Source organism: Rhizorhabdus sp. GW822-FHT03C02, assembly GCF_058801765.1.
Genome location: NZ_JBXANN010000003.1, coordinates 1 through 227441 on the forward strand (window position 1 = coordinate 1; position 227441 = coordinate 227441).

Genomic DNA, 227441 nt, shown 5'->3' on the forward strand with positions numbered 1-227441 from the left:
TCGACCTGACCCAGCCGGTGGCATGACCCGTTCACCATGTCCCCGAACGCCGTCTACCTTGTACCCGGTCTAAACACGGAGGCCGGGGCGACGGGGGTGTTTCAGCCCTCTTCTTTGCCCATCGGCAGCGGTGTCTCGCGCAGCAGCGCCTTCATCGCGCCGAGATCGGCCTCGGCGGCGGCATCGAACAGCGCCCGCTCGAACGTCCGATAGGCGGCGAGCACCGCGCGGCCGGTGTCGCTCAGCCGGGCGCCCTTGTCCTCGCCGCCGCCGCGGGTGGTTTCGACCAGCCGCTCGGTCCAACAGCGATTCATGCTGTCGACCAGCAGCCAGGTCTTGCGATAGCTCATGCCGAGCGCGCGACCGGCGGCCGAGATCGATCCTTCGCGGTCGATCGCCTCGAGCAAAGCCGCCTTGCCCGGCCCCATCGCCGGTTCGTCGCCGCAATAGATCTGCGCCTTGAGCTTGATCGGCCCCAACCGCGACTTCATTTTTCGCCCTTCAGATAGGTGTCGAACCAGGCGACCAGCCGGGTCAGCGAGTCGGTCTGGTTCTCACGCTTCTGGAAACCATGGCCTTCGGCCGGGTAGAAATGGGTCTCGCTGACGACGCCCTTCGCCTTGAGCAAGGCCGAGACCTCCTCGGCCTGGCCGCGCGGCACGCGAATGTCGTTCTCGCCCTGGAGCGACAGCAACGGCGCCTTGGCGGCGGGCAGATAGGTCATCGGCGACTGCGCCTTGTAGAGCGCGGCCGCCCCCTCCGGATCGCCGCCGAGCAGCCCGCGCTGATATTCGCGTAGCGAGGCGTCGCCCGCCTGCCACATACTGTTCCAATTGATGATCCCGAACAGCTGGACGCCGGCGGCGAAGGCGTCGGGCGCGCGGCCGAGCGCCATCAGCGTCATGAAGCCGCCATAGGAGCCGCCAGTGATGCCGACCTTCTTCGCATCGACATAGCCGGTGGCAACGAGGAAATCCTTCGCCGCGACGACATCCTTGAGATCGCCGCCGCCAAGATCCTTTTCGTTGGCGACCTGGAAGGCGTGGCCATAGCCGGTCGAGCCGCGAAAATTGGGCAGGATCACGACATAACCGCGCGAGGCGAGCGCCGCCGCGGTCTTGTTGAAGAAATCCTGGCTCTGCCCGGTCGGCCCGCCATGCGGCAGCACCACCCCGGGGTTCGATCCGTCGCGTTTCAGGTTGAACGGCATCACCAGGATGCCGCTGACCAGCGTGCCGTCGAAGCTCTTATAGGTGACGATCGTCGATTTGGGCAGCCGCGCGGGATCGAGGCTGCCCATCGAGAGATGGGTGAGCTGCGCGCTGGTGCCCGCGGCGCTGTCGGCGACATAAAGTTCGCCTGGCGTGTCGGCGGCGCCATGGTAGATTAGGATCCGCCGGCTGTCGGGGGCGAAGGCGCGGGTGCCGCTGGTCGCCTCGCTGTTGCCGCCCGGCGGAAAGGCGAGCGGCCGTTCGGCGGCGGTGGCGACGTCGACGAGGCTCAGCGTGTCGCGGCCGTCGGCGCTGGTGCGCACCACCATCGTCTTGCCGTCGGGCGAGATCGTGCCGGCGAACTGCTCCCAGGGGGTGGGTTTCAGCCAGCGATATTGGCGGGTGGCGATGTCGAACAGCCCGGCCTGGACCTGACCGGTCTTTTCGTTCGAGCTGATCGCGAGCGTCCGACCGTCGGCGCTGATGTCGGTGGCGAGGATCAGCGCGGGCTTTTTCGACAGGGTCAGTTCCTCGGCCTTGCCGGTCGCGGCGTCGATCCGCCAGACGCTCGCGCTGCTACTGTCGACCTTTTCGCGGTTGGCGATGATCGCGCTGCCATCCGGGGTCCAGCAGACGATCCCCCAGTTGAACGCCGGATCCTTCTCGGCGGTCAGCGGCCGGACCGCGCCGGTCGCCATGTCGAGGATCGCGACATTGGTGTTGGTGGCGCTTTTCGGGCGGAACAGGATCGCGACCTTGCCGTCGTCGGAGAAGGAGGCGCCGCTCTCGTCGACATCGGGGGTGTCGGTCAGCCGCCGGATCGCCCCGCCCGCCGCGGGCACCGCGTAGAGATCATGATATTCGTTGCCGCCCTTGTCCTGGGCATAGACCACCCATTGCCCGTCGGGCGAGACCGCGAGCCGGGTCTGCGGATCGTCGCCCTGGACGAGTTGGACCGGCCAGCTGCCGCCGGCATCGGTGCGCCACAGATTATAGCGGCCGGTGAGGTTGGTGACGACGAACACCGCCTTGCCGTCGGCGCTCCACGCCGCATCCTGATAGCCGCGCGAGAAAGCGAGATCGGCGATCGGCACCGGCATCGCCTGCGGATTGGCGGGCGAGGTCAGGCTCCTGGGATCGGTGATCGGCCGATCGGGGGTCGGCACCCCGGCCTGCGCCACGAAAGAGAAGCCGAGCAGGACGGCGGCAAGCGGGCGTTTCATCGGACCTCCGATCGACGGTTGGACACAGCGGACATTGCATGGAAGCCGTCGCGGACCAAGCGGCTCGACCTATTTCGATCCGGCGGGTCGCTGTTCGAAGGCGGAGTCGGACGGTGGTGCAGAGCAGAGCCCTGCCCCGGCGGACCAGTCGGTCGCCTCGTTCCACATCGGCGCCGCGGCGGCCGGTTCGCGCCTCGCCGGCCGCGATGCCGTCTGATAGACCCGCGACATCTTGTTGTCGAAGGTCAGAACCCGCGCATTGACCTCGGCGGCTTGCGCCGCGCTGATCTCGGGCTGGAGAGCCTGCCGGCTCATCACCGTCCGCAGCACGCCGTCGCGCAGTTCCGCCTGCCGCCAGTAGGACACCCCGCCAAGCCATTCGTTCACGGAATTCACCTTGTAATCCCATTGCCATGGCTTCGCCGCGGCAGGCAGGCGAATCGCCGTCGCCCAACAGCGGAAGCCGGGAAATTCGGTCACCCACGGCGCCCCCTGATTCTGCTCCCTGGGACGACGCAGCCGGTCGGGCGCATAGAAGCCGGCGTTCGGGACATTCATCACCCGCCCATCGCGATCGCCGCCTTCCCAGTCGAGTTCGCCTTCCCCCTCCAGCGTGAGATGCAATATCGTCCGTCGCTCATCGAACCGCCAGCCGACCTTGCCCGGTTCGATCCATGACGCCTGTTGCTGCCAATAGCCGCGAACCGTGCGGTCGGCATCCTGCACCGATAACGCCGACAGCCGGCGACCGACCAGGAAAGCGTCGTCCGCGCGCAGCAGATGTTCGGCATGCACCTTCGCCCGCTTGCCGAAACCGGCGGTGGCGTCGATATCGAGCAGCGCGATAAATTGCGGCGCCGCGAGCGGCTTGCCGACGACCGGCTCAAGCCTGGCCCCGGCGGTTCGCAGCGGAAGCGCCCAGCGGAAACCGGGCGACGGAATCATGTCGAGATAGCGATCGCCCAGCCGCGTCCCGTCCAGCCAATAATCCCGTGCCCCGAGCCGGGCGCGGACCAGCACATGGTTGAACATCCCGGGGCTCGGCAGTCGCGCGTCGAGGCCGTCGTCGCCGCCGATATTGACGAGCACCGGCTCGGCCTCGATCCCCATCGCCCCGAGCAACGCCAGCAGCAGCGCGGTCTTCGCCTTGCAGTCGCCGAACCGGCGCGTCCATGTCTCGTCCGCCGACAGCGGCGTGTAATTGCCACCGTCGAGCCCGACATAGACATAGCGAACCTGTTCCTGCACCAGGCGCAGCGCGGCCTGGACCCGTTCCAGCGGATCGGACGACCCTGCCGCCAGCCGCGCCGCCTCCGCCCGCAGCGGCGACCCCGGACCAAGCGTCGCCGCCTTGGCGAACAGCACCACCATGCGCCGCGACACGTCGTTCCAGTCGGCGAAATCGCTATATTCGACGAGGCGCCGGACGTTGAACCGCTGCGGCGCGCCATCGGTCATGATCGCGCTGCTGGGATCGTCGAGTTCGAACGTCACCGACGATTGCCCGTCCCGCGTCGCCGGCGCGGGCTGCGGCAGATCGGCGGTCGCCCGCCAGATCAATCGCGCCTTTTCAGGCCAGATCAGCCGATAGCGGAAGGCGCCAGACGAGGCCTCGACCGGGAGCTGGCCAAGCCCGAAGCTATGATCGCCGAGCGTGGGATCGCGCCGGACGACGGTCGCGGCGAATTCGATCTCGTCGCCGACCTGCAATCCCGGCGTCTGGAGGGTGGCGGTCAGAGTGCCGTCGAGCACCGATTGCTCGAGGCCCTTTTCGCGCTGAAGGATCCGGAAACGCTGCGTCGCGAGGACGTCGATCGGCTTTCCGTCCCGGATGATGCGGAGCCAATGGATCGTCGCCTGGCCACTGCCGGGGTTCCAGGCGATGCTGATATTGCCGAGCGGCAGCGCCTCCGCCTTGATGATCCTGACGCGATAGGCGTTGAACGCCTCTTCACCGGCCGGGCCGAGGCGGATCTGGGTATCGCCATATAACCACTGCGCCGGGACATCGGGCGATGGCGTCGCGCCCGGCGCGGCCGGCGGGGGCACGACCCAGGCGGCGGCCGGCGCATAGCCGAGATCGGTGCCCGCAGGCGGCGCCGCGATAGCGTTCCCCGCCAGCAGAAAGCCCGGCAGGCACAGCCATCGCCATACCCCGACGATCGTCCTGCCTCGCCCCTTTTCGGCATCCGGCGCAGGCCGCCCCCTCCCGCCCACGGCAGGCCCCATCAGAAATCCTCCGCCTGCACGTTGAATCGCAGCACCCCGCCCGCCCGCGCGATCGCCGCCTGTACATCCGGCCGCGTCTTGAGATCGGTGATCCGGGCGGCATCGGGATCGACCGGGGTAAACGATGCCCGCGGATCATACTCGCTCAACTCGAGCAGCATCCGCGAACGCCGATCGGGATCGTCGAGCTCGTGGATCAATGCCACCGCGGCACGATCGCGCTCTCCAAGGCATAGTTGCAGGTCAAGGGTCGCACCCGGTGCGTCGCTGTCATGCTCGATCATATAGGCCAGATCGGCCCGGGCCAGATCGGTCTTGCCGGCGGCGGCAAGCGCGCATCCGCGAGCCCCGCGCATCGCCATCTCGCCATAGGGGCTGAGCGGCTGCTTGGCGTCGAACACCGCCAGGGTCTCGATCGCCGCGGCGGGGTGGCCAAAGCGCAGATGGGCATAAGCCAGATTGATCGTCTGGCTCACATTGACGCCGCCATTTTCCTTGGCGGCGATGCCGCTTCCGAAGGCGGAAACAGCCTGCTCATAGCGCCCCAATATCATATAGGTGCGCGCCATCTCGTCCCACCACCAGTTCAGCTTTTTCTCCAGATCGTCATAGCCGGTTTCACCGCCGCCGACGGGCCTGGCCTTTTCGAGCACGGCCAGTGCTTCCTCGGGTCGCCCGAGCCTGCGGAGCAATCCCGCGGCATCGACCTGGAGGCTCAGCGATGCGGGGTGGCTGGCGGCGACATCGCGCGCATGGGCCAGATTGCGCTCGGCCACCGCCCGCGCATCGAATTTTCGGGGCAGCAGATCGCGCAGGCGCGGATCGACGCTGACGTCCATCAGGATGTAGAAGTTGGTGATCTGGGCCAACACCGCTGCCGCCGCGGCCTTGTCGCCGGCATTGACAAGCAGCGCGGCATAGCGACGGCGAAAGCCGTCGGCCGTGACACCTTCCTCATCGGGCTCATAATGCGCCGAAAGCAGTCCGAGCCATTCGCGGCGCAGATCCTCGCGCGGTTTGCCTTCCTTTTTCAGGGCGGCGTCTATCTCGTAGAGCCAGCTCGTCGGAATCGTGTTCAGCGTGCCATCCTCGAGCCGCGCGATCGCCTGCGTGGTCGCGACAGCTTCGACGGGCCTGCTGCGTTCCAGCCAGAGGCGCGGCCACCACAGCCGTGCGTTGCGGGGATCGAGTACGAGTCCTTTCACGGCATAGTCGTGCGCCAAAGCCTCGTCTTGCGCCTCGATCGCGCAGGAGACGCCGACATCGTAGAAGGTGGTACGGATCGGCACCGGCAGATCCGCGAAGCGCGACTTCCCCACCTCGGTCGCCACGAGCTTGCGCGCCGACGCACAGTCGTTCGCGCGAAGGGCCTCGACCGCCTGGTCGAGCGTCCTGGCCGCGGCATCGGCGGTGCGCGACGACCGCGACGGTTCGGCCGATACCATGGCCGGTGCGAGCGCCAGGCTTGCGGCAAGCATCGCAGGCACCACCGCAAACGGGCCGAAAATACGTCCAATCATCCGATATTGTCCCCTTCCCCACCCATTTCCTATCGCGAAGAACCGGGCGGTGGAATAGCGCAGCGCAGCCCAGCCCAGATCGATCCGAATTGGCGGCTTCCCGCGCCATCTTCCCAAGTCCGCCGGCATCGGCCATGGCTTTGCGACCATGGGCCCCGAAGCGACCAAGACCAGCATCCGTATCGCGACCGCCGCCGACATCGGCGCGATCGCCGCGCTGACCCGCCTGGCCTATGCCAAATGGGTGCCGCTGATCGGCCGCGAGCCGCTGCCGATGAAGGCCGACTATGCCCAGGCGTTCGCGGTTCACCGCTTCGACCTGTTGTTCGACGATACGATACTGGTCGGACTGATCGAGACGGTGCCGCAGGACCGGCTGCTGCTGATCGAGAATGTCGCGGTCCACCCGGATGCCCAGCATCGCGGCCATGGCCGCGCGCTGATGGCGCATGCCGAGCGGCTGGCCGCCGAGGCGGGGCTCGACGGTACCCGGCTCTACACCAATGCCCGCTTCACCGAGAATCTCGGGCTCTATGCCGCGCTCGGCTATGCGGTCGAGCGCGAGGAGGCGCTGAACGGCGGGGTCGCGGTCCATATGGTGAAGCGGCGATCCGCGATCATATGAAAGTGTGATTGCCGATCGTCGCGCGTCGTGGCGGTAATGGCGAATGCCGCCCGACGACGAGGATCATGATGGACACCGAACGCCCGCCGCTGCCGCCCTTCACCACCGAGACCGCGACTCTGAAGGTCCGGCTCGCCGAGGATGGCTGGAACAGCCGCGATCCGGTGAAGGTGTCGCTCGCCTATACCCCCGAATGCCATTGGCGGAACCGCGTCGAGTTCATCGCGGGGCGTGCCGAGATCCAAGCCTTCCTCGCCCGTAAATGGGCCAAGGAGCAGCAATATCGGCTGATCAAGGAGCTGTGGGATTTCCGCGAGAACCGGATCGCGGTGCGCTTCGCCTATGAATGGCACGACACCGCCGGCGACTGGTATCGCAGCTATGGCAACGAGCTGTGGGAGTTCGACGCGCATGGGCTGATGCGCCGGCGCGTCGCCAGCATCAACGACGCGCCGATCGCCGAGGCCGACCGCCAATATCACTGGCCGTTGGGGCGCCGCCCCGACGACCATCCCGGCTTGAGCGAGCTGGGCTTCTGAGCCGGGCGCTCTATGCTTCGGCCTCGCACGCCAGGGTGAAGGTCGCGACCAGCACGACGACCGCCGCCAGCGCGAGCGGAATCGCCGGGCCAACATGGAGCAGCAGCCAGCCGCCGATCGCAGCCCCGACCAGGATCGACAGCACCGATCCGATCCGCCGCCGCCAGTTGGGATTGGCGCCGCCGGCGACGGGCGAGTCGGCGGCGAGGCCGGTCAGGGTCAGGGTCAGCACGGTGGTGGTGAGATCGGGCACCTTCATCTGGCGGACGGTGGCGTTGCGCAGCCCCATCGCCAGCGCGGTCAGCGCGATGATCGCGTAGAGGCTGATCGAGGCCCTGGCGTGGATGTCATGGCCGATCGCGACCAGCGCGGCGGCGCCCAAAAGACCGGCCTCGATCAGCGCCGCGCTCAACAACCAGCGCCGCAGTCGGGTCGGCCCGACCGCCTGTCCCAATCGGCCAGCGACCGCGGCCCCGCCGAGGAAGAACAGGATCGCGACCAGATAGGACGGCCAGGCGAAGCCCTCGGCACCGGCGATCGCGAAGCCGAGGAAGACGATGTTGCCGGTCATGTTGGCGGTGAACACCTTGCCCAATCCGAGCACGCTGACCGCATCGACCAGCCCGGTGGTGGCGGAGAGCAGCAACAGCAGGATGATGATCCGCTTCGTCTCGGGGGGCTTGGGTGGGGGCATGGTGTCTAGTCCTAGTTAGCCATCTCCGTTCGTATCGAGCGTAGTCGAGATATGTTGCGCTGGTGGCACGTATCTCGACTACGCTCGATATGAACGGTGTGGGGAGGGAAGGGCGTGGTCCACATCAGAACCTGAAATTGCTCTCGAGACCCAGCATGCGGATCGTCTTCGCCGGCCCGGTCGCGCGGATGAAGCCGCCGGGCGCGAAGGCCGACAGCGATCCCGACAGTTCGAGTTCGGGGGTTGCCTGCCAGCTCAGGCTCGCCTCGGCCTGCTTGCCGATGAAGCGGGCGTTGGTGCCGTTCGCCGCGCGCAGCAGATGGCCGGGAATATCATAGATGCCGTCGCCGCGGCTCTGCCGCCAATAGGCCATCGTCGTCAGGCCGAGCCCGACATCATGGCCGAGATCGAGCACCACCCCCGACTGCGCGTTGACGATGTTGTACGGCCCGACCGGCGACAGTTCGCCGAAATATTTGCCCTTGGGGAACAGCGCGTTGAAGGTCTGGAGCCGGCGCGATCCGGCCTGCTTGTCGCCGCTGACGACGTTGAAGCGCAGGGTCAGATCGGGCTTGAGCGGGGCCGCGGCAAAAGCATGGCCGAGTTCGGTCGCGACCGACCAGGCGCGGATCGGCGCATCAGCGAAGCGGCCGAACTGGTAGATGCCCTCGACATTCCAGTGCCAGGCATCGACCTTGCCGAAGCTGCGCGCGCCGATGCTGTGGCGCAGCTCGCGCCCCTGCCCCTGATCGAAGCGCGCGGCGCGGTTGCGATAGCCGAGATAATAGAGATCGAACCCGCCGACGCCGGTGGTGCGGGTGGCATAGGCGCCCCACAATTTGCGGGTCGGCGAGCTGCGGTCGTCGAAGCTGCGGGCGCCGGCCTCGACCGGCTGGACCAGCAGCAGGTTGACCGTGGTCGACCCGAGATTGACCATCGCCCGGCCGCCATCGAAGGCGAGCGGGACATTGGGGCCGTAGCGGGTGCCGACCAGCCGCTCGCTGCCGAGCCCGATCAGTTCGCGGCCGGCGCGCAGCCGCAGCGAGGCGTCGCCGGCCGTCAGCACGACATCGGCGAACCCCTGGAGCAGGTCGACCCGGGTCTGGTCGACCGGCCCCGCCGCCGGCGACACCCCCGCCGCATAAGCGACGATCGGCTGGACGAAGGCGCGGACCGCACCGACATGGAGATCGGCATAAGGCAGCGCGCGCGCCCAGAGATAGGCGTCGTCGGGGGCATCGGCCGATCCCCAGAGATTGTCGTCATAGGCCTCGCGGCGGAGTCGGAGCTCGATGCCGGTGCTGAGCCAGGTCCCGCCATCGTCGGTCAGCGGGATATATTTATAGGGCTCGGTCCAGCGGCCGGTGCGGTTGGCGGGATCGGCAAGGTCGGCCCAATGCTCGTCATAGCGCTGGGTGCTGAGGGTGGGCGGTTGCCAGGGGGCGGTCGGGTCGGCGGCGTGAGCGGGGGCCGCGAGCGCCAGCCCCACAACCGTCGCCCCAGCGAAGGCTGGGGTCCATGGCTCTCTCCTCCAGCGATGCCGTTCGTTGCGACAGACATGGACCCCAGCCGATGCCTGTCCTCGGACGGAGCAAAGCCCCGGTCCGGGGGCTGGGGCGACGGGCTTTATTGTTGGCGAGCCCTCACCCATGCAGTGCCTTGCCCTCGCGGCGATCGCGCTCGGCGATCATCGCCGCGAGCACGAAGCCGCCGATCAGGCCGAGATGCTCGAAAAAGGCGTTGGTCGCCATGAAGCGCTCCTGCCCCGCCATCGTCCAGAAGGCGTTGGCGGTGATCGCCGCCAGCGCGGTGAACACCCCGAGCATGCCCGCGCCGAGCCAGACCAGCCGCCCCGACAGGATCAGCGCCGGGCCGATCAGTTCGATCGCGATCGTCGCCACCGCCCACAGAACCGGCGGATGAAGCCCGAAATGCGCCTGCTCGGCGACCGCCGCAGGAAAATCGGCGAGCTTGACGACCCCGCCGAGCAGATAGGCCCCGACCAGCGCGAGCCGGGCGAGAAAGCCGGTCCAGCGCCAGTCGAGGATCGCGTCGACGAAGCGCGGATCCGCGCTCATTTTGCCGCGGCCTGATGAAGCTCGGCGATATAGCCGCCCGGAAATTCGACGATCGCCTGGGCCCGCCCGGCGATGGTGGCGGCGGGCACGAGGATCTTCACGCCCGCGCCTTCCGCCTTGGCGAGGGTCGCGTCGAGATCGGCGACGCCATAGCCGGTCATGTCGCGACCATAGGGCCAGGGCAGCGCGCCATCGCTGACCAGCACCGTCATCGCGCCATAGCCCGAGGCGATCCGGACCTGGCGGATCGTCGCGTCGGGGCGGCCGATCAGGGCGCCGGGCGCGGCGCGGTCGTCGGCGGTGACGGTGCCGTGCGCGAAGGCGACCCAGCGCTTGATGAAGCCGTCGGCGGCGCCGGGGGTCAGGTAGATGCGGTTCTCGGGCACGTTGGCGAGCGGCGCATAGTTCGGCTTGGCGGTATGCCAGTAGAGCTGCATGTTGACCCCGCCCGGCCACTGGATCAGCGCATCGCGGCCGATCGGATCGGGGAAGGTCTCGACCAGCGCGGTCGCGCCCTCATGTTTCGCCGCGGCGACCGCGGCGTCGAGGTCGGTCACCAGATAGCCGGTGCGCTCGTCGCCGAACGGATAAGGCACCGGAGTCTTGAAACCGAACACCGAGATCGTCCCCGACGGAGTCAGGACGAGCTGCGACATCGTCTGGCTCGGGGTCGGCGTCACCTGGAACACGCCCTGTTTCGAGGTCGTCCCGCCGAGCGTCGCGACGAAACTCGCGACGAAACGGTCGAAGTCTTGCGGCGCGACATAGACATGGGTGGTGTCGTACTGCGCACCGACGGCGAAACCCCCGGACTCATGGCCTCCCGCGGCGGGGGCTGCGGCCGCGGGGGGCAGCGTCGCCAGCCCCAGCAGGCCGGCGGCGAACAAGGTCCTGATCTTCATCATCATGATGTCCTTCGAAAAATCCGGTCAAACCGCCCAGCAGCCGCAGCCCATCACGCCCCAGAAGGAGCGGACATCCTTGGCCGGCACCGCGGCGCCGAGCGCGGCGGCATGGTCATGGCCATGGACCGCGCACGACGCCTCGCAGCCGCAGGCGGAAGCGAGCTTCGCCTTGGTCTCGGGCGAGCGCCAATAGCCCCCGAAGGTCGCGACCGGCGACCAGTCGGGCATCGGTTTCGGCAGTGCGGGCGCGAGCGGCGCATAGTCGCCGGCGCCATAGACCACCTTGCCGCCGAGCAGGGTCAGCACCGATCCGAGCTGGGCGATCTCGCTCTCGGGGATCGCGAAATAATCGTCCGAGAGCAGCGCCAGGTCGGCGAGCTGGCCGGCCTTGACCTGCCCCTTCTTGCCGACCTCGTTCGAGAACCAGGTGTTGGCTTCGGTCCACAGCCTGAGCGCGGTCTCGCGATCGATGCGGTTGGCGACCGGGTAGAGGTTCAGCCCGCCGACGGTATTGCCGGTGACGAGCCAGGACAGCGACACCCAGGGGTTGTAGCTGGCGACCCGGGTCGCATCGGTGCCGGCACCGACCTTGACCCCCGAGGCCATCATTCGCTTGATCGGCGGAGTCGCCTCGGCGGCCTTGCTGCCATAGCGCTCGACGAAATATTCGCCCTGATAGGCCATGCGGTGCTGGACGGCGATGCCGCCGCCAAGGGCGGCGATCCGGTCGATATTGCGCTGGTCGATCGTCTCGGCATGGTCGAAGAACCAGTGCAGGGCCCCAGAAGAATCGGCGAAGGGTATGTCCTTGTTGACCTTCTCATAGACGTCGAGCGCGCGGCCGATCGTCTCGTTATAGGTCGCGTGGAGCCGCCACGGCCAGCGCCGCTCGGCGAGCAGCCGGATGACCGGTTCGAGATCGGTCTCCATGTTCGCCGGCATCTCGGGCCGGGGCACGCGGAAATCCTCGAAATCGGCGGCCGAATAGACCAGCATCTCGCCCGCGCCATTGTGGCGATAGGTGTCGTCGCCGTCGCCGGGTTTCACCTGGGTCGACCAGGTCGCGAAGTCCTTGAGCTCTTCCTTGGGCTTCTGGGTGAACAGATTATAGGCGATGCGGACGGTCATCTCGCCGTCGGCGTGGAGCTTCTCGATGATCGCATAATCGTCGGGGTAATTCTGATAGCCGCCGCCGGCGTCGATCACGCTGGTGACCCCGAGCCCGTTCAGCTCGCGCATGAAATGGCGGGTCGAGTTGAGCTGATAGTCGGGGGGAAGCTTGGGCCCCTTGGCGAGGGTCGCGTAGAGGATCGTCGCATTGGGCTGGGCGAGCAGCAGCCCGGTCGGGTTGCCGGCGGCGTCGCGGACGATCTCGCCGCCCGGCGGATTGGGGGTGTCCTTGGTATAGCCGACCACCCGAAGTGCGGCGGCGTTGAGGATCGCACGATCATAGAGGTGGAGGATGAACACCGGGGTGTCCGGGGCGACCGCATTGATCTCGTCGATCGTCGGCAGGCGCTTCTCGGCGAACTGATGCTCGGTGAAGCCGCCGACGACGCGCACCCATTGCGGCGCGGGGGTGGCATCGACCTGCTTCTTCAGCATCGCCATCGCGTCGGCGAGGCTCGGCACGCCTTCCCAGCGCAGCTCCATATTATAGTTGAGCCCGCCGCGGATGACATGGATGTGGCTGTCGATCAGCCCGGGGATCGCGCGGCGACCCTTGGCGTCGATGACGGTGGCGTGCGGCGCCGCCGCGCGGACCTCGCCCTCCGAACCGACCGCGAGGAATTTGCCGTCGCGGATCGCGATCGCCTGCGCCACTGGATTGGCGCGGTCGAGCGTCGTCACCTTCGCGTTGATGATGATCAGGTCGTTCATGCTGTTGGTCCTGCTGGTTCGGGCGAGCAGCGGCACGGCGACCGTGGACGCGAGCGCGGCCCCGATCGCCTGGCGCCGGTCGATGCCGGTCATGATGTCGCGCTGTCGTCGCCGGGCAGCTTGCCGAGCACATGGTCGGCGCAAGTCGTCCGGACATAGTGCGCGACCGGCTGGCCGACGACGAGCCGCTTGGCGATCGGCACGATCTGTTCGCCGACAAGGATGCCGAGCAGCCCGACCAGCGCCACCACCGGCGGCGCCGGCGACCGCACCCCGAGCAGCGCATAGATCATCCCGACCAGCAGGCCGACCGCGAGCGCGATGAGATAGGATTTGTAGTCGGCCATGATGGGCTCCGGTCAGATGATGGCGGCCTTCACGTCATCCCGGCGGAGGCCGGGATCTCGGGCGGCAAGGGCGCGCTTCAACCTCCTGAGATCCCGGCCTCCGCCGGGATGACGGGTGGAGGCCGGAATGACGGTGGAGGGAGTGGGATCAGCCGGCGGCCACCGGTGCCAGCGTCTCGCCATGCGCGACCCGCTCGGGCGCGCCGTGGACCATGGTGTAGGCATAGTCGATGCCCATGCCATAGGCGCCGCTATGCTCCTTCACGATCGCGGTGACGCCGTCATAGGTGCCCTTGTGCGCCCAGTCGCGCTGCCATTCGAGCATCACCTGCTGCCAGGTCACCGGCACCACCCCGGCCTGGATCATCCGCAGCATCGAATAGTCGTGCGCACCCTTGCTGGTGCCGCCCGAGGCGTCCTCGACCATGTAGATCTCGTAATCGCCCTCGAGCATCGCCGCGAGCGCGAAGCTGTTGTTGCAGACTTCGGTCCACAGCCCCGAGACGATCACCTTCTTGCGGCCGTTCTTCGCCAGCGCGTCGCGCACCTTCTGGTCGTCCCAGCTGTTCATCGAAGTGCGCTCGAGGATCGGATGCTCGGGGAATACCGCCAGCAGTTCGGGATAGGTGTGCCCCGAGAAGCTCAGCGTCTCGACGGTGGTGATCGTCGTCGGCACGCCGAACAGCTTGGCCGCCTTGGCAAGCGCGACGACATTGTTCTTGAGCACCTGGCGGTCGATCGACTGGACGCCGAACGCCATCTGCGGCTGCTGATCGATGAAGATCATCTGGCTGTTGGCGGGGCTGAGCTGTTCGAGCTTGGGATTGGTCATATGCGGCTATTCCTTTGAAATTTAACCGAATGATCAGGACTTGGCGAACGCCAGCAGATCGGCGTTGAACTTGTCCGCCATCGTCGAGGCGAGGCCGTGCGGGCCACCTTCGTAGATCTTGAGTTCGGCGCCCTTGACGATCTGCGCGGTCAGCTTGCCGGCATGGTCGATCGGAACGATCTGGTCGTCGTCGCCATGGATGACGAGGGTCGGTACGTCGATCTTGCGCAGGTCGGCGGTGTAATCGACCTCGGAGAACTGGGCGATGCAGTCATAATGCGCCTTCATGTCGCCCATCATGCCCTGCAGCCAGAAGGCCTGGCGGATCCCCTCCGACACCGTCGCGCCGGGACGGTTATAGCCGTAGAAGGGCATGGTGAGGTCGAGGAAGAATTGCGACCGGTTCGCCGCGGTGCCCTTGCGGATGCCGTCGAACACTTCGATCGGCACCCCGCCCGGCCATTCCTCGCTGCTCACCATGATCGGCGGCACCGCGCCGACCAGCACCGCCTTGGCGACGCGCGCCGTACCGTGCCGGCCGATATAATGCGCGACCTCGCCGCCGCCGGTCGAATGGCCGACCATGATCGCGTCCTTGAGGTCGAGCTGTTCGAACAGCGCCGACAGATCGTCGGCATAGGTGTCCATGTCGTTGCCCGACGAGGTCGCGTCCGAACGGCCATGGCCGCGCCGGTCGTGCGCGATCGCGCGATAGCCGTTCTGGGCCATGAACAGCATCTGCCCTTCCCAGGCGTCGCCGCTCAGCGGCCAGCCATGCGAGAAGACGACCGGCTGACCCTCGCCGATGTCCTTGTAGAAGATGTTGGTGCCGTCAGAGGTCTTGATGAAGCTCATTGCCGTTCTCCCGAGGATGGCGGGACCATCTTCGAAAGGGCATCGGGGCGCATCGTCCGAGTGGGTATAATCCCTTAACCATTTGGGGGCGTTGACGCGGGAATGCGGGCGGCGGCGGTGGCCGACCTTTCCGTCAGATCTCGATATGGCCCCGGCGGGCGGCGACGATCACCGCATGGGTACGATCGGCGACGCCGAGCTTGGCGAAGATCGCCTTGAGATGCGCCTTCACCGTGTCGGGCGACATCGCCAGCACCCAGGCGATCTGCTTGTTGGCCTGCCCCTCGGCGACCAGCCGCAGGATCGCGATCTCGCGCTCGGTGAGCTTCTCCTCGACCGCGTGGAGCGCGATTTCCTGGGCGACCTCGGGGGCGATGCTGCGGCGCCCGGTCTGGACCGATCGGATCGTGTCGAGCAGGTCCTTGCGGATGCAGTTTTTGAGCAGATAGCCCGCCGCCCCGGCCTTCAGCGCCCGGAGCGCCAGCGTGTCTCCCGGATAGGTGGTGAGCACGACGATCGCCGCGTCGGGAAAGTCGCGGCGGATCGCCTCGATCGCGGCGACCCCGTCCATCCGCGGCATCTGCAGGTCCATCAGGGTGATGTCGGGACGCAGTTCGGCGTAGCGCGCGATCGCCTCGACGCCGTCGCCGGCCTCGCCGACCAGCAGCATATCGTTCTGGCGCGCGATCACCCCGGCCAGCCCCTCGCGCATCAGCGGATGATCGTCGACCACCATCACCCGGATCGGCGCCGCATCCGGCGCGAGCGGGACGCCGGAAGCCAGGCCTGCCGCCCTGGTCCGGGCAGGATCGGCCGGCGCCAGGATGGCCAGGGCGATATTGGCATCGGCTGGGTCGGGCATCGATACCTCCGCTTTCGGGTGGCGACCATCGCAGATCTCCACCCATGACAATAGGCGATCCGGCCGGCCGCAATCAACCGCGCCGATCGGGTTACGCAAGCCTTTGCATGGCCTCCCTGTACCCGGCAATGGGACCAAGGGAATACCCGAATGGGCATGTTCGGGTGCCCGTGCAGGGATTTCACCGCAGCATGAACGCGGCGATGATCCCGCAGGCAGATTGCGCCAAGGAGACGCGCTCATGGTCCTGGGGATGTCGATCGAGAATTTCACGCTGATCCATGTGCTGATCAGCCTGGCGGGAATCGCCAGCGGGCTGGTCTGGCTGGCCGGCGCGCTGTTCAAGCGCTGGCTGTCGCTGTGGAACGACCTGTTCCTCGTCACGACCCTGCTCACCAGCCTGACCGGCTTCCTGTTCCCGATCGCCGGTTTCACCCCGGCGATCGGGGTCGGGCTGATCTCGGTCGCCGATCTGCTGCTGGCGCTGGCGGCGCTCTATGCGTTCAGGCTCAGGGGCCGGTGGCGCGCGGTCTACATGATCACGGCGATCCTCGCGCTCTACCTCAATGTCTTCGTGCTGGTCGTCCAGTCCTTCCTCAAGGTCCCTGCGCTCCACGCGCTCGCGCCGACCGGCAGCGAGCCGGCCTTCGCGGTGGCGCAGGCGGTGGTGCTGATCGGCTTCATCGTGCTGGGCATCGTCGCGGTACGGCAGGCGCGCGCGGTCACGCGATAACGCCTATCCGCGCGGCCCCGCGACGGTGCCGCGTTCGATCAGGCTGGTGTTGAACACCACATTCCGGCGCGCGAAGCCGCCCTGGTCGATCCGGCGGATCAGCGTTTCGACCGCCTCGACCGCCATCGCGTGGAGCGGCATGTCGATCGTGGTGAGCGGCGGGGTCGACAGTTCGGCCCAGGGAATGTCGTCGAAGCCGACCACCGACAGGTCGCGCGGCACGTCGAGGCCGCGGGCGCGGGCATGGCGGATGACCCCGAGCGCGATCAGGTCGGCGGCGGCGAAGACCGCTGTCGCGCCGCTGGTCTCGATTGCCTGCGCGACCGCGGGCTCGAGGTCGATCGAGAAGGCGTTGACCACCTTGAAGGCGAGTTCGCCATGGCCCGCGATCCAGGCGGCGGCGCCGTCGCAGCGCTGGCGCATGCTGCTGATGTCCTCGGGGCCCGAGACGATGCCGATCCGGCGATGCCCCATCGCGATCAGATGCTCGGCCGCCAGCCGCCCGCCCTCGGCATAGTCGGCGAGGACGACGTCGACCCCGGCGACGGTGCGGTCGATCACCACCAGCGGCATGTCCTCGACCGGCAGGGTGGTCGCACCGATGTCGCGCACCGGAAACCAGATGATCCCGTCGACCCCGCGTTCGGCGAGCGTGGTCATCGCCGCCTGTTCGAGCGCCTCCGACCCCTCGGTGTCGATCAGGAACAGGCTGTAGCCCATGTCGCGCGCGGTCTGGATCACGGTCTGGGCGAGGCTCGGGAAGAAAGGGTTGCTCAGATCGGGCAGGACGAGGCCGATCGTCGCGCTTCGGCCGGTCTTCATCGCCCGCGCGGCGGCGTTCTGGCGATAGCCGATCCGCTGCGCGACCTCGAGGATATGCGCGCGGGTCGCCTCGCCGACCGATCCGGTGCCATTGAGCGCATAGGAGGCGCTGGCCACCGACACCCCGGCCGCCATCGCCACCTCCTTCAAGGTCGGTCGCTTGCCCCCGTTCGCCACCACGCCGCCCTCTTCCCTTCTCCGTCGTCCCGACCCGTTCCGGGGTCCACCGCACCGCACGCGATACCGCCCGAACCGATACGCCATCGCCCCGCCATACCGAGACCCCGGAACAGGTCCGGGGGGACGGAAGGAGACGCAAGTCGCGCTCCAATCGATAGCCGCTTTCCTCCGCCTTGTGAAACGTTTAGCCATCACCCCGTGGAGGATGAAATGGACTCGTCGCAAATATTGCCCCTCATCGTGCTGGGCAGCATCAATGTCGATCTGGTGATGCAGGTCGAGCGGCTGCCCGCCCCCGGCGAGACCGTGCTCGCCGACCGGCTCGATCGCCATCCCGGCGGCAAGGGCGCCAATCAGGCGGTCGCCGGCGCGCGGATGGACGCCAGGGTGGCGATGATCGGCGCGGTCGGCGACGATGCCGACGGCGCCTATATGCTCGGCATTATCGGCGGCGAGGGTGTCGACACCGGCAGCATCGCCCGGATCGCCGGCCAGCCGACCGGCACCGCGCATATCGCGATCGACCGCGCCGGCGAGAATTTCATCCTCGTCGTCGGCGGCGCCAACCGCGCGCTCGCCTATGGGATCGCGGATCCGGCCCCGGCGGTGCGGCTGGCGCAGCTCGAAAGCCCGCTCGACGCGGTCACAGCCTTCCTCGCCGGCCGGGGCGACGCCGAAGATGAAGCCGGGGGTGTCCGCATCCTCAACGCCGCCCCCTATGTCGCAGCGGGCAAGGCACTGTTCGGGTCGTGCGATATCGTCGTGGTCAACGAAACCGAACTCGCCGGCTATGCCGCCGTCGAGGCCGTCCCGGAGACCGAAGCGGCGGTGATCGACGCCGCCCGCGGGCTGCTCGCCGACGACCGCCAGCAGATCGTCGTCACCCGCGGCGCCGAGGGCGTCGTCGCCGTGTCGCGCGCCGGCCACCTCGCGGTGCCGGCGCGGCCGGCGAAGGTCGTCGACACCACCGGCGCGGGCGACTGTTTCTGCGGGGTGCTCGCCGCCGCGCTCGCCGAGCATCGCCCGCTCGCCGACGCGCTGCGGATCGCCGCCTGCGCCGGCAGCCTCGCGGTCGAACATGAAGGCGCGATCCCGTCGCTGCCGCATCGCGACGCGATTTTGGCGGCGCTGGCTTGACAGGCCGCGTGAATAAGTGAAACGTTTAAGTCGATAGCGCGGGAGCATCGATGGGCGGCGAGACGACAAGGGGGCTGATCGGCATCGCGCTGTTCGTCGCGCTCGCCTGGGGTCTCTCCGAAAACCGCCGGGCCTTCGCATGGCGCACGATCGGCGTCGGCCTGGCCGTCCAGACCGGGCTGGCGCTGCTGCTCACCAAGGTTCCGGCGATCACCGCGGCGTTCGGCGCCCTCGCGCACGGGGTCGACGGGCTGCAGAAGGCGGCGGTCGCCGGCACCGGCTTCGTGTTCGGCTATCTCGCCGGCGGCCCCTCGCCCTTCGTCAAGGCGGTGCCCGAGGCATCGAGCTTCATCTTCGCCTTCCAGGCCCTGCCGGCGATCCTGCTGGTCGGGGCGCTGTCGGCGCTGCTGTGGCACTGGGGGATATTGCGCTGGATCGTGCGCGGTGCGGCCTGGCTGTTCGGACGCGCCTTCGGGGTCAGCGGGCCGGTCGGGGTGTCGACCTCGGCGTGCATCTTCCTCGGCATGATCGAGGCGCCGCTGCTGATCCGTCCGCTGGTGCCCAAGCTCAGCCGTGGCGAGCTGTTCATCCTGATGGTCGACGGGCTGTCGGTGATCGGCGGGTCGATGATGATCGTGATCGGCGCGCTGGTCGCGCCACGGCTGCCCGGCGCCTTCGCGCATGTCCTGACCGCGACCCTGATCAGCACGCCGATGGCGATCGCGATGGCGCGGGCGATCATCCCGACCGGACCGCCGACCGAGGGCGGTCCGATCGCGCTCGACCGCCACCATGGCAGCGCGCTCGAGGCGATCACCCAGGGCACGCTCGCCGCCGCCCGGCTCGCCTTCAACATCGCCGCGCTGCTGATCGTGTTCATCGCGCTGATCGCGCTGGTCGACATGGCGCTGGCGCTGATCCCGACCGGCGGCGCACCGCTCAGCCTCGGCGCGATCTTCGGCTGGCTGCTCGCGCCGGTCGCCTGGGCGATGGGGGTGCCGCAGGCCGACATCGCCACCGCCGCCAGCCTGCTCGGCACCAAGCTCGCGCTCAACGAAGTGGTCGCCTTCGGCCAGCTCGTGGCCCTGCCCGCCGGGGCGCTGGCCCCCAAGACCGTTCTGATCCTGACCTATGCGCTGGCGAGCTTCGGCAATATCGGCAGCGTCGCGATCCTGATCGGCGCGATCACCGGCATGGCCCCCGAGCGATCGAAGGAGGCCGCCGAACTCGGCCTGCGTGCGCTCGCCGCCGCCTTCCTCACCACCTGCCTGTCGGCGACGATCGTCGGCCTGCTCGACAGCCTGTTCTGAACCGAGACGAGATGCCCCAGAAACCGACCTTTATCGCCTTCACCGGAGTCGACCGGCCCGAACTCGCGGCCGAGATGCTCGCGCTGTCGCGGCGTTACCCGATCGAATGGGGGATGCTGATCGACCCCGCACAGGAGGACAAGCTGCTCTTCCCCGACGCGGCGGCGCGCGCGTCACTTCTCGGCACGCCCGGCCTGCGCTGGGCAGCGCATGTCTGCGGCGAGCCGGCCCGGGCGATCGCCAATGATCCGCACGGTACCGATATCGACCTGTGGGGTTTCACCCGGCTGCAGGTGAACCATAGCTTCAGCGGCAGTTCGCCTTCGCAGATCGAGAACGCCATCGGCTTCGGCCAGCGCAAGGGCGTGCGCGCGATGCTGCAATGTTCGGGCGTCTTCCCCGCCGACGCCCGGCTCGACTGGCTCTACGACGTCTCGTTCGGGACCGGGGTGAAGCCCGACCATTGGCCGGCATTGGCCGCCGGCGGCGCCTTTTGCGGCTATTCGGGCGGGATCGGCCCCGACAATGCCGCGGCGATCGTCGCCGCGATCGCGGCGCCGGCGGGCAGCCTCTACTGGATCGACATGGAATCGGGCATCCGCACCGATGGCTGGCTCGATCTCGCCAAATGCGCGGCGGTGTGCCGCGCGGTCTATGGCGACTGACGATGACGCGTAAGATCATCTTCGACACCGACCCCGGAATCGACGACGCGATGGCGCTGCGGCTGATCCAGCGCAGCGATGCGCTCGATCTGGTCGGCATCACCACCGTTTTCGGCAATGCCGATGTCGCGACCACCACCCGCAATGCGCGCTATCTCGCCGGGCTGTTCGGGATCGACGTGGCCGTCGCGATGGGCGCCGCCGATCCGATCGCGAGCGTCCGCCGGCCCGAGCCCAAGCATGTCCATGGCGCCAACGGGCTCGGCGACGTCGCCCTGCCCCCGGCGCCGCACGCGGCGATCGATCCGCGGTCGGCCCGCGATTTCCTGATCGAGACGATCCGCGCGGCGCCGGGCGAGATCAGCGTGATCGCGGTCGCCCCGCTCACCAATCTCGCGCTCGCGCTCGACGCCGCCCCCGACATCGCCGGCAAGCTCGGCGAACTGATCGTGATGGGCGGCGCCTTTGGCGGCGGTACCCGGCGCGGCAATGTCTCGCCGGTCGCCGAGGCCAATATCATCAACGATCCGCATGCCGCCGACCGGGTGCTCGGGGCGCGCTGGCCGGTGACGATGGTCGGGCTCGATGTCACCACGCGCTGCATCCTCGACGACGATCGCGCGCGCCGGCTCGTCACCGAAGGCGGCGCGATCGGCCGCTTCCTGTGGGATATCTCGCGCGATTATGCGGCGATGTACGCCCGCGCCGACGGCTTCGACGGCTGCTGCCTCCATGACGTCGCCGCGGTCGCCTGCGCGATCGACCCGACGCTGTTCGGGACCATCGGTGGCCCGATCCGGGTGGTGACCGAGGGGATCGCGGTCGGCCAGACGATCCAGCAGCCCGACGGCCAATATTTCCCGCCCGGCGCCTGGGACGGCTTTCCCGCGCAGCGCGCCGCGGTGACGGTCGATGCGCAGGCGGTGGTAGACCTGTTCCTGCGCCATATGCGCGAGGCTGTCTGAACCGGATCGCCGCCTGGGCGCTGCTCGCGGCGATGCCGACGGCCCCGACGCTTGCGGCGCCGGCCCATGTCGTCGCGCGCGGCGAGATCGCGCCCGACGCGGCGTTCGGCGGCATTTCCGGGATCGACTGTGGCGCGCGGGGTCGCTGCATCCTGATCAGCGACGATCGCTCCGAACATGCGCCGGCGCGCTTCTATCCGACGCGGATCCGGCAGGACGGCGCGCGGCTGACGATCCGGCCGGGCAAGCCGCGGACGATCCGCAAGCCCGACGGCACCGCCTATCCCGCGCCCGGCAGCGGTGCCGAGGCGCTCGACCTCGAAAGCGTGCGGGTCGATCCGGCCGATGGCAGCCTGCTCTGGTCGAGCGAAGGCGACGCCCGCGACGGCTTCGGGCCGGCGGTCGGCCGGATGCGGCGCGACGGCAGCGCGATCGACCGGCTGAGCCTGCCGCCAATGTTCAATTATGATCCCGCCGGCCGGCGCGGTCCTCGCCTCAACCTCGCGATCGAGGGCCTCGCCTTCGCCCCCGACCGCTCGCTGTGGATTGCGCTCGAAGCCCCGTTGATCGAGGACGGCCCGCTCGCCGCGCCCGGCCGGCCGGCGCTGGTGCGGCTGTCGCGGGTCGATCGCACCGGCACGCTGCTCGGCCAATATGCCTATCCGGTCGATGCCGTCCCGTTCGCGCGGCCGGGCCTGTTGTCCGACAATGGGGTGAGCGAGATATTGGCGGTCGACGACCACCGGCTGCTGATCCTCGAACGATCGGGCGAGCAGATCAAGGGACTGCACTTCGCCTATCATGTCCGGCTCTATCTCGCCGCGATCGATGGCGCGAGCGATGTGGCTGGGGTAGCGAGCCTTGCGGGGGCGAAGATTGCGCCACTTTACAAGCACTTGCTGGTCGATTTCGACATGGCGAGTGAGAAGAGCGGCAATCTCGAGGGGATGGCCTGGTGGCCGTCAGGCCGCGACGGCGAACGGCGGATCATCCTCGTCAACGACAATAATTACGAGCCCGGCGAACCGACACGGTTCCTGCTGGTCGGGCTTGGCGATAGTCTGGATTAGAGCGCTTCCGCCAACCCCATAGCCGTCGCCCCAGCGAAGGCTGGGGCCCATGTCTCTTTCCTGCCGGATGGCATCTTTTGCCTGACGAGACATGGATCCCAGCCTTCGCTGGGAAGACGAAAGGGGAAGGATGGCCCTACCCTTCCCCTCAGAACTTCGCCCGCACCGACAGGGTCGTCGTCCGCGGCGCGCCGATGAAATAGCGATCGAGCGTCCGCCCCGGCAGGCCGAATTCGGGCTGGGTCGCGGTCGAGCTCGACACCGAGGTCAGATAGGCCTTGTCGAGGATATTATCGATGTTGAGCTGGAGGCTGAGTTCGCTCAAGCCCGCAAAGGGCGGCGCCTTGTAGCTGACCGACCAGCCATAGACGGTATAGCCGGGGATTTTCTCGACCCCGATCTCGGCGAAGGTGGTCGGGGCAATGATATGGCCGCCGACCCGTTCGCCGATATAGCGGCCGGTCAGGTTGAACTTGAGGCTGTTCGTCGCCTTCAGCCCGATCTGGCCGAAGAAGCTGTTCTTCGGGATGTCGCGCACCCGCGCGCCGCCGATCACCCCGACCGAGGCGAGATTCTTGCGGTCGACCGAACCGATCGCGGGATCGTCGTGTTTCGCGTCCTGATAGCTATAGGCGCCGTAGAGATCGACGATGCCGAGATCGCCATAGGCGGTCAGTTCGATGCCCTTTGATTTCAGCCCCAATATATTGGCGGCCTTGGTCGCGACATTGCCGCGGACGATCTCCTGCGGGTCGACGACGGTCGGGTCGCGCGGGACGATGCCGATATTGTTCTTCAGGTCGACGATATAGCCCTGCACCGACAGCGCGAAGCGTTTCGCGACATAACGGGCGCCGAGATCGACATTCTCGGTCTGGATCGGCTTGAGGTCGCCCGGCGCGATCACCGCGGTCGAGCCGAGGAAGGCGTCCTCTGGAATGCCCGCGAAATTCTTCGCATAGCCGCCGAACAGCTCGACATGGTCGATCGGCTTCAGGCTGACGCCGAGCTTCGGGTTGATCTTCGAATGCTGCGAGAAGGCGATCCGGGCATTATATTCGAGCGGCGACTTCGCCTTGTAACGGACGTTCATCCAGGTCAGCCCGGCGTCGATCCGCAGCAGGTCGGGGATCAGCGATATCTGGTCCTGCGCATAGAGCATCGTCGTCTCGATCGTCGTCGAGCGCCGATATTCGACATAATTGAGTGCGGCCTTGTCATAATCGATGCTGGTCGCCGGATTGGTGATCCGGAAGAAGCGCCGTTCCTCGTCGCTGTTGCCGCCTTCCCACCAGCCGCCGACGCGGATGACATTGTTGGCGATCAGATCCTCGGCGCGCAATTCGGCGGTCGCGCCATAGCGGTCGCGGTTGCGCGGGGTGACCCGCATGTCGGCCGGCCCGCCGACAACGTTCGAATTGCGCAGGGTGGTGAGCGCGGGCCGGATCGCGCCGCCGGTCGCGTTATAGCCGGTCACCGCATAGGGATCGGTTCCCGCCAGGTCGCGGGCGCGGTCCTGGTAGCGGAAGGATTCGCCGCGCAGCGTCTGATAATAGGGGTTCACGTCGAACCGCAATTTCTCGGTCAACTGGAGCCGGCCGTTGAGATAGGCGAGCATATCCTTGCGGGTGCCGCCGAGCGCGCCGCCATAGTCGATATCGATCGCGGGAATGCCGCTGATGACATCGGTCGCGCGGTCGCTGTGGCGGTTGGCCAGGAATTCGCCGAGCGTGATGATGTTGAAATCATTGTCGCGCTGGTCGTTGTAGCTGAACCGGCCCTTGAGGAAGGAGCCGTCGTCGAAGCGCTTGACCGCCTTGAACTCGACATGGTCGCGGCGCGACGACCGGCTGTTGCGGCCCGCCCAGATGTCGTTTTCCTGGTGCGAATAGCTGGCAAAAGCGCTCAGGCCCGGCGCGATCTCGCCGCTGTCGATGCGGGCATAGCCTCGGTAGAAATCATAGGAGCCGTAACCGGCCTCGACGGTGGCGCCGAGCGCCCTGGCCGGATCGTCGGTCTGGAAATCGATGAAGCCGCCCAGCGCGAAGCGCGACGGCGCGCCGATGTCGCCGGCGCTCTGCGACACCGCGATCCGGCCGATATTGCTCGACTCGATGAAACGCTGCGGCGGCGAACCGCCGTTGAAGCGCGCATCGCCAAGCGGCAAGCCGTCGATCGTCAGGCCGATCTGGTCCTTGTTGAGCCCGCGCAGATAGATTTCGAACGAGAAGCTGCCGCCGCGCGCGTCCCCGGTCGAGGCCTGGACCCCGGGGATCTTGTTGAGGCTCTGGGTGATGTCGGCGCCGAGCGGGCGCTCGCCGATGTCCGAGGCGCTCACCACCGCATTGGCGCGGCTCTGCCCGGCACCGACCTTCTGCGCGGTGACGAGGATCTCGTCGGCATCGGCTGCGGTGACCGCGCTTTGGGCGAAGGCCGGGGCGCCGAGGCCCGCCAGCATCGTCGCCGACATCAATGATGCAATGATATGACCCGTTCGCATATGCTTTCCCCTTGGCTGTTCGCCTCTGCCCAAGCCCTCTGCACCCGGTTTGTTATCGTTTTATGAAACGTTTCACCTTGACGTTCATATGCCGATGCGACGACATCGTGCAAGCGACTTTTCGGAAAGACGGAGGACGGTGAATGGCGGCACGGGCGGTGATCAGCGGCTATGCGACGATGGACTATGTGCTCGAGACCGCCACCGAGCCGCGCGGCTTCGGCACGGTGATGGCGAAGCTCGCCCGCGACGGCTGGCCGCGCGCGGGCGGCGCGCCGCTTTATGCCGGGGCGCGGCTGGCGGCGAACGGCTTGGACGCGGCGCCGCTGGTGACGATCGGCGACGATGCGAACGGCCGGCTCTATGCCGAAGCGGTGACGGCGACGGGGCTCGACGGCATCGCGATCGCGCGCACCGGCGGAACGACCGCGGCCTGCGTGCTCGCCCACCATGGCTCGGGCCGCTATGCCTGCTTCCTCGATCTCGGATCCGGGCTCGACGCGCCGCTGTCGGCGGCTCAGGCCGCGGCGATCGATGCGGCCGACCTGGTCTGCATCGCCGCCGCCCCCGAGGCGCAGACCCGCGGCCTGCTCGCCCGGCGGCGCCCCGACCAGCGGCTGGCGTGGATCGTCAAGGCCGATCCCGCCTGCTTTCCCGACGATCTGCGCGTCCTGCTCGCGGCGCGGGCGGACATCGTCTTCCGCAATGTCCATGAGTGGGCATTCGCGGGGGAATGCGCGGGACTGGTGGTCGAAACCGATGGTGGCGCGGCGGTGAGGGTGAGCGGGGCGGACAGTACGACCAGGATCGAGGTGACGCCGGTCGCCTGTTCCGATCCGACCGGTGCGGGCGATACGTTCGCGGGGGAGTTTCTGGCGCACTGGATGGCCGATCCGACCGCGGTGCATGCGGCAACCGCGATGGCGATCACGGCGGCACGAAGGTTTCTGACAAGTCGATCGGAATAGCCCCCCATCGTCGCACCAGCGCAGGCTGGTGCTCATGTCTCGCCCGGCACACGGCGTCGTTCGTGGCAAGAGACATAGGCACCAGCCTGCGCTGGTGCGACGGCAAGGAGCTATTGACAGACTCACCCGCTCGCCCCATCACTTCACCATATGGCGAAGTCTCCTATAACCCAGCTCGATCGCACCTTTGCGGCACTCGTCGATCCCGCACGGCGGGCGATCCTCGCCCGGCTCGAGGCCGAGGACAGCGTGTCGGTCAGCGACCTGGCGGCGCCGCTGCCGATCAAGCTGCCCGCGGTGATGAAGCATCTCGACGTGCTGAGCGACGCGGGCCTGATCGCGCGCAGCAAGACCGGGCGCACCGTGTCGGTGCGGCTCGCGGCAGGCCCGATGGAGGAAGCGATGGCGTGGCTCCGACGCTATGAGCGCTTCTGGACGCCGCGGCTCGACCGCCTCGCCGCCTTCGCCGAAGCGCAGGAGAAGCAGGCCCGCGCCAAGGAGAAGGATCAATGAACGGCCAAACCAGCCTTACGCTCGTTCGCCGGATCGCCGCGCGCCCGGCGATCGTGTTCGACGCGCTGACCACCCCCGAGGGGCTCCACGCCTGGTTCGGCCCCGACGACGGCCCGGTGCTGTTCGCCGAGACCGACCCCAGGGTCGGCGGCGCCTTCCGCGCACGTTTCCGGATGCTCGACGGCACCGAGCATGAATGCGGTGGAACCTATGTCCTGTTCGATCCGCCGAACCGGCTGGTGATGAGCTGGCGCTGGACCGATGGCGGCGAGCGCGAGGAGGGCGGCCCCGACGGCGAACCCTCGCAGGTCGAAGCGGTGCTGCGGCCGATCGAAACCGGCACCGAACTGACCTTCACCCACGCCCGGCTCAAGTCCGAAGCCTCGCGCGCGAGCCACGAGCAGGGCTGGACGGGATCACTCGACAAGCTGGTCAGGCACTTTGCAGATCTGGAAGGAGAAGCATGATGACGACGCATCAGGTGGTATCGCAGGACGAATGGCTGAAGGCGCGGCGCGCGCTGCTCGCCGAGGAAAAGGCCTGGACCCACGAGCGTGACCGGCTGGCCGAGAAGCGCCGTGCCCTGCCCTGGGTGAAGGTCGAGAAGGACTATCTCTTCGAGGGTGCCGACGGGCCGGTGACGCTCGCCGAACTGTTCGACGGCCGCAGCCAGCTCATCGTCTATCATTTCATGTTCGCACCCGACTGGGAGGAAGGCTGTGTCGGCTGTTCGCTGCTCAGCGACCAGGTCGACGGCCCGCGCCGGCATTTCGAGCATCATGACATCAGCTTCGTCGCGGTGTCGCGTGCGCCGATCGCGAAGTTGCTCGCCTATCGCGTGCGGATGGGCTGGCGATTCCGTTGGGTGTCGTCGGCTGGGAACGACTTCAATATCGACTATCGCGTCTCCTTTCCTGCGGGTACGCGCGCCGATGGGGTCGACTATAATTTTGCGACGATCCCCGATCCCGGCATCGACGAACTGCCCGGGGTCAGCGTGTTCGTCCGGACCGAAGACGGCGCGATCTACCACAGCTATTCGAGCTATGCGCGCGGCGGCGAGGATTTCCTGCCGGTCTATGCCTGGATCGACATCACCCCGCGCGGCCGCGACGAGGGCCCCGAGGGTTCGCTGACCGGCTGGGTCAAGCGCCACGACGCCTATCCCGACGACGGCCGCACCCGCCCGGGCAGACTTGCCGACGCGGCCTGAGCGATGCTGTGCTGCGGCCTGCTCGCGGCACTGGCTGCCGCGCTGATCGGCCTGTGGCGATGGCTGCGCGCCCTGCCCGCACGCCTGCTGCTGGCGGGGCTCGCCGCACTCATCAGCGTGCCGGCGCTTGCCTATGGGCTGGCCGGCGACGGGCATCTCAGCCGCGCGCACCTCATCGCCCGATCGATGCGCAGCCTGTGCGGCCAATGAACCAAGGAGAGAGACGATGATCACCCTTTATGCCTATCGCTGGGTTCCCGATTTCGCCCAGGGCTTCGTCCGCGACCTGCGGGTGCGCTGGGCGCTCGAAGAGGCCGGCATCGCCTATCAGCAGAAGCTGATCGGACTCGGCGAAAACCGCAGCCCCGCCTATCTTGCACTCCAGCCGTTCGCGCAGGTTCCGGCGATCGAGGAGGATGGGCAGAAACTGTTCGAGTCCGGCGCGATCGTACTCCATATCGCCCGGCGCTCGGACAAGCTGATGCCCGCCGATCCGGCCGGCCGTGCGCGCACCGAGGCCTGGGCGTTCGCCGCGCTCAACTCGGTCGAACCCTATGTCGGCGTGCTCGGCGAGATCGACATCTTCGCCAAGGGCGAGGCCTGGGCCGAGGCGCACCGGCCGGCGGCGGTGAAGCAGGTCGAAAACAAGCTCGACCTGCTGGTCGGCTGGCTCGGCGACCGCGACTGGCTCGAAGACACGTTCAGCGCCGGCGACCTGCTGATGGCGACGGTGCTGCGCGACCTCGGCCATACCGACCTCGTGAAGGCGCGGCCGACGCTCCAGGCCTATCTCGACCGCGCCCTCGCCCGGCCGGGGTTCCACAAGGCGCTGGCGGATCAGTTGGCGTCTTTCGACAAGGAGGCGCCGGCGGGATTCTGACCGCGCGGGGTGTCTCGACTACGCTCGACACGAACGGCCAGATTTTAATGCCGGAATATTACCCCACCAGATATTCGAGCAGCCGCTTCCCCGGCAGGAAGAAATAGCCCCCGCCCCGCGTCGTGACGAAGCGCTGCATCGGCGTGAAGCGGACCGGGCCATCGCGGGTCGGCATGGTGAAGCCGTTGCAGGGCACCGATCCGTCGCCCATCAGCGGATCGACCTCGTTCGACAGGCCGTGGAAGGCGGGGCTGCCGAGCCAGGTCTGCTGGACGAATTCGAACTGCCGCTCGATATCGCCGTTGAGGCACATGAACAGCAGCCCCGGCCGGTCCTGCTCGCCCTGCGGCGGATAGGAGCGGCCGACCCGCAGGATGCGGTGGCGGTTGGTGATGTCGACCTGTTGGGCCGAGCCCGGCTCGAGGCTGTCGCGCGGATTGGCGCGGCGGATATGCGCGCCGAACGGGCAGCGCAGCCCTTCGGGGTCCTCGGTGCCGAACAGGAAGTCGTTGTCTTCATGGCTGGCGGCGACCCCGGGCTGGATCGGCGAGCCGACCTGCGGCGCGCTCGCCGGACGGCTGGTCTCCTTCTGCTGGAGCGCCGGCTTGCGCGCCTTGAGCGCGGTTTCGGATTCATAGGGGAAGCGGACCAGCGACGAGCCGTCGGGCCAGCGCCCGACCATCTTGGCGCCGATGAAGTCGGCGGTCATCACGAACGGCGGGCCGAGCCGGTTGGTCAGCCGCACCGCCTCGTTGGCGCAATAATCATGGAAGCGGTCGACATCCTGTTCGAGCTGGCGGATCACCAGGAAGGATCCGTTGCGCGCCAGGTCGCGCGGCGCATCGACCACCGTCCGGGTGAAGCCCGCGCAATCGGCGGCGATCGGCAGCCGGTTGTCGGGATCGTGGATCGCGGCGAGCGTCGGCCGCGGCGGCATGTTGCCGCGATTGTCGGGATAGCCGAGGATGAACTCGCCCGGCTGGACGAGGTGGATCGCATCGGGGTTGCGCAGGCCGCGATAGGTGCCGCGGATCACCGGCTGCGAGGTGCCGTCGATGAAACCGAACGGCTCGCGCCGATCCGCCTTGGCCTCGGGGATGCGGTTGAGCGATATGCGGTGACGGATGCGCTGGCCGGGGGTGCAGGTCGCATCGACCGCCGCGGCCAGGTCGGCGACCGCCTCGGCGCTGGCGCCGTAGACCAGCAGCGCCGCGTCGATCCGTTCGCCGGCGCGCGCCCAGTACCAATGGTCGGGACCATTGTCGCCGAGATCGCCGAGGATGCGGTCGCGCCCTGCCGCCGCCATCCCGTCGAGAAAGGCGGCCGGGAAGGTTTCGAGCGCCTGCGGGTCGAGCCCGAGCGTGGCGAGCGCGCCGGGCATCACCGCCAGCGTCAGCACCGCGTCGCGGTTGAGCCGCCGGCCGTCGTCGAAGGCGATATGCGGCAGGATTTCGCGCAGCCAGGCGCGTGCCGCCTGCCTGTCCTCGCCCAGATCGAGGATCAGGCATTCGCCAAACGGCATGAAGCCGAGCCCGCCGAACACCAGGCTCTGGACCTGGCTGCTTTCGATCTTCTCGTCGGGGCGGACCACCGAGGCGAAGGCGGCGAGCCAGTCGATCGCCTCCTCGTCGGTCAGCACGGTGGCGAGGCCGCGGCGGATCGCGCTGTTGGTGCGGATGTTCGCAGTGGTGAGCGCGGGATAGGCGCTGTACCAGAACGGGGTGTGGAGCATCGAGCGGCGCGCATAGCGCTTGAACCGCTCGCCGTCGGTCGCCCCCTGCTGGAACAGGTTGCGGGTGCGCGGATAGCCGATCGTGTTCGACCAGACCGCGGTCAGCCCGTCATGCGCCTTGGTGATGAAATCCTCGAGATAGGATTCCCAGCTGCCCCCGAAATTGGAGAAGAAGATGAAGTCGCGGGTGCCGGGCACCGTCACCCAGCGCGCGAAGTGGATCGTGCCGATATTTCCGAGATAGCCCGGCCGGAAGCTCAGCCGCGCCAGCTCGGCGATCAGCCAGAAGGCCAGCCGGATCGTGAAGGCGCGGATGAAGCCGGGCTTCAGCGTGGTGATCGACACCATATGGTTATGGGCATAGCCGGGCTGATTCTCGTGCGCGCGGATCTTCGCCAGCGTCGCGCGCTCGGGGGCGCGCTCGTCGAGCCAGTCGCTGTCCTCGGCCTTGCGGAATTTCGAATAGAGGATCAGCGCCGCGACCAGCACCAGGACGGCGACGATGGCGAGCGCGATCACGAAGCCGAGCCCCGCCACCGCGACGCCCAGCCAGCTCCATGATCGGACCGCCACGACGATCGCGCCGATCGCGAGCAGCGCGACCAGCAGCAGCACCGGCGCGAGGAAGGTCTTGAGGAACGACCAGGCGAGCGGCGCGATCCGCTGTCCCAATGTCGTCGGAACATAAGGAGGCAAAGGCGGCGGCGGGGTGTCGAGCGCCCATTGCCAGTCGGTGCCGGCCAGCGCGTCGCGCACCGCGCGCACCCGTTCGAGCGGCCGGAGCCCGCCCGGCTGGGCGCCGACCAGCGTCGTGACATGATGGGCGAGCGCGGCCTCGGCGCGGACCGTCCCGACCGCGATCCCGGGGGTGCCGGCAAAGGCGAGCCCCGGCGTGTCGAACCAGCCATGGCCGATCGCGATCCGATGGTCCTGGAGAAAGGCGAGCAGGTCGCCGCTGCGCCAGTCGCTCGCCAGCGCGAATACCTGCGCCAGCGCGGGGCCGATCCGCGCGACGATCCAGCCCAGCCGGTCGGGATCGTCCGGATCGCCGGGGTCGGCCGAATATTCGAGGATGAGGTGCGCGCGCGTCGTATCCGATCCGGCGAAGGCGTGGAGGCTCATGAAATGGACGCCGGCGGCGCCGTCGATCCGCCCGTAGAGCGGGACGGCTTCGCCGGTCAGGCCGTCGAGCGCCGCCTCGAGCGCGGGCCGCGGCGGATTGCCGAGTTCGCCGTCGATCAGATCGCGGGCGCGCGCGACCCGGTCGGGCGCGAGCGGGGCGACGATGGTGACGAGAGCATTGGTCATGCCGGGCGAGCCTCCAGGGTGACGGGGAGCTGGTGCGGGAACGGGCCGGCCCAGCCGAGCCGGCCGGCGATCCGGAACCGCCGATCGATCAGCTTTCCGATCAGCATCGGGATCTGGCGGGCATTGACCGCCCGGCCTGCGCAAGGGTGCAGCCCCGCGCCGAAGTGGAGATAGGCGGCGGCCGAACGGTCGGCGCGCATCTGCCCGGGCTGCGGGAAGGCCGCCGGATCCTGCATCGCCGCCTGGGTCCACAGCAGCAGCCGGTCGCCCTTCGCCACCCGGGTGGTGCCGACCATCGTGTCGGCGGCGGCTTCTCGCAGCACCAGCGGATTATGCGGCCAGCGCCGCAGCGCGTCCTGATAGAGGCCGTTCAGCCGGCGATGCCAGTCGATCTCGGCCTCGCGCGGGCTGCGCGCCGCATCCGCCCGCAGACGCTGGTCGTGCGCGATGACGATCAGCACCCGGGCGACGCTCGACGCAGTGGTGTCGATGCTGCCGACCAGCATTCCCCCCAATGTCCGCCGCACGCCATTGTCGTCGAGCAGCCCCTGGCGCAGCAACTGCCCCATCATGTCGTCGCCGGGCGCGCCGTCGGCCCGGCGCCGTGCGATCTCCTGCCCGAACCAGCCGCGCATCAGCACCGACGCCGCGATCGCGCGCGCCTCGACCGCCTTGTCGCCGCCGAGATTGAGGAAGGTGTGCGCGAAGATCGACCGCACGACGTCGAGAAACAGCGGCTCGTCGTCGCCGGCGATCCCGAACAGCCGCACCGCGGTGCGGCCGGCGATATGGCGGGCATAGCCGCCGACCGCGTCGATCGACCCGTTCGCGGCATCGAGCAGCAGATCGGCATCGCGCGCGCTCGCGGCAACGATCGCATCGATATCGACCGCCGCCAGCGCCGCATAGAGCGCACGCCGTTCGCGTTCGAGCAGAGCGCTGCGGTCCATGCCCAGCACGAACGGGCCGTTGACCGCCGCGATCCGCGCTTCGTTGACCGGTGCGATCCGGAAGTCGACATCGCGTGCCAGGATATCGGCGATATCGGCGTGGCGGGCGGCGATCACCGTGCTGCCCCATCGGAACGGCCCCGATCGCCCGGCGGCGATCCACGCACCGATCCGCGCCGCCCATCCCGGGACGAGGCGGCCGCCGGCGATCCTGGCGATCAGGCCGCCTTGGCCCAATGGTGTCGCGATCGCGCGCCGGTCGATACCGACGCGGTTCATGGCCGTGCGATCGATCGCGGTCCGATCGGTGCCGATCCGATCGACCGTCGTACGCGCCGATGCCCTGTCACCCCGCATCTTGTCAGCTCCCGATGCCGACGCCGGGGCGTGCGTCGGATGGATCATGCGAGCCTAACGTCCCGCTTCCGCCATCGAAGGCGGGCGAGCTTCACGCGAATAGTGCGCTCGTCGGCGATCGCTGTCCAGCGCCAAACCGCGCCGCGCCGCCATCGGCGTCCTCCTTAGGGGAAAGCCACTAATCGACAGCCACGCCCGCCGATGGTCCTTGATGGACCGACAAGCCGCGCGGGGGCGCGGCATGAGGGGGATGGAATGACGACGCGCCTCATAGTCCGGCAGCAAGGCCGGGCAGGCTCTGGATGTAGCGGAGGCTTTGGCTTGCGACAGGATGGTCCGCCAGCGCGGACGGGACGATATTCCCTTGGCTGATCGCGATCCGCCTCAGCCCAAGGCCCGGACCCCGGCCCGTGCCGCCGCAACCAGCGGCGTGCTTCAGCTGCTGTCCGGGCGACAGCGCGGCGAGCCCCCTTGCCTCGCGCTGCTGGTCGCCGCCCGCGCCGAAGGCGGGCTGGACATCGAGGATAGCTGGCCCGACCAAAGACCCGCCGGCCTCGGCCTGCTCGCCCCGCCCGGCCTGCTCGTCGACCGGCCGGTGCTGATCGCGACCGAAAGGCTCGGCCTCGCGCCGGCGTGGAGCGATCTGTGCGGGCAGCGTCCGGCGTTCCTCGCCGCCGCCCCCGTCCCCAACCGCTCGCTCCATGTCGTCGTCGCGGGCGCCGGCGCGCCCGATCCCGACGGCCTCGTCGCGGCGGCCGACCTGATCGGGCAGTTGCTCAAGATCGGCCAGATGACGGGGCGCGAGCGCGACGCGTCGCTGCGGGTGAGCGCGCTGATCGCGCATCTGCCCGCACCGGTGCTGTTCGTCGACTCGCGCGACGTCCAGATCGCGCTCAACGATCGCGCCCGGCAGTTGCTGGGGCTTTCACCCGGGCTGGACCATGGCCCGGCGGTCGCCGATGCGCTGGCCCGGCTGATCGACCAGGCCGGCGGCGACGTCCGCCGGCGGCTGTCGGCGGACGGGATGAAGCCGCATCTGATGTTCGAGATCGAGGTCGGCATGCGCCGCCACCAGGTCGAGACGCTCTGGGTCGACCAGCCCGACCTGGCGGGACGGATCTGGATGTTCCGCGACGTCACCGCCGAGCGCCGCTTCCAGGCGAAGCTGAGCGATCTGGCGGAACTGCTCAGGCTGACGATGGAGAATGTCGGCGAAGGGGTGGTGCTGGTCGATCAGCATTATCGCGTCGATCTGTGCAACGAGAGCTTCGCCGCGCTGTTCGACCTGCCGCCCGAGGCGGTCGATCGCGGCGCCGACTTCATCGCGGTGGTGCGGACGATCGCCGAGCGCGGCGACCTGGGCCCCGGCACCGCCGACGATCTGATCGAGGAGAGGCTCGCGGCGGAGCGCGCGGGCCTGCTCAAGCGGCGCGACATCCACCGGGTCGACGGGACCATTCTCGATGTCCAGCGGATCGCGCTCGACGACGGCCATTTCCTGCTCACCGCGCGCGACGTCACCGACGAGCGCGAGGCGGCGCGGTTCAAGGACGAGCTGATCGGCACGGTCAGCCACGAGCTGCGCACGCCGCTGACCGCGATCACCGGTTCGCTCGGGCTGGTCAGGGCGGGGATCGCCGGCCCGATCGAGCCCGAGGCGCTCAAGCTGATCGAGGTCGCGCACCGCAACGGGGTCCGGCTGTCGCGGCTGGTCAACGACCTGCTCGACATGGACAAGCTGCGCGCCGGCCAGCTCGACTTCCATCTCGCCGAGACCGACCTGGTCCGGCTGCTCGAAGACGCGGTCGTCCAGAACCTGCCTTATGCGCAGGCGTTCGACGTCGCGATCGATCTCGACGCGCCCGCCGCGCCGGTGATCGCCGAGATCGACCCCGACCGGCTGCTCCAGGTGCTGAGCAACCTCCTGTCCAACGCCGCCAAATTCTCGGCCGAGGGCAGCCGGGTGCAGATCCGGCTACGCGCGCATCCGCATTCGGTGCGGATCAGCGTGATCGACCGCGGCCGCGGCATGTCACCCGATTTCCGGCGGCGGCTGTTCACCCGCTTCGCCCAGGAGAACCGCTCGTCCGAACGCGGCCAGGCCGGCACCGGGCTGGGGCTGGCGATCACCAAGAGCATCATCGACCAGCATGGCGGCGCGATCGCGGTCGACACCGTGGTCGGCGTCGGTACGACCTTCCACCTGCTGCTGCCGCGGCGTGCCCGGCGAGGGCTCATCCCACGCGGCGCCTGACGATCGACGCGAGCGGCACCGTATAGCAGCGCCACGAACGACAATGCGACCAGCGCCGCCTCCACCGGCATGCCGAATACCAGCCGGCGACATCAGGCAGGATTCCCGCAAGCATCGCCAAAATCCGCAAGTCGATCGATCTCTACGAGAACGATTTCGGGAAAACCCAGTCCACATCAAGATGAAAATCATCGCATCTTTCGCAAATATCCGGGAATTTTTCATATCTCGAGGGACTATATTTTCTAAGACCAACACGCCTTGAAATAAGAGCGCCGTTCATGGAAACTGAGCCGTGGGGGATGGCCATGGCAACATATATAAAGCAGCATTATCTCGATGATCACAAACTCGTTCAAAGAGCGTTATTGGAATTTTCTCGTGCGCTGAAAAGCAGACGAATGATTGCATTTACCGGCGCGATGACGACAGAAGCCTTCGGCTATGGGAGCTGGAACAGTCTCCGTGACGATTTTGAAAAAACTGCACTCGACCTGTTGGCACATCTTCATAAATCTGGAGACATCCTCGCCGAGCCGTGGCGCTATCCAAAATATCTCCGCCTGATCAAGGAGATCGGTAGCTTCTCCAAAACTCATCCCGACAAGATGGCTGCCAATGTCGCGTTCAGCCTGATCGAAGAAGTTCTCGATGCGGTGAGCATCCACCCCGACAGGGAATTCGACGGTACAATCAGAAAATTCATTGAATCGCGGTGTAAAAGCCAAGTGGCCAAGGAAAATGTCGTCGCGAACTGGCCGCTCGACGACATCTCGGTCGCGGGATCGGTGCTCGATATTCTCGATCATTGTACCGCACATAGGTTCCGTTATCCGCAAGCCAGCGCCTATGCATCCCAGCACGACTTCCTTCCTTATGACGTTCCGCAGGCACTGCTGCGAGATCTCGGCATCCGTCGGTTCGCCACCCTCAACTACGACATGGAAATCGAACGTACCGCGATGCTGCCGGACGACCCCGAAGTGATTGCAGGCGATAGACAGGCGACCAGTCCGTTCGCCAAGCTCGCCGAACTCAGAAGGCGGGGCGAATCCGAATATTTCCGCTGGAATCTCGGCAGCGGCCGCATCCGCCGCGTGCTCGACGACGGACGGGCCATAGAAAGCGACATCCTCAACCGCGAACGTATCGACCGGATGCTCGAATTCGGCATCGGGACCGACGATGTCGATGCGCATATCATCCATTTGCACGGACGCGCCTGCTCGCCCCGGTCGATGATCGTCAGTCGCCGCGACTATAACCGCCTGTACCGGAACAATGATCTGCATCGCCTGCCGTTCGAACATGCCAAACGGCTTTTGATCGGCGGAAACCCGATCCTGTTCGTCGGGTTGGGAATGTCGGAACCCGAGGTGAATCACGAGATGGAGGAATTCATCTCGGCCAACCCCTATCGGCGGGTCGCGCCGACCTTCCTGCTCTGGAACACGATGGGCGGGCGGATGACCGAAGATGAAAGGAGACTGCGCCGGCTCGACTGGCTCAACAAGCTGGGGGTCCTGACGATTTTCGATACCGACCTTGCATTGCACAGGCCGGCGGAGGGTTCCGGTTTCGAGACATGCGTTACCGCTCCCCGCTCCGAACTTCGCACCATGGCTCGCAAACTTTGGAGCAATGCGCGCCTGAGACTTCGCAGCCAGCCGGGCAAACGCCTGCCGGATGAAATCGCGCTGCGCCGGGACATGGCGAGCGCTCTTAGGCATCTTCCTTCCGCCGCCGCAATTTACGGCGATCGCGAAGAATTTCTCCCCGACGCGTCGACCGGCTGGCGCTCGATGAAAGGGCGCGTCATGCCGTCGGAGCAGCCGGACGAAAAAGGGAAGCTTCGCTTCTGGGTGCCGCAACTGCCCGACTATTTCAGGCTCGACAGCGGCAGTTCGGGCGCCCTGCCCAAACATTATGTTTTCGACGAGACCGCCGAGCACGTCACCAACGAATGGACGAATGTCGCAAGGTCGATCACGTCCCATCTGTCCGACCACCATATGCTGGCGGTCATCGGCCCGGCCGGCGGTGGTCGCGGCTGGCTGGGACAGCTGCTCCTGGAACGGGAGACCCTTGCGGATTGCGATGCCTTCCGGAGCAGCCCGGCCGCATACGACAAACTGCTCATCAGTGCCGGCTTCGCGTTCGACACCGACAGCATGCTGGAAGGCATCAGCGAATATCTTAGCGTGCGCCGATCCTTCGTTCCCGCGAGGAGTGACGTCAGCCGGGGCCGCTATTTCGAGGACGGCATCCTCGACGGTGCGCCCGGCGACCTGCCATTGCTCATCATCATCACCGGAATGGAACGCTTCTTCAGCACCGACAAACAGTCGCTAGCCGCCGAATTCGACCAGCTCATCCAGGTGGCGGCCCGTTCTACCGCTCCCGGAAGGGTAAGATGGATATTCATCGGATCGGAACGTATCCGGCCATATTTTTCCTCGATCGCTCAGTTCTTCGACGAGATCCAGCCTCCGTCCAAGAAGGCCCGACGGCGTCAGCCGGTCAAGATCATCGAACCCGAGATTTTTCACACCGAGGCCGTTCGGACCTTCACCTTCCACAAGGGCGCGGTACCCAGCCTGCAGATGGCGATGACCCAGCAAGCCGTCGGCGCGACGCTTCGGTCAGCCAGGCCGATCAGGCTGGCTGCGGACAATGAGCGCTTGATCTGCGGCCCCGACAATATCGACGCGTTGAACCTTTGCGCGCCCGCCGCCGCACGCGAATTGGGCAGCGCCATCAAAAGCTATATCGCGCAGTCGCCCGGCGGCGTCAGCGGCGACATCGCCGAATTGCGCCGCGCCTTTTTCAACCTGACATTCGACCCAGTCGTCCAGCAGCGCCTGTTCGGAGACGATCGGGAACTCGCGATGGCGTGCATGCGGGTGATGGCGTTCGTCGGCATGCCGGCCGAGGTCGCGGTCATCGCCCACGCCCCCCGGGTGTGGCGCATGCTCGAGAATGACTGCCCGGCCGACAAATATCAGCCGCGGGTCCGCAATATGCTCGAACGACTTGCGCAGCTCGGCCTGGCGATAAGGATGCAGGGATTTTCCGACTATAAGCCGATCGCGAAAGACGGAGCCGCCATCGCCAAAAAGATCGATCACGCGCCGCGCTTCGCATTGCACCGGATGACGATGACCGAGATGCGCGCGCGCTTCGGCATTCCATTGTCCGAGGCGAAGCTGTCCACGGCCTTCAACATGTCGCTCTACGTGGCCCAACCGATCGACGGATATATCCCCGAACCCGAAACGCACGACGAACTCGGTAATTTGATCGACTCGCTCATCGGGGCGTTCAAGGACGTTCCCAAAGCGTCCAGAAAAGATGTTACCGCCGCTCAATGGGATAGCATTCCCGGCGATGTGCAAATCCATATCGAGACAGTGTTCGCGACGCTCGATCACGTGCGCAGCAAGCAGGATTTCGCCGACGGCGAGCGCGCAGGCAAGATCGAGCGCAAACGCCACCTCTGCTTCTATCGCATGTGCCGCCCCGATTATATCCAGTGCCTCAGAGCTGCGCTCGCGGTGATCCGCGGTTTCTACTCGACCTCGGGCATCCTCACCCTCAATATCGGCGACCGACTGATCCGCGAAGACCGCGACGGAATCCTTCTCGAACATGTCGAGCGGCTCGACACGCTCATCGACGCCTTCGGCAAGATCGGCCAGGCCCGCCAAGCCCTGCGCAAATCGATGGGCGAAGCCGGTTTCGAACGGCATTTCGGCAAGGCCGAACCCTTCTACGCCGACGAGATCGTCTGGCTCCACAATGAACGCGGCGTCGTGCGCCTGGCGATGGGCGACCTCTATGAGGCACAGCGCAGTTTCGGCCTGGCACTGGATGTCAACCGGACCTTCGTCGAATTTGGCGACCGCGCGCATAACTGGCGGCGCATACGTCTCAACCAGCTCACCGTTCATGTCGAAAGCGGCGAACTCGATATCGCCCTGCGCAAGATCGAAGAGATCGAGATGGCATCTCGAGGCGTCGCATTCGGGGGCCGCCGGATCCTCCTGCGCGAGGACAGGCTCGCGCTCGGCCTGGCAGCCGGGTATCGCGGCTTCGTCGAACATTTGCGCGGCCACCGCAAAAGTGCGCTCGCAATCTACAAGAACTGCATCGAGCATCTCGACATATTGCACGAGTTGCGCGCGCTGGCCTATTTCACGCGCTTCCGCGCCGCCGTCGAAACCTATGGTCAGCCCATATCGGTCAGGCGCACCGAACTGGAACGCGCGCATGATCTTGCCCTGTCCGGCCGTCAGATGGATATCGCCTACCGCATTCAGGTTCTGCTTGCCGAAACCCTCATCAAGACCACCGAGAATGTCGACGCCAATCGCAGGCGCGCCAATCGCCTGCTTGAAGATGCACTGAGATATTCGCTCCAGACCGACACGTTTCGCGTCCGCTGCGAAGCCGCGACCATCCTCGCGATGGCACGATATGAATCGGCAGACTATGAAGGTGCGCTCGCCAGCGCGATCGACGCGATCACCGTCGCCGTCCGATATGGCCTGGAACTTCGCAAGATGCAGCTACGATCGCTCATCGGGCGGATCCTCGCGGCGCGTGGACACCCTGTGACCGCCGAACAACTCGCCATGACGTCGATTGCCGTGGCATCCCGCCAGAAGGTGCAATGGGCCATCGACCATGCCGAGAAGACGATGGAGTTGATCCCACAGATATCGACGATCTTCCGCTCCGAAGATCTTTCTGGCCGCCGCCAGTTCTGACACGCCGGCAGGGGCGGTGAACGATCGCTGCCGATCGTTCACCGCCCCTGCCGACATCGTCAACGCCCGCCGAGCTTCGACGCCAATGCGTCATTGCCCTGCGCCGCCGCGACCGCCGCCGCGCTGCGCCCGCTGGCGTCGGTCAGCTTCGGATCGGCGCCGGCGGCGACCAGCAGGTCGATCTGGGCGGTGCGACCGAACAGCGCCGCCATCATCAGCGCGGTCTGGCCGGCGTGGTTGCGGGCGTTGACGTCGCATTTCTCCCTGAGCAGCCGCGCGGCGATCGCGTCGTTGCCCTTGAACGCGACGCCCATCTGCGCGGTGTTGCCCTGGTTCGCGTCGGGCTTGCACGGATCCGCGCCCGCCGCGATCAGCACGTCGACCGCCTCGGCCTGGCCATTATAGGCCGCGAGGATCAGCGGGGTGAAACCTCGCCCCTCATAGGCGTTGACGTTGGCGCCTTCCCTGACCAGCGCCGGGATCAGATCGGTGCGACCGAGCTTCGCCGCCTCGAACAGCAATTCCTGCCGGCGTTGGGGCGACGGCAAGCTGGCGGGCGATTGCGGCGCAGGGGATATGGGGGCTGCGGCCAGCGCAGCCCCCATCAGCAGCCCCAGCATCATTGCTGGCCCGCATAGCGCGCGTCGACCGCCGCCTGATATTCGGCGACCGCGCGATCGACCTCGGCGGCGGGGACCTTGACCGCCTTGGCGAGCCTGCTGCCGAGATCCTTGTCGGCCTGGGTGAAATAGCTGACCATGATCACCCGGGTCCGTTCCGAGGTGACGACGCCGAGGTCGCCGGCGAGATTCTTGACGAGGTCGGCCTTGTCGGCGGGCTTGAGCGCCCGGTAGAACAGCCCGGCCTGGTCGAACGGTTCGGTCTTCGAGATCGGCGCGGTGCGGACGATCGCATCGACCTTGTACGGGGTCGGGGCGAAGCTCGCATCGACCGCCTTCTTCTCGGTCACCGACGGGAAGTAGTTGACGTCGACCTTGCCGCGGGCGGCGTCGAGCTGGCCGTCCTGGTAATTATTGACCACCGGTACCCGCGGGCGGTTGACCGGCAGATCCATCACATTGGCGCCGACCCGGTAGCGCTGGGTGTCCGAATAGGAGAAGAGCCGGCCTTGCAGCATGCGATCGGGCGACGGTTCGATCCCGGGCACCAGATTGGCCGGCGCGAACGCCGACTGTTCGGTCCAGCGGAAGAAATTCTCGGGCACCTGGTTGAGGGTCATCTCGCCGATATTGCGGAACGGCACGCCGAGCCATTCCTTCGTGTCGTCGAACGGGTTGTAACTGAGCTTGCCGAGTTCCTCGGCGGTTGCGGTCTGTATCATCAGGTCCCACGCCGGATAATTGCCGGCGGCGATCTCGCTGTAGAGATCGTCGGTCAGGAAATTGGCCGGCGCCTTGCTCGCAGCGTCACCGGTCAGGCTCTTGACCCCCTGGTGGCTGATCCAGCGGAACTTGGCGAAGACCGCCTTGCCGTCCTTGTCGACCAGCTTGAACGCGTGGACGCCATTGCCGTCCATCGTCCGATAGGACGCCGGGGTGCCGAGGTTCGAATAGACATGGACCAGCATGTTGGTCGCCTCGGGGGTGCCCGAGAAGAATTCGAAGAAGCGGTTCGGATCCTGCTTGTTGGTGACCGGCGACGGCTTCAGCGAGTGGATCATGTCGGGGAACTGGATCGCGTCGCGGATGAAGAAGATCGGCAGATTGTTGCCGACCAGATCCCAATTGCCCTGATCGGTGTAGAATTTGACCGCGAAGCCGTGCGGATCGCGCGCGCCCTCCGGCGACCCCGACGGGTGGATCACCGTCGAAAAGCGCACGAACACCGGGGTTTCCTTGCCCGGCGCGCCGAACAGCGAGGCGCGGGTGATGTCGGACAGATCGGCGGTGGCGCGAAACACGCCGAGCGCACCGGTGCCGCGAGCGTGGACGACGCGTTCGGGCACCCGCTCGCGGTCGAAACGGGCGAGTTTCTCGATCAGCGTGGTGTCCTCGAGCAGCACGGGGCCGGTGTCGCCGGCGGCGAGCGAATTGCGGTTCGATCCGATCGGCGCGCCATTGTCGCGGGTCATCTGCGGCGCGGTGGTCGAACCCGCGCCCCCCTTCGCGTCGACCGTGCCGGCGACGCCCGCCTGCGCGGCCGGCGGCTGGGCCGCGGTGGTCGGCGCGGCGACTGTGGTCATCCGGCTTTCGACCTGGGTGGCCTCGGGCGACTGCGCGGCGAGTGCGGCGGGGATCGCGCCGGCACCGGCCAGCAGGGCGGCATAACCATATCGGGACATATTCATTGCATCCTCCGTTCGACAGACGCCCCCACGCCCCATGACCCCGGGGTGCCGCCGATCGGCCGTCGATACAAAGGAAAGAAATGGATCAGAGTTAGTGGCGAACTCGATCAGCTTGCCGCGCCGGCTATCCGCTAAAGGCTTTGGCCGACGGCATAGAAGGCGAGCGGCAGAATTCCGGCGATCCTGAAGGCGATATCCTCGGTCACGCGACCAAAGACGAAGGTCACGACATCACCGCCGGCATGATCGACCGCGATCGGATATAAGCCTTTTCGTTCGAACATCACCGCCGCAGCCTCCCAGTTCGATCGTTTGACGCGGACGCAGGTACCGCGGCGACTCGATGAAAGAGGGTTGAAATGGGCTGCGGCGACCATCGCGCCGATCAGTGCGAGCAGGATACGTAGCGCCGGTTCAGCCCCTCGGTGTCATCGGCAAGGTCGATGAACGCCTGCGACAGATTGGCGATCTCACGCGAACCGATCGCCTGCTCGACGATCCGCCGCGGATCGATATGCCAGGGCGGCTGAAGCACGAAACGCGGCAGCCCGCTATTGTCCTCGACGGGCCGGACCAGCCCCTGGGCGATGCGATCGCGAACGTCGGACAGGATCGCCGCGCGGCGGCAGATATCGCGAAAGTCCCGGCGATTGCCGCGCTCGCCGGCTTCGGCTTCGGCGCTACCGTCGAAAAAGCGATCGGCGGCGGCCTCGATCGCCTCGAGGCGCTGGGCGAAGCTGCTGCTACCGGCGCCGAAATGCCGCACCTTGGCGAGCCAGTAAGGATAGCCCGCGAAACGCGAATAGAGATTGGCGAACGCCAGTTCGAACCCTTCCCATCGCGCCATCGCCTCGCCGACCGCGGCATAGATCGCGCGGACATCGGCATCGCCGATCGACCGGAGTTCGGCGGTCACCGGAACCGGATCGAAGCCGGCGCTGTCCTGGACGGATGCGATATCGAGGGTCATGCGCCGGCCGCCGGGGCAAGAATGGCGGCCGGCGCGGATTGGCGACCGGCGCGAAGCAAACGAACAACGTGCAACTCGACCAAGATCGTCCCTCCAACGGAAGAACACCCCCCCACAAGGTACCCTTCGAAAACACGACGGCGCTGCGCGCGACGACCCGTAAAAAAAATTCTCGCCCCATGGCAGGGGCCTGCAATCGCCTGTGACGACGCGGACACTCTTTTTCCCGCGCGATCTGTCGGCTACGAGGTCGCCATGAGCGGATCGGGCCTGCGCGCCATCTTCCTGACCGAACGACGCATGTTGCTGCGCATGCTGACCGCACGGCTCGGCGACCCCGATGCCGCCGAGGAGGTGCTGCAGGAATTGTGGATCAAGCTCGATACCGCACCTGCCCAGACCGGCCCGATCGCACAGCCCGGCGCCTATCTGTTCAAGATGGCCAATAATCTGGCGTTCGACCGCCGCCGGTCGGCGACACGCAACGCGACCCGCGACACCGAATGGCTGAGCCTGCAGACGACCGCCGAGGAATTGCCCGACATGGAGGAAGCGCTGATCGCGCGCGAACGGCTCGCCCAGGTCGAGGCAGCACTGGCCGCGCTGCCCGAGCGCACCGCGCGGGTGTTCCGCCGCTACCGCTTCGACAATATCCAGCAGAAGGCGATCGCGCAGGATCTGGGGGTGAGCCTGAGCACCGTCGAAAAGCTGCTCCAGCAGGCCTATCGTGCGATCCACGACCATCTTCATCGCGCCGCCGCGCCAAAAAATATGGCGTCGCGAACATTGGTGTCGAAAAATCTTACGGGTGCTGCATCGCAGCGACGTCTGACCGATGACAAGGATGGTGATCGGTGACCAACGCGGCAGAAGACATCGTCGATCAGGCTATTGCCTGGCATCTGCGCCTCGACGAGGCGTCGACCGAACAATGGTATGAATTCACCGCCTGGCTCGAGGCCGATCCGGCGCATCGCGATGCCTATGACCGGATCGTCATGGACGACGAACTGATCGTGCCGGACGCGTCGACCGGCGCTCCCGTGACGGAGCCGATACCGCTGCCGATCGCGGCCAACGACATCGCACCCCGCCGAACCTTGTGGCGATGGTCGGCCGCCGGCGGCAGCGCGGTCGCCGCTGCCCTGCTCGCGGTCGCCTTCCTTCCCAGCGAGAGCGGCCTCGCCCAGGAATATCACGTCGAGACACCGATCGGCGTCTCGCGCACCATCGCGCTCGACGACGGCACCTCGGTCGAGATGAACGGCGGCACCCGGCTCAAGCTGCGGCACGGCGATGCGCGCTTCGCCGAACTGGAAAGCGGCGAAGCGACCTTCCATGTCCGGCATGACGCCGCCCATCCGTTCGAACTGGTTTCGGGTCGCTATGCGGTGCGCGACCTGGGCACGATGTTCAACGTCACCCGCGACGGACCGATGCTCGCGGTCCAGGTCCGCGAGGGATCGGTGATGTTCGAGCCCGCCGGCCGGGCGATGACGCTGAAGCCCGGCATGGCGCTGTCGATCCACGACCGCGAGGACCGGCCGGTGCTGAGCCGGGTTCAGCCGCAGACCGTCGGCAGTTGGCGCGAAGGCGTCGCCAGCTTCGACGACGCGCCGCTGCCGGTCGTCGCCCAGGCAGTCGAGCGATCGACCGGAATGGCGATCGAAATCGCCCCCGATCTGTCGGCCGATCGCTTTACCGGCACAATCCATCTGGCGGGCAACCCCGAAACAGTGATACCCCGCGCGGCCGCGTTGATGAACGCAAACTGGCAGCGCAAGGGGAAGGGTTGGATGCTGACACCGCGGAGCGATGGCAAGAACTAGAGGTTTCTCTGGTTCCGCCCTTGTTGCCTGCCTGATTTCCACCCCGCTGCTGGCCGCGCCGCAGCCCGACATCGCGATCCCGGCCGGTCCGCTGGGGCCGGCGATCGCCGAACTGGCGCGACAGAGCGGGATAGACATCGGATCGACCGACAGGGCCCTGGCGCAGGCTCGCACACGTGGCGTGCGGGGGCGGATGACGGCGCACGCCGCAATCGATCGCCTGCTCGCGGGCAGCGGCTATCGCGCGGTGGCGATCGGCGACGACGCGTTCCGCATCGAACGGATCGATCGCGAACAGCCCGCCCGGCCGCACGTTACGCCCGTCGCTCCGGCCGTCGCGCCCGCCCTCGAGATCAGCAATCCGGAAATCCTGGTCACCGCCAGCAAGCATGACGTACCGGTCCTGCGGTTTCCCGGCAGCGTCGTGATCATCCAGGGGGTCGGTCTCGACACCCCCGGTACCGGCAATGCCCGCGATCTCCACGCGATCGCCTCGCACGGCACGATCGTCCAGACGACCGCCCTCGGCGACGGTCGCAACAAATTGTTCGTTCGCGGTATCGCCGACAGCAGCTTCGCCGGCCCGACCCGGTCGACCGCCAATGTCTATCTGGGAGAGGTCCAGCTCGGCTATAACGGCGCCGACCCCAACCTCCATCTCTACGACATCGATCGGGTCGAGATTCTCGAAGGCCCACAGGGTGCGCTCTACGGGGCAGGCTCGATCGGCGGCGTGATCCGGCTGACGCCCAAGGCCCCCGATCCCGGCCGGATCGCGGCGAGCGCCACCGCCACGACCGGCTTCACCCAGGGCGGCGATCCGAGCTACGGGCTGTCTGGGATGGTCAACCTGCCGATCGGCGGCATCGCCGCGCTGCGGCTGGTCGGCTATCAAAACCACGACGGCGGCTATATCGACGATCTCCGTCGCAACCGTGACGACATCAATCACAGCCGAACCCGCGGCGGTCGCGCGGCGCTGCGCATCGCCCCCGGCGGCGGCTGGACGATCGATCTCGGCGGGGTGCTCCAGCAGATCGACGCTCCCGACAGCCAATATACGCTCCTCGGCCTCGGCCTCGCCCGCAGATCGGCGCTGGCACAGCCCTTCGCCGGCCACTTCCGGATGGCACAGGCGACGGTCACGCGGCGTTGGGACAGCGGGCTGCAACTGGTGTCGGCGACCGGCGCGGTGCGCAACCGAAGCGACGATCGCTACGATGCCTCGGTGCTGCGCCCCAGCACCGGGCTCGCCTACGACACCCATGATCGCAACAAGATGTTCTCGCAGGAAACCCGGCTGTCGCGGGCGATCGGTCCCGCGCACAGCTGGCTGATCGGCCTGACCTATATCGACGACGAGGATGCGATCCAGCGCAAGCTGGGACTGCCCAACCAGCCCCAGGACATCACCGGCGTCACCAATGTCTCGAAGGATCTCTCGGCCTTCGGCGAACTGACGCTGCCGCTGACCTCCACCGTCTCGCTGACCGGCGGTGGCCGCCTCACCCATACACGAACCGACAGCGACCCTGCCTTCGCGCGGCGCGACGCCCAGTTCGTGCGGGGCGCCAGCAGTTCGCGGTTCAGCCCGCTCGGCGCGATCGACTGGCTGGTCGCACCCCGGATCGCGCTCTATGCGCGCTATGGATCGGGATTTCGCACCGGCGGGCTCGCGGTGGCGCCCGGGATCGGCCGGGTCGCCAACTTCATTCCCGACCGGATCCGCGTGATCGAGGGCGGCGTACGGCTGCAGCGCTCGGGACCACGCGGCCTGTCCGCGACCGCGGCGCTGTCGCAGGCGGTCTGGACCAACGTCCAGGCCGACCTGATCGACCGGCGCGGCTTTCCCTACAGCACCAATGTCGGCCGGGCGCGGATCGACGGGCTCGAAGCATCGGCCGATTGGGCGATCCTGCCCGGACTGAGCATCACCGGCGCGCTCTTCGCCAACCATAGCCGCCTGACCGATCCGATCGACGCGCTCGCCGCGCAGAAGAACGAACCGCTACCCGACACGCCGCGGCTGGCGGTAACCGGCGGCGCGACCCGGCGCTGGACCGGCGCGGCGGGCGCCGAATGGAGCCTGTCGGCAGTCGGCCGCTACACCAGCCGCTCGCGGGTCGGGGTCGGCGAGCGGCTCAACATGGCCCAGGGCGGCTATGCCCGCTTCGACATCGCCGGTGGCTGGCAGCGCGACGGGCTGGCGATCGGCCTAGCGCTCGACAATCTCGCCAATGTCCGCGGCGACCGCTTCGCGCTCGGCAACAGCTTCGGTCTCGCCGACCGTAACCAGCGCACCCCCGAACGCCCGCGCACCGCGCGGATCTCGGTGACGCTCAGCCGCTGACCTTTCTTACGGCGCGGCCTTCACCACCGCGCCGCCCTTCATCACGAAGGCGACATGCTCGAGCAGGCGGACGTCCGATGTCGGGTCGCCGTCGACCGCGATCAGATCGCCATAGCGGCCCACCGCGATGGCACCGACGTCACCGGTGCGCGACAGCGCTTCCGCCGCGCTCCTGGTCGCCGCCTGGATCGCCTCGATCGGGGTCATCCCCCATTCGACCATCTTGGCGAACTGCAGCGCGTTGTTGCCGTTGGGATAGACCCCGCCGTCGGTGCCGAAGATCATCTTCACGCCGGCAGCGTGCGCGGCGCGGAAGGTCTGGCGCTGCTTGAGGCCGACCATCCGCTCCTTCTCGAGGCTCTCGGCGAACACGCCATTCTTCGCGCCCTCGGCGAGGATATAGTCGTCGTCATAGATATCCATGTCGAACCAGGCACCCTTGGCCTTGGCGAGCTTGAAGCTTTCCTCGTCGGCGAGGCTGGCATGCTCGATCGTGTCGACCCCGGCGCGCAGCGCGGTGTTGATGCCGTCGGTGCCATGGGCATGGACCGCGACCTTCATGCCGAGCATGTGCGCGGCATCGACGATCGCCTTGATCTCCTCATAGCTCAGTTGCTGCGCACCGACCGAGTCGGTCTTCGACAGCACGCCGCCGGTCATGCAGACCTTGATCACCTCGGCGCCATATTTGCGCAGCTTGCGCACCAGCCCGGGAAAGGCTTCCGGGGTGTCGGCGATCGCCGGCGACGGGGTGCTGATCGACGGCGGGAATTCGGTGGCGTCGCAATGGCCGCCGGTCGCGCCGATCGCATAGGTCGCGGGCACGATCCTGGGCCCGCTGACATAGCCATGCTCGATCGCCTGCTTGATCGCGACATCGTCATAATTGGCCGAACCGACGTTGCGCACCGTGGTGAACCCGGCCTCGAGCGTGCGCTTCGCGTTCGCGACCCCGACCACGGTCCAGAAATTGTCGGTATATTCGAGCCCCTGATAGCCGCTGAGCGTCGGATCCGCGGTCAGGTGGACATGCATGTCGATCAGCCCGGGCAGCAGGGTGCGGCCGCCCAGATCGATCCGCTCGGCGCCGGCCGGCACCGCATCGCCCTGTTTGCCGACCGCGCTGATCCGACCGTCGACGATCACCACCTGCGGGCGATCGACGAGCTTGCCGGTCAGCACGTCGACCATGTGCGCGGCGCTGACCACCACCGTCGCCGCATCGCCGCGCGCGGCGGTCGAGGCGAACAAAGCCACGCCGCACAAGGCCGTCCACATCGTCTTCATCGTGCAACCCCTTTTCGATTTTGCGGCAGGATGGCGGTCCCCCGACAAGAGCGCAAGGCCGTGCAGGGCGGTGAACCATCACTGTCCCAAAAGTGACGCAAATCCTTAATTTTTTCGTCGCGGAGCGAGCCTAGAGCCCCCGCCAACCGCCATTGTGCGGCGCAAAATAAAGGGCCAGGGAATCATGAAGAACTCGATCGGGACATCGGCATATTGGCTTGGCGGCGTCGCCCTGCTGGCGATCGCGGCGTCGACGCCGGCGCTGGCCGAAGAGGCTGCCCCCGCAGTCGCTCCGGGTGCCGAAGCCGCTGCCGACGCCGATGTGGGCGATGGCGGCGACACGATCGTCGTCACCGGCCGCGTCACCCGTTCGGTGACCCAGGTGACCAATGTCGAGATCCAGAAAGTGCTGCCCGGCATCAGCCCGCTCAAGGCGATCCAGACGCTGCCCGGCGTCACCTTCATGACCGCCGACCCCTGGGGCAATAACGAGCAGAATATCTCGCTGTTCATCCACGGCTTCAACGCCCAGCAGCTCGGCTACACGCTCGACGGCATCCCGCTCGGCGACCAGACCTACGGCAATTATAACGGCCTGTCGCCGCAGCGCGCGATCATCTCCGAAAATGTCGGCCGGGTGACGCTGGCGTCGGGCGCGGGCGATCTCGGCACCGCATCGACCAGCAATCTCGGCGGCACGATCGATACCTTCTCGAGCGACCCGAGCGAGGAAATGGGCGGCACGATCGCCCAGACGCTCGGCAGCCATTCGACCTATCGTACCTATGGCCGCCTCGACACCGGCACCTTCGGCAGCGGCAACAGCTTCACCATCTCGGGCCTGCGCCACAAGGCGAAGGCCTGGGATTTCAACGGCAAGCAGGGCGGCTATCAAGCGAACGCCAAGTTCGTCCATGACGATGCCACCGGCAAGCTGACCCTCTACGGTGCCTATTCGGACAAGATCGAGCCGAACGAGGACGCGACCGTCATCACCGTCGCCAACCGCGCGACCGCGCCTTATGCCCGCCCGTTCCTCTACCCCGATTTCCAGTCGGCGCTGACCTATTTGTCGTCGGGCGCCTACAAGGCCGCGGGTTCGAACTATCGCAACTATTATAGCGACGCCCAGCGCACCGACTGGCTCGGCTATGCCAAATATGACTGGAACGTCAGCGACAAGATCACCTTCTCGAACCAGGCCTATTATCATCATGACGACGGCGTCGGCGTGGTTGCCGGCCCGGTCGACGTCGCGGGGCTCCCCCAGCTCTTCTCCTTCTATTATCCCGGTACCGGTTCGCCGACCTCGCCCGAAAATCTGGCGCGGCTGTCGACGATCTTCGGCGGATCGGGTTTCGCGACCCGCACCACCGAATATCGCATCGATCGCGGCGGCCTGCTGTCGACCTGGCGGGTCGACCTGGGCGACCACCAGATCGAACTGGGCGGATGGTACGAGCATCAGAGCTCGTCGGCCAAGCGCCGCTGGTATGCGCTCGACGTCAACAATCCCTCGACCCCCTATCAGCGCCCGCGCGACAGCCTGACCCCGCTGATCACCCAATATTGGAGCGAGGTCCGGGTCGACGAATATCAGGCGCATATCCAGGACAGCTGGAAGCCGACCGACACGCTGACCATCCAGGGCGGCATCAAGAGCACGATCCAGCATGCCCGCCAGAACATGAAGGTCCAGCCGATCCCCGGATCGTTCACCGGATCGGTCGCGCTGCCCAACGGCAAGATCAACACCGAAAAATACTTCCTGCCGCAGCTCGGCGGCCTGTGGCAGGCGAGCGATCATGAGCAGATCTTCGTCAATGCGCAGAAGAATATCCGCCAGTTCCAGACCAGCGCGGCGAGCGGCCTGTCGCCGTTCGCGCTCGGCAGCCAGGCGGCGTTCGACATCTTCAAGGACACCGCCAAGCCCGAGACCAGCTGGACCTACGAAGCCGGCGTGCGCACCCGGCGCGAACTGGGCGGCGGGATCAGCTTCGACGGCCAGATCAGCTATTATCATGTCGATTTCAGCAACCGGCTGCTGTCGATCAGCCCGACCCCGACGATCACCGCGATCGTCAGCGGATCGCCGCTGATCGCCAATGTCGGCAGCGTCAAGACCGACGGCGTCGACATCGCCGGCACCTGGCGCTTCGGCCCGCATTTCAGCTTCTACAACGCGCTGTCGTACAACAATTCGAAATATCAGGACAATTACACCACTGGCACCACCACCGTGCAGACCGCGGGCAAGAAGGTGCCGGGATCGCCCGACTGGGTCTACAAGTTCGTCGCGACCGGCACCTATGGCATGTTCGACGCCCAGCTGGTCGGCGACTATGTCGGCCGCCGTTACGCGACCTTCACCAACGACCTGTCGGTGCCGAGCTACTTCACCATGTCCGCCCGGATCGGGGCGAAGATACCGGTCGCCGAAGGCGGTTTCGTCAAGGAGGTCAATGTCGGCCTGAACGTGACCAACCTGACCGACAAGAAGGCGGCCTCGACGCTCAGCATCGGCGCGGCTTCCGGTACCTTCAACCAGTTCCCGCTGGCGCCTCGCCAGTGGTTTGGTACCGTCGGCGTCAAGTTCTAAACACCCCCTTCCCGCCATGCCGAACGCGTTTCGGCATGGCGGCATAACGGAAAGCATCGCCATGATCGCGTTCGACCGCCGGACCATGTTGCAGACGGCGGGTGCCGCGATCGTCGCGGGCGCCGCCCAGCGGATCGGGGCGGCTGCCCCTGCCCCGCGCGCCAAGCCTTTGGTGTTCGGCCATCGCGGCTGCTCGGCGCTTAGGCCCGAACATACGCTCGGCTCCTATGCCAAGGCGATCGCCGACGGCGCCGACTTCATCGAACCCGATCTGGTCGCGACCAACGACGGCGTGCTCGTCGCCCGCCATGAGAACAACATCGTCGAAACCAGCGACGTCGCCAGCCGCGCCGAATTTGCCGGACGCCGCAAGACCAAGACCGTCGACGGCGAGACGATCACCGGCTGGTTCACCGAGGATTTCACCCTCGCCGAACTTAAGACGCTGCGCGCGGTCGAGCGGCTCGGCGCGCTGCGCCCCGATAGCAAATCCTATGACGGCGCTTTCCAGATCCTGACCTTCGACGAGATCCTCGATTTCACCGCGGCCGAGGCGGCGGCGCGCGGCCGGACGATCGGCCTCGTGCCCGAGCTCAAGCATTCGACCTATTTCGCGAAAATCGGCCTGCCGCTCGAAGATCGCTTCCTCGCCACGCTGACCGCGCACGCTTATGGCCGCACCGCCCCGATCGAGGTCCAGTCGTTCGAGATCGCCAATCTGCGCTATCTGCGCGGCAAGACCGCCACGATGAAGAATGTGAAGCTGATGCAGCTCGTCGCCGAGGGGCCGATCGTCCCCGCCGACGTCGTCGCCGCCGGCGGCAAGCTCACCTTCGGCGAGATGATCACCGCCAAGGGCCTGCGCGAGATCGCAACCTATGCCGATGTCGTCGGCCCGCCGACCCGCGCGATCATCCCGCTCGGCCCCGACGGCAAGCTGGGGGCGCCCAAGCCGATCGTCGCCGACGCCCATGCCGCCGGGCTGCTGATCCGCCCCTGGACCTTCCGCCCCGAAAACCATTTCCTCGCCGCCGATTTCCGCGACGCGAACGGCGACGCCGCGCGTAATGTCGCGGGTTCGATCGCCGAGATCCGCGCCTATCTGGCGACCGGCATCGACGGCTTCTTCACCGACGATCCCGCGATCGGACGCGCGGCGCTCGACGGGCTCTAAACGGACGGAATCGTCACTCCGCCTCGACGCCCGTCCGCTGCGGCTCGAGGTGGAGATAGCGTTGGTTGAAATCGGCGACCGTGCGCATCCGCTGCCAATCGGGAAAGGCGATATGGCGGCCGTTGCGCACGATCAGCCCTTCATGGGTCAGCGCCTTGATCGTGCGGTTGACATGGACCGCGGTCAGCCCGACCGCATCGGCGATCTGCTCCTGGGTCATCGGCAGATGATAGCCATATTCGGCGACCAGCCCCGCCGCGTCGAGCCGCTGCGCGAATTCGCACAGAAGATGGGAGATGCGGGTCCGCGCATCGCGGCGCCCGACATTGACCACCCATTCGCGACCGATCGACGCCTCGACCAGGATCTTGACCAGGATCGCGCGCGCGATCGCGGGGCGGGTGCGCACCAGCCGCTGCAAATGGCTGCGCGGCACGAACGCGACGGCGCCGCGGGTGAGCATCTGCACGCTATGATCGGCGACGTCGAGGAACAGGCCCTGAAAATCCATCGCGTCGCCCGGGATCAGCAGCGCGACGATCTGCCGCGAACCGTCGCCGGTGGTCTTCTGCCGGAAGGCGAAACCGCTGACCAGCACACCGCACAGCTCGGGCGGATCGGCCTCGCGCACCGTATAAGAGCCCGCCTCGAGCGTACGCAGCGTGTGCGGCAATGCCAGGATCGACGCGCGATCCTGTTCCTCCAGCGGCGCGCGCAGCAGCAGATCGTCCACGAGCGATTGCAAAGGAGGAACAGTACGAGTCACATAATCTCCCGCGCAGGGGCGGGAGCACGAAGCATCTCTCTGTCGCCGGGACCCGAACTAGCAATGCGGCGATAGCCCCTCCATAACCTATGGTGGCGCTGCCATTCTATCCCAAGTTAGTTTTCATCGAATATATGCAGTGTCGGGCGCCGCATGGCCGGAACCCCGCGCTATGCCGTTCCCCATTGCCCCAGCGCCCGTCCCTGCGCGTCGATCGCCGCGGCGGCGACGCGGTTGGGGCGCAGCGTGTAGATGCGCGACCGGCCGATTCCCTTCAGGTCGACCTCGTCGTGCATCACCACGTCATAATGGTTGCGCAGCATATAATAGGCCCGTTCGGACACCATCACCGCGCCGGGCAGCGCCGCGCTTTCGAGCCGGCTGGCGAGGTTGACCGCCTCGCCCCAGCAATCGAACGCCGGGCGGCTGGTGCCGATCACCCCGGCGACGACCGCGCCGACATGGACCCCGACCCGGATCTGCACCGGCATCCCGACCTCGCGAGAGAGGTCGGCGGCGACCTTGTGCATGTCGAGCGCGAAGCTGGCGGCGGCGCGCGCCGCCTGGTCGGCCGGGACGTCGGCGAGCAGCCCGCCGACCGCCATATAGGCGTCGCCGATCGTCTTGATCTTGTGCATGCCATGCTTGTCGGCGAGCCGGTCGAATTCGGAGAACAGCCGGTTGAGCAGTTCGACCAGCCGCGACGCGCTGATGTTCGACGAGAGCTCGGTAAAACCCACTAGGTCCGAAAAGACGATGCTGACCGCCTTGTGGAGATCGGCGATCTGGCTCTCGCCGCTCTGGATGCGGCGGACGATGTCGGCGGGCAGCATCGAATGGAGCAGTTCGGAGATGCGGTGGTTCGAGATGCTCAGATCGCGGTTGAGCCGGAACTGTTCGCGCGCATCCTTTTCGCGCGCGACCAGCGCGCAGCCACCGAGGAACATCGCGGTGCCGAGCATCAGCACGTTGATATAGGGCATGCCCGGCGCGAAGGGCTGCGCCAGCGACTGGCCGATGAAATAGCTGATCGTCGTCGCGACGCAGAAGCCGACATACCACAAAGTGCGCATCGGCAGGATCGCGAACACGAACAGCACCACCAGGTTGATGCCGCCGGCGGCGACGCCGATGCCGCCGTGCAGGATCGCGCAGACCGCGGCGAGGCAGCCGGTCGCGACGATTCCGGCGGCGGTGACGATCGGCTCGATCACCCGCTGCGCCGCCTTCCAGTAGAGGATCGCGCCCGCAAAGCTGATCGCCGGCGCGAGCAGCGCCACCCGGATCCACAGCGTATGTTCGGCCCCGACCGGATCGAGGATCCGGTCCCAGGCGACGAACATGATGAACAGGCCGCTGCCGAGGAACAGCATGAACCGCGCGAAGACGAGATTGCGGCGCACATAGCCGGCGAAGAACTCGCGTTCCTCGACCGGGTCGGCAAAGGCCAGCCCAAGGCGGCACAGCAGCTGCTTCACGCGGTCTCCCTTACGCTACGCACGACATGGCCGCCGCCGCTCACCGGCGCCCCGTCGCGCGACTGTTGCCCAAGCGGTGCTGCGGCGCAATGACAAATGGCGGATTTGCGGCGCCGCCGCCGGGCGCGGCTTCGCCCGGGCGATGTGATCCTTCCTTGCTTATTCGCGCCTTGACGATCCCTGTCCGGATAGGCGCTTGTGGCGCGGTATCGCGGCGCGGAGACCGCCGGCGAAGGAGAGAGCGATGACCAAGGTGATGGAAGGCATCCGCATCCTCGAGGTGGCGCAGCACACATTCGTCCCCTCCGCCGGGGCGATCCTCGCCGACTGGGGCGCCGACGTGATCAAGATCGAGCATCCGGTGCGCGGCGACACGATGCGCGGCTTCATCAACCTGGGCGGGATGAAGATCGATCCGAAGCGCAACCCGATGATGGGCCACCCCAATCGCGGCAAGCGCAGCGTCGGGGTCGACGTCTCGACCGCCGAGGGCCAGGCGCTGATCTACGAGATCGCCAGGACCGCCGACGTGTTCCTGACCAATTATCTGCCCGCCCAGCGGCAGAAGCTGAACATCGACATCGAACATATCCGCGCCGCCAATCCGGACATCATCTATGTCCGCGGCAGCGCCTATGGCGACAAGGGACCCGAGCGCGAGGTCGGCGGTTTCGACGGCACCGCCTTCTGGTCGCGCAGCGGCGTCGGCCACACCATGACCCCCGAGGCGATGGACGGCCCGCTTATGCAGGGCATCCCGGCGTTCGGAGACTCGATCGGCGGGATGAACATCGCCAGCGGCATCTCCGCCGCGCTGTTCCACCGGCTGCGCACCGGCCATGCGACCGAGGTCGACGTATCGCTGCTCAGCGGCGCCTGGTGGGCGGCGGGCACGGTGTTCGCGCAGGGGATCGAAAGCGGCACGGTGCCCCGCAATTCGATGCCCTTTTCGGGCAGCGTTCCCGGCAATCCGTTCATCGGCAATTTCAAGACATCGGACGGCGGCACGATCATGCTGTGTTCGCTGACCCCCGGGCCGGTGATCCACGACATGTTCAGCCATCTCGGCATTCCCGAAGCCGCCGACGATCCGCGCTTCGCCGACGCCATGGCGCTTATGGAGAACTGGCAGGCCGCGGCCGCGCTGATCGTCGACGCGATCGCCGGACGGCCCTTCGCCTATTGGCGCGAGCATCTCAAGACGATGAAGGGGCAATGGGCGCCGATCCAGAGCCTGGTCGATCTGGCCAGCGACGAACAGGCGATCGCCAACGACATGATCTTCGAGGTCGAGGCGGTCGATGGCGGCCCGCCGATCCGGCTGGTCCGCGGCCCCGTCCAGTTCAACCATGCGCCGGTCGAGACCACCCGCTCGCCCGAGGCATCCGAACATACCGAGCTGTTCCTGATGGAACTCGGGATCGACTGGGACCGGATCGAGGCGCTCAAGGCGAAGGGCGCGATTGCCTAGATATTCCCGTCATCCCGGCCTCCGCCGGGATGACGAAGATGAGGACCCGACATGACGACAATGAAGACAGCGATCGCCAGGCCCGGCGCCGGCATCGACGCGGTGACGGTCACCGAAGCCCCGATCCCCGCCGCCGGCCCCGGCGAGGTGCTGGTCAGGCTCCACGCCGCGACGCTCAATTTCCGCGACCTGCTGTTCATCAAGGGCATCCTCACGGGGATGACGATGGAGCCCGACTATGTGCCCCTGTCGTGCGCGACCGGGACGGTGGTCGCGACCGGCGCCGGGGTCGATCGGGTCGCGGTCGGCGACCGGGTCAATCCGATGTTCTTCCAGCAGGTGACCTCGGGCGATGCCGGATCGGCATGGATGCTCGGCGGATCGACCGACGGGGTCGCCCGCCAATATGGCGCCTTCCCCGCCGGCAGCCTGTGCAAGGTGCCCGACGAACTCGGCGATCTCGAAGCCGCCACCCTCGCCTGCGCCGGCCTCACCGCCTGGTCGGCGCTGTTCGGCGACCGCCAGATCCGGCCCGGCGAATGGGTGCTCGCGCAAGGGACCGGCGGGGTGTCGCTGGCGGCGCTGCAATGGGCGAAGGCGGCGGGCGCGAAGGTCGCGATCACCTCCTCGTCCGACGCCAAGCTCGCACGGGCCAAGGCGATGGGCGCCGACGTCACCGTCAACTACCGCACCAGCCCCGACTGGGCGGAAGCCGTGCGGCAGGCGATAGGCGGCAACCATGTCGCGATCCTGATCGACGTCGCCGGCGCAAGCCAGTTGGAGGCATCGGCCGGCCTGCTCGCCGATGACGGCATCCTCACCGCGATCGGCATGCTCGACGGCGATTTCAGCTGGGGTCGCGAGATCGGCAAGCCGATCGTGCCGATCTCGGTCGGCCATCGCGACCAGCATGAGGCGATGCTTGCCTTCGCCGCCGCCCATGCGATCCGTCCGGTGGTCGACGTCGTCTATGATCTCGACCGTGTCCAGGACGCGCTGCGCCATCTGGAAAGCGGCGCCTTCTTCGGTAAGGTCGGGGTCAATCTTCTTTAGATCGAGTCGGAGCGAGAACCCGGATGGTCGACGACGACGACCCTTGCGAATTCATGGCGGCGGTGCCGATCCTGTTCGTGCGCGACGTCACCGCCGCCGCGACCTTCTACCGCGACAAGCTCGGCTTCGAGATCGACTTTCTCCACGGCGATCCGCCCTTTTACGGGTCGATCTCGCGCGGCTATCTGTGCCTGCACCTGCGCCATGTCGGTCAGCCCAATTTCGCCGAGCTCGCGGCGCGCGAGACCTCGCTGATCCTCCTCACGATCGAACTCGAAAATGTCGCCCTGCTGTTCGACGAGTATCAGGCGCGCGGGGTCGACATCGCCCAGCCACTGATGAAGCAGCCCTGGGGCGGCACCGATTTCCACGTCCGCGATCCCGACGGCAATGTGATCTCGTTCGTCGAATATGGGCTGGACGACGACGAAGATTAGGTCGGACCGGCGCTACTCCCCCGGCTTGGGTTCGGGCCGTTTGCATGCCTCGCACCGCCGCCAGCATTCGATCCCGGGCATCGCGTCGCGCGGCTTGAGGCCGGGGACCGGGTGGAGCCCGGCCATGATCTCGGGCGATATCCCCTCGGGGGCGGCGCTGTGGTGGCACAGCAGGCAGTTGCGGCGATAGCTGGCGCGGGTCAGCCCGCTATGGTCCTCGGGTTCGACCGCCTTTCGGGGAAGGCCACCGACAAGGCGAGAAGCATCGCTATGGCCATCACTAGCGTTCTTTTCGGCAGAGCAATCCGTTCATCGGGACGAGGCGTCATCTCGGTTCCTGTCGGCAGGCGGCGATGCAAACTCTATAACATTCATGACAGTCGTCCAGTATTATCGGATGGCGGCTTTTCGTTCAATTGTTGAACATATCCGCGCGATCGATTAGTCAGCACTGCAGAATAGAACGAGTGACGAGGGGCCTGAAATGAAGCGCGCTTTCCCGATTCTGGCGGCGACGATCTCGATCGCAGGGCTGACCGCAACGGCGCTGCCGGCCAAGCCGCCTGCGGCCACAAGCACCGCCCCCGCCCCGCTCTCCGACGCCGCGGTCCGCGCCCGCGCCGACGCGCTGATCGCGCAGATGACCCCCGAGGAGAAAGCCGGCCAGCTCTCGGTGCTGTTCGCGCTGCCGATCCCGGCGATGATGAGCGCCACCGAAAACCTCGCGGCGAAGGGCGGCGTCGGCGGGCTGCTGTTCGCGACCGACCCCGCGACGATCAACCGGCTCCAGCATCTCGCGGTCGAGAAGTCGCGGCTCAAGATCCCGCTGCTGTTCGGCTTCGACGTGATCCACGGGCTGACGACGATTTTCCCGGTGCCGATCGCCAACGCCGCCTCGTGGGACCCGCAAGGCGTCGCGCGCAACCAGGCGATCGCCGCGGGCGAGGCGCGCGCGGTCGGCATCCACTGGGCGTTCGCGCCGATGGTCGACATCGCCCGCGATCCGCGCTGGGGCCGGATCGTCGAGGGTGCGGGCGAGGACCCCTATCTCGGCAGCACGATGGCGGCGGCGCAGGTCCACGGCTTTCAGGGCGCCTGGCTCGGCAGCCCCGGCCATATCATCGCCGGCCCCAAGCATTTCGCCGGCTATGGCGCCGCCCTCGGCGGGCGCGACTATGACGAGGTCAACCTGTCCGACGCCGATCTGTGGAACGTCTATCTGCCGCCGTTCAAGGCCGCGGTCGATGCCGGCGCCGGCAATATCATGAGCGCCTATATGGGGCTCAACGGCATTCCGGCGACCGGCAATCGCTGGCTGCTGACCGATGTGCTGCGCAAGCAATGGGGCTTCAAGGGCTTCGTCGTCAGCGACAATGAGGCGGTCAAGAATCTCCAGGCGCACGGGCTGGCCGTCGACGCGCAGGATGCGGCCGGCCATGCGCTGCAGGCCGGGCTCGACATGGAGATGGCGCTGTTCGGCCCCGCCACCGCGCGCCTGCCCAAGGCGCTGGCGAACGGCGAGATCAGCACCGAGCAGCTCGACGACGCGGTCCGCCGCGTCCTTGAAGCCAAGATCCGGATGGGGCTGTTCGAAAACCCCTATGTCGACGAGGCGGCAGCCGCGAAAACGCTCGCCGACCCCGCGTCGCTGGCGGCATCGCGCGTCGCCGCCGAGCGCGCGGCGGTGCTGCTGCGCAACGAGGGCGATCTGCTGCCGCTCGACCGCAAGACGCTCACGTCGATCGCTGTGATCGGGCCGCTCGCGGATTCGGCGCGCGATGCGCTGGGCCCCTGGGTGTTCGACCAGAACAAGCCGCCGATGACGAGCATCCTCGCCGGGATCCGCGCCAAGGCGGGCGCGAAGATCCGGGTCGACCATGTGCCCGGGGTGGTGATCCCGCCGCGGCTCTACCCGTCGCCGTTCGACGCGCTGATCGCCGACGCCATCAAGCCGCGGCCGGCGAACGAGGCCGCCGAGACCCCGGCCGACATCGCCGCCAGGGCCAAGGCCGCCGATGACGCCGACAGCGCCGGCATCGCCCAGGCGGTCGCCGCCGCGCGCAACGCCGACGTCGCGATCCTGGTGCTCGGCGAGAAGCAGAACATGATCGGCGAGATGGCATCGCGATCGACCCTCACTTTGCCCGGCCGCCAGCAGGAACTGCTCGACGCGGTGATCGCCACCGGCAAGCCGGTGGTGGTGGTGCTGATGAACGGCCGCCCGCTCGACCTCGCGGACAGCAAGCCCGGCGCGATCCTCGACATCTGGTATCCGGGGTCCGAAGCGGGGGGGGCGACCGCCAACCTGCTGTTCGGCGACGCGGTCCCCGGCGGCAAGCTACCCTTCACCTGGCCGCGCAATGTCGGCCAGCTGCCGATGATCTATGCGCATCTGACCTCGCACGATCCCAAGGGCGCCGACAAGCGCTACTGGAACGAACCCGGCTCACCCGCCTACCCGTTCGGCCATGGCCTGAGCTATTCGCGCTTCAGCTACGCCAATCTGCGGGTCGATACGCCGAAGATCGCCCCGGACGGCAAGGTCGGCGTCTCGGTCGACCTGACCAACAGCGGCACGCGCACCGCCGACGAGGTCGCCCAGCTCTATATCCACCAGCGCACGGGCACCGCGGCGCGGCCGGTGCGCGAACTCAAGGGCTATCAGCGGGTCACGCTCAAGCCTGGCGAGACGCGGACGCTCACCTTCACGCTCGGCGCCGCCGAGTTGCGTTACTGGAACGCCGCCAAACATGACTGGGTGATCGACGAGACGAGCTTCGACGTCGGGGTCGGTGGAGACTCGACCGTGGCGTTCGGCGGAAGTTTCGCGGTAACGCGCGCCCGATAAGGCGCCTGCGCCCCCGTCATCCCGGCGAAGGCCGGGTGACGGGGGACAGGGAAGCGCGCTCGGGTCAGGGCGCCGGCGTGCTCGCCGCGGGCGTGGCGGATGCGCTCGACGGCGCCGGGGTGCCGAGGCTCAGATGATCCCAGTTGAGGATCGTGTTGAAGCCCAGCATGTAGCTGCCCTGGGTCTGCCAGCGCCAGAAGGGCCTGAGCGCGAACAGCACCATATGGCCCTTGCCGCTCGGCAGGTCGACGACCAGCGGCTTGTTGGTCAGCGCATCGCCGCCGCTGAGCATGCCGCTGAGCAATATGTCGTTGGCCTTGCCCGGGAAGCTCATCACCACCCGCGGCAGCTGGGTCTGGGCCGCACCGCTCGCCCGCGAGGCCGGCTCGGCCGAACCGAACGGGCTCGACGAGTCGACGGTCGAGGCCGGCTTGGCGGCCGGTGCGGGCACGTCGCCCGGCCAGGGCGAGAGCTGGGCCGGGACCGCGTTGGGGGTGTAGTTCTGGGCGATGCGGGTGCCCGGCCCGCTGGGATCGAAATAGCCCATCCCGCTACCGCCGCGGCTGATGTTGAGCACCGGCGACTGCGAGAAATAGATCGGCAGCTGCTTGCCGTCATAGCCGTAGACGATCGGGCTCGCCTTGTCGGTGATCAGGCCGCGCATGATCGCGCCCTTGTTGTAGAGCTCGCTCGGCTGGCTGACGGTGACCCCCTGGGCGACGCCGAAGGCCGACAGCATCTCGACCGTCGATCCGTCGGCGAGCAGGGTGCCGCCGTCCTGAACGAAGCGACGGATCGCCTCGAGCCCCTCGCCGCCGACGCCGCCGCGAATATCGTCGGCGGAGTCGAGCATGCCGAGATGCGGGGTCAGCGCGCTCTGCTTGTACGGGATCGGATCCTTGCCGTTCATCGCCACACCGACGAACTGCTCGCGCGCCCCGACCGCGACGGTCGGGTAGATCAGCACGTCATATTTGGCGCGCAGCTTGGCGTTCTTGAGCGTGGTGTCGGCGAAATAATCATAGGGGATGCCGTAGCGATCGAGCGCGGCGCGCCACCAGCCCTCGTCCTGGGTGCGCAGCCAGCTATGGACATAGCCGATCCGCGGCACGGTCAGCGTGTGGCTGGCGACGCTGGGCGCCGCCGCGACCGCCTGACCCTGGAGCCCCAGTTCCTCGGCGGCGGCCGCCACCGCGGCGCGGTTGGCGCCCGGCAGGATGAAGCTGCCCGCGGCATATTTGCGGCCCTCGATCTCGAACGGCGCCTCGGCCGCCAGCATCTTCATGCCCTTGAGCTTGAAGCGCAGCGCGACCAGCGCATTGTCGCCGTCATGGTTGAAGACGATCGTCGATCCGGTGCCGGCGACGCCGCCGCGCGGCAGGATCGGGCCGGTGACCGGGGCCAGCGTCTGCGAGAACACCGCCTGGTCCTTGATCGTCTTCATGTCGACATTGTGCATCAGCTGCATCGTCCAGCCGGTATCGTCATAAGGACGCGGATTGCTGGCCGGGTAGTTCTGCACGCTCAGATACATGTCGAGCAGGGTGCGATAAGGCTGGTCGGCGCGGATGACATAGTCGCCCGGCGCCACCTGGACGCCGCCCGCGGTGAAGGCCTGGGTGGCGGTGCCGATCTCGATCCCCTGCTTGCGCAGCATCTCGAGCATGTCGGTGGCGTTGTGCGAGGCATGCTGTTTCGCCGGAACGATCCACGCATTGATGTCGCCGGTCCGCCCCGCCTCGACCGCGTTGCGGCTCTTGGTCCAGTAATTCTCCAGATAGAGCGCACGGTCGGTGGCGACCTTGTTGAGCGCGAACAGCAGCGCCGATTCCTGGATATTGGTGTTGTTGCGCGGGCCCCAGTCGATCTCGGGCAGCGGCGGGTTCGATCGATACCATTCCTTGCTGGTGACGGTCGGCGCCAGCTTCAGCCCCTTCTGGATGTCGGGACCATAGCTCTGCACCTCGTAGAAGCGCCCGAAGCTGTTGTGGGTGTGCGCGATCCAGAACAGATAGTTCGGCACCCAGCCGTCATAGAAGCCATAAGTGAAGACGCCGGGCACCTTGCGCTTGGTCATCTCCATGACCTCGGTCTCGGCGAGCAGCCACCATTCGTTCGACTGGATCGGGTCGAGCGACGGGTTGTACGGGCCGGTGCCGGTCGAGGTGTAGAGATAGGACTGCGCCTCGTGCAGGTCGTGCATCACCGTCGGATGCCATTCGAGGATCTCGTTGGTGATGTTCTGGGTGAGCTTCAGATATTGGCCGAGCCCGTCGCGGTTATTGTCGTGGGCGACATATTTGCCCCAATAGACCAAAGGTGGCTTGGGCTTGCCGGTCTTCTTGCCGTAATAATAGGTGTCGACGATCTTCTCGCGCCCGTCGACCTCGATCACCGGCGTGATGAAGGTAATCATATTGTCGCGGATGTTGCGGATGAACGGCGTGTCCTCGACCGCGAGCCGGTAGGCCAGCTCGATCAGCATCTCCGGCCCGCCGGTCTCGGGCGAATGGTTGCCGCTGGTGACCCAGTAGATAGGCTTGGCGGTCTTGATGATCTCGGCCGCCTGGGTGGCGTCGGTGCGGCGCGGATCGCCGAGTGCTGCGAGCTTCAGCTTATACTCGTCGAGCTTGGCCAGCGTCTCCTCGTCGGCGATCGCGATCACGACCTGCTCGCGCCCCTCCTCGGTGGTGCCCATCGACATATATTTGACGCGCTTCGAGGTCCGCGCGAGTTCCTTGTAATAGCGCGCGATGTCGGCGGCATAAGTGAGCTCGCCGGGGGTGCCGGGGATGCGGCCGAAGAATTTGAGCGGCGACGGCACCGTGTCCGACGCCGGCATATGGTCGACCAGTTCGGTGGTGAAGCGCTTGTCGACCAGATATTGGTCGATCAGCTTGCCATATTCGGCATCCTGCGGCTGGGTCAGCGCACCGACCGCCGACGGCAGCGCGGGCTTGGCGGCCGGCGGCTGGGCGAACGCCAGCGGGGTGGAAAACATGGTTGCGGCGAGCGCCGTAGCCTGAACCGAGAAGCGAACCCGCATCGAAAATTCCCTCTTTCCTGCAACCTGTTGATGAGTGTCGTTCATTTGGACTGCCCCGCCAGCGCGTAGAGCGTGTCGACGTAGAATTTCTCCATCGCCGACAGCCCGAAGACTTTCGATCCGGGCTTCGGGTCGATCAGCAGATATTCGTTGGGCGCATGCGCATCGGCGCCATGGCCGATCGCCAGGGTGACGTCGGGAATCCCCAGCGTCTGGGTGAAGACATAAGAGGGCCGGCTGCCGCCCGAACGCGGCGAGACGTCGACCGGCAGGCCATATTTGCGGTAGGTCGACAGCACCGCCTGCACCAGCGGCGCGCTCACCGAGGTCTGCGATGGCGGATAGCCGCTGAGCTGAACCACCTCGATATCGCCGAAGCCCTTGTCGACCAGATGCTTCTTCAGCAGCGCGAGCGACTCCTCGGGGGTCTGGTCGGGGACGAGTCGGCTGTCGAGCTTGGCGAAGGCGCTGGCCGGCAGGATCGTCTTCATCCCCGGGCCGCCATAGCCCGACGACAGGCCGTCGATGTTGAGGGTGGTGTCGAACAGATAGCGGCCGAGCGAGGCGCGCGCGTCCATCCCGTCATACCAATGATCGATGCTGAACCCCTTGCGGGTGTTGACCTCGCGGGTGGTCCAGCCGGCGAGGGTGCCGTTGAACAGGCGCTGCTCCTCGGCGTTGGGCTGGCGGATCCTGTCATAATAACCCGGGATCAGGATGGTGTTGCCGTCGGGGCTGGTGAGCGTCGCCAGCGCCTGGGCGAGCCGCCACGCCGGCGCATCGGTGGTCGCCTTCCAGCTCGAATGGATCTCGGCCTTTTGCGGGCCGCCATATTGGGCGCTGCCCCTGGCGCGCAGCTCGACATAGAGGATGCCCTTGTTGCCGAGCTGCATCGACACCGCGCCGTCGGCGGGCGACTGGCCGCCGCCCGGATAGATCGAGCCGGCGGCGGTCTTGAGCCGATCGGCATATTTGGCGATCAGCTCGGGATAATGGGGCGAGCCCAGTTCCTCCTCGCTCTCGGCGAGGATCATCAGGTTGACGGGCAGCTTCTTGCGGGTGGCGATGATCGCCTCGATCGCGTTCAAAAAGGCGCGCTCGGGACCCTTGGTGTTGGTGGCGCCGCGCGCCATCAGCACCTTGCCGAGCGGATGATCGACCAGCGCGCCGTCGAACGGCTTGACCTGCCAGTCCTTCTCCTCGACCGGCTGGACGTCGAGCATCATGTAGACGACCAGCGTCTTCTTCGCGCCGGCGTCATAATAGCCCCAGACCCCGGGATGGCCCGAGGTCGGCACCACCTCGGCCTCCTGGAAGCCGATCGTCTTGAGGTCGGCGGCGGCCAGCGCCGCCATCTCCTTGACTCCCTGGTTCAACGCGCTGATCGAGGGCTGGCGCACCCAGCGCTGGAGATTGGCGACGTCGCCATCCTTGTGCGCGTCGATATAGGCGTAGATGTCCTTATGCTCGCCGCGATAGACGGGCACCTCGTCCATGCTGAAGCCGGGGCCGGGCGCGATGCTTATGTCGGGCCGCGTGCCCGCAGGCGCCGCATCGGCCGAAGCCGCTGCCAGCACCGAGGTCGCCGCCGAGAGCATGAGCATGGCCGAACGCACGAAGTTCGCCATCCGATATAGCCTCCCTGTTGGCGCCGCCCCCCAGCGTCGCGTCGTTTCGATCGATAAAAGCCTGCTCTGTTCGCTACGGTCCTGGAAGATGTGCGGCCGGGCACCCCAAATGCCCGGCCGCACATCGGGTCACATGAAGCGGGTCATCTTTCCGTTCTGCTTGAGCACCTCGCCGCCCTTCATCACGAAACCGACGGTCTGGAGGGTGGCGATGTCGGCGAGCGGATCGCCGTCGACCGCGACGATGTCGGCATAGCGCCCGGCCTGGATCGAACCGATATCCTGCGGTGCGCCGATCAGTTCGGCGGCGTTGCGGGTGCCGGCGAAGATCGCCTCCATCGGCGGGAGCCCCGCCTTGACCAGCAGCGCGAACTCCTCGGCCTTGTTGCGGCCGCCCAGGCCAGTCAGGTCGGTGCCGAGCGCGATCTTGACCCCGGCCTTATAGGCGCGACCGGCATTGCCGATCATCGTCGGGGTGACCGCGATCGCCTTTTCGGCGACGGTCGGCGGCAGCTTCTGCGGGGTGTTGACCGCGGTCTGGTAGATCCAGTCGGCGACCAGCAGCGTCGGCACCAGGAAGGTGCCGTGCTTCTTCATCAGCGCATAGCTTTCGGCATCGGCATAGGTGCCATGATCGATCGAATCGACCCCGTCGACGATCGCATGGTCGATCGCCTTCTTGCCATGCGCGTGCGCCGCGACCTTGAGGCCCAGCGAATGCGCGGTCGAGGTGACCGCGATCATCTCCTCGTCGGTCATCGTCATATGGTTGGGATCGTCGCCGATCGAGGCGACCCCGCCCGACGGCATGATCTTGATCAGCGTCGCGCCGTCGCGGCGATGCGCGCGCACCTTGGTGCGGGCATCCTCGGGACCGTCGACGATCGACGCCAGCCGGTCGCCGAAATGCACGTCGGGCTGCATGCCGTTCTGCGCGTCCGAATGGCCGCCGGTCGCCGAGAGCGGCTGCATTGCCGACCAGATGCGCGGACCGACGATCTGCCCCGCCGCGATCGCCCGGCTCATCGCCGGCGCCTCGATCGCCCCCGATCCGCAGTCGCGGATGGTGGTGAAGCCCATTTCGATGTCGTGATAGGCGTTGCGCATCGAGGTGACGACGGCATCGGAATCGTTGCGGGTGAAGCGGTTGATCACGCTCCAGTCGGGCCCCATCGAGATATGGTCGTGGGTGTCGATGAAGCCGGGCAGCACCGTCTTGGCCGACAGATCGATCACCTCGGCCCCCGCGGGGGTCACGAAACCGCTCTGGATGCCGGTGATGCGGTCGTCATGGATCAGGATCGACACCTGCTTGCGCGGAGTCGCCGAGGCGCCGTCGATCAGCGTGCCGGCATGGATCACGACATCCCTGGCGAGCGCCGGGGCGGCGCCGAGCATCGCGGACGCGCCGAGCAGCGCGCAGACAATCTTGCGGTAGGTCATCGCGTCATCTTCCCGTCCTGCTTGAGCACTTCGCCACCCTTCATCACGAACTGGACCTTCTGAAGAATGGTGATGTCGGCGAGCGGATCACCGTCGACCGCGACGATGTCGGCATAGCGCCCCGCCTGGACCGTCCCGATGTCCTTGGGGTCGCCGACCAGTTCGGCGGCATTTTTCGACGAGGCGAAGATCGCGTCCATCGGGGTGAGCCCCGCCTTGACCAGCAGCGCGAACTCCTCGGCCTTGTTGCGGTCCGAGGTTGCCGACTGGTCGGTGCCGAGCGCGATCCTGACCCCGGCCTTGTAGGCGCGACCGGCATTGCCGATCATCGTCGGGGTCACCGCGATCGCCTTTTCGGCGACGGTCGGGGGCAGCGTCTCTGGCGACTTGATCGCGTTCTGGTAGATCGCATCGGCGACCAGCAAGGTCGGCACCAGGAAGGTGCCGTGCTTCTTCATCAGCGCATAGCTTTCGGCATCGGCATAGGTGCCATGCTCGATCGAATCGACCCCGGCGAGGATCGCATGGTCGATCGCCTGCTTGCCATGCGCATGCGCCGCGACCTTGAGGCCGAGTTCGTGCGCGGTGTCGATCGCCGCCTTCATCTCCTCGTCGGTCATCGTCATATGGTTGGGATCGTCACCGATCGAGCCGACCCCGCCCGAGGGCATGATCTTGATGACGGTGGCGCCGTTGCGGCGATGCTCGCGCACCTTGAGCTTGGCATCCTCCGGACCGTCGATGATCGCGGCGTCACGCCCTTCGACGACGATCGTCGGCGCCAGGCCGTTCTGGCGGTCGGAATGGCCGCCGGTCGGCCCCATCGCCTGCAGCGCGGTCCAGTAGCGCGGGCCGACGATCTGCTTCGCGTCGATCGCGCGCATGATCGCGGGCGCGGTGGTCGCGCCCGATCCGAGATCGCGCACGGTGGTGAAACCGGTCTCGATCTCCTTGCGGGCGTTCAGCGTCGCGTTGATCGTCGCGTCGCCCTCGGTCAGCACGAAGCGGTTGAGCGGCTTGCGGCTGCCGGTCGACGACAGATGGTCGTGGGCGTCGATGAAGCCGGGCAGCACCGTCTTGGCCGACAGGTCGATCACCTCGGCGCCGGCGGGCGTCACGAAGCCGCTCTGGATGCCGGTGATACGGTCGTCATGGATCAGGATCGACACCTGCTTCCTGGGCGTCGCCGACGCGCCGTCGATCAGCGTGCCGGCGTGGATCACCACGTCCCGGGCCATCGCCGGCGCCGCCGCGAGTGCGGCGAGCGCGGTACAGGCGCGCAACCCCTTCTTCCACATATTGGTCATGTCATACCTCTGGATCATTCACCCCCTGCCCCCGACCGCGCACGGGGCGCGGCCGGGAGAGGGTCATTCGGTGCCGGTGTCAGCGGAACTTGGCTGTCGCCTGGAGCCCGATGACGCGCGGAGCGGTCGTCTGCGCGAAATTCGGCCGGATCAGCGTGCCGTTGTACCGATAGGACAGCTGCGTCGCGCTGGCCTGGCCATTGCCGAGCGAGGTGAGCCCGATCTTGTTGAACAGGTTGTTCGCGAAGACCGAGATACCCCAGCGGCCCTGGTCCTTCTCGAGGCCGATCCGCATGCCGACCGTCGCGAAGCCGGGCAGCGTGTAGAGCGCCTTGCCGCCCGGCGTGCCGGCCGGCCCGTTGGGATAGGCCGTCGCATAGCGCGTCAGGTCATAGGTGGTCAGCGAGCTGCTGCGATAGGCGATGTCGGCATGGGTGATGATCGCCAGATCGTCGCCGATCGGCATGGTATAATCCGCCGAGCCCTGGATGGTCCATTTCGGCGAATAGGGAATGCGATCGCCGCTCTTGCCCGCGGCGATCGTCGCGCAGCCGGTGGTGCCGGCGACGAACGGGATCGGGCATTGGGTGATGCCGGCCGGCAAGCCCTGATCGCCCCGCAGCTTGGCGTCGATACGGCTGCCCGACACCCGCAGCGTGAGCCCGTCGACCGGATAGAAGGAGGTGTCGAGTTCGAGGCCGCGGATGCGGGCCGGGCTCGAGCTGTTGGTGATGAAGCCGAACGCGTTGTTGAAGCTCGCCGAGATCTGCATATTGTCCCAGTCCATCTGGAACGCATCGATGTTCACGACGACCTTGCGGTCGAACCACGAGGTCTTGGCGCCGACCTCATAGGCCCAGACCGAGTCCGAACCATAGACCGCGGCATAGCTCGGCAAGCCGAGCGTCTGGTTCACGCCGCCGGGGCGATAGCCTTGAGCGGCGGTCGCGTAGAGCATGACGTCGCGGTTGACCTTGTAGTTGGCGCCGAACTTGAGCAACGAGCCATTTTCGTCGCCGCTGGTCGTCAGCGGATCCTGGCGCGAATTGCCCGCGATGTAGCTCGGTACGAGCACCGCCGACGTCGTGTCCTTCATATATTTGAAGTAGCGACCGCCCGCGGTGACGCTGAGCGCGTCGGTGATGTCCCAGGTCCCCTCGACGAAGCCGGCGATCTGTTCCAGCCGGTCGTCGATCGTGCGATCGAGGCCGGTGAAGTTGGTGCCGACGAGGTAGGTGTTACCCGTCGCGAAGCCGTTCGGATAATTCTGATAACCGGTCAACGGGTCCGACCGCTCGAGGATCGAGCGGGTGAGGTTCTTGCGGTAGCTGTGGTAGAAACCGACCGTCCATTTGATGGCGTTGCGGTCGTCGGCCAGCCGGACTTCCTCGGTCGAGGTCTCGTTCGACTGCGGCTGATAGGTCGACTGGATCCCGTAGCTGTTGACGAGATTCTGGTAGCCGGCACCGTTGCAGGTCGCGCCGACGATATAGCCCGACTGGCAATCGCTCAGGAAGCGGCTGTAGCCGGGAATGGCCGTGGCCGCACCGGTATAGGTCGGTACCAGCCCCCTGGTCTGATCGACCGTCTGATAGCGCGAGAAATAATTGGTATAGTCGAAGCTATATTTGAGATCGCGCTTCGAATAGGACGCGGTCGCGGTCAGTGTGGCGAAGCCAAAATCCCAGTTGAGGGTCGCGGAAGCGAGCTTCATCTCGTCTTCCTGCGGCTGACGGATCAGCAGCGACTGGTCGTAACGCTTTCCGGTCAGCTGATATTCGGTGTAGTTCCAGTCGGAACGGGCGCCCTTGCGGTCCTGATAGACGCCGAGCAGATCGAGCGTGATATCGTCGGTCGGCTTGACGCGCACGGTCAGGCGACCGCCATAGCTCTTGCTGCCGTTGATATCCTTCACGCCGAGCACGCTGTTGTCGATGTAGCCGGCGCCCTTCTCGTAGAAGCCGACCAGGCGCGCGCCGATCTTGTCCTCGATGATCGGCAGGTTGATCATGCCGTTGGTCTGATAGCCGAGCGATCCGCCGCTGCCGTCGACGGTGCTGATCTGGCCGTCGACCGCGCCTTCATAGCGGTCCAGCTTGGGCTTGGCGAAGATGATGCGGATGGTGCCGCCCATCGAGCTCGCGCCATAGAGCGTACCCTGCGGGCCGCGCAGCACCTCGGCGCGCTCGACGTCGAACAGGCGCAGGCCGGGCAGCGTGCCGCCGGCGTCGTTCGACACGCCACCGGTGCCGCTCAGCGGGACCTCGTCATAATAGAGGCCGACCAGCGCTTCGCCGGTCGCGTAGAGATTGCGGATGATGACGCGGCTGCCGCCGTTCGAGCTCTCGTTGATCACGAGGCTGGGGGAAACGCGGCCCAGGCCGTTCGAGTCGGTGATGTTCTGCCGGGCGAGCGTGTCCGAGGTCACCGCGGAAATCGAGATCGGCGTCTGCTGGATGTTGGTCGCGCGCTTCAGCGCGGTGACGACGATTTCGTTGCCGTTCGCTGCGTCGTCGACCTGTGGCGAAGCGGTGCCGGTCTCCGCCGGCGGTTCGCCGGCAGTCTGCGCGTTCAGCGCGCTCGATGCCGCAAGAAGAGAAATACCCAGCAGGAGACGTCGCCTGCGAAAGCCATGCGCGAACCCAATCATATATGCCCCCTTTGTTCAGCGCCGGAACGACCCCCGGTCGCATTTTTTGCTGTGGCCCCATGGGACATCACTGCCCGCCGGGTTCCCTCCACCATCCCCGGACCGGAGGCTTTCTCGCTGCCTCCTGTCTCCGATTGGAAACGTTTCTGTCCCCGAACACAAATCTAAAATTGCGATGCCAAAAACTATTTTTTCGAACGTCTGAACCAGTGATTTCACGATCGTTGGTGTATATGCACTGCGAATCGGTTGAAATTGGGCAATGACTGGCATGGCGTGTCAAGCGTTTCACCTCCCCACGACACCGTCTCACGGACGTATCGCCGACCCTTGTCGCCGCACCGCAATCGCCGTGGCGCGGCGCCTGATGGTGATTTGCGGGGTGGACATGGCCATATGATCCTGCGCCGATATCCGGGGGGCGGCAGGCAGGCGATACGCGGGGGGCGCGCATGAACGGCAGGGAAAAACTCGATAGCTTCGACACCAGGATCCTCCAGATCCTGGCCAGCGACGGTCGCAAGTCGTGGCGTGACGTGGCCGAGGAGATCGGCCTGTCGCTGACGCCGACGCTTCGGCGGATCAGATGGCTCGAAAGCGAAGGCTATATTCTCGGCTATAGCGCGCGGCTCGACGAGCGGCGGCTGAGCGGTTCGATGGAGGCGCTGGTGTCGGTCACGCTCGATCGCCAGTCCGAAGAGGCGCTGACCGGGTTCGAGGCGAGCATCGGCGAGATCGCCGAGGTGACCGACTGTTTCCAGATCACCGGCGACTATGACTATATGCTGCGCGTCGTGGTGCGGGACCTCGACCATTATCAGCTGACGCTGGGCTATCTGTCGCGCATCCCGATGCTGTCGCGGATGACGTCGAGCTTCGTCCTCAAGAATGTGCTGCGACGCGCCACCCAGATCAGCTGAGGCACGGGCGGGGGTGGCCGCTATCCCCACGTCGCACCATAGCCGCTATCTTAACCCGTCACCCCGCACGTGTTGCGGGGTCCATGGCTGGTGCGTCAGGCGCTATGGCTGGAGGAAAGCGAGCAGATAAGGCTGCGTTCGATCCTTGCCGGTGACCTGCGCGGCAATAGCCATGGACCCCGCAACAGGTGCGGGGCGACGAAGAGGAACGAAGCGCCCTGATTTAGCATCTATGGACGCCGTCTCGACGGCGCGCTCAGCTCACCACCCCGGGCTTCGCCCGCATCCGGTCCATGAACCCCTTGGCGTCGAACACCGGCGACGCCGGCGTGTAACTGCCGTCGAGGACGAAGCCGAGATAGCGGCCGGCGCCGACCAGATATTCGTCGTCGCTCGTCGCCGCGCGCGCGACCGCGGCGCGCGCCGGCGCTGCCTTGGCGCCGATATAGGTGAGCGCATTGAGCGCCTGGAGGCGGACGCGCGGGTGCGGATGATGGTCGAGCAGTTCGATCAGATGATCGACCGGCTCGCGATCGTCGGTCAGCCTGGCCGCCGCCTCGGCAAACGCGACGCGGACCTGCGGCGCAGCATCGCCGCGCATCGCCGCGAGGATCGCCGGCAGCGCCGGGCGCGCATCCTCGCCGAGGATCAGCAGCCCCTGCGCCGCCCAATAGCGGATCACCTCGTTCGGATCGCCGAGCGCATCGACGAAATGCTGCCGGTCCTCGGGCCGACGCTGCGCCGCCTTGGCCGCCAGCGCCATGATCCGAGGCAGCGGATAGGCGCCCGCGCGGCGGCTCTCCGCATAGCCTTCGATCGCCGAGCCTTCGGGAATGAAGCCATTGTCGTTGACCGAGACCATATGCGCGTCGAGCGCCTGGCGCATCGCCGCGATCGTCGCGCGATGCGCCTTCACCGCGATCAGATCATCGATCTGGTCGGGATCGGCCTTCAGATCGAAGAACTGCTCGAACGGCTTGGTCCCCCAGAATTGCTCCTGGACCGGGTTCAGCGTGCCGGCGAGATGCGCGGCCTCCCAGTCCTGATAGCCCTTCGCCTGCCATTGATAGGAGCCGCGCTGGCCCCAGATCCGGTGCGGCGCATAATAGCGGATATAGCGATAGCGGCCGTCGGTGACGGTGCGGACCATGTCGTAGCGCTCGTCCATTCGGTTGCGCATGCCGAAGGCGTAACGCTTCGGGCTGCCGGCATGGGTCCCGAGAAAGGCGGTGCCCTGCATGTGGCGCGGCGGCCTGATCCCGGCGAGCGACAGCACCGTCGGCGCCAGATCGATATAGCTAACCGGTGCGGCGATCACGCTGCCCGGCGGCGCCGGAGCGAAATGGCGCCATTTCTCGGGGACATGGACGATCATCGCGCAGCGATGGCCCTCGTCGAAGCAATAGCGCTTGCTGCGCGGCAGCACCCCGCCATTGTCCGAATAATAGAAGATGATCGTGTCGTCGGCGAGCCCGGCGGCTTCGAGCTCGGCGATCTTCGCGCCGATCTCGCCGTCCATCTGCTCCATCCGGTTATAATAGGTCGCGAAGTCGCCTCGGACCCCCGGGGTATCGGGCAGATAGGCCGGCACCCGCACATCCGCGGGCTTCACCCGCCCGTCGAGCCGGTCGAACAGCCGCGATTCATGGGTGGTCTCATGGTTGAACACCGCGAAGAACGGCGCGCCCGCCGGCCGGTCGCGCCAATGCGCGGTCTTGCTCGATACGTTCCAGATCCGCTCGGGCTTGAGGTCCGAATTATAGTCGGTCTTGGCGTTGTTGGTGCAATAATAGCCCTGCTCGCGCAGCCAGGTCGGGAAGCCTGCGAGCAGCGCCGGGAGCTTGGCGACCGCGCGCATATTGTGGGCCGGCCCCGCACTTTCGGGATAGACCCCGGTGATGATGCCGAAGCGCGACGGTGCGCAGACCGGGGCGTTGCTGTAGACGTTGCGGTACAATATCCCCCGCTCGGCCAGCCGGTCGAGCACCGGGGTGTGCGCCAGCCGGTCGCCATAGGCGCCGATGAACGGGTTGTTGTCCTCGCTCACCAGCCACAGGATATTCGGCCGTTCGGGCGCCGCGGCCTCGACGACGATCGGCATCGACAGGCCGGCGGCGGTGACCGCTCCGGTCGAAAGCAGCTGGCGGCGGGTCAGGTCGGTCATCGTCCGCCTCCTCAATAGCTGATCGCGAAGGTCGCGCCGAAATAGCGGTCGGCGTCCTTCGGGATGAAGCCGGTCAGATTATAGGGATTGGCGGCGTTGGTGAGTTCGCCCGCCCGGCTGATGCTGGTCAGATAATGCTGGTCGAACAGGTTGCGCACGAACAGCGTCAGGCTGTAGCCGCGCGCCTTGTCGCGCAGGCCGATGCTGGCGTCGACGGTGGCATAGGCCTTCTGGACCGCATCGGGATCCTGTTCGAGGGTGAAGTTGACCCGGCTCTGGGCGTTGCCGCTGAGCTGGCCGAACAGGGCGAAATCGGTGCCGGCGAGGTCGCTTTCGTAGCGCGCGGTCAGCGAGCCGCGCCACGAGGGTGCATTGGGCAGGCGGCCGTCATGGATATTGACGAAGGTGGTACCGCCCGCGGTCCGCCGGAAGCAGATATTGTCGCCCGGATTGGCGAGCACCGCGGCCGCCGCCTGCTGCGGCAACGGGCAGCTCAGCCCGTCGACGTCGACGCTGGTCGCCAGATAGGTGACCCCGCCGTTGAACGACAGCCCCTTGGCCGGACGCGCCGAGAATTCGAGCTCGACGCCCTTGGTGATCGCGCTGCCGGCGTTGGTCGGGATCGACGAGACGATCCCGGTGACCGGATCGGTGTTCGCCGCCTGGACCTGCAGGTCCGAATAATCGGCGTAGAAGGCCGCAGCGTTGATCGAGAGCAGGCGATCGAACAGGTCGAACTTGAAGCCGGCCTCCCATGCCTTGACCGTCTCGGGCCGGACCGGGCGCTGGTTGACGAAATTGGCGGTGACCTCGATGTCGTAGGCCGCGCCCTTATAGCCGCGGGTCCAGGTGACATAGGCCTGCGCGTCGCGGCTGAAGCGATATTGCAGGCCGACCTTGCCCGACAGATCGGTGTCGCTGGTCGATCCGCTGCCCGACGACGCTGCCGCCTGCGGCACGTCGCCCGCGATCAGCGCGAGACCCGGCCGGTTGGCGCTGTAGCGCACCGTCTCGCGCTGGAGCCGGGCGCCGCCGATCAGCGACAGCGCATCGACCAGCTTGAGTTCGGCCTGACCGAAGCCGGCATATTGCTCGGTCTTCGACGAGGCGTGGTGATAGGTCGAGGTGTAGGTCGGCACCGCGCAGGGCTGGCCGAACACCGCCGGCCCGTTGGCGCCGCCGGCGACGCAATTGCCGAGCCGGCGGCGGAAGCCGCGGCTGACGTCGAGGTCGAGATAATAGAGGCCCGCGACATAGGTGAACGGCCGGTCCTGCGGCGAGGTCAGCCGCAGTTCCTGGCTGAACTGCTTGACCCCGGCGGGGCCGCCGTTGAGCACGCCCTTGCCGTTCGAGAAGGGCACGAAGATCGGCTGCGGGGTGTTAAGCCCGTCGACGTCGACATTATTGTCGAAATGGAAATCCTGCCACGCGCTGATCGAGGTCAGGGTGTGATCGCCGAGCTTGAGATTGGCCTCGAGCGAGCCGATCCACTGCCGCGTGTCGTTGAACGACGGCACGTCGATCGCGACCTGGCGATTGTGGCGGCTGGCGACGATCGGGCCGAGCAGCTGTGCGAGCAGCGGGGTCGTCACCTGGATATATTGCGGCTGGCAGCAATCGGCATTGGTCTTGCGATAGTCGACGGTGCCGAGCAGATTGAGCGTCTCGGTCGCGTCCCAATCGAGCTTGCCGCGCGCGCCCCAGCTCTTGAACCCGTTCTGGTCCTTGCCGGTCGCGACATTGGTGATGTGGCCGCCGACATCGTTGTAGAAGCCGCTCAGCCGCGCGCGCAGCCGATCGGTGAGCGGCCCCGACACCGTGCCCTTGAGCCGATATTCGTCCTGTTCGGCGACGGTCGCCTCGGCGCGCGCGGTGAGGTGATCGGTGGGCCGCGCGGTGACGACGCTGATCACCCCGGCGGTGGCGTTCTTGCCGAACAGGGTTCCCTGCGGCCCGCGCAGCACCTCGACCCGTTCGAGATCGGCGAGGTCGACGAAGCCCTGCGCCTGGCGCGCCATCACCACCCCGTCGATCACCGTCGAGACCGAGGATTCGGAGCCCTGGTTGAACAGCGAGGTGCCGATGCCGCGCACCCGGAAGGTCGAGTTCGAGACATTGTTGCCCTGGGTATAGGTCAGCGACGGGATCGCATTGACCAGCCCGTTGGTGTCGTTGATCTGCCGCTGCGCCAGCCGGTCGGCCGATATCGCGCTGACCGCCAGCGGAACGTCCTGCAGCCGCTCGGTCCGCTTCTGCGCGGTGACGACGATCTCGCCGTCGGCCGGCGTGTCGGCGGCCGCTACGGCTTCAGCGCCGGTCTGGGCCAGCGCCGCAGAAGCCGGCAGCGTCACCGCGCCGATCATCAGCGCGACCGCGATCGCATGGGTCGAGGGGAACAGGCGGACATGGGTCATGGGCGATACTTTCTGGTTCTTGATCGACGCCTCCGCTGCGACGGGCATGCGGGGGCGCTGGCCGGAAAGGCGCGCCGGAGCGCGCCCGACCGGACCGCGGGCAGGACGATGACATTCGATAGGATGGTCGATGGACGGTCGGCCGGACCTGTCGGTCCGGTCCGCGACCGCTCAGCTCAGGGCTGGGTTCTCAAGCATTTTCCCCTTTGTTTTCCGTGCGGAAGCCCCGATCGTCGCTGCGACCCTGGTGCCCCTTCGGTTCTCTACCTGCTCGATAGTAATAAGTTTGGTCAACGAACTAAATCTGCGCAGGCGGGAAGCTCGGCTTGTATCTCAACTCATACGGTAGAGTTGTTCGAGCGCGAGCGAGGCCGCGCCCTGCCACAGGCTGTTGGCGGCGATCGGCCGGATCGCGATCCGGGTCCGCGCGCGCAGCGCCGGCAGGATCTGCGCAGCCAGGGTCGCCTCGAACGCCGGGGCGAGCAGCGCCGGCAGATCGGGACTGGCGGTGGCGATCACCACCCGGCCGGGATCGTCGGCGTTGACATGACCCGCGACCGCCGATCCGAGCGCGCGCCCGGCGGTATCGAATGCGGCCTTGGCGACGGCGTCGCCCGCCTGCGTCTGCGCGACGGCCTCGGTGAACGATACCGGGATGGTCCGCTCGTTCGCGGCCCCCTGCCCGGCCAGTCCCGCAACGATCCCGGCCACGCTGGCATAAGCGGCAAGGCACCCCGTCCCGCCGCAGAAACAGGTACGACCGCCGTCGAAGGCGACCTTCGCATGGGCATATTCGCTGTTCATGCCGTTATAGCCGGTCTGCAGCGCGCCGTCGGCATAGCGCGCGCCGCCCATCCCCATTTCAAGCAGCGCGATCAAGGTGAAATTGTCGAGATCCCCTGCCCCCGGATGGCCGAACCAATGTTCGGCGCGGGCGACGACGGTGGCGCGGTTGTCGAGCGTCACCGGAATGCCGATCCGCGCCTCGACCAGCGGCCCGATCGCCACCGGATCATGGACTCCGCCCGCGGGCAGCCAGTGGAGGGTGCCGGCGCGGCGATCGACCTGCCCCGGCAGGACGATGCCGACATGGCGCAGCGTGTCGCGCGCGATCGGCGCGCTGGCGATCGCATCCTCGACCGCGTCGGCCAGCCGCCCGGCGAGCGACCCGACATCGCCTAGCCCGCCGATCGCCGCGCGGTGCGAGGCGATCCGCGCGCCGGTCATGTCGATGATCTCGACCAAGGCGGTGCCATCGAACATCGGGAACAGCCCCAGCGCATGCGCCGCGCCGGCGGCGATATGCAGCCCGGTCCGCGGCCGCCCCCGCCCGCCGGGCGCAGCCTCCTCCTCGACGATCACCCCACGCCGCAGCAGCGCGGCGCTCAGTTCGGTCACCGTCCCCTTGGTCAGCCCCAGCGCCGCCGCCAGCTCGATCCGCGAGATCGACGGCGTCCGCCGGACCGCCTTGAGCAGGCGCAGCTTGTTATGGTCATGCTCGGCCGGGCGCATGGTGTTCCTGGAGAGCGTAGCGGTCCCTTCCCATGTCGTCCCAGCGAAGGCTGGGACCCATGTCTCGCCCGGCACAAGATGCCGTATCGAGAGGAGAGAGACATGGGCCCCAGCCTTCGCTGGGGCGACGATAACGGAGAGATTTCGAACCTCTCGAACAGCTCACTCCGCCCGATCCTTGTTCACCCGCCCGAGAAAGTCGCGCTTCCCCAGCGCCACGCCCTGCAACCGCATCAGATCATAGGCCGTGGTCGCGTGAAAATAGAAATTGGGCTGCGAGAAGGAGAGCAGGAAATTCTCGGCGCGATAATCGACATGGCGGTCGCCGAAGGTGAAGCGCATGTCGCGCCCGATGAAGCCATCGAGCTCGGCGCGGTCGATCGCCGCCAGCGCCGTCTCGGCCCCGGCGACCCGCTCGCGCAATCCGGCGAAGCTCGCAGGCGGCGGGCTGGTGTCGGGCGAGAAGCTGCCCCGGCGCACGCCCTCGATCGCGCCGGCCGAATGCACCACCACCGATTTCACCTGATAGGCGAAGGGCAGCATGTCGTCGGCCAGCCGCGCGTGGAGAATCGTCCCATGCGGCAGCCCGGCCGCGTCGCAATGCGCCTCGGCCTTGTCGAGCAGCCCGGCGACCGAACCCAATATCTGCCGGAAGGACGGGATCAGGGCATCGTAGAGCGAGAAGGTCATGCGGGTCTCCATCGGCGGCACTGCCGTTCCCGGTCTTGTGCACGGCCCGCCCGGACGCGCCAAGCGCCATGGCGGATATTCGTTTCGGGTGATAGCGCCTCGCCTCGGGATCAGAAGGGAAGAACCGCATGTGCTATTCGCCGACCGCCAGCTTCGTCTCCGCCGCCGCGATCGCGACGATCGGGGTGGCGACGCTGCGCCATGTCCGCGAGCCGCGCACGCTGCTGTTCGCCGCGGTGCCGATGCTGTTCGCGCTCCACCAGTTCACCGAGGGCATGGTCTGGCTGGGTCTCAACGGCACGATCGGCCAGGAGGGCCTCCACCGCGCGTCGTTCCTGTTCACCCTCTATGCGCAGGGACTGCTGCCCTTGCTGATGCCCGCCGCGGTCGGTCTGATGGAACCGCCCGGCCGGCGCCGCACCGCGATCATCGGCCTGACCGCGATCGGCGCAGTGGTGTGCGCCTGGGATCTTTACGGGTTGCTGATGCTGCCGAGCCGGGTGTTCATCGACCATCATGCGATCGCCTATCGCAACCCGATGACCGGCAATCTGTGGATCTCGCTGCTCTACATCCTGTCGACCTGCGGGTCGCTGCTGCTGTCGAGCCACAAGGTCGTGCGCTGGTACGGCGCGCTCAACGTCGTCGTGCTGACGATCGTCGAACTGGTGCGCGAATATGCGTTCGCGTCGGTGTGGTGCTTCTACGCGGCGGCGATGAGCATGATGATCTACTGGCAGTTTCGCGGCGGTGCGATCCGGATCGGGGGGCGTGAGATGGTGCTGGGGGATGTGCGGTAAGAGCGCTCTTTTCCGTCGCCCCGGCGGAGGCCGGGGCCGCCCAAGGCGAAGGCGCTCCGCTTTTCTCTCTCACCACCTGAATGCCGATTTCGCCTGATACCGCCTGTAGGAAGACCCGCGGATCACCGTCAGTGCTGGAACCTTGGGCGGCCCCGGCCTCCGCCGGGGCGACGAGATCGATCGGCCTCCAAGACCGCATTTTTGCGATTTGTCTGAGTTTATCCTTCGTTTATGCAGGCCCCGCCATCGGCCAACGAAGGAGAAGCGCGTGACCCCGAAACCGCCCCGCCATACCCTGCTCGCGATCGCCCTCGCCCTCACGGCATCCGCCGCCATCGCCGGCCCCGCCCGCTTCGAGCAGTTCCGCTATGCGGGCCACGCCCAGGAACGGGCCGCCGCCGGGCCCGGCGACTATCGCAACCCGATCCTGTCGGGCTATTATCCCGACCCGTCGGTCACCCGCGTCGGCGACGACTATTATCTGGTCAATTCGTCCTTCGCGCATTTCCCCGGCCTGCCGGTCTTCCATTCGAAGGATCTGGTGAACTGGACCCAGATCGGCAACGCGATCGACCGGCCCGGCCAGCTCGATTTCACCGGCCGCCGGATATCGCAGGGCGTGTTCGCCCCCGACATCTCGTACCACGCCGGGACCTTCTTCATCGTCAACACCTGCGTCGAATGCGGCGGCAATTTCGTGATCACCGCGACCGATCCCGCCGGCCCCTGGTCCGATCCGGTCTGGCTCGCCTTCGAGGGGATCGATCCGTCGATCTTCTGGGACGGCGACCAGGCCTATATCGTCAACAACGGCCCGCCAAACGAGCCGCCACGCTATGACGGCCACCGGGCGATCTGGATTCAGCAATTCGACTGGAAGGCCCGCAAGATGGTCGGCGAGCGCACCCAGATCGTCAATGGCGGGGTCGACATCCGCCAGAAACCGAGCTGGATCGAAGGACCGCATCTCCTGGCGCATGACGGTCTTTATTATCTGATCGCGGCCGAGGGCGGCACCGGCGACAAACATTCGGAGGTCGTGTTCCGATCGGACAGCCTGCGCGGGCCTTATATCCCCTATCGCGGCAACCCGATCCTCAGCCAGCGCAGCCTCGACTCCGCCCGGCCCAACCCGATCAGTTCGGCCGGCCACGCCAAGTTCGTCCAGACTCGGAATGGCGACTGGTGGGCGACCTTCCTCGCCACCCGCCCCTATCAGGGCGACTATTATAGTATCGGCCGCGAGACCTTCCTGCTGCCGGTGACCTGGCAGGACGGCTGGCCGCATATCCTGCCCGACGGCGCCCCGATCCCGTTCGTCGCGCCGCGCCCGAAGCTGCCCGCGCAACCCCGGCCCGCAATCCCGGTCACCGGCGATTTCAGCTATGTCGACGACTTCGATGGCCAGCGGCTCGCGATGCAGTGGATCGGGGTGCGCACCCCGAAACAGCCGCTCTATCGGCTCGACAGGGGGGCGCTGATCCTCGATCGCGGCGCGCCGCTCGGCGATCTCTCGGGCGTCCCCGCGTTCGTCGGCCGCCGCCAGCAACATGCGATCGCGACGATGTCGACGGTGCTGCGCTACACCCCCGACAAGGACGGCGATCGCGCCGGGCTGGTCGCGCTGCAGAACGACCAGTCCTATCTGTTCTTCGGCCTCACCCGGATCGCCGGCAAGCCGGTGATCGCGCTCTACACCCGCGACAAGGCGCAGGCGGACAGCCTCGTCGCCTCGGCACCGCTGACCGCCACCGGACCGATCACCCTGACGATCCGCGCCGATGGCGGGACGATGGGGTTCGACTATGCGGTCGGTGGGCGGACGAGCACGCTCGAGGCCGAGTTCGACGCGACCTTCCTGAGCACGAAGCGCGCCACGGGATTCGTGGGGACGGTGGTAGGGCCGTATGCGTGGAATCAGTAAGCTAGGCACACCAATTGGAAGCTAACATAAATATGCGAGCGCCCGCCTCCATCCCTACCCTTCACCTCCGCCGCCAAACCCCCTAGTCTCCCCTCCGCAGCCACGCACGAGCGCGGCGCGTGTGGGAGCTTGAGTGATGCGTGCTGTGGTTCTCCGGCTCTGGCCGATCCTGCTGCTCGTCGCCCTGATTCCCGCTATCCTGCTCGGGTCGCGCGCGCTGTCGCAGGCTGCCGGTGCGACGATCACCATGGCCGGACCCGACAACAGCGACGGCGCGGTGCGCAGCTTCCGCATGCGCTTCTCGGCGCCGATGGTGCCGCTCGGCGAGCCGCGGGCCGCGGCGCCCGCCGAGGTCGCCTGCCCGGTCGCGGGGGCCGGGCGCTGGGCCGACCAGCAATATTGGGTCTATGAATTCGAGACGCCGCTGCCCGGCGGGCTGAGCTGCAGCTTCACCCTGCGCGACGGCCTGAAGAGCGTCGACGGATCGGCGGTCGCCGGGCAGCGACGCTATGTCGTCGACACCGGCGGGCCGCGGGTGCGGGCGATCCTGCCGGGACGCTACGAGGGGCGCATCCGCCAGGACCAGAGCTTCCTGGTCGCGACCAACATCCCCGCCGACCGCGCCTCGATCGCCGCCGGCGCCTATTGCGCGGTCAACGGCATCGGCGAGAAGATCCCGGTCGACCTTCTCGGCGCCGATGTGCCGCGCAAAATCCTGCCGGCGATGGCCAAGTCAAGCTACCAGGCGAAGCAGTTCCTCGAAGAGGCCGGGATTGCGCCTGCCCAGGCGGGATCGGCCGCGGCGACCCGCAATATCGTCGCGCTCAAATGCCGCCGGCCGCTGCCGCCCGGGCGCGACATGGCGCTGGTGTGGGGCGAAAGCATCAGCGGCGGCGGCCGCACCGCCGGCACCGCGCAGCGTTTCGACTTCACCGTCGTCGACGAGTTCACCGCGCGCTTCGAATGTTCGCGCACCAACCCACAAGCGGGATGCAGCCCGGTCGAGCCGGCCTATGTCCGCTTCGCGGCCCCCGTGCCCAAGGCGACCGCGGCGGCGATCCGGATCCGGCTCGCCGACGGGACGATGCTGTCGCCCGATCGCGGCGAGACCGACAATGCCAGCGAAGGCGACGAGGAAGAGGGCGACGGCGATGCCGGCCCGGCCAACGGCTTCACCGACAGCGTCAAGTTCGTCCTGCCCGCCGATCATGGCGCCACCGCGGCGACGGTGCTGATGCCGGCCGATGTCCGCGACCAGGATGGCCGCCCGCTGGTCAACGCGCGCCGCTTCCCGCTGCCGGTCCAGTTCGATGCAGCGCCACCGCTGGTCAAATTCGCGGCGACCTTCGGCATCGTCGAGGCGAACGAAGGCGGCGTGCTGCCGGTCACCGTGCGCAATGTCGAACCGAAGCTGCAGGGCCGCGCGCTGCCGATCGCCGGCCGCACGCTGCGGCTCGGGGATTCGGACAAGGAGGTCGCCGCCTGGCTGCGCAAGCTCGACGCCGCCGAAGAGGCGAGCTTCAAGGAAGAGAAAAGCGGCGGCAAGGACGTCACCGTCAACCACACCCGCGACACGCCGTTGCTCGCCGGAATCGCCGGCACCAAAGGCCGCAACGTGCCGCTGCCGGCCAAGGGCAAGGCGTTCGAGGTGGTCGGCATCGCGCTCGGCGCCCCCGGCTTCCATGTCGTCGAACTGGCGAGCCCGACGCTGGGCCGCGCGCTGCTCGGCCGCGACGCCACCCGCTATGTCGCGACCGGGGCGCTGGTCACCAACATGGCGGTCCATTTCAAATGGGGCCGCGGGGTCTCGCTCGCCTGGGTGACCGCGCTCGACAGCGGCAAGCCGGTGGTCGGCGCCGATATCCGCGTGTCCGACAGCTGCACCGGCCTCGAGCTGGCGACCGGCAAGAGCGGTGGCGACGGCGCGCTGACGATCAAAGGCGACCTGCCGACCCCGCAAAGCTATGGCTCGTGCGAGAGCGAGAGCAGCCATCCGCTGATGGTCTCGGTACGCAAGAGCGGCGATTTCAGCTTCACTTTGACGAGCTGGAACAAGGGCCTGCAGCCCTATGATTTCGACATGAGCTTCGAATATGAGGATCATCCGCAGATCCTCCACACGATCTTCGACCGCACGCTGATGCGCGCCGGCGAGACGGTGCATATGAAGCATGTCATGCGCCGCCCGGTCGGCACCGGCTTTCAGACGATGGGGCTCAAGGGCACGCTGCGCCTTACCCATCGCGGGTCGGAAACCGAATTCGACCTGCCGATCGTCATCGGCGCGAACGGGGTCGGCGAGAATGTCTGGACCGCGCCCAAGGGCGCGCCGCAGGGCGATTACGACCTGAGCGTGATCGTCGGCGACAAGGAAAAACCGACCAGCAGCTTCGCGACCGGCCAGTCGATCCGCGTCGACGAATATCGGCTGCCGACGATGCGCGCGACGATCGCCAGCCCCGACGGGCCGTTCGTCCGGCCGAAATCGGTGCCGGTCAATCTGTTCGTCGGCTATCTGTCGGGCGGCGGCGCGCCGCGGCTGCCGGTCAACCTGCGCGCGAGCTTCGACGAGGATCTGCCGACCCCGCGCGGCTGGGACGGCTGGACCTTCGGCGGGGCGGCGATGGTCGAGGGGGTGACCCCGCTCGACGACGACAATCGCGACATGACGGCGCCGAAACCGCCGACCCAGCTGCTCGCGGCGACGCTCGACGGCCAGGGTGCTGCGCACAGTGCGATCACCGTGCCGGCGACGCTGAAGGACGGCGCCACCATGGCGGTCGAGATGGACTATCCCGACGCCAATGGCGAGACGCTGACCGCGAGCCAGCGGGTGGTGCTCTATCCGGCGGCGATCCGGGTCGGGATGAAGTCCGACGGCTGGCTGATGAAGAAGGACGATCTGCGGCTGAAATTCGTCGTGCTCGGGCTCGACGGCAAGCCGGTCGCGGGGCGCAAGATCAAGGTCCAGCTCTACAGCCGGCAGATCATGTCGGCGCGGCGGCGGCTGATCGGCGGCTTCTACGCCTATGAGAACAACGCCAAGGTGACGTTGATCGACGCCGGCTGCTCGACGAAGAGCGACGAGCGCGGGCTCGCCGCTTGCGCGATCGACGCCGGGGTCTCGGGCGAGGTCACTGCGGTCGCGACGGTCAAGGACGACGACGGCAACGAGGCGCGCGCGACCAGCTCGATCTGGCTCGCGGGCGGCGACTGGTGGTTCGGCGGCGATAATGGCGATCGCATGGACGTGGTCCCCGAACAGCGCGAATATAAGGCGACCGACACCGCACGCTTTCAGGTGCGGATGCCGTTCCGATCGGCGACCGCTTTGGTCACGGTCGAACGCGAGGGCGTGCTCGCCAGTTTCGTGACGACGCTGTCGGGCAAGGATCCGGTGGTCGAGGTGCCGCTGCTCGGCAACTATGCCCCCGACGTCTATGTCTCGGTGCTCGCGGTGCGCGGCCGGGTCGCCGGCTGGCGGCTGTGGCTCGCCGACTTCGCGCGGCGCTGGCACCTGCCCTTCTTCCAGGATCTCGCCGCGCCGCCGACCGCTTTGGTCGACCTCGCCAAGCCGAGCTTCCGGATGGGAATGGCGAAGATCTCGGTCGGCTGGGATGCGCACCGGCTCAATGTCGACGTGAAGACCGACCGGCCCAAATATCATGTCCGCGACACCGCGCAGGTGGCGATGCGGGTGACCGGCGCCGACGGCAAGGCCCCGAAACAGGCCGAGATCGCTTTCGTCGCGATCGACGAGGCGCTGCTCCAGCTCGCCCCCAATCCGAGCTGGCAGCTGCTCGACGCGATGATGGACGAGCGGCCGCTGTCGGTGCTGACCTCGACCGCGCAGATGCAGGTCGTCGGCAAGCGCCATTATGGCCGCAAGGCGGTCGCGACCGGCGGTGGCGGCGGCGGCGACCTGTCGCAGATGAACCGCAGCGATTTCCGGCCGATCCTGCTGTGGAAGGGCCGGGTGCCACTGAACGCCAACGGCATGGCGCGGATCGCGGTGCCGCTGTCGGACTCGCTGTCGTCGTTCCGGATGGTCGCGGTGGCGACCGCGGGTGCAGGCCGCTTCGGCACCGGCCAGGTCTTGGTGCGCGCGACCCAGGATCTCGGCATCCATGCCGGGCTGCCGCCGCTGGTGCGGTCGGGCGACCTTTACGGCGCGGCGTTCACGCTGCGGAACGGATCGCCGCGGGCGATGCGGGTGACCGCGCGGGTTTCGGTGGCGCCGATGGTGCTGACCGCCAGGCCGATCACCGTGACGATCCCCGCGGGCGGCGCCCAGACGGTGATCTGGCGGACCCGCGCGCCGGCCGGAATCGACCGGCTGCGCTGGACGGTCAGCGCCGACGCCGCCGACGGCCGGACCCGCGACCGGATGACCGCCGAGCAGCAGGTCGTCCCCGCGGTCCCGGTCGACACCTGGGCGGCGACCCTGCTCAGGGTCGGGCCGCAGACGTCGATCCTGATGACCCCGCCGGCGGGCGCGCTGCCCGGCCGCGGCGGGGTGTCGGTGCGGCTGACCAACAGCCTGTCGCCGCCGCTCGACGGGGTGCGCGACTATATGCGCGCCTATCTGTGGGATTGTTTCGAGCAGCAGCTGTCGAAAGCGGTGGTCGCGGGCGACGTCGGGGCGTGGAACCGGCTCGCCGCCGACATCCCCGCCTATCTCGATCGCGAGGGGCTGCTGCGCTACTTCCCCGACAGCACTGCCGACGGATCGGTGGCGCTGACCGCTTATGCCCTGTCGATGACCAGCGAGGCGGGCTTGATCCTGCCCGAGGGGCCGCGCGGCCAGATCATCGCCGCGCTGCGCGGGGTGGTCGAGGGGCGGATCGAGCGCAGCGACGGCTATGCCGGCGACAAGCGCATGGAGAAGCTGATGGCGCTGGCCGCGCTCGCCCGCGCCGGCGCCGCCGATCCCGCGCTCGCCGACCAGATCGGGATCGCGCCGAAGGACATGCAGACCTCGGCGCTGGTCGACTGGCTGACCGTCGTCACCCGCACCGCCGGGCTCGCGCCGCGCGCGGCCGAGGCGGAGACCGAACTGCGTGCGCGGATCGCCTATGAAGGATCGCGCTTCGACTTCACCGACAGCGCGCGATCGCCCTGGTGGCTGATGTCGTCGGCCGACGAGACCGCGGCGCGCGCGCTCGCGACCCTGATCGGCCGGCCGGGCTGGCAGGACGAGACCCCGCGGCTGATGGTCGGGCTGGCGATGCGCCAGTCGCGCGGTCATTGGGATACCACCACCGCCAATGCCTGGGGCGTGGTCGCCGTGAAGAAGTTCGACACCCTCTATCCGCCGGGCGCGATCGGCGGGACGACGCGGGTGTCGCTCGCCGGCCAGAGCGCGGTCGCGACCTGGCCCGCCCCCGCGCCGATCGCGCTGCGGCTGCCGTCGATGCCGACCCCGCTGCTGCTCGCGCATGGCGAAGGCGCAGGACCGTGGGCGCAGGTCTCGGTGACCGCGGCGGTGCCGATGAAGGCGGCCTTCTTCGGCGGCTACCGGATCGCGCGGACGGTGAGCGTGATCCAGCGCCGGGTGCCGGGCCGGCTGTCGCGCGGCGACGTGCTGCGGGTGCGGCTGACGATCGACGCGGGCGCCGAGCGCAACTGGGTGGTGGTCAACGATCCGATCCCGGCGGGGGCGACGATCGTCGGCGATCTCGGCGGGCAGTCGGCGCAACTGGCGGCGCAGGCGAACGGCAGCGAAGGCGCCTCCCCCAGCTATGTCGAACGCGGGCTCGACGCCTGGCGCGGCTATTATGGCTGGATGCCGCGCGGCCGGGTGGTCGTCGAATATGCGGTGCGGCTCAACGCCGGCGGCACCTTCCAGCTGCCGCCGACCCGGGTCCAGGCGATGTATTCGCCCGAAATCCGTGGGGCGCTGCCCAATGCGCCGGTGACGGTGGCGCTGCCGTGAGGATGCGGTTGGAGCACCGCCAGTTCGGCCTCGCCCCACGCCGTCATGCTGAACTTGTTTCAGCATCCACCGTGCGACAAGGGGCCGTTCCCGAACCGAGGAGTGGATGCTGAAACAAGTTCAGCATGACGGGTGGAGAGTATTGCGCCACTACCTCACACCGCACCGCCTCGCTATTGCCACCCCGCTAATCCTCATTCTCGCGCTCTGGATCGCAACCTGGCCGCCCTCCACCCCCGACTATGCGACCGTCCGCGCCGCGTGGCAGCCGACCGAAAGCTGGCTCTACGACCGCAACGGCCGGCTGCTCGAAAGCGAGCGGCTCGATTATGAGCGCCGCCGGCTCGAATGGGTGCCGATCGCGGCGATCTCGCCGCTGCTCAGGGAACGGGTGATCGCCGCCGAGGACCATGGCTTCGCGTCGCACCACGGGGTCGACTGGCTGGCGATCGCCGGATCGGTGCGCGACGCACTGACCGGCAAGCGCGCGCGGGGGGCCTCGACGATCACGATGCAGCTCGCCGCCTATCTGGCGCCGCAGCTCGCCCGGCCGGGATCGCGTGGGGCGTGGCAGAAGGCGCGGCAGATGCGCGCGGCGATGGCGATCGAGCGGAGCTGGCGCAAGGACCAGATCCTCGAAGCCTATCTCAACTTCGCCGGCTTCCGCGGCGAGACCCAGGGGATCATGGCGGCGAGCCGGCAGCTGTTCGGCAAGCCGCCAGCGTCGCTGTCGCCCGACGAGGCGGCGATCCTCACCGCCTTGCTCCCCGATCCGCAGGCCAGCCCCGAGGCGGTCGCGCGCCGCGCCTGCCGCCCCGTTCCCGATCGCTGCACCGCCATCAAGGCGCGCGCAGCCGAGGCGCTGGGTTCGGCGCGGCGGATCGAGACCGACCCGGGGCTCGCGCCGCATCTCGCCCGACGGCTGATCGACAAGCCGGGCGTCAAGCTGACGACGACGGTCGACATCGGCGTCCAGCGGATCGCGATCGCGGCGCTGCGCCGCCAGTTGATCGGCCTCGGCGATCAGCGCGCGCGCGACGGCGCGGTGGTGGTGCTCGACAACGCGACCGGCGGCGTGCTCGCTTATGTCGGCGGGGTCGGCGAGGGATCGACCGCGGCGGCGGTCGACGGCGCGAAGGCCTATCGCCAGGCCGGATCGACCTTGAAGCCCTTCCTCTACGCGACCGCGATCGAGCGCGGTTACCTGACCGCGGCCTCGATCCTCGACGACAATCCGGTCCAGCTCGACACCGCCTCGGGCCTCTATGTGCCGCAAAATTACGACCGCAGCTTTCGCGGGCCGGTATCGGCGCGCACCGCGCTCGCCGGATCGCTCAACGTGCCGGCGGTGCGCACCCTGCTGCTGGTCGGGGTCGATGCGTTTCGCGACCGGCTGTGGGACCTGGGCTACAAGGGGCTGACCGAGGATGGCGGCTATTATGGCTTCTCGCTCGCACTCGGATCGGCCGAGGTGACGCTGGTCGAGCAGGCCGACGCCTATCGCAGCTTCGCCAATGCCGGGCGCTGGTCGCCGGTGCGCTTCCTGCCCGGCGATCCTGCCATCGCACCACGCGGAGTGACGAGCCCGCAGGCTGCCTGGATCGTCGCCGACATGCTGTCCGATCCGGGGGCGCGCGCGACCAGCTTCGGCCTCGACAGCGCGCTGCGCCTGCCGTTCTGGAGCGCGGTCAAGACCGGTACCTCGAAGGCGATGCGCGACAATTGGTGCGTCGGCTTTTCGAGCCGCTACACGGTCGCGGTGTGGATCGGCAATCTCGAGGGGGATTCGATGCGCGCGGTGTCGGGCACCAGCGGCGCAGCACCGGTGTGGCGCGAGGTGATGCTCGCGCTCCACCGCAACCCGCCGCCCCCGCCGCCGCGCCCCGCCGGGATCGACAGCCGCCCGGTCGTCTTCGACGGCGGCATCGAGCCGCCGCGGATCGAACGGTTCGTCGCCGGCACCGCCCAATCGCGCTTCGGCCCCGCCCCCGCCGGCGCGCAGCGGCCGCGGATCACCAGCCCGGTCTCGGGCGCGATCTACGCGCTCGACCCCGACATCCCCGGCGACCGCCAGCGCATCCGTATCGCGGTCGCCGGCCCGGTCGAGGGCCACCGCCTGCTGCTCGACCGCCACGACCTCGGGCCGGCGGCCGCGCAGCCGCTGGTGCTGCCGGGCCCGGGCGCGCACCGGCTGGTGCTGGTCGATCCGGCGGGCAAGCCGGTCGACCGGATATTGTTCACGGTGCGGTGAAGGGGAGCAGGCAAACGCCATCGACGCGTGCGCCCAGCGCGCCCGCAGCACCGTCCATCCGCTTTGCCGCCCGGCTCCATTTCGCCGCCCGAAACCGATGCTAATCCTATGCGATCGATGGTTCGATGCTGTGGAGACGGCGCTGTGAAATATGACAATGAGGCGATGCTGCGCGGCCAGGCGGTGGAGGGCTATGAGGCGGTCCGATCGCTCGACGCGCATGGCGAGATGATCCGGCTGATCCTGGTCGAGGCGTCGCTGCTGGCCGAGAAATATCGCTATGTCAGCCGGCACGACATCCCGCACGTCAAGGAAATCGCCGGGCTGCTCGACGTGCTGTGGCAGGAGGTCGAGATGGAGAGCGCGCGCAGGGTGCGCGTCGTCTGATCTGACGGTGCCATACTATACATGTTTTCGAGCATCTGTATGATGGCGACAATCTGTATGGTGGGCACCCGTCATGAACGCGCGCAGCGGCAAATTGGTCAGTGGCGGCAGGCTTCAGGTACCGGCTGATATAAGACGCGAACTCGGCTTGGCCGATGGCGCGGCAGTGATGATGGAGGTCGTCGACGGCGAACTCCATGTCCGCCCGTTGCGCGATGCGGTTGCCCGGGTGCAGGCCAGGTTGCGAAACCATGTGCAGCCGGGCCTGCCCTTGTCGGAGGCCCTGATCGCCGACCGGCGTGCCGCCGCGGCCGATGAGTGAAGCCACTTACGTCCTCGACGCATCGGCATTGCTCGCACTGATGCTCGACGAGCGCGGCGCGGCCAGGATCGAAGCCTGCCTTCCCGACGCCGTCATCGGCGCGGTCAATCTTTCGGAGGTCATCGCCAAGCTGCAGGAACGCGCGGTCCCCGATGCCGTCATCGACCAGAGCATAGCCGAACTCGCGCTGACCATTCTCCCGTTCGACGCCGCGCAGGCCGATCGAGCCGGCAAATTGCGGGCCGCGGCTCGTCGCCATGGTCTCTCGCTCGGCGACCGCGCTTGCCTGGCGCTCGCTGCCGAACGCGGCGCGGTGGCGTTGACGACGGACGGCGCCTGGGTGGACGTCCAGGCCGATGTCATGATCGAGATCGCCCGCTGATCGAACCATCCTTGTCGATCATGCCGCCGTGGCGCTAACCTCTCCGGCCAGGGGGACCCGACATCATGGCGCTCGAGCTGCGGCCGAACTGCGAATATTGCGACAAGGACCTGCCGCCGCACGCGGTCGAGGCGCGGATCTGTACCTATGAGTGCACCTTCTGTGCCGATTGTGTCGAGACGAAGCTGTCCAACGTCTGCCCCAATTGCGGCGGCGGCTTCGCCCCGCGACCGATCCGGCCCGCGACCGAATGGCGGCCGGGGTTGTCGGTGGCGCAGCGGCCGGGCTCTACGAAGCGAGTGCATCTGAGCTTCACCACCGAGGAGGTCGAGGCCTTTTCGGCGCGGCTGCGCGATGTCCCGGCGGAGGAGCGATAGGCGGTGGGCGGCTATACGCCTGCCGAACTGGCGACCGCACAGGATCGCTACGGCCTGCGCTTTCCGCCCGACCTCGTCGAAACGATGCGGCGGTTTCGGCCCAGTGCCGATCATGACTGGAGCATCGAGGATCCACGGATCCGCACGATGCTCGCCTGGCCGTTCGAGGCACTGAAGTTCGATATCGTCGAAGGCGGCATGTGGTGGCCCGACTGGGGCGATCGGCCGCAGGCGATGGCCGATCGGATCGCGATATTGCGCGAGGCGCTGACCAGGGCACCTCGGCTGATTCCGCTCGGCAACCACCGCTATCTGCCCGAAACGCCGATCGAAGCCGACAATCCGATATTCTCGATACATGGTTTCGATACGATCTATTATGGGGCGAACCTTGCCGACTATTTCGAGAACGAAGCGACCGGCCGTCCTGCCTCAGCCCCGATGCGGCGCATCGTCTTCTGGTCGGATATCGCCGAAAACCATCATCTGAGCTATTATCCGGATGTCGGCGCATGAACCGCACCGCCAGCTTCGGCGCGCTGCTGCTCGCCATCGTCATTTCCCCGATCTGCCCCTCGCCCTCTGCAGTCGCTACGGCCGCTGAAGCCTCGTCGACGATCGCGCTGACCGGGCGCGTCGTCGATAATGCAGGATTGCTGACGCCGGCCGATGAGCAGCGGCTGACCGAACGATTGGCCGTCTTCGAATACAGGACGAAGCATCAGTTCATCGTCGTGACGCTGCCCAGCCTCGGCGGCGGGGACATCGCCACCTTCACGCGCAGGCTCGCCAATCGCTGGGGCATCGGGCGCAAGGGCGTGAACGACGGCGTCGTCCTGCTCGTCGCGCCCAACGAGCATAAGATAAGGATCGCCGTCGGCTATGGGCTGGAGCGCGCGCTGCCGAATGCAGTATGCGCGGCGATCATCGCGCAACAGATCCTTCCGCATTTCAAGGAAGGAAAGATGGCGGAAGGTATCGACGCGGGGGTCGGCGCGATTATCGATACATTGCAAGCAAGCAAACCGCGCGAATCGAGATAGCGCCCAGCAGTTCGGCATTCGGATCGGGCCACGGCGAAAATGCTGCGCTTCGCGACCCGGAGCGCAGCGTACTTCATGTATATGAGCACCGGAAGCGAAGAAGGGCGCCATTTGCAGCCCGGCATATTCGCATGCCGAACCGCCGCCTCAATGTTCGCGGAACGACGCCCAGAACGCGCCGACCAGCGGCTCGAGCAGATAGTCGAGCGCCGTGCGCTTGCGCAGCGGCACCAGCAACTGCACCGGCAACCCCGCGCGCAGCGCGAAGTCCTTGCCGCGGACGTCGCCGATCAGGCGGAGCTGGTCGAGCGGAACGGTGACCTCGGCGGTGAAATAGCTCTGGCCGGTGCGCTCGTCGGAAAAGCTGTCGGCCGACAGGCGGGTGAGCTTGCCCTCGAGTTCGGGAAGCGAGCGCTCGTGGAGGCCGACGAATTTGACCAAGGTGCGCTGACCGACCAGCAGGTCGTCGGCATCGTCGGGCGCGATCCGCGCCTGAATCAGCAGGGGCGTGCGTTCAGGGATCACGTCCATCAGCTTCTGGCCCGGCGCGATCACCCCGCCGGGGGTGAACACCGACAGGCCGACGACGGTGCCGGTCGCCGGCGAGCGGATCTCGGTGCGGGCCAGCTGGTCGCGCGCGGCGCTCAGCCGCGGCAGCAGATCGCCGAGCCGGGTCTCGACGTCGCGCAGGTCGGACGCGGTGCGTTCGCGATAAGTGCGCTCGGCCTCGAGGATCTGGATCTGGCTTTCGCGCGCGGCCTCGCGGGTCTGGGCGACGCTGGCGCTATATTGGCCGCTCTGGCCGATCAGCTGGGCGCGCATCCGTTCGAGCTCGCGCATCCGGGTCATCGACACGAAACCCTTGGCGGCGACCGGCCGCAGTGCGTCGATCTGCTGGTCGAGGATGCGCAACTGCTCGTCGCTCGATGCGACCTGGCGGCTGTAGCCGCGCCCCTGCTCGCCCGACTGCGCCGCGCGCTGGCCGAGCGCGCCGCGCTGGGCCGACAGCACCGAGGCGCGCGCGTCGAGTTCGGTCTGCTGGAGTTTCAGCGCCAGCGCCGCCTCGGCGCGATCGGCGAGCTTGAGTTCCGCATATTCGGGCGGCGCGGTCACCCGCGCCTGGCCGAGCTGCTCGGCCTGGAGCCGCGCGCGCTGGGCGAGCAGGCCGATCGCCTGCGAGGCATAGGCGCGCTCCTGCGCGCGCACCTCGGCCGCCGACAGGCGCACGAGCAACTGGCCGCGCACCACCCGCTGCCCCTCATGGACGAGGATCGCGCCGACCACCCCGCCCTCGCGGTGCTGGACCGCCTGGCGCTGGCCCGACACCACCAGCGTTCCCTGGGCATAGGCCGCCGCGTCGAGCCGCGCGAACGCCGCCCAACCGAGAAACGCTATGAAGAACAGCCCGGCGACGATCAGGCCGATGCGGATCTCGCGGGTCGGATCGGCCACCGCTGACGCGCCGTCGGCCGCATCGGGCGTATAGACCGACACGCCGCCATAAGGGGTGCCGACCGGATCGGCGACGATCACCGGCGCGTCGCTCATGCCCGGCCCCCCGTCCCCTGCGCGGTGGCGATCGGCCGGATATTGGCCGGTGCGATCTTGGGCAATATTTCGTCACGCGGACCGAACATCTCGATCCGGCCGCCGCGCAGCACCATGATCCGGTCGATGATCGGCAAAATGCCAAGCTTGTGCGAGACGATCAGGATCGTCTTGCCTTCGGCCTTCAGCCGGCCGAGCGCCGTGACGAGCTGGACGTCGCCCTCGCTGTCGAGATGGGCATTGGGCTCGTCGAGGATATAAAGCGCGGGGTCGCCGTAAACCGCGCGCGCCAGCGCGATCCGCTGCGCCTGGCCTGCCGACAGGCCGCGCCCGCCCGACAGCAGCCGATGCTCGTAACCATTCGACAGCTGCAGGATCAGCTCGTGCGCACCGACTTTCTGCGCGGCCGCGATCACCGCGGCATCGACCGTCGCGACATCCTCGCCCAGTTCGATCGCGAAGCGGCAGATATTCTCCTTCACCGTGCCCGCGAGCAGACCGGGATCCTGCGGCAGATATCCGATATGGCGCGCCAGCCGCTCAGGATCCCAATCGCGCGCGTCGGCGCCGTCGATGCGGATCGTGCCGCGGTCGGGCAGGATCGCGCCGGCGATCGCCCGCACCAGCGTGGATTTTCCGGCGCCGCTCGGACCGACGATTGCCACCGCCTCGCCCGCGCGGATGGCGCAGCCGATCCCGCCGAGCACCGTGCCGTCGCGGGTGTCGTTGAACACGACCAGCTGGTCGAGCAGCAGCGCCCCCTTGGGCGCCGGCAACAGGGTGCGATCGGGCGCCAGTTCGCCGCGACCGAGCAATTCGTCGAGCGCCTTGTAGCTGTTGCGCGCCTGGACGATCGGCTTCCAGCTGCCGATCAGCTGCTCGATCGGCGCGAGCGCGCGCGAGATAAGGAAGGAGGCCGCGAAGATCGCGCCGCCGCTGATCCGGTTGTCGATCGCGAGCAGCGCGCCGACCCCGAGCGCCAGCGACTGGAGCGCGAGCCGGGCGAAGCGGGTCGCCGCCTGGTAACCGCTCGCGGTGAAGCTCGCCTCGACGATCGTCGTCATCATGCCCTGGCGCTGGCGGAGCTGGCGCGCGACCACCGCGCGACGCATGCCGAGCGCGCGGACGGTCTCGGCGGCACCGAGCAGCGATTCCTGACCGGCATAGGCCGCGCTCGCGGCCGCCTGCGAGCGATCGAGCCGCGGCCGCGTCGCCTTCTCGTTGCGCCAGGCGATGAACGGCAGCAACACACAGCCGACGATCGCTACCACGCCCAGCAACGGATGGATCAGGAAACAGGCGAGGACATAGATCGGCGCCCAGGGGGCATCGAACAGCGCGAGTATCCCCGGCCCGGTCAGCGTCTGCCGCATCATGTCGAACTCGCGCAGCGCCTGGCGCGACACCGCGAGATCGGGGCGGCCGAGGGTCGCGTCGAGGATCGCAGGTGCGAGTGCGGCGTCGGTCGCGACGCTGGCCCGCACCAGCAGCCGGCTGCGGACCCGGTCGAGCAGCGCCAGCGTGCCGAGCGCGAACAGCAGCACCAGCGTCAGGAAGAACAGCGTCAGATGCCCCTGGGTCGGGACCACCCTATCATAGACCTGGAGCATGTAGATCGTCGGCGCGATGTAGAGCAGATTGACGAGCGCACTGAATCCGGCCGCCGCAACGAAATGGCGGCGGCAAAGAGCGAGCGCCGCGCGCATCGGACCGGGGGAGAGTTCGAGTTTCATGCGAATGCGGGTCTAGCGGGCAACGAACGGGAATTTAAGCCCAGTTCCATCCATTTTCGAGGATTTGGAACGAGGAACCATGAAGATCCTCCCCAGGCCGAAGGTCTGGGGAGGGGGACCATCCGCAGGATGGTGGAGGGGTTTTGCGGAATCTGAAAGATATCATCACGCCGAACTGGCGCAAAACCCCTCCGTCGCCTGCGGCGCCACCTCCCCATCTGCGATGGGGAGGATCTTGGTACCCGGCCTGCCCTCAAGCCAGATGCCCGTCGGCATAGGCGAAGGGCCGCAGCAGCCAGTCGCCGATATCGTCGAGCAGCCCGCCGAGCCCCGGCTGATGATCCGACCAGGCATCGGGCCCGCCATAATGGACCGCCGCGGCGTTCGACACGCCGAGCAGGGTGACCGAACTGCCATAAGTGAAGCTGATCGTCAGGTCGGCGATGCCGTCGCGGTTGGTGTCGGCGACCTTGGTCTTCAGCACGCTGATGCCGTCGTCGAGGATGATGATGTCCTCGGCGGTGTTGAAGTCGGTGATCGTGTCGCCGGTCTCGAACCGCCCGAAATGGAAGCTGTCGGCCCCCGCACCGCCGGTCAACACATCGGTGCCGAGCCCGCCGAACAAGATGTCGCGGCCGGCACCGCCGATCAGCGTGTCGTTGCCGAGATCGCCGAACAGCACGTCATTGCCGTCGCCGCCCTCGAGCCGGTCGCCGCCGAGCCCGCCGTCGAGTATGTCATGCCCACCGAGGCCATAGAGCACGTCATTGCCCAGGCTGCCCGACAGCCTGTCCTCGCCGCCGGTGCCGTTCAGCGTGTCGCTGAAGATCGTGCCGGTGCGGGTCACCCCGTCCTGGATGCCGGTGACGGTGACATCGACCGTCGTCGTGCTGGTCAGGCCGCCCTGGTCGGTCGCGGTATAGCTGAAATGGTCGATGACGGTCTGGCCGGGCGCGAGCGCGTCGAAGGCGTCGTTGTCGGCGACATAGCGCAGCGTCTGGGTCGCCGGATCGAACACCAGGCTGCCGAGCGTGCCGGTGCTGTTCACCGATGCGATCGACAGGCTGGCACCGGCATCGGGATCGCTGTCATTGGCGAGCAGCGTGGTCCAGAGGTTGCCGCTGGTCGCATCCTCGTTGACCGCGACCGCGTCGTGGACCGCGGTCGGCGCCTCGTTGACGTCGGTAACCGCGACGCTGAAGCCCCGGTCGATAGACAGCCCGCCCTGGTCGGTGGCGCGCCCGACGATCGCGAAGCCGGCGGTGGCTTCATGATCGAAAGCGGCGGTGGTGGTGACCACGCCGGTGACCGCATCGACCACGAAGCGCCCGCCGGCATTGTCGACGAGGCTGTAGCTGATCGTGTCGCCGGCCTGGTCGGTCGCCGCCAGCGTGCCGACGACGGTGCCCGCGGGCCTGTTCTCGGCCACGCTGGCATTGCTCAGCGCCAGCGCGGTCGGCGCGGCATTGGGCGGCGGCAGATAGAAGAGCGCGACCGACGGGTCATGGTCGGTCGGGCGCGCGCCGGTCACCTGCGAATTGAGGTGGACGATGTCGAGCTGGGCGTTGGCGTAGAGCCCGGGGGTGACGATGATATTGTCGATCTGCTGGGCATTGCCCTCGAACAGATAGGAATAGCGCTCTTCCTCGGGCAGCAGGCTGTTGGTGTGGATCAGCGTGCCGTCATCGGTCAGATGGCGCTGGGCATCCTCGAAATAGAAGCCGTTGAAATCGCCGAGCACCGCGATGTTGAGCGAGGGGTCGTCGGCGAGATGCGCGTTGACATAAGCCTTGACCCCGTCGGCCTGCGCGGTGCGCGAAGCGTCGCCGGCATCGAGCGGCGGCTGGTTCGCCCCCTGCAGCGGATCGCTGCCCAGCCGCGAGGTGAAGTGGACGTCGATCGTGGTGATGTTCTGGTCGTTGAAGATCCAGGTCGCGACCAACGGCTTGCGGCTGCCGTCATAGGCCGATCCGGTGATCAGCTCGGCGCTGCCCTCGACATAGTCGACCCGGTCGACCTGGTAGAGATAGCCCGCGCGGATATTGCCGCCCGGCTCGCCGCCGCTCGACCCCGCGGTCGCCGGCGCGATCTCGACATAGGCATAAAGCGGCCCGCCGGCGGCGCTGATCGCATCGATCAGCCCCTGCGCGGTGGTGACGCCGGACAGGTCGCTGCCATTGCCGGCGCCGTCGGCATCCTGCACCTCCTGCACCGCGATGATGTCGGGCGCGCGCAGATTGGTGACGATGTCATAGGCGAGCGCGTCGTACTTGTTGTCGCTGGCGTCGAGATTTTCGAGATTATAGGTGGCGAGCGACAAATGGCTGGTGTCGCCGACCAGGTCGGTGACCTCGTCGCCCAGCGTCACGTCCTGGGTGACGCTGACCGCCTCGGTGACCAGCACCTCATAGGCGTCGAACGAATAATGGACGACGCCGGTGACGCTGCTGAGCCTGTCGCCGATCGTATAGCCGGGGGTGAAACCGGCGAAGATCGCGCTGTCGTCGTCGATCTGGATCTTCTCGGGATTATAGTCGCCGGCCGAGATGGTGATGCCGCCGCGGTCGTTGACCCCGGTCGCGCCCACCCCGCCCGAGGCGACGACGTCGGTCTCGCCGAAGCTGGTGGTGTTCGACACCGCGAGCGGGGCGTCGATCGTCACTCGCATCCCTTCGAGCGATTCCCAGAAATCGAGGCCGTCGGTCGCCGGATCGAAGCTGGTGAGCCCATCATCGTCGAGGCTGTGGTTCGGCGGCAATATCCCGCCCTGCCCGATCAGCACGGCCTCGGGCAGCGCATTGCCATGGCTGTCGACCGTCACCGACAAGGGAATGGTCGCGGTCGATCCGATCTCGGTCACCGTCAGTCCCGCCGCGTCGCCGGCGAACTCTTGGACGGTGCCGCCGACGGTGACGCCGTCGCCGACGACCACGGTCGGCGCGGTCGAGGTGAAGACGAAGACCCCGTCCGAGGTCGCGGCATTGCCGTCGCCGACCGCCGACTGGAGGTAGAAGCCATTGGCGTCGACCGCGGTGACGATGCCGGTGGTGATCACCTGCTGGCCGGTGAATTCGGACCGGTGGCCCGCGCCCTGGATCTCGCCGATCGACAGCGCGATCGGATCGTCGTTGACGATCGTGCCGATCGCGGTCGCGTCGTCGATCACCGCATCGCCGGTCGCGTTCGACAGATGGAGGCTGAAGCCTTCGTTGCGCTCCGACAGGGTATCGCCCTGGACCTGGAGGGTGACCTGCTTCGAGGTCTCGCCGGCAGCGAAGCTCACCGTGCCGCTCAGCACGGTACCGGGCGCGAGATCGTCGGCGGTCGCGGTGCCGTCGAACGCGATCGCATAATCGACGCTACCGGCCGCGGCGAAGCCGCCCGCGCGATGGACGGTGAAGGTCAGCGCGCTGGTCCCGCCATTGCCCTCGACGGCCTGGGCGTCGTCGGCGCGATAATGGGCGGTGCCGGTCGGCGACAGGAAGCTCTGCCCGTCATTCACCGCGCCGAAACTGTCGTCCGACGCCGAAGTCCAGGTGAAATCGGCCGCGCTCGAACCCGAGCCCTTCAACTGCAGCGACAGGCCGGCCGCGGGCGCCGGGTCCTCGGTGACGCCGATATCGGTGCTGGTGAGGCCCGCGGCGGGACCGTTGGTCGCGGTCATCACCCCTTCATAGGACAGGAACTGGACGACATGGCCCTGGCCGTCGACCAGCGCGATCCCGTCGGGCGAGCCGTTCTGGATATTGGGAATCGACACGCCGACGGTGCCGAAGCCGTTCGCCTGATCGGAGATCACCCCCGACAGCGCGATCGTACCATAGCTGGCGCCGCCATTGCCGTTGTACAGGATCACCGTCCAGCCGGCGAGGTTGGTGCCCGCGAGACCGGCGATCTCGACGCCCTCGCCGACGTCGGTGCCGTCATTGTCGTAATGGATCTCGTTGATGAAGACGTTGACCGGCGGCGCCGGCGGCACCGGATCATCGTTGACGATCGTGCCCGTCGCCTGGCCGTCGGCGATCACCGCGCCGCCCTGTACGCTCGACAGGGTGACGGTGAAGCTCTCGTCGGGTTCGAAGGTCGTATCGCCATGGACGGGGATGCTGATCGTCGCGCTGGTCTGGCCGGCGGCGAAGGCGACGGTGCCGGTGAAGGCCGCGCCCGCACCGAAATCGGCGGCGTCGGTGGTGCCGTGCGCCAGCGTCCAGGTCGCGCTGACCGCACCGTCGCTGCCATTGTCGCGGGTGACGGTGAAGCTGATCGCGGCGTCGCCGCTGTCGCCCTCGCCGATCGTCGCGTCGGCGATGCTGAGCGTCCCCGGATGGGTGGTGCTGCTCGCGGGCTGGCTGCTGACCTGGATATCGTCGACGCCGATGAACGCGTCCGATCCGACCGCGTCGGTGGTGATCACCCGGATCTGGAGCTGGGCCTGGCCATTGGCGGCGGCCGGCAGCACGACGCTCAGATTGGTGTCACCGCCGGTGTTGGCGTTGGCGACATAGCCGCCGTCGACATTGGTCCAGGCGCCGGTATTGCCGATCCGATACTGGATCGCGACCGGCTGGATCGCGGTCGATCCGGTGTCGATGTCGCGCAGCCGGGTCGAGAAAGCGATATTCTGCCGCCCGGTCGCGTCGAGATAGATCACCAGATTGGGGGCATTGGCGGTGCCCGATCCCTGGAAGCCGACGACGCGGTCGGCGATGCCGTCGAACTCGACGACGCCGCCGGTGGTGTAGGTGTTCGGGTCGCTGCGGTTGGCGTTGACGTCGACGGTCGGGGTGCCGTCACCGGTCGCGGTGCGCGGATCCTTGCCGGTACCACTGACGACGCCGTCGCCGCGATAGCCGGTGATGCTGGGAACGCCGCTCCAATTGTCGTCGCCGGCGATCAGCCCGGCATTGGACCAATCCTGGACGAAGTCGCCGCCGCTGAGCGAAAAATAGTCGGTCGTCATCTGCGCCTCCCATCAACTTACGGTACCGCAACGATTCTTTGCCGCGATGGCCTTGCCCGAACTCGCATCGTGCGGAGCCGGGCTAGGCGCTGTCAATGACAGGTTGATGAAGCCCCTAAGCGCAAACCTTTCCGTAACATGAACGAAATGAACAAGAATGCATCGCCGCCGGATATCCGGGCGGATTCGCGAATGTCCCCTCTTATCGAAGCTCGCTCAGCCGAAGGAACCCGCCATACCGCCTCGCGCATCGACGCGCGTCCGGGTGCGGCTGTCCGATTGCGCGATCGCCGATCGCTCCGCTTCGCTCTCGTCGAGCAGCTCGGTCAGTCCGAGTACCCAGCCATGGACATAGGGATAGGGCCCGCAGCGTGCGAGCAACGAGGAGATCGGATCGCCCAGCGCGACATCGGCGCGGTGGAGTTCGCCCAGCAAGGCGACATCCTCGCAACGGCTGAGCCGCACCCGGGTTGCCCGCCGGCTCAACCACAAAGCGAGCCGGCGGCCCGCCGACAGCGGCACCGGGAGGGTGGTGGCGTCGATCAGTTCGAGCAGCTTGCGCCGCCGGGCGACCTCATGCCGGCAAAAGGCATAGACCCGATATCGGCGCGCCCGGCCGGCGGCGGTCTCATAGGCGGCAATATTGGAACGAAATGCCTCGACGAGCAGCTCGAGTTCGACGGTGAGATCTTCGTCCATGGTCGCTCTCCGGATATGGTCCTCGGCAGGACATGTTCGGGGGCATCGGCCCTCACCGCCCGGAAGTGCCGACAGGAGGGGAAGACGCACCGAACGGGCGAAGGTTCCTCGGCTTGCCGTCCGGTACACCGCTATCGCTTTTCCTCCGATGTCGATGCGGTCCCGATTGGGACGGAAGCGAAATCGCGCTAGCGTCGCGCCATGGACGATGACGACATAGTCGAGCTGCCCGCCTCCGGCGGTACAGCTTATGGCTGCCTTGCAACCCTGCTGCTGTTCGTATCGGTCGGCGCCCCCCTGCTCTTCGCAATGGCCTGGGGCGGTGCGCATTGCAATCCGGTGCCCGACTGCCAAAGATCGGGTGAGATCCGGATCGGCATTGCCCTCATCGTCCTGCTGGCCCTCGCCATCGGGCTGGGTTTCGCGGTGCGGGCGACCACGGCCCGGATCGCGCAGGGCCTTGCGCAATCACCGGGCGTTGCGACGATCGCGAATCTGGGCCTGACCCTGGCGGCGGCGTGGCTTGCGTTCGAGGCGGTGATGATCGTCCTGATGGCAGTCTACCCGTCGTGACAGGACCGCGCGGGAGGATCAGTGGTGCACCGGATTGCGGATCTCGAACAGCAGCGGCCAGAACTTGCCGGTGACGAACAGCCGGTCGGAAGCGGCATCATAGGCGATGCCGTTGGCGACCGCATCGGGATCGGTCGACGGCACCTGTGCGGCCAGCGCGGCGACATCGATCCACCCTTTGACCGCGCCGGTCCGCGGATCGATCCGGGCGATGCGGTTGGTCATCCAGATATTGGCGAGAATCTCGCCATGGACATATTCGAGCTCGTTGAGCTGCGCGACGGGGCGGCCCTCGGCGGTGACGCGGAGACGCCTGACGACCTTGAGGCTCTTCGGATCGAGGAAGCGCAGCACCGGCGTGCCGTCCGACAGGATGATATGACGGTCGTCGCGGGTCATCGCCCAGCCCTCACCGTCATAGCGGAAGCCGCCGAGTTGGCGGAAATCGGCGAGCGACCAGCGAAAGCCCCGCCCGCCGCGCCAGGTGACGCTGAGCAGCTGGTCCTTCCAGTCGACGATGCCCTCGCCGAACAGGCCGGGCGGCAGCGTGATCGATCGCAGCACCCGACCGCTGGCGAGATCGATCCGGCTGATCGTCGACCGGCCTTCGAGCCCGGTGCTCTCGTAGAGCACGCCGCGGTGGATCAGCAGCCCCTCGGTGAAGGCGGCCGGATCATGCGGCCAGGTCTTGACGACCTGTGCGGGGGTGACGGGCAGCGCGGACGAGGCGAGCGAGCCGCCCAACAGCAGGGCAAACGCCGCGAGCATCCTCGCAATGGCGGTGACGGCGGAGAAGCGAGCGGATTTCACCCGGACGCTATGCCAGCATGACGTCCCAGCGGCAACGCGCGCCGATCGCCCTCTTGTGCCGGATCGGCGCTCGCGCGAAGGTGTCGCAAATCATCCGGGGGATCTCTTGAAGACCATCGCCTTGCTCGCCGGCGCGCTGTCGCTGGCCGGCGCCCTGCAGGCTGCCCAGCCCGCTCCGGCCAGGCCGGCGCGCTCGCCTTATGCGCCACGACCGTTCGCACCGCCGGCGACGGGCAAGCTCACCATCTATCGCGGCGCGACGCTGATCGACGGACGCGGCGGGCCTGCGCTCAAGGACATGGCGGTCGTCGTCGATGGCGCGACCATCACCCAGATCTTCCCCGCCGCCCGGCTCGACACGATGCGCTTCGCCAATGTCGAGATCGTCGACGTGGGCGGTAAATTTCTGATCCCCGGACTGATCGACAGCCATCAGCATATGGCGACCCCGCCCAACCGCCCGCAGGCCCAGGCGCAGATGCGGCGCGATCTCTATGGCGGGATCACCGCGGTGCGCGACATGGCCGACGATCTGCGCGCGATCGCCGAATATGCCCGCGAGACCCAGACCGGCGAAGTCGCCGGCCCCGACATCTATTATGCCGCCCTGTTCGCGGGGCCCGATTTCTTCGACGATCCGCGGGTCGGCGCCGCCACCGAACTGGTCAAGCCGGGCACGGCGCCCTGGATGCAGGCGATCACCCCGCAGACCGATCTCAAGCACGCGATCGCCCGCGCCTCGGGCACCTCGGCGATCGCGCTGAAACTCTACGACAATCTCACCCCCGACCTGATCCGCGCGATCACCGCCGAGGCGCATGCCCAGGGGATGAAGGTGTGGGCACATGGCATGGTGTTCCCGACCCCACCGTCGGAAGTGATCGACGCCGGCGTCGATGTCGTCTCGCACACATGCTATCTCGCCTATCAGGTCTCGAACCCGCGCCCGGCGACCTACAAGGACCGGCGCCCGGTCGAGGCGGCGAAGCTCGAAAAGGGCGACGATCCGCAGATGGCGGCGCTGTTCCGCACAATGAAGGCACGCGGCGAAGTGCTCGACGCGACCGTCCGGGTCTATGCCGAATATGACAAGAGGCTCGCGGCGAAGCCCGAGATGAAGCCCCGCCCCTATTGCTCGGCCGCGGTCGCCGCCGCGCTCACCCGCCAGGCCTATCGGATCGGGGTCACCATCGTCACCGGCACCGACGGCGTGCCGCCGCGCGCCGAGCCCTGGCCGGCGCTCTACGACGAACTCGCGCTGCTGGTCGACAGGGTCGGGATGAAGCCCGCCGAGGTGATCCGCGCCGCCACGCTCGAAGGAGCCAGGGTGGTCGGTCAGGACGCGGCGATGGGATCGATCGAGCCCGGCAAGCTCGCCAATTTCCTGGTGCTCGACGCCGATCCGCTCGCGTCGATCGCCAATCTGAAGAGCCTGCGCTTCACCGTGAAGCGCGGCCACCGTTTCGATCGCGCCGATTATCGGCCGATCACTGCCGAGGAAATGCCAAGCGATGACTGACACCCTGTTTTCGCGGCGCGCGCTGATCGCCACCGGAGTCGCCGGGGCCGGTGCGGCACTGCTGCCCCGCGCCGGTTTCGCGCAGGAACAGGCGGGATCGATCAAGCCGTGGATCGTGATCAACGCACTCGGCGGCGTGTTCGACCCCAATTTCAAGGGCACCGCCAACGAGGCCGGCATCTCCCAAACGATGACGCTGTCGGCCAACGCCCGCGCGATCGCCGATGCGCGCGCCTCGGGGATGACCGCGGTCAATGTCACCCTGGGCTATGTCGCGGGCAAGGAGGAGCCGTTCGAGACGACGGTGCGCGAGATCGCCGCCTGGGACGCGCGGGTGCGCGCCTCGCCGGCCGATCTGACCAAGGTGCTGACCGCCGCCGATATCGTCGCGGCGAAGAAGAGCGACCGGATCGGCCTGATCTACGGTTTCCAGAACGGCGCGATGTTCGGAGACGCCTCTGTGCCCGGCAAGGGGGCAGATCGTGTCCGTGTCTTCGCCGATCTCGGCGTCCGCATCATGCAGCTCACCTATAATATCGCCAACCAGATCGGATCGGGCTGCCTGGTTCCCGACGACAAGGGGCTGACCGCGTTCGGCCGCGACGTGGTCGCGCAGATGGATGCCAGCCGGGTGATCGTCGATCTGTCGCACAGCGGCCGGCAGACCTGCCTCGACGCGGCGCGCGCGGCGAAGCGGCCGATCGCGATCTCGCACACCGGTTGCCGCGCGGTGACCGACCTGCCGCGCAACAAGACCGACGAGGAGCTGCGGCTGGTCGCCGAGCGCGGCGGTTTCGTCGGCATCTATTTCATGCCTTTCCTGGCCTTCGGCCGGCCGGCGACCGCCGCCGACGTCGTCCAGCATATCCTCCACGCGGTGAAGATCTGCGGCGAGGACCATGTCGGCATCGGCACCGACGGCGGCACCACCAGCTATGACGACATGCCCGCCTATATGGTTGAGCTGCGCAAGGAGAATGCCGCGCGCCGCGCCGCCGGGATCAGCGCGCCCGGCGAAGGCCCCGACACCAGCCCGTTCGTCATGGACCTGCGCGGCCCCGGCCAGTTCCAGAAGCTCGCCGACCTGCTCGCCGCCGCGGGCCTCAAGTCCGCGCAGATCGAGAAGATCCTCGGACGCAATTTCGTCGACTATGCGCGAACCGTCTGGGGCGGCTGAGGAGAGACATGATGGGAATGAAAGCGATCGCCCTGGCCCTGATCGGCCTCGCCATGACCTCGCCCGGCCTCGCGGCGGGCGTCCGCCATGTCCCGGGTCCGCCCGGCGCCCCCTTTTCGACCGCGACCGAGGTCGACGGCATCCTTTATCTCTCGGGCGAGGTCGGTGTCGGTGCCGACGGCAAGCTGGTCGACGGCTTCGAGGCGCAGTCGCGCCAGGTGATGGACAATATCGCCGCGACGCTAAACGCCGAGAAGCTCGGCATGGACGATGTCTTCAAATGCACGATCCTGCTCACCGACATGCGCCGCTGGGGCGATTTCAACACAATCTATGTCGGCTATTTCACACCCGGCCGCCTGCCGGCGCGCAGCGCGATCGGTGCGAACGGGTTGGCGATGGGCGCGCTGATCGAAGTGGAGTGCATGGCCAAGCGGTGAAGGGGGCGGCAAGCGCCCGCTCTTCGCGAGCCGGGTTTCAACCGCCCATCACCTGCCGCTGGATCGCCGCGACATTCTGCATCGTCATCACCGATCGGGCCAGGCCGATATAATATCGTTCGCCCGGATCGAGTTCGAGCGCGCGGTCGATCGCGGCGCGGGCGCCGTCGATGTCATTGCGCTGCATGGCGATCAGGCAGGCCTGGGCATGGGTATCGGCGCGATGCCCCCGCATTTCGACCACCTTCGGGCTCAGATCGGCCGCCCAGCGCAGATGCCCGCGATTGAGGCAGGCGGTGGCCAGCCAGAACAGATAATCCGACGACCGCGCCTTGTTCCTGCGCCAACGGGCGCCGAACTCCGGCCATCGGCCATGGCCGAGCACCTGGTCGACCACCGCTTCGAGATGGCCGATCTCCTGCAGGAAGAAACCGACCGGATGTCCCGCGAACGGTGCCCGCAATTCCGTGAATCGATCCCCCAGCAGCGACCGGTAGCGGGCGACGTGCATCCGGTCGGGATTGTGTGGATCATAAGCCAGGAAATAGCGGCAGTCGGGGCTCAGATGCGTGGCCGACATCATCGGCCGCGGATCACGCTTCGCCTCCCGACCCGCCGCCTGCATCAGGGCGATGTCTTCCTCCCACCGCCGGTCGCGCGAATCGGTGATCTCGAACAGCGGCGACAGCGCCAGCACCCGCGACAGGCCGAGCGCCCTGGAGAAGCGGATCGCGGCATAGCCGCCCATGCTGCTGCCATAGCCGACACGCGCGATATGGCGATCGGCGATGAAGCCCAGCGCCGTATCGATCCGCGCCAGATCCTGGTCGGTGAGATTGGCATACCAAGCGGACCGGTCGGTCTTGACCGCCACCACGTCGAAACCGAGCTCGAGCAGCTTCTGGGTGCCGAACCCCGGGCCGGCTAGCTCCTTGGCCGCGACCGCGCGATCATGCAGCCGCTCCGAAAAACTGACCGCGACCACACCCCGCGGCGCCGGCGCGCTGTGATAATCGACGCGCAGATCGGCCTTGTCGACGATCGTGACCGGGGATCCGGGCACCGCGCGGTGCAGCGGCGCCACGCCCCGCGGCACCCAGCGGCGCGGTCTCGCCACCGGATCGCCCTTGGCGGGCAGGCCGCGCAGCCCTTCGACGATATGCTCGGCCATCCGCAGATGGACCATCCGGTCATAAGGCGCGCGGTCGGGGCGATCGCCGCCGGCCAATATCTCGCTCTCGGCCGCGATCGCGTCGGCGAAGCGCGCGATCCCGACGAACGGCGGCAGCAGCATCGTTTCAATCAGCCAGTTATAATGGCGGATCCCGTCCGCACGGCTCAGGCGCCCCGCCCCATCGCGGACCCGCTCGTCGTCGAGCATGAGCATCAGCCGCGACCCGTCGGGAATGCGGCGAAAAATCTCCTCCAGCTCGGCGACGATGCGGGCATCGTCGGGGCCGGGCGCGGCGACGTAGCGTGACCGGATATGGCGACGGGTCGATCGCGCCAGATCGGCCCGTTCGGCCGGCAGCCCCGCCGCCTCGATATGCCGTTCCATCTCCTCGTCGCCGATGGTCGTCAGGTCGACCGGCGGAAATCCATCGATGTCGGCCGACAATTCCCAGCCCCACACCTTGTGCCGGTAGCGCCGCCCCCCCGACGCGTCATGCTGGCCGCCGAACAGGAACGCGGTCCCCTCGGGCACATCGTCGAAATAGCGGCTCGACAGGAGCTCGGGCGGCGCGTGCATCCCGCGTGCCTCGTCGTCGAAATGCGCAGCTTTGCGTTCGCAGGCCGACAGCAACAGGCCGCCGCCGTTCAGGTGAAACAGGCTCGCCCCGGCGCGGAAACTGCCGGTCACCGTCAGCCGTTCGGCCACATGCCGCAGATAATGCCCGATCGATGCCGCTTCGCTTCCGCCATGGATCCTGATTTCGGGCGCGATCCGATCGGCGCCGTCGGCCTCGGCCAGCCGGATCCAGTCGACCCGCGGACGCTTCGACAGGTCGATCAGCACCGGGGGCGCCACCTCGATCTGCGGACGCTGGAGCCGTTCGTAGAGCCAGGCTTCGACGAACATGCCGAGCACCCGGCGCGAAAAGCAGAAATGCCGCAGCACGCCGGGCGACGCGCCCCCTTCGGCATCGGGGCCGCCCTCGTCGAGCATGAAGAAGCCGACATGACCATAATCGCCATATCGGTCCGAGAGATGGACGAGCCCGCTGCGGCGCCCGCGACGTTCGATCTCGCCGCGCAGCGCCGCGCGGGCCTCGTCGCGGTCTTCGGGCAGGCGCTGCTTGGTGAAGTTGAGCTGGCCGGTGCGATTGATCAGATCGATCGCATGATCGAGACAAGCGAGTACGTCATGGTCGATCCGCACCCGGATATCGCTGCCGCGCAGAAAATCGACATTGCCCGCGCTCGACAGGCTGCGATCGGGCTGGCGCAGCTCGATCAGCTTGTAATGTTTCAGCCGGTTCAATTCCGGATCGGCCTGCCCCGCCAGCCGCGGGTCGCCGAGCATCGTCGGCAGGAAACCCGCATCGGCGACCTGGATGCCCGGCACCGCCAGCAGCGCCTCGGCGCGATTGCCGGGATGATCGTCGACGACCAGGAAATGCTCGGGGCGGAGCTGCAGCGCGTCGACCAGTTCGGCGAGGCGCGGCCCCTTGGCCGACCAGGAGATGCTCGGAAAGATGAAGAAATCGGCGATCTTCCGCTGGCGCAAAAGACCAAGCGCGGCCGCGGGATCGTTGCGCGCGCAGATCGAACTCATGATGCCGCGGCGGGCCAGTTCGATCACGATCTGATGATGCGCCCGCACATAGCCGATCCGGCCATCGTCGATGATCGATCCCTGCCAGAACAGATCGTCGAGATCCCAGATCACCAGCTTGACGGGTTCTGACAAGGCTAAGGGACTCCGACGATCACATCAAAGGGCCATGACCGCGGAATCGGCACTCCGCCCCCATATGCCCGCCGCGACAATGCCATGAAAAACTTTCCGGAATCGAGCCAATAGTGGCCGATACCGGATTCCGGCATGGCCCGTGCGGCGCCTGGATCATCGCCATTGACGCGCGCCGGCCCGTCGGCCAGCCTGTTCCCCTATGATCGAAGCGGAAGGGCTGGCGCATGTGCGACGAATATACCGAAGCCGATAATGCCGGCATCCTCTCCGACGGCCATCTGTCGCGCCGCGCCTTCGGGGCGCTCGCCGGGGTCGGCGGGCTGTCGCTGCTGATCCCGAGCCCCGCCAACGCACTGCCGACCAAGGGTCGCGACGTGCTGATCGACACCCCCGACGGCAAGGCCGACGCCTATTTCGTGGCGCCGGCCAAGGGCAAGCACCCGGCGGTGCTGATCTGGCCCGACATCATGAGCCTGCGTCCCGCCTTCCGCCAGATGGCCGATCGGCTGGCCGAATCCGGCTATGCCGTCCTCGTCGTCAATCTCTATTATCGCTCGCAAAAGGCGCCGGTGCTGGCGCCGGGCGAGAATTTCGCCCAGCCGCCGGTCCGCGAACGGCTGATGCCGCTCGCGCAAAAGGTCAATGCGACGACCAATGTCGTCGACGCCAAAGCGTTCATCGCCTTCATCGACGCCCAGCCCGAGGTCGATACCAAACGCGGCATGGCGACCACCGGCTATTGCATGGGCGGCCCGCTGACGATGCGCACCGCCGCCGCGGTCCCCGGCCGGATCAAGGCCGGCGCCTCCTTCCATGGCGGCGGCATCGCCACCGACAAGCCCGACAGCCCGCATCTGCTGGTTCCGCAGATGAAGGCCAGCTATTTGTTCGCGATCGCCGACAATGACGACCAGCGCGATCCCGAATCCAAGAACCGGCTGCGCGCGGCGTTCGATGCGGCCAAGCTCCCCGCCGAAATCGAGGTCTACAAGGGCGCGATGCACGGCTGGTGCCCGCCCGACAGCGCAGTCTACAATCCCGAACAGGCCGAGAAGGCCTGGGCGCGGATGCTGGAGTTGTTCAAGAAGAGCCTATGAGGCTCCTGCCACGTTGATATCCCCATTGCCGAGTATCGGCTTCGCATAGCCGTGCCGAGCGACCGCGATCATCGCGCGGCCGAGCCGGTCGGTCGAGGTCAACGCGGCCGGCGACAGGCGCCCGACGATCGCGGCGATCGGGCCCGTCACGCGGTAAATGGCGTCGATCCATCCGGTCTTCGATCGCGCGCCGTGCAGCGGCTGGATGAAGCCCGGACGAAAGGCAAAGACGGCCTTGAACGGCAGCGCGGCGACATCGCTTTCGGTGCGCGCCTTGACCCGCGCCCACATCTGCCGGCTGCCGGCATCAGTGCCCGCGCCCGAGACATAGATGAAGCTCATGTCCGGATTGACCGGTGCCAGCGTGCGCGCGATCGCCAGACCGAGTTCGTAGGTGGTGCGCGTATAGTCGGCCTCGCTCATCCCGAGCGACGACACGCCGAGGCAGAAGAAGCAGGCGTCGAAACCCGCAAGCTCGGCCTGGCGGTCGCCGATCGCGAACAAATCGGGCAGGACGACCTCGCCGAGCTTCGGATCGCTGCGCCCCGACGGCGCGCGGCCGACCGCGACAACCCGGTCGACGCCGGGATCGATCAGGCATTCGCGCAGCACGCCCTGCCCGACCATCCCGGTCGCCCCGAAGATCAGGATCTTCACGCCGCGCTCACTCGGGTTCGGCCGCCGAGATCAGCTTGACCTTGAAGACGAGGAAGCTGTTCGCGGGCAGCTTGTCGCGCGCGACCGATCCATAGCCATATTCGGGCGGCACATAGAAGGTCCAGTCGTCGCCCGGCCGCATCAGCTGGACCAGGATCTGCCAGGCCGGTATCAGCCGGTTGAGCGGGAAGGTCGCGGGCTCGCCGCGCTCGATCGAACTGTCGATCACGGTCCCGTCGAGCAGGGTCAGGCTATAGTCGACGGTGACGACGTCGCTGCGCTTGGCCAGCGCGCCGCCGGCGGGGCCCGAGGCGTTGACCGTATAGCTGAGCACCGGCAGCTTCACCTGGCCGACCGGCACCTTCGGCGCGGCCGGTGCCTTGGCCGCCTTCGGGGCCGCGAGCGCGGGCGTCGCGGCGGTCAGCAGGGCAAGTGCTGCAATCGGGTGAAGCAATTTCGGCATCGATGTCCTTTCGGGTCTGAACCATCGGACATGCCAGCTTTGCCGCGCGCCGCCAATGCTATGCGCGACCGGCCCAGCCCCGCATCCGCCGCACGACCTCGACCGCATCGTCGCGCGGCAGGCCGATCAGCGGCAAGGCGATCCGGACATCGCGCGCGCTGAACCAATGGGTAGGCGACCAGAAACGCCGCGTCAGACCGATCGCGAGTTGGACCGGACGCGCGCCGTCGAGCCCGACCGCGACGACATCATCCCATGTCAGCGGCCCGCGATACAGGCTCGGATGCAGCCAGAGCCCGGCCGCATCCGCGCGCAGCATCGGTTGCCGATCCCAGAGCCGCCAGCCGCTGGCAGCCGCCCGGCACCCTGCCCCGAACCCCGCCACCGCGAACATCGCGCGCAACCCGGTCGGCCCGACCAGATCGAGGAAAGCCGTGAACGCGTCGCGCCCGCGCACGGCATCGGGATCGAAGCCGGTGAAGCTGTAGAGGCTGAACAGGCAGGCCGCGCACAGCAGCCCGGTGGCGACCAGATAGACGATATCGGCCGTGCGGGACGCGGGCAGTTCGATCGTCGATGATGGGGCGGAGTTCATGCCGCCCTGATGCGGGATCGCCATGGCAGCGGCAAGCGCCTGTCTCAGACCCCCAGCCACAGGGCAGGTTTCCCGTCGCATAATCGACCTGCAGCACCCGCCGCCGCACCGGTGCCCGCGCCGCTTCCGACGCATGAAGGATCGGCGTCGCGTAAAGCCAGGCGTCGCCGGCCGCCGCAAGACAGGCGAACACCCCGCATCGCGCGACCGCATAGGTCATATCATCCTCGGCGACACGCCCGAGCCGGTGCGATCCCGGCGCGATCAGCAGCGGGGCGTTGTCGGCCGTCACCGGATCGAGATGCCGCCGCAGCGTCGTCACCCGTGCGAGCAGATCGAACGGCGGCGCGACATGGATCATCCCCGACTTGCGTGTCCACGGACCAAAACCCGCGACCTCGACCCGCGCGCGCACCGCAATCACCCGGTCCTGGTGCCAGGCGAGCGACCAGTTCGTCGCCGGCGTCTTGTCGAACAGGATCGCGCGCACCGGTTGCGGGCGTTCGCTCATCATCACCGCGGCCAGCGTGCCGACCGGGCCTTTGGCATCGAGTATCGGGCGAAGCGCCGGGACATCGAGCAGCCGGGTTCCGGCGCGGTCGGCCGGTACGCCGCCAGCGCATCGAGAAGGTCTCGCACCGTCGCCATGTCGATCGCCGCAGCGAAGCGCTGCGCACCGTCATGGACGAGATCGAGGGCGCGATCGATCGAGGCCGGGGCCGCGAACATTTCCCTGCCTAACCCGCGCGGGATAGCCCTTCAAGGGCGCGGCCGGACGGAATTACCCGGCGGCGAGGCCCCTGTTTACCCGATCGCTTTCATGGCTATGCTCGCGCCGGCGTTGGGGAACGCCAAAAGGGGGAGATCGATGAACTGGCGTGCCTTAGCCGCGATGTGCCTTGTTCCGGCCATGGTCGCCGCCGGTGCTCCGACGGTGCCTGCGGCCCCGCCCGCTTCGGTGCCCGCACCCGCGCATGGCCCCGTGCCCGCCAGCGTGTTCGCGGAGCGGCCGTCGGTGACGGCGCCCGAGCTGTCGCCGGACGGACGCCGGATCGCGGCGCGCGGCGTCGTCGACGATCGCCAGCGCCTGGCCGTGCTCGACCTCGAACATCCCGATGCCAAGCCGCAGGTGTTCGGCTTCGAGGAAGGGGCGATCAGCGACGTGAACTGGGCCGGCAATGGCCGCATCCTGGCGACGCTGACCGTCGGGACCTTCTTCGGTGTGCCGGTATCGCGGCTCTTCGCCCTCGATCTGACCACGAACGGCATCAAGCTGATGGACCCGAAGAGCCGGGGACTGTTCGGTGGCGAGGTGCTGTACATCGACCCCGAAGGGGCATGGGCGCTCGTTTCCAGCCAGGACTCGCTGCTCGAAACGCCCTCGGTGAAACGCGTCGACCTCACCACCGGCGTTGCGACCACGATCGAGAAATCGCGCCAGGACGTCTGGAACTGGTACGCCGACGATCATGGCGTGGTGCGCGCCGGAATCGCCTATAGCGGGCGTAAATGGACCGTCTGGTACCGGGCGAATCCCGCCGATCGGCTGGAGGCCGTCCGCGGCAAGCTTCCCAAGGAAGAAGAGGATAGTTCGATCGACTCGATGCGCTTCCTGTCGGGCGACCGGTCGGGCGTCATCGTCACCAACGGCCGTACCGGCCGGTTCGCGGTCTATAAATATGATTTCCGGACCGGCGAGATCGGCGAGCCGATCTACGAGAACCCCGAAGTCGACGTCAGCTCGATCATCGCCGACCCGATCACCGGTGCGGTGAGCGGGGTGCGCTATGAGGATGACCGCCGCCGCATCGCCTGGCTCGACCCCGACAAGAAGGCTTTGCAACAGCGCATGGAAAAGGCGTTGCCGGATGCCGAAATCGTGATCGTCGGGATGAGCCGGGACGAGAATCGGGTGTTGATCCGGTCCGGCGGCGCCGCGCGGCCGAACCTCTTCTATCTGTTCGATCGTTCGACGCGGCGGCTGACCCCGGTGCTTCAACCTTATGCCGTCCTTGGCGACACCCCGCTCGCGCCGGTCGATGCGGTCAGCTACACCGCACGCGATGGCCTCAGGATACCCGCCTATCTCACCCTTCCGACCGGCCGCCCCGCCCAGCGCCTGCCGCTGATCGTCATGCCGCATGGCGGCCCGTTCGAACGGGACAGCTGGGAATATGATCCCTGGGTGCAGTTTCTGGCCAGCCGCGGCTATGCCGTGCTGCAACCGCAATTCAGGGGCTCCACCGGCTATGGCCTCGACTTCGTCAAGAAGGGCTACGGCACCTGGGGGCGGCAGATGCAGGACGATCTCGACGATGGGCTCGACTGGCTCGTCGCCAGCGGCAAGGTCGATCCCCGGCGGGTGTGCATCATGGGGGCATCCTATGGCGGCTATGCCGCGCTCTGGGGGGCGATACGCAACCCCGAACGCTATCGCTGCGCGATCAGCCTTGCAGGGGTGTCCGACCTCGTTACCCAGATGCAATATAGCCGCGGCAGCTTCGAGGCACCGCGCTATTTCCGGCGCTGGCAGGACATCGTGAAGGGCGAAGGCGACAACGCCGCCACCCTCGCCAGCCTGTCGCCGATCAACCAGGCCGCGCGACTGAAGATCCCGCTGCTGATCGCTCAGGGCGAGAAGGACTATACCGTGCCCCCGGTCCAGGCCCGCAAGATGATCGAAGCGCTCAAGAAGAATCACATCGCGGTGGAGTCGGTGTTCTACCCCGACGAAGGACATGGCTTCGCCAAGGCGACCGATCTCGAGGATTTTCTGAAGCGGATAGACGCCTTTTTAGCCAAGCATAATCCCGCATGACCCGATCCTGGCCGGCAACGGGCAAGTAATGATCCTGCCCCTAGCGCCTTCCCGGTTGTAAAATCGTCGAATCCCGACTATAGGCCCCTTCCCTTGCCGGTCCGACGACCGGCATTTCGGAGAAGAGCATTGCTGGACCGCCTGAACCGGGGAATTTTGCCCCGCGGCGTCCGGTCCCTGCCCTAAAGCGCGCCCGTCGCGCTGCGGCCGGGATCGACCGACGCCGCAGCATCCCCATCGACATTGGAAGATTGTCCCGGTGACCGGCCGTGGCATGCCTCGTCGCATGCCGCCGCCCCGTCGCCGGGCGGGATACGGGTTATCATGGACGAATTTACGATTGTCCGGGGCATGCTGCTCCGGATCGGCCGCGGGGTTTCGCCCGCGGCACCGCTGGCGCACGCGATCATCGAATGGGCGACGCCGCATCTGAACTGGCTGACCGGGGTCGAGCCGGTCGGCGAGGCCGTACCCGCATGGGGCGAGCTGCTGGCCGCGGTCGCCGCCGCGCCGGTGCCGGTCGACACGCGCCCGCATGTGCTGGCGCTCGCCGAAGGTCTCGGCGACGTGATCGGTTTCGATAGCCTCGACAGGCTGCTGCTCGAACTGCTGGTCGCGTGCGACCGGCTGCCGCGGGTGACCGGGCTGGTCCAGGCGGCGAGCCGTCACGGCATCGACCTGCCCGCGCTGCTCGGCGCGCTGGCGATCGAGGCGAGCGGCGCGCTGCCGGTCGAGATCGGCGCCGACACCGGCCGCGCGGTGCGGTCGAGCCCGGTGCTGCGGCTGGGGCTGATCGACTTCGAGGTCAACCGGCGCGGCGATCTCGAGATCGACGTCAAATGGGCGCTGACCCGGCTGCTCGACCGCTCGCCCGCGGTCGGCGAGGCGATGGTCGATACGCTGCTCGGCGCGCGCCAGCCGGCACGGCTTGATCTCGCCGCGTTCGGCCATACGGCCGACACCGGCTTCCTCGTCCGGCTGCTCGGCGGCGCGCTCGCGACCCGCGCGATCGGCATCAACATCCTGATCCACGGCCCGGCCGGCACCGGCAAGACCGAACTGGCGCGCAGCCTGGCGGCGGCAGCCGGCGCGGTGCTGCACGCGGTGGGCGAGGTCGACGAGGACGGCACCGAGCCGAGCCGCTGGGACCGGGTCGGCGCGCTCCAGCTCGCCCAGCGCATCCTCGCCGACAAGGGCGGCGCGGTGCTGCTGTTCGACGAGATGGAGGATCTGATCGGCGACGCCGCGCCCAGCGACGGCGACTGGATGAGCCGGCGATCGGGCAGCAAGGTGTTCGTCAACCGGCTGCTCGAAGCCAATCCCGCGCCGGTGATCTGGACGACCAACGCGATCGGCAATGTCGACGATGCGATCCTGCGGCGGATGAGCTTCGTGCTCAAGCTCGACTTCCCCAGCCGCCGCACCGCGCACGACATGCTCGACCGGATCGCCGCCGACGAAGGCGTCGCCGCCGGAGATGGCCTGCGCCGGCTGGTCGATCTCGCGCCCGAGACCGCGACCGTGCTGCGGATCGCGACCCGCGCCGGCCGCCTCGCCGCCGAAAAGCCGGCCGGCGCCGGCGAGGCCGCGTGCGACGGCGGCACCCGTGCGGCCGAGGCGCTGGTGCGGGCGCTGCGCGGCGGCGAGCTGCCGTTCGGCCAGGACGAGCTGATCGATCTCGACCTGTTCGAAAGCGACGTAGCGCTGGCGCCGCTGATCGACCGGATCGCCCGGGGCAGCAGCCATGACGTCTCGCTGCTGCTCGCGGGACCGCCCGGCACCGGCAAGACCGCGCTCGCGCATCATCTGGCGCGTGCGCTCGATCGGCCGCTGCTGGTCAAGCGCGGGTCGGACCTGCTGTCGCGCTGGGTGGGCGGCACCGAGGCGGCGATCGCCGAGGCCTTTGCCGAGGCGCGCGGCAGCGGCGGGGTGCTGCTGTTCGACGAGGCGGACTCGCTGCTGTTCGATCGCGCCGACGCGCGCACCAGCTGGGAGGTCGGCCAGGTCAACGAACTGCTCACCTGGCTCGATCGTCACCCGCTGCCGGTGGTCGCGGCGACCAACCATGCCGCCAGGCTCGATCCGGCGACGCTGCGCCGCTTCGTGTTCAAGCTCGACCTCAAGCCGCTGGGGCCGGCGGCGGCGGCACGCGCCTTCGCGCGCTTCTTCCGGCTCGATCCGCCCGCCGGGCTGTCCGAGCTGCGCAACCTCACCCCGGGCGATTTCGCGGTGGTGGCGCGCCAGTTGCGCCATGCCCCCGCCGACGGTGCCCCCGCCATCCTCGGCCGGCTCCGCCGCGAGGCCGACGCCAAGCCCGGCGGCGCGACCCGGCTGGGCTTCGGCTAGATCGCCGTCTATGCTCCTGCCGCGCGGCGATCGGCCCGCGCGGCAGGAGAGGATGCGGCGATGACCGATTCGATCGACGACCGGATGATCGAGACGCCCGACGGCCCGATGAGCTGGGCCGAATGGAAGAAGAAGAATCCGATCCAGGTCCCGTCGCGGCGGACCAAGGGCAAGAAGCTGCCCAACAAGATCCCGATGCGCACCGAAAAATGATCAGCCGTGATCGTCCATGGCGATCGCGCCCCTGATCATCTGCACCCCGACCGCGATCGCCCAGATCGCCTGGGTCAGCACCAGCATGATCAGGCCGTGGACGTTCATCACCAGCATGCCCGCGATCAGCAGCGCGGCGGTGGCGAGGCCGAGCAGCATGCCGGCCAGGCCGATCGCCCGGCAGGCGCCGCGCAACGCGACCAGCATGACCGACCAGAGCAGGATCGCCCCCGAACCCGCGACCGCGGCTATCGTCGCCCAGCACCGGGCGATGCTGCCGATCGCGGCGAGCGCCGCACGCACCGGCTCGACCTGGTCCGGGGCCATCAGGGCATAGCGGCCGGCGAAGGCGGCGGCGGCAAAGCCGTTGATCACCGCCGCGCCCATCATCGCCATCGCCCCGAACGCATAAGCGACGATCGCCAGCGTGACGATCGGCCGGTCGAGCCCGAGCCGGCGCGACAGGCCGAGATGCCCGGCGACCAATATCAGTTCGAGCGCCATCAGCAGGCCGTGGACCCAGCCATTATAGCCCGCTCCCGCCGCCAGATGCGCGATCGTCTCGCCGATCGCATGGCCGCCGGGGCGCGGATGCGCCATCGACAGGATGATCGCCCCCGCCGATGCGAGCACGAGCAGCCAGCCGTAGAGCCGCGCATCGCCATCCTGTTCTTCCGTCTTCGTCGTCATCGATGATCTCCCGCATCGCTTGCCATCGTCGCGACTTAGCGAGAGAGTGATCGGCGTTGCTGGAAGAGGCCCGACCATTGCCCGATAGCGGACAAATCGATCCTGTTGTCCGGAAACCCATATCCGGACGCACCGATCCGATACGCACGGATCGGCGCGTCGAGCGCACGCGCGCGGCGTTGCTCCAGGCGTTCAACGGGCTGGTGACCCAGCGCCGTTATGGCACGATCCGCATCGCCGACATCGTCGAACGCGCCAATGTCGGCCGTTCGACCTTCTACGAACATTTCCGCACCCGCGACGACATATTGCTGGCGGCGATGGCACCGCTGTTCGCGCGGCTGTCGGAAGCAGTCGCCCCGCCCGAAGGGGCTCCGCCGCCACACGCGCTGATCGCGCATTTCTGGGACAAGCGCGCGCTCGCCCGGCTCATCCTGGCCCCACCGGTCGAACCGAAGCTGCGCCGCGCGCTGGCATCGGCGATCGAGGTGCGCCTGCCCATGACCGCCAATCCGGCGAAGCGACAGCTCGCGGCAACCGCGATCGCGGCGGGGCAGCTCGGCCTGCTCGGCGCCTGGACCCGGGGCGAGTTGTCCGCGACCACCGACGAGATCGCCGACATGATCCTGGCGATCGGACGGATCCGATGATGGGAGGCGAGGCATGGCCGAATTGAAGACCAAGGCGACCGCGATCGGTGTCGAGGATTTCCTCGCCGCCGCCCAGCCGCCGCAGCGCGCCGAGGAAGGGCGGATCGTCGCCGCGATGATGGCGCGGGTGACCGGCGAACCGGCAGTGATGTGGGGTCCGTCGATCATCGGCTTCGGCCGCTACCGCTACAAATATGACAGCGGCCGCGAGGGCGAGATGTGCCGGGTCGGCTTCTCGCCGCGCAAACCCCAGCTCGTCTTCTATCTCAAGCTCGGCACCGGCGCGCAGGAGGCATTGCTCGCGCGGCTCGGCAAGCACAGCATGGGCAAGGGCTGCCTCTATGTGAAGAAGCTCGCCGATGTCGACATGACGGTGCTCGAGGCGCTGGTCGCGGGCGCCTGGGCCGCGATGCGCGAGGCCTGGCCCGAGGGCTGAGCACCCCCGACAATCGGCGGCGTCTTCCTTGACGAAACGCCCGATCGCGCCCACATGGGAGGGACTGGCACTCTCCGCATGAGACTGCCAGATCGCAACTTGGCAGCGCTGGCTCCCGCTTGTGAAAGCGACGATTTCGTCGCGACCAGCGACGGGACAGCCGCGACCATGACATTCCGCCCCCTCCACGACCGCGTCCTCGTGCGCCGGCTCGAAGCGCCCACGAAAACCGCAGGCGGGATCATCATCCCCGACAACGCCAAGGAAAAGCCGCAGGAGGGCGAGATCGTCGCCGCCGGCACCGGCATCCGCGCCGAGGACGGCACGATCACCGCGCTGGACGTCAAGGCGGGCGACAAGATCCTGTTCGGCAAATGGTCGGGCACTGAGATCAAGATCGGCGGCGAAGATCTGCTGATCATGAAGGAAAGCGACGTTCTCGGCATCCTGAACTGACCTGAATTCCGCCTGCTTCCGTCGCCCTTGCCCGGGTGGCGGGAGAACGAGGTCCCGGCATGCGCCGGGATGACGAATCCAATCGAGGAATTCTCCCATGGCAGCCAAAGATGTCCGCTTTTCCCGTCACGCCCGCGAAGGCATCAGCCGCGGCGTCGACATCATCGCCGATGCGGTCAAGGTGACGCTCGGCCCCAAGGGCCGCAACGTCCTGATCGACAAGGGCTATGGCGCCCCGCGCATCACCAAGGACGGCGTCACCGTCGCCAAGGAGATCGAGCTCAAGGACAAGTTCGAGAATATGGGCGCGCAGATGCTGCGCGCGGTCGCGTCGAAGACCCACGACCATGCCGGCGACGGCACCACCACCGCGACCGTGCTCGCCCAGGCGATCGTCCGCGAGGGGATGAAGTCGGTCGCGGCCGGCATGAACCCGATGGACCTCAAGCGCGGTATCGACCTCGCGGTGATCAAGGTCGTCGAGGATCTCGCCGCCCGCTCGAAGCCGGTCGCCAACAATGACGAGATCGCCCAGGTCGGCATCGTCTCGGCCAATGGCGACGTCGTCGTCGGCCGCAAGATCGCCGAAGCGATGGAGAAGGTCGGCAAGGAAGGCGTGATCACGATCGAGGAAGCCAGCGGAGTCGAGTTCGAACTCGACGTCGTCGAGGGCATGCAGTTCGATCGCGGCTATCTGTCGCCTTACTTCATCACCGACGCCGAAAAGATGCTGGTCGAGCTCAATGATCCGCACATCCTGATCCACGAGAAGAAGCTCGGCAATCTCGCGCCGCTGCTGCCGGTGCTCGAGGCGGTGGTCCAGTCGGGCCGGCCGCTGCTGATCATCGCCGAGGATATCGAGGGCGAGGCGCTCGCGACCCTGGTGGTCAACAAGCTGCGCGGCGGGCTGAAGGTCGCCGCGGTCAAGGCGCCGGGCTTCGGCGATCGCCGCAAGGCGATGCTCGAGGATATCGCGATCCTGACCGGCGGCCAGACGATCTCCGAGGATCTCGGCATCAAGCTGGAGAATGTCACCCTCGACATGCTCGGCACCGCCAAGCGGGTGATGATCGACAAGGACAATACGACGATCATCGACGGCGCGGGTGCCGGCGACGCGATCAAGGGCCGGGTCGAGGCGATCCGGTCGCAGATCGAGAACACGACCAGCGACTATGACAAGGAGAAGCTCCAGGAGCGCCTTGCCAAGCTCGCCGGCGGCGTCGCGATCATCAAGGTCGGCGGCACCACCGAGGTCGAGGTCAAGGAACGCAAGGACCGTGTCGACGACGCGCTCCACGCGACCCGCGCCGCGGTCGAGGAAGGCGTCGTCCCCGGCGGCGGCACCGCGTTGCTCTACGCATCGCGCGCGCTCGACGACATGAAGGGGATCAACGACGATCAGACCCGCGGCATCGACATCGTCCGCAAGGCGCTGCAGGCGCCGCTGCGCCAGATCGCCGAGAATGCGGGCCATGACGGCGCGGTCGTCGCGGGGCGGCTGATCGGCGGCAACGACCAGAATCTCGGCTTCAACGCGCAGACCGAGCAATATGAGAATCTGGTCCAGTCGGGCGTCATCGATCCGACCAAGGTGGTGCGATCGGCGCTGCAGGACGCGGCCTCGGTCGCGGGCCTGCTGATCACCACCGAGGCGGCGGTCGCCGAACTTTCGGACGCGCCGGCGCCCAAGGTCTATGGTGGCGACGACTATTAAGCACCCGACATGACGACGGGGGCCGGCGCTCTTGCCGGCCCCCGACCGCATCGAAGGAACATCGATGAGCCTTCATGACCTGCTGGGGCTGCACAAGCCCGATCTGATGGCGAGCCGCTGGGACGAAGGCCGCTTCATGAGCCGCTGCGTCGCGTGCGGCCGGCCGATGATCAAGCCGCCCGGCGGGACATGGATCGTCTTCAAGCCGGAACGCCCATGACCGGTCCCCTGGCATGATCGAGGCGGCGATGACCGACCGGATCGCGCGCTGGCTCCACGCCGGCACCGACAACCTGCCCGGCGCGTGGGAAGCCGGCGCGCGGTTGCCCGACTTCGTCGCGCATTGGCGGGCCGATGCGCGGGCGCTGCTGACGCTGCTGCGCGACCCCAGCGACGACATGGTCGAGGCCGCGGGCGACTATGTCGATCGCACCGGCCGGGTCGCGGTCGACGGGGTCTGGACGGCGATGATCGACGCCGCATTGGGCGAAACCGCGCCGGCCTTCGCAAAATCCGACGATAAGCTGCCCAAAACCCACATTTTATGCTATGATTTGGAAAAACGCGCTTCCTCCGATAAGAGCGCGCCAGAAAACATCGACCGGCCCGCGCCGGATCCGACCAGAAGGCCAAGCATGACGAATATCGAAATCTATCGCGCCAACGCTGCTGCGCAGCGTGCGGCGGCTCTCGCGACCGACCTGCCCAACCGCAAGGCGATGCACGAGCGCTCGGCCGAAAGCTGGGAGGCGATGGCCGCCAGCGCCGCCGACACGATGGAACGCGCGAGCGTCAATGAGGCGGCGAAAGCCAAGCAGAACGGCGGCTGAGCCTTTCAGCCCCCGATACTACCGCATCTTGCAACCGCCGGGCGGCCTTGCCCGGCGGGCAAATGCCATTGAGGAACATGTGATGTCGCGAGTCCCCGTAAAGCCCTATCTGATCGCCAAGGACGAGGATGGGAATTTCCGCCTGACCGTGCGCACGACCCGGTACAATATGCAGAATTATCCGCTGGTCACCGCGGTCCTGCAGGACCAGGTCTTCAAGACCGCCACCGCCGCCCGTGCCTTCGCACGCGAGGAATTCGGCGCCGAAGCCGGTCAATACGCTTCGAAATAAACTCGGTCCACGCCGCGCCCGTCAGACGGGCGCGGCGGCCTTGCCCGGCAAATTCTTGGTCCGCGATCCGCGGCATTTATCCGAGCAATAAAGGACATTGGCCCAGTCGCGGGCCCATTTCTTGCGCCACATGAAAGTCCGTCCGCACAGCGCGCAGATTTTCGGCGGAATGACGATTTTCTTCTTTTCCATGGGCCGCCTTACGCCTCCCGGCGCGCTTTGACCATGGCACGATATCGCCGCTTCGTGCCGATATCGTGCGGCGCGAATCCCATCCTATGTTATACGGCCCGATCACCCGATCTTTCGCAGGCATCTCGTGACCGTGGGACGATAGCGCCCTCGCCTGCCGACGGGGGTGCGTATGAGCGACAGCGACGGAACGAGCTTCGGCCAGTGGCTGCTGGTCCAAACCGGCCGTTCGGGCTGGATCGGCGATCTCGCCAAGGCGGCCAAGGCCGATCGCAGCTTTCCCCGCGACAGCGACGCGGACGCGGTGCGCCACCATCTGAGCGGCAAGCAGGCCGACAGCGACATGCTCGAGGCGGTCGACGATGCCGAGCGGCTCTGGTCGCGGCTGGGCGGCGGCCGGCCATGATGGATCCGGTGCGCAGCCTCGAGGACGCCAATGTCCTGGCGCAGGCGATCGTCAACACGATCCCCGAGCCCTTCCTGGTGCTCGACGCCAAGCTGCGGGTGCGCGCCGCGAGCCGCGCCTTCTACGAGACCTTCAGGGTCAGCCCCGAAAGCACCCAGGGCCGGCTGCTCTATGCGCTGGGCGACGGCCAATGGGACATTCCCGCGCTGCGCACGCTGCTCGAGACGATCATCCCCGACAAGGTCGCGATGGACGGGTTCGAGGTCGAGCATGATTTTCCCGGGATCGGCCGGCGGACGATGCTGCTCAACGCCCGCAAGGTGCTGTACGAAACCAGCGAGGACATCACGATCCTGCTCGCCTTCCAGGACGTGACGATCCGCCGCGCGATCGAGATGGAGAAGGCGGAACTGCTCCGCCGGTCGGAGGAACTGCTCGCGCAGAAGCAGGTGCTGCTCGAGGAGATGCGCCACCGCGTCGCCAACAGCCTGCAGATCATCGCCAGCATCCTGATGCTCAAGGCGCGCGCGGTCTCGTCCGAGGAAACCCGGCTCCATCTCCAGGATGCGCATCAGCGGGTGATGTCGGTCGCCGCGGTCCAGCAGCATCTTCACGCCAGCACCGGGCTCGACCGGGTCAAGGTTCGCTCCTATCTCGAGAAGCTGTGCGCCGGCCTCGCCAGCTCGATGGTCGGCGAGAGCCAGCCGGTCATGATCGAGGTGACCTCCGACGAGGGCATGATCCTGTCCGACACCGCCGTCAGCCTGGGGCTAATCGTCACCGAACTCGTCATCAACGCGCTCAAATATGCGTTTGGCGACGCGAAGGCCGACGCCCGCATCCTCGTCAACTACGAGATCAACGATGCCGACTGGCGGCTGACCGTCTCCGACAATGGCGGCGGCAAGGCCAAGGCGGGCATCGCCAAAGGCGCCACCGGCCTCGGCACGACCCTGGTCAAGGCGCTCGCCAAGCAGCTCGACGCACGAATGGACGTGACCGACGGCGACGGCGGCTTCACGGTCGCGGTCACCCGCGCGAGCTTCGCCTCCCGGATTCCGCACGGAAGTTGAGGCCGGGCCGGGCGGCTCGACCCTGCCTAAACCCCGACCAGCCCCCGCGCCTTGAGCAGCGGCAGTTCGACCGGCGGTCGGCCGCGAAACGCCACGAAGGACTCCATCGGGTCGCGGCGATTGCCCTGCGCCAATATCTCGTCGCGGAACCGGCGCGCGGTGACCGGATCGAAGATGTCGCCGGCCTCGACGAACGCGTCATAGGCGTCGGCGTCGAGCACCTCCGACCACAAATAGCTGTAATAGGCCGCGGCATAGCCGCCGTCGAAGACATGGGTGAAATAGCCGATCCGGTGCCGCATCCCGATCGCCTCGGGCACCCCGAGCCGGTCGAGTTCGGCCGCGACGAACTTCGCCGGGTCGGCGGCCTCGACCGGGTTGCGGTGGAGCGCGAGGTCGATCAGCGCCGAGGCGGTGAATTCGACCGTGGCATAGCCCTGGCCGTAGATCTCGGCGCGCCCGATCGCCGCGATCAGATCGGCGGGCACCCCCATGCCGCCGAGCACCGCCGGATCGAGGATCCAATGCTCCATGAACTTGCTGGGGAATTCGACGAAGTCGCGCGCGACCGAGGTCCCCGACTGGCTCGGATAGACGACGTTCGACAGCAGCCCGTGGAGGACATGGCCGAATTCGTGGAACAGGGTCCGCGCCTCGTCGAGCGACAGCCGGGTCTCGGCGGGATCGGGCGCGCCGGCGAAGCTGGCGACCGCATAGACGATCGGGCGAACCACGCCGTCGAGCCGCTCCTGCACCCGCAGGCTGCCCATCCAGGCCCCGCCATGCTTTTCGGGCCGCGACAGATAGTCGGTGTAGAGCAGCCCCACCGTCGCGCCGTCGGCATCGACGATTTCCCAGGCCGCGACATCGTCATGATAGACCGGCAGGTCGGCACGCCGTCGGAAGCTCAGCCCATAGAGCCGCCCCGCCGCCGCGAACGCCGCCGCGCGCACCGCGTCGAGCCGGAGATGCTCGCGCAGGGCGACCCCGTCGAGCGCATAGCGCTCGCGCCGGATTCGCTCGGCATAATGGCGCCAGTCCCACGCGGCGAGGGCGAAGTCCGCGCCATCGGCATCGATCAGCGCCTGAAGTTCGGCGGCTTCCTCGGCGGCGCGACGCTTTGCCGGTTCCCACACCCGCAGCAGCAGCGCCTCGGCGGCCTCGGGGGTCGCGGCCATGCTGTCGTGGAGCTTGTAGGCGGCATAATCGGCATAGCCGAGCAGCCGCGCCCGCTCGTCGCGCAGTGCGAGGATCTCGGCGATCGCGGTCATATTGTCGTGCGCGCCGCCGTCGCAGCGCGCGGTGAAGGCGCGCCACACCATCTCGCGCAGGTCGCGCCGGGTCGAGAAGGTCAGGAACGCCTCATAATCGGTGCGATCGAGGGTGAAGAGATAGCGCCCCTTATGCCCCGCCCGATCGGCGCGCGCCGCCGCCGCCTCGACCACCGCCTCGGGCAGCCCGTCGAGATCCGAGGCGCCGAGCAGCATCTGCCAGGCATTGGTCGCCGCCATCACATTCTGGCCGAACCGCACCGACAACAGCCCCAGCCGCTGGTCGATCGCCGCGAGCCGCGCCTTGCCGTCGGGATCGAGCGCGGCGCCGCCGGCGACGAAGCCGTCATAGCTGCTTTCGACCAGCCGCCGCTGCTCGGGGCTCAGGCCGGCACGCACCGCATGGACCGCCGCCACCCGCGCGAACAGCGCGGGGTCCTGGCTGACCCGGGTGCCATGCTCGGTCAGCAGCGCCGACACCGGCGCCTCGATCGCGCGGATCGCATCGTCGGCCTGGGCCGAGGACAGCGACCAGAACAGCCGCCTTACCCGCGCGAGCGCGGCGCCCGACCGTTCGAGCGCGGCGAGACTGTTGTCGAAATCGGCCGGGGCCGGATCGCCGCCGATCGCCGCGAGCTCGCGCTCGCTTTCGGCGATCGCGGTGGCGAAGGCCGGCAGGAACTGGTCGGGATGGATGCGGTCGAACGGCGGCGCCCCCAGCGGCTCGGGCCAGTCGAACAGCAGCACATTGTTCGCATCGGCCTCAGGCGACATTCTCGACCTCCTCGGCGCGCACGAAGAAACTGGTGAGGATCGCCGGCCCGAACCCGGTGGTGAGCGCGGTGTCGGTGGCGTCGCGGCCCCGCGCCATCAGGATCCGGCCGATCCGCGGGCGATCGTGCCGCGCGTCGTAGGTGTACCAGTCGCCGTCGATATAGACGTCGAACCAGGCGCTGAAATCCATCGCGCCGTCGACCGGCACACCGATATCGCCGAGATAGCCGGTGCAATAGCGCGCCGGGATGTTCATGCAGCGGCACAGGGTCACCGCCAGATGCGCGAAATCGCGGCACACCCCCTGACGTTCCTGATAGGCGTTCCACGCGGTCTTGTCCGACCGGGCATGTTCATAGCCGAACTGGATATGGCGGTTGACGAAGGTGACGATCGCCTCGACCCGGTCGCGCGCCGAGCCGAGATGGCCGAACTGCGACCAGGCGACCTGCATCAGCCGGTCGGTCTCGCAATAGCGGCTGCCGAGCAGGAAGACGAGCAGATCGTCGGGCAGGTCCTCGACCGGCATCTGCGGTCCGTCGGGCGCACGCGCATCGGGCATGCCGTCATCCTCGATGATGAAGTCGGCCGACAGGGTGACGCCGCCGACCGGCACCGTCAACCGGGTGCAGATATTGCCGTAGGCGTCGACATAATCGTAGATCGGGATGTCGGGCGACGCCATGATCCGGTGCGCGGTCTTCAGGTCCTTGTTGCGCGACGGGTGGACGCTGAGCATCGCCAGCATCGCCGCCGGGGCTTCCGCGGTGAAATATATCTCATAGCCTGCGCGGATAAGCATGTGATCTGTTTCCCGATTAGCCGCCGCGGCGGCTGTTGATGGCACCGGTCTGCGCGGCGATGACGGACGGGTTGGCGGGGTCCTCCATGCGGACGTCGACCTCGACTTCCATGTCGATATAGCTGTTGGGAAAGCCGCTCCACGTCCCCGACAGCGGCAGCGCCTGATAGGGATCGCGCGCGATCGCGACCCGCACCAGCCCGCGATTGCCGACGATGCCGTTGGTCGGGTCGAACTCGACCCAGCCCGATCCGGGCAGGAAGATCCGCACCCAGGCATGGGTGCTGCCGCCGCCGACCCGGCCCTCGCCGCGCGACGGGTTGTAGACATAGCCCGACACGAACCGCGCCGCGAGGCCGAGCGCGCGCACCGCCTCGATCATCAGCACCGCGAAGTCGCGGCAGGTGCCCTGGCGCTTCTGCAGCGTCTCGATCGGGGTCTGGGTGCCCTTTTCGTGGCGTGCGACATAGGTGAAGTCGCGGCGGATCGCGGTCGCGAACTCGGTCAGCATCGCCAGCGTGTCGGTCGGCCCGTCGCCGCGCACGAAACCGCGCGCCCAATTGTCGACGATCCGGCCGGGGTCGAGATGGCCGCGCTCGATCGAGCGCAGCAGGTCGGGCATGTCCTCCGACGAATAAGTGAAAGGGAAGGTGCGCGCATAATCCTCGATCGCCACCTCGGATCCGGCGAGCGGCTCATGGTCGAGGCGGACGAGGCTGGCGACGCGCAGCATCGTCGCCCGCTTGTCGAACCGGGCGATCGCCACCGAATTGCCGAACACGTCGTGGAGCCAGCGCAGTTCGGCGGGTTCGGGCGAAATATCGAGGCTCGCCGCGATCAATCGCTGGTCATAGCTCTCGCGCGGGCGCACCATGATGCGATGCTCGCCGAACGACACCGGCTGGCGATAACGATATTGGGTGACATGACGGATCGTCAGCAAAGGCATTTCGGGGCGTTTTCCTGATGGCGACGCAACCCCCGGCCGGGCTGCTCGGCCCGGAAGATCCCGCACCTGTCATAGTCCTTAACATCGATCGGCCCTCGCCGTTCCTTTTAATCGGCGATCATGCAGGAAACGCAATCGCGGCGCGGCTGGGCACGCTCGGCCTGTCCGACGCCGACCGCGTGCGCCACATCACCTGCGACATCGGCGTGCGCGGCCTCGGCGAGGCGCTCGCGCGCCGGCTCGATTGCCCGTTCCTCCACCAGGCCTATTCGCGGCTGGTGATCGACTGCAACCGCGATCCGGCGTCGGACGAGGCCATCCCCGAGCGCTCCGACGGCACCGCCATCCCCGGCAATATCGGCATCGACGCGGCCGAACGCGCCGCGCGGATCGCTGGAATCTTCCAGCCCTATCAGGATGCGATCGCCGCCGAAATCGACCGGCGCACCGCCATCGGCCACCCGCCGATCCTGGTGTCGCTGCACAGCTTCACCCCCTCCCTGACGATGCAAGCCATGGGACGCGAGGCGCGGCCCTGGCATGTCGGCGTCCTCCACGGCTTCGGCCATTCCGGCTTCGCCAAGGCCGTCCTCGCCAGGCTACGTCGCGAGACCGACCTCGTCGTCGGCGACAACCAGCCCTACCGGATGGACGACACCGACTACACCGTCCCCCACCACGCCTTCGCCGCGGGCCTGCTCTATGTCGAACTCGAGATCCGCCAGGACCTGATCGCCGACCTTGCCGGGCAGATTCACTGGGCCGAGCTGCTGGCGACGGCGATGACCCAGGCGTAGATTTGAACGCGACCGCACCCACACCTCAACCGTCATACTGAACTTGTTTCAGCATCCACTCTTGATCTCGGGAACGGCCCCTTGCGACACGGTGGATGCTGAAACAAGTTCAGCATGACGGTGGATAAGTCATTTCAAAACCATCAAAAACTGTCCGCCCGCGCCAGATCCCAGTTGCGCTTGTAGAAGCCGTTCTCGGTCTGCCCCTCGATCAGCACATTGGGCTCGAGGAAGACGTGCAGCTCGGAGAATTGCCGCACCTCGGTCGAACTCACCCGGCGCACCAGATGATGCGGCCCGAGATCCGAGGGATGCGCGACGCCCGCCGCCGCCAGCATGTCGGACAGCGCATGCAGCGTGTTGGCGTGGAAATTCTTCACCCGTTCGGCCTTGTCGGGCACCACCAGCGCGCGCTGGCGAACCGGGTCCTGGGTGGCGACCCCGGTCGGGCAGCGATTGGTGTTGCACGACAGCGACTGGATGCAGCCGACCGCGAACATGAAGCCGCGCGCGGCGTTCGCCCAGTCGGCGCCGATCGCCAGCACGCTGGCGATGTCGAACGCGCTGACGATCCGCCCGGCGGCGCCGACCCTGATCCGGTCGCGGATCCCCGCCCCGGTCAGGACATTGTGGACGAACAACAGCCCCTCGCGCATCGGCACGCCGATATGGTCGCTGAACTCGACCGGGGCGGCGCCGGTGCCGCCCTCGGCGCCGTCGACGACGATGAAATCGGGATAGGTGCCGGTCGCGAGCATCGCCTTGACGATCCCCATGAACTCCCAGGGATGGCCGAGACACAGCTTGAAGCCGACCGGCTTGCCGCCCGACAGCTCGCGCAGCTGGGCGATGAACGCCATCATCTCGAGCGGGGTCGAAAAGGCGCTGTGGGTCGGCGGCGAGATGCAGTCCTTGCCCATCGGCACGCCGCGGGTCTCGGAGATTTCGGCGGTGACCTTCGCCGCCGGCAATATGCCGCCATGGCCGGGCTTGGCGCCCTGGCTCATCTTGATCTCGATCATCTTGACCTGATCGCTCTTCGCCTGCGCGGCGAAGCGATCGGGGTCGAAGCGGCCTTCGGCGTCGCGGCAGCCGAAATAGCCGCTGGCGATCTCCCAGACGATGTCGCCGCCAAATTCGCGATGATAGGGGCTGATGCTGCCCTCGCCGGTGTCATGGCTGAAACCGCCCATCTTCGCACCCTTGTTGAGCGCACGGATCGCATTGGCCGACAGCGATCCGAAGCTCATCGCCGAGATGTTGAACACCGACGCCGAATAAGGCTGCCTGCACTGGTCCCCGCCGATCATGATCCGGAAGCCGGCCGGATCGGCGGCCGGGATCGGCCGGGTCGAATGGCCGATGAACTCGTAACCGTCGCGATAGACGTCGAGCAGCGTGCCGAACGGATGGTCGCCCGCCTGCCCCTTGGCGCGCTGATAGACCAGCGAGCGCTGCGAGCGCGAGAAGGGCGCGGCCTCCTCATCGGCCTCGAACAGATATTGGCGCAGTTCGGGGCGGATCATCTCGACGAACCAGCGGATATGGCCGATCACCGGGTAGTTGCGCTGGATCGAATGCTGCGGCTGGATCAGGTCGCGGATGCCGACCAGCACCAGCATCGCGAACAGCGCGAACGGCCAGAGCAGCCAGTGGTGGCGCGGCGCGAGTGCCAGCGCGACGCCCGCGATCAGGATGCACAGGATGAAGCTGGTGAAGCGGTTGAGGCGGATGGTCATGCGCAGATTCTTTCGCGGGGACGATGTCCTCCCGTGAAGACCCGGCAGCGACCGGGGTCAATCGCTGAGTTGGGTAGAAGCTCGAAAGCGGCGCGGCGAGAGGATAGGAAGCGCGCTCACCCAAGCCACGGAGAGCATATGCAGGTTGAACCACGGGCCGGATGCGGCGCCGCGATCGTCATCGACGGGCGCATCTTGCTGCTCGAACGGCTGCGCGAACCCGAGCCCGGCCATTGGGGGCTCCCCGGCGGCAAGATCGACCTGTTCGAGAAGGCGGCGGTCGCGATCCGGCGCGAGGTCGCCGAGGAGGTCGGGATCGACATCGTCCCCGACACATTGCTGTGCTTCGTCGACCAGATCGACCGCGCGGCGGGCACCCATTGGGTGGCGCCGGTCTATCTGATCGAGCGCGTCACCGGCACGCCCGTGAATGTCGAGCCCGAGAAACATGGCGGCCTTGCCTGGTTCGACCTCGACGCCCTGCCCGAACGGCTGACCACGCCGACGCTGGTCGCGGTGGCGGCGCTACGCAGGTTGCGGGAAGGCGCCGAACAGATCGGATGACGCGTTTTGGAATGTGTCGCATGACCGGCAAGGGGGGACGAGGCGGCCCCGCCCCATCTCCCCTGCCCTGCCCGTCAGGCCGCCAGCGCCGCGATCGTGCGAGCCGCACTGTCGAGCGCCGCGGTGCGATGCTCGGGGCCGGCGGCGACGCCCTCGGCGACGACGAATTCGGGGGCGATGCCGATGAAGCCGAACACCCCGGCGAGATAGGTTTCGAGATGCTCTAGCGCGGCGGCGGGCGCGCCGGCGCCGTAGAAATTGCCGCGGGTCACCGCGACGATCACCCGCTTGCCGCCGGCGAGGCCCTCGGGGCCGTTGGCGCCATAAGCAAAGGTCTTGCCGGCGACGAGGATGCGGTCGATCCACGCCTTGAGTTGGCTGGGGATGGTGAAATTATACATCGGCGCGCCGATCACGACGATGTCGGCGGCGAGGAATTCGTCGAGGGTCGCGGCGCTGGCGAGCGCGGCGGCCGAGCTGCCGGCGGGCAGCGCGTCGAGGTCGAGATGGCCGATCGGATCGGCGGCGAGATCGCGGTGGGTGACCGCGATCGACGGATCGCCCGCCTGCAGCCGGGCGACGATCGAGGCGGTGAGCCCGCGGCTGACCGAATTGTCGCCGAGGATGCTCGAGTCGAGATGGAGAAGCTTCATGGTCGGGCCTTTCGGGAGGGAGGTAGTCGGTATATATAAGATACCGAGGCGGGATATGTGACCGCCCCACCGGTCCGCAAGGAGGCACTATTTTGTTACCCGGGCACATCGATGTGACCATGGCCGTTCCCGATGGCGAGCGCTTCGAAGCGCCCGACGAGGCGCTGCCGCATCCGAACCATCAGGGCTGCCGCGCGATCGCCCCGGTGCTGGCGCGGATCGGCGACAAATGGAGCATATTGATCGTGATGATCCTGGCGCAGGGTCCGCGCCGGTTCAGCGAACTCAAGCGCCAGGTCGGCGGAATCTCGCAGCGGATGCTGACCCTGACCCTGCGCGGGCTCGAGCGCGACGGGCTGCTGACCCGCACGGTGACCCCGAGCATCCCGCCGCGGGTCGACTATGCGCTGACCGATCTCGGCCACTCGCTCAGGGTGCCGGTGATCGCGCTCGGCGAATGGGCGAGCGCGCACATCGACCAGATCCACAGTGCGCGGGCGACGTTCGACGAGCGCAGCGGCGAGGACCAGTAATCGAGCGATCGGCTGTCGGTCCGATCGCCACCGCGATATGGCCGAGGTCGTCGATGGCGGCTTGCGAACAGATCGCAACAGGTTCGTCGCGCGTCCATTCGCCGATCGTCCAATATTGCGCGATTTTCTGCGAGAAGCCGGTTTCCACTGTTCGGCTGGCAGCCGGTTCATGTCGTCGCCGATACAATCGCGGCGGCGCGCTTGTCATCCACCTAGGGGACAGGCGAAATGATCGAAAGCGCATATTAGGCTTCGATCATTAACCATAGTTGATCCGATCCCAGAATGACGCAAAATTTGATAGGCGAAGCGGGCAATAACCCCCCCTATGTTGCCGCACGCCGGATTTACGAATTCCGCCGCTGGCGCGACGCCCATTGTCCGGGACCTTATTTCGGCGAACCGGCCTGGGACATTTTGCTGCAGCTGTTCATCGGCGAGCAGGCCGACGGCGATCGCGACGCCGCGCGCAACCCGTTGATCCTGTTTCCCAATCTGTGGAAACGGGATATCGCGACGCTGGTCCATGACGACATCATCCGGGCCGTCAATGACACCGGTTCACCATCGGGATGGGGTTTCCAGCTGGCGCCGAAAGGCCGCGATTTCATGGAGCGGATCTTCCATCGCGACGTGCTGGCGCTGCTCGACAAGCCCTGTTGAGGGGTTGCCGAATCGGCATTGCGCCCCCTGCCCCGCGGTGACATGCTCGCAGCCTGAGTATCGGGCTGGGGGGCCTGCCGCGCGTGGAGTATGTGGCGCAGATCGATGCGATGCGGGGGGCGGACTCGGTGGCCGGGTTGCGCGTCGCGACCTTTGCCTTCGCCCAGGCCTTCGGCTTCCGCCGCGCCTTCTTCCTCAACCCGATCGCCAAGGATCCGCGCAGCGGCCGGACGCTGACCAGCTTCGGCTATAGCGACAGCTGGGCGCGCGCCTATCGCCGGTCGCTCTATCTGGTCGATCCGCTGCCCGAACTGGCGCTCGCGCAGTCGCAGCCGATGCGCTGGGGCGCGCTGCGCGACGACGATCGGCTGCCCGAAGCCGGCCGGCGCTATCTGCGGCTGATCGCCCGCTTCGGCATGGCCGACGGCATCGCGATCCCGACCTATGGCCCGGGGCTGCGCTGCGGGCTGATGGGAGTCGGCGACTGCCCGGATCTCGACAGTTTCAGCGCACGCAACCTGATGTTCCTGCAGATGGGGGTGCAGGTGTCCTATGCGCGCTATTGCGAACTGGTCGACGTCGCGCTGGAATCGGGGCCGCCGCTGTCGAACCGCGAGATCGACGTCCTCTACTGGATCGCGCAGGGCAAGAGCAACGCGGTGATCTCGGTGATCCTCGGCATCTCGAAACAGACCGTCGACACCTACACGCGGCGGATTTTCGCCAAGCTCGACGTCGCCGACCGCACCGCCGCGGCGGTGTCGGCGCTGCAGCGCGGGCTGTTCATCGCCGGCGCCGGCCAGCCGCGGCGCGAGGTGCCGGCCGAGATGAGGGTGGCGGGGTAACCTCCTCCGCACGGGTTTGACGATATCGCCTCGTCGGAAGGGAATGCCATGTTCGGCTGGTTCAGGAAGAAGCGCGCCCAGCAACTCCAGCCTGAAGTGAAATGGCGGGTCGTCATCGATGACGAGGCGATCTGTGTGACCGACGATCGTGGGGCCACCAGCCGGGTGACGAAAGCCGATCTGTCGGGCATCGCGATCGAGACCAACGACAGCGGGCCATGGGGCGCCGATTTGTGGTGGCTGTTCTTCGGCCCCGACGGCCATATCGCCTGCGCCTTTCCGGAAGGCGCGACCGGCGGGCAAGACGCGATCGATCATGTCATGACGCTGCCCGGCTTCGACCATGGCGAGATGACCCGGGCGATGCGATCGACCGACAACGCCGTCTTCGCCGTGTGGCGACCGACACCGGCCTGATCCGGCCTGGCAAGGTCGATGCGGCAACGGCCGGAACGCGATTGCCAAGGGGGATCGCGCCGCGCACATTCGGGGCGATGATGGGGGACCCCGATTTCGATCTCGCGACCGGGATCGCCGAAGCGGCGGCACAGCGCGGCTGGCGTGGTTTCGCGACCTATTTGTCGCTGCGCGCCGCCGGACGCCGCAAGGAAGCGATGCGCGCGCTCGATCCGTTCATCGACGACGCCGTCGGCTGGCCGTTCGACGACAGGCTGGCGCTGCTGCGCTGGACCATCGATCGGGTGAACCACCCGGCGCGCAACATGATCCTGCCGGGATCGCTGGTGCTCCGGCTGATCTCACCCACCGCCGCCGAATGGCTGTCGCACGAACCCGACAGCAGCGAAGCCAATTATGTCCATGCGCTGATCGGTCCGAGGGCTGCCGAGGGCGCGCCACGGCCGCTCGATTATCTGCGCCGTGCGGTCGCGCTGGACCCGGGCCATCGGCAAGCCCGCACGGCATTCATCGACCGGGTGCACGGGCTGGTCGAGAATGGCCAGCATGAGCTGCCCGACTTCGGCTATCTCGGCTGCCCGCGCGAGGACATCGAGGACCTGCTGGAGGCACTTCGCTTGCTGGCCGGGGCCGCGCGTCCGCTATGGCGCCCGGACATCGAAGCCCGGCTGGAAGCCCAGCTGGAAACCGCGCGCGCCTGGCTCGACTATGCGGCGGGCGATCGGGCGACCGACTTCAGGAGTTGGTGCGCCGCGCGCGGCGGGCCAGCGGCGATGCTGTAGCGGGACCAGATGGGCTTTGACCCGTCGCGCCCATGCGCGTGCTCGACGAACCGGGTCGATGCTCAGCGTTCGAACACCAGCAGCGTCGACGTCGCCGAGGCGCACAGCCGCCCTTCGCCGTCGAACAGCTTGGCCTCGGCGAACGCCGCCCGCCTGCCGAAGCTGAGCACCCGGCCTTCGCAGCGGACGGTGCCGCTGCGTTCGGTCAGCGCGCGATGATAGGCGATCTTGAGTTCGAGGGTGGTATAGCCCTGGGTCGCGCTCAGCTTCGAATGGACCGCGCAGCCGCAGGCGCTGTCGAGCAGGGTCGCGGCATAGCCGCCATGGACCGATCCGATCGGGTTGTAGACCGACAGGCCGGGCGCGCCGGTGAAGATCGCCAGCCCGTCGTCGATCTCGACCAGGTCGAAGTTCAGCGTGTCGGCGATCGGCGGGCGCTTGCCCGCGGCGATCAGCGCGCGCAGCTGGGCGAGGCCATCGAGGCCGGCGTCGTTGCCCTTGATCACGTCCATTGCTCTCTCCTCAGGCGGTTGTGGGGTGGAGATCGGGTTCCTCCCCCTCCGCCACCGGCCTGATCCGATACCAGATCGCGTAGAGCGCGGGGAGGAAGACGAGGGTCAGCGCGGTGCCGCCGATCGTGCCGCCGATCAGGGTGAAGGCGAGCGATCCCCAGAACACCGAGAAGGTCAGCGGGATGAACGCCAGCACCGCCGCCAGCGCGGTCAGGATCACCGGGCGGGCACGCTGGACGGTCGCCTCGACCACCGCGTGGAACGGATCGAGCCCGTCCTTCTCGTTCTGGTGGATCTGCCCGACCAGGATCAAAGTGTTGCGCATGATGATGCCGGCGAGCCCGATCAGCCCGAGGATCGCGTTGAACCCGAACGGCTGGTGGAAGATCAGCAGCGTCGGCACCACCCCGACCAGCGCCAGCGGCGCGGTCAGCAGCACCATCGCCATCGCCGACAGCGACCGCACCTGGAAGATGATCACCACCATCATCAGGATGATCATCAGCGGGAAGACGGCGGCGAGCGCGGCATTGGCCTTGCCGGCCTCCTCGAGCGCGGCCGACGTCTCGATCTTGTAGCCCGCGGGCAGCGAGGCGGTGATCGGCTCAAGCTGCTTGATCAGCTGGACCGAGACGTCGGGCGGCTGATACTCCTCACCGATGTCGCCGCGCACGGTGATCGTGGTGTAGCGGTCGCGGCGGCGCAGGATCGGATCCTCCATCCGCACCTCGGCCTTGCCGATCTGGTCGAGCGGCACGCGCTGCCCGGCCGCACCGACCAGGGTGAAGTCGTGGAGCCGCGCCGGATCGAGCCGGGCCGGATCGGCGCCAGCGGCGCCGGCGGCGCGCGCCACCACCTCGACCGAGCGGATATCCTCGCGGACCTGGGTGACGGGGACGCCGGTCAGCAGGAACTGGAGCTGTTCGGAGGCATCGTGCGAGCTCAGCCCGATCGCGCGCAGGCGATCCTGATCGAGCACGAAATGGACCGTCGGCACCCGCTCGCCCCAATCGGTGTTGACCTGGCGCATCGAACTGTTGGCAAGCATCGTCGTGCGCACCCGCTCGGCGATCGAGCGGACCTTGTCCTGGTCGGGCCCCATCACCCGGAACGCCACCGGGAAGGGCGAATAGGGACCGAACACGATCTGGGTCGCGCGGATCCGCGCCTCGGGGACGAAGCCCTGCGCCGCGACCTCGCGCACCCGGTGCTTGAGCGCTTCGCGCGCCTTGGGGTCGGCGGTCAGCACGACGATCTTGGCGAAGGACGGATCGGGCAGCTCGGGCGAGATCGCCAGGAAGAAACGCGGCGCGCCCTGGCCGATATAGGCGGTGACGATCTTCGCCTCGGGCTGCTTGCGCAACCACGCCTCGACCTTGGCGGTGGCGGCGCTGGTCGCCGCGATGCTGGTGCCCTCGGGCATCTGCACCTCGACCAGCACCTCGGGCCGGTCGGAGATCGGGAAGAATTGCTGCTTGACCAGCCCCATCGCGAACACCGCGACCAGGAAGGCGGCGACGGTGCCGATCATCACCTTCTTCTTGTTGGCGACGGTCCAGCCGATCAGGTCGCGCAGCTGGCGATAGCGCGGGGTGTCGTAGATCGCCTTGTGGCCGCCGGCGACCGGCTCGATCGCCGGGAGCAGCTTGACGCCGAGATAGGGGGTGAAGATCACCGCGACGAACCAGCTGGTGATCAGCGCGAAGCCGACCACCCAGAAGATGTTGCCGGCATATTCGCCCGCGCTCGACTTGGCGAAACCGACCGGCATCAGCCCGATCGTCGTCACCAGCGTCCCCGCGAGCATCGGCGCGGCGGTGTGGCCCCAGGCATAGGTTGCGGCGGCGATGCGGTCGCGGCCCTCCTCCATCTTCACCACCATCGTCTCGATGATGATGATCGCATCGTCGACGAGCAGCCCGAGCGAGAGGATCAGCGCGCCCAAAGTGATGCGATCGAAATCGCGCCCGGTCGCCAGCATGATCACGAACACGCCGGCGAGCGTCAGCGGCACCGCGAGCGCCACGACGATGCCGACCCGCCAGCCGAGGCTGATCAGGCTGACCGCGATCACCACCACCAAAGCGACGAAGAATTTCAGCATGAACTCGTCATAGGCTTCTTCGATGTTGACCGACTGATCGGTGATCTTGGTCAGCGACAGGCCGAGCGGCATCTCGGCGCCGATCATCGCGGCTTCCTTTTCGAGATCCTTGCCGAGCTGGAGCCCGTTATAGCGTTCCTTCATCACCACCCCGAGCACCAGCGTCGGTTCGCCCTGGTTGCGGATCAGGAAGGTCGCGGGATCCTCATAACCGCGCTTGACGGTGGCGATGTCGGACAGTTTGACGGTGCGGCCGCCGGCGACGATCGGGGTGTCGGCGATCTTGCCGAGATCGTCGAAGCCGCCGTCGAGCCGGACCTGGACCTGCGGGCCACTGGTGTCGATCGATCCCGCCGGGGTGATCGCATTCTGGGCGGCGAGCGCGGCGAAGATGTCGCGCGCCGACACGCCGAGCGTCGCGAGCCGTGCATAGGAGAATTCGACGAAGATCCGCTCGGGGCGCTCGCCGATGATGTTGACCTTCTTGACCCCGGCGACATGGAGCAGCCGCTGGCGGATCGTCTCGGCCTCGCGGACCAGCAGTCTTTGGGGCTCGCCCTTCGCCTTGAGCGCATAGAGCGCGAAGGTGACGTCGCCATATTCGTCGTTGACGAACGGGCCCTGGACTCCGCGCGGCAGCTTGGGCGCTTCGTCGCCGAGCTTCTTGCGCGCCTGGTAGAATTCGTCGGGCACCTCGGCGGGCGGGGTGCGGTCCTTCAGGGTGACGGTGGTGAAGGCAAGGCCCGGTCGGGTGAAGGTTTCGGCCCGGTCATACCATTTGAGCTCCTGCATCCGCTTTTCGAGCGGCTCGGCGACCTGGTCCTGCATTTCCTGCGCGGTGGCGCCGGGCCAGGTGGTGACGATCGTCATCGCCTTGATCGTGAAGCTCGGATCCTCGGCGCGGCCGAGGTTGAGGAAGGCGAACAGCCCGGCGAGCGAGATCGCGACGATCAGGAACAGCGTGACCGCGCGCTCGCGCACCGCCAGCGCGGAGAGGTTGAAGCCGCTCATCGTGCCGAACCGGTCGAGGCGGCGTTGGCCGAAGCCGGCGCATCGAGGCGGACCACCTCGCCTTCGTGGAGCAGATGCGCGCCGAGCGCGACGAAGCGCTCGCCGGCAGCAAGTCCGCCGCCGATCGTCGCATGTTCCTCGCCGATCGCGGCGAGCTTGACCGGGCGCCAATGGACCTGCGCCCCCTTGATCACCCAGACGCCGGGACCCTGCCCCTTGTCATAGACCGCGGCAAGCGGGATCTGCAGCGTCGCCGGCCCCTTGCTCTCGCCGACGGTCACGCTGACCGTCGCCCCCAGCGGCGCGCGAGCGGCGGCGCCTTCGAGGACATAGCGCGCCTGATAGGTGCGGGTGGCGGGATCGGCGGCGTTGGAGAGCTGGCGCAGCCGCGCACTGCTGGTGCCCGGCGCATCGAACAGGCTGGCGCGCGCGACCGATCCGATCGCCGGGCGCAGCGTCTCGGGCAGGTCGACCACCGCCTCGCGCGCGCCCGACCGGGCGAGCCGCACCACCGTCTGGCCGGCGGCGACGACCTGGCCGGGTTCGGCGAGGGTCTCGACGACGATGCCGTCGGCGTCGGCGCGCAGTACCGAATAGCCGGCCTCGTTCTGGGCGACCCCGGCCTGGGCGCGGGCGGCGGCGAGCTGGGCGCGGGCGGCATCGGCGGCGGCGCGCGCCTGGTCATAGGCCGAGGCCGACACCGCGCCGGCCGACACCAGGTCGCGGTACCGCGCCTCGTCGGCGGCGGTCTGCAGCGCGCGGGCGCGGGCGGCCTCGACCGCCCCGGCCTGGGCGACGGTGGCGAGCGCCAGGTCGGTGCGGTCGATCCGCATCAGCACCTGGCCGCGCCGCACCGCTTCGCCGGTGTCGACGAGCCGCTCGACGATCTTGCCGGCGACCCGGAAACCGAGATCGCTCTGCACCCGCGCCGAGACCACCCCGCTATAGGCGCGGGCATCGCCCTCGGCGAGTCCGGCGGTCGCCACCCGGACGAGCTGCGGGCCGGTGCGCGGATCAGCATCGGCCCGGCCGCAACCGGCAAGCGACAAGGCCATCAGGCTGACGGCGGACAGGGACAATAGGGTGGCGGGCAGGCGAGGCATCGGACGGTCTCCCGGAAGGGCTTGACCGTCCATTTGCATCGAGTGACCAATTTGTCAACTAGTCACGAACGGGATTTTGGTGTCGCACCGCTCAATCCCCAAACCCGTCATGCTGACGGAGGTCAGCATCCAGACGCGCCACGGTGAGGATGAATCGCGGCGCTGCGGCGGGAAGGGCCGCGTTGCGGATCTGGATCCTGACCTCCGTCAGGATGACGGCGGAAAGGTAGCCACCTCAAATTTTACGTGGATATGGCGGCCACGGCAGCGAGCATTTCGAGAACCAATAATATTTTCTTTAATCCGAATACCTTACTCCTACGGAGCCAAGCTCCGCAGCACCAGATTGGCCACCTCGATCTGCGCATCGGGCAGTGCGTCGAGATTATGCTGGAGCATCACCGGATGCATGAACGGCAGCATGACCTGGGCGATGCCGCGCACCACCTCGTCGAGCGGGGTCTTGCGCTCGAATTCGCCCGACTCGCGCCCCTCGATCACGATCGTCCGCAACAGCGCCGCGATCTTGTTGAGATAGGCGCGCGACGAGGCCCAGTCCTCGGTCGCCGACACCGCGGCGATGTCGTAGAGCTTGCGTTCCTCGAAGAAAAGCTCGGTGCTCTTTCCCGTCAATATCTTGAAAAGACGCCGGAATTTATCGGTTGCACTGGTCGCTTCGACCAGCGCCGCCTCGACCTCCTCAATGATCAGCGTGAGACAGCCGCTGCAGATCGCCTCGCCGATCGCCTGCTTCGAGTCGAAGAATTTGTAGATATAGCCTTTGGAAAAGCCGATCGCCTTGGCGAGATCCGACACCGTGGTCTTGCCATAGCCATAGAGCCCGAAATGCTCCTTGGCGGCGGCGACGATCTGGTCGCGCTTGTGGGTGTCGACCGGGCCGCGCAGGCCCGGGGCGGTTTCGGCGATGTCGTTCATGGCCTCGCTATAGCGCGCAGCGACTCGATTGACAACATGTGACTAGTTTGGTTATTGGTCACTCGTCATTCCGAGTGCTATTCCAAGCGAGGCCGCCATGCGCGCTATCATCGAATCCGTTCCCGTCCGCGCCACCGCGATGCTGCTCGCGGCGACCATGCTGGCAGGCTGTGCGGTCGGCCCCGACTATCGCCCCCCCGCCCTGTCGGCCCCCGCCGCCTTCGTCGGCAGCCCGGCGGTCGCCGAGCGCCAGCGCAGCCAGAGCGCCGACGCCGCGCGCTGGTGGGCGGGGTTCAACGATCCGGTGCTCAGCGACCTCGTCGACAGCGCGCTCGGCGAGAATCTCGACATCGCCCAGGCGGTCGCGCGCGTCACCCAGGCGCGCGCCGGGCTCGGCGCCGCCACCGCCGCGCTGCTGCCCTCCGCCAATATCAGCGGATCGGCCGCCACCACGCACCAGTCGCTCGAAACCCCGACCGGCCGCATCGCCCAGGCGAGCCCCGGCTTCCAGCGCAATGGCGAGCTGTACGAGGCCGATCTCGGCGCCTCCTGGGAGATCGACCTGTTCGGCGGCCTGCGCCGCGGGCGCGAGGCGGCGAACGCCGATTATCAGGCGTCCGAGGCCGGGGTCGCCGCTGCCCGGCTCGCGGTCGCCGCCCAGACCGCCGACACCTATATGCTGGTCCGCGGCCTCCAGGCGCGGCTCGCGGTCGCCAACGCCCAGGTCGACACCCAGCGCCGCCTCGTCGAGACGGTGCGGCTCCAATATGCCAAGGGGGTTGCCGCCGAACTCCAGCTCCGCCAGGCCGAAGGCGCGCTGGCGCAGGTCGAGGCGAGCGTGCCGCTGCTCGAAAACGGGCTCGACGTCGCGATGAACGCGCTCGACGTGCTGCTCGCCGCCCAGCCGGGCACCTATCGCGCACTGCTCGCCAAACCCGCGGCGATCCCGGTCGCCCCGGTGATCGCCGACACCGGCAGCCCGGCCGATCTGCTGCGCCGCCGCCCCGACCTGATCGTCGCCGAACGCAAGCTCGCCGCGTCGAACGCCCGGATCGGAGTCGCGGTCAGCGAATATTATCCCAAATTCTCGCTCGGCGGATTGCTCGGCACCGCGACGATGACCGCGGGCAACGTCTTCACCGGCGGCGCCACCCAGGCGCAGGGCGTGCTCGGGCTGCGCTGGCGGCTCTTCGATTTCGGCCGGGTCGATGCCGAGATCGCCCAGGCCAAGGGCGCCAACGCCGAGGCGCTCGCCGCCTACCGCCTCGCGGTGCTGCGCGCGTCGGAGGATGTCGAGAACGCCTTTTCGGCGCTGGTGAAGCGCGAGGCCCAGCAGGCGACGCTCGCGCGCGGCGAGACCGCGCTCGCCCGCGCCCAAAGCTCGTCGCTCGCCGCCTATAAAGGCGGGGTGGTCAGCCTGATCGAGGTGCTCGACGCCGACCGCCGCCTGCTCGACACCCGCGACGCCCGCGCCCAGGCGCAGACCGAGGCCGCCCGCGCCGCGGTCGCCTCGTTCCGCGCGCTCGGCGGCGGCTGGCAGGCGCCGGCGGCGCTGGCCAGCCAGGGCGACGGCGCCTTGGCCGCGCGCTGACAGGAGGACGATGATGGCCTATCCCGAAACCGGCCTGTGGCACCGCATCCTGCGGACGCTCGGCCTCTATGACGGGACGCTGAAGACCCCCGAGACCGCATGGCTCGCCGAACGCGTCGCCGCGCTCGAACGCGAGATCGCCGAGCGCGACCGGAACCGGACCACGCCGGTCGCGCCGCGGCACGACCGCCCATGATCCGGCTCCACGGCGCCCCGACCGGCAATTGCCTGCGCGTCGCGATCGCGCTCGAAGAGGCCGGGCTCGCTTATGCGCCTGTCCGGATCGACCTCCATGCCGGCGAGCACAAGGCGGCCGACCATCTGGCGCTCAATCCCGACGGCCGGGTGCCGGTGATCGTCGATGCGGACATGACCCCGCCGCTGTTGCTCACCCAGTCGAACGCGATCCTGTTCCACATCGACGCGCGCTGCCCCGACCGGCTGCTCCCCGTCGAACCCCGCGCCCGCGCGGTCGCGATCGAACATTATCTCGCGGTCGTCACCGACCTGATCGCGCCGAGCCACGCCGCGCTGCTGGTCCGCCGGATCGGCGAGACGAGCGCCGCCGACGCCCTCGACACCCGCTCGGCCGCCGGCTTCGCCACCGTCGAGCGCTATCTGACCGACTCCCCCTTCGTGTCGGGCGACCGCTTCGGCCTCGCCGACATCGCCGCGCTGACGCTGGCGCGCGCGAGCGAGACCCGGCTCGACTGGGCCGCCCTGCCCCGGCTCGACCGCTGGTTCGGCGAGATGCTCAAGCGGCCGAGCGTCGTGCGGGGTCTGAAGGCATTCGGGTAACTCTTTCTTTAACCCCTCCCTGTTCAGGGAGGGGTTGGGGTGGGTGGCGAAGCCAAGGGTTCGATACCCTTGGCATAGCTTGCGGAACATCCGCCTTCCGCGCAGCTTCAGCCGCCGACCTCCAGCCGATCGTCACCCGCCAGCGCCACGATCTCCGCCAACGCCCCCCGATAGACCGCCGCCGCCTGCGGATCGAAACAGACGAAGCTGATCCGTTCGAGCCCATGGCGCTCGCCGAGCAGCATCTCCACCACCGTGCCGATGGCGATCGGTGCCGCCTCCGCGATCGGGAATTTATATATGCCGGTCGAAATCGCGGGAAAGGCGATACTCTTGACCCTATGCCGTATCGCCAGCTGCATGCTCTCGCGATAGCAGCTCGCCAGCAGTTCGCGCTCGCCATATCCGCCACCGCGCCAGACCGGCCCGACGGTGTGGATGATATGCTTCGCCGTCAATCGATAGCCGCCGGTGATCTTCGCCTGGCCGGTCTTGCAGCCGCCGAGCAACCGGCATTCGTGCACCAGCTCCGGGCCCGCAGCGCGATGGATCGCCCCATCGACGCCGCCACCGCCGAGCAGGGACGAATTCGCGGCATTGACGATCGCCTCATGGTCGAGGCGGGTGATGTCGCCGACGAGGATGTCGAGCATGACGGATTCGGATTTCATCGATCCATCTTAGAGTATTTTCAAGTCAGGTGGAATCACCTGACGGCTCGGAAAATACGGAAAACAAAGACAATCTAGAGCAGAGAGCACCAAATCGGATCCATGGTAATTGCCCAAGGTCCGTCGCGCAAAGCCGCGCCAGCGCCCCCGGGTCAAGCGAGCGGCGGCACCACGATATCGTCAGGCGCCAGCCCCTCGTCATAACGCGCCTGCACCAGCGCATAAGCGCGCTCGATATGCGCGGTGAAGCGGTCGCAGTCGAACAGCGGCGTCGTCAGCCGGTTGCGGTCGAGCCGGGCGCGGACCTCGGCCAGCCGCTCGGGGTGGCGCGCGAGGTCGAGCGCCAGCGCCTCATAGGCTTCGGTGCTGTCGGTGACGAGGTCGGGCATGCCGACCGCGTGGAGGAGGCTGCCGGCGACGCGCGCGGCGAAGCTGTCGCCGAGTTTCGTGACCACCGGCAAGCCGGACCATAAGGCGTCGCTGGCGGTGGTGTGGGCGTTGCAGGCGAAGCTGTCGAGGAACAGGTCGGCGTGGCGCTGGCGCGCGAGATGCTCGGCGGCGGGCGCACGGTCGGCGAAGACCAGCCGGGCGGGGTCGATCCCGCGCGCGGCGGCTTCGGCGCGCAGATTGGCCTCGGCCCAGACATTGTCGCGCAGCAGCCAGAGCACGCTGTCCTCGACCTGCGCGAGCAGCCGCATCCAGATGTCATATTCGGCCGGGCCGATCTTGTAGCTGGCATTGAACGAGCAGAAGACGAAGCCCTGTTCGGGCAGGCCGAGCGCGGCGCGGGTCGGCACCGCGTCGGCGATCGCCCGCGAGCGGTCGTTGACCTGGTAACTGTCGGGCAGCGAAATCAGCTTTTCCGAAACATGCGCGCGCTTGTCGGCGGGGACCATCACCTTGTCGGCGATCATATAGTCGATGAAATCGGCGCCCATCGTCCCGGGATAGCCGAGAAAGGCGATCTGGATCGGCGCCGCGCGACAGGCGAAGATGTTCGGGCGGGCGCCATGGGTATAGCCCTTGAGGTCGATCGCGATGTCGACGCCGTGCGTACGCGCGAGTTCGGCAACCGCATCGTCGCCGAGGTCGCCGACATCGTGGAAATGGTCGACCGCGTCGATCAGCCGCTGGCGCATCGCGTCGTGACCGCCGCTGCGGAACGAGAAGGCATGGATCTCGAACCGCGCCTTGTCGTGCTTCTCGAACAGCTGCGCCATCAGGTGCATCGTCGCATGCTCCTGAAAGTCGGCCGAGAAATAGCCGATGACGATCCGGTCGCCGCGCACGGCTTTGCGCGGCAGCGCCGGCGAGGCCGCGGCATAATGAGTCCGCACCCAGTTCGCCGAGCGCCGCAGGTGACGCGCGCCATCGTCGTCGAGCGCGAGCATGCTGAACGGGCAGACCGCGTCGCCGGCCACCCCGAGGGCGGCGACATCGGCCGACGCCAGCGCGCCGTCCCAGCGGCACATCCGCGCCTCGGCGAACAGCAGCCGGCTGATCGCATGGACGAAGCCGGGCTTGAGCGCGATCGCCCGGGCATAATCGGCGGCGGCCTCGGGATAGAGCGCGAGATCGATCAGGACGTTGGCGCGGTTGAAATGGGTGTCGCCATGGTCCGGCCGGATCGCCAGCGCGCGGGTGAAGCTCGCCTGCGCCTCGTCGAGCATCCCCAGTTCCTGCAACGCGCTGCCGCGGTTCATCCAGGCGTCGGCATGGTCGGCGCGAAACCGGATCGCCCGGTCGAAGCTCTCGACCGCCGCCGCGAAATCGCGACGATCGCGCAGCGCGAGCGCGCGGTTGAAATGCGCGTCGACCAGGTTGGGAACGAGTTCGATCGCACGGGCATAGCTCGCCAGCGCCGCATCGGTCCGCTGCAACTGGTGGAGGATGATGCCGCGGTTGAGATGGGCGTCGGCCAGATCGCGATCGATCGCGATCGCGGCGTCGGCGCTGACCAGCGCCTCGTCGAGCCGGCCGAGATCGCGCAGCGCCCCGGCCCGGTTCGAATGCGCCGCGGCATAGGACGGATCGATCCCGATCGCGGCGTCATAGGCGGCGATCGCCTCGGCGCGGCGCCCCGCGGCGGCGTGGACCGCGCCGGCGAAATTGTGGAGGTCGCGCGCCTGCGGTCGCAGCATCAGCAGGAAACGGAGCTGCTCGATCGCCTCGTCGTACCGCCCCTCGCCATAGAGCGTCTGCACATGCTGGATGCGGCGCGCGAAAGCGCCCGAGGCCGGCGCCAGATAGATGTCGCGCAGGCCGCCCACCGCCTGACGATTGCTGGGAAAGCTCGCCAGCACCTCGCCATAGAGGCGCTCGGCCTCGTCATAATCGCCCTTGCGCGCCAGCGACTGGGCTTTGCGGAGATGCTGGTCGATCTTCATGCTGTCCGGGCGGCTGTGGTGGGTCGACCCGGTCATGGAGACATATGGTGAATCACCGGTTAATGCGGCGAACCGTCTCACGAAGCCGTTATCGCTTCGTCCGGGTCCCTGTCCGTCGGATCGCCAACGAGAGGTGCCACCATGTTGTTCGCCATATTGCTCCTGCAGGCCGCACAACCGGCGCCGGCAGCCGTTCCGCCCTCACCGCCGCCGCTCCATGGCGGCGGCCAGGAGATGATCTGCGCGATCGGCGGCGAGCGCTTCTCGACATGGCGGGCCTCGATGTACAGCACCTATGGCGAACGCCCCGACGGCAGGCCCTACAGCTACTTGCCGTTCCCCTTGCCGGTAGCCGAATGCCCGACCAACAAGCTGGTCATGTTCGATAGTTTCACCCCGGATGAGATCGCCAAACTGTCGCGGCTGATCGCGCAGCCAACCTATGCCCGGCTGGCTGCAACCGAACCGGCTCATTATCGTGCATCCTGGCTGGCGACCAAGCTGGGCAGACCCGAACCGCAGGCGCTCGAATGGCTTCTGGCCGCCATCTGGACGGTGACGCCGGGCCCGTTGTCCGGGCCGGAAACGCCCAGCGGCAAAGCCCTGCGCAATCGCTATCAGGGGGAGTTCGTAGCGCGCGTCAGGCGGCTTCCCGCCAGCACGAGCGCCGACGATCGCCTATGGCTCGACGCCCGTGCCGCGAATGCGTTGCGGCAGATGCGGCAATTCGGCGAGGCCGAAGATATGCGGCGAACGGCGATGGCCACCCTGGCATCGCAACCGGGCAAAGGCGGCTGGGGGAAATATCTCGCATCATTGGCGGCCGTGATCGCACGCAGGGACGACAGCCCCGAACCGCTCGACATGATTCCCGAGGCTCAGATCGCCTCCGCCTGTGCCGACCGGCAAATCGACAACGGCTTCGACAAGGCGATCTGCGCTAAGCCGGCAGTCGCCGCCCAGATCGGCCGGATCGAGGACGCCCGCAAACGGCTGGGTGCCCGGCAGCGCTAACCGCTGCACGCGCCGGTGTCATGGCCCGCGTGGAGCAGATGATCTGACGCAGGCAGATTTCATCCCGCCCTAAGTCTCGACCGGCACATGGAAATCGATCACCGCCCCTGGCCGGGTCGGCGCGAAGCGGCCGTCATAAAGTTCGAAATCGGGGCCCTCCGCGATCCGAAGCCCCGAGGCGGGGATCATCTCGCCCCAGATCCGCGCCATCGCCGCCTTGACCTGCGGATGGAGCGCCGATCCGTTGAGGGTGATGCGGAATATGGCATAGGTCGCCGCGTCGATATCCTTGCGGTCGAACCCGGCCGGCGGCACCGCGTCGGGCCGGATTCCGACCCCGGCCATATAGTCGAAGCTGCCGTCGCGGCGGTCGGCGCTCCACACCAGCCCATAGGTGTCCCAGCTGTCGACCTGCCCCTCGAACGGCAGCGCGCCGATCAGCCGCGACCAGAGCTGCGGGATATCGGCCTTGCTCGCCTCGTCGAAACGGCGCGCGGGACCGGCGATCGTAAAGCCGGGCAGCGTCACCAGATCGGGAAGCCGTTCGACCTGCACGGCGATGTCGGCGGGAGCGTCCATGGGATATTGTCCTTCGAGGGGGGTGACTGCGAAGCCCTGGCGGAAACGGCCGGGGGATATGCCGAAGATGCGCTTGAACGCGCGGGTGAAGGCTTCCTGCGAGTCGAAGCCGCAATCGAAACTGAGATCGATCAGCCGCAGCGCGGGATCGTCGATCAGCCGCCGCGCGCCCTTGACCAGCCGCCGGCCACGGACATGCGCCATCACGCTGCGCCCCATCCGCGCGGTGAACATCCGCGAGAATTGCCAGGGCGAGAAACCCGCCGCCCGGGCGATAAGATCGAGGGTGAGCGGCTCGTCGAGCCGGGTCTCGATCCAGGCGAGGATCGTGGCGAACGGGTCCGAAAGTGGCGGTGGAGCGGGCATGACGGGACTATGCCGTAGCGGTGAAACCCTGTCTTGATCGGTCTTGCGCGTTACAATCCTATACGATTTTCCGGCTTGGCTCCGGCCCGCACAGGACGTTATGCAATCGAATGTCCCGCAAGACCGTTACGTTGCTGCTCTATATCAGCCATAGCCTGCTCGATCCCGCCTCCGCCGATGCCGACATGCTCGCGCTCGTCCGCACCGCGATCGAGCGCAACCGCACGCTCGAGGTCACTGGCGCGCTGATCTTCACCGGCACCCGCTTCGCCCAGATCATTGAGGGGCCGGCGGCCGCGATCGAGGCGCTGATGACCAGCATCCACCGCGACCCGCGCCACCGCGATATCGACGTGATCGAGAATATCGAGCTGCCCGATCGACGGTTCGCGGGCTGGTCGCTGGCCTATTGGGGATCGACGACCTTCGTCGACGGGCTGATCGACGCGCTCGACCGGCCGGCGCCGAACGCCAGCCTGCGCGCCGGCCATGTCAGCCGGCTGACGCGGATGATCCGGCAGCTCGCCCTCGCCTTCGACGGCGAGCCGCTCGGACGAGTCTGACACCAGCCGTCGCCTGCTTCCCGGTCGGTCAGGCCAGGGTGCGCACGCCCGGCTCGCGATCCCAGTAACGCTTGCCCGCCGCGGGCACGAACGCCTTGCCGAGATCGGTGACGCCGTCGTCGGGTTCGACCCCGGCCTTGTCCAGCAGCGGCTTGGCATCGGGGGTATGGCCGATCGCCTTGAGATGGCCGAACGCATCCATCACGAACTGGACCGCCGCCGCCTCCTTGAGCAGAGCCGCGCAACCTTCCTTCGACAGCGCGATCGCGACCGCGTCGAACATCACCGACGGCGTGCCCGCGAGTTGGCCGTCGGCCTTGAGGATCGATCCGTCGGACATTTTAGCACCGCCGACCTTGGGCGCGACCAGCACCGGCCGGCCGCCGGCATCGCCGATCGCGCTGGTCAGCGCGTCGACAGCCTTGGCGTCGGAGCCGTCGGCAATCAGGATGCCGACCGAGCGCCCCTCGAGCGTGGCGAGATCGAGCGGGCCGTTGATCACCCGCAGCGCCGGCGACAGATCGAAATCCTGCACCTTGGCCGCGGTCGGCGACGCCTTGGGCAGGTCCATCGCCAGCCCGGCCGCGACCCGCTTGGCGAGGTCGGGATCGACGTTGACCAGGTTCGCCAGCATCCGGATGCGGACATGCTCGAGCCCGACCTTCGACAGCTCGAACACCAGCGCCGAGGCGAGATGCGCCTGCTCGGGCACGTCGAGCGACCGGAAGAACATCCGCGCCTGGCTATAATGGTCGGCAAAGCTTTCGGGGCGAATGCGCAGCTTGTCGCCCTGTTCGTCCTCGGTGGCGCGGCCGGGGACGCTCGCGAAGCCGGTCGCCGGGCATTCGCGCGGGCCGCCCTCCTCACCCGCCTGCGACAGGCTGTTCGGTTCGTAATTGGCGCGCCCCTTCGGCCGCAGCATCTGCATGTGGCCGTCGCGCTGGAAGTTCATCACCGGGCATTGCGGCGCGTTGATCGGGATCTGGTGGAAATTGGTCGATCCCAGCCGGCTCTTCTGGGTGTCGAGATAGGAAAAGAGCCGCCCCTGGAGCAGCGGATCGTTCGAGAAGTCGATGCCGGGGACGATGTTCGCCGGGCAATAGGCGACCTGTTCGGTCTCGGCGAAGAAATTGTCGGGCCAGCGGTCAAGAACCATCCGGCCGATGATGCGAACCGGCAGCACCTCCTCGGGGATGATCTTGGTCGGGTCGAGCACGTCATAGGGCAGGCTGTCGGCGAATTTTTCGTCGAACGCCTGGATGCCGAGTTCCCATTCGGGGAAGGCACCGCGGTCGATCGCCTCGAACAGGTCGCGGCGCTGGAAATCGGGATCGGCGCCGGCGATCTTGACCGCCTCGTCCCAGATCGTCGAGGCGACACCCTGTTTGGGCTTCCAGTGGAATTTGACGAAGGTCGATTTGCCCTTGGCGTTGACCAGCCGGAAGGTGTGGATGCCGAAGCCTTCCATCGTGCGCAGCGAGCGCGGGATGGTGCGGTCGGACATGGCCCACATGATCATATGGGTGGATTCGGGCATCAGCGAGATGAAGTCCCAGAAGGTATCATGGGCGCTCGCCGCCTGCGGATAGCCCTTGTCGGCCTCCATCTTCACCGAATGGATCAGGTCGGGGAATTTGATCGCGTCCTGGATGAAGAACACCGGGATATTGTTGCCGACCAGATCCCAATTGCCCTGCTGGGTGTAGAATTTGACCGCGAAGCCGCGGACGTCGCGTGGCGTGTCTACCGACCCGGCGCCGCCGGCAACGGTCGAGAAGCGCGTGAACAACGGGGTCTTCTTGCCCTTGGCCGAGAACAGATCGGCCTTGGTGAGGTCCGACAGATCCTCATAGCTCTCGAAATAGCCATGCGCGGCGGAACCGCGGGCATGGACGATCCGCTCTGGGATCCGCTCATGGTCGAAATGGAAGATCTTCTCGCGCAGCACGAAATCTTCGAGCAGCACCGGGCCGCGCGCGCCGGACTTCAGCTGGTTCTGGTTGTCCGAAACCGGAATGCCCTGGTTGGTGGTCAGCGTGTCGGCGGGGTCCCCCGCGGATTGCTGATGCGTCTCGCCGCCGGTGCCCTGCTGGGTGTCGAAGCTCTTGGTCGCCATCGGTCGCCTCCCTGAAAATCTGCCGACCGCTGAACCGGTGAGAGGGCGAAATGGGTCCGGCCAAACTGCTTGATCCATGTTGGGGTGGACGACCGCCCACCCCATGGAAATCACACCGCGGTCGTCGCGACGCGGGCGTGGCTGCCTTCCTCGCTCGGGTCGATCTTGCCGCCGAACAGCATCTTGACCTTGCCGGCGAGCGACATGTCCGATTCCCACAGTTCGGCATCGGCGATGTCGAAGCGCAGCAGCGCGAGATTGGGGTCGCTCTTGCCGCCCGGGAACCAGGCCTCGACCGGCTTCGACCAGAGCTTGTCGACCATCGCCGGATCGTCGACGACCCGCGCGCTGCCGGCGAGGCAGGCGAAATAGTCATGCCCCTTCGACACGAACTGCGCCATCACCCGGCCGCCGACGGCGAGACGGTTGTCGCGGCCGATGAAGAAGAACAACGTGTCGACCTGGTCCTTGTCGAGCTGTGCGGTCAGCGGCTCGCTATGGCCGCCGCCTTCGAGGCCGACCATGATGAACGGGCTGTCCTCCATCTTCTTCCAGAGATGCTGCTTGAGCTTGCCGGTATCGGTCATCCTGTCTCTCCATGTTGATTGGCATGTGGTTGATCGAAGGGGAGAACGATCGCCGGCAGCCGCGGTTGCGTCGTCCTGTGCGCACTCGGCGCCGCCCGGGCGTACCAATCGGTGACATTATTGCGATATATACCATGTTATACATTGATAAGGATGGAGATTTTCGGAAATTTTTGGCGACAATCGCGCCGCCCGGCGGCTATAGCTGCACCGACAACGCTGTCAGCACGTCCCCCTGCCCCGCTGGCGGCTTCAGCCCCTCATGGAGAACGAGATGTCCCACTCGCTCACCGTCAACGGCAAGACCCGCACGGTCGATGTCGACGACGATACCCCTTTGCTCTGGGTGATCCGCGACGAACTCGGCCTGACCGGTACCAAGTTCGGCTGCGGGGTCGCGATGTGCGGCGCCTGCACCGTTCATCTCGACGGCCAGCCGCTGCGCTCCTGCTCGATCCCGGTGTCGGCGGTGACGGGCGAGATCACCACGATCGAGGCGGTCGAGGGCCCCGAGGCCAAGGCGGTTCAGTCGGCCTGGATCGCCCGCGACGTGCCCCAGTGCGGCTATTGCCAGTCGGGCCAGATCATGAGCGCGGTGGCGCTGCTGCGCGAGAAGCCGGCGCCGACCGACGAGGATATCGACCTCGCCATGAACGGCAATATCTGCCGCTGCGCCACTTATGTCCGCATCCGCGCCGCGATCCACGACGCCGCCAAGACGCTGGGGAGCTGAGCCATGGGCATCCACGATATCAGCCTCTCGCGCCGCGACGCCCTGCTGGGTGCTGGCGCCTTCGTCATCGCGATCGCGCTGCCGGCCGGCGGGGTGAAGGCGCAGGGCGCGGGCAAGGCGCCGCCGCCGATCCACCCGAGCGCCTTCGTCCGGATCGGTGCCGACGACAGCGTGACGATCGTCAGCAAGCATATCGAATTCGGCCAGGGCCCCTATACCGGGCTCGCGACGATCCTCGCCGAGGAACTCGACGCCGACTGGGCGCAGGTCCGCGCGATCAGCGCGCCCGCCGATGCGAAACTCTACGCCAATCTCCAGCTCGGCATGCAGCTGACCGGCGGATCGTCGGCGATCGCCAACAGCTATGACCAGATGCGCCGCGCCGGGGCGATGGCGCGGGCGATGCTGGTCCAGGCCGCCGCGACCGCCTGGGGCGTGAAGCCCGGCGACGTGAAGGTCGCCAAGGGGGTGATCTCGAGCGGATCGCACAAGGCCGGCTTCGGCGAATTCGCGACGGCGGCGGCGAAACTGCCGATGCCGACCAACATCGTCCTGAAGGACCCCAAGGACTTCACCCTGATCGGCAAGGCCCAAGGTGTTCCCAAGCTGGACAGCGCCGACAAATCGACCGGCCGGACCATCTACACGATCGACGTCACCGCGCCGGGCATGCTCACCGTGCTGGTCGCGCGCTCGCCACGCTTCGGGGGCACGCTCAAGAGCTTCGACGCCGCCGAGGCGCTGAAGGTCAAGGGCGTGGTCGCGGTCAAGCAGGTGCCGACCGGGGTCGCGGTCTATGCCAAGGGCATGTGGCCGGCGATCAAGGGCCGCAAGGCGCTCAAGACCGTCTGGGACGACAGCAAGGCCGAGATGCGCGGCACCGAGGCGATGGCCGCAGCCTGGCTCGAACAGACGAAGACGCCGGGCCAGTCGCACGGCAGGAAGGGCGACGCCGCGGCGGCGATCGCGGCGGCCGGCGGCGATGTCGTCGAGGCCGACTATGTCTTCCCCTATCTCGCCCACGCGCCGATGGAGCCGCTCGACGGCTTCATCGTCTGGGACGGCACCACCGCCAAGGCGCGCTTCGGATCGCAGGCGCAGACCTTCGACCAGATGGCGATCGCCAGGGTCCTCGGCATCACCCCCGACAAGGTCGAGATCGAGACGCTCTATGCCGGCGGCAGTTTCGGCCGCCGCGCGCAGGGCGATGCCGAGCTCGCCGCCGAACTGGCGCAGGTCGCCAAGGCGATGCCGGTCGGCACCCCGGTCAAGCTGGTGCGCACCCGCGAGGACGACATCCATGGCGGCTATTACCGGCCGATGTTCGTCCATCGCTTCAAGGGCGCGGTGAAGGACGGCCAGATCGCCGGCTGGTCGAACACGATCATGGGCCAGAGCTTCATCCTCGGCAGCCCGCTCGCGCCGATGATGGCGCGCGACGGCAAGGACAGCATCATGTCCGAGGGCGCGTCCGACCTGCTGTACGAGATCGCCGACTTCAGCTGCGACGTCCATGTCGCGCCGTCGCCGGTGTCGACGCTGTGGTGGCGCTCGGTCGGCCATACCCATACCGGCTATGCGGTCGAATGTTTCGTCGACCAGCTGCTGGTCAAGGCGGGCCAGGATCCGGTCAAAGGCCGGCTCGCGCTGCTCGCGAAGAATCCGCGCGCGGCGGGCGTGCTCAAGGCGGTCGCCGAGCTGGCGCAATGGGACGGGCCCGCGGCGAAGAACGGCCGCGCGCGCGGGGTCGCGGTGGTCGAGAGCTTCGACACGCTGGTCGCGCAGATCGCCGAGGTGTCGCTGTCCGAAAGCGGCGAGCCCAAGGTCCACAAGGTGTGGTGCGCGGTCGACATCGGCGTCGTCGTCAACCCCGACGTGGTCAAGGCGCAGGTCGAAGGCGGGGTCGGCTTCGCGCTCGGCCATGCGCTTTATGCCGAAGTGCCGTTGGTCGACGGCCTGCCGGCGGTTTCCAACTTCAACGACTATCGATCGCTGAGGATCAACGAAATGCCCGAGGTGGAACTGGTGATCGTCCCGTCGACCGCAAAGCCGACCGGGATCGGCGAACCCGGCGTCCCGCCGCTCGCGCCCGCGATCGCCAATGCGCTCGCAGCACTCGGCCACCAGCGCCCGAGCCGCCTGCCGATGGTGCGGGCGGCATGAGCGCGCGTCTCATGCTCGCCGGCGCCGCGCTGATCGCGGCCGCCTCGATCGCCGCCGCCGCCAGCAGCGCGCCCGACAAGCCGGCGACGGCCCAGGCGCTGCCGACGACGCTCAAGCCGCTGGCGTCGTTCGCCTCGATCAAGGATCCCAAGGCGCGCAGCCTCGCGCTGTTCGGCGAGGTCGGCAAGGTGATCCAGAGCCCGCGCTGCCTCAACTGCCACCCGGCCGGCGACCGCCCGACCCAGACCAATGCGATGCGCCCGCACATGCCCTGGGTAGTGCGCGGCGACGGCGGCATCGGCGCGACCGGCCTGCGCTGCGCCACCTGCCACCACGACGCCAATTTCGATCCGGCCGGCGTCCCCGGCAACCCGAAATGGTCGCTCGCGCCGATCGAGATGGCCTGGCAGGGCAAGACGCTCGGCCAGATCTGCCGGCAGATCAAGGACCCGGCCCGCAACGGCGGCAAGGACATGCCCGCGCTGATCCATCATATGGCCGAGGACGAGCTGGTCGGCTGGGGCTGGCATCCGGGCGGCAAGCGCACCCCGGCGCCCGGCACCCAGAAGCAGTTCGGGGAATTGTTCAAGGCGTGGGCGGAGACTGGGGCGCAGTGCCCGGGCTAAAAATTACCCGTCGCTCCGGCGGAGGCCGGAGCCGCCCAAGGTAGGAACGCAACCACTCCAAGAGGCGCTTGCCTAAGCGGCGAGCTCCAATCTTGGGCGGCTCCGGCCTCCGCCGGAGCGACGGTTGTGGATAACGACGCTTGCCTCACTCGTGCCCGGGCGCCGTCATCGAGGGCGGGTCGCTCGCGGGGAAGCTCTCGTAGAGCGCCTCGTCGAGCAGATCGTCCTCATGCACGAAGCTCCGGTTCTTCGCGACGCTTTCTTCCATCCTGGCGAGTTGCTCGGGGGTCGCCGGCTGCTGATGCTCGGCCTTCCACTGGGCATACGGCATGCCATAGACCGCGTGGCGCGCGGTCGCCTGGTCGATCGCGCCGCCCGAGGCTTCGCTGACCCAGTCGGCGAGGCAGTTGCGGCAGAAGCCGACAAGCCCCATCAGATCGACATTCTGCGCATCGGTGCGGTGCCGGAGATGCGCGAGCAGCCGGCGAAAGGCCGCCGCCGCGATCTTGTCGTCGAGGATCGGTGTCGTCATCGGCTTGCTCCCTGGTGAATCGCCCGTCACCTAGCAAATGGGTGCGACGCGGCGAAAGCCAATATCATGCCGGTCCGGCACCTCGAAATCGTGGAGCATCCACAGCATCGAGGCCGTGGCCGATATCGGCCAGACCGAGCGCCATGCCTAGCAGGATCAGAACCGCGCCGATGGCGCCATTCACGGCGCGCAGGTGCGCCTGGACGAGCCCGCGGATCGACGGGCGTGACAGGAACATCGCCACCCCCGCGAACCAGATCATGTGCGACAGCGAGATGGCCACCCCATAGCCGAACTGCACGCCGAGCGGGGCGTCACGGCCGATGACCTGCGCATAAAGGCTGATGACGAACACCGACGTCTTGGGGTTGAGGCCATTGGTGAGCACGCCCGTCCACAACGACCTCGAACCGCCGCTTGCGCCGACGGCCGCTTCCTGGGTCACCGGCGCCGGCCTGGTCACCGCCATCGTCACGCCCAGCCAGATGAGATAGGCGGCGCCCGCCAGGCGAAGCAGGTCGAGCAGATGGGGAAACAACCGCTCGACGACGGCGAGGCCGAAAATGGCGTAGGCGATATGAAACCAGCAGGCCATTCCGATCCCGAGCGCCGCCATCATCCCCGCGCTTCGCCCTTCGACGAAGCTGACGCGCGAGACCATTGCGAAATCCGCACCGGGACTGACGACCGCCAGCCAGATGATGCCCAGGATGATCGGAAATTGCTGCATGACGATGGAACCACCTGTGAGAGGAGCGCTCTTCTCTCGCGGCGAACCTTGTTTGAAAATCGAATAGATCTCCGGCATATCGGTGAGGATATTTCACGGATTATCCGCCATGCGCCTTCCACCCCTGGGATCCCTTCGCGCCTTCGAGGCGACCGCCCGGCATGGCAGCCTCGTCGCGGCCGGACGCGAACTCCATGTCACCCATGGCGCGGTTTCGAAGCAGATACAGGCTTTGGAACATGATCTGGGCACCGTCCTGTTCGAGCGCCGCAATCGTGGCGTCCACCTGAACCGGTCCGGGCGTTGGCTGGCGGACCGCCTCAGACCGCTCTTCGCCGAACTCGACCGGACGATGCGCGATTTTCACGGCGCCGGCGCGGCATCGGGTCCGCTGACGATATCGTGCGAACCGACGCTCTGCCTGCGGATGCTGATTCCCGCGCTCGCGGATCTGGACGCGGCGACCGGCCTCAAGGTGCGGGTTCTGACGGCAGGAGGCGCGGTCGACTTTGCAAGCGACCATATCGACATCGCCATCCGCCGCAGCGACATCGCAGTGCCGCCGGGCGCCGACGCGGCGCCGCTGGCCGCCGAGCTCATGGGGCCGGTGCTGGCGCCAGGCCTGGCCAAAAGCGATCTCGCATCGTTGCCGCGCCTGCACAGCGAGACGCGCCCCGAGGCCTGGGCCACGTGGCAACGCCGTTCGGCCATGACTGCGGCGGGCCCGGATGTCCGCTACGAACATTTCTATCTCGCCCTGCAGGCCGCCGAAGCCGGTCACGGCGTGGCGATGGCGTCGGTGCACATGGTCGCCGATGCGCTGACCGCGGGACGGCTATGTGCCCCGTGGGGGTTCGCCCCCGACGGGACGAATTATCTGGCCGTCCGGCCGACCGATATCACCGATCGACGCTGCGACAGCTTCGTCGCATGGCTGGTGTCGCGCATGGCGATCGGCGTACGGATCGCAGGCACGGCGGAGTGACGGTCGAACGATGCCTATCCCGGGATCGCCGTCACGCCCGCTCGACGACCACCGGTTTGTGCACCGGCGCAGCATCATCAGCCTCGTTCGGCGCCGGTTTGAGCGGTCGCATTATCCACAAGGTCGCCATCGTCGCCACCGCCAGCACCACCGCGACGTCATAGCTGCCGAGGCCCGCCGAGACCCCGATAGCCCCGGTGATCCACAGGCTCGCGGCGGTGGCGGTCCCCTTGACCGACTGGCCTTGCTGGAGAATCGCGCCGCCGCCGAGAAAGCCGATCCCGGCGATCACCCCTTCGAGCACCCGCGCGATCGCCGCCGGATCATGCGCCATCATCGTCTCGACCGCCTGGACGAACCCGCAACTCGCCAGCGCGACCAGCGGAAATGTGCGGATTCCCGCACTTCGCTCTTCCTTCTCGCGATTCCAGCCGATCGGCAACGCCAGGACATAGGCGATCGTGAGTGCGATCAGATGGGGGACGATGTCGAAACCGGCGGGCATGTGGCGTTCCTCTCGCCAGGCGTAACGCCCGTGGATCGGAACGGTGCCGACACCAAAACCGATCATTCCCTCGGGCGCCCCGATTGAAAATCGCGGCCGCCGCGCTAGGCTTGGACACAGGGGGCAAACCGATGGGTCTGGGGCGTTTTTTCTCGAAATCGTTCATCGACGTGATCGACTGGAGCGACGAGCCCGGCACGCTCGCCTGGCGCTACCCGACCGCAGGCCATGCGATAAGCAACGGCGCGCAGCTGACGGTGCGCGAGGCGCAGGCCGCCGCCTTCATGAACGAGGGGCAGATGGCCGACATCTTCGGGCCAGGCCGCTACACGCTCGACACCGCGACGCTGCCGGTGCTGACCGCGCTCGCGCATTGGGACAAGGGCTTCCGATCGCCGTTCAAGTCCGATATCTGCTTCTTCGCGCTGCGCGAGCAGGTCGACCGGCGCTGGGGCACGCCGCAGCCGATCACCGTCGCCGATCGCGATTTCGGGCCGGTCCGGCTGCGCGCGCATGGCCGCTACAGTTTCACCATCGCCAACGTCGCGCTGTTCTGGACCGCGCTGGTCGGCAATCTCGATCGCTTCACCCTCGACGATATCGAACCGCATCTGCGCGGCGCGATCGCGACCGCGCTCGCCAGCCGGCTCGGCGGCGGCGCGATCGCCTTCGTCGATATGGCGGGCGACCAGCAGGCGATGTCGGCCGCGCTCGGCGCCGCGGTCGAGCCCGAGTTCGCCCGCTTCGGGCTGAGCCTCACCGGCTTCCTCGTCGAAAGCCTGACGCTGCCCGACGAGGTCCAGGCGGCGATCGACAAGGCGGCTGCCACCCGCGCGCTGGAGGGCGCCGCCCCGGCCGGGGATCCGATCGCGCTGATCGCCAAGCTGCACGGTCTGTTCCAGGCGGGCGCGATCAGCCAGGCCGAGTTCGACGCCAAGAAGGCGGCGCTGCTCGCACGGATCGGCTGACCTAATGACCGTCGCCCCCTGCCCCGCTTGCGGCGCCGAGCTGCGCTTCCGCTCGACGGGCCTGCCGGTCAAGGTCTGCGACTATTGCCGCAGCCTGGTGGTCCGCAGCGGCGAGGCCCTGACGGCGATCGGCACCGTCGCGACCGTTCCCGACGATGTCAGCCCGTTGCGGATCGGCACCCGCGGGCGCTTCGAGGATGTCGGATTCGAACTGATCGGGCGGGTGCGGTGGCGCTGGAGCGGCGGCGGCTGGAGCGACTGGGTCATGCTGTTCGACGACGGCGTTCAGGGATGGCTCGGCGAGGCGATGGGGCGGTACATGATATTGTTCGAACGCCCCGAAGCCGAACAGGGCCGTAAACTGATCGGACGGTTGAAGGATGGCGCGAGGGTCCCGACCGCGCGAAAGGCAAGCCTCGCCAATATCGAGTTCAGGGTGAGCGACGTCAAAAGGGCCGAATGCGTGGCCAGCGAAGGCGAACTGCCGTTCGCCACGCCCGCCGGCTTGCGGATGACCAGCGTCGATCTGTCGCGGCATGACGGACAATGCGCCAGCGTCCAGCGCGAAGAGCATCAGGAGCGTGCCGAGACTGCGGTTTATATCGGCCGCTACACGACGCTTGCCGAACTGCGTCCCAACGGCCTGCGCGCGATCGAAGGCTGGGCGATGCCGGACTTCACACAGTGAACGATCGATCGTCCGTCCCGGCCGTCAAGGCGCTGACCTGTCCGGCATGCGGCGGGGCGATCGAAATGCGCGCGGCTGGCCACACCGTCAGTCTGGCCTGCGGCCATTGCCACGCCGTCCTCGACATGACCCGCGGCGAGCCGAAGCTGCTCGCCAAGGCCGCGACGGCATTGTCCGCCCCCTGGCTGCCGCTGGGTTCGCGCGGCCGGCTCCAGGGCGTCGAGTGGGAGGCGATCGGCTATCTCGAACGCCGCAGTACCAACAGCAGCTGGTCCGAATATCTGCTATTCAACCCCTATCATGGCTATCGCTTCCTGGTCGACGACGGCCGCAGCTGGAGCATCGGCCGATCGCTCGATCGCACGCCGGCCAGCCAGGGCATCGGCTGGATCCTGCTGAATGGGCAGCGCTTCGACCAGTTCGACACGGCCTATCGCGCGACGGTGAGCTTCGTGGTCGGTGAATTCTATTGGCGGGCCGCGGTCGGCGAGACCGCGATGGTCCGCGATTTCGTGCGGCCGGGGACGATGATCAGCCGCGAGGAGAGCGACGGCGTCGGCGATGGTCATGGCGGCGACGAGGAGGGCGAGATCAGCTGGACCCGCGTCGACTTCCTGCCGCGCGGCACAGTCGAGGCGGCGTTCGGCTTCGCATCGCGCGGTCCGGGCAGCAGCACGCCATCGCCGCACGAGCCGTCGCCGTGGAAGGCGATGCAATGGCCGTCGGCGATCGTCGCGGCCCTCGCCGGCATCGGCCTGATCGTCGCCGCCAGCGTCGGCCCGTCGCACCAGCTCGTCTACACGAGCGATGTCGAGGTCCAGCTCGACGGGCCCGAAAAGACCTTCGTGATCGGCCCGTTCGATCTGCCCGACCGCTATGCGGGTATCGCCGTCCATGCCGAGGCGCAGGCGCTCGACAACAGCTGGGTCGATCTCGATTATGCGCTGGTCGATCGCCGTACCCAGCAAAGCTATGACGGCTCCGGCGTCGCCGAATATTATCATGGCGCCGACAGCGACGGATCGTGGAGCGAGGGCGACTCGCGTCCCGTCACCACCCTGTCGAGCGTTCCGGGCGGCGCCTATGAGCTGGTCGCCGACCTGTCGGCGCACAGCTGGACCAGCGGCAGCGCCTATCGGGCCGGCCCATCACCGACGACGCCGATCCCGGTCAGGATCACCGTCGAGCGCGGCACCAGCTTCATCGGCAATATCCTGCTCGCGCTGCTGCTGATCGCCGCGTGGCCGATCGCGCTGCTGGCGCTTCACGCCCGTTTCGAAAAGCGGCGCCTTTCGCAGGAGCCCGACGCATGAACCGCGGCACCCTGATCTATGCCTTATGGTGTATCGCCGTCGTGCTGACGTTCGGCGCGTCGGTGCAATATGGCTATTCGCCATTCGCCGACGGCGGGCGGACCTCGCTCGCCAGCAGCGGCCATGGCGGCGGCGGCGTCTTCATCCATTCCACCGGCCCCCACCACAAATAGATCGGAAAGGATCGATCGATGCTCAGCCTGCCCGTTCTGCTCGCCACCCTGGCCTATACCGGCTTCGGCCTCGTCATCTTCATCGTCGGCTTCCTGCTGTGGGACAAGCTGACCCCGGTCGATATGTGGAAGGAGATCTGCGAGAAGCAGAACAATGCGATCGCGATCCTCGCGGGATCGGTCGCGATCGCGATCGCGATCATCATCGGTTCGGCGATTCATGGCTGATCCCCCGGCGGCCGCCGGGGGCGCGGAGGACGGCACCGCCGCACTGTCGCGCTCGGCGCTCGCGCTGCTGGCATCGGCCTTCGTGGTGGCGACCTGCGGGCTCGTCTACGAGCTGCTGGCGGGCACCCTCGCCTCCTATCTGCTCGGCGACAGCGTCACCCAGTTCTCGACCGTCATCGGCACCTATCTGTTCGCGATGGGGATCGGGTCGTGGTGCTCGCGCTACGTGACCCGCGACGAACTGCGCGTGTTCGTCCGCGTCGAGATCATGATCGCGGCGGTCGGCGGCTTCTCGGCGGCGATCCTGTTCCTGCTGTTCGACCGGGTCGAGGATTTCCGGCTGCCGCTCTATGGCCTCGTCGTCGCGATCGGCGCGCTGGTCGGGCTCGAGATTCCGCTGCTGATGCGCATCCTCAAGGACCGGCTCGAATTCGGCGACCTAGTATCGAAGGTGCTGACCTTCGACTATGTCGGCGCGCTCGCCGCCTCGCTGCTGTTCCCGCTGGTGATGGTACCGCATCTCGGGCTGATCCGCACCGGGCTGTTCTTCGGCATCGCCAACGCCGCGGTCGCGCTGGCGCTGATCCTGATGCTGCCCAGGGCCGCACGCCTGAAGACCGAACTGGTCGCGGCGATCGTCGTGCTCACCGCCCTCGCCATCGGCATGATCGGCGCCGAGAAGCTGCAGCGCGCTTCGGAGAGCGCCGCTTATGGCGAACCGATCATCTACGCGACCCAGACCCCCTATCAGCGGATCGTGATCACCAAACGCCGCGACGACCTGCGGCTCTATCTCAACGGCAATCTGCAATTCTCGTCGCGCGACGAATATCGCTATCATGAGGCGCTGGTGCATCCGGCGCTGAGCCGGGTGGCGGCCTTGCGCGACGTGCTGGTGCTCGGCGGCGGCGACGGCCTCGCGGTGCGCGAGATCCTCAAATATCCCGGGGTGCGATCGGTGACGCTGGTCGATCTCGACCCGGCGATGACCCGGCTGTTCACCGACAGCCCGATCCTCGCCGGGCTCAACCGGCACGCCTTCCGATCGCCCAAGGTCCATGTCGTCAATGCCGACGCCTTCGTCTGGCTGCGCGCCAATCGCCGTGCCTTCGACGCGGTGCTGGTCGACTTTCCCGACCCGACCAATTTCTCGATCGGCAAGCTCTACACGGTGAGCTTCTATCGCGAGCTTGCCCGCGCGATGGCGCCCGGCGCGGTCGCCAGCGTCCAGAGCACCTCGCCGCTGGTGGCGCCACGCGCCTACTGGACGGTGTCGGCGACGCTCGAGGCCGCGGGCCTCGCGACCCGCGCCTATCATGCCTATGTGCCGAGCTTCGGCGAATGGGGCTTCGTGCTCGCCGCGCATGCCCCGATCGATCCGGTGCGGGGGGCCGGCCCGCTGCCGCCGGGGCTGCGTTTCCTGACCCCGGACAGCGAAAGGCTGGCCTTCTTCTTCGCCCCCGACATGGCGCGACGACCGGTGCCGGTGAACCGGCTCGACAACCAGGCGCTGGTGCGCGAGTTCGACCAGGAATGGTCGCAGGTCGAGGGATGAGCCGTCCCCTCTCGCGCCGGACCGTGATCGCCGGCGGCACCGCGGCGGGCGTCGCCGCGATCGGCGCGGGCGGGCTGGCGCTGCGGGCTTCGGCGGCGATGCCGGGCACGCTCGGCGGCGCCGATTTCCGCCGCGGCCACCGGCTGCGCGACGGCGGCTTCCCGCCGCCCACCGAACAGCGCCACACCCGCATCCTGATCGCCGGCGGCGGCATCGCCGGCCTGTCGGCGGGCTGGGCGCTCGCCGAGGCCGGCATGACCGATTTCCACCTGCTCGAACTCGAGGACCAGCCGGGCGGCAATGCGCGCTCGGGGCGCAATGCGATCTCGGCTTTTCCGCTCGGCGCGCATTATCTGCCGATCCCCAATGCCGAGGCGCGCGGCGTGCGCCATCTGCTCGAACGGCTGGGGATCATCACCGGCTGGCAGGACGGCAAGCCGGTCTTCGATCCCTATCAGATCGTCGCCGACCCCGACGAGCGGCTGCTGAGCCTCGGGCGCTGGCAGGACGGGCTGATCCCGGCAATCGGGCTGAGCGATGCCGACCGACACGATCTCGACGCCTTCTTCGCGGCGATGGCGGCCTATCGCGACCGGCGCGACGCGGGCGGCCGCCCGGCCTTCGCGATCCCGATGGAGCTGAGCGCGCGCGATCCCGACCTCGTCGCGCTCGACCGGCTGTCGTTCGCCGACTGGCTCGACCGGCAGGGCTGGCGGTCGCCGGTGCTGCGCGCGCATGTCCGCTATGCGTGCCGCGACGATTATGGCACCGAGCCCGATCAGGTCTCGGCCTGGGCCGGCATCCATTATTTCGCCGGTCGCCGCGGCGACGCCGCGAACGCCTCGACCGATGCGGTGCTGACCTGGCCCGAGGGCAACGGCCACCTCGCGGCGGCGCTGGCGGCGCGGATCGCCGGGCATGTCGAGGCCGCGCAGATCATATTCGCGGCGCGCATCGTCGACGGGCGCGCGATCGTCGACAGTTTCGATGTTAAGCGCAAAATGAGCATAAGCTGGCATTGCGACAGCGCGATCCTGGCGATGCCGCAGTTCGTCGCGGCGCATATCGCCCCCGACCAGGGCGCAAACCATGGCGCGGCCTTCGGATATGCCCCCTGGGTCGTAGCCAATATCAGCGTCGACCGGCTGCCCGCCGGCCCGGGCACCGCGCTCGCCTGGGACAATGTCTCGGCGACCAGCGCCTCGCTCGGCTATGTCGTCGCGACCCACCAGCGGCTCGACATGGTGCCCGGGCCGAGCGTGCTGACCTGGTATATGCCGCTGTCGACGATGGAGCCGGCGGCGGCGCGGCGGCTGATGCTCGACCGCAGCCTCGCCGACTGGCAGAGGCTGGTCGAGGCCGATCTGATCGCGACCAATCCCGATCTCGAGGGGGCGATCAGCCGGATCGATGTGTGGCGCTGGGGCCATGCGATGATCCGTCCCACGCCCGGCTTCATCTGGGGCGAAGCGCGGCAGCGGGCCACCGCGGCGGCACCGCCGATCTTCCACGCCCATTCGGACCTGAGCGGGCTGTCGATCTTCGAGGAAGCCCATTATCGCGGCACGATCGCCGCCGAACGGGCGATGGCCCATCTGGGAATAGACCATGTCTCGATCCTCCATGGCTGATCCGGCCGAAGCGACGCCGCCGCCGTTCACCGGCATCCACCGGCTGGTCGATCTGTTCGGCTGCACCGGCCTTGCCGATCTCGACCGGATCGAGCGGGCGCTGCGCGCGGCGGTGACCGTGTCGGGCGCGGCCCTGATCGACCTCAGGCTCCACCATTTCGGCCCGGGCCAGGGCGTCACCGGGGTCGCGCTGCTCGCGGAATCGCACATCTCGATCCACAGCTGGCCCGAACATGGCTATGCCGCGGCCGACATCTTCCTGTGCGGTCGCGGCCATGATCTCGACGGGGCGGTGGCGGCGCTGGTCGCGGGCCTCGGCGCGCAACGGCACGAAGTGACGTCGATCGCGCGGGGATATGGCGTGGCGGACGGTACGGCGCCGGCCGCTGAGACATCAGCCCGTTCGAATCGAGCATAGTCGAGATACGAACGGCAAACCAAGTAAACGATCAGTCTATCCCGCGACGCGGGTCCGAGCGGCGTCGCATTCGGCGGTGATCTGCTTGCGCAGCGACGGGCTGCTGAAATGCGCCTCGACGCCCTCGAACCGCTCGCTCTTCAACTGGCGGACGACTTCGCTCCAGTTGATGCACTTGCCGGTGCGGGCGATTTCGAAGGCCCGTTCGATGGTCGTCATTTGATTGGTCATGCGACGGGATATCGCGCAATCGCCGATCTTGCCAGACCCGCAGGCAAATTAGGTGATTATCCTGTGATATGCTCATAACCGATCACCAGCGGCGTCCGCGACGTGCGGGCCGGCAGGCGATCGAGCATGGCGGCGACGATCGTCGCCAGTTGCGCGCGGTGGCCTTCGAACAGATCGGCCGCCATGTCCGCCGACACCTCGCTGCGGTCCTTGCCGACCAGCGTCGCCAGCGCATCGCGGGTGGCGATGCAGTCGACCTGACCCGACGGAGTCTCGACGGTGAAGGCGATGCCGTCCTGCTCGCGCGACCAGGCGATGTCGGCGTCGACGATGCTGATGTCGGTCATGATGAGGGCCGTTCGAGGATGTCGCGCGGGATCAGGGTCAGCGCCTGCGACACCGCGTCGACGCAGCACCAGCAGGATACCGCCTCGACCAGCAGGTCGGTGCCGCGGCGGATCGCGATCGCATACCAGGCGCGGGCGCGCTTGACCGAGGTCAGCCGGACCTCGACCAGCAGCGCGTCGCCGGCAAAGGCGGGGCGGCGATAGTCGATCTCGTGACGGACCGCGACCCAGCGGAACGCATCGAATTCCGCCGGAGTGGCGAGGCCGCACCAATGGTCGTGCACGGCCTGCTCGATCCAGCGCAGATAGATGCTGTTGTTGACATGCCCCATATGATCGATGTCGGTCGCAGCGACCAGCACCGGCAGCACATGGGGGGCTTGCGGATGGCTGCGCAGCTCGGTCATCGCCGGGCGCCCGCCACCTGAATCCGGGTGCGGGGCCGGCAAGGCCCCGCTTTGTGGGTCAGCCGAGGATCTCGGCGACGATCCGGCGCAATTCGCTGCGCGACAGGACCGCGGCGCCAGGCGCCGACCTGGAATGGACGATAGAGGGATAAGCAACAGGCTTCGCAACGCGCGAGGCCGACGAACGATTCTTGATAATATTGTGCATTAAGATCCTTGCGCGCCGCATGGCGGCGCGCGTGTTTGAGAAATTGGCGGCCTGCGCTCAACGGCGCACGCCCCCTCGGCGCGGACCGGGGCCTGCGCCCGGGGTCCGCTCACGGTAGATGATCCGACCCTTGTCGAGGTCATACGGCGTCATTTCGACCTGGACCTTGTCGCCTACCACCGAGCGGATGCGGAAACGCCGCATCCGGCCCGCCGTATAGGCGATGATCCGGTGATCATTCTCGAGCAGGACGCGGAAGCGCCCGTCGGGAAGGATCTCGTCGATCATGCCGTCGAGGACCATGAGATCCTCTTTGGCCATCGGATCAGGCCGACGTCAGGTTGACGGCGGACTCGCGGCCGTTGCGGCCGGTCTCGAGTTCATAGCTGACCCGCTCGTCCTTGTTGAGCGTGCTCATGCCGGCGCGTTCGACCGCACTGATGTGGACGAACGCGTCGCCCGAGCCGTCTTCGTTGGAGATGAAGCCGTAGCCCTTGTCGATGTTGAAGAATTTGACGGTGCCGATCGGCATATAGTGCGTCCTTTCACGGATCGGGGTATCCGCGCGACAGCGTGTCGGCGGAGCCAGGCGGCGTGAAATGGAATGGTCTGCCTGAGGGCTTCAAATTCCGTCGCAGGCGACGTTAGCGCAACCGATATAGCGCAGGTGGCCGCGCTTTTCAATCTCGCTGTTGGTTTATCACTTGGACGGCGCTTTCGAACGACCTGTCTTTTTCTTGTTCCAGCCGCGAATTCGAGGCGGAATCAGGACCGCTCGATCAGGGTCCGGACCCGCTGCGACAGCGCCATGAAGGTGAAGGGTTTCGACAGCAATTCGACCCCCTCCTCGAGCCGGCCGGCCTGGGTGATCGCGTCGCGCGGATAGCCCGAGGTGTAGAGCACGCGCAGGTCGGGCTGGAGCGCGCGCGCGGCATCGACCAGCTCGCGGCCCGACATGATCGGCATGACGACGTCGGTCAGCAGCAGCGCGATCGGCTCGTCGCGGCGTTCGAGCAGGCGCAGCGCCGAGGATGGGTCATGCGCCTCGACGACGCGGTAGCCGAGCTCACGCAGCATCTCGACGGTGTAGCCGCGGACATCGTCGTCGTCCTCGACGACCAGGATCGTCTCGGTGGCACTGCCGAGCGCGGCATGTTCGTCGACATAGGCGGGCTCCTCGCCCGACGCGTCGAGCTGGGCGGGGAGATAGAGGTCGATGCGGGTGCCGCGGCCCGGCTCGGAATCGATCGACACCTTGCCGCCGCTCTGGTTGACGAAGCCATAGACCATCGACAGGCCCAGGCCGGTGCCCTTGCCGACATCCTTGGTGGTGAAGAAGGGATCGAACACCCGCGCGACCGTCTCGGGCGCCATGCCGGTACCGGTGTCGGCGACGCTGACCACGACATAATGGCCGGGAGCGATCCCGGCCGGCCCCGCCTCGCCCTTCGCGATCAGCAGATTGGCGGCGCGCACGCTCAGCCGACCGCCTTCCTCCATCGCATCGCGGGCATTGACCGCGAGGTTGAGGATCGCATTTTCGAGCTGGTGCGGGTCGACGTCGACGCTCCACAGATCGGGATCGGAGGCGATCTCGATCGCGATCGTCTCGTTGATCGTCCGGGTCAGCAGGTCTGACATTCCCGCGATCAGCCGGCCGATATGGGTCTGCTTGGGCGCGAGCGGCTGCTGGCGCGAGAAGGCGAGCAGCCGCTGGGTCAGCGCCGCGGCGCGCTCGGCCCCCTTCAGCGCATTTTCGAGCGAGCGCCGTGCGCGCTGGTCGATCGTCCCCGGCAGGCGGCGCGAGACGGTGTCGATATTGCCGATGATGATCGTCAGCAGATTGTTGAAGTCATGGGCGATGCCGCCGGTGAGCTGGCCGATCGCCTCCATCTTCTGGGCCTGGCGTAGCGCGTCCTCGGCCTGTTCGCGCACCGCGACCTCCTGCTGGACGCGGGTCTCGAGCGTGTCGGCCAATTCGCGCAAGGTGCGTTCGGCCTGTTTCGAGGCGGTGACGTCGTAGATCACCCCGACAAAGCGAAAGCCGGTACCGCCGTCGCGGACGATCTCGCCGCGCCGCGCGATCCAGCGCTCGGCGCCGTCGTCGCGGCGGACGATCCGGAACTCGCCCTGCATCGGCTCGATCGGCGAGGCGGCGCCATGATCGCCTTCGGGGATGATCGGATCGCTGCCAGCCGCGACGACGCCGTTGATCGTCCGCACCGGCAGCACCTTCGCCGGATGGAGCCCGAGCAGGGTACAGAATTGTTCGGACACCGACGCCGTCGCGAAGCCGTCGACATATTCGAAGGTGCCGACCCCGCCCGCGGTCTGGGCGATGCGCAGCCTTTCCTCGGTGCGCTTGCGCTCGGTGACGTCGATCAGCAGCCCGGTGAAATGTTCGGGCTGCTCGTCGGCGCCGAGCTGGCACTGGCCGCGGCCGTGCATCCACAGCACATTGCCGTCGGCGAGCACGACCCGATACTCCTTCGAGAACAGCTCGGCGCCCGCGAGCATCGCCGCCACCGCGATGCGGATGCGCGGGCGGTCGTCGGGATGGATCGCGGCGAAGAAGGATTTGACCGGAAGCCCCGCGCGGGCGGCGTCGGCATCGAAGCCGTAAAGATCGGCAAAGCCTTCGTCGACGAACAGCCGCTCGCGGGCGATGTCCCAGTCCCAGAAGCCGCTCGCGCCGGCGGCCGCGAACACCGCGCGCCGGCGGCCGTCGATATCGGGCGGCGGGACGGTCATCTCGGCGTCCCCGTCAGCCATCGTCGCCGACGACGCGTTCGATGAACTCGTCGAGCAGTTCCTTGAGGATGGTCAGCGCCGGCAGGTCCATCAGCATCGCGATATAGCCGCGAATGTCGCGCTTGCGGACCGCGAAGTCGATATAGAGGAACAGCACCAGCCCGTCGTCGGGCATGTCGTCGCTGATGTCGAACATCAGCGCGCCGTCGCCGCGCAGCACCTCGGGGATCGTCATCACCAGCGAGCGCTTGAGCATGTTGGCCATCGTCGCGAGGCAGGAGTTGAGGATGACGTTGCCGGTCTCGGCGAGCGCCTCATGCTCCAACTCGAGCACCTCCTCGGCGCTCAGTTCGTCGCCGGTGACCGCGCGGACCAGTTCGAGGCTGTTGGTTTCGGGAAAGATCAGCAGCGCGCGACCCGAAAAGGCGCCGCTGAAATCCTGGCGGATCGCGACGAGCTGAGCGATCTCGCGCTCGCTGATCAGCCGGGCGGCGCGGCGCTGGGTCACCACCTCGATCGAGGGGACCGACAGCGACACCTGGTCGCCGACCATCTTGCGCAGATTGGCGGCGGCGCGGCTGACGCCGATATTGACGATCTCGGTCAGGGCATCGCGCTCGAGCTCGCCGAGCGAGACGGTGTCGGGGATCATGCCTTCGATGCCCGCAGACGCAGCGCGGCTCCGGAAACGAAACCGCGAAGCCCCTCGACGGTCACCGGCTTGGGGACGAAGGTGGCGTTGATCGCGCGCGCGCCGGCGATGATCTCGTCCTGGATATTGGCGGTGATGATCGCCATCGGCAGGTCGGGATAGGCCGCGCGCAACTCGGTCGCGAGCTGGAGCCCGTCCTTTTCGACCATATTATAGTCGATCAGCGCGACATCGACCTGCTGTGCCGCCACCAGATCGAGCGCCTGCGCGGCTCCGCCGGCCTCGACCCGCGTCCAGTCGGGCTGAAGTTCGGCCAGGGCCTTGCCGGCGACGATCCGGGCAAGTTTGCTGTCGTCGACGATCATTACGGTGAGGGACATGCAGTGCTCCGAAGCGGCCGACCGGCCGAAATGTTCCGGGGAGTCATAAGATATTGATCGCGCCGCCGATAGGGGACGACTGAAGCCCCGACTGTGCCAGAGCGGGCAGGACGATATCGGCGAGCGGACCGGGCGCGGCGGGCGGAATCAGCACCGGCCGGAAGGCGAGCAGCAGTTGCACGACCGCACCATGCGCGCGGGTGCAGGCCCCCAGATCGACGACGTCGCCCGGATATTTTTGAAGCAGCGCGAGCAGCGGTTCGGCATCCTCGACCTCGCAGGCGCCCTCGAGCCGGATGCGTTCGCCATCGTGCCGGACGCTCATGCCGCAAGCCCCGGCAGGTCGAGCACCAGCAGCACGCCGCCGTCGCCAAGCAAGGTGGTCCCGGCGATGCCGGGGACATGGGCGAGCAACCCGCGCGGCGGCCGCACCGCCGCGTCGATCCGCTCGCGCAGCGCGCTGACCGTGACGCCGACCGCGTCGACGCCCTGCCCCATCACCAGCAATTTGGGCTCGGCTATGTCGGTGGCGTCATGATCGAGCAGCCGCGCGAGGCTGAGCAGCGGCAGGGTGCGGCCGCGGTGGACGCAGGCGCGCCCGCGACCGATCGCGAAGATCGCGGCCTCGTCGATGCTCGCCGTCTCGACGATATCGTCGAGCGGCACCCCGAAGCGGTCGCGGCCGACCTCGACCACCAGCAATTTGGTGGTGATCGCGTGGAGCGGCAGCACCAGCCGGACGGTGGTGCCGGCGCCGGGTTCGCTCGCCAGGTCGATGCGGCCGCCCATCCGGTCGATCGCGCTCTGCACCGCGTCCATCCCCACCCCGCGCCCCGACACGTCGGTCACCGCCGCCGCGGTCGAGAAGCCCGCGGCGAAGATCAGCCGCAGTGCGGCCTCGTCGTCGAGCGCGGCAGCGGCCTCGGCGTCGATCACCCCGCGGTCGACCGCGACCCGGCGGATATGGGCCGGATCGATACCCTTGCCGTCATCGGCGAGGGTGACGCGAACCTGGTCGCCGCTGCGGGCGATGTCGAGGCGGATCAGCCCCTGCGCGGGCTTGCCCGCGGAGAGACGATCGGCCGGCGGCTCGATACCATGGTCGATCGCGTTGCGGGCGAGGTGGAGCAGCGGCTCGAACAGCTCGTCGGCGATCCCCTTGTCGATCTGGGTCGCTTCGCCGGTCATCCTGAGCGCGACCTCGCGGCCGGTGGTGGCGGCGATCTCGCGCACCATCCGCGGCAGCCGGCGCAGCACCGGTGCGATCGACACCATCCGCACCGCGGCCACCGCGTCGCGCATGTCACCGACGACCCGGTCGAAATTGCCCTGGACCGCGCGGATCTGCGCGGCGAGCCCGGCATCGATCCGGTCGGCGCGTGCCGCGACCTGTGCCAGCGCATGGCCGGCGACGACGAGTTCGCCGACCGCATCGGCGAGCGCATCGATCCGCACGGCATCGACCCTGAGCGTGCGCACCACTGCGGCGGGTGCGTCGGCGGGCGCGGCGCGTGGCGCGGCGCCAGCGGCCTCGACCGCGACGATCGCCACTTGATCCGACACCAGCCGGAAGCTCGCGCGCACCGCGTCGATGGCTGCCGCCGACAGGCCCGTCAGGCGCAGATTGCAGCGAAAGGGTTCGATCGCCTCGGCTGCCGACCAGGGCTCGCGCGGCGTGATCGCGAACTGCAGCAAATCGGGCACCGCGACCGCGATCGCCACCGGGTCGTCGCCGCGGAAGAAGCAGTCGGGATCGGGATCGTAGCGAAAGGCGACCAGCGGCCCCGATGCCGGTTCGGCGAGCGCGCCGGTCAGCGCAAGCGTCCAGTCGGGTGCGGGTCCATCGGGGACCGCCACGACCGCGCCGCCGCCGGCCAGCCGGAAGACCAGCCTGGCGGCTTCGTCCTGCGCCGATGCGGGCAAGGCGCCCTGCCCCTCCATCGCCTCGACCCAGCGGTCGCTCTGGTCGATCGTGTCGACCAGCGCCGCTAGCCGGTCGGCGTCGAGCACGGCGCTGCCCGACCGTGCCTTGTCGAGCACGTCCTCGGCGGCGTGGAGCGCCTGGAGCGCAGGCGCCATGTCGAAGATCGCGACCGACCCCTTGAGGGTGTGGACCGCGCGAAACGCACTGTCGATCCGCTCGCGATCGTCCGGGCTATGCGCCAGCGCCGCCAGGTCGTCATGCGCCTGAACGATGAGATCGCGTGCCTCGATCAGGAATTGTTCGAGCAGTTCGTCCATCAGCGATGGATCTCAGCACTTAAGCCCCTCCCCTTCAGGGGAGGTTCGTCAGGTCGGGAGTGCCCCCGGCACTCCCTCAACCATGCCGGGGGCATGGTTGACCTGACGAAGGGGTGGGGTGCGACTGAAGCGGCTCGATGCCGCTGAAGGCGCTCTTGGTTCCAGCGTGGACGCTCGCTGCGCTCGCGCGCCACCTTCGTCAGGTAAACCATGCCCCCGGCATGGTTGAGGGAGTGCGGGTGCACTCCCGACCTGACGAACCCTCCCCTGAAGGGGAGGGGCTCATAAGCGGAAGGACGCGTGAACATCATCATAGCTACGGCCGACGATAGACGATCGCGTCGTCAAAGCGAGCGAGCTCGAAACGATCGCTGATCCGCGCCATCGATTCGGTGTGGCCGAGGCAGAGATAGCCGCCGGGGTTGAGCCGGTCGAACAGATGGTCGGCCGCCGCCAGCCGCGAGGCGTCGTCGAAATAGATCAGCAGGTTGCGGCAGAAAATCACGTCGAACCGCCCCATCGCCGCCATCGCCACCGGATCGATCAGGTTGACGGGCACGAACTGCACCGACTCGCGCAGATCGTCGATGATCTTGCGGCTATGGCCGCGGCGATGCTCGAAATAACGTTCGACGACGTCGTCGGGCAGCTTCGACAGCGCGCGCTCGCCATAGATGCCGGCCTTGGCCTGTTCGATCGCGGCGGTGTCGATGTCCGATCCGACGATCTCGAGATGATAGGCGTCGACCAGCGGCCAGTTTTCGAGCAGCCAGATCGCGATCGAATAAGGCTCCTCGCCGCTCGAACAGGGCATCGACCAGATCCGGATCAGGTCGCCGGGACGGCGGGTGCGGATCAGGTCGGGCAGGATCGACCGGCCGAGCGCCTGGAGTTGATGTTCCTCGCGGTAGAAATAGGTCTCGTTGATCGTAAACGCATTGATCAGCGCCTCGACTTCGGCGGGGTTGAACACCAGCCGCCCGAAATAGTCAGCAAAGGCGGCGGCACCGCTTTCGGCGATGCGTTGGGTGACCCGCCGCTCGATATAATAGCGCTTGTTCTCACCGAAGGTCATGCCGGTGCGCTGGTAGATGAAGTCGGTCAGCCGGCGCAGATCCTCGGCCGACAAGGGGGCGGTCGTGGCCGGACCGGCATCGACGCCGCTCAACGTCCGGCAACCAGATCGGTCAGGCGTCCGGCGATACGGTCGAGCCCGAGGACGAAATCGGCGCCGCCGGCCTTCACCAGCGCGCCGGGCATGCCCCACACCACGGCGCTTTCCTCGGCCTCGGCGATCGTGTGGCCGCCCAGGGTCCTCAATCGGGTCATCGCTTCGGCTCCGTCGGCCCCCATGCCGGTCATCAACACGCCAACGAGGCTCTCGGGTTCGATCAGATCGATCGCGCTCGCCACCATACGATCGACGCTGGGATGCCAGTGGAAGCGTGGATCGGAGGGCGCGGCCATCGCCACCAGCCCCGTCGGCCGGCGCGCGAGGATCAGATCGGCGTCGCCGCGGCCGACATAGGCATGCCCCGGCCGCAGCGACACCGGTGCCGACACCTCCTCGACCGCGATCGCGCAGATCCGGTCGAGCCGTTCGGCAAGCGCGCGGGTGAAGCTGGCGGGCATGTGCTGGGCGATGACGATCGGCCAGGGAAAGTCCGCGGCAAGCGGCGCGAGCAGCGCGTCGAGCGCGGGCGGGCCTCCGGTCGAGGTGCCGACCAGCACGACTCCCTCGCGCGCCGGCCTGGCGATACGCCGGACCGGGCGCGCGGGCGCCGGCGCCGACACGGGCGGCCGCGCGCCGCGCCGGCGAAGCCTTTCGCTCAAGCGATGGGTGCGCGAGAGCCGCGCCTGCGACGCGGCGCGCACCGTCTCGACCAGCGCCGGCGCGATCCGTTCGATCTCGATCGACACCGCCCCGCCAGGTTTCTCGACGAAATCGACCGCGCCAAGCGCGAGCGCCTCGAGGGTTTCGTTGGCCCCCTGCGCGGTCAGCGACGACACCATCACCACCGGAGTCGGGCGCTCGACCATGATCCGGTCGAGGCAACCGAGCCCGTCAAGGCCAGGCATGTGGATGTCGAGGGTGACCACGTCGGGCGCGAAGGTACCGAGCTTTTCGAGCGCTTCGACGCCGTCGCGGGCAAGCTCGACGACGAAGTCGCCCTCGGCGGCGAAGATGCCGCCGAGCAGCCGCCGCATCAGCGGCGAATCATCGACGATCAGCAGCTTGATCACGAGTTGGTCGACACGTCCCCGGGCAGCATCGCCGCGAGCAGATCCTTTTCCGCACGGTCGAGCAATTCGCGCGGCTGAACGAGCAGCACCATTCGCTGTTCCGCACCGACGGTGGCGACCCGGTCGAAAATCCGCACCGCGCCGTCGCCGAGGTCGGGCGCGGCCTGGAGGTCGGCCTGGCCGACTCGGATCACGTCGGACACCGCATCGACGACGAACCCCGCCTGCATCTCGCCAAGGCTGACGATGATCACCCGCCGCCGCTGGCCGGCCCCGGCGGGCGCGTCGAAACGGCGGCGCTGGTCGATCACCGGGATCGCACGGCCGCGCAGGTTCATGATGCCCTCGACGAATTTGGGCGCGCGCGGCAGGCTGCCGAGACTGTCGGGCATGCGCACGACCTCGGCGACCGCCGCGACCGGCAGACCGAAATCGTCGCCGCCGATCCGGAAGAGGAGAAACTGCTCGGTTTTGCCCTGGTCCGCGCCTGCATCGTCCGCCGCGTCCGCCATCGCGTCATGCTCCTGTTGCCGGCCCTGCTCTTGTTGGTCGTCGGCGAGCCGGGCGACGAGATCGTCGCGCAGCAACTGGTTGGCCGCGAGCAGCGACACCAGCCGACGTCCGCCGTCGAGCCGGCACACCGCCTGGATACGCGCCTCGCCTGCACCGCGGGTCAGCACCGCCGGGATCATGTCGATCGCATCCTCGCCGACGCGCAGGATCGCATGGACCGCATCGACGACGAGACCGACCTTGTGGCGCCCGAGCCGGGCGACGACGACCCGCGGTGCCGTGGGTTGCGCGGTCGCGGGCAGCGACAGGAGATGGCGCAGCGACAGCAAGGGCAGCAGCGCGCCGCGATGCGCGGCGCTGCCGACCACCGCGTCGTCGGCCTGGGGCAGCAGCGCGATCCCTTCGGGCAGCCGGATCACCTCGTCGAGCTGGTCGAGCGGCAGCGCGAATTCCTGGCCGGCAACGGCGAAGGCGAGCAGGATGATCTGGTTGACCGCCACCATCCGCGCCTCGACCGTCGCCATGCGCGCCTGGCGCGGCTTGCGTGCCGTGGCGGCGACGAAACCGCGGTCGAGCAGGGCGGCGATATCGATCGGACGGGCGATCCGATCGCCGCCCTGCGCCTGGTCGCGGTCGATCAGCGCCGAGACCTCGTCGACGAGCAGGCCGACGCCCTCCCCGGCCCCCTGCGCATCGTCGAGGACGATCACCCGCTTGCCGGCGCCGGCGGGGCGATCGAGCAGGGTCGCCAGCGACACCACCGACAATATCTGCCCGCGCAGATTGCCGAGGCCCGCCAGCGCGCCTGGCGCATGCGGCACCCGCACCAGCGCGGGCGCGCGGATCACCTCACGCACCGCGTTCGCCGGGATCGCAAGCGTCTCCCCGGCGGCGCGGAAGCTCAGCAGCCGTTCGGATGGGGCGGAGGCCATCGCCGGTCCGATCAGCCGGCGTCGGTCTGCAACGCGTTGGCGAGCGAGGCGATCTCCTCGATCGCCGCCGCCAGATCCTCGGCGCTCTGCGCCTGCTGGCGCGCCGCGCTCGCCGCCTGGCGCGCCGCCGACGACGCCTCCTCGGCGACGCCGGCGATCTGCTCGGTGCCGCTGCGGATCTCGCGGACCGCCGCGAGGATCGCGTCGCTGCCCTGCAGGATCGCCGCGCTCGATTCGCTGGTGGTCGCCATGTCGGCGATGATCTGGGCGAAGCGCTCGACGACGACACGGTTACGGACGACCTCGATCTCCGAAGCGCTGGCGAGCTGGTCGAGGTCGCGGCGGACGGTGGCGATATCGTCCTGGATCGCGCGAACGACGTCGCGGGCGCGCTCGGCATTGGCGGCGCTGTCGCGGGCGAGCTTGCGGATATCGCCCGACACGGTCGCGAAGCCACGCCCGGCGTCGCCGGCGCGGGTCGCCTCGACCGAGCCGCTGACCGCGAGCATGTTGGTCTGGACCGCGACCAGCGACAGCGCGTCGATGATCTTCTCGATCCGGCGCGCGACCTCGTTGAGGCCGATCACCGCCGCCATTACCGCGCGCGCCTCGGCGAGCGCGCTGCCGACGCCGTCGACCAGCTTGCCGATCGTGTCCTGCCCTTCGACGATATAGGCCGTGACCGACGCCGCGCTCGCCACCGCCGCGCCGGCGCGGTCCTGGGCGACGGAGGCGGCCTTCTCGATCTGCGCCATCGCCGCATTGGCCTGGGTGGTCGCCGAGGCCTGGAGCTCGGCGCCGCGGCTGATCTGCTCGACTGCGACCAGTATCTCGCCGGCCGCGCCCGACAATTCCTGCACGGTCGCCGACAGTTCCTCGGCGGCGACGGCGACCTGCTCGGCCGACTCCTGGATATTGTCGCCGGACTGGAGCCGCTCGGTGAGCACCGCGAGTTCGTCGGCGGTCTGCTGGCTCTGGTCGAGCGACAGGCTCTGCTGCTGGACGCCCTGCTGGGCCTCGGCGGCGGCGGCCGACTGTTCCTCGGCGGCGGCGGCGACCTGTTCGGATCCGCGAATCGCCTCGCGCGCCGCGGCGTCGGCTTCGACCGCGACCAGCAATATGCTCTGCGCGCCCTCGGACAGCACCGCGAGATCGGCGCGGGCGGCGTCGAGCACCGCGATCACGCTGCGCCCCGCCGTAGCCTCGCCGGCGGCGGCCTCGGCGCTGGCGCGGATGCGATCGGCGATCAGGCGCACCTCGTCGACCACCTCGCGGGCGAGCCGCTGGACGTCGCTCGCACTCGTCTCCGACGTCTCGGCGAGCGCACGCACCTCGTCGGCGACGACCGCGAAGCCCTGGCCATGATCGCCGGCGCGCGCCGCCTCGATCGTCGCGTTGAGCGCGAGCAGGCTGGTCTGGTCGGAGATGTCGGCGACGATCCGGCTGATCTCGCCGATATCGTCGGCGCGGCGTTCGAGCGCGACGATCACCTCGACCGAGGCGAGCTGGCGGGCCGCGTTGAGTTCGATCGCGGCAATCGATCCGTCGATCTGGCTGTTGGTCTCGAGAAATGCCGCCTGGAGCAGTTCGGTCTGACGGCGCGACGCATCGGCGCGTTCGCGCGCGGCGGCGAATTCCGCGGTGAGCGAGCCGATCAGCCCGAGCGATTCCTGCGCGGCGCCGGCGGCCTCCTCGGCACCGGTCGAGATCTGGTCCATCGCGCGCTGCAACTCGGCCGCGGCGGTGGCGGCCTCGGTCAGCCCGCTCGCCAGTTCCTGCGAGGCGGCGCCGATCCGGCCGGCGAGCGTGTCCTTGCTCGGCGCGACCCGCGACCGGGCGGGTGCGCGGCTGCGCGCGGGCGCCTCGTCGGACGGTGCCGCGGGCTGGGCCTTGGGACGCGCGGCGAGCGAGGATTTCTTGACCAGGGCCATAGGGTTCGAAGCTTTCGAGCGAAGGATATGGTCAAGGCATAGATCAAGCCCGCGGGGTCTGCCAGCGGGGTGTTGGCGAGATCGGTCGCGAGCCTCTCCACGTCGTCACCCTGAACTTGTTTCAGGGTCCACCGTGACACAAGGGGACGCTCCCGAGCGGAAGAGTGGATCCTGAAACAAGTTCAGGATGACGAAAAAGGAAGGAGAAGGAAGAAGAGGATGAGTCCTTCACCCTTCCGCGGTGATCTGGCTGACCATCGCGCTCAGCTCGTCCTGGCGGAACGGCTTGGTGATGCGCGGCAGGTCGGCGGCGATCTCGTCGACCTCGGCATAGCCCGAGACGATCAGCACCGGCATCGCGTCGCCCTGCGCGCGCAGGGCGCGGGCGAGGTCGGCGCCCGAGCGGCCGGGCATCAGATGGTCGGTGACGAGGATGTCGGGGGCGAGGCCACCGTCGAGCAGGTCCTGCGCTTCCTCGGCCGATCCCGCCTCGACCACCTGGTAGCCGATCTCGCCGAGCATATGCGCGGTGCTCGCCCGCGCCGCCGGCTCGTCGTCGACGAGCAGCGCCACGCCCTCGCGTCGGAGGAGTGCGGGCACGTCGCGTGTCTCGACCGGGTTGGCCGACGCCGACGTCACCGGCAGCCACAGATGGATGCGGGTACCCTGCCCCGGCCGGCTGGAGATGCCGAGCGCGCCGCCGAGTTGGGCGGCCAGGCCGTGGACCATCGACAGGCCCAGGCCGGTGCCCTTGCCGACCCCCTTGGTCGAGAAGAAGGGCTCGATCGCGCGGGCGCGGGTGGCCTCGTCCATGCCCGTCCCGGTATCGGCAACCGACAGACGGATATAGGTGCCGTCGGACAGCCCGGCGGGACGGCGCGTTCCCGGCGGTTCGAGCTTGGCCGAGATGCGCAGCGTGCCGCCCGTCGGCATCGCGTCGCGGGCGTTGACCGCGAGATTGAGCACCGCCATTTCGAGCTGGTTGGGATCGGCCTGCGCCGAGGGAAGGTCGTCGGCCGCATCGACCTCGACCTGGATCTGCGGGCCGGTGGTCGAGGCGACCAGATCGGCCATGCCATGGACCAGCCGGGCGATGTCGACCGGCATCGGCTGGAGCGGCTGGCGGCGCGCGAAGGCGAGCAGCCGCTGGACCAGCACCCGGGCGCGTTCGGCCGACTGGACCGCCCCCTCGATCAGCCGCCGCTCGCGCGCGCTGCCGAGATCGCTGCGGTGGAGGATGTCGAGCGCGCCGACGATCGGGGTGAGCAGATTGTTGAAATCATGCGCGACCCCGCCGGTGAGCTGGCCCATCGCCTCGAGCTTCTGCGACTGGCGCAGCGCCTCCTCGGCCATGCGCCGGTCGGTGATGTCGACCGCCTCGGGCGCGAGCGAGATCACCCGGCTCTCGGCATCGCGCACCGGCCGCATCCCGAAATCGAAGATGCGCCGGCCGATCGGCAGGTCGACCTCGACCTCCTGCGCGACGGCCTCGCCGGCCGCGACCCGGCGCACCGCGGCGCGGACCAGATCGGGCAGCCCCGGGGTCGCGGCGAACCAGGGCGTCTCCCAGAAGGGGCGACCGACCACATCACCCAGCGTGGCCGCCGCGCCGTCGAGCGAGGCGCGGTTAGCGTCGAGCACGGTCCCGCCAGTGTCGAGCAGCAGCTGATACTGATAGTTGCTCTCGAAGATCGCCCGCATCCGCGCCTCGCCGATCCTCAACTGGGCGGTGCGCTCCTCGACCTGGCGTTCGAGCGAGCCGGCGAGGTTGCGCAGTTCCTCGAGCCGGGCGCGCGCCTCATATTGGCGGCGGCGCCCGCGCAGCGCCGCCTGGGCGAGGCTGACCAGGGTGGTCGGGTGGAACGGCCGTTCGAGAAAGGTGACGTTGTCGAGGATCTGGAGCTGGCGCGCGGCCTCGGGATTGCGTTCGAGCCCGCCGCCGGCGGTGGTCAGCAGGATGAAGGGGAAGTCGGACCATTCGGGCTGGGCGGCGATCCAGCGGCGCAGCGCATGCAGATCCGCCGAACGCACCGCCTCGGCGGTCAGGATCGCGAAACCGGCGCCCGCGGCGATCCCGCCGACCAGCGTCGCGATCGACGCGCAGGGCGAGGCCGCGATCCCGGCGCCACGCAGGATGCCGGCGGCGATCTCGGCATCGCGGCCGCGCGGCGCGAGAACCAGCGCGCGCTCGGAAAGGTCGGGGATCAAGCGACGATCGCGATCAGCTGGCCATGTCGAGCAGCTTGCCCGCATCGCCGATCAGGGTCGGCACCCCGCGCAGCACCCCCTGGAACGACACCAGCGGCTCGCCGAGGGTGAGCCCCTCGGCGCCGATCCGATATTCGCGTATGGTATGTTCGTGGGCGCCGGTGCGCTTCTTGACCACCGAGATCGCACGGCGGACCTGGCCGACCGCCTCGAAATAGCGCAGCAGGATCACCGTGTCGGCGAGATAGGTGACGTCGACCGGCGACTGCATGTCGCCGACCAGCCCATGCTGGGCGACGGTCAGGAAGGTGGTGGCGCCCTGGCGGTTCAGATATTGCAGCAGCTCGTGCATGTGGAGGACGAGCGCATTCTCCTCGGGCATCGCCGCCTGATAGCCGTTGAGGCTGTCGATGACGACGGTGCGCGCGCCATGGTCCTCGACGCACCGCCGGATCCGCGCCGACAATTCGCCGGGGGTGAGTTCGGCGGCATCGACCTGTTCGAGGGTGAGATGGCCCGAATCGACCATCGCCTGGAGGTCCATGCCGACGCCGAGCGCGCGATCGATCAGCAGCCCGAGTTCCTCGTCGAACACGAACATCGCCGCATGTTCGCCCTTGGCGACCGCGGCCGACACGAAGCTGAGCATCGCCAGCGACTTGCCGGTACCGGCGGGGCCCAGCACGAGCACGCTCGATCCGCGCTGGATACCGCCGCCGAGCAGCGCGTCGAGCGGCGCGTTGCCGGTGACGATGAGCTCGCGGGTGAAGCCGGTGCGATGCTCGGCGGAGATCAGCCGCGGGAAGACGCGGGCGCCGCCGGTTTCGATCACGAAATCATGATAACCGCCGCGGAATTTGCGGCCGCGATATTTGATCACGCGCAGCCGCCGCCGTTCGGGCCCATAATCGCGCGCCATCTCCTCGAGCGCGATCACGCCATGGGCGACACTGTGGACGGTCTTGTCGTTGGTCTCGCTGGTCTGGTCGTCGAGCATCAGCACGGTCGTGCTCTGGCTGGCGAAGAAATGCTTGAGCGACAGGATCTGGCGGCGGTAGCGCAGCGAACTCTGCGCGAGCAGCCGGATCTCGGACAGGCTGTCGAGCACGACCCGGTCGGGCCGGACCCGGTCGAAGGCGTCGAAGATCCGTTTGGTGGTCTCGCCGAGTTCGAGATCGGACGAATAGAGCAGGCTCTGCTGCTGTTCCTCGTCGAGCAGATTTTCGGGCGGCACCAGCTCGTAGATTGCGATCCCGTCGAGATCCCAGCCATGGCTGGCGGCGCTGGCGCGCAGTTCGTCCTCGGTCTCGGACAAGGTGATGTAGAGCACCTTCTCGCCCGCGTCGACACCGGTGCGCAGGAACTGCAGCGCGACCGTGGTCTTGCCGGTGCCCGGGCTCCCTTCGAGAAGGAAGACGCGCCCGCGGGCCAATCCCCCCGCGGTGACGTCGTCGAGTCCGGCGACGCCGGTGGGAACATATTCGGCAATCCTGTCGTGCATGCTTTCCGGCTCTCGCGCTTCGGGGTCGATCGCCGCTTTCAACCCGCCAGAGTTCCAACCGTTCCATGGCTGAAATGGTGCAGGGCTGCGCTTTTTTGGGGGTGTGGGACTCTCGATGCTTGCGAGCGACGGACCTGACGAAGGCGCAGATCAAGCTCGATGCCTGTCGAGGCTTTTGGCGCACCACGCCCCATCCCTCCTACCGTCACCCTGAACTTGTTTCAGGGTCCACGGTGCAGCTCGGGAACGGCCCCTTGCGACCCGGTGGACCCTGAAACAAGTTCAGGGTGACGAAGAAGAAAGAGAACCCCTCGATGCCCGCCACCAGCATCTTTCCCTCTGGCATATGGGTCGGTCTCGTCCCCCAAAGGTTGCGATTCATGGTTAAGACTTTTTAAGGATGTTCCCCCTAAAATCGTCTCCATGATCAGGATCGGCCTTTGCGGTTTGGGATATTGGGGGAAGAACCTCTTCCGTACCCTGTCGGGTAACCCCAATATCCAGCTCACCGCCGTCGCGGATGCCAAAGCGGAAACCCGCGAAAAGCTGGCGACTTCCCACCCCCATCTGAAACTCTTTGCGGATGCGATGGACCTCATCGCCGACCCGGAAATCGACGCGGTCATCATCGCGACGCCGGTGTCGTTCCATTACGCACAGGCCAGGGCCGCGCTCGATCGCGGCAAGCATGTGATGGTGGAAAAGCCGATGTGCACGACCAGCGCCGAGGCCGACGACCTGATCGCGCGGGCCGACCGCGCCGGGCTGACGCTGATGGCCGACCACACTTTCCTGTTCCATCCGGCGGTGCTCAAGCTCGGCGAGCTGGTCCGGTCGGGCGCGCTCGGCCAGATCAGCTATTTCGACTCGCAGCGGATCAATCTCGGGCTGTTCCAGCCCGACGTGAACGTGCTGTGGGACCTCGCCCCGCACGACCTGTCGATCATCGACTATCTGTTCGGCGAGGAGCCGGTCCATATCGAGGCGTCGGGCTATTGCCACGTCAATCCGGGCTTTCCGGACATCGCCTATCTGACCTTCCATTATCCCAATTCGATGGTCGCGCATCTCAACCTGAGCTGGATGTCGCCGGTCAAGGTCCGCCGCATCGCGGTGGGCGGCAGCGACAAGATGGTGGTGTGGGACGACATGAACCGCGAAGAGCCGCTCAAGATCTACGACAGCGGCATCACCACCCATCCCCGCCAGGATCGCGAGATCATCCTGCCGCAATATCGCATCGGATCGGTGACCTCGCCGCGCCTCGCCGGCAACGAGCCGCTGGTCGACGTGATCGAGCATTTCCGCCAGGTGATCCTCGGCCAGGCGGCACCCCGTTCCGACGGCCGCGTCGGTCGCCGGGTGCTGCGCACGATCGAACGCGCGCAGGCCGCGCTCGATCGCAGCCTGGCCCAGGTCCAGGCCGCGATGCCCGCCCCTTATCATGCCATAGCCGCGGAATGAGATCATGACCCTGGTGCCCGTGAACAGCCCCTATCCCAACAGCCTCGCCGGCAAGCGCATCCTGGTGACCGGCGGCGCCGGCTTCGTCGGATCGCATATCGTCGACCAGCTGATCGCCCATGACGCGGCGACGATCACCGTCGTCGACAATATGGTGCGCGGACGCCCCGCCAATCTCGCCACGGCGCTGCAGAGCGGCCGGGTCGACCTGATCGAGGGCGACATCCGCGACCAGCCGCGGATGGACGCGCTGGTCCGCGATGCCGATATCGTGTTCCACCAGGCGGCGCTGCGCATCACCCATTGCGCCGCCGAGCCGCGGCTCGCCTTCGACGTGATGGGCCGCGCGACCTTCGAGATCCTCGAAGCCTGCGTCACCCACAAGGTCGAGAAGGTCGTCGCCGCCTCGTCGGCGTCGATCTATGGCCTCGCTCCCGAATTCCCGACCACCGAGGCCGCGGCGCCCTATGCCGACCGCACCCTCTATGGCGGACTGAAGATGCTCAACGAGAGCCTGTTGCGGTCGTTCAACGACATGTTCGGGCTGAACTATGCGGCGCTGCGCTATTTCAACGTGTTCGGCCCGCGCATGGACATCCACGGCAAATATACCGAGGTGCTGATCCGCTGGATGGAGCGGATCGCCGAGGGCCTGCCGCCGCTGATCTTCGGCGACGGGCTGCAGACGATGGATTTCATCGACGTCCGCGACATCGCCCGTGCCAACATCGCCGCCGCGCTCGCGCCGGTGTCCGACCGGGTCTACAATGTCGCCTGGGGCACCGAGGTGTCGCTCAAGCAGCTCGCCGAGGCGCTGCTGGCGATCATGGGTCGCCCCGATCTGGGCATCGGATATCAGCCGGCGCGCGCGATCAACCCGGTCGAGCGCCGGCTCGCCGATATCAGCCGCGCCCGCGACGAACTGGGCTTCACCGCCACGATCACCCTCGAAGACGGCCTGCGCGACCTCGTCGCCTGGTGGCGCGGCGAGCGCGCGCTGGACCAGGTCGCCGCCTGATGATCCCGCTGATGAAGCCCGTCATGGGTCAGGAAGAGGCCGATGCGGTCACCGCGGTGATCGCCTCGGGCTGGCTGACCCAGGGGCCGCAGGTGCTGGCGTTCGAGGGCGAGTTCGCCGCGATGGCCGGTGCCGCGCACGCCTGTGCGGTGTCGAACTGCACCACCGCGCTGCACCTCGCGCTGCTCGCGGTCGGCGTGCAGCCGGGCGACGAGGTCATCACCGTCAGCCACAGCTTCATCGCCACCGCCAATGCGATCCATATGTGCGGCGCCGAGCCGGTGTTCGCCGATATCGAGGCCGACGGCTATAATATCGATCCCGCCGCGATCGAAGCGCTGATCACCCCGCGCACCCGCGCGATCCTGTGCGTCCACCAGGTCGGCATGCCGTGCGACCTGCCCGCGCTGGCCGCCATCGCCAGGGCGCATGGCCTGCGCCTCGTCGAGGATGCGGCCTGCGCGAGCGGCGCCGAGATCCTGGTCGACGGCACCTGGCAGCGGATCGGCAATCCGGTCGGCGACGTCGCCTGCTTCTCCTTCCATCCGCGCAAGATCCTGACCACCGGCGAAGGCGGCATGATCACCACCAACGACCCGGCGATCGACGCCAAATGCCGGCTGCTGCGCCAGCATGGCATGAGCCTGTCCGACCTCGCCCGCCATGCGTCGCGCACGGTGGTGGTCGAGACCTATGACGAGGCCGGCTTCAACTATCGCATGACCGACCTCCAGGCCTCGATCGGCCGCGTCCAGCTCACCCGGCTCGACGCGATCGTCGCCCGCCGCCAGCAGCTGGCCGCACGCTATGCCGAACTGCTCGGCGCCCTCCCCGGGGTCGCGGTGCCGCGGCAGCCGGACTGGGCGCGCTCGAACTGGCAGAGCTATACGATCGGGCTGCCTGGCGGCAGCGATCGCGAGCAGGTGATGCAGTCGATGCTCGACGCCGGCGTCTCGACCCGCCGCGCGGTGATGTCGAGCCATCTCGAAAAGCCCTGGGCGCATGCGCGCCACGGCGGGCTGGGCCGGTCCGAGGCGGTGAGCGCCACCCATGTCATCCTCCCGCTGTTCGACGCGATGACCGACGCCGAGCAGGTTGCGGTGGCCGACGCTCTGTCGCATGCCTTGTCGGAGACGCAGGTACAAAAGGCCGCCTGATGCCGATAGCCGACAATGTCGATCTCCACCCGGACGCGATCGTCTATCATCCCGACCTGGTGAATCTCTACGGCTGCCGCATCGGCGCGGGCACCCGCATCGGCACCTTCGTCGAGATCCAGTCCGACGTCGCGATCGGCGCCAACTGCAAGATCCAGTCGCACAGCTTCGTCTGTTCGGGGGTGACGATCGAGGACGAGGTGTTCGTCGGCCATGGCGTGATGTTCACCAACGACCTCCATCCGGCCGCCACCAATGAAGACGGCAGCCTGCAGGGCGCCGCCGACTGGGACTGCCGGCCGACCCGCATCGGCCGCCGCGCCTCGATCGGCAGCGGCGCCACCATCTTGCCGGTGACGATCGGCGAAGGCGCGCTCGTCGCCGCCGGCGCGGTGGTGACCCGCGACGTCCCCCCCTTTGCGATCGTCGCGGGCGTCCCCGCGAAGCTGATCGGCGACACACGAACCGCGAAAGGTGAACCCGCATGATCCAGCAGCCGATGGGAACGGTGCCGTTCGTCGATCTTTCCATCCAGTGGGACCAGATCCACGAGGAGGTCATGCCCGACCTCGAAAAGCTGTTCAAAGCCAATGCCTTCAGCCTCGGCCCCTGGGCAACCGCATTCGAGGCGCAGGTCGCCGACTATCTGGGCGTCAAGCATGCCGTCGTCGTCAGCAGCGGCAGCGCCGCGCTGCACGTCGCGACGATCGCCGCGGGCATCAAGCGCGGCGACAAGGTGCTGGTCCCCGCGCACACCTTCATCGGCACGATCTGGGGCCTGCTCTACGAAGGCGCGATCCCGGTCTTCTGCGATGTCGAGCCGGCGACCGGCAATATCGACCTCGCCGATGCCGAGCGGCGCATCGAAGAGGGGGTGACCGCGATCATCCCGGTGCATCTCTATGGTCAGCCGGCCGATCTCGCGGGTCTGACGGCGTTCGCCGAACGCCATGGCCTGACGATGATCGAGGATGTCGCGCAGGCGATCGGCGCCCGCTACCAGGGCAAGGCACTCGGCACCTTCGGATCGATGGGCTGTTTCAGCTTCTATCCCGGCAAGAATCTGGGCGGCGCCGGCGAAGGCGGCCTGGTCATCACCGATGACGACGACAAGGCCGCGCTGCTGCGATCCTTGCGCGATCACGGCCAGAGCCAGCGCTATGTCCATGAGCGGATCGGCTATAATTATCGGATGGACGGCATCCAGGCACTGGTGCTCGGCCACAAGCTCAAGCGGCTCGACGGCTGGACCGACCAGCGCCGCGCGATCGCCGCGCGCTATGCCGAGGCGCTGGCCGACACGCCGCTGCGCCTGCCGGCGATCGTCCATGGCGACCATGTCTATCATCTCTATGTCGTCCGCACCGACGACCGCGACGCGCTGCGCGCCCATCTCGACGCATGCGGGATCCAGACCGGACTCCATTATCCGGTGCCGCTCTACACCCAGCCCTGCCTCGCCGGCATCGCGGCACCGTCCGCCGAGGGTTTCCCGGTCACCGAGGACTGGGCGCATAACGGCCTGTCGCTGCCGATGTTCGCGGGGATGACGGCGCAGCAGCAGGACCGCGTGATCGATGCGGTCCGCGCCTATTTCGAAGGCGGCAAGGCATGACGACCGCCGCTCCAGGCACCCCGCGGGTGAAGATCCTGTGCGTGCGCGCCGGGCGCAACCCCGACAGCGCGCCGGTGCTCAACGCCGTCGTCGACGAGTGGATGCATGCGCTCGCGCTCCACTGCGACGTCGAGATGATCGAGCAGGATTTCGACCTGGTCGAGGTCTGCGAACGGGTGAAGCCCGATTTCCTGCTGTTCGATTCGATCCATTGGGGCCGCCGCCACCGGCTGACCATCGCCCATGCCGACGCCTTTCCCGATCTGCCGCGCGCACTGCTGCTCAACAATGATCCGCACGATCCGATGCGGCCGCTGATGATGGACACATTGGCCTATTACCGGATCGACACGATCTTCTGCACCGGCATCGAAGACCTCCAGCAGATGAACGAGCTGCGGCGCTTCAACTGTTTCGTGCTGCCCAAATTCGTCGATTCGGACATTTTCCGCGACTATGGCGAAGCCCGGTCGATCCCGCTGACCATCACCAGCGCGCACCTGTTCCCCAGCTATTATCCGTGGCGGGCGCAGGTGACCGCCGAGGTCCAGCATCTCATCCCCACCCTGCTCTACACCCATCCCGGTTACAGCAACGGCGCGCACAACCCGTTCGAAATCCGCGACGAGAGCTATGCGCGAATGCTGTCGCGCAGCCAGTTCTGCATCGCCGACACCACCCGGCTCGATTATGTCGTGCGCAAGCATCTCGAGATCCCGGCGGCGGGGTCGGTGCTGGTCTCCCCCGAGTCCGAAGCCCTGAAGGATTATGGCTTCGTCGACATGGAAAATTGCATCCTCGGCGCGGCCGGCCCGGCGCTCTATTCGAAGATCCGCGAAGTGGCGGGAGATCCCGAACGCTATGAGCGGATCCGGGCGGCCGGCCACAGGCTGGTCCATGACCGCTACACCCGCCGGGCCTGGACCCATATCCTCGACTGGTATGGCTGCCGCCGCGGCCTGAAGCCGGGCGAGATGGTCCAGCAGGACGGCGTGTTCGGCGATTTCCGCGCGGTGCCCGACCGCGCCCGGCCGATCGCCGGCTTCACCGTCCAGGACAATCCGATGGGGGTGAAGCTGCGCGCGGCGCGCGAGGCGCTGCTGAGCGGCACCAACATCCAGGCGGCGGTCGACGGCCTGCAGGAATCGATGAAGTGGATCGGCCATATCGCCGAGCCCTGGTTCCTGCTCGGGGTGATCGCCTTTTCGATCGGCGACCTCGAAAGCGCCGCCCAATGGCTCTCGCAGCGCAGCGTCGCCCAGAGCACCGAAGATCCCGCGCTCGGCCTGCTCGACCCGTGCGAGATCGCCTGGCTGATGCTCTACGCCTATTTCAGCGCCGATGAGGAATTGTTCGAGCAGATGTCGATCTCGGCGGAGGCGACGTCGCATGTCAGCATCCGCCGGATGCAATGGCTGATCGACGGCGGCCGGCCGGTCGCCGACCTTGCCGAAGCCGGACTTGCCGGACCGCTGCCCGGCGACTGCCTGTCGATCCACTGGCTGGGCGACGAGGATTTCGGGTCGTGGCTGGGGCTGATCCACCGGGTCCTCGCCGCGCGCGACCAGGCCGCGGCGCAGGCGGCGTAAGGCCGGATCATGGCAAAGGCCCGGTTCGTCCTGACCGGAGATGTCGACTGGGCGTCCGAGCATTGCATCGAGCGCTATGTCGACCATGCCGCCGCCCATGGCATCGTGCCGACCCTGTTCGTGACGCATCGATCGGCGGCGATCGAGCGCGCGGCGGCGGCGGGCAAGGTCGATCTGGGTATCCACCCCAATTTCCTCGCGGGCAGCAGCCATGGCGCGACCACCGAGGCGATCCTCGACCATGTGTTCGACCTGGTGCCCGAACCGGTAGCCTCGCGCAGCCATTGTTTTTCCGACGACAGCCATATCGCGGCCGCGCTCGCCCGGCGCGGGATCACCGTCGACAGCAATATCTGCTGCCATCTCCAGGAGGGGCTGCCGGCCCTCAACCACTGGAACGGGGTCAAAAGGCTGCCGGTGTTCTTCGAGGATGACGTCCACTGGGCGCAGGGGCACGGCTGGACGTTCGCCGACCATCGCGCCGCCTTCGCCAGCCCGGGCCTCAAGATCCTCAACTTCCACCCGTTCCTGTGGACGCTCAACGTGCCCGACGCCGGCTTCTATGCCGCGCACCGCGGCCACATCCCGACGCTGACCGGGGCGCAGGCCGGTGCGCTGCGCCACCGGGGGCCGGGCAGTGCGACCTTCCTCGACGATATCATCGGCTGGGTGCGCGAGACCGGCGGCGAATTTGTCAGCCTGGCGCAACTGTGCGAAAAAATATAAAGGAAAGGAACGCGATGCTGCTGTCGAAGATGCTGGCCGGATTGCCGGCCGAGGTCGTCCGCGATGTCGACGTCACCGGCTTCGGCCCGCTGAACATGGTGCGCGACGGGCTGCTGCGCTATTATGGCGATCCGCGCTTCGGCCATCAGCTGACCGCGCTGTCGGGCAGCCAGGCGATCCTCACCACGCCTGCGCTCGCGGACAATATTCCGGCCGGTTTCGGCGTGGCGCTGTGCGACAATCCCAAGGAGGTCTTCCTCAAGGCCTATCTGGCGCATGGCGAGGCGATCGAGGCCCCGCCCCCCTTTGCCAACGAGATCGATCCGAGCGCGCGCATCCATCCGCGCGCGGTGATCGGCGACCATAGCGTCCGCATCGGCGCCAACGCGCGGATCGGCGCCAACGCGGTCATCCACGAGCGGGTGACGATCGAGGCCGATGCCGCGATCGGCGCCAACAGCGTCGTCGGCGGCGACGGGTTCGAGGTCGGGGTGGTCGACGGGCTGCAGATCGCGGTGCCGCATTTCGGATCGGTGCTGATCCGGCGCGGCGCGGTGATCCAGACCAACTGCTCGATCGACTGGGGGCTCTATGGCGGCCGCACCGAGATCGGCGAGGGCACCGTCCTCGATAACCTCGTCCATGTCGCGCACAATGTCCTGATCGGGCGCAATTGCCAGCTGATCGCCTGCGCGTTCGTCGGCGGGTCGACGATCATCGAGGACGAAGTGCGGGTCGGGCCGAAGGCGTGCATATCGAACGGCCTGCGGATCGGCCGCGGCGCGCGCATCACCCTGGGATCGGTGGTGACCCGCAATGTCGAGGAAGGCGGCCATGTGACCGGCAACTTCGCCATCCCCCATGCCCAGTTCATGGACAATCTGCGCAAAGCGCGCGGTTAGACGAGGATCGAACGATGGCCGCTTCCCCGATCGACGATCTCGCAGCACTGCTCAAGCTCGACCGCACCGCGCTCGAGGCGGCGGTTCCCGATCTCGACGGGCTGCTCGCCGACGAGCGGCTGTCGACGCTGCTGCCGCTGATCGCAGCGGGGGCACAGCGCGAGCAGGCCTTTTCGAGCACCGACGCGGCGCTGCGCGCGCAGATATTGCAATATCATGCCGCCGAGCTGATGACCGACCGCGAGCGCGCGATCTTCCTCGGCCTGCCCGACGGCTGCCGCATCCGCGAGCGCGCCAAGATCCTCGCCCCCGAAAAGCTGGTGCTGGGCAAGAATGTGTGGATCGGCGAAGGCGCGATCCTCGACGCGCAGGGCGGCCTGACCATCGGCGACAGCTGCCAGATCGGGCTCGGCGTCATGATCTGGAGCCACAGCAGCCACCTCCAGGCCGTCCGCGGCGAGACCACGACCTCGCGCGACAGCATCGCCTACAAGCCGACCAGGATCGGCAGGAACTGCTTCATCGCCGGCCCTTCGGTGATCGCGGCCGGCGTCACCATCGGCGACGGCGCGATCATATCGCCGCTGACCTTCGTCGACCGCGACGTCGCCGACGGCGAACAGGTCAGCGGCCCGCGCTCGGTCAAGATGCTCGAACGCAAGCTCGCCACGCTCGAAAGGCGGCTGGCGGCGCTGGAGGCGCGAGGCTAACCGCGCCAGCGCATGGTGCACTTCGCCAAACTGTGATTTTCGCTGCACGCTGAAACCATCCGGCCTGGCCGGAAATTCGGTTGAAAAATACGGCAATGCCGTATATGCTTCATGGTGAGTCAGGCACCCGTCCACACGATCGTCGAAACGCCGGCATTTACCGCTCGGGCAAAGAAGATCGGGGTGAGCCAGACCGAACTGGCTTCGATTTAGGATAAATATGCGTCCGACCCGTCCTACGGAAAGGTGGTCCGACATACCGGTGGCCTTCGCAAAGGTAGGATCGGCAAGGATTCGACCGGCAAGAGTGGCGGCTATCGGATTTTCAGCTTCTATGCCGACGACGCCAATCCCGTGTTTCTGCTTTGGCTCATCGACAAGAGCGAGGACGCCACGCTGACCGACGCCCAGGAGAAAATGTTCAGGCAGGTCACGGCCGCATTGAAGGAGGCTTTGAAATGAAGAGCGAAAATTTCGACGGGATCATGGCCGGCCTCCAAGATGCGATCGCCTATGCCAAGGGCGATGGCTCGCGCGGGCGGATCGTCGCCGGGCCGGACGTCAAGGCGATCCGCCATGCCACCAAGCTGACGCAAGGCGCATTTGCCAAAGCCTATCGCATTCCGATCGGGACCATCCGGGATTGGGAGCAGAATCGCCGTCAGCCCGACGCACCGGCACGGGTTCTGCTTTCGCTGATCGAAGCCGACCCTGAAGCGGTACAGTCATTGATCGAGAAGGCCTGCGCCGCGGATATCGACATGCCGCGTCAACAGGATGCCTGATAGCCGATGCTGAGCAAGGCCGAACAGGCGAACGTCAATCTGGAGCAGGCGCGCGAGATGCGCGGCAGCGGCACGCCCTATCGCGAGATCGGGCGCGCGCTCGGCATCACCTCGAACCAGCTTGGGCATATCCGGCGCGCGCTGAAGCGCGAGAAGGGTGCGCGCACCCGGCTGCAATCTGCCAATCCGCAGGCGACTGATCGCGATCTGCGGGTGAGTTCGTCGACGCTGCCGCCCGGTCTGCGCCGCACGCTGGTCGCCGCGGGATACCGGACGCTGGGCGATCTCGCCGACCGGCTTGCCGATCCGCTCTTCCCCGGTTTCGAAACCCTGTCGGGCATCGGCGATCACAAGGCGCGGCTGGTGACGCGCCTGCTCGATCATTATGGCCTGGTCGCCGGTTCGGACGATCTGCAGGCCGAGATCGAACGTCTCTTCCCGGAATTCGCGGAGTTGCCGGAGCGGGGTTAGGCCACCGGCTCGACGAACCGCCAGCGCAGGGTTTCGCCGGCGTGGAACGGCACCACCGCCGTCGCGCCTTCGCCGATGACGTCCGGCGCGACCGTCTCGCTACGTTCGAGCGTCACCGAGCCCTCGTTGAGCGGCAGCCCGTAGAAGCAGGGGCCATGTTCGGAGGCGAAGCCCTCGAGCCGGTCGAGCGCGCCTTCCTCCTCGAACACCTGGACGTAGCTTTCGAGCGCGAACGGCGCGTTGAAGATGCCCGCGCAGCCGCACGCGGCCTCCTTGCGGCCGACCCCGTGCGGGGCGCTGTCGGTGCCGAGGAAGAATTTGGGCGAGCCCGAGACCGCCGCCGCCCGAACCGCCAGGCGGTGGCGTTCGCGCTTGGCGACCGGCAGGCAATAGGCATGCGGGCGGATGCCGCCGTCGAAGATCGCGTTGCGGTTGATGATCAGATGCTGCGGGGTGATCGTCGCAGCGACCTGCGGCCCGCTCGCCATCACGAAATCGACCGCCTCGGCGGTGGTGATATGTTCGAGCACGATCTTGAGATCGGGATAGTCGCGCACCAGCGGGGCCAGCACGGTTTCGACGAACACCGCCTCGCGATCGAAGATGTCGACGCTGCGGTCGGTCACCTCGCCATGGATCAGCAGCGGCATGCCGATCCGCTGCAGCGTTTCGAGCACCTCGGTCAGCGCGCGGATATCGGTCACGCCATGCGCCGAATTGGTGGTCGCGTGCGCGGGGTAGAGCTTGCACGCGGCGAACACCCCGGCTTCGTAGCCGCGGGCGATCTCGGCGGCGTCGGCGGCGTCGGTGAGATAGCAGACCATCAGCGGGGTGAAGTCGGCGCCGGCGGGCAGCGCCGCCAGGATACGCGCGCGATAGGCCTCGGCCGCGGCGACGGTCGTGACCGGCGGGGTCAGGTTGGGCATCACGATCGCGCGGGCGAACTGCCGCGCGGTGAAATTGGCCACCGCTTCGAGCATCGCGCCGTCGCGCAGATGCACATGCCAGTCGTCGGGGCGGCGGATGATGAGGCGTTCGGTCATGGCGCCGCCGTACCGCGCGCCTATCGCCGGCTCAAGGGGAGAGATGGCCGGCGGGCCATCCCGCTCACTCGGCGACGCGGTCATCGGGATCGCTCACGGTTGAAAGCATCTGCGGATAGGATTAAATCCTACGTCCGGAAGGAGCCGTGATGCGATCGACCCAGCAGTTCAGCGTGACGCTTCCGAACGAGATGGCGGACCAGGTGCGCGCCAGGGTCGCATCGGGAGAATATGCCAGCGAGAGCGAGGTCATCCGCGATGGCCTACGGGCGCTGCAGGCGCGCGACCGGGCCGTGGAAGACTGGCTGCGGAACGACGCCTTGGCGGCCTACGATGCCTATAAAGCCGATCCGCAGCGCGGCTTGTCGCTCGAAGACGTGAGGGCCGCGCTTGGTGCCCGCCACGAACGGGGCGCTGGACGCCGCTGAGCGTGGCCTACCCTATTGTCGTCACGCCCGAGGCCCGCGATCAGCTCGACACGATCTTCGATTATATTGCCGACATGGCCTCGCGCGATGTCGCGCGCCGCTTCACCGATGGAATCCTCGATCATCTGGCGCCGCTCGCCGACTATCCGCGCATCGGCACGCCACGTGACGACGTTCGCCCCGGATTGCGCACATTGTCCCATCGCCGCCGCGTAACGATCGCCTTCATGGTCGAAGATGCCGCCGTGGTCGTGATCGGCTTCTATTATGGTGGCCAGGATTTCGAGACGCTGTTGCGCGACGAACCGTCGTGACGCGCTGACCCGACTTCGCGCTAAAAGTGCACTGTCACCGAATTAAATATAATTCGGTGACAGATATAATTCGGTGACAGTGCACTTTTAGCGCCGCGACAGCGCCCGCGCGGTGTCGGCGATCAGCGCGCCGACCGTCTCGAACCGGTCCTGGCCGAAGCGCTCGCTGGGGCCGCTGACGCAGACCGCGCCGCAGGGGTGGCCGTCATAGTCGAGCAGCGCGCTGCCAAGGCTGGTGGTGCCGGGCTGGGTCTCGCGCTCGCTGATCGCATAGCCGCGATCGCGGGTGGCGGTGCACATCGCGAGCAGCGCCGCGTCGGGCTGGCGGCCGAGCAGTTCGGCCCGCTGATGCGGCGGCAGCAGTGCGAGGATCGCCCGGCCCGCCGCCGAGATCTCGGTCGCGATCACCGCGCCGAGCGGCGGGACGACGCGCAGCATGTCGGGGCTCTCGACCACCTCCGCCACCACCAGCCCGATCACGTCGGGGACGACCAGGATCGCGGTCTCGCCGCAGGCGTCGCGCAGCGCCTCGAGCGCCGGCCGCGCCCGCCGCCTGAGATCCTGGCGGTCGCCGCCGAACGCCTTGTCGGCGATCGCCAGGATTCGCGGGGCGACCTCCCACTGGCCGGGCCTGGAGCCGGCGCGCTGCACCCAGCCCTCTTCGGCGAGGGTGGCGATCGCGCGGTGCACCGCGCTCTTGTCGTCGTCCATCATCCGGGCGAGCGCGCGGGTGCCGATCGGCTGGTGGCCGGCCAGCGCCTCGAGCACCCTGAGCACACGCGCGCCGGTCTGGCTGGGCTTGGCCGTCATATCGCCTCCGAACGATGCGAAACTGTCTTATATAGAAAGACAATATGCCAACTGCCTCAGGCTATGTCCACCACAACCGGCGCGTAGCTTGTCATTTACTCGATAAATGATACGATGTAGTTTCCAATATGTACCATATTGCGAGACAATAGATTTGCAACGGGAGAGGAAAGCGGCGCGCGCGCACCTCGCCCATAGCGGCCTTCGAGGACGGTGATGACCAGGACACGCCACGCCCTGACCGGGGCCGACTATGAAGCCGAAAGCCCGGACTCGGTCCGGGTCGTAGACGGCGAGCGGTGGGGCCGGTTCGACCGCCATGGCGGCTGGATCGAGGGCGACATCATCCAGTGCGACACCCAGCTGTGCATCTGGCTGACCGGGCTGCTGATCGTCCAGTCACGAAACCCCGTTCCGGCTCCGCCCGTGACATCCAAAGGACATGACCGATGAGCGACCGCGACCCACCCGCCTTCCGGTGCAGCCGGGGCATTTCCTACCAGCAGGTGCTCGACCAGGACACCCGCCCGGTCCCTGACTATCTGCGGATCGACACCGCGGCGCATCTCGGCGATCACGACATCCCGGTCGATCGCTATATCGACCGCAGCTTCCACGAGCTCGAAAAGGAGAAGCTCTGGCCGAAGGTCTGGCAGATGGCGCTGCGCGAGGAGCGCATCCCCAATGTCGGCGATGCCGATGTCTATGACATCAACGAGATCTCGATCATCATCGTCCGGGTCGCGCCCGACAGCATCAAGGCCTATTACAACGCCTGCCTGCATATGGGCCGCGCGCTGATCGACCGGCCGTGCAAGGTCAGCGAGCTGCGCTGTCCCTATCATGGCTTCACCTGGCGCACCGACGGCCGGCTCAAGCATATTCCGAGCATGTGGGATTTCCCGCAGATCGACCCGCGCAAGTTCAACCTGCCCGAGGTCAAGGTGGCGACCTGGGGCGGCTTCGTGTTCATCAACATGGATCCCGACTGCGAGCCGCTCGAAACCTATCTCGGCGAGATGACCCGCCATTTCGAGAAATATCCGCTGAGCGATCGCTATGCGGCGGTCCATGTCACCAAGGTGCTGCGCTGCAACTGGAAGACCGCGCAGGAGGCCTATATGGACGCCTATCATGTCGTGGCGACCCATCCGCAGATCCTGACCAGCGCCGGCGACGACAACAGCCAGTATGACGTGTTCGGCAATTGCTCGCGGGCGATGACCGCGGCGGGGATCGCCAGCCCGCACCTCAACTGGACCCCGACCGAGAACGACATCGCCGCCAATGTCTACAAGCCGCGCGATTCATCGGGCGGTATCGAAGTCCCGCCCGGCATGACCTATCGCGAATATGGCGCGAGCGTCGGCCGCGAGGATCTGCGCAAGGTGATCGGCGACAAGGCCGACGCGCTTTGCGACGCCGAGGTGATGGACAGCTTCTATTATACGGTGTTCCCGAACTTCCATCCGTGGCTGTCGTACAATTATGTCGTCCAGACCTTCAAACCCTATGACGACCGCCACGACATGTGCACGATCGACCTGATCTATCTGCGGCCGTTCCAGGGCGATCGCCCGCCGCCGGCCAAGCGCACCTTCCTCACCGCCGACCAGAGCTTCCTCGAGGCCCCCGAACTCGGCGTCGCCGCAGCACTCCAGTGCCAGGACGAATTCAACGTCGAGAAGGTCCAGCGCGGCATGCACTCGCTGCGCAAGTCCAAGCCCGGGCTGACGATGGGGGTCTACCAGCACAGCCAGGCGCGGCATTTCCACAATATCTACGAGCGCTATCTGGGTCTTTGAAGGCTGCGCGGACGATGGCGTTCGACGCGGAGCATGGCTATCAGCCCGGGATCGGGAGAAAATCTTCCGCCCCCTTGCCAAAGGCGCCGCCATGTCCCTCACCAGCCTCCTCGTCCCGACCTACCGGCAGATGCTGGGCACGCTGTCGGCCTGGCTCGACAAGGCGCAGGCCCAGATGCCGGGCGAACAGGCCGAGGCGCTGCTGTCCGCCCGGCTCGCATCCGACATGTTCCCGCTGGCGACCCAGATCCGCTTTGCCTGCGTCCAGGCGCAGGAAGCCATATTCCGACTGAGGGGTGAGGATTTTCCGGCGTCGATCGGCGCGCTTCTCGACGAAGGCCGCAACGCCGGCGAGCATCCCGGGTCGATCGCCGATGCCCGGGCGCGGATCGCCGAGACGGTCGCGCTGCTCGACGCGCTGGCGCCCGATGCACTCGACGCCGATCCGAAGGCACCGATCGTCCATAGCCTGCCGATGGGCATGATCTTCGACCTGACCGCCGAGCAATATGCCCGCGACTGGACGCTGCCCCAATTCTATTTCCACCTGATGACCGCCTATGCGATCCTGCGCAACGCCGGCGTCGATCTCGGCAAGGCGGACTATGTCGCCCACATGTTCGCCTATCTGCGCCCCGGGACGATGCCGGGGCGCTAGTCCCGGATCGACGAGGTCCGAAAACAGCTAGTCGGCGCCGGGAGCGGCCCCCATGTCCATCCACATCGCTTCCCAGACATGGCCGTCCGGATCGGCGAGGTTGCGGTTGTACATGAAACCAAGATCCTGCCTGGGGTTGATGTCGGCGGTTCCGCCGTTCGCGGCGGCGGCGTCGTTCATCGCGTCGACCTCGTCGCGGCCGCTGCACGAGATGGCGAGCATCACCTCGCTCGAGCCGCTCGGCGGGATCGGCCGATCGGTGAAGGTCCGCCATTTGCCATGGGTCAACAGCATGACATGGATGACGTCGGTCAGCACCATGCAGGCGCTGGTCTCGTCGCTGAACTGCGGATTGTTCGTGAAGCCGATCGCTTCGTAGAATGCCCTGGACTTCGCCAGGTCGGTGATCGGCAGATTGACGAAAATCATCCTCGACATCGCATGCTCCCCTTCGTCGGCAGGAATCGCTACCAACGACCCACATCCATGCTATCCCTGAAAATATCTTTCCATCAAGATACTTTTCGTCGAGAGATTATCGCCTATGGACCGTGCCGAAGCCGCCGCCAGCCAATGGGCGCGTGAACGCCCCGAACTGCCGATGCTGCCGGTCGAGACCTTCGGCCGCCTGCTCGATGCGGCGGCCCGGGTGATCCGCGATCATATGAACCCGCTGCTGGCCGATGCCGGCCTGCAGGTGGGCGAGTTCGACGTGCTCACCCCGCTGCGACGCTCCGGGGAACCCTATAGCCTTTCGCCCACCCAGCTCTACGAGGCGGCCCTGATCTCGTCGGGCGGCATGACCGCACGCCTCGACCGGCTCGAACGCGCCGGACTGGTCGAGCGGCGCGCGGACCCGAACGACCGGCGCGGGCGGCAGATCGTCCTGACCGACCAGGGCCTGTCGGTGATCGACGACATGATCGGGCGCATGGTCGCGATGGAATCGCAGATGCTGTCGGTGCTGACCCCGACCGAACAGGTCCTGCTCAACGGCCTGCTCAAGAAGCTGCTCACCGGGCTCTAGAGTATTTTCAAGTCAGGTGGAATCACCTGACGGCTCGGAAAATACGGAAAACAAAGACAATTTAGAGCATGTCCTGATCAATCTGATCAGGACATGCTCTAGCGGCGGGCCTCCCAGCAAGAAAAACCGATGCCGCCCGAGGATCCGACATAGCGCGGCCCCTGCCCGCGCGATAGGCTTGGTCCGGGGTAACAGGCGGGGGAAGCGGGACAATGCTGAACAGGTTTTGGGTCGGCTGGATCGTCGTGCTGGCGGCGCTGCTGGCGCCCGCGACGGCGAACGCCACCCCCGATGGCTATACCCGCTATCTGATCGGCGACCGCCAGGCGCCCACGCCCGGCCAGCGCGGCGCAGGCTTGCTGCTGTCGGGCGGCGGCGAATGGGATATCGGCGCCTTTCGCTGGTTCGCGGCCAAGGCCGGCCATGGCCATATCGTCGTGCTGCGGGCGTCGCTGGGCCCCGAGATCGGCGAGGCGTTCATGACCAAAATCGGCGGCGTCGCCTCGGTCGAGACCTTCGTCTTCGACAGCCGCAAGGCGGCCTATGATCCGCGGATATTGTCCGCGGTCGAACAGGCCGACGGCATCTTCATCGCCGGCGGCGACCAGTCGCGCTATGTCCGTTTCTGGCAGGCGACGCCGCTGTCGGCGCTGCTCGACCGACTGGCCAAGGACCACCCGATCGGCGGCACCAGCGCCGGCCTCGCGATCATGGGCTGGACCGGCTATGGCGCGTTCGGCGACGGCATCGCCTCCCCGGAAGCGCTCGCCAACCCGGTCGGGCCCGAGGTCACCGTGGTCGGCGATTTCCTCCATTTGCCGCATATGCGTCGGATCTTCACCGACTCGCATTTCATGATCCGCGACCGCATGGGCCGCCTGATCGCGTTCCTCGCCAAGGTCCGCCAAGACAACGATAGTCAGGGCGGGGCGCGCCAGACCGTCGGACTGGGCATCGACGAGCGCGCCTCGCTGGTGGTCGAGGCCGATGGGCAAGCGCGGCTGATGGCGCCGGCGGGCACCTATGCCTGGCTGGTCGAACCGTCCGGCCAGCCGCAGCGCGCCCGGCTGGGCCGGCCGCTCGACTATGCCTCGGTGCGTATCACCGGCATCGGCCCGGCCAGCCGGTTCGACCTCGCCCGGCTCAAGGTCGGCGAACCAGCCTTTTCGGGGACCGCGCGGGTGAAGGACGGGCAGCTCTCGGGCGTGCCGGTGCCGCCTGCCGCCGGGTGACGGTCGCGCACCGACATCGGTCAGCCCCCACGATCGGCTGGCCCTCGTCCGCTCCCGGGAGACCGGCGGAGCCCCGCCTCACAGATAATCGGCAAGGACCAGGTCGAGTTTGCGTCGGCCCGCCGCGTCTTCGACACTGAGCGCCAGGCGGGTGCCGGCCGGCCCGAACATCTGCTCCACCAAAGCGCCGAAATCGACGTCGATCAGGCGATCGCCGGGCTTCAACCCCGCGCCTGCCGCCGGGCTGCCGGCGCCCACCACCGCAATCTTCGCATCCTTGCCGTCGCGATCGACCCACAGGCCCGCACGATTGTAGCGCTCGGGCTCGGCGGTCAGCCGGTTGCGCTTCAGATAGAGCGCCTGCTCGGCCGGTGCGGTCGCCATGTCGAACAGCTTCAGGATCGGGAGCCCGATGATCCCCTCGTCGAACAGGTCCCATTCGGGATGTTCGACGATCGCCAGCAATACGCCGTCGATCATCGCCCCGCCGAGGCCGAGCGCGGGCGCACGGACTAGGCGTGCCTTGCCGCCCTGCCCGGTCGGCGACCAGCGCGGCGCATCCCATATCCCGACCGCTTCGGCGGTCTTGCGGTAGATCTGCATCGCGCTCGGCCAGCCGGTGTCGACCCCGAAGCGGAAGGCCTTGCCGCCGAGCGTCGCGTCGGCCAGCAGGAACGACGATCCGTTGCGATTGCCATAGCTGACGATCGCCTTGTCGCTGCGGATCCATCCCGGCCGCTCGGGCGCGGCCTCGGGATAGATGCGCAGCTCGCGCGCCTCGAAATCGATCTCGCTATTGCCCGCGGTCAGCAGGCCCGCCGCCAGCGAGCCGACCGCGCCGTCGCGGAAATTCAGTTGCTCGACCCCGGCGAAGGCGGCGCTGGGCTGCCGCAGCTGCCCGCCGAACACGACATCGGTCGCCTCATAGATCGGATAGGGCTTGCGACCGATCTTGAGACGCAGCGGACTGAGGCCCAGCTTCCTGAGCTTCAACCGGTCGACCAGCGACTGCGCGATCAGACCGATCGTGCCGCCGGTGTCGAGCACGAACGGATAGGGGCCCTGTCCGGCGATCGAGCAATCGATCACCACCCGGCTTTGGGTCAGCGTGAGCGGGATACGCCACATCCTGGGCGCGGCGGGCTGCCCGCGCAGCGGCGTGGCGAGCGACATCGTCGCGCCAAGCCCAACCAGGAAACCGCGGCGACCGATGGTTGACATGACGCCTCCTCCAAAGATTTTCGGCGGATATCATAGCAAAGTGACGATCCTGTGCCGCATCGCATCGGCGCGAAGCACGCACGGCATGGCGCGCGAGGCGCAGCCCGGTCAGCGCTGCTTCTTGCTGATGGTCGCGGTGAAATCGGGGTCCTTCTTGGCGACCCAGTCGACGAACTTGCGCACATTGGGGTTCAGCAGCAGCCCTTCGACATCCATGCCATGGCGCTGCAGTTCGGAATTGGTGAAGTTGGCGATCACCGTCTGCTGGCAGATCGAATGCATCGGCACGACATCGCGCCCGCCCCGGCTCTTGGGCACCGGATGATGCCAGACGGTCGTCTTGCCCATCGGCCGCCCGCACAGCCAGCAGTTCACCACCGGCGCCGGCGCCTCCTCCTCGCGATCCAGGTCGCCATAGGGATCATGCTTGTTTCTGCGGGCCATGGATCTGCCTGAATTGCTGAATCTGCGTTGCCCACCTATAGCGATGCGATCGGCATTGCCACTACGGCATCGCCGATCCGGGCATTCGCGATCGCATCGGTCCATGGGCGATCTGGAGAATCGGCCCCATATTCCATGCGAGAGGAGCGAACCGCCAGCGGCATTATTCCAGCCCGGCCACATATATTTTATCCCGGCCCAAATTATTTCACCGAAATCAACATGCAAATTCGAAAATATTATTCCCTACATCGCGATATTTGTCCCAAAAAAATCGACATATTATAAATATAGTAAATAGTTCCATGGCTAATTTTCATCGCCCTGTTAGCGAGGCCATTCGAATATCGCGAATATCGCGATCGACGGTGAAATGGGGCAACCGATGAAATTTGCGGCACGAATTATCGCGGCTACGGCGCTGGCCTTTACCAGCGTGAGTTCAGCCAATGCGGCAGCGATTCTCGATCAGTCCAATGAGATCGTCAATAATTATCTGGGCTACGTCACGGTCGGGCAGTCATTCACGGCAGGCGCCAGCGGCACCTTGGCAAAGATATCGATGCTGACGCTCGACAGCTATAATGGCAGCTTCAACAGCGGCCCGGCGACGGTATCGATATTCGTCGGAAATACGCTGGCCACAGGCAGTCTCGTAGCAAGCGGTGTATTCAGCGCGCTCTATTCGTCCAATGCGATTTCCTATGATATTTCCAGCCTCGGCATTTCCGTCGCCTCAGGGACGCAATATACCTTCAACCTCGCCAGGACGAACGGCGGATATTATGCCGCCGCGCTCACGGGCAACAATGCTTACGCGGCGGGTAACGGATATGGAAATAATGGAGCCTTGTCCGGCGACATGGGATTCAGAACCTATGTCGATTCAACCGCGGTAAGCGCCGCGCCCGAACCCGCGACCTGGGCGATGATGATCGGTGGCCTGGCCATGGTGGGTGCCGCCATTCGCCGCAACCGCAGGGTGAATATCCGCTTCGCCTGATCGTCGCGCATCGGGCAAGGCCGCTCCGGCGAGCGCCCTTGCCCGATTGCCCTTCGAACAGGATCGGCCCTCCGCATAGCAGCGACCGAAGGCGATCACCCGCGGCCGAGCGAACGGCCGCGGGCTAATTGATTCAGACGTCCTGCACGGCGGACAACCGCCATGGCCCGTCGTCGGTGCGGCTGAACGTCCAGATTTCGGTGACCTGCACCGGGACGTTCGCGTCACCCGACACCAGCGCACCGGAGGCCCGGTCGCGCATCACGTCGATATTCTCGTAGCGCATCGCGATCGTCGCATAATCGGTGCGCCCCTCGTTCCACGCCTCGGCGACGTCCGCGTCGAGCAGCCGGGTGCCGGTGATCTCGTTGCGCTGGCCATTGGCGGCATTCTGGCCGAGTTCCTCGGCGAAATAGGACATGATCTCGGGCGTGGTATGCGTGCGCAGCGCGGCATAATCCTCGCGCCCGAAGCTGAGCTGCACATCGGCAAGCAGGCGTTCGAACGCCTCCTTGTCGCTTTGCTCGATCATGATGTCCTGCTGCGGCACCGCGGCGAATTCCGGCGCGCGCGCCGGTGCCGAACCACCGAAGCCCGATCCGCCGCCCGCGAACGGCCCCGCGAAGGGCTGTGCGGCAAAGGGCGAGCGGCCGCCGCCGAAGCCGGGCGCGGCACCGGCGGCCATCGCGGGCGCATAGCCTGCTCCGGCGGTGGCGGACCGCCTGCGGAACCACCGGATCGCGAACATCGCGAGGCCGACATTCTCCCGACGGCTACAGATAATAATCCTGCAAGATCGTCTGATTGGCCGCATATTGGGTGACATGCTGCGTCCAGGCCTCGCTGTTCGCCTGATCTATGTCGACGATCGCGCGCGTGCCGTTGTCATATTGATAATCATAGAAATCGACCCGCCCCTGATTATCGAAATATGTTGATATTCTCGACCAGGATTCGACATTGAATTGATCGAGATCGACGATAACCCGCGTTCCATCATCATATTGAATGTCGTAATAGTCGGTTCCGGCATAGCCTCCGACGGTTCCATAGGTCGAATATATGCTCCAAGTCTGCGTATTTCGCTGATCATAATCTATCAAAATACTGCGGTCGGAAAATATCTGCTGAAAATCAAGCTGCCCCAGAACGTCGTAATGGCTGTCTCTCGATTGGAATGGAGCGCCACTGTCATAATTCGTCTCCTGCGTGATACGGCCGCCCGTATCGTACCGGATATCCTTATATGTCTCTCGTCCCTGGCTATCGAACTGGGTCAACAGAAAAACCGTGTCGGTTATATTAGGTTGGTCCTGGGCGAGATTGACGGTGGTGCGCGTTCCATCGTCATTGCGATAGTCGTAGGCAGTGGCACGGCCCTGGCCATCGAAATTGGTGGTCAGGCTCGACCAACTCTCGCTGGCGGCTGCATCCAGGTCGACGATGGTGCGGGTGCCGTCGTCATTGTTGAAGTCATAGAAATCGGTCCGCCCCTGTGCGTCGAAATAGGTCAGCTTGGATGTCCAGCGCTCGCTGTTTGCCTGATCCACGTCGACAATGGTGCGGGTGCCGTCGTCATTGTTGAAGTCATAGAAATCGGTCCGCCCCTGTGCGTCGAAATAGGTGAGCTTGGATATCCAGCGCTCGCTGTTTGCCTGATCCACGTCGACGATGGTGCGGGTGCCGTCATCATTGTTCAGGTCGTAAAAATCGATGCGGCCCTGGGCATCATAATAGGTCAGCTGCGACGTCCACGCCTGGTTTCCGGCCTGATCGACATCGACGACGGTGCGGGTGCCGTTGTCGTTATAGACGTCATAATAATCGATGCGGCTCTGCGCATCGACATAGGTGATCTGCGTCGTATAGGCCTGCATATTGGACAGGTCGTAGTCGACGGCCATCCTGGTGCCGTTGTCGTAGGTAATATCCTGCCGGATCAGCTGCCAACCCTGCTGATAGATGTTCTGGATGTTCGACCAGCTGTTCCCACCGGTATCGGCAAGATTGAATTCCGCCCTCTCGAAGCCGTGTGCGGCCAGATCGAAACCGGTCGGCGGCGTGCCGTTGTTGACCACCAGCGTATCGGTACCCAGCCCGCCCAGCACATTGTCTGGGGTGTCGGCGCCGTCGTAAACGACCCGGTCATCGCCGGCCCCGGCATTGATGCTGTCGTTGCCAGCCCCCCCGTCGATCACATTGTTGCCGTCGTTGCCGGTGATCGCGTTCGCCAGGTCGTTGCCGGTGGCGTTGATCGATCCGAACCCCGTGAGGATCAAATTTTCGACATTGGCCGACAGGATATAGGTGACGCTGGCGCGTATGGTGTCGGTGCCCTCACCCGCCGCTTCGATCACGACATCGGACGTCGCGTCGACGACGAACATGTCGTCGCCGGCACCACCGATCAGCGTGTCGCCACCGGTGCCGCCATCCAGCATGTCGTCGCCGGCACCGCCATCCAGCACATCCGCGCCAGCCTGGCCATATATCACGTCATTGCCGGCATAGCCGTTCACGCGGTCGGCGAGCTCCGACATCGTGAAGATGTCGTTCCCCGAAAGAGCGGCAGTAAAGACGGCGATATCGTCGCCGGTCTGCTGCGTTTGCGCAGCATCGAACAAGGCGACCGCGTCGACACTGATACTCGCGACCGACCAATAAGGCCGGTCGGTCTGCCCGCTCCTTTCGACGATGAGGTTCACCGTCCCGCCGGTGGCCACGGCAGCCGCGCTGAAGGTAAAATTGGATCCCGCAACGAGCAATTCATCTGGGCTTCCGCCGATGTTCGCGATAGCTTCGTAGCCGTCCTGATAAGTAACCCCGTTGAATCTCAGATTGGCATTATCGAGAAAGGAGCCGCCCGCGCCGAAACGGACATAGCGGTTGAGGTCCAGCGCATCGATGTTGAACGCTACATTTGTCGCCGCTGTAAAAACTGCCACTGATCCATCTCCCTGGCGATAAGCTCGCGTACATTCAGAATGGCCGATCCGGTGTCAAGATCGCCCCGCCGCAGCGCTTTTGCGTCGACAGGTGCAAATCGCTTTACTTGCGAAACCCGGCGACAGCGTTGGCGGCACGAGGACTCGGGAGTCATCGACGATGATATCATCGCCGCCGCGGACTTGATCGGTGAGCGCATCGCGACAATCCGCGCGATCGCCTCTCATTCGGCGGCCTCTCATTCGGTGACAGTGCACTTTTAGCGAAAGCCGTCGCGTCGGGGCGCGGAACCAGGCGCGACATTCACCTGTCATTCCCAAGCCATCACCCGCGGCCGAACGAACGGCCGCGGGCTACCCGGTCAGACGTCCTGCACGGCGGACAACCGCCACGGCCCGTCGTCGGCGCGGCTGAACGTCCAGATCTCGGTGACCTGCACCGGGACGGTCGCATCGCCCGACACCAGAGCGCCGGTCGCCCGATCACGCATCACGTCGATATTCTCGTAGCGCATGGCGATCGTCGCATAGTCGGTGTGCCCCTCGCTCCAGGCCTCGGCGACGTCGGCGTCGAGCAGCCGGGTGCCGGTGATCTCGTTGCGCTGGCCGTTGGCGGCATTCTGGCCGAGCTCCTCGGCGAAGTAGGACATGATCTCGGGGGTCGTATGCGTGCGCAGCGCGGCATAATCCTCGCGCCCGAAGCTGAGTTGCACATCGGCGAGCAGCCGTTCGAACGCTTCCTTGTCGCTCTGCTCGATCATGATGTCCTGCTGCGGCACCGCGGCGAATTCCGGCGCGCGCGCCGGTGCGGAACCACCGAAGCCCGATCCGCCGCCCGCGAACGGCCCCGCGAAGGGCGCTGCGGCAAAGGGCGAGCGGCCGCCGCCGAAGCCGGGTGCGGCGCCGGCGGCCATCGCGGGCGCATAGCCTGCTCCGGCGGTGGTGGACCGCCTGCGGAACCACCGGATCGCGAACATCGCGAGGCCGGCGACGATCGCCACCTGCAGCAGCGCCATGATCAGGCCGCTGCCGCCGAGCGCACCGAAGCCGCCGCCCAGCAGCGCGGCGATCAGGCCACCGGCGATCAGACCGCCGATCAGGCCCCTGGCCATGCCACCGAACCGGCTCGCGGGCCGGTTCTGGGCGAACGCACCCGGCTGGCCTGGGCGCTGGCCCTGGGTCATCGTCCGCTGCACCGGCGCGACCGGGCGCGGGGTGAGCGCGGTCGGTGCGGGCGCGCTATAGGTGCGCGCGCCACGGCTGCCGAAACTGCTGCGGCCGCGCGCGTCGCCGGGCGCCGCCAGCATCGCCGACGCCGCGACGACCAGCGCGATCGCGCCGATGCGGCCATAATTCGAACGGGTCATAGTCACTCCTGTGCGGCGCCCGGTCCGAAACCGTCGCCAGATGATCGAAAAGGATCTGGAATCGGTCATGGCCGTCCGCATGACGCGGCGAGGCGGCCCCGCCGTCGCGATTGCGCGCTTCGGCAAGCCGCCGTGCAGCGCGGACGCTGTCCTGTGATGTGGCTCGGCATGCAGACCTCCTCGTTCCGTTTCGGATGGACGAGTGGCGCAATGGACAGGGTAAGGAACATCAACGACCTGCATCGAGCGCACTCGATGCGGTCCGACATCACGATCGCTTCACGATCGCCAGAGGGGCCCGGCCCGCATGTGATCTTTGTAAGGACGCCCAGTCACGAATTCAAGCGGCGCGACGAAGCGATACGCGCGCTCAGACCTCTTCGATCAACCAGCGACGTGCATCCCCGAGGGTCAGGAATATGCGCAGCTTCGGATGAACCAAGGTTCGTTCGGCTTGCGCCTTGTTGAGCTGGCTGCCGACGACGACCGCGGCGCGTCCGCTGGTCAGCGCCATGCCCGCGCGCATGATGTTGGCGAGCAGATCGGCGACATCGTTCGCCTGGACCGGGAATTCGAGCGATTCGACGATCACGTCGAAATCGTCCCGCACCGCTCTCGCGTCCCGTGCCTTCGATCCCACCTCCCTTGCAAGCGAAGCCACGTCGTCCGGGCTAAAGAACCCTTTGACTATGATGCACAGGCGGTTGGCGGGGCGATCATAAACTACCTGAAACATATGCCCCTGCGTCTACGGCCGGATATGGCCTGTAAAATCGCATTGCCTGATGGCCATGTTTCACGGTCTTCGCCAGCGATGATTGTCCTCGGGCCAACGTTCCGATCGCCCTACTCCGCATCGGCCTCCAGCGCCGCATCCGCGAAAGCCGGCAGCGCAAGCCGATGCGCGCCAAGCACCGGAATTGGCCAGCCAGCCGAGACCACATCGATCGCTTGTTCTCTCATTGGGAATTCGGCTATTTTCGATCACGATCGAACCGCATCGAACATCTCTTCCGGGAAAATCACGCCACAGGCTGTCTAGGTCAGCGGCGAGCGAGATAGAGGCAGTTGCAATGCTCCAGTCCGCGACCAAGGATGCCATGCGCAGATTTCTGATCGCTGCGGCAAGCTGCTTGCTCGCCGCCTGCGACCATCATGACGCGAGCGAGCGGCAAATCGTTGAAGCGGCGCTCAATGACGGGAATATATGGGCGGGCAAATGCGTCGCCTCGCATCTGCAACCGCGCGATAACCTTGCCCAGGACAGGGAAAATTGCAGGGAAGCCTATTGGCCTGCGCCGATCCCGAAAGGATTCGAGCAGCTCGATCGACCGGCTGCACCTGAGGAAAAAGGCCTCGATATCGAAGGGCGGCTGGGGCGGCTTGCCGTCAGCGTCGACGCGTCGCGATGCCTCGATGCGACGCGCCCCGTGATCGATCGCGACCGGGCCGTGGTCTCGGCGAGATATTTCGGCACGCGCTACAACTATTGGCTCGAGCGAAGGCAAGGCGCCTGGAACGTCAGGTCGGCCACGATCGACACATGCAGCCTTTGATCCTCGGCGCTATTGCGGCGACAGGATTTGGGTGCGGACGCTGATTGGCAATGATCACGATACCGGTCTGCCGGCCCCGCCTTCGTTCACATGAGCGGTTCCTGCGGTCACCCTGTAACCGCAATCCGACCACCTGCAACGCGCCTAATCGACGACGATCGCAGGATCGTCGATCGACACGAGAAGATCGCCGACACTCACGCACCATGCCCGTGCCAGCGTCTCGATCTCGGCGCGAGACACGAAGCCGCCGCGATCGATCGCAGCGAAGCGCGCGAACGGGATGCCGGTGAGCTTCGAGAGATTGCCGTTCGGCGAGCAGCATTGCGCCTGCCAGGCGTAAAACCAATGATCGCCGGTGCCTATCATCCGCGCGACCGGATGCGCCGGCGTGAACCGCGTCAATTCCTGCGCGATCGATAATTCCTGCGCGATCGATCGCTCCCCCTTGCGACGCATCGACACTCGCCCCTGAGGGAGAACAAATTTGGAACATCGCGAGCGGCTTGGCAGGCGATTCCCGGCTATGCGTCCGGCCAGGCCTGGGAGCGATGACCGCGAGCCAGTGAGAATCGCCGATTGGCCGGTTTGATGTTCTGACAGGCACATTGCTCGATACCGTCGACGGAAATATTTAGTGCATTTAGTAAATTGGCACCGCAATCCCGTTCGAAATAGGGTAAAATTGGGCGCTTCGAACAGAAGCCCCTCAACTTACTGCTACGTTACCGACAGTCGAATTTAGGGGCTGTTGCGTGCGTCACCGTAACTCGAGAATTGCCAAAGGGCGACAATATTCAAATTAACGGGCGTTTCCGAGCGAGTGCTCTAAGCAGGTGATATCAAAACGGGTTACCGATTGACCATCGATTTTTTTTCCTCATAAACTCTCGTTAGACAAGATTTATGATTATGGAGAATGTTTTGGCCATCGAACCACTAACCCTCTCCGGAACTGCCGCCGGAGCAGTCGGAAAAGCCATTGACGGCCTCGGAGTGGCATTAGCAAAACAAATTGGCCGAGTAACAAAACCGATCGTTGATCGCGCTGTCGTAGATCTAGGTATCGGCTTTCGAAGTTACCTCGATGCATCCTATAATCGATGCCGGTTTTTCAAAACAATCCTCAATCAATCCCAACCATTAGACGTATTATCCCATTATGTGCACAATACTTTATCTTGCGGCGATAGAAAAATATCCGACGTTAGATTGATAGAAGAATTGAATACATTAAAATATGTGGTTGTCAGCGGATTGGCCGGAAGCGGCAAAAGCATGTTCATGAAATATCTAACGATGTGCAAATTTGAACAAAACATTGGCGGAATCCCCCTATTCATCGAACTTCGTCAAATAAATAGCATATCTCAAAAAGATCTTCTTGAATTTGTTAGAGCACAGTGCATAGCTAGCGGGCACAATGTGAGCATAGATCAATTTAAACTAGCATTATCATCAGGCGCTTTTTGCTTGATACTTGATGGCTTTGATGAACTACATTATGAATTCAGAGATTTAATATCATCTCAAATAATGGACATTTCTAGAAAATATCCAGACGTCTCCATTATTATATCTAGTCGGCACGATGACAGATTTGGCGGATGGTCTTCTTTTTACGTATTTAGTGTAAATAGCCTTTCAAAATCTCAAACTTTACAACTTATCGAAACTTTCGAATACGACACGGGAGTAAAAAATAGATTTTACAAAGAAGTAAAATCTCGCCTGTATGATTCTCATACAAGTTTTCTGTCATCCCCATTGCTAACTACAATTATGCTTCTTACATATGAAGAATTTGCTGAAATTCCTGTCAAAATGCATGCGTTTTATGGCCAAGCATTTGACACCTTGTTCCAAAAACACGATGCATCAAAGGAACAATATCAGCGCAGAATGAGGACTGGACTTAGCAAAGATGATTTCAAAGCAACATTTGCCGCATTTTGCGCGATGAGTTATTTAAATCAACAATTCTCCTTCGAGCCATCCGATTTATCTGAAACTGCGGATAGCGCGGTAAAATATGTCAAACAATCAAGAACAGACATAATTAAACCAATAACGGCATCGCAACTCATTACAGATCTGAAGGAATCTGTTTGCCTATTGCAGCAAGATGGCCTAGAAACAGCTTTTGTTCACCGGTCGTTTCAGGAATATTTTGCGGCTCTTTTTGCCACATCGTTGCACGGCGATAAACTAAAACGGGTTTTAGATAAATGCGCCTTGCGATTTGGAGATTCCGTAATTCGAATGGCCCTCGACATGGCTCGCGAAAATGTTGAGCAAGAATGGGTAATACCCACCACAAATTACCTAGAAGATACGCTATATTATTCAGATAAGCCAAATACCACTACAGACAAATTAAAAATCATATTTAATTCAATTTCCGTTCGCGGCGACGACATGCGAATCATACCATCTTATCAAGGTATAAATATGGAAATTTTAGGAAGAGTAGAAACGCTGCATTACATGTACCCGGATGAAGTGGGAGCAGTGCATCTACTCATGACAATGAGAGCAGGGCTAGAAGATAGTTTCAATAAGATTATTAGAAAAGAAAATAAGGGAAAAGCAAATTATGAAATTTTTAAGCAAGTAAAATCTTCAAACAAGCACAATTACAATTTCGAATTAGACATGGATGTAAACAATGACTGGTGGTTAGACGAAATTGGTTTGACTGATTTTTTCTCTAAAATGCAAATCGGCTTTGGTATTATACGTCGAGATATTGCTGCCAGAGCACGAAAGCAAAAAGTTATACTGGATGATTTTTTATAATCCCAATATACACACACGCTTATCGGTATATTCCCCCCTACTCCGCGTCCGCCTGCGCCTCCGGCGCCGCATCCGCAAAAGCCGGCAGCGCCAGGCACGCCGCCTCGATCTCCGTAAACCTTGGCCAGTCCACCCGCGCCCCGAACCTTCGCGCATTGACCAGCTGCGCGACCAGGCAGATGTCCGCAAGCGTCGGCGCATCGCCGAAGCAGAATGGCCCTGCCCGGTCAGTGATCAGCCGCGAGCACGCCTCCAGCCCGTCATCGATCACGTCGCGCGCCCAGCCGCTCACCACTTCCTCGTCATGCCCCAGCGCACGCAGCCGGCCGAGGATCTTGAGGTTCTGGATCGGGTGGATGTCGCACGCGATGACCTGGGCGAAGGCGCGGACATGCGCGCGCTCGATCGGATCGGCGGGCAACAGCGCCGGTTCGGGGTGGATCTCGTCGAGATAGTCGCAGATCGCCAGGCTCTGGGTCAGCACCGTGCCGTCGTCGGTCTCGAGCGCGGGGATCAGCCCCTGCGGGTTGAGCGCGAGGAAGGCGGGCGCGCGCTGCTCGCCCTTGCGGAGATGGTGGAAGGCATCGTCATAGGCGATGCCTTTCAGGTTGAGCGCGATCCGCACCCGATAGGAGGCGGTCGATCGATAATAGCCGTGCAGGATCATCGCGCGCCTCCTCCGCTCATCCTTGCGCCGGCGGCCCGACCTTGATCGTCAGATCGCTGAGCCCGGCGATGTCGACGACGATCTCGTCGCCCGGCACCACCGGCCCGACCCCGGACGGGGTGCCGGTGTAGATCAGGTCGCCCGGCTCCAGCCGGTAGCCGCGCGAGACATAGGCGATCACCTCCTCGACCGGCCAGATCATGTCGGAGAGATCGCCGTCCTGACGCAGGGTACCATTGACGCTCAATCGGACCGGCCCCGCGGCGAGCGCGCCGACCTCGGCGATCGGGTGGATCAGCCCGAGCGGCGCCGACTGCTCGACATTCTTGGCGATGTCCCAGGGGCGCCCCTGCTCGCGCGCCTCCGACTGGAGATCGCGGCGGGTCATGTCGAGCCCAGCGGCATAGCCGAAGACATGGTCGAGCGCGTCGGCGGGGGCGATCGCCCGGCCGCCCTTGCCGATCGCGACGACCAGTTCGCCCTCATAATGGAAATTGGCGGTGAGCGGCGGATAGGCGATCGTCGTGCCGGTCGGCACCACCGCCTCGGCCCATTTGGTGAAATAGAACGGCGGCTCGCGATCGGCGTCGCCGCCCATCTCGCGGGCATGGGCGGCATAGTTGCGGCCGATGCAGAAGATGCGGCGCACCGGAAACTGCCGGCCGTCGCTCACCGGCGCGAGCACCGTCGGCAGCGGATCGAAAACGAGGCTCAACGGCGAAACTCCTTCTGACGGGCGAAGCGGGGCACCGGCGCGGCGGGCTTGGCGGCGCGGACGATGCAGCGGAAACCGATATGGCTGGTCGCGCTGTCGACCGGCTGGGCGTGGCGCGCCGCCGGGCGATAGCGCTGGCAATAGTTGGGCGCGCACAGATGCGATCCGCCCTTCAATACCTTGCGGCCGATCGGCACATGAAGCTGGGCGGGATCGAGGCTTTCGCGCTTCGATCCGCCGCGCGGGTTGGCGGGCACGCAGCAGGACCCCTTCCCTTTGGCTTTGTCCTTCGGCTCGATCCGCGGCTGGCCATACCAGTCGCTGGTCCATTCCCAGACATTGCCGATCATGTCGAACAGGCCATGGCCGTTCGCCGGATAGATCCTGACCGGCGAGGTCCGCTCATAGCCGTCGTCGAGGGTGTTGGCGAAGGGGAAGGCCCCCTGCCATGTGTTCGCCATCATCGTGCCGCCCGGCGAAAGCTCGTCGCCCCAGGCATAATCGGCGCCGTCGAGCCCGCCGCGCGCGGCATATTCCCATTCGGCCTCGGTCGGCAGGTCCTTGCCCGCCCAGCGCGCATAGGCCTGCGCATCCTCATAGGCGACATGGACCACCGGATGATCGTCGAGCCCGTCGAGATCGCTGTCCGGTCCGGTCGGGTGGCGCCAGTCGGCGCCCAGCGCGAAGTCCCACCAATGCCAATGCTCGCGAAGATCGACCGGGCCCGCGGTGCGGCGGAACACCAGCGAGCCGGGATGCGCGAGTTCGAGCGCCAGGCCCGGATAATCCCGCGGATCGGGGGCGATCTCGGCGATGGTGCGGTGGCCGGTGGCGGTGACGAAGCGGGCGAAGTCGCGGTTGGTGACCGGGACCGGATCGATCCAGAAGCCGTCGACCCGCACCCGGCGGACCGGCGCCTCCTCGGGGTAGAAACGCTCCGACCCCATCGCAAATTCGCCGCCGTCGATGCGGATCATGCCGCGGGTGACGTCGCGGTCGCCAGGCGCCAACTCGTTCATGTCATCGCCCTAACGCCGGATGCCGGCGACGAAAAGCATGTTCATCCGCGCACGGCGCCCGTTCCCGCCCTTGGCCCGGCGAACTTGTTCTCGCGGCGTCGGCCGAGCATCACCCCGCGTTCGAGGCGCGCGCACAGGGCGGTGTAATAATCGGTGAGGAAGCCGAGATCGTCGCCGTCATAAGCGAGCCCGGCCTTGCGCCGAATCGTCGCCGCCACCGCCTCGATCGCGTCGGGCCGGCCGCCGCGCAGCACATCCTCGAGGGTCTGAAGCTCATAGACGCCGTAAAGGTCGAGCGCGGCGTCGGTGAAGCGCCGGCGCTCGGCGGCGGGTGCTGCGGTAAGGTCGGCGCCGAGCGTGCCGCGGCTGGTGCGCACTACCCAGGTGCCGCCGATCAGGTCGCCGATCCGCAGCCGATCGCGGTTGGTCAGCGGGAAGAACAGGAAGATGAAGCTCCAGGCGAGCGCGAACAGGATCAGGAAGGCATCGGCGGCGCCCTCGGCCGCCTGGAAGCCGAGGAAGGACAACGGCAGGAAAATCTCGATCTCGCGCATCGCGTTGCGCGCGAGCACCGCGCCGCCGGTCAGCCGCGCACCGTCGCGGGCGATCACCCGCAGCCCCATGATCCGCTTGCCCGGGGTCGCGCCGCGCCCGCTCATCTCGAACAGCGCGAACCAGCCGTTGCGCAGGACGAAGAAGCCGATCAGCCACAGCGCGACCAGCAGTTCGGTGCGGCTCGCCTGCGAAATATAGACGATGATCAGGGTCGCGACGATCAGCAGGATCAGCATGAACAGCGCGTCGAGCATGAAGGCGGCCGCGCGAACCCCGGCGCCGCCGAGTTCGAGCCGCAGGTCGACCCCCTCGGGGGTGACGAAGCTGCGCCGCAGGCTGGGCGGCGGACGATCGCGCCGGGCGGCGCGCCATTCAGCGAACCGGCGGAACATCGTGCCTCCGCGGCAGATAGAAATAGAGCAGCCAGCCGGCGAGCATTGCCAATCCGACCAGATAGCGGGTGCCGTCGCCGGTGACGGTCTGCCGCCCGATCCCCTCCAGCAGCCCCGCCACCGACAGCATCACCACGGTGCCCGCCATCGCCACCGCCGCCTGGCGGCCGGCGGCGACCGCGGCGTCGGTCCGCGCGGCACGGCCCGGAAAGGCGATCGACAGGCCGATGCGGAATCCCGCCGCACCCGACACTATGATCGCAAAGATCTCGGTCGTGCCATGGATGATCAGCCAGCCGCCGAGTTCGAACCCCAGCCCCTTCGCGGCGAAGACCGCCAGGAAGGCGCCGAGCATCAGGCCGTTATAGAGGATCAGCAGCGCGGTCGGCACCGCGAAGGCGAAGCCGAGCGCGAAGGCGAAGATCGCGATCTGGGCATTATGGGTGAACAGCGACGCCGCGAAGGTCATCAGCATCGTGTCCCCCTCCTTGCTATGGCCATAGAGGGTCGCCTTGAGATCGGCCGCGCTCGCGGTTGGATTGCGGCCGTCGCTGAGCGCGTCGGGGATGATGCTGTAGAACCAGGACGGATCGTGGCGGACGAGCAGGAAGGCGGCGACCGCGCTGAGCAGGGTCAGCAGCAGCGCCACCAGCGTCTCGCGCCAGATCGCCTGGACCGCGAGCGCCCAGCCGCGCGCGAAGAATTCGCCGAGCTGGCGCGCTGCGCTGGTCGGGACGCCGTAGATCTGGAAATAGGCGCGGGTGCAGAGCTGTTCGAGATAATGGACCAGCGCGCGGTCGAGCGAGGTCTCGCGCGCGACCGACAGCGACGACAGCGCCGACCGGTAGAGCAAGGGCAGCCGCAGCAGATCGTCCTCGGTCAGCGCCCGCACCGACAGCCGCTCGATCCGGGCGACCAGCGTGTCGAGCGCCTGCCATTCGGCCTCGTGCGCGGCGCGGAAGCGGCTGGCGTTGACCATGACTGCGGGGGCGGAAGATTCCACTGCCATCAGATCCTCCCCGAAGCGCAGCTTTGGGGAGGGGCGCAGTGCGCGCCATGCCGGGGGCATGGCAAAGCGCGAAGCCGGCTGCGGAGCAGCCGCGGGCGAAGCGGTGGAGGGGTGCTCCGACAACAAAACCACCGCGGCTGTTGACGTTCCGCACGACCCCTCCACCAGCTTCGCTGGTCCCCCTCCCCACGCTGCGCGCAGGGAGGATCTTGGCAGCGACACCGTCAGTGCCCCGGAGGACGTAGTCTGTGCCATCCCCTCAACCCGCCCCATAAACCGGCTTCGCCACACCGCGCCCGGCGACCAGCGCCTCGACGATAGCCCCGACCTCGCCCGCGTCCAGCCGGCGCCCGGCGTCGGCCGAGGTCGGTCCGTCGGTCCACCCCTCGGCGATCCGGATCGTCCCGCCGAACGGCTCGAAGACCTGCCCCGTCACACCGCGCGACGCCTCGCTCGCCAGCCACGCCACCAAAGGCGCGGTGTTCTCGGGCGCATAGGGATCGAACGCCGCGCCTTCGGCGCTCGTCATCGTGTCGGCGAAGGCGGTCATCGTCATCCGGGTGCGGGCATTGGGGGCGAGCGCGTTGGCGGTGATGCCGTAGCGGGCGAGCTCGGCCGCCTGCACCAGCGTCAGCGTCGCGATCCCGCCCTTGGCGGCCGAATAGGCGCTCTGGCCGATGCTGCCCTGCAGGCCGGCGCCCGACGAGGTGTTGACGATCCGCGCGTCGACCGGGGAGCCGGCCTTCTGCTGCGCGCGCCAATAATCGACCGCATGGCGGCTGGTGCAGAAATGGCCGCGCAGATGGACGCGGGTGACCGCATCCCATTCCTCCGGCGTGCACGACACGAACATCCGGTCGCGCACGAAGCCGGCATTGTTGACCACCGCATGGAGCGTGCCGAACGCCTCGACCGCGGCGGCGACCAGCGCGCGGGTCTGCTCCCAGTCGGCGACGTCGGCGGTGTTGGCGATCGCCTCGCCGCCCGCGGCGCGAATCTCCTCGACCACCTGCTCGGCGGCGCCCAGCGTCTCGCCGGCCTCGCCATGGGTGCCGACTCCCAGATCGTTGACCACCACCTTCGCGCCCTCGGCGGCGAGGCCCAGCGCATAGGCACGGCCGAGGCCGCCGCCGGCGCCGGTCACGATCACCACCCGGCCTTCACAGATCCCCGCCATCAATCCTGCCTCTCGCTCGTTCTCTGTTCGCGCAGTGCCGCGACCGTGCCGCTCAGCCGCACCGGGATCGCCTCGGACCGCAGCCGCCGCCGGTCGGGCTCGACCGCGGTCAGCGGCGCGGTCTCGACGAAGTCCCCCAGCGCCTCGCGCGCCAGCCGTTGATATTCGCCGTGGCCGTCGTTGCGCCACGTCACCTGCTGCGGCTCGAAGGTCCGCACCACCTTGGCCGGGTTGCCCGCGACCAGGCTGCGCGGCGGGGTGACGGTGTCCGACTTCACCAGCGCCAGCGCCGCGACCAGATTCTCCGCACCGATATCGGCATGGTCGAGCACCACCGCGTTCATGCCGACCAGCGCATTCGCGCCGATCCGCGCGCCATGGATGATCGCGCCATGCCCGATCGTCGCCCCGCGCCCGATCACGGTGTCGCCGTCAGCCGAGGCATGGACCGTCACATTGTCCTGAATGCTGCTGTCGCCCTCGACCAGGATCCGCCCGAAATCGCCGCGCAGCGACGCGCCGGGCGCGATGAAACAGCCCGGCCCTATGATCACGTCGCCGATCAGGCTGGCGAGCGGATGGACATAGCTCGCCGGGTCGACCACCGGCACGATCCCTTGATAGGCATAGCAGGGCATCGGGGTGCTCCTTCGCATCTTGAAGCCCCTCCCTTTCAAGGGAGGGGTTTGGGGGTGGGTCGCGAGCGTAGCGAGCGTCCGCGATCGAACCGAAAGCGACCTCAGCGGCGTCGAGCCGCTTCGGTCGCCACCCACCCCAACCCCTCCCTTGAAAGGGAGGGGCTTAGAAGAAGAGGGGAGGCAACCACCCATCCCCCTCACAACCGCTCGATGATCGTGACATTCGCCAGCCCGCCACCCTCGCACATCGTCTGCATCCCGTAGCGCCCGCTGGTCCGCTCGAGCTCGTAGAGCAACGTCGTCATCAGCTTCGCGCCCGTCGCCCCCAGCGGATGGCCGAGCGCGATCGCGCCGCCATTGACGTTGACGCGCGACAGGTCGGCGTCGAGGTCCTTCGCCCAGGCGAGCACGACGCTGGCGAAGGCCTCGTTGATCTCGATCAGGTCGATGTCGGAGAGGCTGAGGCCCGTCTTCGCCAGTGCATGGCGGGTCGCCGGGATCGGCGCGGTCAGCATCAGGATCGGGCTGTCGCCGCGCACCGTCAGATGGTGGATGCGCGCGCGCGGTTTCAGGCCATGGTCCTTGACCGCCTGCTCGCTGGCGAGCAGCAGTGCGGCGGCGCCATCGGCGATCTGGCTCGATATGCCCGCGGTGATGATCCCGCCCTCGCGCACCGTCTTCAGCCCGGCGAGCCCCTCGATCGTCGTGCCGCGGCGCACCGTCTCGTCCATCGCGAAGCCGCCGACCGGCACGATCTGGCTGTCGAAGCGGCCGCCGTCGATCGCCCGTTCGGCGCGCGCATTGGACTCGGCGCCGAACGCCTCCATGTCCTGCCGGCTGATCCCCCATTCGGTGGCGATCCGCTCGGCGGCGTAGATCTGGTTGACCTCCTCGTCGCCATAGCGCGCCTTCCAGGCGGGCGAGTTGGCGAACGGGGTCTCGTGACCATAGGTCTGCCCCGCATACATCGCCGCCGAGATCGGGATCGCGTTCATGTTCTGGACGCCGCCGGCGATCACCAGGTCCTGCGTGCCCGACAATATCCCCTGCGCGGCGAAGTGGATCGCCTGTTGCGACGATCCGCACTGGCGGTCGATCGTCACCCCCGGCACCGCCTCGGGATAGCCCGCCGCCAGCCAGCAGCTCCGCCCGATATTGCCAGCCTGCGGACCGACCGCGTCGACGCAGCCCCACACGACATCGTCGACCGCCGACGGATCGATGCCGGTGCGCTCGACGATGCGGGTGATCGGGATCGCCCCCAGATCGGCCGGGTGCCAGCCGGCGAGGCTGCCCTTCTTGCGGCCGGTCGGGGTGCGGATCGCGTCGATGATATAGGCTTCAGCCATGGTGCAGCTCGCTTTCGAAAAGTCGGTCGGGGCCGATCGCCATGCCGCGGCCGATCACCGCGGCTTCGATCCGGCGGAGATGGAAGGCGCGGTCGCCCCAGGCACCGGCCAGCGCCCAGGCGCGCTTCATCCAGAAATGCAGGTCGACCTCATAGGTATAGCCCATCGCGCCATGGACCTGGATCGCGGTCTCCGCCGCCAGCATCGCCGCGTCGGTGGCGGCGATCTTGGCATGGCTGATCGCGGCCGATGCGCGGGCATGGCCGTGCCCGGCGGCATAGGCCGCGCGCCACAGCGTCGGGCGCGCGAATTCGATCTTCACCGCCACCGTCGCCAGATGATGCTTGATCGCCTGGAAGCCGCCGATCTTCTGCCCGAACTGTTCGCGGGTGTTCGCATAGTCGGTCGCCTGCGCGAGCATCGCCTCGGCTCCGCCGACCAGCTGCGCCGCCGCGATCAACGCGGCGCGGTCGAGCAGGCGGTCGTCGGCCGCGCAGGGCAGGGGGGCGAACAGCCGCCGCAGCGGATCGATCCCGGCGATCGGCGCGGTGACGCCAACGGTCGAAGCGCCTGCTTCTTCCTTACTCCGTTCGTTTCGAGCGTAGTCGAGAAACGCATCGGTGGTGGAGCGTGGTTCGCTGCGCGACCCACGCTCGACTTCGCTCGACACGAACGGATTTGGGGTGGCTGCTATGGACTCCACCATCGTCGCCTCACCGCCCGCATAAAGCAGGTCGGCCTGGTCGAGATCGGCGATCCACGGATTGACCGGATGGCCAAGCGCGACCCGAAGCGTCCCCGCGGCGATCCGTGCCTGCTGTTCGGGCGCGAGCAGTGGCGCGGCCACCAAAGCGCTATCGGCGATCGGCTCGGACACATTGAAGCGCCCCAGTTCGACCGCGACCAGCGCCGCCTCGACCAACCCGAGTCCGAGCCCGCCCTCGGCCTCGCCGACCAGCAGCCCGCCCAGGCCCATCGCGATCAGCCCGTCCCACACCGCCGGGTCGGGCCGCCGTTCGGCGTCGCGCCGGCGCAAGACCTCGGGGCCGTGCTCGCCGGCCAGATAGTCGCGCACCGCGTCGCGCAGGTCGCGCTGTTCGTCGGTCAGGCGGAAGTCCATGCCCGATCCCCTCAGCGCGGCAGGCCGAGCAGCCGCTCGGCGATGATGTTGCGCTGGATCTCGTTCGATCCGGCGTAGATCGGCCCGGACAGCGAAAAGATATAGCCGTCCTGCCAGATGTTCGGGCCGCCGCCGGGCAGATCGGCCAGTTCGGCATGCGCGCCGAGCAGGCTCATCGCCGCACGGTGCGCGGCGCGGTCCATCTCCGACCAGAAGATCTTGTTGAGGCTCGCCTCGGCGCCGATATGGCCGCCGGCGATCACCGTCGAGGCGACCGCATAGGTGTTGAGCGCATAGGCCTCGGCATCCATCCACGCCTGCAGCACCGCCTCATGCGCGCCCGGCGATGCGGTGTCGGCATGCGCGCGGTAAAGCTCGACCAGCCGCGTCGCCATCGCCTGGAAGCGCGCCGGCGACCGCAGCATCAGCCCGCGCTCGAATCCCGCGGTCGCCATCGCCACGTTCCAGCCTTCGCCTTCGCCGGCGATGCGGTTGGCAACGGGGACGCGGACCTCGTCGAAGAATATCTCGGCGAAGCCGGTCTCGCCGTGGAGCTGGCGGATCGGCCGGATCGTCACCCCCGGGCTGTCGAGCGGCAGCAGGATGAACGACAGCCCCTTGTGGCGCTTGCTGCCTTCCTCGGTCCGGAACAGGCCGAAGCACCAGTCGGCGAACGCCGCCCGGCTCGACCAGGTCTTCTGGCCCGAGATGACATAATCGTCGCCGTCTCGCACCGCGCGGCTGCGGATCGCCGCCATGTCCGATCCGGCATTGGGTTCGGACCAGGCCTGCGCCCACATCAGCTCGCCCTTCGCCATCGGTGTCAGGAAGCGGGCCTTCTGTTCGTCGGTGCCATATTCCATGATCGTCGGGCCGAGCAGGAAGATGCCGTTCTGGTTCGCGCGCAGCGGCGCACCGCTGCGCCAATATTCCTCCTCGAAGATCAGCCAGCGGATCAGGTCGAGCCCCCGCCCGCCATAGGCCTCGGGCCAGGTGACCATGCCCCAGTTGCCCGCCGCGAGCGTGCGTTCCCAGCCGACATGCTGGTCGAAGCCGGCCTTGCCCTCGAGCGTCGCCAGCGGTGCCGCCGGCACATGCGCGGCCATCCAGGCGCGGACCTCGGCGCGGAACGCCTGTTGTTCGGGGGTGTAGCGCAGGTCCATGTCAGAAGGTCGCCGGTTTTCCGGTCTCGACGAAGGCGTCGCGCGCGCGCTGGCTGTCCTCGTGCATATACATTTCGAGGGTGAAGCCCTGTTCCCAGCGATAGCCGCGATCGACGTCGCGTGGTTCGAGCCCGTTGAGCGCCTCCTTGGCGATCACCAGCGCCTTGCGGCTCTTCGAGGCGATGATCGCGCTGAACGCGCGCGCCTCGTCGGCCAGCGCCTCGCGCGGCACCACCTTCTCGACCGCGCCCAGCCGGTAGGCCTCGGCGGCGGGGATGTTGCCGCCGGTGAAGAAGGCGGCGCGGACCTTGTGGAGCGGCAGCATCCGCGACAGATGGCTGGCGCCGCCCATCGCCCCGCGATCGACCTCGGGCAGCGAGAAATAGGCGTCGTCGGCGGCGATGATCGTGTCGGACGCGCCGCAGATGCCGATCCCGCCGCCGATCACGAATTTGTGGACCGCGACCACCACCGGCACCTCGCAATCGCGGATCGCCTTGAAGGTCAGGTAATTGCCGCGGTTGAGCAGGGTGATGCGGTCGGGATGCGCCTGCATCTCCTTGATGTCGACCCCGCCGCAGAAGCCGCGGCCCTCGGCGCGGATCAGCACGACGTTGACCTCGGGGTTGGCGCCGGCCGACCGCACGATCTCGGGGATGCTCAGCCAGGTCTCGCTGTCGAACGCGTTGACCGGCGGCACGTCGAAGACGATCTCGGCGATGCGATCCTGGATATGGGTGGTGATCGGCATCAATCGGCTCCGTGCAGGGTGGGGGACGGGGCGATCGCCGCCAGCCGCGCGCGGGCTTGCGCGACGATGCCCTCGATCAGCTCGGCGCAGCCCGGCAGGTCGTCGATCGCGCCGGCGACCAGCCCGGTCGCCATCAGCCCGCCATCGGCGTCGCCCGACACCACCGCGCGCTGGATCAGCATCGGCGCCGCGGCCGCCAGCATCGCCTGCGGCAGGCTGAGCCCGCCATGGCTGGTCATGCCCTTCGCCGCGCGGAACAGCTCGGCATAGCTCGCGCCGGTCTGCCGCTTCATCTGCAGCCCGCTCTCGATCGCACGCCGCCACAGGCCGATCCCGGTCGACCGTTCGATCCGGTCGAGCGCGCGGTTGCGGATCATCCGTTGCGGCAGCCCGTCGACCTTGGTCGAGACATGGATGTCGTCGGTGCCCGCCTTGACGTAGCGCGCCTTGATCCCCTCGGGCGGCGCCGCCTCGCGGGTCATCAGGAAGCGCGTGCCCATCGCGATCCCCGCCGCGCCATAAGCGAGCGCGGCGGCAAGGCCGCGCCCGTCGGAGAAGCCGCCCGCGGCGACCACCGGCACGTCGACCGCGTCGAGCACCTGCGGCAGCAGCACCGTCGTCGCGACCGACCCGGTATGGCCGCCGCCTTCGCCGCCCTGGACGGTGACGATGTCGACCCCGAGCTTGACCATCTTCTGGGCATGTTTGACCGCGCCGACGGTCGGCATGCAGAGGATGCCGGCCTTCCTGAACCGCTCGATCATCTTCGCGTCGGGCCCGCGGCCGAAGCTCACCGCGCGGACCTGCGCGGCATTGTCGATGATGATGTCGACGATCTCGGATGCGCCCGGCTGGAACGAGTGGAAATTGACCCCGAACGGCTTCGTCGTCCCGCGCCGGACCGCGGCGATCGCGGCGCGCGCCTCGGCCGGGGTCATCACCGCGGCGGCGAGGAAGCCGAACGCGCCGGCCTCGCTGGTGGCGATCACCAGCGGCGCGGTCGCGACCCAGCCCATCGCGGTCTGGACGATCGGATAGCGGCAGCCGAGCAGCCGGGTCAGCGGGGTATCGAGCGCGGAGGCGAGCGGATCGGGCATGATCAGCGCGTCACGATCACGCTCGAACCATGGCCGAACAGCCCCTGGTTGGCGGTGATGCCGACCCTGGCGCCCTCGACCTGGCGTTCGCCGGCCTGGCCGCGCAGCTGCCAGGCGAGCTCGCACACCTGCGCGAGCGCCTGCGCGGGGACGGCCTCGCCGAAGCAGGCCAGGCCACCCGACGGATTGACCGGCAGCCGTCCGCCGATCCGGGTCGCGCCCTCGCGCAGCATCGCCGCGGCGTCGCCGCGCGCGCACAGCCGCAGATCCTCCATCCAGTCGAGCTCGAGCGCGGTCGACAGGTCGTAGACCTCGGCGACCGACACGTCCTCGGGGCCGATCCCGGCCTCCTCATAGGCCTTCATCGGCAGCGCCGCGCGGAAGCTGTGGGCATCGGCGGCGACCGCGCTGTCGGTGGCGAGGTCGGGCATCTCGATCACCGCCGAGGCGAAGGTCGGGGTGACCGTCGAGATCGCCGCGATCCGCGGCGCGTCGGCCTTGCCGATCCGGCGCGCATAATCGAGGCTGCACACGATCAGCGCGGCGCCGCCGTCCGAGGTCGCGCAGATGTCCATCAGCCGCAGCGGATCGGCGACCATCGCCGACGCCGCGACATCCTCGGCGGTGAACGCCTTGCGATAGCGCGCCTTGGGGTTGGTCAGGCCGTGGGCGGCATTCTTGACCTTCACCGCGGCGAAATCGGCCTGGGCGTCGCCGTACATCTCCATCCGCCGCCGCGCATAGAGCGCGAAATAGGTCGGGTTGGTGATCCCGACCCGGAAGCGCACCCAGTCGGGATCGTCGGGACGGTGGCCCTTGGCGGGGGCAAGGAAACCCTTGGGGGTGGTGTCGGCGCCGATCACCAGCGCGACCTCGGCCTGGCCGGCGAGGATCTTGGCGCGCGCCGCCGCCAGCGCCTGCGATCCGCTCGCGCAGGCGGCATAGCTGGTGTTGACCTCGGCGCCCTGCCAGCCGAGCGCCTGCGCGAAGGTCGCGCCGGCGACATAGCCCGGATAGCCGCAGCGCATCGTCGCCGCACCCGACACGAAGCGCACATCGCGCCAGGCGATCCCGGCATCGGCGAGCGCCTCCTGCGCGGCGGCGACGCCATAGTCGACGAAGCGCCGGCCCCATTTGCCCCAGGGGTGCATGCCGACGCCGATGATCGCGATCTCGCCGCTCATGCCCGGTCCTCCAGCGGCTTCCATTTCCACACGAGCTTGCCCGCGGGGTCCTCGGCATCGGCGATCGTCTCGACCACCAGCTCCATCGCCAGCCCGGCATGGAGCCGGTCGACCCCGACCCCGGTGACGACCTGCCCCAGCACGATCATCTTCTCCTTGGCCAGCTCGACCGCGGCGATCGCATAGGGCTCGAACGGCTCGGCCGCGACATAGGGTTCGGGCGGCTTGTAGCAGGCGTTGGTGAACGACCAGAGCGTGCCGGTCCGCGACAGCTCGACCGTCTCGAACTGGCTGCTGTCGCAGTCGGGGTTGCGGCAGACGCTCTCGATCTTCGGGAAATAATAGCTGCCGCAGGCGCTGCACTGCGACCCGATCAGATGCGGCGCGTCGCCGGTGGTGAACCAGCCGTCGAGCACGGGCTGGGCGGCGGATGGAGTGGCCGCGCTCATGCCCGCCGCCCCGCCGGATTGTCCTTGAACACCGACGCGCGCATGTCCTTCGGGTCGAGCGCGGCGATCACCGCCAGCGCGGCTTCGTCGGGGGCCGGGGTCTCGCTAAGATCGTCGGGGCGGATCAGCGCGAAGCCGGTCGCGGCCTGGACCTCGTCGAAGCTGACCCCGGGGTGGAGCGAGCGCACCCGCACCGCATGGTTGGGGCCTTCGAAATCCATCACGCACAGATCGGTGACGATCCGCCGGATATCGACCGCGTCGTTGTTCATGCCGGGCTGCCAGCGTGCCGGATTATAGCCGACCCCGCCGACGATATCGACCTCGCCCTCGACGAACACCCGCTTCGAATGATTGGGGACGAACATCGAATTGATATGGTTGGCGCTGTTGCCGGGCAGGCCGCGCATGCCGAGCATCGCGATCTTGGGCTGGGCATAGGGGCCGACCCCCGACAGGTTGGTCTGGCCGAACCGGTCGATCTGCAGCGGGCCGATCATCACATGGCGGCGGCCCGACCAGACGATATCGAACACCCGCGCATAGGACATATAGCCCGACAGCGGCGGCGGCGCCGCGCGCGGCCCCAGCGGGATCGGATCCTCGACGAGGAACGCCTCGCCGTCGGTCATCATCAGCTCGGGGCTGTGGGTCAGCTTGGCGAGCCCGGCGCCGAGCCGCGGCAGCGTGCCGATGCCCGAGGCGAGGATCTCGCCATTGCCGCGGAACGCATCGGCGCAGGCGGCGATCACCAGTTCGGCGAGGGTGAAGTCCTGGGTCATGATATCCTCAAAACACCGGCAGCGGCAGCGCGCCGATCGTGGCGGCGCCGCCCATGCGATCGATGTAGCCGGCCTCGTCGTCGCCGATGACGTCGCGGCGATAGGCGTCCCAGCCGCCGGGCTCGTTGGCGGCCGCGGCGTAGGCCTTCATCGCCTTGTAGTCCCAGCCATGGTGCGGCGGGTTGGTGGTCGGATGCGCGCCGAAGCGGGTCGCGATCACCCCGGTGACGAAGCAGCGCTCATAGAGGCTGTCGCGTGCGGTCGCGGCATCGAGGTCGAGCCGGTCGACCACCTCGTCGGCGCTGACGAAGCAGCGGTCGGCGGCGCGGGCGAAATGCTCGTCGAAGAACGGATCGGGGCCCTGGGTCAGCGTATTGCCCAGCCGGTCGGCCCTGGTCGCGTGGAGCAGCGCGACGTCGAGCTTGAGCGCGGGCATCGCCAGCAGCACCTCGCCATCGTCATAGGGCGAGGTCACCGTGCGGAAATCGGGATTGGCGGCGAGCACGTCGGAGCCAAGGCCCGTGCGGGTCGGCAGGAACGGCACCCGCATCGCCGCGGCGCGCAGGCCCCATTGCAGCAGCCCCTCGTCGAGCTCGCGCGCCTCGAACGATCCGCTCTGCCGCGCCTGGCGGAAGAAGGGATCGGCCGGGATCGCGTCCATCGACACGAAGCCGTAGATCAAGGTGCGGATCTTGCCCGCCGCCAGCAGCATGCCGATCTCGGGCCCGCCATAGGCGACCACGGTCAGGTCCTTGAGGTCGCTGCGCAGGATCGCGCGGACCAGCGCCATCGGCTTGCGGCGCGGCCCCCAGCCGCCGATGCCGATCGTCATCCCGTCGCGCAGCGTCGCGACCATCGCCTCGGCGGTCAGCCGCTTGTCGAATGTCGGTATCACGGGTGCATTCACTGGCCGAAATCCCATTTGTGACCCCAGAGATCCTCCTTGATCGTGAAGGTCGGGGTGAAGCTGGACCAGTCGGGAAAGCGTTCGCCGTCGCAGCCATATTCGATGTCGAATCCGCTCGGGGTGCGGACATAGAAGCTCAGCATCTTGTCGTTGGTGTGCCGGCCGATCGTCGCCGAGATATGCGCGCCGGCCGCCAGCGCCCGGTCATAGGCCAGCCCGACATCGTCGATCGTCGGCACCTCGACCATCGTGTGGATCAGCCCGGTCGGTGCCGGAAATTCGCCGACCGCGACCGTGTGGTGGCGCGGGCCGGTGGCGTGCATGAAGCTCATCCCCAGCCCCTGTTCGGGGCCGCCGGGGAAATGGACGCGCATCTCGTCGCTGTCGCCGAAGCCGAGCAGATCCTTGTAGAAGGCGCGGGTCTCGGCATAGGCGCTGGTCGGCAGCACGACATGGCCGAAGCCCATCTCGCCGGTGACGAAGCCGGGCACCCCGACCGGCGACACGAACGGCGTCCCCGCGACGGTGTTGCCCCAGCACAGCTCGATGCCGTTGCCCGCGGGATCGGCGAAGCCGGCAAAGGCGCGGACATGGCGCTCGGCACAGGCCGCGGCGTCGCCCTCGCGCACCACGACCCCGCTGCCGCGCACCCGGTCGAGCACCGCGCGGTAATCGGCCTCGCTCGCACATTCGAGCCCCGCGCACAGATAATGGTCGGTGTCGCCCTGCTCGATGCGGAAGCGCCATGGCCGCGCGTCGATCCGTACCAGCAACCGTCCGTCTTCGTTGCGCGTGGTCGCGCCGATCACCGTCTCGGCGAACGCGGTCCACGCCGAAAGATCGCGTGCCTGAACGCGGATATAGGCGAGCGATCTTACCGCCATGGCCTGTCGTCCTCCCCTGAAAACCTCTTTGCTTTGCCCCATCCGTCTATCGGGCGCTTCGCGGCGTTTCAAGCGCTATACGTGAAAAAATCTGCAATCTGATACGCACATCGTTATTGAAATGCCAAATATGCCGCATGTCGCGAAGCGATAGCCGCTTTGATCCCTTGCGCTGGCCGGGGTTCGCCGGATAGAGTCGGCGCGACACGAAACATCCGGCGCGTGGGGTTCGCGCAGCCGGAGAGGGGAGGGCAGCGATATGGCCGATGGCGACGCCACGATCCGGATCGACGATCTCGCGCACCCGCGTCTGACCGCGGCGCAGCGCGCGGCGATCGCCGCCGCGCCGCCGGTGACCTTCACCGTCGAGGCGGTGCTCGGCGCCGCCCGCGCCGCCACCGGCCTCGCCGATTTCGGCGCCGATGATTTCCGCGATCGGCTTACGGTCTGGCTGCGCAGTTTCGAGGAGGATCAGGGGCTCGGCCCGCTCGGCCGCGCGACCCTGTTCGGCGAATGCGTACGCTATGCCATCACCCGGCTACGCATGTGCGACATCTGGACGCGCGATCCCGCCATCGCGCGGGTCGCGATCGACCGGCCGATCATGGTCGCCGGGCTGCCGCGATCGGGCACCACCCATCTCGTCAACATCCTCGCCGCCGATCCGCGGCTGCGCTCGACGCCCTTGTGGGAGACGATGGAGCCGATCCCCGGCCCCGACGATATCGGCGATCCCGACCCGCGCTATGTGCGCACCCGCGCAATGTGGGGCGGGTTCGAGGCGCTGTTGCCGCTGATGCCGGCGATGCACGAGATGGACCCCGACCATGTCCATGAGGATATCGAGTTCCAGGGGCCCGATTTCTCCTCCTACCTCCCCGAATGGCTGAGCCGCCCCACGCGCTGGCGCGACTATTATGCCGCGCATGACCAGACCCCGCATTATGCCTATGCGAAGCGGGTGATGCAGGCGCTGACCCCCAAGTCCGGGCCGGGGCGTTGGCTGGTGAAGTCGCCGCCGCACATGGAGAATCTGCCGGCGCTGATGGCGATCCACCCGACCGCGATCGTGCCGGTCACCCACCGCGATCCGGTCGCGGTGCTCCAGTCGGCGATCACGATGATCGCTTATGGAGACCGCATCCGCCGCAGCCATATCGATCTCGCCGCGCTCGCCGATTACTGGATCGATCGCATCGAGCGGCTGCTGCGCGCCTGCGTGCGCGACCGCGCGGTGGTGCCCGCAAGCCAGTCGATCGACATCCTCTTCCACGACTATATGGCCGACCAGAAGGCGACCATCGCCCGGGTTTACGCGCTTGCCGATCTCGAGCTGACCCCGGCGGTCGCGGCGCGGATCGACGCCTTCCTCGCCGCCAACCCGCGCGGCCGGCTCGGCCGGGTCGTCTATGATCTGCAGGGCGATTTCGGGGTCGATATCGGCGCGCTGCGCGAACGTTTCGCATTTTACTATGACCGCTTCCCGGTCCGCCGCGAGCCCGTCCTGGGAGAACGGACATGAATGACGCCCTCGATGCCGCCAAGGCCGGCCGGCTGCTCTCGGGCCGCGCCTGGGACGATTATTGCGAGACCGTCCGCCGCGCCGGCCATATGGTCGAGCTGTTCGGCGACGCGGCCGACGCGCTCGACCGGGCCGAATGGTATCGCTTCGTCACCCGGCTGATGCGCAACGGCTTCGAACGCTTCGTCGAGAATTGCGAGCCCGAACGGCCGCGGCTGCGCGACGCGCCGTGGCGCCAGGCAATCAACTTCCAGTCGCCCGACCAGGACCATCTCCTCGCCGAGTTCGTCGACGGCAGCCATGATTATCGCATCACCGGCAACCGCGGGACGATCCCCTATTTCGTGATGGCGTCGTGGCGCGCGCCGCAGCCCGCCGAGATCGGCGCGCGCGACTGGGCCGAAGCCGGGGTGGATGGGCTCGCCACGTTCGATCCGGCGACGCTCACCACCACCGGTTTCCTGCAGAGCGATGCGATCCATTTCGACGCCGACGGCCGGTTCGAGGTGATCGTCAGCCGCGAGCGGCCCGCGGACGGGCGCGACTGGCTACCGATCTCGGGCGACTGCGTCGGCCTGCTGGTCCGCACCGTCTATCATCTGCGCGAGGAGACGATCGCGCCTTCCATGCGGATCGAGCGCTGCGACGGCGCCGTCCCGCGGCCGATCCGCCCCGCCGACATGGCCGATGCGATCGCCAAGGCCGGCCAGGTCGTGCTCGGCTATGCCGAGCTGGTGCGCCGCTGGTGGCAGGACAATCTCGCGCGCCGCCCCAACCGCATCCGCTTCAGCCGCGCGGTCTATCTGTCGAACGGCGGCGTCCCCGATCGCCACCACGGCTTCGGCACCTGGGACT

General features: G+C 67.1%; 206 protein-coding genes and 1 pseudogene (1 of these 207 running past the window's edge). 101 read left to right on the forward strand and 106 right to left on the reverse strand.

Going from position 1 to position 227441, the window contains the following annotated elements:
• Nucleotides 1–101 precede the first annotated feature (101 nt).
• The 4 genes from AC1RM6_RS09895 to AC1RM6_RS09910 form a co-directional block, all read right to left on the reverse strand.
• Entirely contained in the window at nt 102–491 is a 390-nt protein-coding gene (locus tag AC1RM6_RS09895) for a winged helix-turn-helix domain-containing protein (protein ID WP_493100627.1), read from the reverse strand.
• The gene (locus AC1RM6_RS09900) at nt 488–2434 is read right to left on the reverse strand and encodes a S9 family peptidase (RefSeq protein WP_493100629.1); all 1947 of its coding nucleotides are present in this window, start codon (nt 2432–2434) and stop codon (nt 488–490) included. The genes AC1RM6_RS09895 and AC1RM6_RS09900 overlap by 4 nt, the downstream gene beginning before the upstream one ends.
• 69 nt (nt 2435–2503) lie before the next feature.
• The gene (locus AC1RM6_RS09905) at nt 2504–4663 is read right to left on the reverse strand and encodes a DUF3857 domain-containing protein (RefSeq protein ID WP_493100631.1); all 2160 of its coding nucleotides are present in this window, start codon (nt 4661–4663) and stop codon (nt 2504–2506) included.
• The gene (locus tag AC1RM6_RS09910; RefSeq protein ID WP_493100633.1) at nt 4663–6384 is read right to left on the reverse strand and encodes a hypothetical protein; all 1722 of its coding nucleotides are present in this window, start codon (nt 6382–6384) and stop codon (nt 4663–4665) included. The genes AC1RM6_RS09905 and AC1RM6_RS09910 overlap by 1 nt, the downstream gene beginning before the upstream one ends.
• Here AC1RM6_RS09910 and AC1RM6_RS09915 point away from each other — a divergent pair.
• The gene (locus AC1RM6_RS09915) at nt 6332–6808 is read left to right on the forward strand and encodes a GNAT family N-acetyltransferase (protein WP_493100635.1); all 477 of its coding nucleotides are present in this window, start codon (nt 6332–6334) and stop codon (nt 6806–6808) included. The two genes, AC1RM6_RS09910 and AC1RM6_RS09915, sit on opposite strands and share 53 nt — an antisense overlap.
• Nucleotides 6809–6876: 68 nt before the next feature.
• Nucleotides 6877–7347: a nuclear transport factor 2 family protein gene (locus tag AC1RM6_RS09920; protein WP_493100637.1), complete on the forward strand. Its 471-nt coding sequence runs from the start codon at nt 6877–6879 to the stop codon at nt 7345–7347.
• A 10-nt stretch (nt 7348–7357) separates the two neighbouring features.
• Here the strand turns inward: AC1RM6_RS09920 and AC1RM6_RS09925 are convergent, their stop codons facing one another.
• From AC1RM6_RS09925 to AC1RM6_RS09965, 9 genes are all read right to left on the reverse strand, one after another.
• Nucleotides 7358–8041 (reverse strand): YoaK family protein, encoded by a 684-nt coding sequence (locus tag AC1RM6_RS09925; protein ID WP_493100638.1) that lies wholly within the window; start codon nt 8039–8041, stop codon nt 7358–7360.
• A gap of 124 nt (nt 8042–8165) precedes the next feature.
• On the reverse strand, nt 8166–9530 hold the full coding sequence (locus tag AC1RM6_RS09930; protein ID WP_493100640.1) for an alginate export family protein: 1365 nt from the start codon (nt 9528–9530) through the stop codon (nt 8166–8168).
• A 154-nt stretch (nt 9531–9684) separates the two neighbouring features.
• Nucleotides 9685–10119 carry a DoxX family protein gene (locus AC1RM6_RS09935; RefSeq protein ID WP_493100642.1) on the reverse strand — a complete coding sequence of 145 codons (435 nt, stop codon included), beginning with the start codon at nt 10117–10119 and terminating at the stop codon, nt 9685–9687.
• Entirely contained in the window at nt 10116–11024 is a 909-nt protein-coding gene (locus AC1RM6_RS09940; protein ID WP_493100644.1) for a VOC family protein, read from the reverse strand. The genes AC1RM6_RS09935 and AC1RM6_RS09940 overlap by 4 nt, the downstream gene beginning before the upstream one ends.
• Before the next feature lie 24 nt (nt 11025–11048).
• On the reverse strand, nt 11049–12998 hold the full coding sequence (locus AC1RM6_RS09945) for an amidohydrolase (RefSeq protein ID WP_493100646.1): 1950 nt from the start codon (nt 12996–12998) through the stop codon (nt 11049–11051).
• On the reverse strand, nt 12995–13252 hold the full coding sequence (locus AC1RM6_RS09950) for a XapX domain-containing protein (RefSeq protein ID WP_493100648.1): 258 nt from the start codon (nt 13250–13252) through the stop codon (nt 12995–12997). The genes AC1RM6_RS09945 and AC1RM6_RS09950 overlap by 4 nt, the downstream gene beginning before the upstream one ends.
• A gap of 148 nt (nt 13253–13400) precedes the next feature.
• Nucleotides 13401–14084, reverse strand: a complete 684-nt coding sequence (locus AC1RM6_RS09955; protein WP_493100649.1) for a hydrolase — start codon at nt 14082–14084, stop codon at nt 13401–13403.
• A 33-nt stretch (nt 14085–14117) separates the two neighbouring features.
• Nucleotides 14118–14939, reverse strand: coding sequence for an alpha/beta fold hydrolase (locus AC1RM6_RS09960; RefSeq protein WP_493100651.1), 822 nt, complete (start codon nt 14937–14939; stop codon nt 14118–14120).
• A 133-nt stretch (nt 14940–15072) separates the two neighbouring features.
• Nucleotides 15073–15801, reverse strand: coding sequence for a response regulator (locus AC1RM6_RS09965; protein ID WP_493100653.1), 729 nt, complete (start codon nt 15799–15801; stop codon nt 15073–15075).
• A gap of 241 nt (nt 15802–16042) precedes the next feature.
• On the opposite strand from AC1RM6_RS09965, the gene AC1RM6_RS09970 reads away from it, so the two are divergent.
• Nucleotides 16043–16534: a hypothetical protein gene (locus AC1RM6_RS09970; protein ID WP_493100654.1), complete on the forward strand. Its 492-nt coding sequence runs from the start codon at nt 16043–16045 to the stop codon at nt 16532–16534.
• 3 nt (nt 16535–16537) lie between these two features.
• Here AC1RM6_RS09970 and AC1RM6_RS09975 read toward each other — a convergent pair whose 3' ends face one another.
• Nucleotides 16538–17536 (reverse strand): LacI family DNA-binding transcriptional regulator, encoded by a 999-nt coding sequence (locus AC1RM6_RS09975; RefSeq protein WP_493100656.1) that lies wholly within the window; start codon nt 17534–17536, stop codon nt 16538–16540.
• 210 nt (nt 17537–17746) lie between these two features.
• Between AC1RM6_RS09975 and AC1RM6_RS09980 the strand changes: the two genes are divergently transcribed.
• From AC1RM6_RS09980 to AC1RM6_RS10000, 5 genes are read left to right on the forward strand one after another with little or no spacing between them, the layout of a single operon-like run.
• Nucleotides 17747–18673, forward strand: a complete 927-nt coding sequence (locus tag AC1RM6_RS09980) for a ribokinase (RefSeq protein WP_493100657.1) — start codon at nt 17747–17749, stop codon at nt 18671–18673.
• A gap of 50 nt (nt 18674–18723) precedes the next feature.
• A complete protein-coding gene (locus AC1RM6_RS09985) occupies nt 18724–19983 on the forward strand; it encodes a NupC/NupG family nucleoside CNT transporter (protein WP_493100659.1) in 1260 nt (419 codons plus the stop codon).
• An 11-nt stretch (nt 19984–19994) separates the two neighbouring features.
• Nucleotides 19995–20648 carry a hypothetical protein gene (locus AC1RM6_RS09990; protein WP_493100661.1) on the forward strand — a complete coding sequence of 218 codons (654 nt, stop codon included), beginning with the start codon at nt 19995–19997 and terminating at the stop codon, nt 20646–20648.
• Between the two features lie 2 nt (nt 20649–20650).
• The gene (locus AC1RM6_RS09995) at nt 20651–21613 is read left to right on the forward strand and encodes a nucleoside hydrolase (protein ID WP_493100663.1); all 963 of its coding nucleotides are present in this window, start codon (nt 20651–20653) and stop codon (nt 21611–21613) included.
• Nucleotides 21614–21645: 32 nt separating this feature from the next.
• Nucleotides 21646–22683, forward strand: coding sequence for an esterase-like activity of phytase family protein (locus AC1RM6_RS10000; RefSeq protein WP_493100664.1), 1038 nt, complete (start codon nt 21646–21648; stop codon nt 22681–22683).
• Between the two features lie 148 nt (nt 22684–22831).
• Here the strand turns inward: AC1RM6_RS10000 and AC1RM6_RS10005 are convergent, their stop codons facing one another.
• Entirely contained in the window at nt 22832–25183 is a 2352-nt protein-coding gene (locus AC1RM6_RS10005) for a TonB-dependent receptor (RefSeq protein WP_493100666.1), read from the reverse strand.
• A gap of 143 nt (nt 25184–25326) precedes the next feature.
• Between AC1RM6_RS10005 and AC1RM6_RS10010 the strand changes: the two genes are divergently transcribed.
• The 6 genes from AC1RM6_RS10010 to AC1RM6_RS10035 all read left to right on the forward strand — a co-directional run bounded on the left by AC1RM6_RS10010 (nt 25327) and on the right by AC1RM6_RS10035 (nt 28757).
• Nucleotides 25327–26151, forward strand: a complete 825-nt coding sequence (locus tag AC1RM6_RS10010) for a PfkB family carbohydrate kinase (RefSeq protein WP_493100668.1) — start codon at nt 25327–25329, stop codon at nt 26149–26151.
• A 150-nt stretch (nt 26152–26301) separates the two neighbouring features.
• Entirely contained in the window at nt 26302–26664 is a 363-nt protein-coding gene (locus AC1RM6_RS10015; RefSeq protein WP_493100670.1) for an ArsR/SmtB family transcription factor, read from the forward strand.
• A complete protein-coding gene (locus tag AC1RM6_RS10020) occupies nt 26661–27131 on the forward strand; it encodes an SRPBCC family protein (protein ID WP_493100672.1) in 471 nt (156 codons plus the stop codon). Before AC1RM6_RS10015 ends, AC1RM6_RS10020 begins: the two co-directional genes overlap by 4 nt.
• The gene (locus AC1RM6_RS10025) at nt 27131–27877 is read left to right on the forward strand and encodes a DUF899 domain-containing protein (protein ID WP_493100673.1); all 747 of its coding nucleotides are present in this window, start codon (nt 27131–27133) and stop codon (nt 27875–27877) included. Before AC1RM6_RS10020 ends, AC1RM6_RS10025 begins: the two co-directional genes overlap by 1 nt.
• A 3-nt stretch (nt 27878–27880) precedes the next feature.
• A complete protein-coding gene (locus AC1RM6_RS10030; protein ID WP_493100674.1) occupies nt 27881–28087 on the forward strand; it encodes a hypothetical protein in 207 nt (68 codons plus the stop codon).
• A 16-nt stretch (nt 28088–28103) separates the two neighbouring features.
• Nucleotides 28104–28757: a glutathione S-transferase family protein gene (locus tag AC1RM6_RS10035; RefSeq protein ID WP_493100675.1), complete on the forward strand. Its 654-nt coding sequence runs from the start codon at nt 28104–28106 to the stop codon at nt 28755–28757.
• Nucleotides 28758–28815: 58 nt separating this feature from the next.
• Here AC1RM6_RS10035 and AC1RM6_RS10040 read toward each other — a convergent pair whose 3' ends face one another.
• Nucleotides 28816–31797 (reverse strand): Dyp-type peroxidase, encoded by a 2982-nt coding sequence (locus AC1RM6_RS10040; protein WP_493100677.1) that lies wholly within the window; start codon nt 31795–31797, stop codon nt 28816–28818.
• Nucleotides 31794–33104: a cytochrome P450 gene (locus AC1RM6_RS10045; RefSeq protein WP_493100679.1), complete on the reverse strand. Its 1311-nt coding sequence runs from the start codon at nt 33102–33104 to the stop codon at nt 31794–31796. Before AC1RM6_RS10045 ends, AC1RM6_RS10040 begins: the two co-directional genes overlap by 4 nt.
• Nucleotides 33105–33468: 364 nt before the next feature.
• Here AC1RM6_RS10045 and AC1RM6_RS10050 point away from each other — a divergent pair, with 364 nt between their 5' ends.
• Together AC1RM6_RS10050 and AC1RM6_RS10055 are read left to right on the forward strand one after the other, a co-directional pair.
• A complete protein-coding gene (locus AC1RM6_RS10050; RefSeq protein ID WP_493100681.1) occupies nt 33469–35358 on the forward strand; it encodes a PAS domain-containing sensor histidine kinase in 1890 nt (629 codons plus the stop codon).
• A gap of 281 nt (nt 35359–35639) precedes the next feature.
• On the forward strand, nt 35640–40127 hold the full coding sequence (locus tag AC1RM6_RS10055; RefSeq protein WP_493100683.1) for an SIR2 family protein: 4488 nt from the start codon (nt 35640–35642) through the stop codon (nt 40125–40127).
• Between the two features lie 59 nt (nt 40128–40186).
• Here the strand turns inward: AC1RM6_RS10055 and AC1RM6_RS10060 are convergent, their stop codons facing one another.
• The 4 genes from AC1RM6_RS10060 to AC1RM6_RS10075 all read right to left on the reverse strand — a co-directional run bounded on the left by AC1RM6_RS10060 (nt 40187) and on the right by AC1RM6_RS10075 (nt 43405).
• Nucleotides 40187–40747, reverse strand: a complete 561-nt coding sequence (locus AC1RM6_RS10060; protein ID WP_493101555.1) for an ankyrin repeat domain-containing protein — start codon at nt 40745–40747, stop codon at nt 40187–40189.
• Nucleotides 40747–42429, reverse strand: a complete 1683-nt coding sequence (locus tag AC1RM6_RS10065; RefSeq protein ID WP_493100685.1) for a catalase — start codon at nt 42427–42429, stop codon at nt 40747–40749. The genes AC1RM6_RS10060 and AC1RM6_RS10065 overlap by 1 nt, the downstream gene beginning before the upstream one ends.
• Nucleotides 42430–42566: 137 nt before the next feature.
• Nucleotides 42567–42812: a hypothetical protein gene (locus AC1RM6_RS10070; RefSeq protein ID WP_493100687.1), complete on the reverse strand. Its 246-nt coding sequence runs from the start codon at nt 42810–42812 to the stop codon at nt 42567–42569.
• Nucleotides 42813–42820: 8 nt separating this feature from the next.
• Nucleotides 42821–43405, reverse strand: coding sequence for a hypothetical protein (locus AC1RM6_RS10075; protein WP_493100689.1), 585 nt, complete (start codon nt 43403–43405; stop codon nt 42821–42823).
• 255 nt (nt 43406–43660) lie between these two features.
• Here AC1RM6_RS10075 and AC1RM6_RS10080 point away from each other — a divergent pair, with 255 nt between their 5' ends.
• The 3 genes from AC1RM6_RS10080 (at nt 43661) to AC1RM6_RS10090 (ending at nt 47584) form a co-directional block, all read left to right on the forward strand.
• Nucleotides 43661–44263 carry an RNA polymerase sigma factor gene (locus AC1RM6_RS10080; RefSeq protein WP_493100691.1) on the forward strand — a complete coding sequence of 201 codons (603 nt, stop codon included), beginning with the start codon at nt 43661–43663 and terminating at the stop codon, nt 44261–44263.
• Nucleotides 44260–45234 (forward strand): FecR family protein, encoded by a 975-nt coding sequence (locus AC1RM6_RS10085; protein WP_493100693.1) that lies wholly within the window; start codon nt 44260–44262, stop codon nt 45232–45234. The genes AC1RM6_RS10080 and AC1RM6_RS10085 overlap by 4 nt, the downstream gene beginning before the upstream one ends.
• 193 nt (nt 45235–45427) lie before the next feature.
• Nucleotides 45428–47584, forward strand: a complete 2157-nt coding sequence (locus AC1RM6_RS10090; protein WP_493100695.1) for a TonB-dependent receptor — start codon at nt 45428–45430, stop codon at nt 47582–47584.
• A 6-nt stretch (nt 47585–47590) separates the two neighbouring features.
• Here the strand turns inward: AC1RM6_RS10090 and AC1RM6_RS10095 are convergent, their stop codons facing one another.
• Nucleotides 47591–48871, reverse strand: a complete 1281-nt coding sequence (locus tag AC1RM6_RS10095) for a Xaa-Pro dipeptidase (RefSeq protein WP_493100697.1) — start codon at nt 48869–48871, stop codon at nt 47591–47593.
• Between the two features lie 184 nt (nt 48872–49055).
• On the opposite strand from AC1RM6_RS10095, the gene AC1RM6_RS10100 reads away from it, so the two are divergent.
• Nucleotides 49056–51470: a TonB-dependent receptor gene (locus AC1RM6_RS10100; RefSeq protein WP_493100699.1), complete on the forward strand. Its 2415-nt coding sequence runs from the start codon at nt 49056–49058 to the stop codon at nt 51468–51470.
• 61 nt (nt 51471–51531) lie between these two features.
• Nucleotides 51532–52644, forward strand: a complete 1113-nt coding sequence (locus tag AC1RM6_RS10105) for a glycerophosphodiester phosphodiesterase (protein ID WP_493100701.1) — start codon at nt 51532–51534, stop codon at nt 52642–52644.
• Between the two features lie 13 nt (nt 52645–52657).
• Here AC1RM6_RS10105 and AC1RM6_RS10110 read toward each other — a convergent pair whose 3' ends face one another.
• The gene (locus AC1RM6_RS10110) at nt 52658–53377 is read right to left on the reverse strand and encodes a Crp/Fnr family transcriptional regulator (RefSeq protein WP_493100703.1); all 720 of its coding nucleotides are present in this window, start codon (nt 53375–53377) and stop codon (nt 52658–52660) included.
• Between the two features lie 203 nt (nt 53378–53580).
• Nucleotides 53581–54888, reverse strand: a complete 1308-nt coding sequence (locus AC1RM6_RS10115; RefSeq protein WP_493100705.1) for an adenylate/guanylate cyclase domain-containing protein — start codon at nt 54886–54888, stop codon at nt 53581–53583.
• A 244-nt stretch (nt 54889–55132) separates the two neighbouring features.
• On the opposite strand from AC1RM6_RS10115, the gene AC1RM6_RS10120 reads away from it, so the two are divergent.
• The 4 genes from AC1RM6_RS10120 (at nt 55133) to bglX (ending at nt 60697) form a co-directional block, all read left to right on the forward strand.
• Nucleotides 55133–56359: a CaiB/BaiF CoA transferase family protein gene (locus tag AC1RM6_RS10120; protein ID WP_493100707.1), complete on the forward strand. Its 1227-nt coding sequence runs from the start codon at nt 55133–55135 to the stop codon at nt 56357–56359.
• 51 nt (nt 56360–56410) lie between these two features.
• Nucleotides 56411–57412: a zinc-dependent alcohol dehydrogenase family protein gene (locus AC1RM6_RS10125; protein WP_493100709.1), complete on the forward strand. Its 1002-nt coding sequence runs from the start codon at nt 56411–56413 to the stop codon at nt 57410–57412.
• 23 nt (nt 57413–57435) lie between these two features.
• Entirely contained in the window at nt 57436–57849 is a 414-nt protein-coding gene (locus AC1RM6_RS10130; protein WP_493100711.1) for a VOC family protein, read from the forward strand.
• Nucleotides 57850–58333: 484 nt separating this feature from the next.
• Nucleotides 58334–60697, forward strand: coding sequence for a beta-glucosidase BglX (bglX, locus tag AC1RM6_RS10135; protein ID WP_493100713.1), 2364 nt, complete (start codon nt 58334–58336; stop codon nt 60695–60697).
• A 64-nt stretch (nt 60698–60761) separates the two neighbouring features.
• Here bglX and AC1RM6_RS10140 read toward each other — a convergent pair whose 3' ends face one another.
• From AC1RM6_RS10140 to AC1RM6_RS10160, 5 genes are all read right to left on the reverse strand, one after another.
• Entirely contained in the window at nt 60762–63743 is a 2982-nt protein-coding gene (locus AC1RM6_RS10140; RefSeq protein WP_493100715.1) for a M14 family zinc carboxypeptidase, read from the reverse strand.
• 41 nt (nt 63744–63784) lie between these two features.
• Nucleotides 63785–65371: a M20/M25/M40 family metallo-hydrolase gene (locus AC1RM6_RS10145; RefSeq protein WP_493100717.1), complete on the reverse strand. Its 1587-nt coding sequence runs from the start codon at nt 65369–65371 to the stop codon at nt 63785–63787.
• A gap of 129 nt (nt 65372–65500) precedes the next feature.
• Entirely contained in the window at nt 65501–66814 is a 1314-nt protein-coding gene (locus AC1RM6_RS10150) for an amidohydrolase family protein (protein WP_493100719.1), read from the reverse strand.
• Nucleotides 66811–68139 carry a metal-dependent hydrolase family protein gene (locus AC1RM6_RS10155; protein WP_493100721.1) on the reverse strand — a complete coding sequence of 443 codons (1329 nt, stop codon included), beginning with the start codon at nt 68137–68139 and terminating at the stop codon, nt 66811–66813. Before AC1RM6_RS10155 ends, AC1RM6_RS10150 begins: the two co-directional genes overlap by 4 nt.
• A 61-nt stretch (nt 68140–68200) precedes the next feature.
• Nucleotides 68201–70771, reverse strand: a complete 2571-nt coding sequence (locus AC1RM6_RS10160; protein WP_493100723.1) for a TonB-dependent receptor — start codon at nt 70769–70771, stop codon at nt 68201–68203.
• Between the two features lie 452 nt (nt 70772–71223).
• Between AC1RM6_RS10160 and AC1RM6_RS10165 the strand changes: the two genes are divergently transcribed.
• Nucleotides 71224–71691 carry an Lrp/AsnC family transcriptional regulator gene (locus tag AC1RM6_RS10165; protein WP_493100725.1) on the forward strand — a complete coding sequence of 156 codons (468 nt, stop codon included), beginning with the start codon at nt 71224–71226 and terminating at the stop codon, nt 71689–71691.
• A 256-nt stretch (nt 71692–71947) separates the two neighbouring features.
• Here AC1RM6_RS10165 and AC1RM6_RS10170 read toward each other — a convergent pair whose 3' ends face one another.
• The 4 genes from AC1RM6_RS10170 to AC1RM6_RS10185 all read right to left on the reverse strand — a co-directional run bounded on the left by AC1RM6_RS10170 (nt 71948) and on the right by AC1RM6_RS10185 (nt 78471).
• Complete coding sequence (locus tag AC1RM6_RS10170) at nt 71948–73855, reverse strand: sulfatase-like hydrolase/transferase (protein WP_493100726.1); 1908 nt, start codon at nt 73853–73855, stop codon at nt 71948–71950.
• Between the two features lie 11 nt (nt 73856–73866).
• A complete protein-coding gene (locus tag AC1RM6_RS10175) occupies nt 73867–76269 on the reverse strand; it encodes a TonB-dependent receptor (RefSeq protein WP_493100728.1) in 2403 nt (800 codons plus the stop codon).
• A 333-nt stretch (nt 76270–76602) separates the two neighbouring features.
• A complete protein-coding gene (locus tag AC1RM6_RS10180) occupies nt 76603–77781 on the reverse strand; it encodes an ROK family transcriptional regulator (RefSeq protein ID WP_493100730.1) in 1179 nt (392 codons plus the stop codon).
• A 162-nt stretch (nt 77782–77943) separates the two neighbouring features.
• The gene (locus tag AC1RM6_RS10185) at nt 77944–78471 is read right to left on the reverse strand and encodes a DUF1993 domain-containing protein (RefSeq protein ID WP_493100732.1); all 528 of its coding nucleotides are present in this window, start codon (nt 78469–78471) and stop codon (nt 77944–77946) included.
• 128 nt (nt 78472–78599) lie between these two features.
• Here AC1RM6_RS10185 and AC1RM6_RS10190 point away from each other — a divergent pair, with 128 nt between their 5' ends.
• The 10 genes from AC1RM6_RS10190 to AC1RM6_RS10235 all read left to right on the forward strand — a co-directional run bounded on the left by AC1RM6_RS10190 (nt 78600) and on the right by AC1RM6_RS10235 (nt 91892).
• The gene (locus tag AC1RM6_RS10190) at nt 78600–79271 is read left to right on the forward strand and encodes a DUF6629 family protein (protein WP_493100734.1); all 672 of its coding nucleotides are present in this window, start codon (nt 78600–78602) and stop codon (nt 79269–79271) included.
• Nucleotides 79272–79539: 268 nt separating this feature from the next.
• Entirely contained in the window at nt 79540–81195 is a 1656-nt protein-coding gene (locus AC1RM6_RS10195) for a glycoside hydrolase family 43 protein (protein WP_493100736.1), read from the forward strand.
• Nucleotides 81196–81331: 136 nt separating this feature from the next.
• The gene (locus AC1RM6_RS10200; RefSeq protein WP_493100738.1) at nt 81332–87130 is read left to right on the forward strand and encodes an alpha-2-macroglobulin family protein; all 5799 of its coding nucleotides are present in this window, start codon (nt 81332–81334) and stop codon (nt 87128–87130) included.
• A 106-nt stretch (nt 87131–87236) separates the two neighbouring features.
• Nucleotides 87237–89381 (forward strand): penicillin-binding protein 1C, encoded by a 2145-nt coding sequence (gene pbpC, locus AC1RM6_RS10205; RefSeq protein ID WP_493100739.1) that lies wholly within the window; start codon nt 87237–87239, stop codon nt 89379–89381.
• A gap of 144 nt (nt 89382–89525) precedes the next feature.
• Entirely contained in the window at nt 89526–89768 is a 243-nt protein-coding gene (locus AC1RM6_RS10210) for a hypothetical protein (protein WP_493100741.1), read from the forward strand.
• A 73-nt stretch (nt 89769–89841) separates the two neighbouring features.
• Nucleotides 89842–90090 carry an AbrB/MazE/SpoVT family DNA-binding domain-containing protein gene (locus AC1RM6_RS10215; RefSeq protein ID WP_493100743.1) on the forward strand — a complete coding sequence of 83 codons (249 nt, stop codon included), beginning with the start codon at nt 89842–89844 and terminating at the stop codon, nt 90088–90090.
• Nucleotides 90083–90472 (forward strand): type II toxin-antitoxin system VapC family toxin, encoded by a 390-nt coding sequence (locus AC1RM6_RS10220; RefSeq protein WP_493101557.1) that lies wholly within the window; start codon nt 90083–90085, stop codon nt 90470–90472. The genes AC1RM6_RS10215 and AC1RM6_RS10220 overlap by 8 nt, the downstream gene beginning before the upstream one ends.
• 65 nt (nt 90473–90537) lie before the next feature.
• A complete protein-coding gene (locus tag AC1RM6_RS10225; RefSeq protein WP_493100745.1) occupies nt 90538–90849 on the forward strand; it encodes a DUF1272 domain-containing protein in 312 nt (103 codons plus the stop codon).
• 3 nt (nt 90850–90852) lie between these two features.
• On the forward strand, nt 90853–91365 hold the full coding sequence (locus AC1RM6_RS10230) for a hypothetical protein (RefSeq protein ID WP_493100747.1): 513 nt from the start codon (nt 90853–90855) through the stop codon (nt 91363–91365).
• Nucleotides 91362–91892 carry a TPM domain-containing protein gene (locus AC1RM6_RS10235; RefSeq protein ID WP_493100749.1) on the forward strand — a complete coding sequence of 177 codons (531 nt, stop codon included), beginning with the start codon at nt 91362–91364 and terminating at the stop codon, nt 91890–91892. The genes AC1RM6_RS10230 and AC1RM6_RS10235 overlap by 4 nt, the downstream gene beginning before the upstream one ends.
• Before the next feature lie 147 nt (nt 91893–92039).
• Here AC1RM6_RS10235 and AC1RM6_RS10240 read toward each other — a convergent pair whose 3' ends face one another.
• The 4 genes from AC1RM6_RS10240 to AC1RM6_RS10255 all read right to left on the reverse strand — a co-directional run bounded on the left by AC1RM6_RS10240 (nt 92040) and on the right by AC1RM6_RS10255 (nt 100832).
• Nucleotides 92040–93440 carry an HlyD family type I secretion periplasmic adaptor subunit gene (locus tag AC1RM6_RS10240; protein ID WP_493100751.1) on the reverse strand — a complete coding sequence of 467 codons (1401 nt, stop codon included), beginning with the start codon at nt 93438–93440 and terminating at the stop codon, nt 92040–92042.
• Nucleotides 93437–95173: a type I secretion system permease/ATPase gene (locus tag AC1RM6_RS10245; RefSeq protein ID WP_493100753.1), complete on the reverse strand. Its 1737-nt coding sequence runs from the start codon at nt 95171–95173 to the stop codon at nt 93437–93439. Before AC1RM6_RS10245 ends, AC1RM6_RS10240 begins: the two co-directional genes overlap by 4 nt.
• Before the next feature lie 253 nt (nt 95174–95426).
• Nucleotides 95427–100133, reverse strand: coding sequence for a DUF8508 domain-containing protein (locus AC1RM6_RS10250; protein WP_493100755.1), 4707 nt, complete (start codon nt 100131–100133; stop codon nt 95427–95429).
• Nucleotides 100134–100349: 216 nt separating this feature from the next.
• Entirely contained in the window at nt 100350–100832 is a 483-nt protein-coding gene (locus AC1RM6_RS10255) for a hypothetical protein (protein WP_493100761.1), read from the reverse strand.
• A gap of 201 nt (nt 100833–101033) precedes the next feature.
• On the opposite strand from AC1RM6_RS10255, the gene AC1RM6_RS10260 reads away from it, so the two are divergent.
• Nucleotides 101034–101405, forward strand: coding sequence for a hypothetical protein (locus AC1RM6_RS10260; RefSeq protein WP_493100763.1), 372 nt, complete (start codon nt 101034–101036; stop codon nt 101403–101405).
• A gap of 18 nt (nt 101406–101423) precedes the next feature.
• Here the strand turns inward: AC1RM6_RS10260 and AC1RM6_RS10265 are convergent, their stop codons facing one another.
• A complete protein-coding gene (locus tag AC1RM6_RS10265; RefSeq protein ID WP_493100765.1) occupies nt 101424–102173 on the reverse strand; it encodes a glutaminyl-peptide cyclotransferase in 750 nt (249 codons plus the stop codon).
• A 148-nt stretch (nt 102174–102321) separates the two neighbouring features.
• Between AC1RM6_RS10265 and AC1RM6_RS10270 the strand changes: the two genes are divergently transcribed.
• Genes AC1RM6_RS10270 through AC1RM6_RS10280 form a run of 3 tightly spaced genes read left to right on the forward strand, consistent with a single transcriptional unit; the run spans nt 102322 to nt 105351 of the window.
• On the forward strand, nt 102322–103734 hold the full coding sequence (locus tag AC1RM6_RS10270) for an amidohydrolase family protein (RefSeq protein ID WP_493100767.1): 1413 nt from the start codon (nt 102322–102324) through the stop codon (nt 103732–103734).
• Nucleotides 103727–104911, forward strand: a complete 1185-nt coding sequence (locus AC1RM6_RS10275; protein ID WP_493100769.1) for a dipeptidase — start codon at nt 103727–103729, stop codon at nt 104909–104911. The genes AC1RM6_RS10270 and AC1RM6_RS10275 overlap by 8 nt, the downstream gene beginning before the upstream one ends.
• 11 nt (nt 104912–104922) lie before the next feature.
• Complete coding sequence (locus AC1RM6_RS10280; protein ID WP_493100771.1) at nt 104923–105351, forward strand: RidA family protein; 429 nt, start codon at nt 104923–104925, stop codon at nt 105349–105351.
• A gap of 37 nt (nt 105352–105388) precedes the next feature.
• On the opposite strand, the gene AC1RM6_RS10285 is transcribed toward AC1RM6_RS10280, so the two are convergent.
• On the reverse strand, nt 105389–108262 hold the full coding sequence (locus AC1RM6_RS10285) for a hypothetical protein (protein ID WP_493100773.1): 2874 nt from the start codon (nt 108260–108262) through the stop codon (nt 105389–105391).
• A 227-nt stretch (nt 108263–108489) separates the two neighbouring features.
• On the opposite strand from AC1RM6_RS10285, the gene AC1RM6_RS10290 reads away from it, so the two are divergent.
• The gene (locus AC1RM6_RS10290; protein WP_493100775.1) at nt 108490–109362 is read left to right on the forward strand and encodes a dienelactone hydrolase family protein; all 873 of its coding nucleotides are present in this window, start codon (nt 108490–108492) and stop codon (nt 109360–109362) included.
• Here AC1RM6_RS10290 and AC1RM6_RS10295 read toward each other — a convergent pair.
• The 5 genes and pseudogenes from AC1RM6_RS10295 to AC1RM6_RS10315 form a co-directional block, all read right to left on the reverse strand.
• On the reverse strand, nt 109357–110019 hold the full coding sequence (locus tag AC1RM6_RS10295; protein WP_493100777.1) for a Rossmann-fold NAD(P)-binding domain-containing protein: 663 nt from the start codon (nt 110017–110019) through the stop codon (nt 109357–109359). The two genes, AC1RM6_RS10290 and AC1RM6_RS10295, sit on opposite strands and share 6 nt — an antisense overlap.
• Before the next feature lie 7 nt (nt 110020–110026).
• Nucleotides 110027–110482 carry an FKBP-type peptidyl-prolyl cis-trans isomerase gene (locus AC1RM6_RS10300; RefSeq protein ID WP_493100779.1) on the reverse strand — a complete coding sequence of 152 codons (456 nt, stop codon included), beginning with the start codon at nt 110480–110482 and terminating at the stop codon, nt 110027–110029.
• A 58-nt stretch (nt 110483–110540) separates the two neighbouring features.
• On the reverse strand, nt 110541–111077 hold the full coding sequence (locus AC1RM6_RS10305) for a hypothetical protein (protein ID WP_493101579.1): 537 nt from the start codon (nt 111075–111077) through the stop codon (nt 110541–110543).
• Between the two features lie 157 nt (nt 111078–111234).
• A pseudogene (locus tag AC1RM6_RS10310) lies at nt 111235–111591 on the reverse strand (phytanoyl-CoA dioxygenase family protein); the annotation flags it as partial.
• A complete protein-coding gene (locus AC1RM6_RS10315; protein WP_493100781.1) occupies nt 111591–111806 on the reverse strand; it encodes a hypothetical protein in 216 nt (71 codons plus the stop codon). The pseudogene AC1RM6_RS10310 and the gene AC1RM6_RS10315, both read right to left, overlap by 1 nt.
• Nucleotides 111807–112968: 1162 nt before the next feature.
• On the opposite strand from AC1RM6_RS10315, the gene AC1RM6_RS10320 reads away from it, so the two are divergent.
• The 3 genes from AC1RM6_RS10320 (at nt 112969) to AC1RM6_RS10330 (ending at nt 116454) form a co-directional block, all read left to right on the forward strand.
• Complete coding sequence (locus tag AC1RM6_RS10320) at nt 112969–113895, forward strand: alpha/beta hydrolase family protein (RefSeq protein WP_493101559.1); 927 nt, start codon at nt 112969–112971, stop codon at nt 113893–113895.
• Between the two features lie 324 nt (nt 113896–114219).
• Nucleotides 114220–116241 carry an AAA family ATPase gene (locus tag AC1RM6_RS10325; RefSeq protein ID WP_493100783.1) on the forward strand — a complete coding sequence of 674 codons (2022 nt, stop codon included), beginning with the start codon at nt 114220–114222 and terminating at the stop codon, nt 116239–116241.
• 60 nt (nt 116242–116301) lie between these two features.
• On the forward strand, nt 116302–116454 hold the full coding sequence (locus tag AC1RM6_RS10330; RefSeq protein ID WP_493100785.1) for a hypothetical protein: 153 nt from the start codon (nt 116302–116304) through the stop codon (nt 116452–116454).
• Here AC1RM6_RS10330 and AC1RM6_RS10335 read toward each other — a convergent pair whose 3' ends face one another.
• Nucleotides 116455–117144 carry a hypothetical protein gene (locus AC1RM6_RS10335; protein WP_493100787.1) on the reverse strand — a complete coding sequence of 230 codons (690 nt, stop codon included), beginning with the start codon at nt 117142–117144 and terminating at the stop codon, nt 116455–116457.
• Nucleotides 117145–117323: 179 nt separating this feature from the next.
• Here AC1RM6_RS10335 and AC1RM6_RS10340 point away from each other — a divergent pair, with 179 nt between their 5' ends.
• The 7 genes from AC1RM6_RS10340 to AC1RM6_RS10370 all read left to right on the forward strand — a co-directional run bounded on the left by AC1RM6_RS10340 (nt 117324) and on the right by AC1RM6_RS10370 (nt 121525).
• A complete protein-coding gene (locus AC1RM6_RS10340) occupies nt 117324–117794 on the forward strand; it encodes a TetR/AcrR family transcriptional regulator (RefSeq protein WP_493100788.1) in 471 nt (156 codons plus the stop codon).
• A gap of 13 nt (nt 117795–117807) precedes the next feature.
• Nucleotides 117808–118230, forward strand: coding sequence for a DUF1801 domain-containing protein (locus AC1RM6_RS10345; RefSeq protein ID WP_493100790.1), 423 nt, complete (start codon nt 117808–117810; stop codon nt 118228–118230).
• Between the two features lie 168 nt (nt 118231–118398).
• Complete coding sequence (locus tag AC1RM6_RS10350; protein ID WP_493100792.1) at nt 118399–118686, forward strand: co-chaperone GroES; 288 nt, start codon at nt 118399–118401, stop codon at nt 118684–118686.
• 97 nt (nt 118687–118783) lie between these two features.
• Complete coding sequence (gene groL, locus AC1RM6_RS10355; RefSeq protein ID WP_493100794.1) at nt 118784–120403, forward strand: chaperonin GroEL; 1620 nt, start codon at nt 118784–118786, stop codon at nt 120401–120403.
• Nucleotides 120404–120467: 64 nt separating this feature from the next.
• The gene (locus tag AC1RM6_RS10360; protein ID WP_493100797.1) at nt 120468–120623 is read left to right on the forward strand and encodes a hypothetical protein; all 156 of its coding nucleotides are present in this window, start codon (nt 120468–120470) and stop codon (nt 120621–120623) included.
• A gap of 103 nt (nt 120624–120726) precedes the next feature.
• Nucleotides 120727–121233, forward strand: coding sequence for a hypothetical protein (locus tag AC1RM6_RS10365; RefSeq protein ID WP_493100799.1), 507 nt, complete (start codon nt 120727–120729; stop codon nt 121231–121233).
• Between the two features lie 82 nt (nt 121234–121315).
• Nucleotides 121316–121525, forward strand: a complete 210-nt coding sequence (locus tag AC1RM6_RS10370) for a hypothetical protein (RefSeq protein ID WP_493100801.1) — start codon at nt 121316–121318, stop codon at nt 121523–121525.
• Nucleotides 121526–121546: 21 nt separating this feature from the next.
• Here the strand turns inward: AC1RM6_RS10370 and AC1RM6_RS10375 are convergent, their stop codons facing one another.
• Nucleotides 121547–121717, reverse strand: a complete 171-nt coding sequence (locus tag AC1RM6_RS10375) for a DUF2256 domain-containing protein (protein ID WP_493100803.1) — start codon at nt 121715–121717, stop codon at nt 121547–121549.
• 172 nt (nt 121718–121889) lie between these two features.
• Between AC1RM6_RS10375 and AC1RM6_RS10380 the strand changes: the two genes are divergently transcribed.
• Together AC1RM6_RS10380 and AC1RM6_RS10385 are read left to right on the forward strand one after the other, a co-directional pair.
• Entirely contained in the window at nt 121890–122123 is a 234-nt protein-coding gene (locus tag AC1RM6_RS10380; protein ID WP_493100804.1) for a YozE family protein, read from the forward strand.
• A complete protein-coding gene (locus AC1RM6_RS10385) occupies nt 122120–123196 on the forward strand; it encodes a sensor histidine kinase (protein ID WP_493100806.1) in 1077 nt (358 codons plus the stop codon). Before AC1RM6_RS10380 ends, AC1RM6_RS10385 begins: the two co-directional genes overlap by 4 nt.
• A 26-nt stretch (nt 123197–123222) precedes the next feature.
• On the opposite strand, the gene AC1RM6_RS10390 is transcribed toward AC1RM6_RS10385, so the two are convergent.
• From AC1RM6_RS10390 to AC1RM6_RS10400, 3 genes are read right to left on the reverse strand one after another with little or no spacing between them, the layout of a single operon-like run.
• Complete coding sequence (locus AC1RM6_RS10390) at nt 123223–125241, reverse strand: M3 family metallopeptidase (protein ID WP_493100808.1); 2019 nt, start codon at nt 125239–125241, stop codon at nt 123223–123225.
• The gene (locus tag AC1RM6_RS10395; RefSeq protein WP_493100810.1) at nt 125231–126043 is read right to left on the reverse strand and encodes a transglutaminase-like domain-containing protein; all 813 of its coding nucleotides are present in this window, start codon (nt 126041–126043) and stop codon (nt 125231–125233) included. The genes AC1RM6_RS10390 and AC1RM6_RS10395 overlap by 11 nt, the downstream gene beginning before the upstream one ends.
• Nucleotides 126044–126059: 16 nt before the next feature.
• Complete coding sequence (locus tag AC1RM6_RS10400) at nt 126060–126992, reverse strand: transglutaminase family protein (protein WP_493100811.1); 933 nt, start codon at nt 126990–126992, stop codon at nt 126060–126062.
• A gap of 17 nt (nt 126993–127009) precedes the next feature.
• Here AC1RM6_RS10400 and AC1RM6_RS10405 point away from each other — a divergent pair, with 17 nt between their 5' ends.
• Nucleotides 127010–127789 carry an N-formylglutamate amidohydrolase gene (locus AC1RM6_RS10405; RefSeq protein ID WP_493100813.1) on the forward strand — a complete coding sequence of 260 codons (780 nt, stop codon included), beginning with the start codon at nt 127010–127012 and terminating at the stop codon, nt 127787–127789.
• A gap of 143 nt (nt 127790–127932) precedes the next feature.
• Here the strand turns inward: AC1RM6_RS10405 and AC1RM6_RS10410 are convergent, their stop codons facing one another.
• Nucleotides 127933–129522: an FMN-binding glutamate synthase family protein gene (locus AC1RM6_RS10410; protein ID WP_493101561.1), complete on the reverse strand. Its 1590-nt coding sequence runs from the start codon at nt 129520–129522 to the stop codon at nt 127933–127935.
• 144 nt (nt 129523–129666) lie between these two features.
• Between AC1RM6_RS10410 and AC1RM6_RS10415 the strand changes: the two genes are divergently transcribed.
• On the forward strand, nt 129667–130092 hold the full coding sequence (locus tag AC1RM6_RS10415; protein ID WP_493100815.1) for an NUDIX domain-containing protein: 426 nt from the start codon (nt 129667–129669) through the stop codon (nt 130090–130092).
• 74 nt (nt 130093–130166) lie between these two features.
• On the opposite strand, the gene AC1RM6_RS10420 is transcribed toward AC1RM6_RS10415, so the two are convergent.
• Complete coding sequence (locus tag AC1RM6_RS10420) at nt 130167–130745, reverse strand: FMN-dependent NADH-azoreductase (protein WP_493100817.1); 579 nt, start codon at nt 130743–130745, stop codon at nt 130167–130169.
• Nucleotides 130746–130864: 119 nt separating this feature from the next.
• Between AC1RM6_RS10420 and AC1RM6_RS10425 the strand changes: the two genes are divergently transcribed.
• The 5 genes from AC1RM6_RS10425 to AC1RM6_RS10445 all read left to right on the forward strand — a co-directional run bounded on the left by AC1RM6_RS10425 (nt 130865) and on the right by AC1RM6_RS10445 (nt 133985).
• Complete coding sequence (locus tag AC1RM6_RS10425; RefSeq protein ID WP_493100818.1) at nt 130865–131278, forward strand: winged helix-turn-helix transcriptional regulator; 414 nt, start codon at nt 130865–130867, stop codon at nt 131276–131278.
• Nucleotides 131279–131575: 297 nt separating this feature from the next.
• Nucleotides 131576–131941 (forward strand): hypothetical protein, encoded by a 366-nt coding sequence (locus AC1RM6_RS10430; RefSeq protein WP_493100820.1) that lies wholly within the window; start codon nt 131576–131578, stop codon nt 131939–131941.
• A gap of 92 nt (nt 131942–132033) precedes the next feature.
• Nucleotides 132034–132786, forward strand: a complete 753-nt coding sequence (locus AC1RM6_RS10435; RefSeq protein ID WP_493100822.1) for a helix-turn-helix transcriptional regulator — start codon at nt 132034–132036, stop codon at nt 132784–132786.
• A 48-nt stretch (nt 132787–132834) separates the two neighbouring features.
• Entirely contained in the window at nt 132835–133203 is a 369-nt protein-coding gene (locus AC1RM6_RS10440) for a hypothetical protein (protein WP_493100824.1), read from the forward strand.
• Nucleotides 133204–133283: 80 nt separating this feature from the next.
• The gene (locus AC1RM6_RS10445) at nt 133284–133985 is read left to right on the forward strand and encodes a hypothetical protein (protein ID WP_493100826.1); all 702 of its coding nucleotides are present in this window, start codon (nt 133284–133286) and stop codon (nt 133983–133985) included.
• Nucleotides 133986–134047: 62 nt separating this feature from the next.
• Here the strand turns inward: AC1RM6_RS10445 and AC1RM6_RS10450 are convergent, their stop codons facing one another.
• From AC1RM6_RS10450 to AC1RM6_RS10465, 4 genes are all read right to left on the reverse strand, one after another.
• Nucleotides 134048–134497 (reverse strand): PaaI family thioesterase, encoded by a 450-nt coding sequence (locus tag AC1RM6_RS10450; protein ID WP_493100828.1) that lies wholly within the window; start codon nt 134495–134497, stop codon nt 134048–134050.
• Nucleotides 134498–134507: 10 nt separating this feature from the next.
• Nucleotides 134508–137612, reverse strand: coding sequence for an efflux RND transporter permease subunit (locus AC1RM6_RS10455; RefSeq protein WP_493100830.1), 3105 nt, complete (start codon nt 137610–137612; stop codon nt 134508–134510).
• Nucleotides 137609–138715, reverse strand: a complete 1107-nt coding sequence (locus AC1RM6_RS10460; protein WP_493100832.1) for an efflux RND transporter periplasmic adaptor subunit — start codon at nt 138713–138715, stop codon at nt 137609–137611. Before AC1RM6_RS10460 ends, AC1RM6_RS10455 begins: the two co-directional genes overlap by 4 nt.
• A gap of 318 nt (nt 138716–139033) precedes the next feature.
• The gene (locus AC1RM6_RS10465) at nt 139034–139651 is read right to left on the reverse strand and encodes a TetR/AcrR family transcriptional regulator (RefSeq protein ID WP_493100834.1); all 618 of its coding nucleotides are present in this window, start codon (nt 139649–139651) and stop codon (nt 139034–139036) included.
• 97 nt (nt 139652–139748) lie between these two features.
• Between AC1RM6_RS10465 and AC1RM6_RS10470 the strand changes: the two genes are divergently transcribed.
• From AC1RM6_RS10470 to AC1RM6_RS10480, 3 genes are read left to right on the forward strand one after another with little or no spacing between them, the layout of a single operon-like run.
• Nucleotides 139749–141242: an efflux transporter outer membrane subunit gene (locus tag AC1RM6_RS10470; RefSeq protein ID WP_493100836.1), complete on the forward strand. Its 1494-nt coding sequence runs from the start codon at nt 139749–139751 to the stop codon at nt 141240–141242.
• A 13-nt stretch (nt 141243–141255) separates the two neighbouring features.
• A complete protein-coding gene (locus AC1RM6_RS10475) occupies nt 141256–141438 on the forward strand; it encodes a hypothetical protein (protein ID WP_493100838.1) in 183 nt (60 codons plus the stop codon).
• Entirely contained in the window at nt 141435–142040 is a 606-nt protein-coding gene (locus AC1RM6_RS10480; RefSeq protein WP_493100840.1) for a glutathione S-transferase family protein, read from the forward strand. Before AC1RM6_RS10475 ends, AC1RM6_RS10480 begins: the two co-directional genes overlap by 4 nt.
• Nucleotides 142041–142147: 107 nt before the next feature.
• Here AC1RM6_RS10480 and AC1RM6_RS10485 read toward each other — a convergent pair whose 3' ends face one another.
• Nucleotides 142148–142711, reverse strand: coding sequence for an O-acetyl-ADP-ribose deacetylase (locus AC1RM6_RS10485; RefSeq protein ID WP_493100842.1), 564 nt, complete (start codon nt 142709–142711; stop codon nt 142148–142150).
• Between the two features lie 152 nt (nt 142712–142863).
• Entirely contained in the window at nt 142864–145134 is a 2271-nt protein-coding gene (locus AC1RM6_RS10490; protein WP_493100844.1) for an O-linked N-acetylglucosamine transferase, SPINDLY family protein, read from the reverse strand.
• A gap of 105 nt (nt 145135–145239) precedes the next feature.
• Between AC1RM6_RS10490 and AC1RM6_RS10495 the strand changes: the two genes are divergently transcribed.
• Entirely contained in the window at nt 145240–146112 is an 873-nt protein-coding gene (locus tag AC1RM6_RS10495) for a hypothetical protein (protein ID WP_493100846.1), read from the forward strand.
• 69 nt (nt 146113–146181) lie between these two features.
• Here the strand turns inward: AC1RM6_RS10495 and AC1RM6_RS10500 are convergent, their stop codons facing one another.
• Nucleotides 146182–147057: an AraC family transcriptional regulator gene (locus AC1RM6_RS10500; protein ID WP_493100847.1), complete on the reverse strand. Its 876-nt coding sequence runs from the start codon at nt 147055–147057 to the stop codon at nt 146182–146184.
• Between the two features lie 110 nt (nt 147058–147167).
• Between AC1RM6_RS10500 and AC1RM6_RS10505 the strand changes: the two genes are divergently transcribed.
• Nucleotides 147168–147620 (forward strand): BLUF domain-containing protein, encoded by a 453-nt coding sequence (locus tag AC1RM6_RS10505; RefSeq protein WP_493100849.1) that lies wholly within the window; start codon nt 147168–147170, stop codon nt 147618–147620.
• Between the two features lie 28 nt (nt 147621–147648).
• Here the strand turns inward: AC1RM6_RS10505 and AC1RM6_RS10510 are convergent, their stop codons facing one another.
• Together AC1RM6_RS10510 and AC1RM6_RS10515 are read right to left on the reverse strand one after the other, a co-directional pair.
• Nucleotides 147649–149736: a catalase gene (locus AC1RM6_RS10510; RefSeq protein WP_493100851.1), complete on the reverse strand. Its 2088-nt coding sequence runs from the start codon at nt 149734–149736 to the stop codon at nt 147649–147651.
• Nucleotides 149737–149846: 110 nt separating this feature from the next.
• Nucleotides 149847–150323 carry a pyridoxamine 5'-phosphate oxidase family protein gene (locus AC1RM6_RS10515; protein ID WP_493100852.1) on the reverse strand — a complete coding sequence of 159 codons (477 nt, stop codon included), beginning with the start codon at nt 150321–150323 and terminating at the stop codon, nt 149847–149849.
• A gap of 274 nt (nt 150324–150597) precedes the next feature.
• Between AC1RM6_RS10515 and AC1RM6_RS10520 the strand changes: the two genes are divergently transcribed.
• Genes AC1RM6_RS10520 through AC1RM6_RS10530 form a run of 3 tightly spaced genes read left to right on the forward strand, consistent with a single transcriptional unit; the run spans nt 150598 to nt 153845 of the window.
• Entirely contained in the window at nt 150598–151056 is a 459-nt protein-coding gene (locus AC1RM6_RS10520) for a (2Fe-2S)-binding protein (protein ID WP_493100854.1), read from the forward strand.
• Nucleotides 151057–151059: 3 nt separating this feature from the next.
• Nucleotides 151060–153219 carry a xanthine dehydrogenase family protein molybdopterin-binding subunit gene (locus tag AC1RM6_RS10525; protein ID WP_493100856.1) on the forward strand — a complete coding sequence of 720 codons (2160 nt, stop codon included), beginning with the start codon at nt 151060–151062 and terminating at the stop codon, nt 153217–153219.
• Nucleotides 153216–153845, forward strand: coding sequence for an Isoquinoline 1-oxidoreductase subunit (locus AC1RM6_RS10530; RefSeq protein WP_493100858.1), 630 nt, complete (start codon nt 153216–153218; stop codon nt 153843–153845). Before AC1RM6_RS10525 ends, AC1RM6_RS10530 begins: the two co-directional genes overlap by 4 nt.
• Before the next feature lie 145 nt (nt 153846–153990).
• Here AC1RM6_RS10530 and AC1RM6_RS10535 read toward each other — a convergent pair whose 3' ends face one another.
• Nucleotides 153991–154377, reverse strand: a complete 387-nt coding sequence (locus AC1RM6_RS10535; protein WP_493100860.1) for a DUF1244 domain-containing protein — start codon at nt 154375–154377, stop codon at nt 153991–153993.
• Nucleotides 154378–154441: 64 nt separating this feature from the next.
• Nucleotides 154442–155185, reverse strand: coding sequence for a LysE family translocator (locus tag AC1RM6_RS10540; RefSeq protein WP_493100862.1), 744 nt, complete (start codon nt 155183–155185; stop codon nt 154442–154444).
• 31 nt (nt 155186–155216) lie between these two features.
• On the opposite strand from AC1RM6_RS10540, the gene AC1RM6_RS10545 reads away from it, so the two are divergent.
• The gene (locus AC1RM6_RS10545; RefSeq protein WP_493100864.1) at nt 155217–156092 is read left to right on the forward strand and encodes a LysR substrate-binding domain-containing protein; all 876 of its coding nucleotides are present in this window, start codon (nt 155217–155219) and stop codon (nt 156090–156092) included.
• Between the two features lie 31 nt (nt 156093–156123).
• Here AC1RM6_RS10545 and AC1RM6_RS10550 read toward each other — a convergent pair whose 3' ends face one another.
• The gene (locus tag AC1RM6_RS10550; protein ID WP_493100866.1) at nt 156124–156597 is read right to left on the reverse strand and encodes an MgtC/SapB family protein; all 474 of its coding nucleotides are present in this window, start codon (nt 156595–156597) and stop codon (nt 156124–156126) included.
• Between the two features lie 131 nt (nt 156598–156728).
• On the opposite strand from AC1RM6_RS10550, the gene AC1RM6_RS10555 reads away from it, so the two are divergent.
• The 8 genes from AC1RM6_RS10555 to speD all read left to right on the forward strand — a co-directional run bounded on the left by AC1RM6_RS10555 (nt 156729) and on the right by speD (nt 163571).
• Nucleotides 156729–157565 (forward strand): SPFH domain-containing protein, encoded by an 837-nt coding sequence (locus AC1RM6_RS10555; RefSeq protein ID WP_493100868.1) that lies wholly within the window; start codon nt 156729–156731, stop codon nt 157563–157565.
• A gap of 4 nt (nt 157566–157569) precedes the next feature.
• Nucleotides 157570–158253, forward strand: a complete 684-nt coding sequence (locus AC1RM6_RS10560; RefSeq protein WP_493100870.1) for a DUF4178 domain-containing protein — start codon at nt 157570–157572, stop codon at nt 158251–158253.
• Between the two features lie 65 nt (nt 158254–158318).
• On the forward strand, nt 158319–159566 hold the full coding sequence (locus AC1RM6_RS10565) for a DUF4178 domain-containing protein (protein WP_493100872.1): 1248 nt from the start codon (nt 158319–158321) through the stop codon (nt 159564–159566).
• Nucleotides 159563–159739, forward strand: a complete 177-nt coding sequence (locus tag AC1RM6_RS10570; RefSeq protein WP_493100874.1) for a hypothetical protein — start codon at nt 159563–159565, stop codon at nt 159737–159739. Before AC1RM6_RS10565 ends, AC1RM6_RS10570 begins: the two co-directional genes overlap by 4 nt.
• A gap of 18 nt (nt 159740–159757) precedes the next feature.
• The gene (locus AC1RM6_RS10575) at nt 159758–159967 is read left to right on the forward strand and encodes a DUF350 domain-containing protein (RefSeq protein ID WP_493100876.1); all 210 of its coding nucleotides are present in this window, start codon (nt 159758–159760) and stop codon (nt 159965–159967) included.
• Complete coding sequence (locus tag AC1RM6_RS10580) at nt 159960–161522, forward strand: polyamine aminopropyltransferase (protein WP_493100878.1); 1563 nt, start codon at nt 159960–159962, stop codon at nt 161520–161522. The genes AC1RM6_RS10575 and AC1RM6_RS10580 overlap by 8 nt, the downstream gene beginning before the upstream one ends.
• Entirely contained in the window at nt 161519–163153 is a 1635-nt protein-coding gene (locus AC1RM6_RS10585) for an NAD(P)-binding protein (protein WP_493100880.1), read from the forward strand. Before AC1RM6_RS10580 ends, AC1RM6_RS10585 begins: the two co-directional genes overlap by 4 nt.
• The gene (speD, locus tag AC1RM6_RS10590) at nt 163146–163571 is read left to right on the forward strand and encodes an adenosylmethionine decarboxylase (RefSeq protein WP_493100882.1); all 426 of its coding nucleotides are present in this window, start codon (nt 163146–163148) and stop codon (nt 163569–163571) included. The genes AC1RM6_RS10585 and speD overlap by 8 nt, the downstream gene beginning before the upstream one ends.
• Nucleotides 163572–163607: 36 nt before the next feature.
• Here speD and AC1RM6_RS10595 read toward each other — a convergent pair whose 3' ends face one another.
• From AC1RM6_RS10595 to AC1RM6_RS10670, 16 genes are all read right to left on the reverse strand, one after another.
• Nucleotides 163608–163790 (reverse strand): hypothetical protein, encoded by a 183-nt coding sequence (locus tag AC1RM6_RS10595; RefSeq protein ID WP_493100884.1) that lies wholly within the window; start codon nt 163788–163790, stop codon nt 163608–163610.
• 68 nt (nt 163791–163858) lie between these two features.
• Nucleotides 163859–164149 (reverse strand): DUF1488 family protein, encoded by a 291-nt coding sequence (locus AC1RM6_RS10600; protein ID WP_493100885.1) that lies wholly within the window; start codon nt 164147–164149, stop codon nt 163859–163861.
• Nucleotides 164146–164556 carry an acyl-CoA thioesterase gene (locus AC1RM6_RS10605; protein ID WP_493100887.1) on the reverse strand — a complete coding sequence of 137 codons (411 nt, stop codon included), beginning with the start codon at nt 164554–164556 and terminating at the stop codon, nt 164146–164148. Before AC1RM6_RS10605 ends, AC1RM6_RS10600 begins: the two co-directional genes overlap by 4 nt.
• 265 nt (nt 164557–164821) lie before the next feature.
• Nucleotides 164822–165085: a translation initiation factor IF-1 gene (infA, locus tag AC1RM6_RS10610; protein ID WP_493100889.1), complete on the reverse strand. Its 264-nt coding sequence runs from the start codon at nt 165083–165085 to the stop codon at nt 164822–164824.
• A 4-nt stretch (nt 165086–165089) separates the two neighbouring features.
• Nucleotides 165090–165296, reverse strand: coding sequence for a cold-shock protein (locus tag AC1RM6_RS10615; protein WP_493100891.1), 207 nt, complete (start codon nt 165294–165296; stop codon nt 165090–165092).
• A gap of 233 nt (nt 165297–165529) precedes the next feature.
• Nucleotides 165530–167536 (reverse strand): hybrid sensor histidine kinase/response regulator, encoded by a 2007-nt coding sequence (locus AC1RM6_RS10620; RefSeq protein ID WP_493100893.1) that lies wholly within the window; start codon nt 167534–167536, stop codon nt 165530–165532.
• The gene (locus AC1RM6_RS10625) at nt 167529–168167 is read right to left on the reverse strand and encodes a chemotaxis protein CheC (protein WP_493100895.1); all 639 of its coding nucleotides are present in this window, start codon (nt 168165–168167) and stop codon (nt 167529–167531) included. Before AC1RM6_RS10625 ends, AC1RM6_RS10620 begins: the two co-directional genes overlap by 8 nt.
• The gene (locus AC1RM6_RS10630) at nt 168164–168547 is read right to left on the reverse strand and encodes a response regulator transcription factor (protein ID WP_493100897.1); all 384 of its coding nucleotides are present in this window, start codon (nt 168545–168547) and stop codon (nt 168164–168166) included. Before AC1RM6_RS10630 ends, AC1RM6_RS10625 begins: the two co-directional genes overlap by 4 nt.
• 43 nt (nt 168548–168590) lie before the next feature.
• On the reverse strand, nt 168591–168872 hold the full coding sequence (locus tag AC1RM6_RS10635) for a hypothetical protein (RefSeq protein WP_493100899.1): 282 nt from the start codon (nt 168870–168872) through the stop codon (nt 168591–168593).
• Entirely contained in the window at nt 168869–170788 is a 1920-nt protein-coding gene (locus AC1RM6_RS10640; protein WP_493100901.1) for a chemotaxis protein CheA, read from the reverse strand. Before AC1RM6_RS10640 ends, AC1RM6_RS10635 begins: the two co-directional genes overlap by 4 nt.
• Nucleotides 170789–171104: 316 nt before the next feature.
• Nucleotides 171105–171956 (reverse strand): CheR family methyltransferase, encoded by an 852-nt coding sequence (locus tag AC1RM6_RS10645; RefSeq protein ID WP_493100905.1) that lies wholly within the window; start codon nt 171954–171956, stop codon nt 171105–171107.
• Nucleotides 171953–173032, reverse strand: coding sequence for a chemotaxis-specific protein-glutamate methyltransferase CheB (gene cheB, locus AC1RM6_RS10650; RefSeq protein ID WP_493100908.1), 1080 nt, complete (start codon nt 173030–173032; stop codon nt 171953–171955). The genes AC1RM6_RS10645 and cheB overlap by 4 nt, the downstream gene beginning before the upstream one ends.
• The gene (locus tag AC1RM6_RS10655; protein WP_493100910.1) at nt 173029–174477 is read right to left on the reverse strand and encodes a chemotaxis protein CheW; all 1449 of its coding nucleotides are present in this window, start codon (nt 174475–174477) and stop codon (nt 173029–173031) included. Before AC1RM6_RS10655 ends, cheB begins: the two co-directional genes overlap by 4 nt.
• 11 nt (nt 174478–174488) lie before the next feature.
• Nucleotides 174489–176408, reverse strand: a complete 1920-nt coding sequence (locus AC1RM6_RS10660) for a methyl-accepting chemotaxis protein (RefSeq protein WP_493100913.1) — start codon at nt 176406–176408, stop codon at nt 174489–174491.
• A gap of 228 nt (nt 176409–176636) precedes the next feature.
• Nucleotides 176637–178616: an ATP-binding protein gene (locus AC1RM6_RS10665; protein ID WP_493100915.1), complete on the reverse strand. Its 1980-nt coding sequence runs from the start codon at nt 178614–178616 to the stop codon at nt 176637–176639.
• Nucleotides 178617–178629: 13 nt separating this feature from the next.
• Nucleotides 178630–180117, reverse strand: coding sequence for an ATPase domain-containing protein (locus tag AC1RM6_RS10670; RefSeq protein ID WP_493100917.1), 1488 nt, complete (start codon nt 180115–180117; stop codon nt 178630–178632).
• A gap of 423 nt (nt 180118–180540) precedes the next feature.
• Here AC1RM6_RS10670 and AC1RM6_RS10675 point away from each other — a divergent pair, with 423 nt between their 5' ends.
• The 12 genes from AC1RM6_RS10675 (at nt 180541) to AC1RM6_RS10730 (ending at nt 190554) form a co-directional block, all read left to right on the forward strand.
• Complete coding sequence (locus AC1RM6_RS10675; protein WP_493100919.1) at nt 180541–181581, forward strand: Gfo/Idh/MocA family protein; 1041 nt, start codon at nt 180541–180543, stop codon at nt 181579–181581.
• Nucleotides 181582–181585: 4 nt separating this feature from the next.
• Nucleotides 181586–182599 carry an NAD-dependent epimerase/dehydratase family protein gene (locus AC1RM6_RS10680; RefSeq protein WP_493100921.1) on the forward strand — a complete coding sequence of 338 codons (1014 nt, stop codon included), beginning with the start codon at nt 181586–181588 and terminating at the stop codon, nt 182597–182599.
• An 11-nt stretch (nt 182600–182610) separates the two neighbouring features.
• A complete protein-coding gene (locus AC1RM6_RS10685; RefSeq protein WP_493100923.1) occupies nt 182611–183756 on the forward strand; it encodes a DegT/DnrJ/EryC1/StrS family aminotransferase in 1146 nt (381 codons plus the stop codon).
• Complete coding sequence (locus tag AC1RM6_RS10690) at nt 183756–184244, forward strand: acyltransferase (protein WP_493100925.1); 489 nt, start codon at nt 183756–183758, stop codon at nt 184242–184244. The genes AC1RM6_RS10685 and AC1RM6_RS10690 overlap by 1 nt, the downstream gene beginning before the upstream one ends.
• Nucleotides 184241–185371, forward strand: coding sequence for a DegT/DnrJ/EryC1/StrS family aminotransferase (locus AC1RM6_RS10695; protein WP_493100927.1), 1131 nt, complete (start codon nt 184241–184243; stop codon nt 185369–185371). The genes AC1RM6_RS10690 and AC1RM6_RS10695 overlap by 4 nt, the downstream gene beginning before the upstream one ends.
• Complete coding sequence (locus AC1RM6_RS10700) at nt 185368–186960, forward strand: glycosyltransferase family protein (protein WP_493100929.1); 1593 nt, start codon at nt 185368–185370, stop codon at nt 186958–186960. The genes AC1RM6_RS10695 and AC1RM6_RS10700 overlap by 4 nt, the downstream gene beginning before the upstream one ends.
• 9 nt (nt 186961–186969) lie before the next feature.
• Complete coding sequence (locus tag AC1RM6_RS10705) at nt 186970–187686, forward strand: polysaccharide deacetylase WbmS family protein (RefSeq protein ID WP_493100931.1); 717 nt, start codon at nt 186970–186972, stop codon at nt 187684–187686.
• A gap of 14 nt (nt 187687–187700) precedes the next feature.
• Nucleotides 187701–188588 (forward strand): UDP-3-O-(3-hydroxymyristoyl)glucosamine N-acyltransferase, encoded by an 888-nt coding sequence (locus tag AC1RM6_RS10710; RefSeq protein ID WP_493100933.1) that lies wholly within the window; start codon nt 187701–187703, stop codon nt 188586–188588.
• A gap of 14 nt (nt 188589–188602) precedes the next feature.
• Entirely contained in the window at nt 188603–189298 is a 696-nt protein-coding gene (locus AC1RM6_RS10715; RefSeq protein ID WP_493100935.1) for an acyltransferase, read from the forward strand.
• 246 nt (nt 189299–189544) lie between these two features.
• On the forward strand, nt 189545–189760 hold the full coding sequence (locus AC1RM6_RS10720) for a type II toxin-antitoxin system RelE/ParE family toxin (protein WP_493100937.1): 216 nt from the start codon (nt 189545–189547) through the stop codon (nt 189758–189760).
• Complete coding sequence (locus tag AC1RM6_RS10725) at nt 189757–190083, forward strand: helix-turn-helix domain-containing protein (RefSeq protein WP_493100938.1); 327 nt, start codon at nt 189757–189759, stop codon at nt 190081–190083. The genes AC1RM6_RS10720 and AC1RM6_RS10725 overlap by 4 nt, the downstream gene beginning before the upstream one ends.
• Before the next feature lie 6 nt (nt 190084–190089).
• Nucleotides 190090–190554, forward strand: coding sequence for a hypothetical protein (locus tag AC1RM6_RS10730; RefSeq protein ID WP_493100940.1), 465 nt, complete (start codon nt 190090–190092; stop codon nt 190552–190554).
• Here AC1RM6_RS10730 and pyrC read toward each other — a convergent pair.
• Complete coding sequence (pyrC, locus tag AC1RM6_RS10735; protein WP_493100942.1) at nt 190551–191597, reverse strand: dihydroorotase; 1047 nt, start codon at nt 191595–191597, stop codon at nt 190551–190553. The genes AC1RM6_RS10730 and pyrC overlap by 4 nt on opposite strands.
• A 149-nt stretch (nt 191598–191746) precedes the next feature.
• Here pyrC and AC1RM6_RS10740 point away from each other — a divergent pair, with 149 nt between their 5' ends.
• Together AC1RM6_RS10740 and AC1RM6_RS10745 are read left to right on the forward strand one after the other, a co-directional pair.
• Entirely contained in the window at nt 191747–192025 is a 279-nt protein-coding gene (locus AC1RM6_RS10740) for a type II toxin-antitoxin system ParD family antitoxin (RefSeq protein ID WP_493100944.1), read from the forward strand.
• Nucleotides 192026–192027: 2 nt separating this feature from the next.
• Nucleotides 192028–192339 carry a type II toxin-antitoxin system RelE/ParE family toxin gene (locus AC1RM6_RS10745; RefSeq protein ID WP_493100946.1) on the forward strand — a complete coding sequence of 104 codons (312 nt, stop codon included), beginning with the start codon at nt 192028–192030 and terminating at the stop codon, nt 192337–192339.
• A gap of 87 nt (nt 192340–192426) precedes the next feature.
• On the opposite strand, the gene AC1RM6_RS10750 is transcribed toward AC1RM6_RS10745, so the two are convergent.
• Nucleotides 192427–193149: an IclR family transcriptional regulator gene (locus tag AC1RM6_RS10750; RefSeq protein ID WP_493100947.1), complete on the reverse strand. Its 723-nt coding sequence runs from the start codon at nt 193147–193149 to the stop codon at nt 192427–192429.
• A gap of 216 nt (nt 193150–193365) precedes the next feature.
• Here AC1RM6_RS10750 and AC1RM6_RS10755 point away from each other — a divergent pair, with 216 nt between their 5' ends.
• From AC1RM6_RS10755 to AC1RM6_RS10765, 3 genes are all read left to right on the forward strand, one after another.
• Complete coding sequence (locus AC1RM6_RS10755; RefSeq protein WP_493100949.1) at nt 193366–193602, forward strand: hypothetical protein; 237 nt, start codon at nt 193366–193368, stop codon at nt 193600–193602.
• Nucleotides 193599–194954, forward strand: coding sequence for an aromatic ring-hydroxylating oxygenase subunit alpha (locus tag AC1RM6_RS10760; RefSeq protein WP_493100951.1), 1356 nt, complete (start codon nt 193599–193601; stop codon nt 194952–194954). Before AC1RM6_RS10755 ends, AC1RM6_RS10760 begins: the two co-directional genes overlap by 4 nt.
• 91 nt (nt 194955–195045) lie before the next feature.
• Nucleotides 195046–195612, forward strand: a complete 567-nt coding sequence (locus AC1RM6_RS10765; protein ID WP_493100953.1) for a DUF1993 domain-containing protein — start codon at nt 195046–195048, stop codon at nt 195610–195612.
• A gap of 27 nt (nt 195613–195639) precedes the next feature.
• On the opposite strand, the gene AC1RM6_RS10770 is transcribed toward AC1RM6_RS10765, so the two are convergent.
• On the reverse strand, nt 195640–196050 hold the full coding sequence (locus AC1RM6_RS10770; protein ID WP_493100955.1) for a VOC family protein: 411 nt from the start codon (nt 196048–196050) through the stop codon (nt 195640–195642).
• Between the two features lie 106 nt (nt 196051–196156).
• Between AC1RM6_RS10770 and AC1RM6_RS10775 the strand changes: the two genes are divergently transcribed.
• Complete coding sequence (locus tag AC1RM6_RS10775) at nt 196157–196639, forward strand: MarR family winged helix-turn-helix transcriptional regulator (RefSeq protein WP_493100957.1); 483 nt, start codon at nt 196157–196159, stop codon at nt 196637–196639.
• 212 nt (nt 196640–196851) lie between these two features.
• The gene (locus tag AC1RM6_RS10780; RefSeq protein WP_493100959.1) at nt 196852–197871 is read left to right on the forward strand and encodes a cyanophycinase; all 1020 of its coding nucleotides are present in this window, start codon (nt 196852–196854) and stop codon (nt 197869–197871) included.
• A 78-nt stretch (nt 197872–197949) separates the two neighbouring features.
• On the opposite strand, the gene AC1RM6_RS10785 is transcribed toward AC1RM6_RS10780, so the two are convergent.
• A complete protein-coding gene (locus AC1RM6_RS10785; protein ID WP_493100961.1) occupies nt 197950–199092 on the reverse strand; it encodes a retropepsin-like aspartic protease in 1143 nt (380 codons plus the stop codon).
• Nucleotides 199093–199200: 108 nt separating this feature from the next.
• Nucleotides 199201–199536: a hypothetical protein gene (locus tag AC1RM6_RS10790; protein ID WP_493100963.1), complete on the reverse strand. Its 336-nt coding sequence runs from the start codon at nt 199534–199536 to the stop codon at nt 199201–199203.
• Between the two features lie 385 nt (nt 199537–199921).
• Here AC1RM6_RS10790 and AC1RM6_RS10795 point away from each other — a divergent pair, with 385 nt between their 5' ends.
• The gene (locus AC1RM6_RS10795; protein WP_493100965.1) at nt 199922–200539 is read left to right on the forward strand and encodes a PEPxxWA-CTERM sorting domain-containing protein; all 618 of its coding nucleotides are present in this window, start codon (nt 199922–199924) and stop codon (nt 200537–200539) included.
• A gap of 133 nt (nt 200540–200672) precedes the next feature.
• On the opposite strand, the gene AC1RM6_RS10800 is transcribed toward AC1RM6_RS10795, so the two are convergent.
• From AC1RM6_RS10800 to AC1RM6_RS10815, 4 genes are all read right to left on the reverse strand, one after another.
• The gene (locus AC1RM6_RS10800) at nt 200673–201224 is read right to left on the reverse strand and encodes a Tim44 domain-containing protein (protein WP_493100966.1); all 552 of its coding nucleotides are present in this window, start codon (nt 201222–201224) and stop codon (nt 200673–200675) included.
• Between the two features lie 88 nt (nt 201225–201312).
• A complete protein-coding gene (locus tag AC1RM6_RS10805; RefSeq protein WP_493100968.1) occupies nt 201313–203484 on the reverse strand; it encodes a calcium-binding protein in 2172 nt (723 codons plus the stop codon).
• A gap of 362 nt (nt 203485–203846) precedes the next feature.
• Complete coding sequence (locus AC1RM6_RS10810) at nt 203847–204851, reverse strand: Tim44 domain-containing protein (RefSeq protein ID WP_493100969.1); 1005 nt, start codon at nt 204849–204851, stop codon at nt 203847–203849.
• Nucleotides 204852–205221: 370 nt separating this feature from the next.
• Nucleotides 205222–205587 carry a hypothetical protein gene (locus AC1RM6_RS10815; protein ID WP_493100971.1) on the reverse strand — a complete coding sequence of 122 codons (366 nt, stop codon included), beginning with the start codon at nt 205585–205587 and terminating at the stop codon, nt 205222–205224.
• Between the two features lie 337 nt (nt 205588–205924).
• Here AC1RM6_RS10815 and AC1RM6_RS10820 point away from each other — a divergent pair, with 337 nt between their 5' ends.
• On the forward strand, nt 205925–206407 hold the full coding sequence (locus tag AC1RM6_RS10820; protein ID WP_493100973.1) for a hypothetical protein: 483 nt from the start codon (nt 205925–205927) through the stop codon (nt 206405–206407).
• A gap of 144 nt (nt 206408–206551) precedes the next feature.
• Here AC1RM6_RS10820 and AC1RM6_RS10825 read toward each other — a convergent pair whose 3' ends face one another.
• Nucleotides 206552–206866 (reverse strand): hypothetical protein, encoded by a 315-nt coding sequence (locus tag AC1RM6_RS10825; protein ID WP_493100975.1) that lies wholly within the window; start codon nt 206864–206866, stop codon nt 206552–206554.
• Between the two features lie 465 nt (nt 206867–207331).
• Between AC1RM6_RS10825 and AC1RM6_RS10830 the strand changes: the two genes are divergently transcribed.
• On the forward strand, nt 207332–209206 hold the full coding sequence (locus tag AC1RM6_RS10830) for an NACHT domain-containing protein (protein ID WP_493100977.1): 1875 nt from the start codon (nt 207332–207334) through the stop codon (nt 209204–209206).
• 37 nt (nt 209207–209243) lie between these two features.
• Here AC1RM6_RS10830 and maiA read toward each other — a convergent pair whose 3' ends face one another.
• From maiA to AC1RM6_RS10915, 17 genes are all read right to left on the reverse strand, one after another.
• Nucleotides 209244–209873, reverse strand: a complete 630-nt coding sequence (gene maiA / locus AC1RM6_RS10835; protein ID WP_493100979.1) for a maleylacetoacetate isomerase — start codon at nt 209871–209873, stop codon at nt 209244–209246.
• A gap of 16 nt (nt 209874–209889) precedes the next feature.
• Complete coding sequence (locus AC1RM6_RS10840) at nt 209890–210588, reverse strand: fumarylacetoacetate hydrolase family protein (protein ID WP_493100981.1); 699 nt, start codon at nt 210586–210588, stop codon at nt 209890–209892.
• A complete protein-coding gene (locus AC1RM6_RS10845) occupies nt 210585–211607 on the reverse strand; it encodes a formylglycine-generating enzyme family protein (RefSeq protein ID WP_493100983.1) in 1023 nt (340 codons plus the stop codon). The genes AC1RM6_RS10840 and AC1RM6_RS10845 overlap by 4 nt, the downstream gene beginning before the upstream one ends.
• A 41-nt stretch (nt 211608–211648) precedes the next feature.
• Nucleotides 211649–212554, reverse strand: a complete 906-nt coding sequence (locus AC1RM6_RS10850) for an RDD family protein (protein ID WP_493100985.1) — start codon at nt 212552–212554, stop codon at nt 211649–211651.
• Nucleotides 212535–213563, reverse strand: coding sequence for a stage II sporulation protein M (locus tag AC1RM6_RS10855; RefSeq protein WP_493100987.1), 1029 nt, complete (start codon nt 213561–213563; stop codon nt 212535–212537). The genes AC1RM6_RS10850 and AC1RM6_RS10855 overlap by 20 nt, the downstream gene beginning before the upstream one ends.
• A 259-nt stretch (nt 213564–213822) precedes the next feature.
• Nucleotides 213823–214740 carry an SDR family oxidoreductase gene (locus tag AC1RM6_RS10860; protein ID WP_493100988.1) on the reverse strand — a complete coding sequence of 306 codons (918 nt, stop codon included), beginning with the start codon at nt 214738–214740 and terminating at the stop codon, nt 213823–213825.
• Nucleotides 214740–215396 (reverse strand): gamma carbonic anhydrase family protein, encoded by a 657-nt coding sequence (locus AC1RM6_RS10865; protein WP_493100990.1) that lies wholly within the window; start codon nt 215394–215396, stop codon nt 214740–214742. Before AC1RM6_RS10865 ends, AC1RM6_RS10860 begins: the two co-directional genes overlap by 1 nt.
• Nucleotides 215397–215575: 179 nt before the next feature.
• Nucleotides 215576–216727, reverse strand: coding sequence for an acetyl-CoA C-acetyltransferase (locus AC1RM6_RS10870; RefSeq protein WP_493100992.1), 1152 nt, complete (start codon nt 216725–216727; stop codon nt 215576–215578).
• Complete coding sequence (locus AC1RM6_RS10875; RefSeq protein ID WP_493100993.1) at nt 216720–217847, reverse strand: acyl-CoA dehydrogenase family protein; 1128 nt, start codon at nt 217845–217847, stop codon at nt 216720–216722. Before AC1RM6_RS10875 ends, AC1RM6_RS10870 begins: the two co-directional genes overlap by 8 nt.
• 11 nt (nt 217848–217858) lie before the next feature.
• Nucleotides 217859–219010 carry an acyl-CoA dehydrogenase family protein gene (locus AC1RM6_RS10880; protein WP_493100995.1) on the reverse strand — a complete coding sequence of 384 codons (1152 nt, stop codon included), beginning with the start codon at nt 219008–219010 and terminating at the stop codon, nt 217859–217861.
• Between the two features lies 1 nt (nt 219011).
• The gene (locus AC1RM6_RS10885; RefSeq protein WP_493100997.1) at nt 219012–219761 is read right to left on the reverse strand and encodes an enoyl-CoA hydratase family protein; all 750 of its coding nucleotides are present in this window, start codon (nt 219759–219761) and stop codon (nt 219012–219014) included.
• Nucleotides 219761–220858, reverse strand: coding sequence for an NAD(P)H-dependent flavin oxidoreductase (locus tag AC1RM6_RS10890; RefSeq protein ID WP_493100999.1), 1098 nt, complete (start codon nt 220856–220858; stop codon nt 219761–219763). Before AC1RM6_RS10890 ends, AC1RM6_RS10885 begins: the two co-directional genes overlap by 1 nt.
• Before the next feature lie 2 nt (nt 220859–220860).
• Nucleotides 220861–222042, reverse strand: coding sequence for a lipid-transfer protein (locus AC1RM6_RS10895; RefSeq protein ID WP_493101001.1), 1182 nt, complete (start codon nt 222040–222042; stop codon nt 220861–220863).
• Nucleotides 222039–222491, reverse strand: a complete 453-nt coding sequence (locus AC1RM6_RS10900; RefSeq protein ID WP_493101003.1) for a Zn-ribbon domain-containing OB-fold protein — start codon at nt 222489–222491, stop codon at nt 222039–222041. Before AC1RM6_RS10900 ends, AC1RM6_RS10895 begins: the two co-directional genes overlap by 4 nt.
• Nucleotides 222488–223273, reverse strand: a complete 786-nt coding sequence (locus tag AC1RM6_RS10905; RefSeq protein ID WP_493101005.1) for a CoA-transferase subunit beta — start codon at nt 223271–223273, stop codon at nt 222488–222490. The genes AC1RM6_RS10900 and AC1RM6_RS10905 overlap by 4 nt, the downstream gene beginning before the upstream one ends.
• A gap of 7 nt (nt 223274–223280) precedes the next feature.
• On the reverse strand, nt 223281–224168 hold the full coding sequence (locus AC1RM6_RS10910; RefSeq protein ID WP_493101007.1) for a CoA transferase subunit A: 888 nt from the start codon (nt 224166–224168) through the stop codon (nt 223281–223283).
• 8 nt (nt 224169–224176) lie between these two features.
• Nucleotides 224177–225064, reverse strand: a complete 888-nt coding sequence (locus AC1RM6_RS10915; protein ID WP_493101009.1) for a VOC family protein — start codon at nt 225062–225064, stop codon at nt 224177–224179.
• Between the two features lie 259 nt (nt 225065–225323).
• Between AC1RM6_RS10915 and AC1RM6_RS10920 the strand changes: the two genes are divergently transcribed.
• Complete coding sequence (locus tag AC1RM6_RS10920; protein WP_493101011.1) at nt 225324–226586, forward strand: sulfotransferase family protein; 1263 nt, start codon at nt 225324–225326, stop codon at nt 226584–226586.
• Nucleotides 226583–227441 carry the 5' portion of a hypothetical protein gene (locus tag AC1RM6_RS10925; RefSeq protein WP_493101013.1) on the forward strand. Its footprint extends 377 nt past the window's final position, so 859 of the gene's 1236 nt are visible here — the first part of the coding sequence; it begins with the start codon at nt 226583–226585; its stop codon lies off the right edge, out of view. The genes AC1RM6_RS10920 and AC1RM6_RS10925 overlap by 4 nt, the downstream gene beginning before the upstream one ends.

What these genes read in the sequence shown, in the direction of transcription:
- AC1RM6_RS09895 (WP_493100627.1), bottom strand. Translation starts at nt 491, where the DNA reads ATGAAGTCGCGGTTGGGGCCGATCAAGCTCAAGGCGCAGATCTATTGC.
- AC1RM6_RS09900 (WP_493100629.1), bottom strand. Translation starts at nt 2,434, where the DNA reads ATGAAACGCCCGCTTGCCGCCGTCCTGCTCGGCTTCTCTTTCGTGGCG.
- AC1RM6_RS09905 (WP_493100631.1), bottom strand. Translation starts at nt 4,663, where the DNA reads ATGGGGCCTGCCGTGGGCGGGAGGGGGCGGCCTGCGCCGGATGCCGAA.
- AC1RM6_RS09915 (WP_493100635.1), top strand. Translation starts at nt 6,332, where the DNA reads ATGGGCCCCGAAGCGACCAAGACCAGCATCCGTATCGCGACCGCCGCC.
- AC1RM6_RS09910 (WP_493100633.1), bottom strand. Translation starts at nt 6,384, where the DNA reads ATGTCGGCGGCGGTCGCGATACGGATGCTGGTCTTGGTCGCTTCGGGG.
- AC1RM6_RS09920 (WP_493100637.1), top strand. Translation starts at nt 6,877, where the DNA reads ATGGACACCGAACGCCCGCCGCTGCCGCCCTTCACCACCGAGACCGCG.
- AC1RM6_RS09925 (WP_493100638.1), bottom strand. Translation starts at nt 8,041, where the DNA reads ATGCCCCCACCCAAGCCCCCCGAGACGAAGCGGATCATCATCCTGCTG.
- AC1RM6_RS09935 (WP_493100642.1), bottom strand. Translation starts at nt 10,119, where the DNA reads ATGAGCGCGGATCCGCGCTTCGTCGACGCGATCCTCGACTGGCGCTGG.
- AC1RM6_RS09940 (WP_493100644.1), bottom strand. Translation starts at nt 11,024, where the DNA reads ATGATGAAGATCAGGACCTTGTTCGCCGCCGGCCTGCTGGGGCTGGCG.
- AC1RM6_RS09945 (WP_493100646.1), bottom strand. Translation starts at nt 12,998, where the DNA reads ATGACCGGCATCGACCGGCGCCAGGCGATCGGGGCCGCGCTCGCGTCC.
- AC1RM6_RS09950 (WP_493100648.1), bottom strand. Translation starts at nt 13,252, where the DNA reads ATGGCCGACTACAAATCCTATCTCATCGCGCTCGCGGTCGGCCTGCTG.
- AC1RM6_RS09955 (WP_493100649.1), bottom strand. Translation starts at nt 14,084, where the DNA reads ATGACCAATCCCAAGCTCGAACAGCTCAGCCCCGCCAACAGCCAGATG.
- AC1RM6_RS09960 (WP_493100651.1), bottom strand. Translation starts at nt 14,939, where the DNA reads ATGAGCTTCATCAAGACCTCTGACGGCACCAACATCTTCTACAAGGAC.
- AC1RM6_RS09965 (WP_493100653.1), bottom strand. Translation starts at nt 15,801, where the DNA reads ATGCCCGACCCAGCCGATGCCAATATCGCCCTGGCCATCCTGGCGCCG.
- AC1RM6_RS09970 (WP_493100654.1), top strand. Translation starts at nt 16,043, where the DNA reads ATGGTCCTGGGGATGTCGATCGAGAATTTCACGCTGATCCATGTGCTG.
- AC1RM6_RS09980 (WP_493100657.1), top strand. Translation starts at nt 17,747, where the DNA reads ATGGACTCGTCGCAAATATTGCCCCTCATCGTGCTGGGCAGCATCAAT.
- AC1RM6_RS09985 (WP_493100659.1), top strand. Translation starts at nt 18,724, where the DNA reads ATGGGCGGCGAGACGACAAGGGGGCTGATCGGCATCGCGCTGTTCGTC.
- AC1RM6_RS09990 (WP_493100661.1), top strand. Translation starts at nt 19,995, where the DNA reads ATGCCCCAGAAACCGACCTTTATCGCCTTCACCGGAGTCGACCGGCCC.
- AC1RM6_RS09995 (WP_493100663.1), top strand. Translation starts at nt 20,651, where the DNA reads ATGACGCGTAAGATCATCTTCGACACCGACCCCGGAATCGACGACGCG.
- AC1RM6_RS10000 (WP_493100664.1), top strand. Translation starts at nt 21,646, where the DNA reads ATGCCGACGGCCCCGACGCTTGCGGCGCCGGCCCATGTCGTCGCGCGC.
- AC1RM6_RS10005 (WP_493100666.1), bottom strand. Translation starts at nt 25,183, where the DNA reads ATGCGAACGGGTCATATCATTGCATCATTGATGTCGGCGACGATGCTG.
- AC1RM6_RS10010 (WP_493100668.1), top strand. Translation starts at nt 25,327, where the DNA reads ATGGCGGCACGGGCGGTGATCAGCGGCTATGCGACGATGGACTATGTG.
- AC1RM6_RS10015 (WP_493100670.1), top strand. Translation starts at nt 26,302, where the DNA reads ATGGCGAAGTCTCCTATAACCCAGCTCGATCGCACCTTTGCGGCACTC.
- AC1RM6_RS10020 (WP_493100672.1), top strand. Translation starts at nt 26,661, where the DNA reads ATGAACGGCCAAACCAGCCTTACGCTCGTTCGCCGGATCGCCGCGCGC.
- AC1RM6_RS10025 (WP_493100673.1), top strand. Translation starts at nt 27,131, where the DNA reads ATGACGACGCATCAGGTGGTATCGCAGGACGAATGGCTGAAGGCGCGG.
- AC1RM6_RS10030 (WP_493100674.1), top strand. Translation starts at nt 27,881, where the DNA reads ATGCTGTGCTGCGGCCTGCTCGCGGCACTGGCTGCCGCGCTGATCGGC.
- AC1RM6_RS10035 (WP_493100675.1), top strand. Translation starts at nt 28,104, where the DNA reads ATGATCACCCTTTATGCCTATCGCTGGGTTCCCGATTTCGCCCAGGGC.
- AC1RM6_RS10040 (WP_493100677.1), bottom strand. Translation starts at nt 31,797, where the DNA reads ATGACCAATGCTCTCGTCACCATCGTCGCCCCGCTCGCGCCCGACCGG.
- AC1RM6_RS10045 (WP_493100679.1), bottom strand. Translation starts at nt 33,104, where the DNA reads ATGCGGGGTGACAGGGCATCGGCGCGTACGACGGTCGATCGGATCGGC.
- AC1RM6_RS10055 (WP_493100683.1), top strand. Translation starts at nt 35,640, where the DNA reads ATGGAAACTGAGCCGTGGGGGATGGCCATGGCAACATATATAAAGCAG.
- AC1RM6_RS10060 (WP_493101555.1), bottom strand. Translation starts at nt 40,747, where the DNA reads ATGCTGGGGCTGCTGATGGGGGCTGCGCTGGCCGCAGCCCCCATATCC.
- AC1RM6_RS10065 (WP_493100685.1), bottom strand. Translation starts at nt 42,429, where the DNA reads ATGTCCCGATATGGTTATGCCGCCCTGCTGGCCGGTGCCGGCGCGATC.
- AC1RM6_RS10070 (WP_493100687.1), bottom strand. Translation starts at nt 42,812, where the DNA reads ATGGTCGCCGCAGCCCATTTCAACCCTCTTTCATCGAGTCGCCGCGGT.
- AC1RM6_RS10075 (WP_493100689.1), bottom strand. Translation starts at nt 43,405, where the DNA reads ATGACCCTCGATATCGCATCCGTCCAGGACAGCGCCGGCTTCGATCCG.
- AC1RM6_RS10080 (WP_493100691.1), top strand. Translation starts at nt 43,661, where the DNA reads ATGAGCGGATCGGGCCTGCGCGCCATCTTCCTGACCGAACGACGCATG.
- AC1RM6_RS10090 (WP_493100695.1), top strand. Translation starts at nt 45,428, where the DNA reads ATGACGGCGCACGCCGCAATCGATCGCCTGCTCGCGGGCAGCGGCTAT.
- AC1RM6_RS10095 (WP_493100697.1), bottom strand. Translation starts at nt 48,871, where the DNA reads ATGAAGACGATGTGGACGGCCTTGTGCGGCGTGGCTTTGTTCGCCTCG.
- AC1RM6_RS10100 (WP_493100699.1), top strand. Translation starts at nt 49,056, where the DNA reads ATGAAGAACTCGATCGGGACATCGGCATATTGGCTTGGCGGCGTCGCC.
- AC1RM6_RS10105 (WP_493100701.1), top strand. Translation starts at nt 51,532, where the DNA reads ATGATCGCGTTCGACCGCCGGACCATGTTGCAGACGGCGGGTGCCGCG.
- AC1RM6_RS10120 (WP_493100707.1), top strand. Translation starts at nt 55,133, where the DNA reads ATGACCAAGGTGATGGAAGGCATCCGCATCCTCGAGGTGGCGCAGCAC.
- AC1RM6_RS10125 (WP_493100709.1), top strand. Translation starts at nt 56,411, where the DNA reads ATGACGACAATGAAGACAGCGATCGCCAGGCCCGGCGCCGGCATCGAC.
- AC1RM6_RS10130 (WP_493100711.1), top strand. Translation starts at nt 57,436, where the DNA reads ATGGTCGACGACGACGACCCTTGCGAATTCATGGCGGCGGTGCCGATC.
- bglX (WP_493100713.1), top strand. Translation starts at nt 58,334, where the DNA reads ATGAAGCGCGCTTTCCCGATTCTGGCGGCGACGATCTCGATCGCAGGG.
- AC1RM6_RS10140 (WP_493100715.1), bottom strand. Translation starts at nt 63,743, where the DNA reads ATGCGGGTTCGCTTCTCGGTTCAGGCTACGGCGCTCGCCGCAACCATG.
- AC1RM6_RS10145 (WP_493100717.1), bottom strand. Translation starts at nt 65,371, where the DNA reads ATGGCGAACTTCGTGCGTTCGGCCATGCTCATGCTCTCGGCGGCGACC.
- AC1RM6_RS10150 (WP_493100719.1), bottom strand. Translation starts at nt 66,814, where the DNA reads ATGACCTACCGCAAGATTGTCTGCGCGCTGCTCGGCGCGTCCGCGATG.
- AC1RM6_RS10155 (WP_493100721.1), bottom strand. Translation starts at nt 68,139, where the DNA reads ATGATCCAGAGGTATGACATGACCAATATGTGGAAGAAGGGGTTGCGC.
- AC1RM6_RS10160 (WP_493100723.1), bottom strand. Translation starts at nt 70,771, where the DNA reads ATGATTGGGTTCGCGCATGGCTTTCGCAGGCGACGTCTCCTGCTGGGT.
- AC1RM6_RS10165 (WP_493100725.1), top strand. Translation starts at nt 71,224, where the DNA reads ATGAACGGCAGGGAAAAACTCGATAGCTTCGACACCAGGATCCTCCAG.
- AC1RM6_RS10170 (WP_493100726.1), bottom strand. Translation starts at nt 73,855, where the DNA reads ATGACCGACCTGACCCGCCGCCAGCTGCTTTCGACCGGAGCGGTCACC.
- AC1RM6_RS10175 (WP_493100728.1), bottom strand. Translation starts at nt 76,269, where the DNA reads ATGACCCATGTCCGCCTGTTCCCCTCGACCCATGCGATCGCGGTCGCG.
- AC1RM6_RS10180 (WP_493100730.1), bottom strand. Translation starts at nt 77,781, where the DNA reads ATGCGCCCGGCCGAGCATGACCATAACAAGCTGCGCCTGCTCAAGGCG.
- AC1RM6_RS10185 (WP_493100732.1), bottom strand. Translation starts at nt 78,471, where the DNA reads ATGACCTTCTCGCTCTACGATGCCCTGATCCCGTCCTTCCGGCAGATA.
- AC1RM6_RS10190 (WP_493100734.1), top strand. Translation starts at nt 78,600, where the DNA reads ATGTGCTATTCGCCGACCGCCAGCTTCGTCTCCGCCGCCGCGATCGCG.
- AC1RM6_RS10200 (WP_493100738.1), top strand. Translation starts at nt 81,332, where the DNA reads ATGCGTGCTGTGGTTCTCCGGCTCTGGCCGATCCTGCTGCTCGTCGCC.
- pbpC (WP_493100739.1), top strand. Translation starts at nt 87,237, where the DNA reads ATGCTGAAACAAGTTCAGCATGACGGGTGGAGAGTATTGCGCCACTAC.
- AC1RM6_RS10215 (WP_493100743.1), top strand. Translation starts at nt 89,842, where the DNA reads ATGAACGCGCGCAGCGGCAAATTGGTCAGTGGCGGCAGGCTTCAGGTA.
- AC1RM6_RS10220 (WP_493101557.1), top strand. Translation starts at nt 90,083, where the DNA reads ATGAGTGAAGCCACTTACGTCCTCGACGCATCGGCATTGCTCGCACTG.
- AC1RM6_RS10225 (WP_493100745.1), top strand. Translation starts at nt 90,538, where the DNA reads ATGGCGCTCGAGCTGCGGCCGAACTGCGAATATTGCGACAAGGACCTG.
- AC1RM6_RS10235 (WP_493100749.1), top strand. Translation starts at nt 91,362, where the DNA reads ATGAACCGCACCGCCAGCTTCGGCGCGCTGCTGCTCGCCATCGTCATT.
- AC1RM6_RS10240 (WP_493100751.1), bottom strand. Translation starts at nt 93,440, where the DNA reads ATGAGCGACGCGCCGGTGATCGTCGCCGATCCGGTCGGCACCCCTTAT.
- AC1RM6_RS10245 (WP_493100753.1), bottom strand. Translation starts at nt 95,173, where the DNA reads ATGAAACTCGAACTCTCCCCCGGTCCGATGCGCGCGGCGCTCGCTCTT.
- AC1RM6_RS10250 (WP_493100755.1), bottom strand. Translation starts at nt 100,133, where the DNA reads ATGACGACCGACTATTTTTCGCTCAGCGGCGGCGACTTCGTCCAGGAT.
- AC1RM6_RS10255 (WP_493100761.1), bottom strand. Translation starts at nt 100,832, where the DNA reads ATGGACGAAGATCTCACCGTCGAACTCGAGCTGCTCGTCGAGGCATTT.
- AC1RM6_RS10260 (WP_493100763.1), top strand. Translation starts at nt 101,034, where the DNA reads ATGGACGATGACGACATAGTCGAGCTGCCCGCCTCCGGCGGTACAGCT.
- AC1RM6_RS10265 (WP_493100765.1), bottom strand. Translation starts at nt 102,173, where the DNA reads ATGCTCGCGGCGTTTGCCCTGCTGTTGGGCGGCTCGCTCGCCTCGTCC.
- AC1RM6_RS10275 (WP_493100769.1), top strand. Translation starts at nt 103,727, where the DNA reads ATGACTGACACCCTGTTTTCGCGGCGCGCGCTGATCGCCACCGGAGTC.
- AC1RM6_RS10280 (WP_493100771.1), top strand. Translation starts at nt 104,923, where the DNA reads ATGGGAATGAAAGCGATCGCCCTGGCCCTGATCGGCCTCGCCATGACC.
- AC1RM6_RS10290 (WP_493100775.1), top strand. Translation starts at nt 108,490, where the DNA reads ATGTGCGACGAATATACCGAAGCCGATAATGCCGGCATCCTCTCCGAC.
- AC1RM6_RS10300 (WP_493100779.1), bottom strand. Translation starts at nt 110,482, where the DNA reads ATGCCGAAATTGCTTCACCCGATTGCAGCACTTGCCCTGCTGACCGCC.
- AC1RM6_RS10305 (WP_493101579.1), bottom strand. Translation starts at nt 111,077, where the DNA reads ATGAACTCCGCCCCATCATCGACGATCGAACTGCCCGCGTCCCGCACG.
- AC1RM6_RS10315 (WP_493100781.1), bottom strand. Translation starts at nt 111,806, where the DNA reads ATGTTCGCGGCCCCGGCCTCGATCGATCGCGCCCTCGATCTCGTCCAT.
- AC1RM6_RS10320 (WP_493101559.1), top strand. Translation starts at nt 112,969, where the DNA reads ATGAGCCGGGACGAGAATCGGGTGTTGATCCGGTCCGGCGGCGCCGCG.
- AC1RM6_RS10325 (WP_493100783.1), top strand. Translation starts at nt 114,220, where the DNA reads ATGGACGAATTTACGATTGTCCGGGGCATGCTGCTCCGGATCGGCCGC.
- AC1RM6_RS10330 (WP_493100785.1), top strand. Translation starts at nt 116,302, where the DNA reads ATGACCGATTCGATCGACGACCGGATGATCGAGACGCCCGACGGCCCG.
- AC1RM6_RS10335 (WP_493100787.1), bottom strand. Translation starts at nt 117,144, where the DNA reads ATGACGACGAAGACGGAAGAACAGGATGGCGATGCGCGGCTCTACGGC.
- AC1RM6_RS10345 (WP_493100790.1), top strand. Translation starts at nt 117,808, where the DNA reads ATGGCCGAATTGAAGACCAAGGCGACCGCGATCGGTGTCGAGGATTTC.
- AC1RM6_RS10350 (WP_493100792.1), top strand. Translation starts at nt 118,399, where the DNA reads ATGACATTCCGCCCCCTCCACGACCGCGTCCTCGTGCGCCGGCTCGAA.
- groL (WP_493100794.1), top strand. Translation starts at nt 118,784, where the DNA reads ATGGCAGCCAAAGATGTCCGCTTTTCCCGTCACGCCCGCGAAGGCATC.
- AC1RM6_RS10360 (WP_493100797.1), top strand. Translation starts at nt 120,468, where the DNA reads ATGAGCCTTCATGACCTGCTGGGGCTGCACAAGCCCGATCTGATGGCG.
- AC1RM6_RS10370 (WP_493100801.1), top strand. Translation starts at nt 121,316, where the DNA reads ATGTCGCGAGTCCCCGTAAAGCCCTATCTGATCGCCAAGGACGAGGAT.
- AC1RM6_RS10375 (WP_493100803.1), bottom strand. Translation starts at nt 121,717, where the DNA reads ATGGAAAAGAAGAAAATCGTCATTCCGCCGAAAATCTGCGCGCTGTGC.
- AC1RM6_RS10380 (WP_493100804.1), top strand. Translation starts at nt 121,890, where the DNA reads ATGAGCGACAGCGACGGAACGAGCTTCGGCCAGTGGCTGCTGGTCCAA.
- AC1RM6_RS10385 (WP_493100806.1), top strand. Translation starts at nt 122,120, where the DNA reads ATGATGGATCCGGTGCGCAGCCTCGAGGACGCCAATGTCCTGGCGCAG.
- AC1RM6_RS10390 (WP_493100808.1), bottom strand. Translation starts at nt 125,241, where the DNA reads ATGTCGCCTGAGGCCGATGCGAACAATGTGCTGCTGTTCGACTGGCCC.
- AC1RM6_RS10395 (WP_493100810.1), bottom strand. Translation starts at nt 126,043, where the DNA reads ATGCTTATCCGCGCAGGCTATGAGATATATTTCACCGCGGAAGCCCCG.
- AC1RM6_RS10400 (WP_493100811.1), bottom strand. Translation starts at nt 126,992, where the DNA reads ATGCCTTTGCTGACGATCCGTCATGTCACCCAATATCGTTATCGCCAG.
- AC1RM6_RS10405 (WP_493100813.1), top strand. Translation starts at nt 127,010, where the DNA reads ATGGCGACGCAACCCCCGGCCGGGCTGCTCGGCCCGGAAGATCCCGCA.
- AC1RM6_RS10415 (WP_493100815.1), top strand. Translation starts at nt 129,667, where the DNA reads ATGCAGGTTGAACCACGGGCCGGATGCGGCGCCGCGATCGTCATCGAC.
- AC1RM6_RS10420 (WP_493100817.1), bottom strand. Translation starts at nt 130,745, where the DNA reads ATGAAGCTTCTCCATCTCGACTCGAGCATCCTCGGCGACAATTCGGTC.
- AC1RM6_RS10425 (WP_493100818.1), top strand. Translation starts at nt 130,865, where the DNA reads ATGGCCGTTCCCGATGGCGAGCGCTTCGAAGCGCCCGACGAGGCGCTG.
- AC1RM6_RS10440 (WP_493100824.1), top strand. Translation starts at nt 132,835, where the DNA reads ATGTTCGGCTGGTTCAGGAAGAAGCGCGCCCAGCAACTCCAGCCTGAA.
- AC1RM6_RS10445 (WP_493100826.1), top strand. Translation starts at nt 133,284, where the DNA reads ATGGGGGACCCCGATTTCGATCTCGCGACCGGGATCGCCGAAGCGGCG.
- AC1RM6_RS10450 (WP_493100828.1), bottom strand. Translation starts at nt 134,497, where the DNA reads ATGGACGTGATCAAGGGCAACGACGCCGGCCTCGATGGCCTCGCCCAG.
- AC1RM6_RS10455 (WP_493100830.1), bottom strand. Translation starts at nt 137,612, where the DNA reads ATGAGCGGCTTCAACCTCTCCGCGCTGGCGGTGCGCGAGCGCGCGGTC.
- AC1RM6_RS10460 (WP_493100832.1), bottom strand. Translation starts at nt 138,715, where the DNA reads ATGCCTCGCCTGCCCGCCACCCTATTGTCCCTGTCCGCCGTCAGCCTG.
- AC1RM6_RS10465 (WP_493100834.1), bottom strand. Translation starts at nt 139,651, where the DNA reads ATGAACGACATCGCCGAAACCGCCCCGGGCCTGCGCGGCCCGGTCGAC.
- AC1RM6_RS10470 (WP_493100836.1), top strand. Translation starts at nt 139,749, where the DNA reads ATGCGCGCTATCATCGAATCCGTTCCCGTCCGCGCCACCGCGATGCTG.
- AC1RM6_RS10475 (WP_493100838.1), top strand. Translation starts at nt 141,256, where the DNA reads ATGGCCTATCCCGAAACCGGCCTGTGGCACCGCATCCTGCGGACGCTC.
- AC1RM6_RS10480 (WP_493100840.1), top strand. Translation starts at nt 141,435, where the DNA reads ATGATCCGGCTCCACGGCGCCCCGACCGGCAATTGCCTGCGCGTCGCG.
- AC1RM6_RS10485 (WP_493100842.1), bottom strand. Translation starts at nt 142,711, where the DNA reads ATGAAATCCGAATCCGTCATGCTCGACATCCTCGTCGGCGACATCACC.
- AC1RM6_RS10490 (WP_493100844.1), bottom strand. Translation starts at nt 145,134, where the DNA reads ATGACCGGGTCGACCCACCACAGCCGCCCGGACAGCATGAAGATCGAC.
- AC1RM6_RS10495 (WP_493100846.1), top strand. Translation starts at nt 145,240, where the DNA reads ATGTTGTTCGCCATATTGCTCCTGCAGGCCGCACAACCGGCGCCGGCA.
- AC1RM6_RS10500 (WP_493100847.1), bottom strand. Translation starts at nt 147,057, where the DNA reads ATGCCCGCTCCACCGCCACTTTCGGACCCGTTCGCCACGATCCTCGCC.
- AC1RM6_RS10505 (WP_493100849.1), top strand. Translation starts at nt 147,168, where the DNA reads ATGTCCCGCAAGACCGTTACGTTGCTGCTCTATATCAGCCATAGCCTG.
- AC1RM6_RS10510 (WP_493100851.1), bottom strand. Translation starts at nt 149,736, where the DNA reads ATGGCGACCAAGAGCTTCGACACCCAGCAGGGCACCGGCGGCGAGACG.
- AC1RM6_RS10515 (WP_493100852.1), bottom strand. Translation starts at nt 150,323, where the DNA reads ATGACCGATACCGGCAAGCTCAAGCAGCATCTCTGGAAGAAGATGGAG.
- AC1RM6_RS10520 (WP_493100854.1), top strand. Translation starts at nt 150,598, where the DNA reads ATGTCCCACTCGCTCACCGTCAACGGCAAGACCCGCACGGTCGATGTC.
- AC1RM6_RS10525 (WP_493100856.1), top strand. Translation starts at nt 151,060, where the DNA reads ATGGGCATCCACGATATCAGCCTCTCGCGCCGCGACGCCCTGCTGGGT.
- AC1RM6_RS10530 (WP_493100858.1), top strand. Translation starts at nt 153,216, where the DNA reads ATGAGCGCGCGTCTCATGCTCGCCGGCGCCGCGCTGATCGCGGCCGCC.
- AC1RM6_RS10535 (WP_493100860.1), bottom strand. Translation starts at nt 154,377, where the DNA reads ATGACGACACCGATCCTCGACGACAAGATCGCGGCGGCGGCCTTTCGC.
- AC1RM6_RS10540 (WP_493100862.1), bottom strand. Translation starts at nt 155,185, where the DNA reads ATGCCGGAGATCTATTCGATTTTCAAACAAGGTTCGCCGCGAGAGAAG.
- AC1RM6_RS10545 (WP_493100864.1), top strand. Translation starts at nt 155,217, where the DNA reads ATGCGCCTTCCACCCCTGGGATCCCTTCGCGCCTTCGAGGCGACCGCC.
- AC1RM6_RS10550 (WP_493100866.1), bottom strand. Translation starts at nt 156,597, where the DNA reads ATGCCCGCCGGTTTCGACATCGTCCCCCATCTGATCGCACTCACGATC.
- AC1RM6_RS10555 (WP_493100868.1), top strand. Translation starts at nt 156,729, where the DNA reads ATGGGTCTGGGGCGTTTTTTCTCGAAATCGTTCATCGACGTGATCGAC.
- AC1RM6_RS10560 (WP_493100870.1), top strand. Translation starts at nt 157,570, where the DNA reads ATGACCGTCGCCCCCTGCCCCGCTTGCGGCGCCGAGCTGCGCTTCCGC.
- AC1RM6_RS10565 (WP_493100872.1), top strand. Translation starts at nt 158,319, where the DNA reads ATGCGCGCGGCTGGCCACACCGTCAGTCTGGCCTGCGGCCATTGCCAC.
- AC1RM6_RS10570 (WP_493100874.1), top strand. Translation starts at nt 159,563, where the DNA reads ATGAACCGCGGCACCCTGATCTATGCCTTATGGTGTATCGCCGTCGTG.
- AC1RM6_RS10575 (WP_493100876.1), top strand. Translation starts at nt 159,758, where the DNA reads ATGCTCAGCCTGCCCGTTCTGCTCGCCACCCTGGCCTATACCGGCTTC.
- AC1RM6_RS10580 (WP_493100878.1), top strand. Translation starts at nt 159,960, where the DNA reads ATGGCTGATCCCCCGGCGGCCGCCGGGGGCGCGGAGGACGGCACCGCC.
- AC1RM6_RS10585 (WP_493100880.1), top strand. Translation starts at nt 161,519, where the DNA reads ATGAGCCGTCCCCTCTCGCGCCGGACCGTGATCGCCGGCGGCACCGCG.
- speD (WP_493100882.1), top strand. Translation starts at nt 163,146, where the DNA reads ATGGCTGATCCGGCCGAAGCGACGCCGCCGCCGTTCACCGGCATCCAC.
- AC1RM6_RS10595 (WP_493100884.1), bottom strand. Translation starts at nt 163,790, where the DNA reads ATGACGACCATCGAACGGGCCTTCGAAATCGCCCGCACCGGCAAGTGC.
- AC1RM6_RS10600 (WP_493100885.1), bottom strand. Translation starts at nt 164,149, where the DNA reads ATGACCGACATCAGCATCGTCGACGCCGACATCGCCTGGTCGCGCGAG.
- AC1RM6_RS10605 (WP_493100887.1), bottom strand. Translation starts at nt 164,556, where the DNA reads ATGACCGAGCTGCGCAGCCATCCGCAAGCCCCCCATGTGCTGCCGGTG.
- infA (WP_493100889.1), bottom strand. Translation starts at nt 165,085, where the DNA reads ATGGCCAAAGAGGATCTCATGGTCCTCGACGGCATGATCGACGAGATC.
- AC1RM6_RS10615 (WP_493100891.1), bottom strand. Translation starts at nt 165,296, where the DNA reads ATGCCGATCGGCACCGTCAAATTCTTCAACATCGACAAGGGCTACGGC.
- AC1RM6_RS10620 (WP_493100893.1), bottom strand. Translation starts at nt 167,536, where the DNA reads ATGGCTGACGGGGACGCCGAGATGACCGTCCCGCCGCCCGATATCGAC.
- AC1RM6_RS10625 (WP_493100895.1), bottom strand. Translation starts at nt 168,167, where the DNA reads ATGATCCCCGACACCGTCTCGCTCGGCGAGCTCGAGCGCGATGCCCTG.
- AC1RM6_RS10630 (WP_493100897.1), bottom strand. Translation starts at nt 168,547, where the DNA reads ATGTCCCTCACCGTAATGATCGTCGACGACAGCAAACTTGCCCGGATC.
- AC1RM6_RS10635 (WP_493100899.1), bottom strand. Translation starts at nt 168,872, where the DNA reads ATGAGCGTCCGGCACGATGGCGAACGCATCCGGCTCGAGGGCGCCTGC.
- AC1RM6_RS10640 (WP_493100901.1), bottom strand. Translation starts at nt 170,788, where the DNA reads ATGGACGAACTGCTCGAACAATTCCTGATCGAGGCACGCGATCTCATC.
- AC1RM6_RS10655 (WP_493100910.1), bottom strand. Translation starts at nt 174,477, where the DNA reads ATGGCCTCCGCCCCATCCGAACGGCTGCTGAGCTTCCGCGCCGCCGGG.
- AC1RM6_RS10660 (WP_493100913.1), bottom strand. Translation starts at nt 176,408, where the DNA reads ATGGCCCTGGTCAAGAAATCCTCGCTCGCCGCGCGTCCCAAGGCCCAG.
- AC1RM6_RS10670 (WP_493100917.1), bottom strand. Translation starts at nt 180,117, where the DNA reads ATGCACGACAGGATTGCCGAATATGTTCCCACCGGCGTCGCCGGACTC.
- AC1RM6_RS10675 (WP_493100919.1), top strand. Translation starts at nt 180,541, where the DNA reads ATGATCAGGATCGGCCTTTGCGGTTTGGGATATTGGGGGAAGAACCTC.
- AC1RM6_RS10680 (WP_493100921.1), top strand. Translation starts at nt 181,586, where the DNA reads ATGACCCTGGTGCCCGTGAACAGCCCCTATCCCAACAGCCTCGCCGGC.
- AC1RM6_RS10685 (WP_493100923.1), top strand. Translation starts at nt 182,611, where the DNA reads ATGAAGCCCGTCATGGGTCAGGAAGAGGCCGATGCGGTCACCGCGGTG.
- AC1RM6_RS10690 (WP_493100925.1), top strand. Translation starts at nt 183,756, where the DNA reads ATGCCGATAGCCGACAATGTCGATCTCCACCCGGACGCGATCGTCTAT.
- AC1RM6_RS10695 (WP_493100927.1), top strand. Translation starts at nt 184,241, where the DNA reads ATGATCCAGCAGCCGATGGGAACGGTGCCGTTCGTCGATCTTTCCATC.
- AC1RM6_RS10700 (WP_493100929.1), top strand. Translation starts at nt 185,368, where the DNA reads ATGACGACCGCCGCTCCAGGCACCCCGCGGGTGAAGATCCTGTGCGTG.
- AC1RM6_RS10705 (WP_493100931.1), top strand. Translation starts at nt 186,970, where the DNA reads ATGGCAAAGGCCCGGTTCGTCCTGACCGGAGATGTCGACTGGGCGTCC.
- AC1RM6_RS10710 (WP_493100933.1), top strand. Translation starts at nt 187,701, where the DNA reads ATGCTGCTGTCGAAGATGCTGGCCGGATTGCCGGCCGAGGTCGTCCGC.
- AC1RM6_RS10715 (WP_493100935.1), top strand. Translation starts at nt 188,603, where the DNA reads ATGGCCGCTTCCCCGATCGACGATCTCGCAGCACTGCTCAAGCTCGAC.
- AC1RM6_RS10725 (WP_493100938.1), top strand. Translation starts at nt 189,757, where the DNA reads ATGAAGAGCGAAAATTTCGACGGGATCATGGCCGGCCTCCAAGATGCG.
- AC1RM6_RS10730 (WP_493100940.1), top strand. Translation starts at nt 190,090, where the DNA reads ATGCTGAGCAAGGCCGAACAGGCGAACGTCAATCTGGAGCAGGCGCGC.
- pyrC (WP_493100942.1), bottom strand. Translation starts at nt 191,597, where the DNA reads ATGACCGAACGCCTCATCATCCGCCGCCCCGACGACTGGCATGTGCAT.
- AC1RM6_RS10740 (WP_493100944.1), top strand. Translation starts at nt 191,747, where the DNA reads ATGCGATCGACCCAGCAGTTCAGCGTGACGCTTCCGAACGAGATGGCG.
- AC1RM6_RS10750 (WP_493100947.1), bottom strand. Translation starts at nt 193,149, where the DNA reads ATGACGGCCAAGCCCAGCCAGACCGGCGCGCGTGTGCTCAGGGTGCTC.
- AC1RM6_RS10755 (WP_493100949.1), top strand. Translation starts at nt 193,366, where the DNA reads ATGACCAGGACACGCCACGCCCTGACCGGGGCCGACTATGAAGCCGAA.
- AC1RM6_RS10760 (WP_493100951.1), top strand. Translation starts at nt 193,599, where the DNA reads ATGAGCGACCGCGACCCACCCGCCTTCCGGTGCAGCCGGGGCATTTCC.
- AC1RM6_RS10765 (WP_493100953.1), top strand. Translation starts at nt 195,046, where the DNA reads ATGTCCCTCACCAGCCTCCTCGTCCCGACCTACCGGCAGATGCTGGGC.
- AC1RM6_RS10770 (WP_493100955.1), bottom strand. Translation starts at nt 196,050, where the DNA reads ATGTCGAGGATGATTTTCGTCAATCTGCCGATCACCGACCTGGCGAAG.
- AC1RM6_RS10775 (WP_493100957.1), top strand. Translation starts at nt 196,157, where the DNA reads ATGGACCGTGCCGAAGCCGCCGCCAGCCAATGGGCGCGTGAACGCCCC.
- AC1RM6_RS10780 (WP_493100959.1), top strand. Translation starts at nt 196,852, where the DNA reads ATGCTGAACAGGTTTTGGGTCGGCTGGATCGTCGTGCTGGCGGCGCTG.
- AC1RM6_RS10785 (WP_493100961.1), bottom strand. Translation starts at nt 199,092, where the DNA reads ATGTCAACCATCGGTCGCCGCGGTTTCCTGGTTGGGCTTGGCGCGACG.
- AC1RM6_RS10790 (WP_493100963.1), bottom strand. Translation starts at nt 199,536, where the DNA reads ATGGCCCGCAGAAACAAGCATGATCCCTATGGCGACCTGGATCGCGAG.
- AC1RM6_RS10795 (WP_493100965.1), top strand. Translation starts at nt 199,922, where the DNA reads ATGAAATTTGCGGCACGAATTATCGCGGCTACGGCGCTGGCCTTTACC.
- AC1RM6_RS10800 (WP_493100966.1), bottom strand. Translation starts at nt 201,224, where the DNA reads ATGGCCGCCGGTGCCGCGCCCGGCTTCGGCGGCGGCCGCTCGCCCTTT.
- AC1RM6_RS10810 (WP_493100969.1), bottom strand. Translation starts at nt 204,851, where the DNA reads ATGACCCGTTCGAATTATGGCCGCATCGGCGCGATCGCGCTGGTCGTC.
- AC1RM6_RS10815 (WP_493100971.1), bottom strand. Translation starts at nt 205,587, where the DNA reads ATGTTTCAGGTAGTTTATGATCGCCCCGCCAACCGCCTGTGCATCATA.
- AC1RM6_RS10820 (WP_493100973.1), top strand. Translation starts at nt 205,925, where the DNA reads ATGCTCCAGTCCGCGACCAAGGATGCCATGCGCAGATTTCTGATCGCT.
- AC1RM6_RS10825 (WP_493100975.1), bottom strand. Translation starts at nt 206,866, where the DNA reads ATGCGTCGCAAGGGGGAGCGATCGATCGCGCAGGAATTATCGATCGCG.
- maiA (WP_493100979.1), bottom strand. Translation starts at nt 209,873, where the DNA reads ATGATCCTGCACGGCTATTATCGATCGACCGCCTCCTATCGGGTGCGG.
- AC1RM6_RS10845 (WP_493100983.1), bottom strand. Translation starts at nt 211,607, where the DNA reads ATGAACGAGTTGGCGCCTGGCGACCGCGACGTCACCCGCGGCATGATC.
- AC1RM6_RS10850 (WP_493100985.1), bottom strand. Translation starts at nt 212,554, where the DNA reads ATGTTCCGCCGGTTCGCTGAATGGCGCGCCGCCCGGCGCGATCGTCCG.
- AC1RM6_RS10855 (WP_493100987.1), bottom strand. Translation starts at nt 213,563, where the DNA reads ATGGCAGTGGAATCTTCCGCCCCCGCAGTCATGGTCAACGCCAGCCGC.
- AC1RM6_RS10860 (WP_493100988.1), bottom strand. Translation starts at nt 214,740, where the DNA reads ATGGCGGGGATCTGTGAAGGCCGGGTGGTGATCGTGACCGGCGCCGGC.
- AC1RM6_RS10865 (WP_493100990.1), bottom strand. Translation starts at nt 215,396, where the DNA reads ATGCGAAGGAGCACCCCGATGCCCTGCTATGCCTATCAAGGGATCGTG.
- AC1RM6_RS10870 (WP_493100992.1), bottom strand. Translation starts at nt 216,727, where the DNA reads ATGGCTGAAGCCTATATCATCGACGCGATCCGCACCCCGACCGGCCGC.
- AC1RM6_RS10875 (WP_493100993.1), bottom strand. Translation starts at nt 217,847, where the DNA reads ATGGACTTCCGCCTGACCGACGAACAGCGCGACCTGCGCGACGCGGTG.
- AC1RM6_RS10880 (WP_493100995.1), bottom strand. Translation starts at nt 219,010, where the DNA reads ATGGACCTGCGCTACACCCCCGAACAACAGGCGTTCCGCGCCGAGGTC.
- AC1RM6_RS10885 (WP_493100997.1), bottom strand. Translation starts at nt 219,761, where the DNA reads ATGCCGATCACCACCCATATCCAGGATCGCATCGCCGAGATCGTCTTC.
- AC1RM6_RS10890 (WP_493100999.1), bottom strand. Translation starts at nt 220,858, where the DNA reads ATGCCCGATCCGCTCGCCTCCGCGCTCGATACCCCGCTGACCCGGCTG.
- AC1RM6_RS10895 (WP_493101001.1), bottom strand. Translation starts at nt 222,042, where the DNA reads ATGAGCGGCGAGATCGCGATCATCGGCGTCGGCATGCACCCCTGGGGC.
- AC1RM6_RS10900 (WP_493101003.1), bottom strand. Translation starts at nt 222,491, where the DNA reads ATGAGCGCGGCCACTCCATCCGCCGCCCAGCCCGTGCTCGACGGCTGG.
- AC1RM6_RS10905 (WP_493101005.1), bottom strand. Translation starts at nt 223,273, where the DNA reads ATGACCCAGGACTTCACCCTCGCCGAACTGGTGATCGCCGCCTGCGCC.
- AC1RM6_RS10915 (WP_493101009.1), bottom strand. Translation starts at nt 225,064, where the DNA reads ATGGCGGTAAGATCGCTCGCCTATATCCGCGTTCAGGCACGCGATCTT.
- AC1RM6_RS10920 (WP_493101011.1), top strand. Translation starts at nt 225,324, where the DNA reads ATGGCCGATGGCGACGCCACGATCCGGATCGACGATCTCGCGCACCCG.